This is a genomic window from Streptomyces sp. NPDC111516 (genome assembly GCF_055635345.1).
The window spans coordinates 112,401-315,117 of the sequence record NZ_JBVKBV010000009.1 but is presented as its reverse complement, the minus strand read 5'-3'; the positions used below and the strand labels follow the sequence as shown (position 1 = coordinate 315,117).

The 202,717-nt window shown below is 69.4% G+C and carries 156 protein-coding genes, 1 tRNA gene and 9 pseudogenes (1 of these 166 running past the window's edge); 63 read left to right on the top strand and 103 right to left on the bottom strand.

Going from position 1 to position 202,717, the window contains the following annotated elements; genetic code table 11:
- Positions 1–98: 98 nt before the first annotated feature.
- Positions 99–575: a macro domain-containing protein gene (locus ACZ7L9_RS20110; RefSeq protein ID WP_471416523.1), complete on the bottom strand. Its 477-nt coding sequence runs from the start codon at positions 573–575 to the stop codon at positions 99–101.
- A gap of 148 nt (positions 576–723) precedes the next feature.
- Between ACZ7L9_RS20110 and ACZ7L9_RS20105 the strand changes: the two genes are divergently transcribed.
- Positions 724–1,455 carry a MerR family transcriptional regulator gene (locus ACZ7L9_RS20105; RefSeq protein ID WP_471416521.1) on the top strand — a complete coding sequence of 244 codons (732 nt, stop codon included), beginning with the start codon at positions 724–726 and terminating at the stop codon, positions 1,453–1,455.
- Positions 1,456–1,476: 21 nt separating this feature from the next.
- Here the strand turns inward: ACZ7L9_RS20105 and ACZ7L9_RS20100 are convergent, their stop codons facing one another.
- From ACZ7L9_RS20100 to ACZ7L9_RS20085, 4 genes and pseudogenes are all read right to left on the bottom strand, one after another.
- The gene (locus ACZ7L9_RS20100; RefSeq protein ID WP_471416519.1) at positions 1,477–3,672 is read right to left on the bottom strand and encodes a 3-hydroxyacyl-CoA dehydrogenase NAD-binding domain-containing protein; all 2,196 of its coding nucleotides are present in this window, start codon (positions 3,670–3,672) and stop codon (positions 1,477–1,479) included.
- 29 nt (positions 3,673–3,701) lie between these two features.
- On the bottom strand, positions 3,702–4,916 hold the full coding sequence (locus ACZ7L9_RS20095; protein WP_471416516.1) for an acetyl-CoA C-acetyltransferase: 1,215 nt from the start codon (positions 4,914–4,916) through the stop codon (positions 3,702–3,704).
- A gap of 36 nt (positions 4,917–4,952) precedes the next feature.
- Positions 4,953–5,213: pseudogene (locus ACZ7L9_RS20090) on the bottom strand (acyl-CoA dehydrogenase family protein); the annotation flags it as partial.
- A gap of 5 nt (positions 5,214–5,218) precedes the next feature.
- Entirely contained in the window at positions 5,219–6,361 is a 1,143-nt protein-coding gene (locus ACZ7L9_RS20085; RefSeq protein ID WP_471416514.1) for a CaiB/BaiF CoA transferase family protein, read from the bottom strand.
- 202 nt (positions 6,362–6,563) lie between these two features.
- Between ACZ7L9_RS20085 and ACZ7L9_RS20080 the strand changes: the two genes are divergently transcribed.
- Positions 6,564–7,754 carry a saccharopine dehydrogenase family protein gene (locus tag ACZ7L9_RS20080; protein ID WP_471416512.1) on the top strand — a complete coding sequence of 397 codons (1,191 nt, stop codon included), beginning with the start codon at positions 6,564–6,566 and terminating at the stop codon, positions 7,752–7,754.
- Positions 7,755–7,931: 177 nt separating this feature from the next.
- On the opposite strand, the gene mmpA is transcribed toward ACZ7L9_RS20080, so the two are convergent.
- Positions 7,932–8,075 carry a morphogenic membrane protein MmpA gene (gene mmpA, locus ACZ7L9_RS20075; RefSeq protein ID WP_389988997.1) on the bottom strand — a complete coding sequence of 48 codons (144 nt, stop codon included), beginning with the start codon at positions 8,073–8,075 and terminating at the stop codon, positions 7,932–7,934.
- Between the two features lie 61 nt (positions 8,076–8,136).
- Entirely contained in the window at positions 8,137–8,814 is a 678-nt protein-coding gene (locus ACZ7L9_RS20070; protein WP_471416510.1) for an endonuclease V, read from the bottom strand.
- A gap of 144 nt (positions 8,815–8,958) precedes the next feature.
- Here ACZ7L9_RS20070 and ACZ7L9_RS20065 point away from each other — a divergent pair, with 144 nt between their 5' ends.
- Complete coding sequence (locus tag ACZ7L9_RS20065; RefSeq protein WP_471416507.1) at positions 8,959–9,264, top strand: YciI family protein; 306 nt, start codon at positions 8,959–8,961, stop codon at positions 9,262–9,264.
- A gap of 89 nt (positions 9,265–9,353) precedes the next feature.
- Here the strand turns inward: ACZ7L9_RS20065 and ACZ7L9_RS20060 are convergent, their stop codons facing one another.
- Entirely contained in the window at positions 9,354–9,794 is a 441-nt protein-coding gene (locus ACZ7L9_RS20060) for a hypothetical protein (RefSeq protein WP_471416505.1), read from the bottom strand.
- Between the two features lie 242 nt (positions 9,795–10,036).
- Between ACZ7L9_RS20060 and ACZ7L9_RS20055 the strand changes: the two genes are divergently transcribed.
- Positions 10,037–10,444, top strand: a complete 408-nt coding sequence (locus ACZ7L9_RS20055; RefSeq protein WP_471416504.1) for a DUF2795 domain-containing protein — start codon at positions 10,037–10,039, stop codon at positions 10,442–10,444.
- Between the two features lie 525 nt (positions 10,445–10,969).
- Positions 10,970–11,386: a spore wall synthesis regulator SsgD gene (gene ssgD, locus ACZ7L9_RS20050; RefSeq protein WP_471416502.1), complete on the top strand. Its 417-nt coding sequence runs from the start codon at positions 10,970–10,972 to the stop codon at positions 11,384–11,386.
- A 109-nt stretch (positions 11,387–11,495) separates the two neighbouring features.
- On the opposite strand, the gene ACZ7L9_RS20045 is transcribed toward ssgD, so the two are convergent.
- On the bottom strand, positions 11,496–11,900 hold the full coding sequence (locus ACZ7L9_RS20045) for an ATP-binding protein (RefSeq protein WP_471416500.1): 405 nt from the start codon (positions 11,898–11,900) through the stop codon (positions 11,496–11,498).
- Positions 11,901–12,119: 219 nt separating this feature from the next.
- On the opposite strand from ACZ7L9_RS20045, the gene ACZ7L9_RS20040 reads away from it, so the two are divergent.
- The 4 genes from ACZ7L9_RS20040 to ACZ7L9_RS20025 all read left to right on the top strand — a co-directional run bounded on the left by ACZ7L9_RS20040 (position 12,120) and on the right by ACZ7L9_RS20025 (position 16,841).
- Positions 12,120–12,971, top strand: coding sequence for a helix-turn-helix domain-containing protein (locus tag ACZ7L9_RS20040; RefSeq protein WP_471416498.1), 852 nt, complete (start codon positions 12,120–12,122; stop codon positions 12,969–12,971).
- A gap of 12 nt (positions 12,972–12,983) precedes the next feature.
- The gene (locus ACZ7L9_RS20035) at positions 12,984–13,175 is read left to right on the top strand and encodes a hypothetical protein (RefSeq protein WP_471416496.1); all 192 of its coding nucleotides are present in this window, start codon (positions 12,984–12,986) and stop codon (positions 13,173–13,175) included.
- 163 nt (positions 13,176–13,338) lie between these two features.
- Positions 13,339–15,630: an ATP-binding cassette domain-containing protein gene (locus ACZ7L9_RS20030; RefSeq protein ID WP_471416494.1), complete on the top strand. Its 2,292-nt coding sequence runs from the start codon at positions 13,339–13,341 to the stop codon at positions 15,628–15,630.
- Between the two features lie 236 nt (positions 15,631–15,866).
- Positions 15,867–16,841: an acyl-ACP desaturase gene (locus ACZ7L9_RS20025; protein WP_471416492.1), complete on the top strand. Its 975-nt coding sequence runs from the start codon at positions 15,867–15,869 to the stop codon at positions 16,839–16,841.
- A gap of 87 nt (positions 16,842–16,928) precedes the next feature.
- Here the strand turns inward: ACZ7L9_RS20025 and ACZ7L9_RS20020 are convergent, their stop codons facing one another.
- The 3 genes from ACZ7L9_RS20020 to ACZ7L9_RS20010 all read right to left on the bottom strand — a co-directional run bounded on the left by ACZ7L9_RS20020 (position 16,929) and on the right by ACZ7L9_RS20010 (position 18,637).
- Positions 16,929–17,429: a tetratricopeptide repeat protein gene (locus ACZ7L9_RS20020; RefSeq protein ID WP_471416490.1), complete on the bottom strand. Its 501-nt coding sequence runs from the start codon at positions 17,427–17,429 to the stop codon at positions 16,929–16,931.
- A 79-nt stretch (positions 17,430–17,508) separates the two neighbouring features.
- Entirely contained in the window at positions 17,509–17,763 is a 255-nt protein-coding gene (locus tag ACZ7L9_RS20015) for a WhiB family transcriptional regulator (protein ID WP_471416488.1), read from the bottom strand.
- 73 nt (positions 17,764–17,836) lie between these two features.
- Complete coding sequence (locus ACZ7L9_RS20010; protein WP_471416486.1) at positions 17,837–18,637, bottom strand: VOC family protein; 801 nt, start codon at positions 18,635–18,637, stop codon at positions 17,837–17,839.
- A gap of 464 nt (positions 18,638–19,101) precedes the next feature.
- Between ACZ7L9_RS20010 and ACZ7L9_RS20005 the strand changes: the two genes are divergently transcribed.
- Entirely contained in the window at positions 19,102–21,315 is a 2,214-nt protein-coding gene (locus ACZ7L9_RS20005) for a DEAD/DEAH box helicase (protein WP_471416484.1), read from the top strand.
- A gap of 5 nt (positions 21,316–21,320) precedes the next feature.
- Here ACZ7L9_RS20005 and ACZ7L9_RS20000 read toward each other — a convergent pair whose 3' ends face one another.
- Positions 21,321–22,445, bottom strand: coding sequence for a multicopper oxidase domain-containing protein (locus ACZ7L9_RS20000; protein WP_471416481.1), 1,125 nt, complete (start codon positions 22,443–22,445; stop codon positions 21,321–21,323).
- A gap of 333 nt (positions 22,446–22,778) precedes the next feature.
- Between ACZ7L9_RS20000 and ACZ7L9_RS19995 the strand changes: the two genes are divergently transcribed.
- Both ACZ7L9_RS19995 and ACZ7L9_RS19990 read left to right on the top strand, forming a co-directional pair.
- The gene (locus ACZ7L9_RS19995) at positions 22,779–25,274 is read left to right on the top strand and encodes a ThuA domain-containing protein (RefSeq protein ID WP_471416479.1); all 2,496 of its coding nucleotides are present in this window, start codon (positions 22,779–22,781) and stop codon (positions 25,272–25,274) included.
- A gap of 74 nt (positions 25,275–25,348) precedes the next feature.
- Positions 25,349–27,502 (top strand): OmpL47-type beta-barrel domain-containing protein, encoded by a 2,154-nt coding sequence (locus ACZ7L9_RS19990; protein ID WP_471416557.1) that lies wholly within the window; start codon positions 25,349–25,351, stop codon positions 27,500–27,502.
- Positions 27,503–27,514: 12 nt separating this feature from the next.
- Here ACZ7L9_RS19990 and ACZ7L9_RS19985 read toward each other — a convergent pair whose 3' ends face one another.
- Positions 27,515–28,591, bottom strand: coding sequence for an ABC-2 transporter permease (locus tag ACZ7L9_RS19985; RefSeq protein WP_471416477.1), 1,077 nt, complete (start codon positions 28,589–28,591; stop codon positions 27,515–27,517).
- Positions 28,588–29,598 carry a non-homologous end-joining DNA ligase gene (gene ligD / locus ACZ7L9_RS19980; RefSeq protein ID WP_471416555.1) on the bottom strand — a complete coding sequence of 337 codons (1,011 nt, stop codon included), beginning with the start codon at positions 29,596–29,598 and terminating at the stop codon, positions 28,588–28,590. The genes ACZ7L9_RS19985 and ligD overlap by 4 nt, the downstream gene beginning before the upstream one ends.
- 98 nt (positions 29,599–29,696) lie before the next feature.
- On the opposite strand from ligD, the gene ACZ7L9_RS19975 reads away from it, so the two are divergent.
- Positions 29,697–30,764: an ATP-dependent DNA ligase gene (locus ACZ7L9_RS19975; protein ID WP_471416475.1), complete on the top strand. Its 1,068-nt coding sequence runs from the start codon at positions 29,697–29,699 to the stop codon at positions 30,762–30,764.
- Positions 30,765–30,912: 148 nt separating this feature from the next.
- On the opposite strand, the gene ACZ7L9_RS19970 is transcribed toward ACZ7L9_RS19975, so the two are convergent.
- The 17 genes from ACZ7L9_RS19970 to ACZ7L9_RS19890 form a co-directional block, all read right to left on the bottom strand.
- Complete coding sequence (locus ACZ7L9_RS19970) at positions 30,913–32,139, bottom strand: lytic transglycosylase domain-containing protein (RefSeq protein WP_471416473.1); 1,227 nt, start codon at positions 32,137–32,139, stop codon at positions 30,913–30,915.
- A gap of 22 nt (positions 32,140–32,161) precedes the next feature.
- Complete coding sequence (locus tag ACZ7L9_RS19965) at positions 32,162–32,905, bottom strand: hypothetical protein (protein ID WP_471416471.1); 744 nt, start codon at positions 32,903–32,905, stop codon at positions 32,162–32,164.
- Positions 32,906–32,946: 41 nt separating this feature from the next.
- Complete coding sequence (locus ACZ7L9_RS19960; protein WP_471416553.1) at positions 32,947–33,444, bottom strand: nuclear transport factor 2 family protein; 498 nt, start codon at positions 33,442–33,444, stop codon at positions 32,947–32,949.
- A 93-nt stretch (positions 33,445–33,537) separates the two neighbouring features.
- Positions 33,538–34,155, bottom strand: a complete 618-nt coding sequence (locus ACZ7L9_RS19955) for a hypothetical protein (RefSeq protein ID WP_471416469.1) — start codon at positions 34,153–34,155, stop codon at positions 33,538–33,540.
- Positions 34,152–34,673 (bottom strand): hypothetical protein, encoded by a 522-nt coding sequence (locus ACZ7L9_RS19950; protein ID WP_471416467.1) that lies wholly within the window; start codon positions 34,671–34,673, stop codon positions 34,152–34,154. The genes ACZ7L9_RS19955 and ACZ7L9_RS19950 overlap by 4 nt, the downstream gene beginning before the upstream one ends.
- Positions 34,670–35,932 carry an MCE family protein gene (locus tag ACZ7L9_RS19945; protein WP_471416465.1) on the bottom strand — a complete coding sequence of 421 codons (1,263 nt, stop codon included), beginning with the start codon at positions 35,930–35,932 and terminating at the stop codon, positions 34,670–34,672. Before ACZ7L9_RS19945 ends, ACZ7L9_RS19950 begins: the two co-directional genes overlap by 4 nt.
- Positions 35,929–37,083: an MCE family protein gene (locus ACZ7L9_RS19940; protein WP_471416463.1), complete on the bottom strand. Its 1,155-nt coding sequence runs from the start codon at positions 37,081–37,083 to the stop codon at positions 35,929–35,931. The genes ACZ7L9_RS19945 and ACZ7L9_RS19940 overlap by 4 nt, the downstream gene beginning before the upstream one ends.
- Positions 37,080–38,192: an MCE family protein gene (locus ACZ7L9_RS19935; RefSeq protein WP_471416461.1), complete on the bottom strand. Its 1,113-nt coding sequence runs from the start codon at positions 38,190–38,192 to the stop codon at positions 37,080–37,082. Before ACZ7L9_RS19935 ends, ACZ7L9_RS19940 begins: the two co-directional genes overlap by 4 nt.
- 1 nt (position 38,193) lies before the next feature.
- Positions 38,194–39,213: an MCE family protein gene (locus ACZ7L9_RS19930; protein WP_471416459.1), complete on the bottom strand. Its 1,020-nt coding sequence runs from the start codon at positions 39,211–39,213 to the stop codon at positions 38,194–38,196.
- The gene (locus ACZ7L9_RS19925; RefSeq protein ID WP_471416458.1) at positions 39,210–40,241 is read right to left on the bottom strand and encodes an MCE family protein; all 1,032 of its coding nucleotides are present in this window, start codon (positions 40,239–40,241) and stop codon (positions 39,210–39,212) included. Before ACZ7L9_RS19925 ends, ACZ7L9_RS19930 begins: the two co-directional genes overlap by 4 nt.
- A complete protein-coding gene (locus ACZ7L9_RS19920; RefSeq protein WP_471416457.1) occupies positions 40,238–41,551 on the bottom strand; it encodes an MCE family protein in 1,314 nt (437 codons plus the stop codon). Before ACZ7L9_RS19920 ends, ACZ7L9_RS19925 begins: the two co-directional genes overlap by 4 nt.
- Positions 41,551–42,354, bottom strand: a complete 804-nt coding sequence (locus ACZ7L9_RS19915; RefSeq protein WP_471416456.1) for an MlaE family ABC transporter permease — start codon at positions 42,352–42,354, stop codon at positions 41,551–41,553. The genes ACZ7L9_RS19920 and ACZ7L9_RS19915 overlap by 1 nt, the downstream gene beginning before the upstream one ends.
- Before the next feature lie 3 nt (positions 42,355–42,357).
- Positions 42,358–43,218: an MlaE family ABC transporter permease gene (locus ACZ7L9_RS19910; RefSeq protein WP_471416455.1), complete on the bottom strand. Its 861-nt coding sequence runs from the start codon at positions 43,216–43,218 to the stop codon at positions 42,358–42,360.
- Complete coding sequence (locus tag ACZ7L9_RS19905) at positions 43,215–44,210, bottom strand: ABC transporter ATP-binding protein (RefSeq protein WP_471416454.1); 996 nt, start codon at positions 44,208–44,210, stop codon at positions 43,215–43,217. The genes ACZ7L9_RS19910 and ACZ7L9_RS19905 overlap by 4 nt, the downstream gene beginning before the upstream one ends.
- Positions 44,211–44,809: 599 nt before the next feature.
- The gene (locus ACZ7L9_RS19900; protein ID WP_471416453.1) at positions 44,810–46,252 is read right to left on the bottom strand and encodes a DUF6801 domain-containing protein; all 1,443 of its coding nucleotides are present in this window, start codon (positions 46,250–46,252) and stop codon (positions 44,810–44,812) included.
- 260 nt (positions 46,253–46,512) lie between these two features.
- The gene (locus ACZ7L9_RS19895) at positions 46,513–47,196 is read right to left on the bottom strand and encodes a hypothetical protein (RefSeq protein WP_471416452.1); all 684 of its coding nucleotides are present in this window, start codon (positions 47,194–47,196) and stop codon (positions 46,513–46,515) included.
- A 197-nt stretch (positions 47,197–47,393) separates the two neighbouring features.
- Positions 47,394–48,326, bottom strand: coding sequence for a hypothetical protein (locus ACZ7L9_RS19890; protein ID WP_471416451.1), 933 nt, complete (start codon positions 48,324–48,326; stop codon positions 47,394–47,396).
- Positions 48,327–49,195: 869 nt separating this feature from the next.
- Here ACZ7L9_RS19890 and ACZ7L9_RS19885 point away from each other — a divergent pair.
- The 5 genes and pseudogenes from ACZ7L9_RS19885 (at position 49,196) to ACZ7L9_RS19865 (ending at position 54,181) form a co-directional block, all read left to right on the top strand.
- A complete protein-coding gene (locus tag ACZ7L9_RS19885; protein ID WP_471416450.1) occupies positions 49,196–50,404 on the top strand; it encodes a PucR-like N-terminal domain-containing protein in 1,209 nt (402 codons plus the stop codon).
- Between the two features lie 202 nt (positions 50,405–50,606).
- The gene (locus tag ACZ7L9_RS19880) at positions 50,607–50,870 is read left to right on the top strand and encodes a hypothetical protein (RefSeq protein ID WP_471416449.1); all 264 of its coding nucleotides are present in this window, start codon (positions 50,607–50,609) and stop codon (positions 50,868–50,870) included.
- Positions 50,871–50,887: 17 nt separating this feature from the next.
- Positions 50,888–51,004: pseudogene (locus tag ACZ7L9_RS19875) on the top strand (SCP2 sterol-binding domain-containing protein); the annotation flags it as partial.
- Positions 51,005–51,221: 217 nt separating this feature from the next.
- On the top strand, positions 51,222–52,049 hold the full coding sequence (locus tag ACZ7L9_RS19870) for an ATP-grasp domain-containing protein (protein WP_471416448.1): 828 nt from the start codon (positions 51,222–51,224) through the stop codon (positions 52,047–52,049).
- A 59-nt stretch (positions 52,050–52,108) separates the two neighbouring features.
- Positions 52,109–54,181 (top strand): MDR family MFS transporter, encoded by a 2,073-nt coding sequence (locus tag ACZ7L9_RS19865; protein WP_471416447.1) that lies wholly within the window; start codon positions 52,109–52,111, stop codon positions 54,179–54,181.
- Positions 54,182–54,205: 24 nt separating this feature from the next.
- Here the strand turns inward: ACZ7L9_RS19865 and ACZ7L9_RS19860 are convergent, their stop codons facing one another.
- Together ACZ7L9_RS19860 and ACZ7L9_RS19855 are read right to left on the bottom strand one after the other, a co-directional pair.
- The gene (locus tag ACZ7L9_RS19860; RefSeq protein WP_471416446.1) at positions 54,206–54,655 is read right to left on the bottom strand and encodes a YchJ family protein; all 450 of its coding nucleotides are present in this window, start codon (positions 54,653–54,655) and stop codon (positions 54,206–54,208) included.
- Between the two features lie 30 nt (positions 54,656–54,685).
- Complete coding sequence (locus tag ACZ7L9_RS19855) at positions 54,686–55,651, bottom strand: GlxA family transcriptional regulator (protein WP_471416445.1); 966 nt, start codon at positions 55,649–55,651, stop codon at positions 54,686–54,688.
- Between the two features lie 53 nt (positions 55,652–55,704).
- On the opposite strand from ACZ7L9_RS19855, the gene ACZ7L9_RS19850 reads away from it, so the two are divergent.
- Positions 55,705–56,121, top strand: a complete 417-nt coding sequence (locus tag ACZ7L9_RS19850; protein ID WP_471416444.1) for a cupin domain-containing protein — start codon at positions 55,705–55,707, stop codon at positions 56,119–56,121.
- Positions 56,122–56,173: 52 nt separating this feature from the next.
- Here the strand turns inward: ACZ7L9_RS19850 and ACZ7L9_RS19845 are convergent, their stop codons facing one another.
- The 3 genes from ACZ7L9_RS19845 to ACZ7L9_RS19835 form a co-directional block, all read right to left on the bottom strand.
- Positions 56,174–56,983: an SAM-dependent methyltransferase gene (locus tag ACZ7L9_RS19845; RefSeq protein ID WP_471416443.1), complete on the bottom strand. Its 810-nt coding sequence runs from the start codon at positions 56,981–56,983 to the stop codon at positions 56,174–56,176.
- 134 nt (positions 56,984–57,117) lie between these two features.
- Positions 57,118–57,354 (bottom strand): DUF397 domain-containing protein, encoded by a 237-nt coding sequence (locus ACZ7L9_RS19840; RefSeq protein WP_471416442.1) that lies wholly within the window; start codon positions 57,352–57,354, stop codon positions 57,118–57,120.
- Positions 57,354–58,214, bottom strand: coding sequence for a helix-turn-helix domain-containing protein (locus ACZ7L9_RS19835; RefSeq protein ID WP_471416441.1), 861 nt, complete (start codon positions 58,212–58,214; stop codon positions 57,354–57,356). The genes ACZ7L9_RS19840 and ACZ7L9_RS19835 overlap by 1 nt, the downstream gene beginning before the upstream one ends.
- A 207-nt stretch (positions 58,215–58,421) precedes the next feature.
- Between ACZ7L9_RS19835 and ACZ7L9_RS19830 the strand changes: the two genes are divergently transcribed.
- Together ACZ7L9_RS19830 and ACZ7L9_RS19825 are read left to right on the top strand one after the other, a co-directional pair.
- Positions 58,422–58,880, top strand: coding sequence for an ATP-binding protein (locus ACZ7L9_RS19830; protein WP_471416440.1), 459 nt, complete (start codon positions 58,422–58,424; stop codon positions 58,878–58,880).
- On the top strand, positions 58,874–59,314 hold the full coding sequence (locus tag ACZ7L9_RS19825; RefSeq protein ID WP_471416439.1) for a hypothetical protein: 441 nt from the start codon (positions 58,874–58,876) through the stop codon (positions 59,312–59,314). The genes ACZ7L9_RS19830 and ACZ7L9_RS19825 overlap by 7 nt, the downstream gene beginning before the upstream one ends.
- A 203-nt stretch (positions 59,315–59,517) precedes the next feature.
- Here the strand turns inward: ACZ7L9_RS19825 and ACZ7L9_RS19820 are convergent, their stop codons facing one another.
- The 6 genes from ACZ7L9_RS19820 to ACZ7L9_RS19795 form a co-directional block, all read right to left on the bottom strand.
- The gene (locus ACZ7L9_RS19820) at positions 59,518–60,864 is read right to left on the bottom strand and encodes a 6-phospho-beta-glucosidase (RefSeq protein ID WP_471416438.1); all 1,347 of its coding nucleotides are present in this window, start codon (positions 60,862–60,864) and stop codon (positions 59,518–59,520) included.
- A gap of 164 nt (positions 60,865–61,028) precedes the next feature.
- Positions 61,029–62,624 (bottom strand): cytochrome P450, encoded by a 1,596-nt coding sequence (locus ACZ7L9_RS19815; RefSeq protein ID WP_471416437.1) that lies wholly within the window; start codon positions 62,622–62,624, stop codon positions 61,029–61,031.
- Positions 62,625–62,688: 64 nt separating this feature from the next.
- Entirely contained in the window at positions 62,689–63,303 is a 615-nt protein-coding gene (locus tag ACZ7L9_RS19810) for a GTP-binding protein (RefSeq protein WP_471416436.1), read from the bottom strand.
- Positions 63,284–63,655, bottom strand: coding sequence for a DUF742 domain-containing protein (locus tag ACZ7L9_RS19805; protein ID WP_471416435.1), 372 nt, complete (start codon positions 63,653–63,655; stop codon positions 63,284–63,286). The genes ACZ7L9_RS19810 and ACZ7L9_RS19805 overlap by 20 nt, the downstream gene beginning before the upstream one ends.
- A complete protein-coding gene (locus ACZ7L9_RS19800; protein WP_351085931.1) occupies positions 63,652–64,059 on the bottom strand; it encodes a roadblock/LC7 domain-containing protein in 408 nt (135 codons plus the stop codon). The genes ACZ7L9_RS19805 and ACZ7L9_RS19800 overlap by 4 nt, the downstream gene beginning before the upstream one ends.
- A complete protein-coding gene (locus tag ACZ7L9_RS19795) occupies positions 64,056–65,672 on the bottom strand; it encodes a sensor histidine kinase (RefSeq protein WP_471416434.1) in 1,617 nt (538 codons plus the stop codon). The genes ACZ7L9_RS19800 and ACZ7L9_RS19795 overlap by 4 nt, the downstream gene beginning before the upstream one ends.
- Before the next feature lie 372 nt (positions 65,673–66,044).
- Here ACZ7L9_RS19795 and ACZ7L9_RS19790 point away from each other — a divergent pair, with 372 nt between their 5' ends.
- On the top strand, positions 66,045–66,917 hold the full coding sequence (locus ACZ7L9_RS19790; protein ID WP_471416433.1) for an IclR family transcriptional regulator: 873 nt from the start codon (positions 66,045–66,047) through the stop codon (positions 66,915–66,917).
- A gap of 58 nt (positions 66,918–66,975) precedes the next feature.
- Here the strand turns inward: ACZ7L9_RS19790 and ACZ7L9_RS19785 are convergent, their stop codons facing one another.
- The 4 genes from ACZ7L9_RS19785 to ACZ7L9_RS19770 form a co-directional block, all read right to left on the bottom strand.
- Positions 66,976–68,460, bottom strand: coding sequence for an alpha/beta hydrolase (locus tag ACZ7L9_RS19785; protein ID WP_471416432.1), 1,485 nt, complete (start codon positions 68,458–68,460; stop codon positions 66,976–66,978).
- Positions 68,461–68,662: 202 nt separating this feature from the next.
- Complete coding sequence (thrS, locus tag ACZ7L9_RS19780) at positions 68,663–69,958, bottom strand: threonine--tRNA ligase (protein WP_471416551.1); 1,296 nt, start codon at positions 69,956–69,958, stop codon at positions 68,663–68,665.
- A gap of 143 nt (positions 69,959–70,101) precedes the next feature.
- Positions 70,102–70,608, bottom strand: a complete 507-nt coding sequence (locus ACZ7L9_RS19775) for a MarR family winged helix-turn-helix transcriptional regulator (protein ID WP_471416431.1) — start codon at positions 70,606–70,608, stop codon at positions 70,102–70,104.
- Entirely contained in the window at positions 70,605–72,335 is a 1,731-nt protein-coding gene (locus tag ACZ7L9_RS19770) for an FUSC family protein (RefSeq protein ID WP_471416430.1), read from the bottom strand. Before ACZ7L9_RS19770 ends, ACZ7L9_RS19775 begins: the two co-directional genes overlap by 4 nt.
- 195 nt (positions 72,336–72,530) lie before the next feature.
- On the opposite strand from ACZ7L9_RS19770, the gene ACZ7L9_RS19765 reads away from it, so the two are divergent.
- The gene (locus tag ACZ7L9_RS19765) at positions 72,531–73,298 is read left to right on the top strand and encodes a VOC family protein (RefSeq protein ID WP_471416429.1); all 768 of its coding nucleotides are present in this window, start codon (positions 72,531–72,533) and stop codon (positions 73,296–73,298) included.
- A 172-nt stretch (positions 73,299–73,470) separates the two neighbouring features.
- The gene (pcaB, locus tag ACZ7L9_RS19760; protein WP_471416428.1) at positions 73,471–74,874 is read left to right on the top strand and encodes a 3-carboxy-cis,cis-muconate cycloisomerase; all 1,404 of its coding nucleotides are present in this window, start codon (positions 73,471–73,473) and stop codon (positions 74,872–74,874) included.
- A gap of 71 nt (positions 74,875–74,945) precedes the next feature.
- Here pcaB and ACZ7L9_RS19755 read toward each other — a convergent pair whose 3' ends face one another.
- Positions 74,946–75,809, bottom strand: a complete 864-nt coding sequence (locus ACZ7L9_RS19755; RefSeq protein ID WP_471416427.1) for an LURP-one-related family protein — start codon at positions 75,807–75,809, stop codon at positions 74,946–74,948.
- A gap of 102 nt (positions 75,810–75,911) precedes the next feature.
- Between ACZ7L9_RS19755 and ACZ7L9_RS19750 the strand changes: the two genes are divergently transcribed.
- The 4 genes from ACZ7L9_RS19750 to ACZ7L9_RS19735 all read left to right on the top strand — a co-directional run bounded on the left by ACZ7L9_RS19750 (position 75,912) and on the right by ACZ7L9_RS19735 (position 79,185).
- Positions 75,912–76,340 (top strand): hypothetical protein, encoded by a 429-nt coding sequence (locus ACZ7L9_RS19750; RefSeq protein WP_471416426.1) that lies wholly within the window; start codon positions 75,912–75,914, stop codon positions 76,338–76,340.
- An 84-nt stretch (positions 76,341–76,424) separates the two neighbouring features.
- Entirely contained in the window at positions 76,425–77,075 is a 651-nt protein-coding gene (locus tag ACZ7L9_RS19745; RefSeq protein ID WP_471416425.1) for a DUF3105 domain-containing protein, read from the top strand.
- Entirely contained in the window at positions 77,072–77,725 is a 654-nt protein-coding gene (locus tag ACZ7L9_RS19740; protein WP_471416424.1) for a DUF305 domain-containing protein, read from the top strand. Before ACZ7L9_RS19745 ends, ACZ7L9_RS19740 begins: the two co-directional genes overlap by 4 nt.
- Before the next feature lie 212 nt (positions 77,726–77,937).
- A complete protein-coding gene (locus ACZ7L9_RS19735) occupies positions 77,938–79,185 on the top strand; it encodes an ROK family protein (protein ID WP_471416423.1) in 1,248 nt (415 codons plus the stop codon).
- A gap of 97 nt (positions 79,186–79,282) precedes the next feature.
- Here ACZ7L9_RS19735 and xylA read toward each other — a convergent pair whose 3' ends face one another.
- Positions 79,283–80,452 carry a xylose isomerase gene (gene xylA, locus ACZ7L9_RS19730; RefSeq protein ID WP_471416422.1) on the bottom strand — a complete coding sequence of 390 codons (1,170 nt, stop codon included), beginning with the start codon at positions 80,450–80,452 and terminating at the stop codon, positions 79,283–79,285.
- A gap of 301 nt (positions 80,453–80,753) precedes the next feature.
- Between xylA and xylB the strand changes: the two genes are divergently transcribed.
- From xylB to ACZ7L9_RS19710, 4 genes are all read left to right on the top strand, one after another.
- Complete coding sequence (gene xylB, locus ACZ7L9_RS19725; RefSeq protein ID WP_471416421.1) at positions 80,754–82,235, top strand: xylulokinase; 1,482 nt, start codon at positions 80,754–80,756, stop codon at positions 82,233–82,235.
- 157 nt (positions 82,236–82,392) lie between these two features.
- On the top strand, positions 82,393–83,670 hold the full coding sequence (locus ACZ7L9_RS19720) for a VWA domain-containing protein (protein WP_471416420.1): 1,278 nt from the start codon (positions 82,393–82,395) through the stop codon (positions 83,668–83,670).
- Positions 83,670–84,518 carry a hypothetical protein gene (locus ACZ7L9_RS19715; protein WP_471416419.1) on the top strand — a complete coding sequence of 283 codons (849 nt, stop codon included), beginning with the start codon at positions 83,670–83,672 and terminating at the stop codon, positions 84,516–84,518. The genes ACZ7L9_RS19720 and ACZ7L9_RS19715 overlap by 1 nt, the downstream gene beginning before the upstream one ends.
- Before the next feature lie 220 nt (positions 84,519–84,738).
- Entirely contained in the window at positions 84,739–86,106 is a 1,368-nt protein-coding gene (locus ACZ7L9_RS19710; protein ID WP_471416418.1) for a cytochrome P450, read from the top strand.
- 153 nt (positions 86,107–86,259) lie between these two features.
- Here the strand turns inward: ACZ7L9_RS19710 and ACZ7L9_RS19705 are convergent, their stop codons facing one another.
- Together ACZ7L9_RS19705 and ACZ7L9_RS19700 are read right to left on the bottom strand one after the other, a co-directional pair.
- Positions 86,260–87,522, bottom strand: coding sequence for a cytochrome P450 family protein (locus ACZ7L9_RS19705; protein WP_471416417.1), 1,263 nt, complete (start codon positions 87,520–87,522; stop codon positions 86,260–86,262).
- Positions 87,519–88,820: a cytochrome P450 gene (locus ACZ7L9_RS19700; protein WP_471416416.1), complete on the bottom strand. Its 1,302-nt coding sequence runs from the start codon at positions 88,818–88,820 to the stop codon at positions 87,519–87,521. The genes ACZ7L9_RS19705 and ACZ7L9_RS19700 overlap by 4 nt, the downstream gene beginning before the upstream one ends.
- A 255-nt stretch (positions 88,821–89,075) precedes the next feature.
- Between ACZ7L9_RS19700 and ACZ7L9_RS19695 the strand changes: the two genes are divergently transcribed.
- Both ACZ7L9_RS19695 and ACZ7L9_RS19690 read left to right on the top strand, forming a co-directional pair.
- A complete protein-coding gene (locus ACZ7L9_RS19695; RefSeq protein ID WP_471416549.1) occupies positions 89,076–89,744 on the top strand; it encodes a HEAT repeat domain-containing protein in 669 nt (222 codons plus the stop codon).
- 6 nt (positions 89,745–89,750) lie between these two features.
- Complete coding sequence (locus ACZ7L9_RS19690; RefSeq protein ID WP_471416415.1) at positions 89,751–90,788, top strand: HEAT repeat domain-containing protein; 1,038 nt, start codon at positions 89,751–89,753, stop codon at positions 90,786–90,788.
- Between the two features lie 139 nt (positions 90,789–90,927).
- On the opposite strand, the gene ACZ7L9_RS19685 is transcribed toward ACZ7L9_RS19690, so the two are convergent.
- From ACZ7L9_RS19685 to ACZ7L9_RS19675, 3 genes are all read right to left on the bottom strand, one after another.
- A complete protein-coding gene (locus ACZ7L9_RS19685) occupies positions 90,928–91,752 on the bottom strand; it encodes an SAM-dependent methyltransferase (RefSeq protein WP_471416414.1) in 825 nt (274 codons plus the stop codon).
- Positions 91,753–91,848: 96 nt separating this feature from the next.
- The gene (locus ACZ7L9_RS19680) at positions 91,849–92,910 is read right to left on the bottom strand and encodes an alpha/beta hydrolase (RefSeq protein WP_471416413.1); all 1,062 of its coding nucleotides are present in this window, start codon (positions 92,908–92,910) and stop codon (positions 91,849–91,851) included.
- Positions 92,911–92,934: 24 nt separating this feature from the next.
- Entirely contained in the window at positions 92,935–94,194 is a 1,260-nt protein-coding gene (locus tag ACZ7L9_RS19675; RefSeq protein ID WP_471416412.1) for an esterase/lipase family protein, read from the bottom strand.
- 227 nt (positions 94,195–94,421) lie between these two features.
- Between ACZ7L9_RS19675 and ACZ7L9_RS19670 the strand changes: the two are divergent.
- Positions 94,422–94,795 (top strand): annotated as a pseudogene (locus ACZ7L9_RS19670) (alpha/beta hydrolase); the annotation flags it as partial.
- A 657-nt stretch (positions 94,796–95,452) separates the two neighbouring features.
- Positions 95,453–96,790, top strand: a complete 1,338-nt coding sequence (locus ACZ7L9_RS19665) for a hypothetical protein (RefSeq protein ID WP_471416411.1) — start codon at positions 95,453–95,455, stop codon at positions 96,788–96,790.
- Positions 96,791–96,817: 27 nt separating this feature from the next.
- Here the strand turns inward: ACZ7L9_RS19665 and ACZ7L9_RS19660 are convergent, their stop codons facing one another.
- Together ACZ7L9_RS19660 and ACZ7L9_RS19655 are read right to left on the bottom strand one after the other, a co-directional pair.
- Positions 96,818–98,950, bottom strand: a complete 2,133-nt coding sequence (locus tag ACZ7L9_RS19660) for a tetratricopeptide repeat protein (RefSeq protein WP_471416410.1) — start codon at positions 98,948–98,950, stop codon at positions 96,818–96,820.
- Positions 98,951–99,115: 165 nt separating this feature from the next.
- The gene (locus ACZ7L9_RS19655; protein ID WP_471416409.1) at positions 99,116–100,003 is read right to left on the bottom strand and encodes a maleylpyruvate isomerase family mycothiol-dependent enzyme; all 888 of its coding nucleotides are present in this window, start codon (positions 100,001–100,003) and stop codon (positions 99,116–99,118) included.
- A gap of 83 nt (positions 100,004–100,086) precedes the next feature.
- Here ACZ7L9_RS19655 and ACZ7L9_RS19650 point away from each other — a divergent pair, with 83 nt between their 5' ends.
- The 6 genes and pseudogenes from ACZ7L9_RS19650 (at position 100,087) to ACZ7L9_RS19625 (ending at position 106,294) form a co-directional block, all read left to right on the top strand.
- Positions 100,087–100,815 (top strand): response regulator transcription factor, encoded by a 729-nt coding sequence (locus ACZ7L9_RS19650; protein ID WP_471416408.1) that lies wholly within the window; start codon positions 100,087–100,089, stop codon positions 100,813–100,815.
- A gap of 34 nt (positions 100,816–100,849) precedes the next feature.
- Positions 100,850–102,823 carry a sensor histidine kinase gene (locus ACZ7L9_RS19645; protein WP_471416407.1) on the top strand — a complete coding sequence of 658 codons (1,974 nt, stop codon included), beginning with the start codon at positions 100,850–100,852 and terminating at the stop codon, positions 102,821–102,823.
- 124 nt (positions 102,824–102,947) lie between these two features.
- Positions 102,948–103,376: a hypothetical protein gene (locus tag ACZ7L9_RS19640; protein ID WP_471416406.1), complete on the top strand. Its 429-nt coding sequence runs from the start codon at positions 102,948–102,950 to the stop codon at positions 103,374–103,376.
- 145 nt (positions 103,377–103,521) lie between these two features.
- Positions 103,522–104,175, top strand: coding sequence for a class F sortase (locus tag ACZ7L9_RS19635; protein WP_471416405.1), 654 nt, complete (start codon positions 103,522–103,524; stop codon positions 104,173–104,175).
- A gap of 168 nt (positions 104,176–104,343) precedes the next feature.
- A pseudogene (locus tag ACZ7L9_RS19630) lies at positions 104,344–104,598 on the top strand (DUF262 domain-containing protein); the annotation flags it as partial.
- 217 nt (positions 104,599–104,815) lie between these two features.
- Positions 104,816–106,294 carry a hypothetical protein gene (locus ACZ7L9_RS19625; RefSeq protein ID WP_471416404.1) on the top strand — a complete coding sequence of 493 codons (1,479 nt, stop codon included), beginning with the start codon at positions 104,816–104,818 and terminating at the stop codon, positions 106,292–106,294.
- Positions 106,295–106,354: 60 nt separating this feature from the next.
- Here the strand turns inward: ACZ7L9_RS19625 and ACZ7L9_RS19620 are convergent, their stop codons facing one another.
- Together ACZ7L9_RS19620 and ACZ7L9_RS19615 are read right to left on the bottom strand one after the other, a co-directional pair.
- Positions 106,355–106,921, bottom strand: coding sequence for a hypothetical protein (locus ACZ7L9_RS19620; RefSeq protein WP_471416403.1), 567 nt, complete (start codon positions 106,919–106,921; stop codon positions 106,355–106,357).
- 133 nt (positions 106,922–107,054) lie between these two features.
- Entirely contained in the window at positions 107,055–108,362 is a 1,308-nt protein-coding gene (locus ACZ7L9_RS19615; RefSeq protein WP_471416402.1) for a DNA sulfur modification protein DndB, read from the bottom strand.
- Positions 108,363–108,447: 85 nt separating this feature from the next.
- Between ACZ7L9_RS19615 and ACZ7L9_RS19610 the strand changes: the two genes are divergently transcribed.
- From ACZ7L9_RS19610 to ACZ7L9_RS19595, 4 genes are all read left to right on the top strand, one after another.
- Positions 108,448–110,631, top strand: a complete 2,184-nt coding sequence (locus ACZ7L9_RS19610; RefSeq protein WP_471416401.1) for an N-6 DNA methylase — start codon at positions 108,448–108,450, stop codon at positions 110,629–110,631.
- Between the two features lie 89 nt (positions 110,632–110,720).
- Entirely contained in the window at positions 110,721–112,838 is a 2,118-nt protein-coding gene (locus tag ACZ7L9_RS19605) for a type I restriction-modification system subunit M (protein WP_471416400.1), read from the top strand.
- A gap of 374 nt (positions 112,839–113,212) precedes the next feature.
- Positions 113,213–114,061: a restriction endonuclease subunit S gene (locus ACZ7L9_RS19600; RefSeq protein ID WP_471416399.1), complete on the top strand. Its 849-nt coding sequence runs from the start codon at positions 113,213–113,215 to the stop codon at positions 114,059–114,061.
- Positions 114,058–117,237, top strand: a complete 3,180-nt coding sequence (locus ACZ7L9_RS19595; protein WP_471416398.1) for a type I restriction endonuclease subunit R — start codon at positions 114,058–114,060, stop codon at positions 117,235–117,237. The genes ACZ7L9_RS19600 and ACZ7L9_RS19595 overlap by 4 nt, the downstream gene beginning before the upstream one ends.
- 75 nt (positions 117,238–117,312) lie before the next feature.
- Here ACZ7L9_RS19595 and ACZ7L9_RS19590 read toward each other — a convergent pair whose 3' ends face one another.
- A complete protein-coding gene (locus ACZ7L9_RS19590) occupies positions 117,313–117,570 on the bottom strand; it encodes a DUF397 domain-containing protein (RefSeq protein WP_471416397.1) in 258 nt (85 codons plus the stop codon).
- Positions 117,567–118,433, bottom strand: a complete 867-nt coding sequence (locus ACZ7L9_RS19585) for a helix-turn-helix domain-containing protein (RefSeq protein WP_471416547.1) — start codon at positions 118,431–118,433, stop codon at positions 117,567–117,569. Before ACZ7L9_RS19585 ends, ACZ7L9_RS19590 begins: the two co-directional genes overlap by 4 nt.
- 117 nt (positions 118,434–118,550) lie before the next feature.
- Between ACZ7L9_RS19585 and ACZ7L9_RS19580 the strand changes: the two genes are divergently transcribed.
- Together ACZ7L9_RS19580 and ACZ7L9_RS19575 are read left to right on the top strand one after the other, a co-directional pair.
- Positions 118,551–119,027, top strand: a complete 477-nt coding sequence (locus tag ACZ7L9_RS19580) for an ATP-binding protein (RefSeq protein ID WP_471416396.1) — start codon at positions 118,551–118,553, stop codon at positions 119,025–119,027.
- A gap of 11 nt (positions 119,028–119,038) precedes the next feature.
- A pseudogene (locus ACZ7L9_RS19575) lies at positions 119,039–119,557 on the top strand (transposase); the annotation flags it as partial.
- A gap of 75 nt (positions 119,558–119,632) precedes the next feature.
- Here ACZ7L9_RS19575 and ACZ7L9_RS19570 read toward each other — a convergent pair.
- From ACZ7L9_RS19570 to ACZ7L9_RS19560, 3 genes are read right to left on the bottom strand one after another with little or no spacing between them, the layout of a single operon-like run.
- Positions 119,633–122,812: an alkaline phosphatase family protein gene (locus ACZ7L9_RS19570; RefSeq protein WP_471416395.1), complete on the bottom strand. Its 3,180-nt coding sequence runs from the start codon at positions 122,810–122,812 to the stop codon at positions 119,633–119,635.
- Between the two features lie 3 nt (positions 122,813–122,815).
- Positions 122,816–124,174, bottom strand: coding sequence for an ABC transporter permease (locus tag ACZ7L9_RS19565; RefSeq protein WP_471416394.1), 1,359 nt, complete (start codon positions 124,172–124,174; stop codon positions 122,816–122,818).
- Entirely contained in the window at positions 124,171–125,112 is a 942-nt protein-coding gene (locus ACZ7L9_RS19560; RefSeq protein ID WP_471416393.1) for an ABC transporter ATP-binding protein, read from the bottom strand. The genes ACZ7L9_RS19565 and ACZ7L9_RS19560 overlap by 4 nt, the downstream gene beginning before the upstream one ends.
- 475 nt (positions 125,113–125,587) lie before the next feature.
- Between ACZ7L9_RS19560 and ACZ7L9_RS19555 the strand changes: the two genes are divergently transcribed.
- Both ACZ7L9_RS19555 and ACZ7L9_RS19550 read left to right on the top strand, forming a co-directional pair.
- Complete coding sequence (locus ACZ7L9_RS19555) at positions 125,588–127,186, top strand: serine/threonine-protein kinase (protein WP_471416392.1); 1,599 nt, start codon at positions 125,588–125,590, stop codon at positions 127,184–127,186.
- Between the two features lie 49 nt (positions 127,187–127,235).
- A complete protein-coding gene (locus ACZ7L9_RS19550; RefSeq protein WP_471416391.1) occupies positions 127,236–129,383 on the top strand; it encodes a UvrD-helicase domain-containing protein in 2,148 nt (715 codons plus the stop codon).
- On the opposite strand, the pseudogene ACZ7L9_RS19545 reads toward ACZ7L9_RS19550, so the two are convergent.
- The 3 genes and pseudogenes from ACZ7L9_RS19545 to ACZ7L9_RS19535 all read right to left on the bottom strand — a co-directional run.
- Positions 129,371–129,559, bottom strand: a pseudogene (locus ACZ7L9_RS19545) (ATP-grasp domain-containing protein); the annotation flags it as partial. The gene ACZ7L9_RS19550 and the pseudogene ACZ7L9_RS19545 sit on opposite strands and share 13 nt — an antisense overlap.
- Positions 129,560–129,699: 140 nt before the next feature.
- Positions 129,700–130,974, bottom strand: a complete 1,275-nt coding sequence (locus ACZ7L9_RS19540) for a sulfite oxidase (RefSeq protein ID WP_471416390.1) — start codon at positions 130,972–130,974, stop codon at positions 129,700–129,702.
- A 221-nt stretch (positions 130,975–131,195) separates the two neighbouring features.
- Positions 131,196–131,819: a helix-turn-helix domain-containing protein gene (locus tag ACZ7L9_RS19535; RefSeq protein WP_471416545.1), complete on the bottom strand. Its 624-nt coding sequence runs from the start codon at positions 131,817–131,819 to the stop codon at positions 131,196–131,198.
- A gap of 148 nt (positions 131,820–131,967) precedes the next feature.
- Between ACZ7L9_RS19535 and ACZ7L9_RS19530 the strand changes: the two genes are divergently transcribed.
- Together ACZ7L9_RS19530 and ACZ7L9_RS19525 are read left to right on the top strand one after the other, a co-directional pair.
- Entirely contained in the window at positions 131,968–132,957 is a 990-nt protein-coding gene (locus tag ACZ7L9_RS19530; protein WP_471416389.1) for an alpha/beta fold hydrolase, read from the top strand.
- A gap of 399 nt (positions 132,958–133,356) precedes the next feature.
- Complete coding sequence (locus tag ACZ7L9_RS19525; RefSeq protein WP_471416388.1) at positions 133,357–136,365, top strand: 3-keto-alpha-glucoside-1,2-lyase-like domain-containing protein; 3,009 nt, start codon at positions 133,357–133,359, stop codon at positions 136,363–136,365.
- A 188-nt stretch (positions 136,366–136,553) separates the two neighbouring features.
- On the opposite strand, the gene ACZ7L9_RS19520 is transcribed toward ACZ7L9_RS19525, so the two are convergent.
- From ACZ7L9_RS19520 to mdlC, 11 genes are all read right to left on the bottom strand, one after another.
- Complete coding sequence (locus ACZ7L9_RS19520; protein WP_471416387.1) at positions 136,554–137,393, bottom strand: ATP-grasp domain-containing protein; 840 nt, start codon at positions 137,391–137,393, stop codon at positions 136,554–136,556.
- Positions 137,390–138,355, bottom strand: a complete 966-nt coding sequence (locus ACZ7L9_RS19515) for an ATP-grasp domain-containing protein (protein ID WP_471416386.1) — start codon at positions 138,353–138,355, stop codon at positions 137,390–137,392. Before ACZ7L9_RS19515 ends, ACZ7L9_RS19520 begins: the two co-directional genes overlap by 4 nt.
- Before the next feature lie 331 nt (positions 138,356–138,686).
- Positions 138,687–139,076, bottom strand: coding sequence for a D-ribose pyranase (gene rbsD / locus ACZ7L9_RS19510; protein ID WP_471416385.1), 390 nt, complete (start codon positions 139,074–139,076; stop codon positions 138,687–138,689).
- Positions 139,073–139,993, bottom strand: a complete 921-nt coding sequence (locus ACZ7L9_RS19505; RefSeq protein ID WP_471416384.1) for a ribokinase — start codon at positions 139,991–139,993, stop codon at positions 139,073–139,075. Before ACZ7L9_RS19505 ends, rbsD begins: the two co-directional genes overlap by 4 nt.
- Before the next feature lie 206 nt (positions 139,994–140,199).
- Positions 140,200–142,173 (bottom strand): ABC transporter permease/substrate-binding protein, encoded by a 1,974-nt coding sequence (locus ACZ7L9_RS19500; RefSeq protein ID WP_471416383.1) that lies wholly within the window; start codon positions 142,171–142,173, stop codon positions 140,200–140,202.
- Entirely contained in the window at positions 142,163–143,749 is a 1,587-nt protein-coding gene (locus ACZ7L9_RS19495) for a sugar ABC transporter ATP-binding protein (protein WP_471416382.1), read from the bottom strand. The genes ACZ7L9_RS19500 and ACZ7L9_RS19495 overlap by 11 nt, the downstream gene beginning before the upstream one ends.
- Entirely contained in the window at positions 143,746–144,762 is a 1,017-nt protein-coding gene (locus ACZ7L9_RS19490; protein WP_471416381.1) for a LacI family DNA-binding transcriptional regulator, read from the bottom strand. Before ACZ7L9_RS19490 ends, ACZ7L9_RS19495 begins: the two co-directional genes overlap by 4 nt.
- 388 nt (positions 144,763–145,150) lie before the next feature.
- Positions 145,151–148,888: a S8 family serine peptidase gene (locus tag ACZ7L9_RS19485; protein ID WP_471416380.1), complete on the bottom strand. Its 3,738-nt coding sequence runs from the start codon at positions 148,886–148,888 to the stop codon at positions 145,151–145,153.
- A 515-nt stretch (positions 148,889–149,403) separates the two neighbouring features.
- Positions 149,404–150,660, bottom strand: a complete 1,257-nt coding sequence (locus ACZ7L9_RS19480) for an MFS transporter (protein ID WP_471416379.1) — start codon at positions 150,658–150,660, stop codon at positions 149,404–149,406.
- Between the two features lie 45 nt (positions 150,661–150,705).
- Positions 150,706–152,160 carry a benzaldehyde dehydrogenase gene (locus tag ACZ7L9_RS19475; protein ID WP_471416378.1) on the bottom strand — a complete coding sequence of 485 codons (1,455 nt, stop codon included), beginning with the start codon at positions 152,158–152,160 and terminating at the stop codon, positions 150,706–150,708.
- 199 nt (positions 152,161–152,359) lie between these two features.
- Positions 152,360–153,940, bottom strand: coding sequence for a benzoylformate decarboxylase (gene mdlC / locus ACZ7L9_RS19470; protein ID WP_471416377.1), 1,581 nt, complete (start codon positions 153,938–153,940; stop codon positions 152,360–152,362).
- 96 nt (positions 153,941–154,036) lie between these two features.
- Here mdlC and ACZ7L9_RS19465 point away from each other — a divergent pair, with 96 nt between their 5' ends.
- On the top strand, positions 154,037–154,972 hold the full coding sequence (locus ACZ7L9_RS19465; protein WP_471416376.1) for a LysR family transcriptional regulator: 936 nt from the start codon (positions 154,037–154,039) through the stop codon (positions 154,970–154,972).
- Positions 154,973–155,428: 456 nt separating this feature from the next.
- Here the strand turns inward: ACZ7L9_RS19465 and ACZ7L9_RS19460 are convergent, their stop codons facing one another.
- From ACZ7L9_RS19460 to ACZ7L9_RS19450, 3 genes are all read right to left on the bottom strand, one after another.
- Positions 155,429–156,607, bottom strand: a complete 1,179-nt coding sequence (locus ACZ7L9_RS19460; protein ID WP_471416375.1) for an acyl-CoA dehydrogenase family protein — start codon at positions 156,605–156,607, stop codon at positions 155,429–155,431.
- Positions 156,608–156,676: 69 nt separating this feature from the next.
- On the bottom strand, positions 156,677–157,852 hold the full coding sequence (locus ACZ7L9_RS19455) for a CaiB/BaiF CoA transferase family protein (protein ID WP_471416374.1): 1,176 nt from the start codon (positions 157,850–157,852) through the stop codon (positions 156,677–156,679).
- A 285-nt stretch (positions 157,853–158,137) separates the two neighbouring features.
- A complete protein-coding gene (locus tag ACZ7L9_RS19450) occupies positions 158,138–159,754 on the bottom strand; it encodes a PucR family transcriptional regulator (RefSeq protein WP_471416373.1) in 1,617 nt (538 codons plus the stop codon).
- Between the two features lie 128 nt (positions 159,755–159,882).
- On the opposite strand from ACZ7L9_RS19450, the pseudogene ACZ7L9_RS19445 reads away from it, so the two are divergent.
- Both ACZ7L9_RS19445 and ACZ7L9_RS19440 read left to right on the top strand, forming a co-directional pair.
- A pseudogene (locus ACZ7L9_RS19445) lies at positions 159,883–160,022 on the top strand (sphingomyelin phosphodiesterase); the annotation flags it as partial.
- A 430-nt stretch (positions 160,023–160,452) separates the two neighbouring features.
- Positions 160,453–161,913: an amino acid permease gene (locus tag ACZ7L9_RS19440; protein WP_471416372.1), complete on the top strand. Its 1,461-nt coding sequence runs from the start codon at positions 160,453–160,455 to the stop codon at positions 161,911–161,913.
- Between the two features lie 173 nt (positions 161,914–162,086).
- Here ACZ7L9_RS19440 and ACZ7L9_RS19435 read toward each other — a convergent pair whose 3' ends face one another.
- Entirely contained in the window at positions 162,087–163,760 is a 1,674-nt protein-coding gene (locus ACZ7L9_RS19435) for an SWIM zinc finger family protein (protein ID WP_471416371.1), read from the bottom strand.
- A gap of 374 nt (positions 163,761–164,134) precedes the next feature.
- On the opposite strand from ACZ7L9_RS19435, the gene ACZ7L9_RS19430 reads away from it, so the two are divergent.
- Together ACZ7L9_RS19430 and ACZ7L9_RS19425 are read left to right on the top strand one after the other, a co-directional pair.
- On the top strand, positions 164,135–165,100 hold the full coding sequence (locus tag ACZ7L9_RS19430) for a nitronate monooxygenase (RefSeq protein WP_471416370.1): 966 nt from the start codon (positions 164,135–164,137) through the stop codon (positions 165,098–165,100).
- Between the two features lie 282 nt (positions 165,101–165,382).
- The gene (locus tag ACZ7L9_RS19425) at positions 165,383–166,354 is read left to right on the top strand and encodes a LuxR C-terminal-related transcriptional regulator (RefSeq protein ID WP_471416369.1); all 972 of its coding nucleotides are present in this window, start codon (positions 165,383–165,385) and stop codon (positions 166,352–166,354) included.
- A 185-nt stretch (positions 166,355–166,539) separates the two neighbouring features.
- On the opposite strand, the gene ACZ7L9_RS19420 is transcribed toward ACZ7L9_RS19425, so the two are convergent.
- The 8 genes and pseudogenes from ACZ7L9_RS19420 to ACZ7L9_RS19385 all read right to left on the bottom strand — a co-directional run bounded on the left by ACZ7L9_RS19420 (position 166,540) and on the right by ACZ7L9_RS19385 (position 178,115).
- Positions 166,540–167,763: a hypothetical protein gene (locus tag ACZ7L9_RS19420; RefSeq protein WP_471416368.1), complete on the bottom strand. Its 1,224-nt coding sequence runs from the start codon at positions 167,761–167,763 to the stop codon at positions 166,540–166,542.
- A 471-nt stretch (positions 167,764–168,234) separates the two neighbouring features.
- A complete protein-coding gene (locus tag ACZ7L9_RS19415; protein WP_471416367.1) occupies positions 168,235–170,604 on the bottom strand; it encodes a hypothetical protein in 2,370 nt (789 codons plus the stop codon).
- A 132-nt stretch (positions 170,605–170,736) separates the two neighbouring features.
- A complete protein-coding gene (locus ACZ7L9_RS19410; RefSeq protein WP_471416366.1) occupies positions 170,737–172,191 on the bottom strand; it encodes an alpha-L-fucosidase in 1,455 nt (484 codons plus the stop codon).
- A gap of 191 nt (positions 172,192–172,382) precedes the next feature.
- Positions 172,383–172,517, bottom strand: a pseudogene (locus ACZ7L9_RS19405) (carbohydrate ABC transporter permease); the annotation flags it as partial.
- 95 nt (positions 172,518–172,612) lie between these two features.
- Positions 172,613–175,066, bottom strand: a complete 2,454-nt coding sequence (locus tag ACZ7L9_RS19400) for an Ig domain-containing protein (RefSeq protein ID WP_471416365.1) — start codon at positions 175,064–175,066, stop codon at positions 172,613–172,615.
- A 57-nt stretch (positions 175,067–175,123) separates the two neighbouring features.
- Positions 175,124–175,951, bottom strand: coding sequence for a carbohydrate ABC transporter permease (locus ACZ7L9_RS19395; RefSeq protein ID WP_471416364.1), 828 nt, complete (start codon positions 175,949–175,951; stop codon positions 175,124–175,126).
- Positions 175,948–176,757, bottom strand: coding sequence for a carbohydrate ABC transporter permease (locus ACZ7L9_RS19390; RefSeq protein ID WP_471416543.1), 810 nt, complete (start codon positions 176,755–176,757; stop codon positions 175,948–175,950). The genes ACZ7L9_RS19395 and ACZ7L9_RS19390 overlap by 4 nt, the downstream gene beginning before the upstream one ends.
- Before the next feature lie 185 nt (positions 176,758–176,942).
- Positions 176,943–178,115: an ABC transporter substrate-binding protein gene (locus ACZ7L9_RS19385; protein WP_471416363.1), complete on the bottom strand. Its 1,173-nt coding sequence runs from the start codon at positions 178,113–178,115 to the stop codon at positions 176,943–176,945.
- Between the two features lie 224 nt (positions 178,116–178,339).
- On the opposite strand from ACZ7L9_RS19385, the gene ACZ7L9_RS19380 reads away from it, so the two are divergent.
- From ACZ7L9_RS19380 to ACZ7L9_RS19370, 3 genes are all read left to right on the top strand, one after another.
- The gene (locus ACZ7L9_RS19380) at positions 178,340–179,563 is read left to right on the top strand and encodes an ROK family transcriptional regulator (RefSeq protein ID WP_471416362.1); all 1,224 of its coding nucleotides are present in this window, start codon (positions 178,340–178,342) and stop codon (positions 179,561–179,563) included.
- 33 nt (positions 179,564–179,596) lie between these two features.
- A complete protein-coding gene (locus ACZ7L9_RS19375; RefSeq protein ID WP_471416361.1) occupies positions 179,597–181,750 on the top strand; it encodes an alpha-galactosidase in 2,154 nt (717 codons plus the stop codon).
- A 175-nt stretch (positions 181,751–181,925) separates the two neighbouring features.
- Positions 181,926–184,817, top strand: a complete 2,892-nt coding sequence (locus ACZ7L9_RS19370) for a heparinase II/III family protein (protein ID WP_471416360.1) — start codon at positions 181,926–181,928, stop codon at positions 184,815–184,817.
- Positions 184,818–185,177: 360 nt separating this feature from the next.
- Here ACZ7L9_RS19370 and ACZ7L9_RS19365 read toward each other — a convergent pair.
- Positions 185,178–185,265 (bottom strand) — tRNA-Leu (locus tag ACZ7L9_RS19365).
- A gap of 209 nt (positions 185,266–185,474) precedes the next feature.
- Positions 185,475–186,089, bottom strand: a complete 615-nt coding sequence (locus ACZ7L9_RS19360) for an ArsR/SmtB family transcription factor (RefSeq protein ID WP_471416359.1) — start codon at positions 186,087–186,089, stop codon at positions 185,475–185,477.
- A 165-nt stretch (positions 186,090–186,254) separates the two neighbouring features.
- Between ACZ7L9_RS19360 and ACZ7L9_RS19355 the strand changes: the two genes are divergently transcribed.
- From ACZ7L9_RS19355 to ACZ7L9_RS19345, 3 genes and pseudogenes are all read left to right on the top strand, one after another.
- The gene (locus tag ACZ7L9_RS19355) at positions 186,255–186,620 is read left to right on the top strand and encodes a hypothetical protein (RefSeq protein ID WP_471416358.1); all 366 of its coding nucleotides are present in this window, start codon (positions 186,255–186,257) and stop codon (positions 186,618–186,620) included.
- Complete coding sequence (locus ACZ7L9_RS19350; RefSeq protein WP_471416357.1) at positions 186,613–186,885, top strand: hypothetical protein; 273 nt, start codon at positions 186,613–186,615, stop codon at positions 186,883–186,885. Before ACZ7L9_RS19355 ends, ACZ7L9_RS19350 begins: the two co-directional genes overlap by 8 nt.
- Before the next feature lie 17 nt (positions 186,886–186,902).
- Positions 186,903–187,535: pseudogene (locus tag ACZ7L9_RS19345) on the top strand (MFS transporter); the annotation flags it as partial.
- 171 nt (positions 187,536–187,706) lie between these two features.
- Here the strand turns inward: ACZ7L9_RS19345 and ACZ7L9_RS19340 are convergent.
- The 12 genes from ACZ7L9_RS19340 to ACZ7L9_RS19285 all read right to left on the bottom strand — a co-directional run.
- A complete protein-coding gene (locus tag ACZ7L9_RS19340) occupies positions 187,707–188,858 on the bottom strand; it encodes a sugar phosphate isomerase/epimerase family protein (protein WP_471416356.1) in 1,152 nt (383 codons plus the stop codon).
- 49 nt (positions 188,859–188,907) lie between these two features.
- Complete coding sequence (locus ACZ7L9_RS19335; protein ID WP_471416355.1) at positions 188,908–190,326, bottom strand: nucleotide pyrophosphatase/phosphodiesterase family protein; 1,419 nt, start codon at positions 190,324–190,326, stop codon at positions 188,908–188,910.
- Positions 190,323–191,498, bottom strand: a complete 1,176-nt coding sequence (gene eboE / locus ACZ7L9_RS19330; protein ID WP_471416354.1) for a metabolite traffic protein EboE — start codon at positions 191,496–191,498, stop codon at positions 190,323–190,325. Before eboE ends, ACZ7L9_RS19335 begins: the two co-directional genes overlap by 4 nt.
- Before the next feature lie 4 nt (positions 191,499–191,502).
- Complete coding sequence (locus tag ACZ7L9_RS19325) at positions 191,503–192,351, bottom strand: TatD family hydrolase (RefSeq protein WP_471416353.1); 849 nt, start codon at positions 192,349–192,351, stop codon at positions 191,503–191,505.
- Complete coding sequence (locus ACZ7L9_RS19320) at positions 192,351–193,019, bottom strand: EboA domain-containing protein (RefSeq protein ID WP_471416352.1); 669 nt, start codon at positions 193,017–193,019, stop codon at positions 192,351–192,353. The genes ACZ7L9_RS19325 and ACZ7L9_RS19320 overlap by 1 nt, the downstream gene beginning before the upstream one ends.
- Positions 193,020–193,043: 24 nt before the next feature.
- On the bottom strand, positions 193,044–193,901 hold the full coding sequence (locus ACZ7L9_RS19315) for a sugar phosphate isomerase/epimerase family protein (RefSeq protein WP_471416351.1): 858 nt from the start codon (positions 193,899–193,901) through the stop codon (positions 193,044–193,046).
- A complete protein-coding gene (locus tag ACZ7L9_RS19310; RefSeq protein ID WP_471416350.1) occupies positions 193,898–194,926 on the bottom strand; it encodes an SCO3242 family prenyltransferase in 1,029 nt (342 codons plus the stop codon). The genes ACZ7L9_RS19315 and ACZ7L9_RS19310 overlap by 4 nt, the downstream gene beginning before the upstream one ends.
- Positions 194,923–196,041 (bottom strand): inositol-3-phosphate synthase, encoded by a 1,119-nt coding sequence (locus ACZ7L9_RS19305; RefSeq protein ID WP_471416349.1) that lies wholly within the window; start codon positions 196,039–196,041, stop codon positions 194,923–194,925. Before ACZ7L9_RS19305 ends, ACZ7L9_RS19310 begins: the two co-directional genes overlap by 4 nt.
- A gap of 183 nt (positions 196,042–196,224) precedes the next feature.
- Complete coding sequence (locus ACZ7L9_RS19300; RefSeq protein WP_471416348.1) at positions 196,225–199,947, bottom strand: ThuA domain-containing protein; 3,723 nt, start codon at positions 199,945–199,947, stop codon at positions 196,225–196,227.
- A 319-nt stretch (positions 199,948–200,266) separates the two neighbouring features.
- On the bottom strand, positions 200,267–201,271 hold the full coding sequence (locus ACZ7L9_RS19295) for a sugar phosphate isomerase/epimerase family protein (RefSeq protein ID WP_471416347.1): 1,005 nt from the start codon (positions 201,269–201,271) through the stop codon (positions 200,267–200,269).
- 10 nt (positions 201,272–201,281) lie between these two features.
- On the bottom strand, positions 201,282–202,520 hold the full coding sequence (locus ACZ7L9_RS19290) for a Gfo/Idh/MocA family protein (protein ID WP_471416346.1): 1,239 nt from the start codon (positions 202,518–202,520) through the stop codon (positions 201,282–201,284).
- Between the two features lie 68 nt (positions 202,521–202,588).
- Positions 202,589–202,717, bottom strand: the 3' end of a protein-coding gene (locus tag ACZ7L9_RS19285) for a substrate-binding domain-containing protein (RefSeq protein ID WP_471416345.1). Its footprint extends 909 nt past the window's final position; the window shows 129 of its 1,038 coding nt (coding positions 910–1,038); the start codon falls outside the window, past its right edge; it ends in the stop codon at positions 202,589–202,591.

The window sequence follows — 202,717 nt, the reverse complement described above, 5'->3', positions numbered from 1 at the left end:
GCGGACCCGAGAACCACTACAAGGGCTGCACCCGTATCACCAGCCGAAACGCCGAGAGTTGCGCCGCCAGTCGAACCCCTAACCGAACGGCATTGGTCCTAGTCGTAGTCGTACACCGTCACCGCTATGCCCCGGCTCAGCAGCCGCTTTGCTATCAGTGGCTCGATTCCGGACCAGGTGCCGCCCGCCAGTCCGCAGCCGATCCGCGGCATATGGACCGAAGACCCCAGCTCGACGGCCCGGTCGGCCACGGCACCCAGGGCCGTGTCGATCGCCTCGTAGCGCACCGGAACCCCCTTGCTGCCCGTACGAATCCCTCGCTGGCCCACCATGTTCGCCACCCAGAGGTGCGGACTCACCTGGACGAACTGAGCCGCGCCGAGGCCGAAGTCGTTGCCCGCTCTTTCCCGGTGCCATCGGCGGTAGGCCTTCTCCGGTTCGGGCCAGCGACGCGAGACGGCCAGGACGAAGCCCTTGCCCCAGCCGCCCAGGTCGTTGCAGACATGCGCGATGAGCCTGACGCCCTTGCCCTGCGGGGTGGTCGCGTCGCCCCGTACGTACGTGATCTCCGACATGACACCAGCGTAGGAGCCACCACTGACATCGGGACCGCGCCAGGATGCTCCCGGGAGCTTTCACAGCATTGGTGAGACAGCAATACTGGTGCACCTGAATGATGCAGATGCGGCGGTTCACCGCTGGGTCGGAACGCGAGGAGCAGACATGTCGACCGGGACCGAGGACCCGACGCTCACCGTCGACGAGCTGGCGGCGCGCGCCGGTGTCACCGTACGCACCGTGCGTTTCTACAGCACCCGGGGTCTGCTGCCGCCGCCGGTGATCGGCCCGCGTCGTGTCGGGCACTACGGGCATGAGCATCTGTCCCGGCTCGCGCTCATCGAGGAGCTTCAGCACCAGGGCATGACGCTGGCCGCGATCGAACGCTATCTGGAGCAGCTGCCGCCGGACCTGAGCGCCCACGACCTGGCGATCCACCGGGCGCTGGTGGCGTCCTGGGCGCCCGATGCGGCGGAGGACGCGACGCGGGCGGAACTGGAGCGGCGTGCGGGCCGGGCGCTGACCGAGCAGGACATGGCGCGGCTGGCCGCGATGGGCGTGCTGGAGCGCGCGGAGCCGGTCGACGGCAGTTACCGGGTGGACCCGGGGCTGTTGCGGCTCGGGGTCGAACTGCTCGGCGTACCGATCGCGCACGAGACGATTCTGGCAGCGCGCACGGTTCTGCTGGAGCACTCCCGGTCGGCCGCGCAGGAGCTGACCCGGCTGTTCCGGGACGAGGTGTGGAGTCCGTACCGGGAACGGGAGTCGGACCCGGAGCGTGTGGCGGCGATGAAGTCGCTGTCGGCCCATATGCAGCCGATGGTGCTCCAGGCGCTGGTGACCGCGTTCCAGCGGTCGTTGAAGGAGGAGCTGCGGGCCGCGTTCACGGCGGAGTGAACGCGGCCCGCGGGGCTGCTGTCAGTCGTGGAAGGTCTCGCCCTTCTCGGCCTTCTCCACGAGCAGCGCGGGCGGCAGGAACCGGTCGCCGTAGCGCTCGGCGAGCTCCCGGGCGCGGGCGACGAAGCCGGGCAGGCCGCCCTCGTACCCGTTGATGTACTGGAGCACGCCGCCGGTCCACGGCGGGAAGCCGATGCCCATGATGGAGCCGATGTTGGCGTCGGCCACGGAGACCAGGACGTTCTCCTCCAGGCAGCGGACGCTGTCCAGCGCCTCGGAGAACAGCATCCGCTCCTTCATGTCGGTGAAGGGGATGCCGGTGTCCGGCTCACCCGGGGGGCGGCCCCCGGAACCCCCGAAATGCTCGCGCAGTCCCGGCCAGAGTCGGGTGCGCCTGCCGGCCTCGTCGTACTCGTAGAAGCCCGCGCCGCCGCTGCGTCCCGGGCGGCCGAACTCGTCGACCATCCGGTCGATGACCGCGTCAGCCGGGTGTTCGGCCCAGGTGCCGCCGGCCGCCTCCACGGCGCGCCTGGTCTCGTTGCGGATCTTGCGGGGCAGGGTGAGGGTCAGCTCGTCCATCAGGGAGAGCACCTTGGCCGGGTAGCCGGACTGTGCCGCGGCCTGCTCGATCGATGCGGGCTCGATGCCCTCGCCGACCATGGCGACGCCCTCGTTGATGAACTGGCCGATGACACGCGAGGTGAAGAAGCCGCGGGAGTCGTTGACGACGATCGGGGTCTTCTTGATCCGGCGAACCAGGTCGAAGGCGCGGGCCAGGGCCTCGTCACCGGTCTTCTCGCCCTTGATGATCTCGACGAGCGGCATCTTGTCCACGGGCGAGAAGAAGTGCAGCCCGATGAAGTCGACGGGACGCGAGACGCCCTCGGCAAGGACCGTGATGGGCAGGGTCGAGGTGTTCGAGCAGAGCAGCGCGTCCGGCTCGATGATGTCCTGGATCTCCTGGAACACCTTGTGCTTGAGCGCGGTGTCCTCGAAGACGGCCTCGATGACGGCGTCGCAGCCCGCCAGGTCGGCCGGGTCGCCGGTCGGGATGATGCGGGCCAGCAGTTCGTCGCGCTCGGCCTCGGTGGTACGTCCCCGGGAGAGCGCCTTGTCGAGAAGCCTCTCGCTGTACGCCTTGCCCTTGGCCGCGGCCTCGGCGGAGATGTCCTTGAGGACGACCTCGATGCCGGCGCGGGCGCAGGAGTACGCGATGCCCGCGCCCATCATCCCGGCTCCGAGCACGGCGACCTTGCGGACCTGGCGCTCCTCGATGCCCTTGGGGCGGCCGGCGCCGGAGTTGACGGCCTGGAGGTCGAAGAAGAACGCCTGGATCATGTTCTTCGCGACCTGGCCGGTGACCAGTTCGGTGAAGTAGCGGGCCTCGATGGTCAGCGCGGTCTCGAAGTCGACCTGCGAGCCCTCGACGGCGGCGGCCAGGATGTTGCGGGGCGCGGGCATCGGGGCGCCCGCGATCTGCTTCTTCAGATTGGCCGGGAAGGCGGGCAGATTCGCGGCGAACTTCGGGTTGGACGGGGTACCGCCAGGGATCCTGTACCCCTTGACGTCCCAGGGTTGCTGGGACTCCGGGTTGGCGTCGATGAAGGCGCGGGCCTTGTCGAGCATCTCCTGCCTGGTGGCGGCGACCTCGTGGACCAGGCCGTTCTCCAGGGCCCGCCGCGGGGTGTACTGGGTGCCCTGGAGGAGAACCTTCAGCAGCGCGTCGGCGATGCCCATGAGGCGTACGGTGCGGGTGACGCCGCCGCCCGCGGGCAGCAGACCGAGGGTGACCTCGGGCAGGCCGATCCGGGAGCCCGGTGCGTCGAGGGCGACGCGGTGGTGCGAGGCGAGGGCGATCTCGTAACCGCCGCCGAGCGCCGCTCCGTTGATGGCGGCGACGACGGGCTTGCCGAGGGTCTCGATGCGGCGCAGCGAGTTCTTGATGGCGGTGCCGGTGTCGAAGGCCTGCTGGGCGTTCTCGGGACCGACCCTGATCATGTCCTTGAGGTCGCCGCCCGCGAAGAAGGTCTTCTTGGCGGAGGTGTAGATGATGCCGCGGATGGAGTCCTTCTCGGCCTCGGCGCGGTCGGCGATGGCCGCGATGGACTCCTTGAAGGCCTGGTTCATCGTGTTGGCGGACTGGTCGGGGTCGTCGAGTACGAGGGTGACGACGCCGGTCTCGTCCTGTTCCCAGCGGATGGTCGTGCTCTCGGTCATTGCTCTTCTTCTCCGTAGGCGAGGGGCGGTCAGAGACGCTCGATGACGGTGGCGATGCCCATGCCGCCGCCGACGCAGAGGGTGGCGAGGCCGTACCGCTTGTCGCGCCGTTCCAGTTCGTCGATGAGGGTGCCGAGGATCATCGCACCGGTGGCGCCGAGCGGGTGACCGAGCGCGATCGCGCCGCCGTTGACGTTGATCTTGTCGAGGGAGAGCCCCATGTCCCTCGCGAAGCGCAGCACGACACCGGCGAATGCCTCGTTGATCTCGACGAGGTCGATGTCGTCGATGGTCAGCCCGGCCTTGGCGAGGGCCTTGCGGGTGGCGGGCGCGGGGCCGGTCAGCATGATGGTGGGCTCGGAGCCGGAGACGGCGGCGGAGACGATGCGGGCGCGCGGCGTGAGTCCGTACCGCTCGCCGGTCTGCTTGTTGCCGATCGCGACGAGCGCGGCGCCGTCGACGATGCCGGAGGAGTTGCCCGCGTGGTGGACATGGTCGATCTTCTCGACCCAGTGGTACTTCTGCAGCGCGACGGCGTCGAAGCCGCCCATTTCGCCGATCGTGGCGAAGGACGGCTTGAGCGCGGCGAGCGAGTCGGCGGTGGTGCCGGGCCGCATGTGCTCGTCGTGGTCGAGGACGACGAGGCCGTTACGGTCCTTGACGGGGACGACGGAGCGCGCGAAACGGCCGTCCTTCCACGCTTCGGCGGCGCGTTCCTGGGAGAGCGCGGCGAATTCGTCGACGTCGCGGCGGGAGAAGCCCTCGATGGTGGCGATGAGGTCGGCGCCGACGCCCTGCGGGGCGAAGCCGGTGTCGAAGTTGGTCATCGGGTCCATCGCCCAGGCACCACCGTCGGAGCCCATCGGGACGCGGGACATCGACTCGACGCCGCCCGCGAGGATCAGGTCCTCCCAGCCCGAACGGACCTTGGCGGCGGCCAGGTTGACGGCCTCCAGGCCCGAGGCGCAGAAGCGGTTCTCCTGGACGCCCGCGACGGAGTCGGGGAGGCCGGCGGCGATGGCGGCGATCCGGGCGATGTCGGATCCCTGGTCGCCGAGCGGGCTGACCACGCCGAGGACGATGTCGTCGATGGCTGCCGGGTCCAGGCCGGGGAAGCGGCTGCGGATTTCGTGGATGAGGCCGACGACGAGGTCGATCGGCTTGGTGCCGTGCAGGGCGCCATTGGCCTTGCCGCGGCCGCGCGGGGTGCGGATCGCGTCGTAGACGAACGCTTCGGTACTCAAGTCAGCAGCCTTTCGGGGTGGTTGTGCGTCAGAGGGTCAGGCGAGCAGCGAGCGGCCGGTGATCTCCTTCATGATCTCGGTCGTGCCGCCGTAGATGGTCTGGATACGGCCGTCGGTGAACGCCTTGGCGACCGGACATTTCGCCATGTATCCGTATCCGCCGCGGACTTGGAGGCACCGGTCGGCGACGTGCTTCTGCGGTTCGGTCGCCCACCACTTGGCCATCGAGGCGTACACGGCGTCGAGCGTTCCGTCGGAGTGGTCGACGACGCAGCGGTCGATGAAGGTGCGGGTGAGTCCCATCAGCCCGTGGCGTCCTTCCGGGTCCTCGTGATGCCGGGTACGTCCCAGTCGGCGGCGACGGCCTCGGTGTCCGCGCCGGGCCGCGCGGGCCCGCTGCGCATGGAGACGGGGGTGGCGGAGAAGCGGGGTGCGGGGGCGGGCTGGGTGAGTCCGCCGTGCTCGACGAAGGTGGAGCGGGATGCGATGTGCGGATGGCGAGGCGCCTCACGGAGCGAGAGGACGGGGGCCACGCAGGCGTCCGTGCCCTCGAACACCTCGGTCCATTCCGCGCGCGTACGGGTCCTGAAGCGGTCGGCGACGAGCGTGCGCAACTCCTCCCAGCGGGTGATGTCCCGCCGGTCCGGGGCTTCTTCCCCGATACCGAGGAGCGCGCTGAACTCGTCGTAGAACCGCTGCTCCAGCGGGCCGACCGCCATGTACTGGCCGTCGGCGGTCTCGTACGAACCGTAGAACGGGCAGCCGCCGTCCAGGAGGTTGGAGCCGCGCCGGTCCTGCCAGCCGCCCGCCGCCAGCATTCCGTGGATCATCGTGGCGAGGTGGGCGGCGCCGTCGACGATCGCCGCGTCCACGACCTGACCCCGGCCGCCGGGGGTGCGGGCGTACTGGAGGGCGGCGAGGACGCCGACGACGAGATAGAGCGAGCCGCCCGCGTAGTCGCCGACCAGATTGGCCGGGACGGTGGGCGGCTCCCCGGGCTTGCCGATCATGGAAAGGGTGCCGGTGAGGGCGATGTAGGCGATGTCGTGACCGGCTCGTTCGGCGAGCGGTCCGTCCTGCCCCCAGCCGGTCATCCGCCCGTAGACGAGCCGCGGGTTACGGGCCAGCGCGGCCTCGGGGCCTACACCGAGGCGTTCCGCGACGCCCGGCCGGTAGCCCTCGATGAGGATGTCGGCGCGCTCGGCCAGATCGAGCACCTGGGCGACCCCGTCCTCGGCCTTGAGGTCGATGAGCACAGAACGTTTGTTGCGGTTGGTGAGGTCGTACGCGGGGTCGATGCCTAGCCCCGAGCCGCCGGGCCGGTCGACCCTGACGACATCGGCGCCGAGGTCCGCGAGGAGCATCGCGGCGAACGGGCCGGGTCCGATGCCTGCCAGTTCGACCACGCGCACGCCTGCCAGCGGACCGTGCTCTGTCGTTGCCATCAAGCCCCCAGCGGTATGACACAACTGATGTAACAGTGATGATGCTAAGAACGTACCGCGCTCCGCAACCTCTTCGGCCGAGCAAGCGCTTAGGACTTCCTCCGGGATCCTCCCCCACGATCGCCGCCCGGCCGCACACCGCCACGAACCCCTCCGCTAACCTCTGCCTGCTGTATCGGCGCCGGCCCCTGCGGAGGCACTCGTGAACAGGCAGAACGGGGCACAACGCCCCTATGACGTGGTGCTCTTCGGCGCCACCGGCTTCGTGGGCGCACTCACCGCCGAATATCTCGCCGCCCACGCGCCCGCCGGCTGCCACTGGGCCGTGGCCGGACGCAACCGGGCCAAACTGGAACAGCTGCGCGAACGCCTCACCGCGATCGACCCACGCTGCGCGGATCTCCCGCTGCTGCGCGCCGACGCCGACGACGCGCACGCGCTGCGCGAACTCGCCGAATCGGCCCATGTGGTGGCGACGACGGTGGGCCCCTACGTCTGGCACGGCGAGCAGCTGGTCGCGGCCTGCGCCGAGACCGGGACGGACTACGCGGACCTCACCGGCGAGGCGGAGTTCGTGGACTGGATGTATCTGGAGCACGACGCGCGGGCCCGCGAGACCGGGGCGCGGCTCGTGCACGCCTGCGGATTCGACTCCGTACCGCACGACCTCGGGGTGTACTTCACCGTCCGGCAGCTGCCGCCGGACGTGCCGCTGCGCATCGACGGCTTCGTCCGCAGCAACGCCGTCTTCTCCGGCGGTACGTTCGCCTCCGCGCTCACCGCGATGGGCCGCGGCCCTCAGATGCTGCGCGCCGCGCGGGAACGCGGCCTGCATGAGCCCCGTCTGGTTGCCCGCCGCGCCCGCGTGCCGCTCGGCGCCCCGCATTTCAGCACGGAGACGGGGGCCTGGGCGCTGCCGCTGCCCACGCTGGACCCGCGGATCGTCGAGCGTTCGGCGCGGGCGCTCGCCCGGTACGGCCCCGACTTCCGCTACCGCCACTTCGCCTCGGTCCGGCATCTGCCCGTGGCACTGGGCGGTACGGCCGCCATGGGCGCTCTTCTGGGTGTGGCGCAGGTTCCGGCCGCGCGGTCCTGGCTGATGGACCGGTACGAGCCGGGCGAGGGCCCGGACGCGGAGCGCCGGGGGCGCAGCTGGTTCACCGTGCGATTCGTCGGCGAGGGCGGCGGGAGACGGGTCTTCACCGAGGTGTCGGGCGGCGACCCCGGTTACGACGAAACGGCGAAGATGCTGGCCGAGTCCGCGCTCTGCCTCGCCCTGGACGAGCTGCCGGCGGCATCGGGGCAGGTCACCACGGCCGTCGCGATGGGTGACGCGCTCCTGGAGCGGCTGCGCGCGGCGGGACTGCGCTTCCGGGTCGCGGCGACGCGCTGAGCGGACGGGGCCGCCGGGCGTTCGGACGCCCGGGTGGATGGTGGCCGGGGTGATCTGCTTCCGCGCCAGGATCTGCTTGGCAAGGGTTGCCGCCGGACGGGGCCAGGGCCGTGACCGGCACAAGTAGCGTCGGCAGCGGGGCGGCGCACGCTCTCGGGTCGGAGTGGCCCCGGCGGGTCAGAGCGCCCAGGCCACCAGCGTGCAGATCATCGAGACGACCCAGGCCGCTCCGGCGAGAATGCCGAGCGTCATTCCCACCGCGACCCGGCGCTGGGCGAGATAGACGGTTCCAGGTCGAGTGGATGTTCGGTGTTCGTTCATGCGTGCCAGTCTGCCCGTCATGATCGGCAGGCGTCATCCGTATGCATACTCAGGTGATCGCTCAGGCGGTCGCTTCCCGCAGCGCCCGGCGGCAGAGTGCGTCGGCCCTTCGGGTGGTCTCCGGCTGACGAAAATCGCGGGCCAGCAGCAGGGTGTGGGCGCAGGCGTTGTCCAGGCCGGTCCGGTGTCCGACGGAGACGAAGACCGGCTTGACGCCATCCTGGGTACGCAGTGACCGGCCCACCTCCTCCTCGCCGTCCAGCAGGGGCGACCAGTCGCCCCGGCGGGGGCCCGGTTGCTCGTACGAGAAGGTGAACGGGTTCTTGGCGACGCCGATCACCGGGAGTCCGGTGAGCACTCCGAGGTGGCTGGCGAGACCGAAGCGGCGCGGGTGCGCCAAGCCGTATCCGTCACAGATCACCAGTCCCGGGTCGACCGGCAGCGACTCCAGCGCGGCCAGCACGGTCGGGATCTCCCGGAAGGCGAGGAGGCCGGGGACGTACGGGAAGCTGATCCGGCCGACGGCGGTGGTCTCGGCGACCACGTCGAACGTCGCCTCGTCCAGGACGACGGCTGCCGCCACGACGACATCGCGCTCTTCGTCGTAGGCGACATCGACCCCGGTGACCCGGCCGGCGCCGGGCGGCGGGCCGGGTTCGTCGAGCACCACTCGCGAGCGCAAGGCATCCTGAACGGCTCTGGCTTCGGCCTCGTCGGCAGGCATCTGGAGCGTTGTCATAGTGCCGTCAAGTCTAGGCAACGGGGACGACGGCCGACTGTGCGGCGGTGACGCTTGCGGTAGCGGTTGCGGTCGGCGGCACGGCGGCGGGCCTGCCGGATACTGTCCGGGGCCGGCCGGCTCTCATCCCGTAGCCTGGCGATCATGTTCGTACTCGAATTGACCTACACCGCCCCCGTCGAGCGCGTCGACGCGCTGCTGCAGGACCATGTCGCCTGGCTGGACGCGCAGTACGCGGCCGGGATGTTCATCGCGTCGGGCCGCAAGAATCCGCGCGACGGCGGTGTGATCCTTGCCGTCGCGGACGACCGCGCGCGGATCGAGCGGATCGTCGCGCAGGATCCGTTCACGGAGCAGGGCGTGTGCGCGTACCGGATCACGGAGTTCATCGCGACGAAGACCTCGGACGAACTCGCCCCGTACCGCCAGCAGTTGCCCGGGCAGCGATAGCGATTAGCCGGGCCGCCCGCCCCTCGATCGGCTACCGGGATCCGGGCGCCGCCACCCAGCGGTCCGGTCAGCAACGTCCGCTCACCCGCTCATGTTCGTCCCAGACGATCGCGAGGGACCAGCGGCAGCAGCGCTCGCATCGCCTCCTCGGGGTCGGGGACGGATATCGCCAGTCGGCTGAACGGTGCACTCCTGCGCAGTTCCACGCACAGGACCGGCCTGCCGGCCCGTACCCACGCGAAGTCCTGTCCCTCCTGAAGGGGGCGGATACCCGCGCACAGCCGTGCGGGAATCCAGGTGCCCCGACCGCACCCACCGCGAAGCGCCCGCCACCAGTCGGGCTCGACATACAGTCGGCGCAGCGCCGACACCGGAACCCGCACATTGCGGTGGCGTGCCGCCACCTTCTCGCGCCAGGTCAGGCGCACGACGATATCGGTGCCCTGCACTACCACCCGCGCCATGCCCTCTCCCTCGATGTCGCGGTGCTCCTGAGGCAGCCACCCGGTGCGGATTCCTCCTACGTTCACCGTTGGATCCCTGCTGCAACTGTCCCGGGTCTCGGCGGAGTCCGCCTCCGGGAATACCTGCGCAGTCCGGGTCTTCGCCGCTGGACAGACGTATCAGTTCGGGTTTCGATGGATATCTGCCGTATTCGTTGAGCGGCCCTACGAAGAGATGCGGCAGGGTTCCCGGTCGCGCGTCGGCGCATGGGGCTCCCGCGGCAGCTCCGGGCGGGTGCGCACCCGCCCGACAAGGAGGTGTTCCCACCATGGAGCGAGGAAGCAGCCGTGTCAGCCCCCATGAGGACGACCAGCGAAAGCACGAACTGCTGGGCTTCCTGCGGTCCGGCCACACCACCCGCACGAGCGAGGCCTACGACCCCGAGCCCCCCGCCGACGACGACGTGCGCGTGGACCCGGGCGGCCCCGTCCCGCCCCCCGGTGAAGAACGGGAACGGGCGCGCGCCGAGGCCGCGGCCGAGGAACTCAGAGCCGAGCTCGCGCGTCGCCTGAGCCGCACGGCCTTCCCTGCGGACCGCACGTCCCTCGTGCGGGCCCTCTCCGGGGCGTACGCTCCGGACACGCTGGTGGACGCGGTACGAGAACTTCCCGCGGACGACCGGTATGCGAACGCCGGAGAGATCGCCAGAGCGCTGGGGTACCGGCCACGCGTCTAAGAGGAGCTCACAAAATGGGCGTCCGGCTCGCGACGCCTGGCACGCACGCTCGCTGCGTTGCCGAAACGCCCTAGTAGCTCCGCTACAAGGACCTTCCAGCGCCTTGCGATCGCACGCACCAGACGCCGCGAGCTGATCGGACTCCCATTTTGTGAGCTCCTCTAAGTCCTGTCCTGTCGATCTTCGTGGATCAGCCCGGGGCGTCCGGTGCGGTGCATCGCAAGGCGGAGGATCGTCCTCGTACTGGACGTACTCGGGCGACTCCGGCAACGCGGCAAGGTGCCGTGCCAGGCGTACCGGGCCCGCGAAGATCGACAGGAAAGGGCCTAGCCCTCCCGGCAGGCTCTGCCCCGTCGCGCCGCCTACACGGCGCTGGAAGCCAGGCGTTGTGCTCCGACCAGGGTGCACCGGTTCGGTGGCGTGCGGTGATACAACTCACGCCACCAACCGGTGCACGGATGAGGGAATTCCGTCGTCTCCATCAGTGCCGGGGACCGTTCATCTGGTCGTGAAAGGGAGCAGGTCTTGTCCACCGTTATCGAGCAGTCCGTGCAAGCCCGCATGGTCGCATCCGCTCCGCGGATGGAGACCCTTCCTGCCACCCTGATGTACGACCGGAAGGATCCGTTCGCCGTGCGCATGGCGTTCCCGGCGACGGCGACCCTGGAGGGCACCGATGTGTCCTGGGAGTTCGCCCGCGAGCTGCTCGCGGCGGGAGTGGACGGAGCCGCCGGTGTCGGCGACGTACGCATCAGGCCGTTCGGATACGACCGTACGGTCCTGGAGTTCCACGCCACCGAGGGAATCGCGATGGTGCATGTCCGCACCGCCGAGCTGCGCCGTTTCCTGGAGCGGACGCAGGAGCTTGTACCGGCCGGCGACGAGCACCGGTTCCTGGATCTCGACCGGAGCCTGACCGATCTGCTCGGCGGGACCTGCTGACCCGGCGTCCGGCAGGGGGCGTTCTTCGTGGCGGCATCACGGCCGCGTGGCATCACCGCCGGGGAGGGATGTCCGGACGTGTGAGCGTCGGGGAGGATCGGTGCACGGGTCATCGGTGGAGTAATGCCCAGGTCTTGCAGCCGCCGGAGGAAGTCAGCGCGGGGACCAGCCCCCAGTCCCCGCCGTGCGAATCGACCGCGGCTGCCAGCAACCACATGCTCTCGCTGCGGCGTTCACGGCATACCTCGGACTTCTCGGCCGAGCCGTGGGACGGGTGCTGGTCGTAGAGAATGATGCGCAGCGCGTCGAACTGCCAGTGGATTCGCAGCAGCATTTCCCGGTCCGGAGTGAACCGGCAGGCGGCCGCGACCAGTTCGGAGGCCGCGAGGACGGCGGGTTCACGGAGTTCAGCGAGGTCGTGCCGGGCGAGGAGTTCCCCCACGACCCTGCGCGCGAGGCCGGCACAGAAGGCGCCGCCCGGCAGCGCGAACGAATAGCTGAGGTTGCCCGCCACCGGAGGGTGGAGCCCGGCTGTTGCGAGAGCCGGGAGACAACGCGGTGCGCCCTTCATCAAGTTGCTCACACTTCCGGTAATTGCGGTAACGATCACACCGGGCATGGTCGCCCCGTGTGAAACTTGCGCTACCGACCGTAGCGCACACTGGAGCACAGTGCTACTACTGGTGTGGTTCCGGTCATTTCGTTCACCTCTCGCCCTCGGAAGGAATTTGCCGTGCCACCCAGGAGCACCCCGACCGCCCGGCAGCAGCGTCTCGGGCACGAACTGCGCAAGTTGCGCGAGCAGTCCGGGATGTCGGCGCAGCAGGCAGCCGCACTACTGGGCGTCGACCGCACCCGCATCCCGAACATCGAGTCGGGCCGGTTCGGCATCAGCGCCGAGCGGGTCCGCACCCTGGCGTTCAACTACGGCTGCCCGGACACCGGCCTGGTCGATCTGCTCGCCGAGATGGCACAGGAGCGGGCCAGGGGGTGGTGGGAGGAGCATCGCGGACTCCTGTTTCCGGGACTCCTCGACATCGCCGAACTGGAGCACCATGCAGTGGAGTTGATAACCGCGACCACGACGCACATCCCTGGCCTGCTGCAGACCGAGGAGCACGCGCGGGCGGTTTTCGACACAGTCGATCCGCAGCTGCCCGGACCCGATCTGACCGCCCGGCTCTCCCTGCGACTGCGCCGCCAGGAGGTGTTGAAACGGGACCGGCCGCCGCTGTACGAATCGGTGATCCACGAGGCCGCTCTGCGCATGCAGTTCGGCGGCCCCAAGGTGACGAGGGCCCAACTGGACCACATCGTCGACCAGTCGGAGCGGGACCGGATCACGGTTCGGGTGATCCCGTTCGCCGCCGGCGGCTTCCCGGGCGCCGGACAGTCGTTCACCTATGTGGGCGCCACGGTGCCCCAGCTCGACACCGTGCAGCTCGATTCCTCGCACGGTTCGATGTTGCTGGACTCCGATATGCAACTGCGCCGATACCGTGGCCTGTTGGAGCGGCTGCGCACGCTCGCTCTGCCGGTCGAGGAATCGCGCCACTTCATCCGATCCATAGCTCAGGAGCTCTGAAGGGGAGACACCATGACCGATATCTGCTGGGACGAAGCATTCTGCAGCGAGGGCGCCAACTGCTTCCGCTTCGGAGTCGACGACCAGGGCAAGGCGTACATCGGCTCCACCACGGACACCGGCGCCTACGTCAGTGACTCCATGGAGGCACTGCGGGCGCTGATCTCCGCGGTGAAGTCCGGCGCGGCCGACCACCTGCTCTGACCGCCCCGCCGCGCCCCGCGTCCCCGCACGCGTTCGCTCCGAGTAGGCCGACGACTCCGAGCGCGCCGCCGGCGGGGACCGGCGCGTCCGGTCCTGGAGAAGATCCCGCCCGCCAGGAAAATCCAGACAGAAGCTGTCCGGTATCGCCGTTAGCTTCGGGCGCATGGATCGGAAACAGGACCGGAGCATCGTCATCACCGGAGCACGCGCGAACAATCTGCGCGATGTCTCCCTCACCGTCCCCAAGGAGCGGATCACCGTCTTCACCGGAGTCTCCGGGTCGGGCAAGTCGTCGATCGTCTTCGACACCATCGCCGTGGAGTCGCGGCGACAGCTGAACGAGACATTCACCTGGTTCATCCGGAACAGGCTGCCGAAGTACGAGCGACCCCATGCCGATTCCATCGACGACCTCTCCGTGGCAGTCGTCGTCGACCAGAAGCCGATCGGCGGCAACGTCCGCTCCACCGTCGGCACGATGACCGACATCTGGTCGGTGATCCGGGTGCTGTTCTCGCGATACGGGACACCGAGTGCGGGCCCGGCGACCGCGTACTCCTTCAACGACCCCGCGGGAATGTGCCCGGAGTGCGACGGTGTGGGGCGCACGGTCCGTCTCGACGTCGACCGGGCGATCGACCTCACGAAGTCGCTCAACGGGGGCGCGCTGCTGCTGCCGGGGCTCTCGGTGGGCAGCTGGGAATGGCAGCTGTACGCGGGCTCGGGGCGCTTCGACAACGACAAGCCGCTCGCGGACTTCACCGCGGAAGAGCTCCGGCTCCTGCTGTACGGAGGAGGATTCACCGTACGGCTGCAGCTGAAATCGTCATCGGCCGACATGCGGTTCGAGGGGGTCGCCGAGCGGTTCACCCGGCTCTATCTGAAGCGGGACACCGAGGCGCTCTCCGAGCGGCGGCGCGAGGCCGCCCGGCGTTTCACCACGGAGTCGGTGTGTGCGTCCTGCGGTGGCACGCGGCTGAACGCGGCGGCACTCGCCACCCGTATCGACGGGCTCACCGTGGCCGACTACGGACGGATGGAGGTGGCCGATCTGGTGGCGGTCCTGGCCGGGATCGACGATCCGGCGGCCGGTCCGATCGCCTCGGCCGCACGCGAACGACTGGAGCGTCTGGTGGGCATCGGCCTCGGCTATCTCAGCCTGGACCGGGAGACCACCACCCTGTCGGGCGGGGAGGGACAGCGGCTCAAGATGGTCCGGCACCTGGGCAGCTCGCTGACCGGGCTGACGTTCATCCTCGACGAGCCGAGCGTGGGCCTGCATCCGCGCGATGTCGGCAGGCTGAACGATCTCCTGGTACGGCTGCGCGACCGGGGCAACACCGTCGTCGTCGTCGAGCACGACCCTGACGTGATGGCCGTCGCGGACCACATCGTCGACATGGGGCCGGGAGCGGGCAGCGACGGCGGACACGTCGTGTTCGAAGGCCCGGTGGACCGGTTGCGCGAGGCGGACACCCTCACCGGCCGGTGCCTGCGCCGTCGGATGCCGATGAAGGAGACCGTTCGCACGCCCACCGGGCGGCTGCCGGTGACGGGCGCCGCCCTGCACAACCTCAAAGGGGTGGACGTGGCGTTCCCCGAGGGTGTGCTGACAGTCGTGACGGGGGTCGCGGGATCCGGCAAGTCGACGCTGGTCTCCCATGTCTTCACGGCGGCGTACCCGGACGCGGTGGTCATCGACCAGGGCGCGATCACCGCGTCGTCCCGCTCCACCCCGGCCTCGTACCTCGGCGCGCTGGACTCCATCCGCAAGATCTTCGCCAGGGAGAACGGCGTCGATCCGGGTCTGTTCAGCTTCAACTCCTCCGGGGCGTGCCAGCATTGCTCGGGGCGCGGCATCATCTGCACGGATCTCGCCTTCATGGACCCGGTGACCACCACCTGCCAGGTGTGCGAGGGGCGGCGCTTCCACGACGACGTGCTGAAGCACCGGGTCGGTGGCGCGTCCATCGTCGATGTACTGGAGATGACGGCCGCGCGGGCGGCCGAGCTCTTCGACGACCGGGCGTTGTCGCGGAAGCTGCGCACGCTCGACGACGTCGGCCTGACCTATCTGACGCTGGGGCAACCGCTCAGCACGCTCTCCGGCGGTGAGCGCCAGCGCATCAAGCTCGCCACCCGGCTCCACCGCACGGGCAGTGTCTACGTCCTGGACGAGCCGACGACCGGACTGCACATGGCGGACACCGGCACGCTCGTCGAGCTGCTGGACCGGCTGGTCGACGCCGGCAACAGCGTGATCTGCGTGGAGCACAACCTCGATGTGCTCAAGCGCGCGGACTGGGTGATCGACCTCGGCCCGGAGGGCGGCAGGAACGGCGGCGAGCTGGTCTTCGAGGGAACCCCGACGGCACTGCTCGCTCATCGCACCTCGTTCACGGCCGAATACCTGCGTCGGGACCTGGGGCTGGAGCACCCGGGCGACGGCAGGTGAGAGCGCCCTCCCGGGTCCACCGGCCCGGCACGACCCACTATCGGTGCATCCGGGGGAGGTTCGGCGCGCCCCAGAGCCGGGCGGAGTGAGGGCCTGTGCCCCTCACGGCCTGCGTACATAACGTTACGTAATCGGGCATCGCGGGGACCGGCTTGGCGGTGGCCTTACCGCCGCTTTAACCTACGGTCTCGTAACCTACGTTCCCGTAGGTACTTCTCCCGTCCCCAGGAGTCCCCGTGACGATCACCGCTCCCCACCTCGGCAGCCCCCAGGCGTGGACCGACGCCCAGCTGCTCTATGCCCTGGAAGAGGTGGTGGAGAAGGAGCTCAACCGCCATCTCAAGGTCGCCAAGGACTGGATGCCCCACGAGTACGTGCCGTTCTCCGACGGGCGGAACTTCCCGGGCGTCTTCGAGGACGGTGAAGCCTGGCGGGCCGACCAGTCCAAGGTCACCGACATCGGCAAGGTCGCGCTGGTCGTGAATCTGCTGACCGAGGACAATCTCCCCAGTTACCACCACGAGATCGCCTCCCTCTTCGGCCGTGACGGTGCCTGGGGCACCTGGGTGCACCGCTGGACCGCTGAAGAAGGCCGGCACGGCATCGTGATGCGCGACTATCTGCTCACCTCGCGTGCCGTCGACCCGGACAAGCTGGAGCAGTTCCGGATGGCGCACATGGCGGAGGGCTTCGAGTCCGACAACCGTCACTCGATGCTGCACTCCGTGGCGTACGTCGCCTTCCAGGAGCTGGCCACCCGTGTCTCGCACCGCAACACCGGCCATCAGTCGGGCGACCCGGTCTGCGACCGCATGCTGGCGCGGATCGCGACCGACGAGAACCTGCACATGGTCTTCTACCGCAACCTCCTCGGCGCAGCCTTCGAACTCGCGCCGGATCCGACCATGCAGGCCGTGCGTGACGTCGTCGTCAACTTCCGGATGCCCGGTCACGGCATGCCGGGCTTCGAGCGGGCCGCCGCGCAGATGGCGATCGGCGAGGTCTACAACATGCGCATCCATCACGACGACGTGATCCAGCCGGTGCTTCGCTACCTGAAGGTCCTCAGCATCGACGGCCTGGGCCCCGAGGGGCTGCGGGCGCAGGAGGAGCTGGGCCTGTACATGGGTGGCCTGAACAGCGAAGCGACGAAGTTCGACGAGAAGCTCGCTGCCCGCAAGGCACGGATGGCCGCGCGCGCCGGGGCCTGACGCCCCGTCCGGCGCTCCTCGGCCGCTGGACGGGCCACGGATCGGCCCACCCTGTCCAGCGGCCGGGGCCGGGCGCCCGCGCCCGGCTCACATCGTCGCGTGCAGGTCCTGCGCGTAATGCTCGATAGCGCGTCGGTACTGGCGCACGCGTGGGTCCTCGCTGGTGGCGGCGAGCAGTTCCAGCAGCAGCCGGCTGGATTCGTGATGCTCGCCGATGTTGAAGAGGGCCATGGCGAGGAACGTCCGCAACGCCCCGTCGTCGGGGAATTCCTCGGCCCCGCCGCGCAGTACCTCGACGGCTCTCTCATGGTGTCCGAGCACCCGATGCGTACTCCCGAGACCGAGCAGCGCGCCCCGGCGGTCCTCCTCCGACAGCCCGGTGCCGTCCAGACAGCGTTCGTAGAACGGCACGGCCTCCGCTTCCAGACCGAGCACATCACGGACCCAGGCGGTCTGGTAGGCCACTTCGGCGTCCGTGGGGAAGGCTGCGCAAAGGGTGAGCAGTCGCTGTCGGGCTTCTTCGGCACGTCCTTCGGTGCGCAGGCGCACGGCCGTCGCGAGCAGAGCGGCCCTGTCGTGATCGTTCATGCGGCAATCTTCCCAGTCCGGCTCCGGGGACCGGCGGCCCGCACGAGTGGATGCGGCCGGTGCCCCGGTCGGGGCGGGTTCAGGCCCGGTCGCGACCCGTTCTGCGCAGCCGCTCCCGCTCCTTCTCGGAGAGGCCGCCCCATACGCCGAAGCGCTCGTCGTTGGCGAGGGCGTACTCCAGGCACGCCTCGCGCCCCTCACAGGCGTTGCAGAGCAGCTTGGCCTCGCGTGTGGAACTGCCGGGAGCAGGAAAGAAGAACTCGGGCCCCGCCTGCGCGCACAGCGCCGTCTCCTGCCAGGCGAGCGCGGGGTCGGCCGCGGTGTTGATCAGCATGGAACTCACCATGCCCCGTCGCGATAAACGACTGATCAACGCTTCATCAATGCGGCGCGCCGGTGGCTTCCGGTCAGCCTGCCGGCGTCGGCGCACTCTTGATCACGGCGAATTCCGCGCCGTCCTGATCGGCGACGTCGGCGAACGTGCCCACGCCTTCCATCTCCAGCGGCTCCAGCGTCAGTTTGCCGCCCAGTCGCTCCACGTCCGCGACGGCGGCGTCGCAGTCATCGACCTCGAAGTACGGCAGCCAGTGCGGTCCGGCCACCGCTCGTGTCGCAACGGCGTTGAGCGGCACCAGGCCGCCGAAACTCGTCTCCTGCCCGCCGCCCTCGGTCCGGATCACCGTATAGGACCCGCCGCCTCCAGGGAACGGTGCCAGCGCGGTCTCCCATCCGAACACGGCGCCGTAGAACGCGGCAGCCGCCGGGACGTCAGGGGTGTACAGCTCGGCCCAGCACAGGGAGCCCGCGACGCCCACGACACCGAGGCCCGGATTCTCCTTCGGCTGCCAGACACCGAAGAACGCCCCGGCCCGGTCCTTGAAACCGGCCGTCCTGCCGAAGTCCAGAACATCTCTCGGGGCGAACCGAACGCTGCCGCCGGCCTGCTCGACCGCCTGCGCCGTGGCATCGGCATCCGGTGACCGGAAGTACACCGACCAGGACGGCTTCGCCTGCTCCTCGGTGACCTTCATCGCGCCGCCGGCCGTCCTCCCACCCAGCGTGAACATGCCATATCCGCCGGTCTCCGGGCCCCCGGCCAGGAACTCCCAGCCGAAGAGGCCGGTGTAGAAGGCGATGGCCCCGTCGAGGTCGGGAGTGCCCAGATCGATCCAGTTGGGCGCTCCGGTGACAAAACGGGTGGTGAGCATGGCGAGCTCCTTCGACGAGGCCCGTTCTCGCGGTGCCGACACGTCATTCCTGACGTTCCGAGTCTCACACCGGCCACTGGCAACCGCAGCCCACGGCCGGCACGCGGACGGCGAATCGTACGGAGCTTCGGCCACCGCCCGTCAGCCGTTCACCCACGACGGCGAACCGGCGTACGGGGTGCGGACCCTGGCGGTCCCGGTCCTGGACGGCGCCGGGTACGCGTGCTTCGCCCTCGCGGTCCGGGCCACGCCGTCCGTGATCACGCACGCGCGCACCGAGCGGCTCCTGTGTCGCAGGCCCGCTCCTGCGCGCGGGCCCTGGAGGTGCTGCTGCTCTCCCCGGCGGAAGGCCGACCACCACGCCTGAGCCGAAGGCTCTGTCGGCGCCGCGTGGCACGATATGAATCGCCCGGGGCAGGTGCCCGGCAGGACGGCAGCCGGGCTGCGCGGACAGAGGGACGTACATGACAGAGGCCGGACCGACGGAGGCCGGGGCGCCCACGGGGAGAGCCGCCCGAGAGTTGCTGGCGCAGGCCGAGCGGCTGCTGGACATGGCGCGCGCGGTGTTGACCGATCACGCCCGCGCCGTAGATGCCGTGCACACCGCGCTGACGCCGCTGCTCGACTCACTCATCCGTCGCGAACTGTCGGCCATCCCGGTCTCCAGGCTCAAGGACGTCACCGAGGGCCGACTGCGGCTGGGCGCGGTCGAGCAGGCCGGCTTCACGACCGTCGGCCAGGTTCATGCGGCGAACCGTTACGAGCTCCGCCAGATCCCCGGTGTCGGCGCGCAGACGGCCGATCAGGCGCTGGCCGCGGCCGGTCAGATCGCCCACGCGGTACGGGACACGGTCGCGGTCCGGATAGACGTGGACACCCCGGACGACTCCACGACCGCGCTGGTCACCGCCCTGCACCGGCTGGTCGAGGCCGGTCCCGACGTCCGGCGGGCGGTGGATGCGGCGGGCCGGCTCGTCGGGCGTCTCGATCCGTTGCTGGCCGCGGCGGGACCGGCGCGGAGGCGGCTGCGCATGTGGTTCACCGGGCGCCGGGCCCGTGCCCAGGCGCTGGAGGCCGTCGTCTCGGTACGGGCCGCGGTCGCCGAGGCGGCCGCGCGCGAGCTTCCGCTGCTGTTCGGTCAGGTGTCCGTCGATCTGCTGCGGGCCCCGGATTCGGACGTCGCGGCGTGGGTCGACTTCGAGCTGCGGTCCGCCGAGTACTACAGCCTGCTCGCCGAGATGTCGGGCACCGGCCCCGACCGGGACGCCGCCGAGGGGTTCCTTCCGTCCGGGATCGCGGACCGGGTGCGCGGCCTGCGGCTGGACGACGCCCATCTGCGCGTCTCCCTGCGCGGTTACCAGTCGTTCGGCGCCCGGTTCGCGCTCGCCCAGAAGCGGGTGATCCTCGGTGACGAGATGGGGCTCGGCAAGACCGTCCAGGCCATCGCCGCGCTCGCGCACCTCGCGGCGCGGGGGGAGACGCACTTCCTGGTGGTCTGCCCGGCGAGCGTGCTGATCAACTGGGCGCGCGAGGTCCGCGCCCGCTCCACCCTGCGCGCGCTGCCGGTGCACGGCCCCGAGCGGCAGGGCGCCTTCGCAGAGTGGCGCGAGAGCGGCGGGGTCGCGCTCACCACGTTCGATGCCCTGCACACCCTGCCGGCCGCCCGGGACTGCAGCATGAGGCCCGGCATGCTGGTCGTCGACGAGGCCCACTACGTCAAGAACCCCGAGACCCGCCGCTCCCGGGCGGTGTCCGGCTGGACGCAACGCACCGAGCGGGTGCTGTTCCTGACCGGCACGCCGATGGAGAACCGGGTCGAGGAGTTCCGCAGCCTCGTCCGCCACCTTCAGCCCGAACTGGCCCCGTCGATCCACACCACTCACGGCGCCGCCGGATCGCACGCGTTCCGCAGGGCCGTCGCCCCGGCCTATCTGCGGCGCAATCAGGAGGACGTGCTGACCGAACTCCCGGCGCTGGTGCAGGTCGACGAGTGGGAGGAGTTCAGCGCGGCCGATCTCGACGCCTACCGCGAGGCGGTGGGCGCCGGGGAGTTCATGCGGATGCGCCGGGCCGCATACGCCCGGCCCGCCACGTCCGCGAAGCTCAACCGGCTGCGCGAGCTGGTCGCCGAGGCTGCGGAGAACGGCGTCAAGGTCGTCGTGTTCTCGTACTTCCGCGAGGTGCTCCGCACGGTCGAACAGGCCCTGGGGCCGGGGGTGTTCGGTCCGCTCTCGGGGGGTCTTCCGGCCGCCCGGCGCCAGCAGTTGATCGACGGGTTCGGTGCCGTCGACGGCCATGCGGTCCTGTTGAGCCAGATCCAGGCCGGCGGTGTCGGACTGAACATGCAGGCCGCCTCCGTCGTCATCATCTGCGAACCGCAGATCAAGCCGACGATGGAGCATCAGGCGGTGGCCCGCGCCCATCGGATGGGTCAGATACGGACCGTCCAGGTGCACCGGCTTCTCGCGGCCGACAGCGTCGACGAGCGGATGCTCGGCATCCTGGCCCGCAAGGAGCGGCTGTTCGACCTGTACGCACGGCGCAGCGCCGTCGCCGAGACGACGCCGGACGCCGTGGATGTGTCGGACGGCGCTCTCGCCCGACGCATCGTCGAGGAGGAACAACTGCGCCTCGCCACGGGAGCGGCCGGAGCGGCCGCGACGGTTTCGGAGAACTGACCTGGTCAGGACCCGTGCGCCGCCGGGTCGTGGGCGGCCGTGCTCTTCGCCGCATGGCCGGAAGCGGTCCCGCCCGGAGCTGTCTTGTCCGGAGCCGGCTTGTCCGGAGCCGTCTTACCGGGCGCGGTGTCGCCCGAAGTCGTCTTGCCCGGGGCGGGCGTGTCGTGGTTCGTCTTGGCGTGCGGGTCGTAGCCCGGCACGGTGCCGTCGGCCTTGGCGACCAGGAGCAGCCCGGCCATGCCCATGTCGGAGTGACTCTGCACATGGCAGTGGTACATCCAGGCACCCGCTCCCACGTGTTCGCCCGCGATGACCTGGAAGCCGAAGGAGTCCGCCGGGCCGACGATCTTGGTGTCGATGACGCGGCTGGGGTCCTCCGGGCCGGTGAGCAGCCCGGTCCGGTTGTCCGCCCAGCGATGACCGTGGATGTGGAACGTGTGGTAGTACTCGCCGTGCGTGATCATGACCACTTCGAGCCGGTCCCCCACCGTGGCCTGGAAGTCGGGGGCCTCATGGGCCGCCTTGTTGTTGATCGTCACGTCGTTGAAGACGATCGTGATCGTCTTGTCCGGCAGGAGGTCGCCCTTGCGACGGACGATCAACGGACCGTAAAGGCCCTTCCGGATGCCGCTGGTGCCGTGATCCGTACCCACGACATGGTCGTGGTAGTGCCAGTAACCCGCGCTGCCCGGCTGCCAGGTGCCGTCCCTGCGGCGGCCCGCCGCATGGGTGCGCCAGGTGTAGGTGCGGGTGTCACCCGGCTCGACGATGCTCTTGTTCATCCGGGTGCCGTCGCTCGCGATGTCGTAGTCGACGCCGTGCGGGTGCAGGCTGACCGGCACATCCATCGTGTTCTCGAACTCGATGTGGAGGGTGTCGCCCTCATTGATCTCGATGAGGGGACCCGGGATCGATGCCTTGCCCTTCTCCAGGCCGTATCCCATCTGACCGTCCGCCAGCTTCTCCGCATACAGCTTGAGATGGCGGACGACGCCCCCCGCCGGGGCGGTCTTCGGTGGAGGCTCCGCCGAGCTGGCCTCGATCGCACCGAGGGACAACGATGTCACCCCGGTCGCGGCCGCCACCCCGCCGCCCACCAGGAACCGCCGGTTGAAGCTCCTTCTGTCCATGACGAACTCCCCACTGCACTAAGGAATTTACGGAGTTTTACGCAACGCACCCGGATCGCGGGGGACTGCCCGGATCACGGAGACTGCCAGGTCGCGGAGACTGCGGGACTTACGGAGGTTACGGAGGTTACGGCGATCGCGGCGGCTTCGGACGTTACCGAGGTTGGCGGGGCGCAGGTGCCCCCCGGACGGCCCACACCGTAGCCGGGGGATCTCCGTTTATCCACACCCAGGACAAAGTTCGTGCTTTTACTGCCATAGCTATTGGCGAGTCGCGAAAAGAGGTCTAGCTTCGTCGGCTGTTGCAGTGACCAAAGAGGGGCGGGTGACCACATGCAGCGCACACCACATCACAGGTCCAGATCGCGACGCGGACTTGCGGCGGCCCTGGCGGCCGGCGCACTGGCCGCTTCCCTGCTCGGCGGTAACGCCGCCAGCGCCAGACCCTATCCGGAACCGGGCCCGCAGAACCTGGCGACAACGTTGTCCTTACCGTCACCGCCGGGCGGCGCCGACGTCAAGGTTCTGGTGTTCCACGCCTCCGCCACCGAGGAGTCCCCGACCGTCGATGCCGGAATCGCGGCGATCGAGAAGATCGGGCTCACCGGGCCGGAGGCCGGTCGGTTCAGGACCGTCGCCACCGACGACCCCGCCGTCTTCACCAACGGCAAGCAGCTGGGCAAGTACAACGCCGTCGTCTTCCTGACCGGTGGCGGCGATGTGCTCGATCCGGAGCAGGAGGCCGGTCTCGAGGCGTACATGGAGGCGGGCGGCGGCTTCCTCGGCATCCATGACGCGGCGCGCACCGAGCCGTACTCGGACTGGTTCACCGGTCTGGTCGGCGCCCGTCCGGCGGCCAACAGTCCAACGAACGTACAGCGTGCGACGGTTGAGATAGGCGACCGGCAGCATCCGGCGACGAAGAACCTGCCGCTGGAGTGGAAGCGCCCGGACAAGTGGCTGAACTGGACGAAGAATCCGTCCGGCGACGTGCACACCGTGGCGCGCGTCCGGGAGATCACGTACCAGCCGGGCGCCAGTGCCAACGGCTGGGACCACCCGGTCTCCTGGTGCCGTGACTACGACGGTGGCCGCTCCTTCTACACGGCGATGGGCGGTACGGTCGACAGCTTCGCGGAGACCGACTTCCGCGACCACCTGCGCGGCGCGCTGAACTGGACGACACGGATCTCGCAGGCCGACTGCAAGGCGGCGATCACCTCCAACTACAAGGCGGAGCGCGTCACCCAGCCCAATCAGCCGGGGCAGAACGACCAGATCGGCGAGCCGCACGGCCTGGTCGTCGCCCCGGACGGGCGGGCCCTGTACATCGGGCGCGGCGGCGCCGACAGCAGCAAGCCGGTCGTCACCGACTGGAACAACCCCGACATCGGCAAGGGTCTCGGACAGATCCATGTCTACGACCCGAAGACCAAGAACGTCACCCTCGCCGGTGAGCTGACGATCTTCGGCAACAAGGGCGGCGGCGACGAGCTGATCAAGGTCGAGGAGGGGCTGCTCGGGATAGAGCTGGACCCGGACTTCGAGAAGAATGGCTGGGTGTATCTGCACTACACACCGCACTCGAAGATCGACCGCGACAGACAGATGGCGGTCCGTCAGGTCTCCCGCTTCACTCTCGACCTGGCCACCAACAAGCTTGATCTGTCCTCCGAGAAGGTGCTGTTGCACTGGCCGGTCCAGGTCCACAGCTGCTGCCACGCGGGCGGCGGGATGGCCTGGGACTCCAGGGGCAACCTGTACATCGCGACCGGTGACAACAACTCCTCCGGTTTCAGCGACGGTTACTCCGGCAACAACCCGCAGCCGAACTACAAGGGCGTCTCCTTCGCCGATGCCCGGCGCACCGCGGGCAACACGAACAATCTCAACGGGAAGATCCTGCGGATCCACCCCGAGGACGACGGCACATACACCCTGCCCGAGGGCAATCTCTTCACCGGCAAGGAGCCGGACGAGGGCGGCGGCAGGACCCGCGGCGAGATCTATGTGATGGGGGTTCGCAACCCGGCCCGTATCTCCATCGACCAATCGACCGACACGCTCTACGCGGGCTGGGTCGGCCCCGACGCGGGCGCACCGTCCACCACCTGGGGTCCGGCCAAGTACGACACGTTCGCCGCGATCACCAAGGCGGGCAACCACGGCTGGCCGTACTGCATGGGCAACAAGCAGCCCTACCGGGACCGCAATCTGCCCGACCCGAGCAAGCCGCTCGGCTGGTACGACTGCGATCACCCCAAGAACGAGTCGCCGAACAACGACGGTCTGGTGAACCTGCCGCCGATCACCTCCAACACCATCTGGTACTCGCCGCAGGGCGGTGGTGTGGACTACCCGCGCGACGCCAACGGCATCCCGAGCTACAGGACGGAGGAGCAGAAGCAGCTGCTGCCGTGGCTCAAGGGAGGCGGTCAGGCCACGATGAACGGCCCGGTCTACCGCTATGACGCGACGAGCACCAGCGCCGACAAGTGGCCCTCCTACTGGGACGGCAAGTGGTTCGTCGGCGACTTCTACGACGACACCCAGCCGCGGCACGCCGTGCTCACCGACCCGAAGACGGCCGGCAGGGGCGGTCTGCCCACGCACGCCGAATCCCTGAAGAAAATCATTCCGGTCGGGGCGGACGGCATCCGCAACCTGATGGACTGGAAGTTCGCCCCGGACGGTTCGCTGTACGTCCTGGACTACGGGCGCGGCTTCTTCACCTCCGACTCCAAGTCCGCGCTGTGGCGTGTGACGTACAAGGGCGGCGGTCCGACCCCGGCCGCCGAGGATCTCGCCAGGAAGGCGGCCGTGCGGTGAGACATCGTTCGATCTTCTCGCGACAGCGGTACCGGCCCGTCCGGTTGTGGCTCGCGCTGCTGGGTTCGTTCCTGATGGTGCTGGGGCTGACCTCGACGGCGGCGTACGGCCGTACGGCGGCTCCGGCAACCGCGGCGGCCGACCAGGTCCTCACCTGGACGGCGGGCGACCCCATCGACCACTATCTGTCCGCCCCGAAGACGGCCGTGGCCGGCAAGGCGACCATCGTCTTCGAGAACAGCGCGGCGACCGGAAACACCACGGGGATGCCGCACACCCTGACGTTCAGCGTCTCGGACCCGGAGTTCAACAACGACGTCACGCTGAACATCCTGGCCAATCCGGCCGACGACCAGGGCGGCAAGCACACCGCCGAGGTCACGCTCTCCCCCGGCCGGTACTTCTACCACTGCACCATGCCGGGACACGAGGCGATGCAGGGCATCCTCACCGTCACGGACGGCGGCGGTACGGACACCACCGCGCCCGAGACCTCGGCGAAGGTCGACGGTGACAAGAACGCCGACGGCGCGTACGTCGGCCAGGCGACGGTCACCCTCTCGGCGACCGACGACAGCTCGGGTGTCGACACCGTCGAGTACGCGGTCGGGGCGGACGGCGCCTGGCAGCCGTACACCGCACCGATCGTGGTGAACGAGGTCGGAACGCACACCATCCGGTATCGCGCCACCGACAAGGCGGGCAACGTCGCAGCCGAGAAGTCCGTCGACTTCGCGGTCGCCGCACCGCCGACGGACGACAAGACCCCGCCGGAAACCTCGGCGACCGTCTCCGGAGAGAAGGACGACCAGGGGCGGTACCTGGGGATGGCGACGGTCACCGTGACCGCCTCCGACACCGGCTCCGGCGTCAACACCATCGAGTACGCGATCGGCGCGGACGGCGCCTGGCAGCCGTACACCGCACCCGTGATGGTGCACGAGACCGGCACGCACCAGGTCCGCTACCGAGCCACCGACAAGGCCGGCAACGCCGCGGCCGAGAAGTCGGTCGACTTCACCGTCGTGGCGCCGCCGACGCAGGACAAGACTCCGCCGGAGACCTCGGCCAAGGTGGAGGGCGACAAGAACTCGGACAACGCCTACATCACCAGTGCCAAGGTGACCGTCACCGCGACGGACGCCGAGTCGGGCGTGGACAGGATCGAGTACTCGCTCGACGGCGGCCCGTACCTCGCGTACACCACCACCGTCATCGTCGACCGCGTCGGCTACCACACGGTCGCTCACCGGGCGACGGACAAGGCCGGCAACACCTCCGTCGCGAAGCAGGTGTCGTTCACCGTCGCGGAGAGCGGAGGCGTACCGGCGCCCAACTGCCCGGAGTTCGACGAGCGGCTCACCGTCATCGTCGGCACCGTCGACACCGGGGTTCCCAACCGCATCACCGGCAACCGCTGCACCATCAATGAGCTGATCGAGGACGAGAAGGACTGGTCCTCGCACGCGCTGTTCCTCAAGCACGTCGACACCGTCCTCGACAAGCTGCTCGCCGCCGGGGTGATCGACGCCCGCGAGCACAAGAAGATCTACCGGGCGGCCAAGCAGTCGGGGATCGGCATGCCGGGCCAGGACGAGGGCTACAAGAAGCTCTTCGACGGCACGGCGGCGTCCTTCGCCAAGTGGCAGCAGGTGGGCGGCGGCAGGTTCGGGCTCAATCCGGACGGCACGATCACCAGCTCCACCACGGTGGACGGCATGGGCATGCTGTGGTTCCCGGGCCGGCAGTACGGCGACTTCTCGCTGAAGCTCCAGTGGCGCGACGACGCCCCCGGCGCGGGCAACGCCAACAGCGGTGTGTTCGTCCGTTTCCCGAACGTCCACGACAACCCCGAGGAGTCGCGTCCGGAGTGGGTCGCCATCAAGTACGGCCATGAGGTGCAGATCCTCGACCGGCCGGACGGCGACATGTACAAGACCGGCTCGATCTACGGCTTCGACCGGATCGGTCTGGCCGGGGCCGGGGTCACCCCCAAGGGCACCTGGAACGACTACGAGATCCGGGTGGTGGACCAGCACTACTCGGTCTACCGCAACGGTGTCCTGCTGAACGAGTTCGACAACAACGGCGGTCAGGTCTTCGAGCCGCCGCGGGGCGACGACCCGGGCACCGACGGCCGGCGGTACGCCTCCGGCTACATCGGGCTCCAGGTCCACAGCGCCACGGACGTGGTCTCGTACCGCGACATCCGCATCAAGGAGCTGTAGCCCCCACCGGCGTCAGGTGGCCGTGGCCGCGTGCTGAGGCATGCGGTCACGGCCTCCCGGATGCCGGTGGCGCCACACCCAGAACACCGTGCAGGAGACCAGCGCCCAGGCCCCGAGGACCAGGTACGGGAAGAGGAACTGGTGCCCCTGGTAATAGACGGCGGTGTGCTGGGCGTTGACCGAGGCCCCCGGGGGCAGCCAGCGGCCGATGTGCCCGAGGACCGACGGCAGCAGCGGCCAGGACACCGCACCGCCGGAGGACGGATTGCCCAGCAGCACCATCACCCCCCAGGTGGGCAGCATCGCCCAGCGGCCCATGAAGGTGTTGAACATGGTGAAGACCATCCCCGACGTGAACATGGCGAAGGCGAGGATCAGCCAGGAGTGGAGGAACGGCAGGTCCAGGGCGCCCAGCAGCCAGTCCACGACGGCGGCGATGGCGAAGGCCCCCAGCAGCGAGTACGCGATGGTGAAGAGGATCCGCTCCAGCGGCAGCAGCGCCCGGGCGTGCACACTCAGCTGGATCGCGCCGACGAAGCCGACGATCACCGCCGCGAGCGAGATGTAGAAGAGCGCCAGCCCGCGCGGGTCGCCCTTCTGGAGCGGTTTGACGTCCCTGACCGTGACCGGCACGCCGATTCCGGTTCCCACTTTCACGGCGGACTCCGTGAGCAGTTGTGCCACGGACGCGCCCGAGGCGCCGGCGACGTCCAGGGTCACCCCGTGGCTGTCCGACCGCACGATCGTGAAGGCCTCCTGTTCCTCCAGCGCCTCGCGTGCCTGTGCCGCGGTCGGATACGGGTGGATGACGAGTGACGCGCCGAGCGCCTTGTCCATGGCGGCCACGAACTCCTTGCCCCGTGCCGTCGGCGGGCTGACCACGGCGGTCGGGATCCGGTGCGGGGTCGGATTGGCCATCGCGTAGGTGTAGGAACCGGCGAAGAGTCCCGCGGCGGCAGCGAGGATGAACAACAGAACCGTCGCGGGAAGGTACGGCGAGTCCTTGTACACGGCCCATTTCTGGCCACGGCTCAGCGGCCGGCCATGCGCTCCGTGCGGTGCGGAGGGCTCCAGGTCGGGTGCGCTCATCCAGAGCCGTCCTCGTCGTGCCGGGCCCGGCTCGGCTGGACCCGTTTCGGTTCGCCGGGCATCTTCGGGTACTCCGGTGGGTACGGCAGTTCGCCGAGCCCGTGCTCCCGCTCGTCCCGGTCGGCCAGCTCCAGCAGCCCGTCGAGCCGGAACGCGTGCTCGTCCATGTCCGCGTGCACGTCACCGGCCTCGGCGTAGCGCCCGGGCATGGTCCTGATGTCGAAGTCGCGCGGTTCGGCGTCGTCGATCTCCTCCCAGCGCAGCGGGGCGGAGACCGGGGCGTGCGGGAAGGGGCGAACGGAGTAGGCGGAGGCGATCGTGCGGTCGCGGGCGGTCTGGTTGTAGTCGACGAAGATCCGCTCGCCGCGCTCCTCCTTCCACCATGCGGTGGTCACCCGGTCAGGCATCCTGCGTTCCAGTTCCCGTCCGGTGGCGATGGCGGCGCGCCGGACCGCGGTGAAGGTCCACTTCGGCTCGATGGGGACGAAGACATGGATGCCCCGGCCGCCGGAGGTCTTGGGCCAGCCGCGCAGACCGTGCTCGTCGAGGACGGACCGCAGCTCGTGGGCGGCCCGCACCGCGTCCGCGTAGTCCGTTCCGGGCTGTGGGTCGAGGTCGATGCGCAGCTCGTCCGGGTGGTCGGTGTCGGCCCTGCGGACGGGCCAGGGGTGGAAGGTGAGCGTGCCGAGGTTGGCCGCCCAGATGACTGCGGCGAGTTCGGTGGGGCAGACTTCGTCGGCGGAACGACCGCTGGGGAAGTCGATCCTGGCGGTGGGGATCCAGTCGGGAAGGTTCTTCGGGGCCCGCTTCTGGTAGAAGAACTCGCCCTCGACACCGTCGACGAAGCGCTGGAGGGTGGTCGGCCGGTCGCGCAGGGCGCGTGTGATGCCGGGGCCCACGGCCAGGAAGTACTCGGCCACGTCCCTCTTCGTATAGCCCTTCGCCGGGAAGTAGACCTTGTCCGGACTGGACAGCCGTACGGCCCGTCCGTCGGCTTCGAACTCCACCGCTTTTCCCGCTGCACCCATGACGGTCACGGTAGGCCGGGTCCACATATGCCGCATATCGGGAGACGTGGGCGCGTCCGTCGGCAAGAATCGGGGCCATGGATCTGCCGGTGATGCCGCCTGTGAAGCCGATGCTCGCCAAGTCCGTCTCGAAGATCCCGCCCGGTATGCAGTACGAGGCCAAGTGGGACGGATTCCGCGCGATCGTGCATCGCGACGGCGAGGAGGTGGTGATCGGCAGCCGCACCGGAAAGCCGCTCACCCGCTACTTCCCCGAACTGGTCACCGCCGTCCGCGACAATCTGCCGCCGCGCTGTGTGATCGACGGCGAGATCGTCATCGCGTACGGCGGCCGGCTGGACTTCGACCGGCTCAGCGAGCGCATCCACCCCGCCGATTCCCGGGTGCGGCTGCTCGCCGAGCGGACCCCGGCCAGTCTGGTCGCCTTCGACATCCTGGCGGTGGGCGACGATTCGCTCCTCTCCGTCCGGCAGTCCGACCGGCGTGCCGTGCTGGAGGCCGCCCTGTCCGCCGCGTCGCCGCCCGTCCACCTGGCGCCGGCGACCACGGACCCGGCTGTCGCCCGGGAGTGGTTCGACCGGTACGAGGGCGCGGGGCTCGACGGCGTGGTCGCCAAACCGCTCGATCTGCCGTACCGCCCCGACACCCGGGTGATGTACAAGATCAAGCACGAGCGGACCGCCGACTGCGTGGTGGCGGGCTACCGCCTCCACAAGAGCGGCCCGGTCGTCGGCTCGCTGCTGCTCGGCCTGTACGACGCCGAGGGCGTCCTGCAGCACGTCGGGGTCTGTGCGGCCTTCTCGATGAAGCGGCGCGCCGAGCTCCTGGAGGAGCTGGAACCACTGCGCATCGAGTCGGCCGACCACCCGTGGGCGGCCTGGACGGACGCGGCGGCGCACGAGGGGTCACGACTGCCCGGGGCACCGAGTCGCTGGTCGGGCAAGAAGGACCTGTCCTGGGTTGCGCTCAGCCCGGAACGGGTCTGTGAGGTGGCGTACGACCACATGGAGGGCGACCGTTTCCGGCACACCGCGCAGTTCCGCCGGTGGCGGCCGGACCGCGCCCCGGACGGCTGCACGTACGCGCAGCTGGAAGAGGTGGTGCGGTACGACCTGACCGAGGTGCTGTCAGCCGGCGGGCGCTGAGAGCCTGTCGGGTGACCTCTGATCGGGCGGCCACGACGTGGCACGCACGCTTCCGGCGTTGCCGAAATGCCCTAGTAGCTCTGCTACGAGGCCATCCCGGCGCCTTGGAATCGCACGCACCACGCCGCGTCCGCTCCCCGATCGAAGGTCACCCGACAGGCTCTGAGCCCGAGGGCGTGGCGCACGGCTCCTCGGTCGTGCCCGGGTCGGGAGTCGGCGACTCGGTGGTTCCGGTCGAGCCGGTCGGGTCCGGTGACGGCGAGTCGCTCGGGCAGCCGGGGTCCGTGCCCGGGCCGGGGGCCGAGGTGCCGGGGTCGGGGCTGGTGCCGGGGTCCGGGGAGGCCGGTCCGCTGTCGGTCGGGTCGGGTGAGGCGGTGCCCGGATCGGTGGGGTCCGGGGAGCCGGTGGGGTGCGTGGAGCTCGTCGGTGGGCCGGAGGGCTTCGAGGACGATGAGGGCGAGGGGCCGTGCGAACCGCCGGGCGGCGGGCCGATGACGATGCCGCCACCCGGGGCTCCGGGACCGCCCACCGGGTGCGTCGGCTTGTTCGGTCCGCCCGCGCCGGGGCTCTTCGGGACGGTGCCCTTGCCGTCGGCCACCGGGTGAATGCCCTTGCGGTAGAACTCGAGCCAGGACAGCACGGTGCGCAGGTAGGTGTCCGAGTGGTTGTAGCTGAGGATCGCCCGGTCCAGGTCGGCCTTCACCGACAGATCGCGCGGTCCGGCACAGAGGAAGTACCCGGCGGCGAGTGCGGCGTCGTAGACGTTGTTCGGATCGCGGCGGCCGTCGCCGTTGCCGTCCTTGCCCCAGTGGGCCCAGGTGGACGGGATGAACTGCATCGGGCCGACCGCCCGGTCGTAGGTGCTGTCGCCGTCGTACTCGCCGCCGTCGGTGTCCGGAATGTTGGCGAATCCGGCGCCATCGAGGACCGGCCCGAGGATCGGGCCGAGCGTCGTGCCGTGGGCGTCGACCCGTCCCCCGCCCGCCTGGCCCGACTCGACCTTGCCGATCGCCGCGAGTAACTGCCACGGCAGATGGCATCCGGGGTCGGTGCGTCCGAGCGCGCTCTCCGCCTCGCGGTAGGCGGCGAGCACCGTGGCCGGGATGCCCGCCTCGGCCCACGCCCGCGCGACGGCCGGGCTCTGCTCCACACCGGCCTTCGGCGGCGTCGGCGACTGGAGCGGCGGCAGTTCGGTGTGGTAGGAGTCGTCGTTGGCCACGTGCGACCACGTGACCTCGTCGGACTCCTGGCGCTCCTTCGCGGTCTGTTGATGGCGGACGAGTCCCGGTGCCTGGGACCCGGTGAGCGCGGCCATCGCGGCGACCGCGGCCGCCGTGCCGCCGATTCCCCGGCGCATGATGCCGTTGAACCTCATGCGTGCTCCCCTCTCCCCCGGGTCACCGGGCGAACGTGTCGATGCCGGAGATCCGCCAGGTGTCGCCGCGGCGAACAGCGTCCACGGCGAACATGGCCGCCGCGTAGGTCGTCTCGTCCGACGTGCCGGTACGGGTGTTGCTCTGGTCGGCGAAGATCAGCAGCCGGGCCCGGTCGCCGTCGAGGAGTTCCACACCGCTGTCCGTGACGGTCGTGGTCAGCACCAACTTCTGCTGCTGACCCTGCGCCCGTACCTGCGCGAGCATGTCCGCGTGCTGCTGGACCGCCCGGCCGACCAGGTAACTCTTCGCCGCACGCTCGGACTTGACGGGCGAGGCGTAGTTGTACGAGAACACCGCGCCCACCGCCTCGGAGATCTGCCCCTTCACCTCGCTGGTGCGGCCGATGTCGGTGAGGGCCGTGTTCCGGCGGGCCGGTTCGTCGCGCAGGCTCGCGGCCGAGCCGAACGCCCAGGCGGCGAAGGCGCCGAGGAGCACCGTGAGGGCACAGAGGACGGCGGGCAGCCGGAGGCGGAGGCGGGGCGGCCGCTTGCGTCGCGGTGCCGCCTCCTCCCCCGTATCGGCGTCGTCGTCGACCGTGTCCTCGACCGTGGTGTCCTCCCCGGCCGTGGTCCCTGCGGGCTCGTCGCGCGAGCGGCCGGGGGGCGTGGGCTTGCTCGGCGGGACGGCAGCGGTGGCGGTGGCGCGTTCCGCGGCGACGGTGGCCAGACGGCGTTGACGGTTGACGAGGTGACGGGTCGTCGACATGTCCGGGGTCCTCTCGGGTGGCGGGGTGGGAGTCGGCGGCGTCAGCCGGCCGTGTTGCCGACGGGCGCCTGGCCGAGGGCGCTGAGCTTCCACCCCTCGGAGGTACGGGTGAGCTGCCCGAGCATCCGGCTCTCCTTCACCGCGGGCTTGCCCTTGGGAGCGGTGACAGTGACCCGCAGAGCCACCATCACCCCGGCCTTGCCGGCCCGGTCGTCGAGTTCGGTCACCGCCCCGGACAGGATCTGGGCCGTGCTGACGGTCTTCGCCTGCTGGATCTGCTTCACGAACGCGTCGCGTCCGTCGACGAGTTGCTGGTGAAGATCGCCGGTGGTGGAGTCCTCCCAGCTGTCGAGGCCCTTCGCCAGCTTCCGGTGGTCCAGGGTGTTCATGTTCTGCACGGCCTGTTCGCCCGCGGCCAGCGCTTCGTCGCGGGCCTGTGCGTACGCCGCCGATTCGTCGTGCGCGGCGTCGTAACGGGACACCCCGCCCCAGCCTGCCGCGCCGGCCGCCGCGACCGTCAACGCGACCGCCACCGCCACCGCCACCAGCAGGTTCTTCGTCATCCGTACCCATGCCATTGCTGTCTCTCCCCTGCGGCCGATCCGTGCTGAGTCGGACGAGTGTGGGCTCTGCTATCTGGAGGTGATCTCGACGACGGTCCAGTGGCCGTCCCGCAGTTCGGCCGTGACGGAGAGCTGTGCCGCCGCCGTGGTGGCCGGCTTGCCTTCGCGTTCATAGACCTGGTCGAGGAAGACGAGCAGGTGGGCGCTGCTGTCCGTCAGCCGGGTCACCCCGGCGCGTACGACGTGGGTGGTGAGCGTCAGCTTCTGGTCTACGGCCTGCTTCTCGACCTGGCCGAACAGGGCCGCGTACTGCTTGAGCGCCGTCCCTGCCAGGAGTTCTTTCGCCGATTCCTTGGTGACGTCGGTGGCCTGCGGGCTGTACGAGAAGACCTTGCCGAGCGCGTTGCTGACATCACCTGCGACCCGGGTGGTCGCCGCGCTGTCGGTCAGCGCCCGGTTCGAGGTGGCGGGGGTGTCGCGCAACTGCCTGCCTTTGGCGAAGAGTCCGCCACCGGCCGCGAGGAGCGCCACGACCAGAACTGCTGCCACGGCGCGCGGCCACCGGCGGCCCGCCCCGGGCGGGACCGTGCCGTCCTCACCGGCGACCGCGTCCAGTTCCTCCGTGTTTTCGACGGCCTCCGCGTCCACGTCCGTGCTCACGACCGCCGCCCCTCCCCGCTCCTTCATGCGCCGCCCCTGACCGGAATCGCCGTGAGGGCCTTGACCTTCCAGCCGTCCGCGGTACGGGCGAGCGTGGCCTCGAAGCGTTTGCGTTCGGTGCCGCCCTTGCCGGTGCGCGGGGTGACGTCGACATCGACCGTCGCGATCAGTTCCGCCGTACCGGTGCGCTCGTCGAGTGCGGTGAGCGCCGCGTCGGTGACCTTGCCGCGGGCGGTGGAGCCGGACTTCGTCAGTTCGCTCGCGTCCTTGCTCCGAGTGCGCCCCAGCTGGTCGTGCAGCGGCCCGGTGGAGGATTCGAGCCAGGCGTCGAGGCCCGCGTCGACGCTCTTGGCATCCTTCCCGTCGAGGCTGTTCAGCCGGGCGAGGTGACGCTTTCCGTCGGCCAGCGCGACATCGCGGTTCTTCGCGTACGACAGGTCTTCGTCGCCGCGCGCGTCGGCGTACGACCAGCCGCCGAGTGCGCAGATCACCGCGGCGGCGAGCAGTGCCGCCCAGCCGGTCAGGGTCTTCGTACGGGGCGTCATGCGCCGCCTCCCTGTCCGAGTCCCAGCAGGCCGGCCATGCCGTCGGCGGCCGGCGGGGTGGCCCCGCTGACGCCGAGGGTGCCGGGGAGCCGGTGCGCCGAGCCGTGTCCGAGGAGCATCGATCCGGGTTTGGCGGGCTCGGGCACGGCGCCGCCCTTCGGTGCGTTGGCGCTGCCCCGGACGTTGATGCCGGTGCCGGGCGACGAGGTGCAGCGGGCCTTGGTGTTGACGGGTGGTCCGGCCGAGGTGTCGAGACCGCCGCGGTAGACCGTGGAGCCGTATCCGGCGGTGCAGGGCAGGGGTTCGAAGAAGGTGACCGACATGCCGAACCGGGCGCCGTTCCTGTCCACCGCGCTCGATCCCGCGGCTGCCACCGCGGGCAGTTTCACCAGGAGTTCCTCCAGTCCGCGCTGCCGGGTGACGGCGACCTCGGAGGTGGTGAGAAGGTTGGCGACGACCACGCCGAAGCTCGGGTCGAGGTCCCGCAGCAGTCCGCTGATCTGGCCGGTCGCGTCGGGTGCGACCGCGATCAGCCTGCGCAGGTCGGTGTCGGATCCCTTGAGCTCGGCGGCCAGTTGCTCGGCACCGGAGGCGAAGCCCTTGAGTGCTTCGCCCTGTTCGGCCTGGGTGCGCAGCACGGTCTCGCCGTCGGCCATGAGCCGGGTGTTGACGGGGAGGGCGTCGTCGGCCGCCCGGACGAAGTCGCTTCCGGTGTCCAGGAGGACCTGGAGGTCGTCGCCGCGCCCCTCGAACGCGGTGCCGAACTCGTCGACGACGGTGCGCAGGGATTCCGGGTCGACGGAGCCCGCCAGGTCGTTGACGCTGGTGAGGACGTTGGTGACGGGGGCCGGGACGGTGGTGTCGGCCTGGTCGATGACCGAGCCGTTCGCCAGGTACGGGCCGTCGGTACGGGTGGGCCGCAGGTCGATGTACTGCTCGCCGACCGCGGAGAGATTGGCGACGACCGCCGTGAGGCTGTCCGGGATCTTCGGGGCGTCCTTCTCGATGCGCAGTTCGGCCTCGACTCCGTCGTCGGTGAGTTCGATCGGCCCGACCCGGCCCACGGACACGCCCCGGTAGGTGACGTCGGAGTGGGTGTACAGACCGCCGGTGCGCGGGAGTTGGACGGTGACGGTGTAGTAGCCGCGCAGGCCGATGTAGTGGCCGAGGTCGGCGTACCGCACCCCGAGGTAGCCGAGGACGAGCACCGCGATGACCAGGAAGGCGATGTTCTTCAGCCGGACGGCGAGGGTGATCACCGGCCGCTCCCGTCCGCGACCGCCGTGGAGACCGGGGGCAGTGGCAGGGGCAGCGCCGAGCCGGAGTTCGCGCTCGTACCGACCGCGGTGGGCTGGGCGGTGTCCGGGACCAGCGGCGGGATGATCTGCGTGCCGGGCATGGCCGTCACATCCAGATAGACGTTGAGGTAGTCCCCTTTGACCCCGCGGAGCACCTCGTCCGTGAACGGGTAGGTGAGCAGCACCTGGAGGGAGTCCGGCAGATCGCTCCCCGAGTCGGCGAGCGCGTTGAGGGTGGGGGCGAGGGCCTTGAGGTCGGCGATCATGTCGGCCTTGCTCTTGTTGACCGTGTCGACGGCGACGGTGGAGAGGGTGTCGAGCGAGCGGAGCATGGTGAGGAGCGAACCTCGCTGCTTCTCCAGGACCTTCAGGCCGGGGCTGAGCCCGGTCAGGACCGTGCCGACGTCCTGTTTGCGGGTGGCGAGGGTGGCGGAGAGCCGGTTGACGCCGTCGAGTGCGTCGGTGATGTCTCCCTTGTGGCCGTCCAGGTTCGTGACGAGGGTGTCGACCCGGTTGAGCATGGAACGGACCTGGGGTTCCTGTCCGGCGAGTGCCTTGTCGAGTTCCGTGGTGATGGTCTTGAGCTGGTTGACGCCACCGCCGTTGAGGAGCATCGACAAGGCGCCGAAGACCTCTTCGACCTCGGGGTTGCGGTTGGTCCGGGTCAGTGGGATCCGGTCTCCGTCGGCGAGCCTGCCCCGGGCGGTGCCGCTCGCGGGCGGTGAGAGCTGGATGTACTTCTCGCCGAGGAGGCTGGACTGTTCGAGGTGGGCGTAGGCGTTCTCGGGCAGTTCGACCTTGCCGTTGACCCGCATCGTGACCTTGGCGTTCCAGCTGCCCGAGTTCAAAGAGATCCTGGTGACGCGGCCGACGGCGACGTCGTTGACCTTCACCGAGGACTGCGGGGCGAGGCTGAGGACGTCCGCGAACTCCGCGGTGATCTCGTACGGGTGGTCGCCGAGGTCTGCGCCGCCGGGCAGCGGCAGCTGGTCGATGCCGGTGAACGACGGCAGGCCGGTGCCGGTGACGACCAGGGCCAGGCCGACGCCCACGGCCAGCGCCGCGACGACGCCGGTGGTGCGGGCTCCGGGTCTGCGCAGTGCGCGGCTCATCGGTTCGGCCCCTTCTTCTCCGTGGCGGTCTTCGCCGGGGTGCCGTAGACGGTGCCGACGGTCGGGAGCGGCAGGGCGGGCAGCGCCTTCTGACGCGCGGCGTCCACCGGTGCGAGGCCCGCGAGTGCCGGGGCCTCGGTGAGCGGCCCTCCCATGGAGAGCTCGTTGAGGTTGGTACGGCCGTTGAGGGTGCGGTTCACCGGGTCGTAGGCGTTGACCACGTTGTCCGCCGCGAGCGGCAGCGTGTCCATCGACTCGGCGAGCGAGGCACGCTGGTCGACCAGGGTCTGGGTGAGCGGCACCAGGGCGTCCACATTCGACTTCAGGGCGCCGCGGTTCTTCTGGATGAAGCTCTTGACCTGGCCCAGGGCGGTGCCCAGCTCCTTCAGTGCCGCGCCGAGGTTCTCCTTGTCGTCGGCGAGGAATCCGGTGACGGAGTTCAGTTGCTGTTCGGCGGCGCGCACATTGCCGTCGTTGTCCTTCAGCATGGTGGTGAAGGACTGCAGGTAGGACAGTGTGTCGAAGAGGTTCCCGCTGCTCTTGTCGAGAGTCTTGGTCGCCTTGCCGAACTGTTCGATGGAGTTCCCGATGGCCTTTCCGTTGCCGTCGAGGTTCTTGGCGCCGGTGTCGAGGAGACCGGAGAGCGCGCCGTCCGCGTTGGCTCCGTCGGGGCCGAGGGCCGTGGAGAGCTCGGTGATGGACTCGTACAGCTGGTCGACCTCGACGGGCGTGGCGTTGTTCGCGGCGGGCAGTACGGCGTTGTCCGCGATCTGCGGTCCGCCGTTGTACGCGGGGGCGAGCTGGACGTAGCGGTCGGCGACGAGGCTGGGGGCGACGACCACGGCGTGCGCCCCCTTGGGGACCTTGATGCCCTTGTCGACCCGCAGGGTGACCTCGACCTCGCGGCCGTGCGGCGTGACCGATTCGACCTTGCCGACCCTGACGCCGAGGATCCGCAGGTCCGATCCTGCGTACACACCCGTGGCCTGGTCGAAGTAGGCGGTGATGGTCGTCGTTCCTTCGTCGTCCATCGCCATCACACCCGTGGTGGCCGCGACGGCCACGACGGCGAGTCCGGCGCCGATGCCGACGATGCGCGTCATTCTCATCTCATCGGCCGCCTTGCTGCTTGGGTGGCTTGCATTCGGGTCCCGCCGGTGTGCCGGCGGGCAGGTAGTTCTTCGGGACGACCCCGCAGACGTAGTTGTCGAACCACCGGCCGCTGCCGAGAGTGTTGCCGACGAGCCGGTTGTAGGAACCGGCGAGCGACAGCACCTTGTCGAGGCTCTTGCGGTTCTTCACCAACACCGCGGTGACCCGGCCGAGCGAGTCCAGGGTGGGCCCCAGCTGTTTGTTGTTGTCCTCGACGAGGCCGGTGAGCTGGGTGCCCAGGTTCCGGGTGCCGGTGAGCAGCAGATGGATGGAGTCGCGGCGCGCCTGGATCTCGCCGAGGAGCAGATTGCCGTCCTCCAGCAGGGTTTCGAAGCTGCTCTTCTTGCCGGCGAGGGTCTTGGTGAGCTGCTTGCTGCCCTTGAGGAGAGTGGCGAGCTGGGCGTCGCGTTCGGAGACCGTCCTGGAGAGGGCGGAGAGCCCGTCTGCGGCGCTCTTCACGTCCGGCGGGGAGTCCTTGAAGGTGGCGGAGATCGTCTCGAAGCTCTTGGCGAGCTGCTGGGTGTCGATCTCCCCGATGGTCTCGCCGAGTCCGTTGAACGCCTGGGTGACGTCGTACGGCGACGTGGTGCGGCTGACCGTGATGCGCTCGTGCGGATCCTGCGGGGCGTCGCCGAGCGGGTCGACGGCGAGGTACTTCTCGCCCAGCAGTGTCTTGATGGCGATGCCGACGGTGGAGGAGTTGCCGATCCAGACGTCCTTGACCTTGAAACGGACCTTCACCTTGGAACCGTCGAGCGACACGCCGGTGACCTCGCCGACCTTCACTCCGGCGACCCGCACCTCGTCGCCCTCGCCGAGTCCGGCGGATTCGGTGAAGTCGGCGCTGTAGGTGGTGCCGCCGCCGATGAAGGGCAGCGAGTCGGCGCGGTAGGCGGCCAGGCCGACGAGGGCGAGGACGAGCAGTCCCACGAGGGCCACGGCGACGGGGTTGCGTTCCCGTACGGGTTTGATTCTCATGCCTGGCACCTCGGCTTCGCGACCACGATGCCGGTGGGCGGGGCGCTGCCGTCGTCGGTGCTCACACCGCTGACCTTGGCTTCGCAGAGGTAGAGGTTGAGCCACGAGCCGTACGAGGCGAGGCGGCTGATCGCTTCCATCTTGGCCGGGGTCTTCCGCAGGAAGTTCTCGATCTGCGGGGTGCCCTTGCCCAACTGGTCGGAGAGACGGCCGAGTTGTTTGATGTCGTCCTTGAGGGGTTTGCGGCCGTCGCCGAGAAGGTCCGCAGTGACGGTGGTGAGCGCACCCATCGCGGTGACCGCCTGGCCGAGCGGTCTGCGGTCGCCGGAGAAGCCGGTGACGAGTTTCTGAAGGGTGACGACGAGGTCGCTGAAGCCGGCCTCGCGGTCGTTGACGGTCTTCAGGACCGTATTGAGGTTCTTGATCACCTCGCCGATCACCTTGTCCTTCGCGGCGACCGTGCCGGTCAGCGAGCCGACGTGCTGGAGGATGCTGTCGACGGTGCCGCCCTCGCCCTGGAGCACCTGGACGATGGAGCCCGCGAGCTGGTTGACGTCCGGCGGGGAGAGCCCTTCGAAGAGCGGCTGGAAGCCGTTGAAGAGCTGGGTGAGATCGAGCGCCGGGGTGGTGCGGGAGAGCGGAATGGTCGCCCCGGCGGTGAAGCTGCGGCCGACCGGTCCGGCGCCCTGGTCGAGGTCGATGTACCGCTGGCCGACCATGTTGAGGTATTTGATCGAGGCGGTCACCGAGGCAGGCAGCCTGCGCCCCTTGCGGACGGCGAAGCCGACCTCGGCGAGCCGTTTGTCGGCCACCTCGATGGACTCGACCTGCCCGACCTTCACCCCGGCGATCCGGACGCTGTCACCGACGATCAGTCCGGTGACGTCGGTGAACCTGGCCTTGTACGTGGTGGTGTCGCCGACGCCCGTATTGGCGATGGACAGGGCCAGGACGGTGGTGGCCAGAACGGTCACCAGAACGAAGACGATCGATTTCGCGAGCGGCCCGGCGAGAGAGCGGCGCTTCACTTGAGCTTCACCTCCGCACCGCGGAAGGCCGGACCGATGAGCACGCTGCTCCAGTCGGGCAGGGTCTGCGGCTGGACCTTCAGTGAGGGAGCGACCAGTTCGTTGACGAGCCGGCTCTCCTGCGGGGAATTGGGCATGCCGAGGGCGGAGTCCGTGTCCGGGGGCGCGGCGCCGGTCGGCTCATCGGCGCGTGGCCGGCCGGCCGGCGCTATCGCCCCGGCCGTACGGGCGTCCGCGGTCGGTACGGTCCGGCCGAGGTACGGCACGGAGTAGCAGTGCGGTCCGCCGGTCGCGTCGTACACCGGGGTGTCCTTGCCGGGCACGTACTTGCCCTTGGACTTCACGGCCTTGACGGTGACGTGGAGTCCGGGCCGGTTCGTGCCCTTGCCGAGCGCCTTGTCCATGGCCGGGACGAAGCCCGCCATGGTCCGCAAGGTGCAGGGGAATTCGTCCGAGTACCGTGCCAGCAGTTCCAGCGTCGGCCGGCCCGTGGCGGAGAGCCGGATCAGGTTGTCCTTGTTCTCCCGGAGGAAGGATGTGATGTCCTGCGCGGAGGCGGTCGTGGACCCGTACAGGTCGGCGAGTTCCGCCTGCTGTTCGGCGATGGTGCCGCTGGTGGTGGTGAAGTCGGTGAGCGCGTCCAGGACATCGGGCGCGGCATCCCCGTACACCTTGCTCACCCTGACGAGTTCCTTGATGTCGGCGTTGAGCGTGGGGAGTTGGGGGTTGAACTTCTTCAGGTGGGCGTCGAGCGTGAGGAGGGTGTCGCCGAGCTTCTCGCCGCGTCCTTCGAGTGCCTGGGAGACCGCGCCGAGGGTGGCGGCGAGCTTCTCCGGCTTGACTGCGGTCAGCAGCGGCAGGACGTTGTCGAGCACCTCCTCCAGCTCGATGGCGTTGCTGGAGTGGTCCTGCGGGATGACGGCCCCGGCCCGCAGTGTCTGCGCGGACGGCGTCCCGGGCGGTACGAGCGCCACGAACCGTTCCCCGAAGAGCGTGGTGGGCAGCATCTGGGCACTCACGTCGGCGGGGATGCGGTGGAGCTTGTCGGGCTGGATCGCGAGGGTGAGCCGGGCCCCGTCCCCGTCGGCCGAGATAGTGCGGACCTGCCCGACGACGACGCCGCGCAGCTTCACATCCGCGTTTTCGTGCATCTCGTTGCCGACGCTACCGGTGCGTACGGTCACGGTGGCGTCGTCGGTGAAGTCCTTGTTGTACACCGAGACCGACACCCATACGAGCACGGCGGGCACGAGGAGGAAGGTGATTCCGGCGAGTCTGCGGCGCACGGTCTGCGCCCGGTTGGCATTCATCAGCCGGCCACCTTCACCGTCGTCGTGGCGCCCCAGATGGCGAGCGAGAGGAAGAAGTCGGTGACGCTGATGAGCACGATGGCGTTGCGCACCGACCGGCCGACGGCCACCCCCACTCCGGCGGGCCCGCCCGTGGCGTGGAAGCCGTAGTAGCAGTGGGCGAGGATCACCATCACGCTGAAGATCAGCACCTTGAGCACCGACAGCAGCACGTCGTCCGGGGAGAGGAAGAGATTGAAGTAGTGGTCGTAGGTGCCCGCGGACTGTCCGTTGAACAGGATCGTGATGTAGCGGGACGCCAGGTACGAGGAGAGCAGCCCGATCGCGTACAGCGGGATGATCGCCACGACTCCGGCGATGATCCGGGTGGTGACGAGGTACGGCATGGACCGCACGCCCATCGCCTCCAGGGCGTCGACCTCCTCGTTGATCCGCATCGCGCCGAGCTGGGCGGTGAAGCCGGCGCCGACGGTCGCGGAGAGCGCGAGTCCGGCGACGAGCGGGGCGATCTCGCGGGTGTTGAAGTAGGCGGAGATGAAGCCGGTGAAGGCGGAGGTGCCGATCTGGTCGAGGGCGGCGTAGCCCTGGAGGCCGACGACCGTGCCGGTGAAGAGGGTCATCGCGATCATCACGCCGATGGTGCCGCCGATGACGCCGAGACCTCCGCTGCCGAACGCCACTTCGGCCAGCAACCGCTGGACCTCGCGCACGTAGCGCCGCAGAGTCCGCGGGATCCAGAGCAACACCCGTACATAAAAGGCGAGTTGGTCGCCCGATCGATCCAGCCGGCTGAGCATCGACATCGGTCAGCTCCCCTTCGCGGGGACGATCTGGAGATAGATCGCCGTGAGGATCATGTTCACGAAGAACAGCAGCATGAAGGTGATGACGACCGACTGGTTGACCGCGTCACCGACGCCCTTGGGGCCGCCGCGCGGGTTGAGTCCGCGGTAGGCGGCGACGACGCCCGCGATGAAGCCGAAGATCAGCGCCTTTACCTCGCTGATGTACAGGTCGGGGAGCTGGGCGAGGGCGGAGAAGCTGGCGAGATAGGCCCCGGGGGTGCCGTGTTGCAGGATCACGTTGAAGAAGTAGCCGCCGAGCGTGCCGACGACGGAGACCAGTCCGTTGAGCAGGACGGCCACGAGCATGGTGGCGAGGACGCGCGGGACGACGAGGCGCTGGATGGGCGAGACGCCCATGACCTCCATCGCGTCGAGTTCCTCGCGGATCTTCCGCGAGCCGAGGTCCGCGCAGATCGCCGAGCCCGCCGCACCGGAGATCAGCAACGCCACGATGATGGGGCTGGCCTGCTGGATGACGGCGAGGACACTGGCGCCGCCGGTGAACGACTGGGCACCGAGCTGCTGGGTCAGCGAGCCGACCTGGAGGGCGATGACCGCGCCGAACGGGATGGATACGAGGGCGGCGGGCAGGATGGTGACGCCGGCGACGAACCAGAACTGTTCGATGAACTCCCGTACCTGGAAGGGCCTGCGGAAGATGTCTCGGCTCACGGTCCCGGCAAGGGAGAACAGCTTCCCCGTCTCGCGCAGCGGGGCGAGCAGCCGCGTGGGAGGCCGCTGCTCCGGCGTCTTCGGCCCGGTCGCGTCGGCCGCGCCGGCCGTGGGCGGCTCGGGAGGCCGTACCGGCATGGGGGCCGTCACGGGCGTCCACCGCCCGCGTCCGCGGTGTAGCTCTTCATGATGGCGGTACGGGCGGCCTCCGGCAGCCGGCCCATCATCGAGAGGACCCGTTCCCGGCGGCGCAGCGCTGCCTGCCGTACGGGCATGCCGGGGGACGGCTCCAGCTGCGGTACAACGGTGCGCGGGCCGCTGGCGGAACCGATGCCGACGCCGTAGCCGTTCGTCTCCTCGGCGGCGAGGGTGGCGGCGTCCTTCTCCTCGGCCATCCCGATGGGGCCCTCGCGGCGCCCCGCGAGGAATTGGGCGACGACCGGAACATCGCTGGTGAGCAGCACCTCACGCGGCCCGAAGGTGACGAGTTTGCGGCGGAACAGCATGCCCATGTTGTCCGGGACGGCGGCCGCGATGTCGAGGTTGTGGGTGACGATGAGCATCGTGGCGTCGATCTGCGCGTTGAGATCGATGAGCAGCTGGGAGATGTAGGCGGTGCGGACCGGGTCGAGTCCGGAGTCCGGTTCGTCGCACAGAATGATCTGGGGGTCCAGGACGAGGGCTCGGGCCAGTCCGGCGCGTTTGCGCATACCGCCGGATATCTCGCCGGGGAGTTTGTCCTCGGCGCCGAGCAGACCGACGATGTCGATCCGCTCCATGACGATCCGGCGGATTTCTGATTCCTTCTTGCGGGTGTGCTCGCGCAGCGGGAAGGCGATGTTGTCGAAGAGCGACATCGAGCCGAAGAGGGCGCCGTCCTGGAACATGAGCCCGAAGAGCTTCCGGGTCTCCATGATGTCGCGCTCGGGACTGTTCACCATGTCGACGCCGTTGATGAGAACGCGCCCCTGCTCGGGCTTCAGCAGACCGATGACGGATTTCAGGAACACGGTCTTTCCGGTGCCGGAAGGACCGAGCATGACACTTACCTCGCCGGCGGGCAGTGTGAGGGTGACGTCCTGCCAGATGTTCTGCTTGCCGAAGGACTTCGTGAGGCCCTCGACGACTACTTCGATCCCCATTGGCCCTCCTTCGAAGTTGTTGTGAACGAAGTCATCTGTCAGCGCTCCGGCTCTGAGAAATCCAATGGCGGCTCGTCACCCATGCACCAGGAGGCGCACGGTATGTCCGTCGAAACCGCCAGGACAAGCCGTTGAACAGCGGAAATCAACGAACGATGTACTGGACGTGGATCACTTGTCACTCGTTGACAAATCAGTCGCCCGGATTTGTCGAAACTTGCGCAAGCACCCGGGTGGAGAGGTTGGGGCCCACGGCCCGACGCACCGGAGCCGCGGGTCCCCGACAAGCGGATACTGACGCATTTCCGTGCTGGCCATACGGGACGCTACGACTGAGTAACCTGACTTCGCAATACTGGACGCCGAACTTTCTGATCGCTGCCCGAGGGGCAGCGATCACTTGTAATCGACTGAGTGGTCGACAGGAAAAATTTGTCCGGGGGTGATGAATTCCGAAGGGCGTGGGAAGGTCGTCCACTCGGGGATTGGCACCTGCCGCACGTGCGTGGCCACGCAGAAGCGCACGCCCGGGCCGCACAGCAGCACGGCTGCCGGCCCCGGCCCTTTGCAGGGTCGGGGCCGGCGGCCGTCGGAGGGGTTCAGCGTTCCGGAATGGGCTTCTTCGCGGGACAGTCCGGGCTGTCGGGGTTGCTGACCACGCACAGCGGGGCCTGCGTCATCTTGATGTAGTTTCCGCCGCCGGATATGGATGCCGTCATCAGTGGTGACAGGTCCTCGTCGACACCGCAGCCCGTGAATGCCGGGATATAGGTTTCACCACTCATGGTGCCGCCGCGGTTGACCGTGTATCCCGAGGGCGGATTCCCCGTACCGAACGCGTAAAGTGTCTGTTTGATCGGTTTGACCGTCCGGCAGTTGCGGCCCACGTCGAGGGGTTCGCCATTGACACGGACATCACTGATGGTGAGTTCGAAGTCGGCGGTGACGGTCGTGTCCTCCGGGATCCTGGGGTCGGAGTTGTGGCTGACGGACTTGATGAGGGCGGGCGGGCCCACCTGGGACAACACCATGGTCGCGGTGGTCGGCATGAATCCGTAGGTGAGGAATGTCCCCTGCGACGGAGGCAGTTGCCGAAGCCCGTTGTAGTCGAAGTCCGCCTCGCTGAGCACCGTGAAGGTGTCCGTGCACGGATCGGCGATGTACGTCTTCATCAGAACGACGTTCAGGTGTGCGGGCCCGAGCCGCGCCGCCGAGTCGAGTTTCTTGACGTTCGTGAACCCTGCCACATATGTCTCGGCCGGCGTGGGAATGGAAAACGGCGGGAAGGGGCACGGTTCAGGATCGGTGTCGCCCTCCGCCCTGGCCGCGCGACGGGCGTCATTCAGCTTCTCCCGCTGGCTGGGCGGGAGTTTCCCGGCGAGGTCGGGAAGGTCGGGGGGCGGCTCGACGGGTTTCTCCGCCGCTGGGCCGTCGATGGTGAAGGAGGCGAGCGTGCCGTCCGCTCCGTCCACGAGCCGGCAGGCGACGTCGATGCCGTCCGGTACGGCGGCCGAGCCGTCCTCTTTCAACGGGCTCAGGGCCAGCGTCAGGTCCGAGGCGGACAGGGTGGCGGTGCCGGGCGAACCGAACGCGGCCGTCGGGACCGCTCCCGCAGCCTTGAACTCGAGACCGTCCTGTCCGGCGATGTCCTGCGCAGGAGCCTCGAGTCCGGACCAGTCGGCGGTGGCGGACTCCTTCGACATGGCGTGCAAGACCTTCAGTTGCACGACGGCCGACACCGCTGTGGCGTCGAGCCCCGCCAACTCGTCCAGCGCGGCCTTCGGCAGGTCGACCTCCACCGTCACATCGCGGGGCTCCACCGGTCGGCCCACTCTGCCGCCTGCCGGAAATCGCCCCGAGACGACGGCCGTCATCGCATACGAACCTTCCGGGAATTGGCAGTTGTAGCCGAGGAATGTCTCCGCCCGTTGCGAATCGGCCGCCGAATCCGCGCCCGGAAGAAAGGTGGCCGCGACGACCAGGAGGCCACCTGCGGCAAATCGCGCGGGCTGGCGAGTTGTCCAGCGCACGTTGCCTGCCATGTCTCGATACCTCCGGGGCTCACATTCAGGACGGTACGGTACGCGCCGTCGTAACCGAGGGGAAGCAGTGAATCTTTAACGATTCACGAGGCACGACGACCGCTGCTCTTCTTGGCAATCCGTGACAATCGATGAGCGGGAAGCTGTCATTTCTTGAGTGTCGCGCGCGTCCCGGGGCACCGGCGCCACACCGGATGGCCCGGCCGTCACTGCTGTGGCCGGGCCATCCGCTCCAAGCGAGAGATCGAGCGGGTGGCCGGTCAGCTGTAGGTGATGACGGGCGAGACGCCGGAGGTGCTCTTGACGGTGTAGGTGCCCTTGAAGGTCGCCGTCGCACCGACGATTCCGCAGCCGGCGCCCACCTTGTTGCTGATGGTCAGTGTGCGCGGGCTGGTCGCGGCGGGCGCGACGGCGAGGGTGCCGTTGGCGCCCCCGGTGGTCGGGTTGTTGTACTCACTGTCCACCGAGCCCGTCACCACGAAGGTGCAGGGGCCGAGAACACTGGAACCCGTGACCGTGGCCTTGATGTTGTCGATGTAGCCCTTGGTCAGACCGGTCGCGTTGGCACCGGCACCCGCCGTGTAGCCACCCGGCGTATTGCCGTTGATCCGCCACGGGCCGTTGGCTACGGAGGTCTCGCTGGTGACGGTCCAGGTACTGCTGAACGGACCGGTGCACGGCGCGTTGAACGTGGCGGTGGTGATCTGGGCGAGCACCGGCCCGGCGACGGGCGAGGCGGGGGCGTTGCCATTGGCCGTGGCGGTGTTGCACTTGATCTGGTTTCCGACGTTGTCGGTGAGGATGGTCTGGCCGGCGGCGCCGGTGAAGTTGCCCGTCGGCGTGATGGTCCAGGCCGCGGTCGGACCGGCCATCGCCGAAGGAGCGGTCAGGGCGACCGCGGCGGCAGCGGCGGCCGCGGTCAGGATGCTCGTCTTCCTACGCATAGAACTTCTCCCTTTTCGTGTCCCGTTGCGGAATCAGTGGGATGCGACGCAGACGGAAAGGACTGTCACGACCCACCGTGGATTTTTCTTGGGGAGGTGCTCCCGCCGATGTGGCGAGCGGGTCACTGCTTTGCCGGAAATCTTTCGGACGCATCAAGTACGAGCGCGGCGCCTGCCGAGGCTGAGGAATCCTGGCTCTACCGTGCGGCGGAGTGCCAGTACCGCGAGAGCGCCTTGCCCTCGTCCGGTGCCAGGGACGCCGGGTCGTACGGGCTCGCGAAGTACGTCGCGGTGTTGTTCAGCACGACGTTGTTCCTGCCCGCCGCCGAAGGCAGGCTGGTCTTCAGGTTGACCGCCCAGTCCAGCAGGCCGGCGCCACAACCGCCGGCCCCCGGAACGGCGTAGCTGGAATCACCCTGGTCGGCGCCGTCGAAGGTGTAGCGCCCCATCTCACCCGCATCACTGGGCGTCCCGTCGCCGGCGAACTGCTGGAGCGAGAGGGAGGGGGCCGTCGTGTTCTGCGGCTTCAGCACGATCGGGTTCGACGTGGTCCCGATGTAGCACTTGTCTCCGAGGAACGGGTTCCGCAGGTGGATGCGGACCGGAATCGACAGGATCGGCTGGCCGGTGCCGAAGCTCGCGGCCATATTGAAGTCTCTCGGGGCACCGGCCGGCTCGATCGTGGCGGTCACCTTGTTGAGAGTGCTGTTGGTGATCTGGTTACAGATTCCCGAGACGACGGGGATACCGCTCGGGCACATGAGACCGAGCAGACCACCCGGCAGGTCCGCGGAGTCGGCGACGAGCGCACCCTCCGAGGGAGCGACCAGCGACGTGGTGCCGTCGCTGTGCTGGATCACTCCGAGCTGGAGGTCGGTGTTGCCGGTCGGCACCTGCGTATTGCCGAGCTTGATCGACCCGCCGGCCGAATGCGAGGAGATGCAGGTCGCGATGTTCGTCGCGCCATCGGCCGCCAGCATGGCGGGCACATCCACCGGGCACCGGTTGAACGGAGCCCAGTGCCCGTTCAGTTGAGTGGCCGCGGTGGCTGTTCCGGTGGAGAGCACGGCGACGAACGCGGTACAGGCTGACAGCAGCCCCACGCGCGCTCCGGTCGAAGCGATTCTCATGTCGTCCCCTCTTGACTTCCGCCCCGTTGGGCTGCGTCATGCATGGAGTTGGCCGGTTTCAACGCAGGCGGCATCGGGCGCCAAGAGTGACTGCATGCGTTGTGTGCGGAATTTCCTGCGGCACAGCTGCGTCGGTTGAACGCTGATGATCCGGTTTCGGTAGTACGTCGCCGGTGGATCCGGAGCCGGAAGACCGACAGTGATTTACCGGCGAATTGCATGCCTTAATTAGCCGAGCCGTGATGTTACTTGCGAGAAACACCGAGACACAATCCTGCTGGTTAAGATCTTTTGCGATACCCGGTTTTTGATCCAGAAATGAGCAGACGGATACCGAGGGCTTGTCAACGGATGCGCATTCAGAGGCACGGAGGGCATGCTCGCGGGGTGCGGGACACCCTCCCGCAGAGGGAAGCCCGACCGGCGGCGGCGCCCAGTCGTGGGGAACGCTCCACTCGGCGCCGCGACGACCCGGCCACGCACGCAGGTCGGCCGCATACGGTCCTCGCGCGGGCGCGACCGCACAACCGGGGAGTTCGCCCCAGGACGGCGTGAACACGGCGGACGCCATCGACCACCTCTCTGGCCGCCCGCCGACGCGCGTTCGCCGGCGCCGACCTTTTGTCGTCGAGAAACAAGCGGCCGAAATACATTGTCCGAAAGTGAGCACTGCCGCCCACCTGCACCGAAGTCCACACTGCGGCCGAGATGTGTGCCCCCTGCACTTCGATCTTGTACAAGTGGTGGGCAGAGCAGCTGACTTGGTCTATCTTCATCGCGAACTTGGTACGCACCTGCCGGTTGATGGGAGCGCTTTCCACCCCCCACCGCCTCACCCCCACCGGGCGCCGGAGAGCAAGGGGACAGTCATGCCAGGACTTATACAGCCGTCGGACACCGGAGACCCGCTGGGCCCGCTCCCGCAGGAATTCGCCGCAATCATGCGGCCCGAACTGCCGAGCCTCATCAAGGAAATCGGCGTCGAGGTCACCCGGGCCTATCCGGAATACGCGCGTCTGCTCAACGGGCCGAATGGTCAGGCCATTCGCGTCGGCGTGGAACAAAGCCTCGCGTCGTTCGTCGATCTGGTTGCTGAGCCCTCCACCTCCACCACGCTTCGCGACGACATGTGCCGTCGTTTCGGACGGTTCGAGGCCTATGAGGGCCGCACCATGGAAACGCTGCAGGGCGCCTACCGGCTCGGCGCCCGGGTGGCGCTGCGCCGGGCCAAGAAGGTCGGCCGGAGCTACAGCTTCTCGCCCACCCTGATGCTCAGCTTCGCCGACGCGCTGTTCGCCTACATCGACGAGCTGGAATCACTGTCCCGTGAGGGTTTCCTCGAGGTGCAGTCGCAGTCCGGCGAGCAGAGCGAGGCCTTGCGCCGGCGTCTGCTGCATCTGGTTCTCGCCGGGCGGCCGGTGCCCCGTACCGCCATCGCCGAGCTCTGCGAGCAGACCGGCTGGGCGCTGCCGGAGCAGGTGACCCTGGTCGCCGCCCGAGCGCCGGCCGGCCTGGACCGGGCCGGTCTGGACCGCGATGTCCTGGTCGATCTCAGTGATCCCCAGCCCCACTTACTCATTCCGGGGCCGCTCGACGACGCGCGAAGACAGATGCTCGAGCGCGCTCTTCTCGGCACCCGGGCCGCCATCGGACTGACCGTCCCCACAGCGCTCGCCTCGGATTCGATCCGCTGGGCCCGCCAGGTCCTCGAACTCATCGACGCCGGGATCATCACGGACGCGTCGCTCGTTCTGTGCGAGGACCACCTCATCACCCTGTGGCTCCTCTCCGACCCGGCCCTCCTCGATCAACTCGCGCGGCGCGAACTGGCCCCGATCGCGGGGATCAGCGCCAATCGGCGCGAGCGGCTGATCGAAACGCTCCGCGTCTGGCTCGAAACCAGAGGGACCGCAGCCCATATGGGAGAGCTGCTCGATGTGCATCCTCAGACCGTCCGCTACCGGATGCGCAATCTGGAGACCATCTTCGGTGAGCAACTCGTCGATCCCGAAAGCCGGTTCTCGACCGAGGCCGTACTACGGGCACTCCAGCTGCGTGGGCGCGGCACCGACGCGTAGCCGCAGCACGTGCGTCACGACGGGTCAACTTACCTACGGGTAAGGGAAAATACCCGGTCACTCCCAAACGGTTGCCACACGGAGACGTTCTCGACGAGAAACCCGGAACTGCGTCCCGTACACATGGAGGAGTCGGCCGCCCACCCGGCGGCCGTACCGACGTCCCACCTCCTGGCCAACCATCCGAGAGGGAACCCTCCCCATGACCGCGTCCCACCTCCTCGTCCCCGTGCCGATCCCCGACCGGGTCGCCGCACTGATCGGGTCCTGCATCCCGCCGCACATCCTGCAGGCGGAGTTCGACGCCGAGTGCGCCGCGCGCGAGGTCCGCAGCTTCCGCGGCCCGCGGCTCGGCATCGAGGACCAGGCCGACCGCGAGCAGGCGCTCTCCGAGCTGGCGCGCGCCAACAAGGTCCTCTCCGCCCACCACTCCCGGCTGGCGGTGCGCCCCGGCAGTTCCTGGTGACTCCCCACACCGACCTTGAACTGCGCTCCCGCGTCCTCCGCGAGGTCTTCGGCCGGATGAAGCAGCAGTTCCGCCCGGTGGCGGCGGGGCAGCTGAGGGCCCTGATCCGCTGGAAGATCACCCGCGACAGCGAGGTGGGTCAGCCGGCGACCGGGGCGCTCTCGCGCGTGATCCGGTACGCCCCGTAGGGATCGGCCGCGAAGGCGGGCGAGAGAATGTCGGGCAGTGGCGACGCTTGCGACGCGGCCGACTCGTGCGGGGCAGACGTCATGACGCTCCAGGGTCGTGAACGGGCAACGCCGCCAAGGTTATTGACCGGACGTCCACCTACGCACCCCCTGGGAGAACACCATGCCCGCCGGCCCGCGCCCGTCCGTCCTCTACGTCACCGACCTCGCCTACCAGGCTCGCGGGCGTCGCTACTGCGACGAGGACATCCATCTGACGTCGCGGCTGCGCGAGGAGTTCGATGTCGCGCTCTGTCACCCCCGGGACGCCGCCGCACTGCTCGACGGTTTCGACGCGGTCGTCGTACGCAACAGCGGTCCGGTGCTGCACTACCAGGAGGCGTACGACGCCTTCCGCGCGCGGGCGCGACAGCTCGGCGCACGGGTCTACAACCCGCTGCACGGCCGCGGCGACATGGCGGGCAAGCAGTATCTGGTCGATCTGAGCCGGGCCGGATTTCCGGTGATCCCCACGGTGGACCGGGCCGCGGACCTGGGGCTGCTGCCCGGGGCCCCGGAGTATGTGGTCAAGCCGAAGCTGGGGGCGGACTCGGTCGGACTGCGATTCGTACGGGAGGCCGCACTGCCGGAGGGTGCCGACGGCACGCTGCTCGTCCAGCCCCGGATCGACTTCCGCCACGAGGTGTCCTTCTACTTCGTCGACCGCGATTTCCAGTACGCGCTGTACGCACCGCACCCGGACGCGCGGTGGGCGCTGGAGCCGTACGCGCCGAGCGCGGCGGATCTGGAGTTCGCCCGGAAGTTCGTGGAATGGAACAGCCTCGACCACGGCATCCAACGGGTCGACGCCTGCCGGACGGCTCAGGGCGAACTACTGCTCGTGGAGCTGGAGGACCTCAATCCGTATCTCTCGCTGGACCGGGTGGCGGAGCCGGTACGGGAGGCGTTCGTGACCCGTATGAAGGCGTCCGTGCGGGATCTGCTGGCCTGACGCCCCGTCCGGCGGTCCCCCCGCATGCGGCAGCGGGGGGCCGGTGTGAGGGTGCAAGCGTGACTACTGCCAGCGAGACCGCCCCCGCCGCGCAGAGTGCCGCCGCGCCGCCCGTGCTCGATCCGCGCCGCCGGAACATCGTCTTCGCGACGATCGTGCTGGGGATTCTGCTGGCCGCCCTGGACCAGACGATCGTCGGCACCGCACTGCCGACGATCGTCTCGGACCTCGGCGGTGCGGCCCATATGTCGTGGGTGGTCACCGCGTATCTGCTGGCCGAGACGGTGGCGACGGTCCTGGTCGGCAAGTTCGGCGACCTGTTCGGCCGGAAGGTCATCTTCCAGCTGTCGGCGATCATCTTCATCACCGGCTCGTTCCTGTGCGGCTTCGCGACCAACATGACGCTGCTGATCGTCTGGCGCGGACTGCAGGGCATCGGCGCGGGCGGGCTGATGGTCACCTCGATGGCGTTGATCGCCGATGTGATCCCGTTGCGCGAGCGCGGCAAGTACCAGGGTGCGATCGGCGCGGTCTTCGGGGTGTCGACGGTGATCGGGCCGTTGCTCGGCGGGCTCTTCACCGACCATCTGAGCTGGCGCTGGGCGTTCTACGTCAATGTGCCGATCGCGATCGTGGTGGTCATCGCCGCCGCCCGGACGATCCCGTCGGTGAAGGCCGCCGGACGGCCGGTGATCGACTACCTGGGCATCGCGATGGTCACGGTCGGCGCGAGCGCCCTGATCCTGGCGACCAGCTGGGGCGGCAACGAGTACGCATGGGGGTTGCCCGTCATCCTCGGTCTCTTCGCGGGCGGCGCCGTGGCACTGGCCCTCTTCTGCCTGGTGGAGTTCCGGGCGGAGGAGCCCATGCTGCCGATGCGGCTGTTCCGGAACCCGGTGTTCACCGTCTGCTCGATCCTGAGCTTCATCGTGGGCTTCGCGATGCTCGGCGCGATGATCTTCCTGCCGACGTATCTGCAGTTCGTGGACGGGGATTCGGCGACCCTGTCGGGGGTGCGGACGCTGCCGATGGTCGTCGGGCTGCTGGTCGCCTCGGTCTTCAGCGGCAATGTGGTCTCCAAGACGGGCCAGTACCGGATGTTCCCCATCGTGGGCTCGCTGATCATGGCGGTGGGGCTGTTCCTGCTCTCCCGGATGGGTCCGGACAGCGGGGTGTGGCTGGAATCCCTCTACATGCTGGTGCTCGGTGTCGGCATCGGTCTGGCCATGCAGGTGCTGACGATCGCCGTGCAGAACACGGTCGACTACGCGGATCTCGGTACGGCGACCTCGGGTGTGACGTTCTTCCGTACGCTCGGAAGTTCCTTCGGCACCGCGGTCTTCGGCACGATCTACGCCAGCGCGCTGAAGCCGAACCTGTCCGACGGCATCGCCGCGGCGACGCGGGCGGGTGGCGACCCCGCGGTGCTGGCGAGGGCCGCGCAGAGCCCGGCGGGCCTGCACGGTCTGCCCGCCGCGCAGTCGGCGCCGCTGGCCCGGGCGTACGCCGACACGCTGCACACCGTGTTCCTGTGGACGGTGCCGGTCGCGATCCTGGGGTTCGTCGTGGCCCTCTTCCTGAAGCAGGTGAAGCTGCGGGACACGGCACGGGTCGGATCGACGGACATGGGCGAGGGCTTCGCCCAGCCCGGTGCCGGTGACTCGGCCAAGGTCCTGGAATTCGCCGTGGCCAAGATCCTGCACGGAGCGGGTCCCGATACGGCCCGGCGGATCGTCGCGGACTCGGACACCCGGCTGGACATGGCGGGGGCCTGGGCGGTGATGCAGGTGGAGCTGTTCACCCGCATGGTGGGCCATGCGGGTCTCGGCCTCATCGCGGCGCGGCACCGGATCCCGCCGGAGGTGCTGGTACCGGTCTTCGACCGGATGATCGAGGAGGGATATCTCACCGGCGACGGTCATCTGTTCACGCATACGGCCGCCGGGAGCCGGGAGGCCGCGGCGATCAACGACGCGTGGGCACGGTGGCTCAATGAACGGCTGGACGAGCACGGGGCCCGCCCCGACGACCGGCAGCTGCGGGCGGCGGTGGACCGGATCGCCAAGCAGCTCCTGGCGGAGGACCTGGCGCAGGAGCTCGCGCCGGAGAAGTCGCGGGTGGCAGGCGTGTGAATCGGGTGCCACCGCGCGGCGCGGTCAGTCGGCGAAGACCGCGGTCGCGTACACCCACGCGCCCTCGTACCGGACGAAGCGGCTCTTCTCGTGGAGCGATTCGGGCCGCCCGTTCTCCGTGCAGTGCGCGCGGAAGGTGACCGTGCCCGTGGTGTGGAACGCGCTGCCGTCGGTCTTCTCCAGGATCTCCAGGCGCACCCACCGCGTCCCGGGATCGAAGTCGACGGCGGGCGGCCGGGTGTCGGGGTGCCAGGTGCGGAGCAGATACGCCTCGTTCCGGACGGCGAACGCGGCGTACCGGGAGCGCATCAGCGCCTCGCAGGTCGGCGCGGCGAGGGTCCCGGCGTGCAGGCGGCCGCAGCAGTCCGCGTAGGCGGCGGGCAGGCCGCACGGGCACGGCGATTCCGCGGTGATCGTGGAAGGCCGCGCTCCGGCGCCGGCTGAGCGCCTCGGTCGTGTGGTGCGTCGTGACATGCGTTCATTGTCACCCGCGGTCCGGTCGGCTCAGCCGGGCGGGGTGAAGCGGCGCCGGTACTGGCTGGGGGTCAGTCCGGTGCGGCGGCGGAGCTGGGTCCGCAGATTCGTCGCCGTACCCAGTCCGCTGGCGCGGGCGACCACGTCGAGGCGGCTCTCGCCGCGTTCCATCAGCCGGCAGGCGAGGGTGATCCGGCGTTCGGTCAGCCAGCCGAGCGGGGTCGTGCCGAGCTGGGCGCGGAAGCGGCGGTGCAGGGTGGCCGGGCTGACGGCGGCGCGGCCGGCGAGACCGGTCACGGTGAGATCCGTGCCGAGTCGTTCCTCGGCCCACGTGAGGAGCGGGCCGAGCGAGGTGTCGGCGACGTCAGGCAGGGGGTGCTCGACGAACTGGCGCTGGCCGCCGTCGCGGTGCGCCGCGAAGACGAGGCGGCGGCTCACGGCGGCCGCGATCTCCGCGCCGTGGTCGGAGCGGATGATGTGGAGCCCGGCATCCAGGGCTGCGGCGCTGCCGGCGGCGGTGACCACCCGGCCGTCTGCGACGAACAGCACATCGGGGTCGAGGTGCACCCGCGGATGGCGGGCGGTGAAGGCGTCGGCCCAGCGCCAGTGGGTGGTGACCCGCCGCCCGTCCAGCACACCGGCGGCGGCCAGCGTGAACGTACCCGTACAGAAGCTGACCAGCCTCGCTCCCCGGGCGTCCGCGCGCCTGATCGCGTCGAGGACGGCCGGATCGGGTTCGGTCTCCGAGTCTGGGCGGTTCGGCACGATGACGGTGTCGGCCCGGTCGACGGCGTCCAGGCCGGCGACACCGGAGAGCTCGAAGAACCCTTGGTGCATGCGCACGGTCGAGGCCCCGGCGCAGAGCCCGAACGCGTACCAGGGCATGGGCAGCTCGGGCCGGCGCAGCCCGAAGAGTTCGGTGGCCACGCCCATTTCGAAGGGGTTGGAGCCGGCGGAGACGATCATTGCGACCCGGTGCGAGGATTCTTGCGCCATATGCGATTCCTAGCACTCACGGAGGGTGGGAGCCAAGGCCGAGGATGGGGATCATGAGCGATGACACGACGAAGACCGCGCCCGACCCGATCCTGCTCAGCGATGCGCTGAAGACGTTCGAGGCACTGTGGAGCCCACGGATCGTGACCCGCGTCAACGACTACGACGTGCGGATCTCGAAAGTCCGCGGCGAGCATGTGTGGCACGTCCACGAGGACACCGACGAGTTCTTTCTGGTGCTCGACGGTACGCTGGACATCCGGCTGCGCGAGACGGACGGGGAACGTACCGTCACCCTCCATACCGGCGCCGTGTTCGTCGTGCCGCGCGGGACGTGGCACAAGCCGTCGGCCGTCGGCGGTGCCTCGGTGCTGTTCTTCGAGCCGTCCGGTACGCCGTCGGTGGGCGACCGGCACGACGAGGTCCCCGAGCACGTGGATGTGACGACCGGCCACGCCCTGGTGAGCTGAACGCACCGTTGAACCAACGGGGTTGACCCTGTGACGGGGCGTGGCCGGGCGGTCAGGCCTTGCGGGCCACGCCCGCGTAGCCCGGGATCGGCTCGTCGCCGGCGACGTCCACGGGCTCGCCGAGTTCCGGGTGCCAGTCCGCGGAGAGCGAGACACCCGGCTCGACGAGTTCGAGTCCGTCGAAGAACGTGGTGAATTCGGCATGGGAACGGAGGCGCAGCGTCATCCCGCGGGCCTTGTACAGGGCGGACGCCTTCGCCGCACTCTCCAGGTCGAAGTCCCCCGTGGTGTGCGAGAGCACCAGATAGCTGCCGGAGGAGAGCCGCTCCACCAGGCGGTCGACGAGTTCGGCCGCGCCGTCCTCGTCGTCCACGAAGTGCAGCAGGGCCAGCAGCGACAGCGCGATCGGCTTGTCGAAGTCGAGGACTTCGCCGGCCTGCTCCAGGATGATCTCCGGCTTGCGGGCATCGGCCTGGATGTACTCGGTGGCGCCCTGCGGGGTGGAGCGCAGCAGGGCCGCGGCGTGGGCGAGGACGATCGGGTCGTTGTCGCAGTACACGATGCGGGAGTCCGGGGCGGTCCGCTGGGCGATCTGGTGAAGGTTCGGTTCGGTGGGTATGCCGGTGCCGATGTCGAGGAACTGGCGGATGCCCTTCTCCGCCAGCCACCGGGTGGCCCGGTGCATGAAGGCCCGGTTGACCCGGGCCATGTCGCGTCCCCTGGCGTCGAGAGCCAGCAGTTGCCGGGCCATCTGTTCGTCGACCGGGTAGTTGTCCTTGCCGCCGAGGAACCAGTCGTACATCCGGGCGGGATGCGGCTTGCTGGTGTCGATCTCGATGGCTTGAGGGTCTTGCCCGGTCATAGCGCGCTCCATGGGTTCATAGGCCGGCGAACAACAAAAGTGTGGGGCGGGACGGGCTCCGGCGGTGCGGATTTGGGCGAGAAGACCGTCGATTCGGGTCGGAGGGCTGCTGATTCGGCCGATGGGCAGCTGGATCAGGTCAGAAGGAAGTCCGCCTGGCCGGACTTGGCGCCCTGGATGAACGCGGCGATCTCACGCGGGGAGTAGATCAGGGCGGGGCCGTCGGGATCGGCGGACTGGCGTACGGCGACCCTGCCGTCGGACAGCTTCATGGCTTCGACGCAATTGCCTCCGTTCCCACCGCTCCACGGCTTGGACCAGCCCTCGGAGCCGAGTTCGGCGGCAGGCATGCCGTTGTATATGGGATCCATCACAGCTCCTTGCGGAAGTCCCGGAGGATTTCCTTCGTGCGTTGTGCAGTTGCGGCCTGAGCCGCCATGCGGTCCATGACTTCGAGGTAGGAGGCCACCTCGGGGCGCGCGTCGAAGTAGACGGCTCCGGTCAGGTACTCGCTGTAGACCATGTCGGGGAGTTCGGGGATGCCGAAGCGGAAGAGCACGAAGGGGCCGTAGGTGCCGGGGTGGTGGCCGGTGGAGAATTCGGCGATCTGCAGCGTCACATGGGGCATTTCGGTCGCTTCGAGAAGCCGGTCGATCTGTCCGCGCATGGTGTCGGCGCTGCCGACGGGACGGCGCAGCACCGTCTCGTCCATCACCACCCACAGTCTCGGGGCGTCCGGGCCGGCCAGCAGGGACTGACGCTGCATCCGCAGCGCCACGTGGCGTTCGATGTCCTCGGGCCTGGTCTGGCCGACGGCTCCGGTGCGCATCACCGAGCGTGCGTAGTCCTCGGTCTGCAGCAGTCCGGGGACGAAGTGCGGCTCATACATGCGCAGGAGGCTCGCGGCGCCCTCCAGGCTGACGTACATGCTGAACCAGTCGGGCAGCACATCGTGGTAGCGCTGCCACCAGCCGGGTCTATTGGCCTCCTCGGCGAGCTCCACGAAGGCGTCGGCCTCGTCGTCGGCGATCCCGTACGCCTTCAGCAGCAGCTGGACATAGGGGATCTTGAGAGCGACCTCGGCGGTCTCCATCCTGCGTATCGTCGCAGGTGCGACACGCAGCACCTTGGCAGCCTGGTCACGGCTCAGGCCGACGCGCTCCCGCAGATCCTGCAGGCGCTTGCCGAGAACGACCTGACCCACGGTCGGGGCGGACCGCGGTTCGCTCACTTCAGACCTCCCGATGCGCTGTTTGGCAGCAGTGTGCCATGCGAGGGCCATCCACGACACAACCACTCTGAAATTTTCAGAGTGCCCCTTGCCAAGTGTTCTCGACAGGGGGAGAGTTGGTGAGTGAACCAGTTCACGTAGTCACGTCCGCCCCTATTCGCATGGGATGGCGGAGCGTGACGCAGCCCCCACTGTGAGGAAACGGTTGTGGCACCTGGCAGTGCGCTCATCCCCCGGCTCATGGACCTCAGGCCCGGCGCGGAGGCGCTCCGGTACTGCTTCGCGCTGCCTGCGCACCCGGAGTCGGTGGCCGGTGCACGGCGCCTGACGCGGGCCAGACTCGACGAGTGGCGGCTGGACGAGGACGCGCACGAGGCGGCGGTCCTGATCGTCTCGGAGCTGTTCACCAACGCGGTGGTGCACACGATGAGCGCGCGCGTCGTGTGCGAACTGCGCTGCCTGGACGGACGGCTGCGGATAGCCGTACAGGACCAAGGACACCAGCCCGACGGGCCACAGCTGTGCCGCACCGCCGATGACGAGCACGGACGCGGCCTGCTGCTCGTCGACGCGATGAGCAGTTCCTGGGGGTCCCGTGGCGCGGGCAACGGCTCGGGACGCATCGTCTGGGCAGAACTACCGCACGGCACGGAGCAGTCATGCTGAAGAACGCGATGTCTCATCTCCTCGGGGCGCGGCGCTCCCACGAGACCCGGCGCGCCCTCGACCCGGGCACGGTGCAGTTGCCGCTGCCGCCCGCGCTGTCGGCGAGCCTGGGCTGCGACGCCGTGGGGGTTCCTGCGCGGTACGGCTTCCGGCTGATGTCTCATCTGCCGCGCACCGGCTGCGTGTTCGCGGACGCCGAACGCTGGTGGTGGATCGTGCCCGCGGGTTCCGACCTCGATCTGGACTGGCCCCGGCAGGCCGCCTACGCGAAGGGGGCATTCGTTCCGGCGGTGCGGCCCCGGCTGATCCACCAGCCCGACAACCGCACGCCGTACACCCCGCCGATCCCGCTCTTCCTGATGGTCTGCCAGGTCACCGGTGTGACGCCGTCGTGGGCACCGTCCGGCGACGCCCGCGCCATCTCCGCCCCCTGACACGGCCGGTCCGCTCCCGGCGCGGCGGTGTTCATCAACACGGCACGCGGGGCGCTGGTCAACGGCGGCCGACGGAGCGATCCCAGGCCGGAGACCCTCGCGGGGCCGCGCCACGCGTACTGGGCGAGGGATCGACGATCGGCGATGGACCGGGTCCGTGCGCTGCTCGCACCCGTGCCGCGACGTTGCTGGGCCCAGGGCCGCTACGGGCGATTCAGATAGGCGAGTTGGGGATGGACCTTGGTGTACCCGTCGACAAGGCGTCCGGCCACGGTCACCGAGTCGACCAGCGGGTGCAGTGCGAAGGCCTTCACGGCGGCGGAGCGCGATCCGCTCTCCGCCGCGTCCAGCACCGCGCGTTCGACCGCCTTGACCGCGGTGACCAGACCGACGGCATGGTACGGAAGCGGGTCGACGGCGAGGGGATGGGCGCCGTTCGCGTCGACCAGGCACGGCACCTCGATGACGGCGTCCGCGTCGAGCACGGAAAGCGTCGTGCGGTTGCGGACGTTGAGGATGAGCGAGGTCCGTTCGTTGCGGGCGACGGCCCGCATGAGGGCGAGCGCCACCTGCTCGTAGCCGCCGGACTCCAGATCGCTCTCGTCCCGCTCGCCGACCCCGGCGACCTCCCGGTTCTCCGACATGTAGGTGGCTTCACGTTCGGCTCGGGTGCGGTCCCAGGCCTGCAGCGCGGGAACGGCCGGGTCCTTCATCCGGGCGTAGAAGCCCTCCTGCTGCTCGCGGAGGAAGGCGCCGCGGGTCTGCTCCGCCTCCTGGTAGGCGCGTACGGCCTCCCGGTTGAAGTAGTAGTAGTGGAGGTACTCGTTGGGGATGGCGCCGAGCGACCGCAGCCAGTCGACTCCGAAGAGCCGGCCTTCCTCGAAGGAGCCGAGCAGTTCCGGGTCCGCCAGCAGGCGCGGGAGTTCGTCGCGGCCGTCGACACGCAGTGCGCGGACCCAGCCCAGATGGTTGAGGCCGATGTAGTCGATCCGGGCCCGGTCGGGGTCGGCGCCCAGCACCCGGGCGATCCGGCGGCCGAGGCCCACCGGGGAGTCGCAGATGCCGATGACCCGGTCGCCCAGGTAGCGGGACATGGCCTCGGTGACCAGGCCCGCCGGGTTGGTGAAGTTGATGACCCAGGCGTTCGGGGCGAGCCGCGCGACGCGCTGCGCGAGGTCGACGGCGACGGGCACGGTGCGCAGCCCGTACGCGATACCGCCGGCGCCGACCGTCTCCTGGCCGAGTACGCCTTCGTCGAGGGCGACCCGCTCGTCGGCTGCACGGCCTTCGAGACCGCCGACGCGGATCGCCGAGAAGACGAAGTCGGCGCCGCGCAGTGCCTCGTCCAGCTCGGTGGTGGCGTTGACGGCGGGGGCGTCCGGGACGGTCGCGGCCTGGTCGGCGAGCACCCGGGCCACGGCGGTGAGCCGGTCGGCGTCGGTGTCGTAGAGGGTGACCGCGGTGACGCGGCCCTCGGCGTGATCGGCGAGCAGTGCCCCGTACACGAGTGGAACCCGGAATCCGCCGCCGCCCAGAATTGTCAGCTTCACGCTTCCGCATCGTACGGGGCCGGGCACTGACGGGGCCCGAGCGACTCCGGACGGCGGCTCTCACCCGGCGCGTACGGTTCCCGGCCCGGTGGCCGGGAACCCGCGGGTCCGCGGCCACCGGGCCGGTGATCGGTCTCGTCTCCGTCATGGCGGACGGATGGGGGTCAGTCGCCACTCCACCAGCGCGAAACGGCGCGCCACAGCCGCGCCGGTGCGCTCTCGCCCCGCTGCTTCGGAATCCGCCCGGCGACGGACTGTCCGGCGGACTCCCCGGCAGGAGCGCCTCCGGGCTCGTCGGCAGCCGTCGCCGCAGGTGTCGCGCCCACTCCTGTGCCCGAGGCGGCAGGGGCAGTGGCCGGGGCCGGAGCGGGGGTGCGGCCGGGCGTGGGGGCGGTGTGCCGGACCGTCGGCCGGACCTCCCAGTCCTGGCGCTGCGGGTTCGGCCTCCCCATGGACGGTGGTTCCTTGTCGTCCTGCGGCGCACGCGCGGCGAAGTCCGCCGGAAGCTCCACCAGATGCCGGCCCATGAAGTTCCCGATCCAGCTCAGCTCGCTCTCGTCGACGGCGAGTTCGAGATCGGGCAGGCGCATCAGCAGGGCGTCGACGCCGACGTCGGCGATGGCGCGTCCGATGTCCTGCCCGGGACATTCGTGGGGGCCGCCGCTGAACGCGAGGTGGGCGCGGTTGCCCTCCATGTCGGCGTTGAGATCGGGCCGTACGACGGGATCGGTGTTGGCCGGTGCGATGCCGACGATCAGGGCGTCGCCCGCCTTGATCTGCTGACCGCCCAGTTCGGTGTCGCCGACCGCCCAGCGGCCGAAGACCGCGGTGAACGGCGGTTCGTCCCACAGCGTCTGCTCGACCGCTTCGGGCACCGTCATATGACCGCCGCTGAGCCGGGCCCGGAAGCGGGGGTCGGTGAGCACCATCCGCAGGACGCTGGCGATCAGATTGGCGGTCGCCTCGTACGAGGCGATGAAAACCAGTCGCAGATGCTCGCTGACCTCCTGGTCGGTCATCCCCACCGGATGCTCGACGAGCCAGGTGGCGAAGTCGTCCGCGGGTTCGCGCCGGCGGCGTCGGACGAGCCGGGTCAGCGCGTCGAGGACGTAGGCGTTGCTCGCGACGGAGGTCGCCGTGCCCCGGGTCATGTCGCGGGCGGCCTGGACCATCCGGTCGTTGTACTCCTCGGGCATCCCGAGGATCGCGCACATCACCAGCATCGGCAGCCGCTCGGCGAACTGGCTGACCAGGTCGACGCGGCCTTCCTGGCAGAAGTCGTTGACGAGCCGGTTGGTGTAACGGTTGACGTGGCGGCGCACCCCACGGGTGTCGATGCGGCCCATGCTGTCGGTGACCGCGCCGCGTTGGCGCTCGTGGGTTGCACCGTCGGCGAAGACACAGACCGGCTGCCAGGTGAAGATCGGGGCGAGCGGGTGGTCGGGGGCGACGGTGCCGTCCTGCAGAGCCCGCCACCGCCGCGAGTCGCGGGAGAACTGCGACGGGGTCCGCGTCATGTGCAGGTTCTCGCTGTGGCCGAGGACCAGCCAGGCGGGCACGTCCCCGTGCAGCAGGACGGGGGCCACGCTGCCGTGTTCGGCGCGCAGCTTGTCGTACAGCCCGTGGGGGTCGCGCTCGGCCTCCGGGCCGTAGATCCGGCGTAGCCCGCCGGGGCCGATACCGAGGCCGTGGGCCGGGCACTCCGGGGGCGGAACCGGCCCCCGGGCCGCTCCGGGCTCGTAGTGGAATGGGGTTGTCACGATCGCTCCAGGGATCAGGATTCCAAGTACCGGACGGTGGGACGCGCGGGGGTGTGTACTGCGGTCAGGCGAGCGGGAGGGCCAGACTGTGCAGATAGCGCATCAGCGTCATCAGTACGTCGCGGCTGGAGGCGCGCAGCCGGGCGTCGCAGTCGATCACCGGAACGTCTTCGGGAAGATCGAGGGCGCTGCGCAGCGCCTCGATCGGGTGTTTCGGGGCGTCGGGGAAGGTGTTGACGGCGACGACGAACGGGACGCCGCGCTCCTCCAGTCGCCCGATGACGTCGAAGCTGGCTTCGAGGCGGCGGGTGTCGATGAGGACCACCGCGCCGAGGGCGCCTTCGAACAGGCCGTTCCACAGGAACCAGAACCGTTCCTGGCCCGGGGTGCCGAACAGATAGAGGATCAGTTCCTCACTGATGGAGATCCGGCCGAAGTCCATGGCGACGGTGGTGGCGGTCTTGCTCTCCACCCCGAAGTTGTCGTCCACGCCGACGCCGGCCTGGGTCATGGTCTCTTCGGTGGTCAGCGGCCGGATCTCGCTGACCGATCCGACCATGGTCGTCTTGCCGACCCCGAACCCGCCGACGATCACGACCTTCACCGCGGCGGTCGCCGTGGTGGGAAGGACGTCCTCGCGCCGGGGGCCGGTGATCGTGTCAGAGCTTCTGAAGTCCATGCATCACCGCTTCGAGAAGGGACCTGTCCGGGAGAGTGGCGCGGACGATGGGCGCGCGCGATTCGATGAGGTCGGCCGCGAGGAGTTCCGTGAGGAGCGATGTCACCACGCTGAAGGGCAGACCGAGGTACGCCGAGGTCTCGGCCACGGATAGTGGCGCCTGACAGAGCCGCAGGATCACGGCCTGCTCAGGCTGGACCGTCGGCGTCGGCCGGCCCTTCGCGACGACCATCGTGACCAGGTCGAGCGGCGCCCGCTCGCTGCCGTCGGGATCGCCCGTGATCACGTACAGCCGTTCCGGGTCGCTCAGTGCCGGAACGGCCTCTCGGCATTCTCGTCGAGGAGCATTCATCCGGTCTGCCCGTCATGGCGCGGAGGGCTCGTCAGGTGGGCGCCGATCCTGACGACCATGTCGCGCATCCGTGATCCGACGAGCCCCGCGTCGACCGTCTCACCGGCCAGGACGGCGAGGTACGCGCCCGTTCCGGCTGCCATCAAGTAGAAGAAGCCGCCGGTGACTTCGATGACGACCAGGCGCATCAGACCGTCGCTGTAAGGGATTTCGGAGGCGACGGCGGCGGCCAGGCTCTGCAGTCCCGCGCAGGCCGCCGCGAGGCGGTCGGCGACATCGGGATCGCCGCCGTGCCGGGCGATGCGCAGGCCGTCGGCGGAGAGCACCACGATCTGGTGGATGTCCGGCACGTCGTCGGCCAGCTCCTTGAGCATCCAGTCCATATTTCCCCGCTGCTGGATCACTTCAGGTCTCCCTTGTCCCAGGCATCGTCAGAGTCTTCGTCGGTCTTCGGTTCCTGCGGCACGCCGTTGACGGCGTTGGTGAAGGCCTCCAGCCAGAGTCCGGGGGGCTGTTCCTTCCCGCTGTCGTTCCCCTGGCCGCGGCTGTTGGCGTGGCCCCTGCGCTGTCCTGCGGTGGGGTCGACCGCCTGTGCGGGGAGGTTGTGCGAGCCGAGGGGGGCGCGGCCGCGGCTGCGGCGTTGCGGGAGCCCCCCGGCGGTCCACTCGGTCACCACGGGGACGTCGTCCTCCATGGCAGCCGCGGGGAGCACCGGTCGGGCGACGGGTGCGGCGGGTGCGACGGGTCCGGTGGCTGGGCGCTGGGCCACGGGGCGCGGCTTGCGGCGGGGCGGCACGACGTGCTTCATCGCCTCCTGGTCGATGTCGCTGGTGGGCCTCGACGTGGCGCCGATGCCGTGGGCGATACCGGGGGCGGGGCCGGTGGTGATCATCGCGCGGGGCACGATGAGCACGGCGCGGACACCGCCGTACGCGGACTGCCGCAGCGAGACCTGGAGGTCGTACATCCGCGCGAGCCGTCCGACGACGGCCATGCCGAGCCGCGGGGACTCGCCGAGGTCGTTCATGTTGGAGCCGGCCTGGGCCCGGGCGAGCATGTTCTCGGCCCGTGACCGTGCCTCCTCGCTGAGCGAGACGCCGCCGTCCTCGATCTCGATGGCGATGCCGGTCTGCACCTCGACGGCGGTGACGTGCACCCGGGTCTGCGGCGGCGAGTAGCGCGTGGCGTTGTCGAGGAGTTCGGCACAGGCGTGGATGAGCGGCTCGACGGCCGTGCCGATGATGGCGACCTTGGCGATCGAGTGCAGATCGATCCGCGGGTACTCCAGAATCCGCGACATGGCGCCGCGCAGCACGCTGAACAGCGGTACGGGCTTGGGCCACTGGCGGCTGGGGCGGGCGCCGCCGAGTACCGCGATGGAGTCGGCGAGACGGCCGATCAGCGCGGTGCCGTGGTCGATGCGGAGCAGGTCGTCGAAGACGTCCGGGTTGCGCCCGTGGTGCTCCTCCATCTCCCGCAGTTCACTCGCCTGGCGGTGGACGATGGCCTGGACGCGCCGTGCGACGTTGACGAAGGCGCGCTGCGCGGAGTCGCGCAGCGCCTCTTCGTTGTCGATGATCTTCAGCACCGTGTAGACGAGGGTGCGTTGGGCGTCGGGCAGGTCGCGGTACGCGTCGTCCGCGTCGACGACGTCCCGGAGCACCTCTTCGGGTGAATTACCCACCCGCAGCCGGTGGATTGCGGCCGGCAGGAGTTCCTTGCTGATCCGCACGGTCTCGTCGTCGTGGGTGGCGATGCGCCGTTCCAGGTCGGCGAAGCGCCGTTCGTACGCCGCGCGCTGGGCGCGCATATCGCGTGCCCGGCGGGCGAGTTGAACGGTGAGTGCCGTGACCACGACGGTGGCGAGCGCGCCGCACCAGACGACTGGTATCCGCACGGCCCCGGAAACCAGCACCACGGCGGCGGCGGTTGCGCCGCCCATCAGAAGCACGGGCAGCAACATGGCGCGGACGACCGGGGTTTCTCGTTCGACCGGCGGTGATTCAACACGAACCATCTAGAACCTCTGGCGGTTGATTCGGGAGGTAAACGCGCTTGCCGGACACTCGGGAGCAAGCGCTCGAATTCGCCTCAACTCGACTTCGCTGCGCGTGAGCTTAGTCAGATCGAATCAGGGCTTCGGCACATTCACCCAACCGTCTGCGCGAGCCCTCCCGCGGTAATACACTCACGAGTTTTCACACATACCGTCTCCAAGCGTGCGCAGGGAGTGACGATCAAGGGTGATCCGTGATCCGGAGCGCCTGTCGTCCCCCGGTGCGGGACGCTTTCGCGGCCGCTCGGGGAATTGCTCCGGACGTCATGACAGCCGTCCCACGGTGAGGGACGCGCGCACATGCGATCGAAGCGGATCGAAAGGAGCACATTGATGTCCGAGGGACGGATGTACGGCAAGGTCGCCACAGTGACGGCCGGCGCAGGCGGTACGGAGGATGCGAGCAGCACGGGGCCGGCGCGCGGCTACACCATCGAGTCACTGGACACCGGACTCCGGCTGATGCAGCTGTTCCTGACCCATGACACGCTGACCGTCTCCGAGGCGGCCGGGCTGCTCTCCATCAGCCGGTCCACCGCCCACCGGGTCCTCAGCACCCTGGAAGGACGCGGCTTCGCGGTCCGGGAATCCTCCGGGCGGGGCTACTCGGCAGGTCCGGAGCTGGCACGGCTCGGCCGTCCGGCGGGCTTCGGCGTGGCCGTCCGCGAACAGCTCGAGGTCGTACTGGACGACGCGGTACGGCGCACCGGCGAGACCGTGCAGAGCGCGGCGCTCATCGGCGACCGGATCATTGTCACCGACGGCCGCGAGTCGCCGCACCCGGTCCGGGTGATGCCGGAGAGGGGCCGTACGCACCCCGCCCACGCCACCGCCGGCGGCAAAATGCTGCTCTCCCGGATGGCGGCGGAAGAGCTCCACGCCCTCTATCCGCAGGAGGAACTGCCCGAGGTCACGCCGAACACCCTCACCTCACGGTCCGCGCTGTTCGCGGAGCTCGACGCGATCCGCTCCTGCGGATACGCCCTCAGCCGCGGGGAGTCGGTCCCGGGCCTGAACGCCGTGGCCGTTCCCCTGGCCGCAAGGAGCCGCCGGGACCGGCTCGCCCTGATGGCCTCGGCACCCGCCGACCGCGGCGACGACGCGGCACTCGCCCGCCTGGTCGACGAACTGCGCCGGTCCGCCGCACTGTTCGGCGCGGCCCGATGCCGGCCTGGTCATGTCCGCGGCGACCGTCCCCGGCCGTGAGCGGGGTCGACCGACCGGCAGACGAACGCGGATCCGGCGGATCCGGATCGGCAAGCTGTCAGGACGGCACGGCGGGGCAGCTGGTGCCCCGTGGTGGGACTGCCAGGTCGGTGAGGTAGTTGTCCACGGCGTCCTCCATACACGGGCCGTTGGTGACGCTGCCGTGCCCCTGGCCCTCGTAGGTGAGGAGCACGCCGCTACGGCCGAGCTGCCGGGCCACCGAGACCGCCCACGGGTAGCCGGTGGCGGGGTCGTGCAGCGCGTTGGACACCACGATCGGCGGGGCGCCGTGTGCGTCCAGGCGGTGCTGCGGGTTGGCGGTCGGCGCGCCCAGACAGGCCGCTGCCATTTGGATCGGCAGCAGGTAAGGCAGGTCAGGCGCGGTCATGTTCATCATGGCGACGAGCGAGGCGTACTCCTGGTAGCCGCGCACTGGCAGGTGCCAGTCCGAGCAGAAGACCGGGGTGGCCGGATGCAGCGGCGCTATCGAGGTGGGCGACGCGGGCAGCGGCTTGCTCGCGTCCATCTCCGCGATCACCGTGGCCAGGCCCGCGTAGTCGGCCTCGTAGAATTTCCGGAACGCGATCTTGTTGACCAGATCCGAAGACGACAGCGAGGTGCCCGGCTTCGTCGGGTCTTCCAGCTCGCCGCGCCCGGCCTGGGCCAACAAGCCCTGCCAGACGGCGCGGACGTCGCGGCCGTGCAACGCGCAGGCCGCGGTACCGTCGCACCACTTCACGAACTCCTGGAATGAATCCTCTGCCGTGGCCGCCTCGGACTGCAGGAAGTCACGGGTGGTCGGGACGCTGTGGTCCATGACACTCTCCAGGACAATCGCGCGCACGCGGCGCGGGTAGGTCTCGGCGTACTGCGCACCGAGCAGCGTGCCGTACGAGCTGCCGTGGAAGGTCAGTTTCCGCTCGCCGAGGGCGGCCCGGAGGGCGTCCAGGTCCCGGACCGTCTGGGCGGTGTCCAGGTGGTCGAACACTGGGCCGGTACGGGCCCGGCAGTCGGCACGGAGCCGCCTGTTGTACGCCATGGTGGCGTCGAAGTCCGCCTGGCTCTTCAGCTCCGGTGACGGCCGCTCGGCAAACAGGTCGCCGGAGCAGGTCACCGGGTTGCTGCCGCCCACGCCGCGCGGGTCGAAGCTGACGATGTCGAACCTGCGGCGGACCTCGGGGCTGAACCGGCTGATACGGCGCACCACCATCTCCACACCCGAGTCGCCCGGCCCGCCGGGGCCGAACACCATCGAGCCGACGCGTGCGCCGGGGTCGGTGGCCGTGCGGCGGGCCACGGCCAGATCGAGTCTCGGCCCGTCCGGGTGGGCCCAGTCGACCGGCACCGAAAGAGTGGCGCACTCGGCTCCCGGCTTTGCCGGGTCGTCACACGGTGCCCACCGAAGAGCCGCGGTGGCAGACGGCGACGCGTGGACCGCGGGAGCGGCGGCGAGGCCGGTGATGACGGCCATGGCTGCTCCCACGGCCATGGCCGTGCCCCGCGCGGCGATGAGCCGCAGTGCGGATCTGCCCCTGAACGGCATGGATCCTCCTTGTGAAGAGAACGGTTGCGTCAGACGTGCGGACCCGGCCGGGGCACCGTCGTCACGTTAGGCGCACTGTCGCCCATGTGGTGCCCCTGTCAGGGGCTCTTCCGGGTCGGGTCAGGGACCGCTCAGGGGCGATCGGGGCGCAGGGCAAAGAACGGTCAGGGTCGGGTCGGGGCAAACCTTGCCGGTCGCGCCACTAGTTCCAGAGGTCGGTGCTGTGGGTGTCGATGAGGGCGGCGATGCGGGCGAGGACCTCGTCGGCGGGCCGCGGATCGTGCCGGCGTCCGTCGCGCAGACGCAGGGCGACATGGTCGTCGGCGGCTTCCCTGGCACCGATGACGGCTTGGTAGGGCACCAGCCGGGCTTCCCGGATGCGGGCGCCCAGGGTGCCGCGTTCCGGTCCGGCGATCTCGGCCCGCAGTCCGAGGCCGGTGCAGCGCCGGGCGAACGCCTCGGCGTCCGGCAGTTCGGTTTCGGAGACCGGGAGGATCGCCAGCTGGGTGGGGGCGAGCCAGGCGGGGAAGGCACCGCCGTGTTCCTCGATGAGGTGGGCGACTGCGCGCTCCACGCTACCGATGACGCTGCGGTGAATCATGACCGGCCGGTGTTTCGCGCCGTCCGCACCGATGTAGTGCAGGTCGAACCGGGCCGGCTGGTGGAAGTCGACCTGGATGGTGGAGAGGGTGAACTCCCGGCCGGCGCCGTCGACGACCTGGACATCGATCTTGGGGCCGTAGAACGCGGCTTCTCCCTCGGCCGCCTCGTAGGGCAGTCCGGAGCGGTCGAGGACATCGGTCAGCAGAGCGGTGGACCGCTGCCACAGCTCGGGGGCGGCGACATACTTCCCGCCGGGTCCCGGGAGGGAGAGCCGGTAGCGGGCCGGGCTGATGCCCAGCGCTCCGTACGCCCCGCGGATCAGTTCCAGCGCGGCCCGTGCCTCCTCGGCGGCCTGGTCCAGGGTGCAGAAGATATGTGCGTCGTTCAGCTGGATGGCCCTCACGCGGGTCAGTCCGCCGAGCACCCCGGAGAGTTCGGAGCGGTACATGCCGCCCAACTCGGCCATTCGCAAAGGAAGTTCGCGGTAGCTGTGGGATCGGGAGCGGTAGATGAGCGCGTGGTGCGGACACAGACTGGGCCGGAGCACGACCTGTTCCCCGCCCACGTCCATCGGCGGGAACATGTCGTCGCTGTAGTGCGACCAGTGCCCGGAGATCTCGTACAGCTCCCGCTTGCCGAGCACCGGTGAGTACACGTGCCGGTAGCCCGCCCGCCGTTCGGCGGTGCGGATGTACTCCTCCAGGGTGTGGCGTACGACTGCGCCGTCGGGCAGCCAGTACGGCAGCCCCGCTCCGATCAGCGGGTCGGTGTCGAACAGGTCCAGCTCGCGGCCGAGCTTGCGGTGGTCGTGCATGGCGGTCTCCTCGCGGTCGTCGGGCGGGTGGCCGCAAGGCGAAGCCCCGGGGCACTCGCCCCGGGGCTTCGGACTGAACAGCTGTCAGCGCGCCGGGACACTCTCCGGCGTCGTCGTCATGGCAGCGCGCTTCATGCGAGGGGACATTAGCAGCGACGTACTGATGTCCGCGCGGGATTTTTCGCCGCGGCCGCCCGGCCCCCGGTTCGGCACCGGCCTCCGGTTCAGCGCCCGGCGCCGCCGATGCGCCCCTCCAGCTGCACCAGCAACTCGCTGAGCTGGGCACTGAGTCGGCTACGGGTCTGCTCGTCGAGACCGGACAGCACCGTGCGTTCGTACGCCAGCTGGCGCGGCAGCAGCCGATCGACCAGCTCACGTCCTTCCTCGGTGAGGCGGACATGGGCGACGCGCCGGTCGCGGGCGTCGACGCGGCGCTCGACGAGGCCCCGTTCCTGAAGGACCCGCAGGCGCTTGGTGACGGCGGCGCCGGAGGAGAACGTCTCCCTGGCCAGCTCGCCGGGCGTGAGTTCGCGGTCGGTACGGCGTACCGCACCGAGCAGGTCGAACTCGGCGCGGGTCAGGCCGGCTGCGCGCAGCGGGGCGTCCTCCGCCTGCTGGAGCAGCGCCGCGCAGCGGTTGATGCGGCCGATGAGTTCCATCGGTCCGGTGTCCAGCTCCGGGTTGACGGCCTGCCACTGCCGCACCACCGAGGCGACGATGTCGTCGGTCACACCGCTCCGTTCTCCTGGGCGGGGGCGATCAGCCCCTGCCGCGTTGCTGTCGCCGCGAGCGTACGGTGTCCGGCCTGCTCGGCCGCGAGGACCTGCTCCTGGGGCAGGGCGCGCTGCCACCATTCGCCCGCCGCGGTGTCATCGGCTTCGCGCAGCTCGACGAGCGAACCGGTCAGCCTGCGACGGGCGGCGTCGAGGGCGGCGGGCGTGGGCTGCGGCGCGGCGAGCGCGTGCACGGCGTGGGCGCGCGCCTGATCGGTGGCGGCGAGAGCCTTCTCCAGGCGCCCGGTGGCGCGGCGGTTGGTCACCAGCATGGCGGCGAGCAGGCCCACCGCGGCGCCGATCACGGTGTCCAGGACCCGGTCACCGATGAGTTCACCGGCCGGGTGGGTGCCGCCGAATTCCAGGACCAGCAGGGCCATCGGGGTGACGGCGATGGAGCCGAGCCAGTAGTTGCGGGTGATCAGGGCCTCGGCCGCGAAGCCGAAGAACAGACAGAAGCCGATGAGGGCCAGGGGGCCGGTGCGGCTGATCGGGAGGATGGCGGCGAAGACGAGGACGCCGAGCAGATTGCCGAGGGTCCGTTGGAGGGCCCGGTTCCAGGTCAGTGTCACATTGGCCTGGTAGAGCGAGGCCGCGGTGACGATCGCCCAGTAGGGGCGGCCGACGCCGGCCGCCTGGGAGACGTATCCGGCGAGGGCGCAGCCGATGAGCGCGCGGGCGCCGATGGGAAGCAGCGGGGAGCCCGGGGCGAAGCTGCGCAGCAGTGCGCGCCGGGAGTCGCGGCGGCTTCCGGTGCGCCGGGCGGCCCGTTCGGCGTCGATGCCGAACAGTTCCTCCGCCGTACCCGGCGCGGGCGGCGGGGTGGGGACGGGTCCGCGGGCGCGGGTCTGCCTGGCCCAGGCGCGGAGCCGGCCCGGATCGGCGGCCGAGGCGGGGGCGGCGGCGGAGAAAGGGTCGGCCGGTGAGTCGCCGAGGGCGCCTCCGGCGAGGACGGCTTCGGCGTGGATGACGAGGCGTTCGAGCGCCCGGCGTACGGGGGTGGGGCGTCCGGCGGCGAGCAGGGTCTGCCAGGCCGCGTGCACGGCGGCGACCGCGGCGTGCCGGGTGCGGTGGCCGGGTGCCGTGACGTATGCCGCGGCCGCGTCGAGTGCGCGGGCGGTCGCCCGGCGCTCCGGACCCTCCCTGCGGATCACCGCGGGGCCGACCGCGACCAGCCAGGAGACCGCGCCCGCGGCCAGGGTCAGCGCGAGGTGGCCCGGGACCTGCCCGAGGTCCTGCGGGGCGAAGAGTGCGGCCGAGGTGATGAAGGTGAAGATCAACGGTCCGGGCGGGCCGATGCGAGTGGCGTCGCAGAGCATCTTCTGTCCGGCCGCGAGAAGCGCGCCCACCGCGATCAGTACGGCGGTCGATCCGGTGAGTGACGCGGCGAGCAGGGATATCGCCAGGCCGATGACCATGGAGACGACGACTCCGGCGACGGCGCGGGCCCGGCGGGCATACGGCAGGTTGTGGCCGTACAGCGCACAGAGTGAACCGGCCATCGTGTACATCACGAGGTCGAGCCGGTCGATGGCGAACAGCACCAGATCCGGTACAGCGGTGGCGACGACCACGCTCAGCGCCGGTTTGAACCACATGTCCGAGGGCCGGGCGAGGCGCAGGGGGGCCACCAGCGGGAGTCTGCGGACGGAGGGCTGACGGGACCGGATGGTTGTATCACTCACCCAAAGACTTTAGCAGGTATTACACCTGTAAAACACCTGCTCGCCCGGCGCCCTGCCGCACGACACCGATGGCTGACCTCTCCGCGAAGCAATAGCGTTCGGACACAAGGACAAACAGTCACGCATCGGTACGCCCAGGTACCACGTCCACGTATCCGCCCGCCCGCGAATCCGCCCGTCCATGGAGGAAACCGAATGAAGCTCACCGCACCGGTGCCCGGCGGTCCCTGCTGGGTCGAGCTGAGTACGCCCGACATCCCTGCCGCCAAGTCGTTCTACGCGGCACTCTTCGGGTGGCGCCTCGAGACCGACCCGCGCGAGGAGGCGGGCGGCTACACCATGGCGCACCTCAAAGACGCGCGTGTGGCCGCGCTCAGTCCGATCTACCAGCCGGGACAGCAACCCGCCTGGACGGTTTCGTTCGCGACCGAGGACACCGACGCCACGGTCGAGAAGGTGAGGTCGGCGGGCGGCGAGCTGCTGATCGGCCCGATGGACGTGTTCGACCAGGGCAGGTTCGCGGTGGTCGCGGATCCGTCGGGCGCGGTGTTCTCGCTGTGGCAGGGGCGTGCTTTTGCCGGTGCCGAACTGCTGAACGCCCCGGGTGCACTCGGTTGGGTCGAACTCGTCACCCGTCAGGCCGACCCGGCGCTCGCTTTCTATCCCGCGGTCCTCGGGTGGACGGTGAACGCCGCTTCCGGGAACTATCCGCAGTGGGGCGTGGCCGGCGAGGACTTCGGTGGCCTGCTGGTCATGGACGACAGGTTCCCGCCGGAGGCGCCGCCGAACTGGCTGCCGTACTTCGCCGTGCCGGACGTCGACGCGGCGGCGGCCACCGCGCAGGGGGCGGGCGGCGAGCTGCTGATGCCGCCGGCGGACGTTCCGGACGGTCCTCGGATCGCGGTGGTACGGGACCCGCAGGGCGCGGCGTTCGGCATCCACCGGACGGGCGACGAAGGCTGACGGCCTGACCCACGATTGGCCGTAAGGCCTCTCGTTTGGATCACACCGGGCTCGATCCGAACGCATGACCCTGGTGACCCACTGGCCGCGACACGCACGGATCCGCGTATCCATCGGTTCGACATCCGCCTGCTGGGCGGGAACGACGAACGGTCTTCCTGGAGTTCAGCTGATGTACGAGAGCGATGCCGGACTGCTCGCCCCCGGGCGGGCCGGCTCCCCCGCCGAGGCGGCCACCGGCGACGACGCCTTTCTGCAGGCGATGCTCGACGCCGAGGCCGCGCTCACCCGCGCCCAGTCCGGCTGCGGGCTCGCGCCCGCCGAGGCCGGGCGTGCGGTGACCGCGGCGGCCGACGCGAGCCGATTCGAGGTACGGAGTCTGGCGCTGCGCGCCCGTACGGACGGCAATCCGGTGATCCCGCTGGTCGTCGACCTGGCCGCCGCGGTGGAGCCCGGCGTCCGACGGTACGTGCACCGGGGCGCCACCAGCCAGGACATCCTCGACACGGCCGCCATGCTGGTCGCCGCGCGGACCCTGGCGCCCGTGCTCGACGATCTGGTGCGGTCCGGGGACGCGGTGGCACGGCTGGCCGTCGCCCACCGAAACACCCCGATGGCCGGCCGTACGCTCACCCAGCACGCCGTGCCGATCACCTTCGGGCTGAAGGCGGCGGGGTGGCGTGCACTGATCCTCGACGCACGGGACCGCCTCTGCGCCGTACGGGAGTCGCTTCCCGCGCAACTCGGCGGCGCGGCAGGCACGTTGGCCGTCTTCGACGCCTTCACACCCGTCGACGCAGCCGAGGCCGGCGTTTCCGGCACCGATGCGTCCGGCACCGCCGCCACCGAGGACGGCGGCCCGGGCCTGCCCCTGCTCCAGGCATTCGCGAACGAACTCGGTCTGGCCGAACCGCTGCTGCCGTGGCACAGCCTGCGGACCCCGATCGCTGACCTGGCGGGCGCGCTCGCCTTCACGGCAGGTGCGCTCGGCAAGTTGGCGGCCGACGTACTCACCCTGTCCCGTACGGAGATCGGCGAGGTGACCGAGGGGCAGGGCGGTGGTTCGTCCACCATGCCGCAGAAGGCCAATCCGGTGCGCGCCACACTGATCGTGGCGGCCGCCCGTCGCGCTCCGGGCCTGGCGGCGACGCTGTACGGCTCGCTCGTCGCCGAGGACGAGCGGCCGGCCGGGGCGTGGCACGCGGAATGGGAGCCGCTGCGCGAGTTGCTGCGGCTCGTCGGCGGGGCCGCGTACGAGGCAGCCGAACTCACCGACGGGCTGCGGGTCGTCCCGTACGCCATGCGGGAGAATCTCCAGCTCACCGACGGGCTGATCGTCGCGGAGCGACTGGCCGCCGTGTTCGCCGAGCGGATCGGCCGCAAGCGTGCCAAGGAGGTCCTGGTGAACGCCGCCGCCCGGGCCCGCGCGGAGACCACGGATCTGGCCGACGTCCTCGCCGACGTGCTGGACGAGGAGCCCGAACTCGCCGGTCTCGATCTGTCCGAACTGGCCGATCCCGCCCGCTACACCGGCTGCGCGGGCCCGCTCACCGACCGCGCTCTGGACCGCGGGTGACCGACAGGAGTACGCGTACGGGTAGGGCAGCACGCATCCGGTTCAGCCCGGGAGGTCGTCGCGCCCGCCCGTCAGCCGAGGCCGCGGGCGTCCTGCTTGAGGGCGGTGTCCACGGTCAGGGCCGTTGCCACGACGAGGCTCAGCAGCGGCTCGGGCAGCTGGTAGTGGATCTGCAGCACATAGTTGTCCGCCGTGGTGAACATCGTCTTCGCGAGGCCTTCCCAGGTCTTGGTGATCCGGGCTATCTCCGCGTCGTTGTGGTCGACGATCGCGAAGTTCCAGGCACGCCAGTTCTCTGCCTTGATCGCGCCGATCTGCCGGCCGTCGGCCATGATCGCGAAGTTGATCTTGCCGATGGCGTTCTGCTGGACGATCTCGCCGACCGGCTGCCCGTCGGGGCGCTGCACGATGACCTTGGACTTGATGAACTTCGCCGGGCGAGTCAGCAGGAGCTGCGGCTGACCGTAGGCATCCCGGATCTCCAGGCGGTGGGTCAGGTACTGATCGATGCTGGTCAGGAAGCGCAGCACCTTGCGCAGGGCACTCTGGCCGACCTGGACGACCGAGCCGATGGTGTTGCCGTGCTGGTCGAAGACGCTGTACTCGTTCGTCAACTCGATCAGCTTGGCCTTCTGGTTCACGACCAGGACCTGCTGGTTGAAGAGCGAGCCCGCGCCGGGAGCACCGCCCTGCTGAGGCTGGACCGCCGCCTGCTGGTAAGCGGCCTGCTGATGCTGCGGGACGGCCTGCTGCGGCGGCACCTGTGCGGGCGCCTGGGCCTGCGCGGGGCTCGGCTGGGCCGCGGCCTGGGGCTGCTGTCCGGTGGCCGGGTTGGTGTGCTCGGTCCACTGGGAACCGTCCCAGTAGCGCAGCAACTGGGGCGCGCCGTGCGGATCCGGATACCAGCCCGCAGATACGTTCGAGTGCGTTGTCACCGGGGCACACTACCCTGCGGCTCCGCCAACGGAGGCCCCGTTCCGCGCATCCGTGACTCCCAACCCTCATTGAAACTTCACACACCACGTACGATGGCGGCGATGAACACGCTGAGCGAACGGACGCACCGACGACGGCAGGGCGCCCACGCCTCGGCCATTCTCGGCCTGCTGTTCGTCCTGCTCGCCATGGTCTCGTGCTGCTCGATCGCGCTCCCGGGTTCGGCCGCGCACCACCGGAGCACCCACCCCGTGGCCGTCGACCGGGCCCTGACACCCGCGCACTCCGTGGCCGTACGGATCGTGGTGGCCGACGCCCCGGAGGGCCGGGGCACGGGCAGTTCCTGCCATGTGACGTCCGAGCACGCGACACCAGTCGTGCTGCCCGGCCAGAGCGCGCCCTCGGCCCTTCCCGGCGTGACCACCACGGCCCCGGTCGCCCCACTCACCGGCGCCGCCGCGATCCGCGGCCCGTCCAACGACGCCGTGCGGGAAGTCGACCATCTCCGTCTGCAGGTTCAACGGATCTAGAGGCAGGGCCCGTTCCTCGGGACACCGAGGACGTTCTCCGCATGCCCTCAGCTCCATCAGTCGTGTTGAACCGAAGGACATTCCGTGACTTCCGACAAGAAGCAGAACTCTGCTGCCGCCGCACGCCGCGCCAAGCTGGAGGAGGCCCGCCGCAATGAACGGGCCCGCGAGCGGCGCAGCCGGATCATCACCCTCACCGCCTCCGTCGCCGTGGTCGCCGCGCTCGTCGCGGGCGGCGGCTATCTGATGTCCGCCGCCGATGACAAGAAGCAGGCAGAGGTCGAAGCCAAATCCTCCCCCGTACGGGGCGAGCGGACCTGGGACGAGCTCACGCAGAACCATGTCGAGAAGCCGGTCGACTACCCGATGAACCCGCCGGTAGGCGGCGATCACAACCCGGTGTGGATGAACTGCGACGCCGACGTCTACACCAAGGCGATACCGAAGGAGAACGCCGTCCACTCCCTTGAGCACGGCGCGGTCTGGGTCACGTACACGAGCAAGGCGAAGCCGGCCGACATCGAGAAGCTCGGCAAGCGGGTCGGGACGACGCCCTACTCGCTGATGAGCCCGGTCGAGGACCAGGCCGCCCCGCTGATGCTCAGCGCGTGGGGCAAGCAGCTGACGGTGACGAGTGCCACCGACGCACGCGTGGCGCAGTTCTTCACCAAGTACGTTCAGGGGCCGCAGACGCCGGAGCCGGGCGCGGCCTGCACGGGCGGGGTCGCCCAGTGACGTCCGCGGTCCGTTCCTCGCGCCCGATGGCGGTGGCGGGCGGGGTGGTACTGCTGCTGGCGCTGGGCCTGGTCGCGCTGATGGTCGTACGGCCGTCGTCCTCGGCGGGCTCCGCGGCTGCCGCCGTGTCGGCGGGCGCGCCCTCGGACACATCGGTCGATGCCGGGTTCGCCCGCGACATGTCGATCCACCATCAGCAGGCGGTCGAGATGTCGTTCATCGTGCGGGACCGTACATCCGACGTGGCGGTGCGCCGGCTCGCGTACGACATCATCAACACCCAGGCCAATCAGCGCGGCATGATGCTCGGCTGGCTGGAGATGTGGGGTTTGGCGAAGTCGTCCGGGGCTCCGCCCATGGCGTGGATGGGGCATGCCTTCACCCCCCGGGGCGACGGTTCACTGATGCCGGGCATGGCGACCCACACCGAGTTGGACGCGCTGCGGGCGGCGAAGGGCAGGGACGCCGAGGTGAGGTACCTGAAGCTGATGACGACGCACCACCGCGCGGGTGCGGAGATGGCGCAGGCGGCGGCCGACGCGGCCGGCACCGAGGAGATCAGGAACCTGGCTGCGGGCATGGTCCGGGGCCAGCAGTCGGAGATCGCGCTCATGGCGGACATGCTCAAGGAGCGCGGTTCGACGGCCTGAGAGCCGGACTTTCCGGCGGCCCGTGCAGACCTGTGCGGATGCGCCGACGGCCCGTTCGCGGCGTATTCCTCTTCCGCGAACGGGCCGGCCCCGGTCATGACACGACGACCTCCGTATGCGCGCGTACACAGCCCGGGCCATGGCGGATTCCGCTGCGCGCTCCGAGCGGGCCGGGGGCATCGCACAGGGGATCGCATAGGCTCGGATCCAATATGAAGAGCAACCTCACGCCGCTGGGGCCCAAGGCCGACAAGGACACCGTGCGCCGGAGCAACCTCAGCCTCGTGCTGCGGGCCGTACGTGACGAGGTCGAGGGCGAAGCGACCAGGGCCGGGGTTGCCGCGCGGGTGGGACTGACCCGGGCCGCGGTGTCCTCGCTCGTCGAGCAGCTCCTCGACACCGGGTTCCTCACCGAGTCCGGCAAGACCTTCAGCGGGCAGGCGGGCCGTCCCGGGACCGCGCTCAAGGTGGCGCGCACGGGGCCCGCCGGGCTCGGCGTGGAGGTCAACATCGACTATGTGTCGGTGTGTGTCGTCGATCTGGCGGGCACCGGCCGGGTACGGCTCACCGAGCACCTGGACAACCGCGGCGCACCGCCCGCGGAGGTGCTGGCGCGGGCTGCCCGGATCGCGGCGCGCACCCTGGAGTCGGCCCGCGAGCAGGAACTGTTCCCGGTCGGGGTGACGCTCGCGCTTCCCGGTCTGGTCTCCGGTGGCGCGGTGCGCCAGGCACCCAACCTGGGCTGGAACCAGGTGCCCGCCGGGGAGCTCTTCGCCGCTTCGCTCGTCGCCGAACGCCCCGGTCGCGAGGCGCTGCCAGTGAGTTCGGAGAACGAGGCCAATCTGGCGGCGCTGGCCGAGCTCTGGTTCGGCGGCCTCGGCCCGATCCGCAGTTTCCTCTATCTGACGGGTGAGATCGGCGTCGGCGGCGCCCTGGTCATCGACGGTGAACTGCTGCGCGGGGCGCACGGGTTCGCCGGGGAGATCGGGCATGTGGTGGTCGACACGGAGGGACCGGAGTGCCGATGCGGCTCGCGTGGCTGCCTGGAGCAGTACGCGGGACAGGGGGCGCTCCTGCGGGCCGCCGGGATCGAGGAGCCCGGCAGCGGTGCCGGGGTGGCCGAGCTGGAACGGCGCGTCCGGGCCGGGGACGAGCGGGCGGTGGCCGCTGTCGCGGAGGCCGGCCGGGTGCTGGGGCGGGTGCTGTCCGGGACGGTGAATCTGCTCGACCCGGACGCGGTGGTGCTCGGCGGGATCTACCGGAACCTGATGCCGTGGCTGTCACCGTCCGCCGACGAGGAGCTGACCGGCCGCGTGGTGTCCGGGCTCTGGTCCCCGAGGAGCGGCCGGCTGCGCGCCTCGTCCGTCGCGGGTGACGCTGCGCGGGGCGCTGCGGCGCTGGTGATGACGGCGGTACTGGCCGACCCGGTGGCGCACGCGGGCGGCCGGGCGGCCTGCTGATCCACCCGGCCGAGTGCGGGCCGGACACCCGGTCCGATCCGGTGTCCGGCCCGCACACCCGCTCCCGCTCCCGCTCCCGCGCCACCGCGTCCCGAGGTCAGCGGACCCCGAGCAGGTGGTCCATCGCCAGCTGGTCCAGGACCTCGAACGCCATCCCCCGTTCCGCCGCCGCGTTCACGTCGAACTCCTCGAACGCCGAGCGGTCGGCCAGCAGTCCGGCCACGCCGTCCTCGGCGGTCGGGCGGGCCAGCTCGTCGAGCCGGGACGTGCGCAGTGCCTCCTGTACGGCGGGGTCGGCGCGGAAGGCGGCGGCGCGCTCCTTGAGGATCAGGTAGTTGCGCATGCAGCCCGCGGCGGAGGCCCAGACACCGTCGTAGTCCTCGGTCCGCGGCGGCTTGAAGTCGAAGTGCCGCGGCCCCGCGTAACCGGCCGTCTCCAGCAGGTCGACGAGCCAGAACGCCTGGCGAAGGTCACCCGCGCCGAAGCGCAGGTCCTGGTCGTACTTGATGCCGGACTGGCCGTTCAGGTCGATGTGGAAGAGCTTGCCCGCCCAGAGTGCCTGCGCGATGCCGTGCGGGAAGTTGAGCCCGGCCATCTGCTCGTGCCCGGTCTCGGGGTTGACGCCGACCAGTTCCGGGCGCTCGAGGCGCTCGATGAAGGCGAGGGCGTGCCCGATGGTGGGCAGCAGGATGTCGCCGCGCGGCTCGTTCGGCTTGGGCTCGATGGCGAACTTCAGGTCGTACCCCTGCTCCGTGACGTAGTCGCCGAGCAGGTCGAAGGCTTCCTTCATACGGTCGAGGGCGACCCGGATGTCCTTGGCGGCGCCGGACTCGGAGCCCTCGCGACCACCCCAGGCCACATAGGTGGTGGCGCCGAGCTCGACGGCGAGGTCGATGTTGCGCAGGGTCTTGCGCAGGGCGTAGCGGCGTACGTCCCGGTCGTTGGCAGTGAACGCGCCGTCCTTGAACACGGGGTGGGTGAAGAGGTTCGTCGTCGCCATGGGGACCACGAGTCCGGCCGCGTCCAGCGCCTGCCGGAACCGCTTCACGATCCCTTCGCGCTCGGAGTCCGTCGAGCCGAACGGGATCAGGTCGTCGTCGTGGAATGTCACACCGTACGCACCGAGCTCCGCGAGCCGCCGCACGGAGTCGACGGGGTCGATCGCGGTCCGGGTCGCATCGCCGAAGGGGTCGCGCCCCTGCCAGCCCACCGTCCACAGCCCGAAGGTGAACTTGTCCTCGGGGGTGGGCGTGAAGCGTTCCGTCATCGTCTGGCCGCCTTCAGTGCTGTCGGGTTCCATGACCGGTCGAAGTGGCCGAACCCTATTTGTTTACTGTCATGACTAATCATGCATGCGGGCTCCCCGGCACGTAACCCCACCGTCGGCGGAAATCGGAAGCGATCACTGTTCCCGAAGGTTGCGATCGCGTAATTTGTTTACCGTACGATCAAATCGATGCGGCCGCGTCCGGTCCCGGAAGCCGCACCCCGATGGGATGTACGCACCGCAGCCGACCCCGCAGCCTTTCCCCCGCACCCCGCCCCGCAGCACAGGAATGAGGTCACCCATGCCGCCGCGTACCGTCGTCATCGGGGTGGACAGCTCCACCCAGTCCACCAAAGCCGCCTTCGTCGATACCGGAACCGGCCGGCTGCTGGCGGTCGGCCGTGCACCGCATGTCGTCACCGGCGAGGCGGGCGCCCGCGAGAGCGACCCGGAGGTGTGGTGGCAGGCGTTGCGCGACGCCGTCGCCGCCGGGATGAAGGAGTCCGGCGTCGCCGCCTCCGCGGTGGCCGGTATCGCGGTCGCCGGCCAGCAGCACGGGCTGGTCGTCCTCGACCGGGCGGGGCGTCCGCTGCGCCCGGCGATGCTGTGGAACGACACCCGCTCCGCACCGCAGGCCGCCGCCCTCACCGCGGCACTGGGCGGGGCGGCGGCCTGGACCGCGCGGACCGGATCGGTGCCGGTGGCCTCCATCACCGCGTCGAAGTGGCAGTGGCTGCGGGAGCACGAACCGGAGAACGCCGCCGCGGCCGCGGCCGTCCGCCTGCCCCACGACTTCCTGACCGAACGCCTCGCCGGCACCGCCGCCACCGACCCCGGTGACGCCTCGGGCACCGGCTGGTACTCCACGGCGACCGGTGCGTACGATCCCGAGCTGCTCGAACTCCTCGGCCTGGACACCACGTTGCTGCCCGAGGTGGCCGGGACCGGGGCGACGCGCATCGGCTCGCTCACCGATGAAGCGGCCGGTACGCTCGGCCTGCCCGCCAAAATCGCCGTGGCCGCGGGAACCGGGGACAACATGAGCGCCGCCGTCGGCCTCGGACTGGGCGGCACCGGACTGTTGGACCACCCCGTACTCAGCCTCGGCACCTCGGGAACGGTCTTCGCCGCGTCCCGGACCCGGCCGTCGTCGACGGCACTCTCCGGCTTCGCCGCGGCAGACGGCACGTACCTCCCGCTGGCGTGCACCCTCAACTGCACGCTCGCCGTGGACAAGGTCGCCGCACTGCTCGGCCTGGAGCGCGACGACGCGGCCCCCGGTGGCGAAGCGGTGCTCCTCCCCTACCTCGACGGCGAACGCACCCCCGATCTCCCGCACGCCTCCGGCTTCCTCACCGGGCTCCGGCACGACACCACCCCGCAGCAACTCCTCGGCGCCGCCTACGAGGGCGCGGTCGTCACCGTACTGCGCGCCCTCGACGAACTCCTGTCGGCCTGCGGCCTCGACCCGGCCGACCCCGAGGTGGCCGCCCGGCCGCTGCGCCTGGTCGGCGGCGGCGCCCGGGGACGCACCTGGGTGGAGACGGTACGACGGCTCTCCGGCCGGCCGGTGATCGTGCCCGGCGGCGGCGAACTGGTGGCCCTGGGCGCGGCAGCACTGGCCGCCGCGGCGGCAACAGGTGCAGACCCGGTCACGATCGCCACCGGCTGGACGACCGAGGATGATGCCCGACTGCCCGCCGTCGAGCGTGACTCGGCCACCTGGGAGAGGGTCGGCTCGGTGCTGGAGCGGGCCGCGGGCCCCTTGCTGGGCGGTGCCTGACACCTGTGCGCCCGTACACCCGCACGCCCCACGCACTGCACACACCATGCACACCGTGCAAGCGTCACTGACCGGCTGTCACCTCCCCCTGAGCGCCCACCCGGCGACGGCCCGCACCGGTTTGGGGAAGCGAAGCGATCTTCACTAGTATCCGCCGATGATCATAAGAAGAAGGCTGACGGTCGGGGTGGGCATTCTGCTCGCCACCCTGACCGCCGGGCTCGGTTCGGCACTCCCCGCCGCAGCCGATGAACCCTCCACCAAAACCTCCGCCAAGGTCGAGCTCGTGCTCGACGTCAGTGGTTCCATGCGGACCCGTGACATCGACGGCCAGTCCCGGATGACCGCGGCGAAGCACGCGTTCAACGAGGTCCTGGACGCGGTGCCCGAGCAGGTGGAGCTCGGCATCCGGACGCTCGGCGCCGACTACCCGGGCAATGACCGGAAGGTCGGCTGCAAGGACACCAAGCAGCTCTACCCGGTCGGCCCGCTGGACCGCACCGAGGCGAAGACCGCCGTCGCCACCCTGGCCCCCACCGGCTGGACCCCGATCGGCCCGGCACTGCTGGGCGCCGCGGACGACCTCGAAGGCGGCGACTCCACCCGCCGGATCGTGCTGATCAGCGACGGCGAGGACACCTGCGGCCCGCTGGATCCGTGCGAGGTGGCACGTGACATCGCAGCCCGCGGTATCCATCTCGTCATCGACACGCTGGGTCTGGTGCCGAATGCGAAGATCCGCGAGCAGCTGACCTGCATCGCCGAGGCCACCGGCGGCACCTACACCGCCGTCCAGCACGCCGATGAACTCTCCGGCCGCGTCAAGCAGTTGGTCGACCGGGCCGCCGAGCCCGTCGTCACACCCGTGGCGACCGAGGGCGCGGACCGCTGCTCCACGGCACCCCAGCTCAAGGCGGGCCTGTACACCGACCGCGAGAAGATCGGCGAGCACCGCTGGTACCGGGTGGACGTGCTGCCCGGCCAGGAGCTGCGCGCCTCCGTCAGTGTCTCCGCCGACCGTGCCGTGAACAATGACTACGGGGTGCTGCTGCGAGCGGTGACCGTACATGGCCGGGAAATCGTCCGGGGCTCGGAGTCGGGCACCGGCCGCACCGATGCGATCTCCTCCGGCCTGCGCTACCCGAAGCCCGAGCAGGACGACACGGGCGACGGCGACAAGCCGGCCGCCGAGACCGTATGCCTCCAGGTCAGCAACTCCTTCTCGGCCCCCGCCTCGGTGAAGACCACGCCGGGCATGCCCGTCGAGCTGACCGTGGACCTGGTGAACGCCCCGGACGACGCGGCCGATGTCGCCGCGTTCGGTCTCGGCCGCGGCTGGTGGCTGCTCGGCGTACTGGTTCTCACCGGACTGGTCGCGGGACTGCTGACCGGCTGGATCTCGCGCTGGCGCATCGCCGTCTGGAGGACCAACTGATGAAGCGTACGAGACGTGTACTCGCGGGTGCACTGCTGACCGGCCTCGCCCTGCTGACCTCGGCGGGCGCCGCCTCGGCCGACGACCCGTCGGCGAGCCCGAGCCCGAGCGCCTCCGACGGCGCGTCCGGCCCCACCGAGGCCGGCACCACCTTCCGTACGGCGACGGCGATCCAGCAGAACCAGCGCGCCACCGCCGGCGCGTCCACGGGTGACTTCCTGTACTGGGTGTTCCCCGCCGACGCGGGCCAACGCGCCACCGTCAAGGCGGAGATCACGCTACCGGAGAGCGCCACCCGGCACGGCGCGTCGACCTGGCAGGTCGATGTGTACGACGGGCTGCGGCGCCGGCAGGCCTGCATGTACGGCCGCCAGACCGGGAAGGCCGCCGCCGACGCGTCGACGGTCGAGCTGACCTGCGTACTGCGGACCGTCCGCGCCTGGTCCGAGCCGTGGGCCAACGACCCGCTGCCGGGGAGCTATTACGTACGTCTCACGGTCGTCGACCTGCCCTCGGCGGACCTCGGCCTGCCGGTACGGACCGAGGTCGAGGTCACGTCGGTCGACAAGGGCGGCTCCGCGGATGTCGACGGCATGCTCGCCCAGCCGCTGGTCCCCGGCGCGTCCTCGGTCCAGCAGGCCTCGGACGCCTCGGCCACGAGTGACGACACTGCGCCGGCCAAGGTGGCACTGGGCGGCGAGCCGGAGGACGGCTGGGCATCGGGCTGGTGGACCGACCGCTGGCTGTGGACGGTCGGCGGCGGAGTCCTGGGGGCACTCGCGGCCGTCTTCGGCTACTCCCTCACGCGCGGCACCGGCCGTCCGTCCCGGGTCCCGCCCGGCATCTGACCCGCACATCGCATGACGGGCTCCGGACCACGAGCCCACCGCACCGCCGGGCGGGTTCCGGACCCGTCCGGCGGTGCCGGACGCCTCCCTGCGCGGCAGCCGCTACCCTCGACAACTCAGGTACCGCACAAGGGTGATGACGCGTTCCACGCCGTGCGGTACAGCTGACGTCGGGTCGCTGCGCACCGATTCGGTGCGCCACAAGGGAGCGGAGACTTTCATGTCCACGGAGACCGGCGCGGCCGTAGCTGCCGAGCCGCGCGGCCACAGGATCGTGCCCGGCCCGAAGGGGCTGCCATTTCTCGGGAACATGCCCCAGTTCGCGAAGAACCCCCTGGCCTTCTTCGAGCGACTGCGCGCACACGGTGACATGGTCGGCTGGCGATTCGGTTCCCACTCATGTGTCTACCTAGCTGATCCGGAGTGCATAGGCGAGCTGCTCACCGAGACGGAACGCACCTTCGACCAGCCGGCCCTCGGCATCGCGTTCCGTACGGTGATGGGCAACGGCGTGGTGGTCGCCCGGGGCGCGGACTGGCGTCGGAAGCGGTCGCTGGTGCAGCCTTCCGTACGCCCCAAGCAGGTGCGGTCGTACGCGGCGACGATGGCGGGCAGTGCGGTGGAACTGGCGGACACCTGGTCCGGCGGCGAACGCATCGACATCAAGCGGGAGATGGCGGCGCTGACACAGAAGATCGCGGTCCGTACGATCTTCGGCGTCGACACCCCCGCCGACGCGGATGCGATGGGCCGGGCCATGGATGTGGCGCAGCAGGAGATCGGCAAGGAGTTCGCCGGGATCGGCACGCTGCTGCCGGACCGGGTGCCGACACCGGGCCGGGCCAGGATCAGGAAGGCCGCCGCGGTCATCGACGCCGAAGTGGGCCGGGTCGTCGCCCGTCACCGCGACGGCGGGGACGATCGTCCCGACCTGCTGAGCCGGCTGCTGACCGCGGTCGACGCGACGGGCACGCACCTCACGGACCAGGAGATACGCGACGAGACGGTCACGTTGTACATCGGCGGGCACGAGACGACGAGCTCCACGCTGGTGTGGGCCTGGTATCTCCTGTCCCGCAACCCCCGGGTGCGCGCCGCGCTGACCGAGGAGCTGGACCGGGTACTCGGGGACCGGGAGCCGGAGTTCGAGGACTATGCCCGGCTGACGTACACCCAGTCGGTGGTCAAGGAGACCCTGCGCCTCTACCCGACGATCTGGCTGGTCACCGGCGTCGCCAAGGAGGGTGCGCGGATCGGTGGTGTCCCGATACCGGAGGGCACGAGGGTGTGGACCAGTCAGTGGGCGACGCACCGTGACGAACGGTGGTTTCCCGAGCCCGAGGAGTTCCGCCCCGAGCGCTGGGATCCGGAGGAGGGCGACGACATCGAGGAGTACGCCTGGTTCCCGTTCGGCGGCGGCCCCCGGGTCTGCCTCGGCACCCGGTTCGCGATGGTCGAGGCGGTGCTGATCCTGGCCGTGCTGGCACGCCGGTTCGAACTGGACGTGGACCCGGGCACCGTCAACCCCGTACCGACACTGACGCTGCAGCCGGACCGCGAGGTGATGGCGACGGTCCGAGCGCGGTAGGGACATCGGCAGCGGCGCTCCGGAAGGGGTGGCCCCGGTCGCGCGGAGCCACTGCCCCGTCCTTCGCACCCCCGGTCGTTCGGCTCGTGACGCTCGGTTCTTCGGTTCGATACGCGTCGGTGGCACGTGGTCGCGTCGCGGAAGGGGCGAGCGTCAGCCGTGCAGCAGGACCGGGAACGACTCCATGTCGTTCTGTGTCATGACCGGCAGCTTACGGATCTCCTCGTCAGCAATGGCCGGCCGCAGCCCGGGGAAGCGCCCGAACAGTGCGGGCAGCGCGATACCGGCCTCCACCCGGGAGAGCGCCGCTCCGGGGCATATGTGGGGACCGTGACCGAAGGTCATGTGACGGATCGGGTCCGGCCGGGTGATGTCGAAAGCGTCGGCGTCCGGCCCGTGCTGCTCGACGTCACGGCCGATGGCGCGGTAGGAGATCACCACGCCCTCGCCCTTCGCGATCACGTCGTCGCCCACCTGGATGTCCTCAGTGGCGAACCGCATCAGCAGATGCGTGGTGGGAGTGTCCCAGCGCAGCGTCTCCTCGATGACCGTCTCCCACGGGATCTGTCCGTCGAGAACCTTGCGCAGCTGCTCCGGGTGGCCGAGCAGGGCCCGTACGGCATTCAGGATCAGTCCGATGGTGGTCTCGTGCCCAGCGGCCACCATCGCCTTGAGATTGCCCACCACCTCTTCCTCGGTGAGCGGCTCCCCGCCTTCTTCCGCAAGGATGAGCGCGCTGGTGAGGTCGTCGGCCGGCCGAGCGGTCTTCTCGCGGACGAGGGCGGCGTAGAAGACGTCCAACTCGGCCAGCAGTGCCAGGCGTTCCTCCTGCGGTGTGAGCATCGAGAAGAATGCCTTGTACCGTTTCATGAGCATGGGGTGCTCGGACTCGTCCACCCCCATCAGCATGCCGACGACCCGCATCGGCAACGGCTGAGCGAACACGGTTTTGAGGTCGACCACACCGTCCTCGTTCTTCTCGCTCTGTTCCGCAAGGGCGTCGAGCAGTTCCTCGGTGAACTTCTCGATCTCCGGACGTATCTCCTCCAGTCGGCGCGGTGTGAGCGCCTGGGAGGTCTTGGAGCGCAGCCGCCGGTGCTCCGCCCCGTCCACGGTGAACATGGAGCGCCCGGCATCGATCATGCCGATCAGCGGCCAGGCGTGTGTGACATCCCCGCGCTGCCAGAGTCCCCAGGCGTCGAGATTCTTCACCAGGCGTTGGTCGACGAGCAGTTGGCGAGCCACCGCATGCCGGGTGACGGTCCAGGCCGGAACGCCGAGCAGTTCGATCCTGGCGAGCGGGCCGGCGTCACGCAGCCGCGCCGTCTCACCGTCGAGATCCTGGACCAGCGGGTCGATGACGACGACTCCGTCACCCGAAGCGGCGGCGTGGGCGGCAGCGTGCGGACAGTTCAAGAGAAGTCTCCTGTCGTACGTACGGGGGTGAACCGGACGGGCAGCGCTGTCATCCCTCGCAGGAAGGCGGACTGGCGCCGCACGAGGGTCTGTGCGGGAACGGACAGCTCCAGGTCGGGCAGCCGGTCGAGCAGTACTTCGATACCGGTACGGGCGATGATCTCCGCGATCTCCTGGGCGGGGAAGGGGCAGCGGTACTCACCGTGGCTGAAGGCGAGATGTGCGTTGTTGCCGCTCTGGCCCGACATCCCGGGCGTGGTCGAGAGATGCTGCCGGATGTGCGGATCGGTGTTGGCTGCACCCAGCCCGAGCAGCACCATGTCTCCGGCGCGGATGTTCCGGCCGCCCAGCCGGGTGTCACGGGCCGCCCAGCGACCGGCGAGGATCTGCGTCGGACCGTCCTCCCAGAGCACTTCGTTCATGGTCTCGGCGACACTGTGCCGCCCGCCGGAGAGCGCGTCGGCGAACTGATCGTCGGTGAGCATCAGCCGCAGCGAGTTGCCGATCCAGTCGGCTGTGGTGAGGTGCCCGGCGGCTGTGATGGCCATCAGATCGAGCACATACTCCTCATCGGTGAACTTCCCGGGACAGGCCAGCATTCGGGAGGTCACGTCGTTTGCCGGTGCGGCGCGCCGGGCCGCCACGAGCCGCTGCATGTGCTCCCCGAAGCGCAGATGAGCCTCCTGTGCGCCCGGTCCCCCGTCGGCCAGATCCCGTAGTACCTCGGCGATCCGCGCCCCGTCCGCGTCGGGGAAGCCGATCAGGCGGGCCAGGACGAGCACCGGCAGCGGTACGGCGAAGTCGGCGATCAGATCGGCCGTGCCACGTTCGCAAAACCCGTCGATGAGCCGGTCGGCCAACTGCTCGCAGTGATGGCGGAGTTCGAACGGCTCGACCTCTTCCAGGGCAGGCCCCACCATTGCGGCGTGCCGTCGATGCTCGGCCCCCGCGGTGAAGTAGATGGACGGCATCGGCCGGCCGACCATCGGTAACAGCGGCCAGTCCTGCGGAATGTGCTCCCACTGGTTCCACAGCCCGACGTCCCTGGGGAACAACTCGCCGTCGCTGGTGACCTGATGGAGTTCGCGGTATCCGATGACCAGCCAGGCCGGAACCCCACCGGGCAACTCCACGGGAACGACGGGCCCGTGTTCGCTTCGCATGGCGCGGTAGACGACGTGGGGTTCGGTGTGGAACTCGGGACCGCTGAGCGGGACGGCGGCCGCACCGGCGCGCACCGGACAGTCTTCGCCGGGCGCGAACGAACGCTCGGGCACGGCGGATGCGGGCGTCGTCATCGTACGGACCTCTCGTGGACCCAAGCCTTCGCGCGTCGCAGTCGTACGATCAACGCGGTTTCACTATAGGGAAATTCAGTGAGTTTTTCGGCATCAATCACGACCAAGATCGCCACTCTTGCGATCACCCGAGCCCGGTTTCGGATCACGGTTGACCATAAGGGCGGAGATGTCCCGCGCCGTTCACTACGGCGTGACCCCGCTTGACCTTGACACAGTGACAAGGTCTTCACTGTGGCCGAGGAGGTGGTCCCGGTGCCCATACCGAAACAGGACACGGATACGATTCGAGCTCTCCAGGGGCTGGAGAACAGCAGCTCGTCGGTGCGGCTGCAGGCAGCGCTGGCGGTCGGCACGACTCCTGACCCGCGGTTCATCGACAAGCTCATCGAACGATGCGCGATCGAGCCCGAATTCTACGTGCGTGAAATGCTTACGTGGGCACTCACCCGCCACTCGGCGTCGATGACGGTCCCAGAGCTTCTCGATGAAGTCCGCTCGGAGCGTGCGCAGGCACGGAGCCAGGCGTTGCACACGCTGTCCAAGATCGGGGATCGGCAAGCGTGGCCGGCTATCACACGGGCGCTTCTGACCGACGCCGACGACGAGGTGGCGCGGAGCGCCTGGAGAGCAGCGGTCGTACTCGTGCCCGAAGGTGAAGAACCCGAGCTGGCCGGAGTGTTGTCGACACAGCTCGGGCGCGGCGAGCGTGAGACACAGTTGAGCCTCAGCCGGGCGCTGATCGCGCTCGGTGAGGTGATCACGCCGACCCTGCGCGCCGCGACGACGGATCTCGACTCGCGCGTGCGCGCGCACGCGATCGCCACGGAACGGCTGTTGCGCAACCCGGATGCCGGATTCGAGTTCGCGATCGAGGAGGCGAAGCGCATCATGGCCCTCGGAACAACCAGCCAGGAGGGGTGATAGGCAGTGCTGATCGGTGATGTGGCACGACGGTCCGGGGTCAGCGCCCGCATGCTCAGGCACTACGACTCGCTCGGCCTGGTGCGGCCGACGGGTCGTACCGAGGCCGGCTATCGGGAGTACTCCAGCGAGGACATCCGGCGAGTCCTCCATATCGAGAGCCTGCGGTCATTGGGGCTGTCGCTGCGTGAAGCCGGGTGCGCGCTGGATGATCCCGGCTTCAAGCCCTCGGAGCTCGTCGACGACCTCATCCGCCAGACGCGAGAACGCATTGCGGGTGAGACTGCGCTGCTCACGCGACTCCGTCGGATCGGTGCTGCGGAACCCGCCGGCTGGGAGGACGTCCTCCAGATCGTCGCACTCCTCCAGGCCTTGGGGTCAAAGAGCGCTGGGAAGCGCCAGCGCGCGGCCTTGTCCTCGGTTGAAGAGGTTCCGGTGCCAGTGGAAGCTCTGGTCGAGGCGGCGTTGAACGAGACGGACCCGAACGTCGCCGGAGCCCTTCGATGGGCTCTGGCGCAATCGGGCGTCGGCGGATTGGCACTGCTGGCGGAGGGCCTTGGCTCACCAGTGGCCGAGGTACGCAAACGTGCCGTCCAGTCCATCGCCGAGATTCCGGACGGTGAGGCGACCGCACTGCTGCAGGACGCCCTCTCGAACTCCGACATCGTGGTCCGCAGATGTGCTGCGCTGGCGCTCGGAGCACGTGGAGTGGCCGACGCCGTCCCGACGCTCATCGACATGATCGTCGAGGAGACGAACGACGCCGATGCAGCCGATGCACTGAGCGCGCTGGCGAGTCGTCCCGCGTTGGCGGATCGGATCGCAACCAGGCTCATCGACTGCCTCGCCCACGGCACCCTTGAATCGTCTGCACGTCGACTGCTGACACAGGCGCTCGCGGATATCCCGGGAATCACAGCGTCACGTGCCCTCGCAGATCTGTCACATGACGAAGACCGAGCCGTTGCGCTTACTGCGGCCTACATTCTCGGGATACGCAACTCCACCGATCGCGGTTTCGCCCTCGACCCGCGGCGTCAATAGCACCGGGCACAAGATGACGAGTGCGGGGGTGGGGACCGTTCGCGAACGGTCCCCACGTCCGTCGGTCACGCCTCATGGGTGCTCTTCCACCGGGTATCGATGCCGCGGGCCGGACTCGGGCCGCGGCATCACCCCTCCGTCACTCCTTGACGCCGATCCCACCGAAGGCGTCGACGTCCGCAGACACGGTCGCACTGTCGGCGTCGGGCCGCCACTCACTGAGCCGGACGAAGCCGGGGTCGAGGATCCGCAACCCGTCGAAGAGCGTGACGATCTCGCCGGGCTCGCGGACGTAGTACGGCACCGCGCCGCTCTCGATGTACGCCTTCTCCGCGGCGATCATCCCCTCGCTGGTACGCGTTCCGTCGTACATCACGAGGTGGCTGCCCGCCGGCAGGCCCGCCATCAGCTTGCCCACCACCTCACGGGCCCGCGCGAAGTCGTCCGCGTGGCCGAGTATGCCGAGCAGCATCAGGGCCACCGGCCGGTCGAAGTCGAGCGTCTTCGCGGCCTCGGCGAGGATGACGTCCGGCTGGTAGAAGTCGGCATCGATGTAGTCGGTGGCCCCTTCGGGTGTGCTGGTGAGCAGGGCACGGGCGTGCGCCAGCACGAGCGGGTCGTTGTCCACATACACGATGCGCGCCTCGGGGGCGATGCTCTGGGCCACCTGATGGGTGTTGTCCGCGGTGGGCAGGCCGGTCCCGATGTCGAGGAACTGCCGGATTCCCCGTTGCTCCACCAGATGACTCACCGAACGCCCAAGAAACTGCCGCCCCGCCACCGCCACGTCGACGAGGCCCGGGAAGAACTCCTTGATCTGGTCGCCGATCTCACGGTCGACCTCGTAGTTGTCCTTGCCGCCCACGAAGTAGTTCCAGAAACGGGCGGAATGAGGCCTGGTGGTGTCGATCCGGTCCGACACCGGCCGGGAGGGAGGGGTGACCGATGACTGCTGCTCACTCATGAAGACCTCCGAAGGCGAAAGCGATCAAACCATGGCCTCAACATACCTGGACGTCAGAGTAGTTACGCTCCGTATACGTCAACGTAGCCTGCCGCTTCACCGGCCCGTGGTGAGAGTGTCGAGGAGGGCGGCGGTGAACTCCTTGGGTTTGTCGATGTGGACGGCGTGGCCGGCGTCCGGTATGGCGGCTTCGCGGACGAGGCCGCCCGCGGCGGCGTAGTGATCGAGTGCGTGGCGGGTCTGCGCGACCATGGGTTGGGCGGGGCAGTGCGCGGCGCCGGGCCAGCCGGGGACGGCGCCGAGCGCACCGAGGTGGGCGAGGTCGAAGAGCGAGGTGTCGGAGACGATGAGGTCGTCGGTGCCGCGGATCCAGCCGATCGGCGGTTTGGGGTCGATCCGGTGCAGGTCGTCGATACGGAAGTGGGTGGGGGCCATGGCGTTGAGGACACCTCGGGGGCCGGGGGCGGTGCCGGGCCAGTGGTCGCTGGGACGGGTGTCGCCGGGGTAGTGATCGTCTCCCGTGCGGGTGGAGAGCATGGCGTCGACGAAGGCGTCCTCAAGTGCGGGGCGGAGCGGCGGTCTGACGTAACTGGAGGCGAGGACGGCCCGGGGGGACAGTGGTGAGTCCTCGGTGCGGTCGCCTTCTTGGAGGCGCTGGACGAATTCGGGGTTGACGGTGCCTGCGCCGGAACCGGCGCCATCGGGGTGGTTGATTCGGCCGTCCGGTCCGTGGGTGCCGCCGAAGCCGTACGGGGAGACCGGGTTGACGAGGGTGACGCTGCGGATGGCAGCGGGTTGATCGCGGAGGTGCTGGAGGGCGATGCCGCCGCCCATGCTCCAGCCGACGAGGTGGACGCGGTCGAGGGCGAGGGCGTCGCGGAGGGCGGTCAGGTCGTCGCTGTAGTCCCGGACGCCGCGGGTGGCGTCGACGGGGAGCGGGTCGGTGTCACCGAAGCCGCGGAGGTCGACGGCGAGGGGGCGGTAGGGGTGGGGCAGATCGAGCATGGTCTGCTGCCAGAAGGTGGCGGCGGAGACGTTGCCGTGGACGAAGAGGACGGGTTCGCCGGTCCGGTCGGGCAGTTCGAGGATGTTGAGGGTGAGCCGGGGGGTGGTGATGCGGCGAGCTTGGATGCCGGGCAGGAGTACGCGCGGTGTCATGGTCCGTCCTTGGGAGTGGCGGGGTCAGCCGAGCCAGGTGGCGATCTGGGCGCAGGCGGAGGAGTGCCAGCCGAGTTGGAGGTGGTTGGCGGTGGAGATGAGGGCGGTTCCGGCAACGTTGGCGATGCCGGTGCGGTCGAGGGCGCTGTTCACGAAGACCACGCCGTCGCTGGGGCCGCGGTTCTCGTTGTAGATGCCGAGGACGCTGGGGGACCCGCCGGCGAGTAGGTAGGTGGCGACGGTTCCGGGGATGCCTGCCTTGTGGAGGGGGGTGATCAGGGAGCCGGCGTCGATGGCGGTCTGGATGCCGCTGCCGGAGGTGTAGAAGCCCTGGCCACCGTGGTAAGTGGTGTACCAGTCCTGTTGGGTCATGTCGATGCCGTACGTGGCGTCCCAGCGGGCGAGCATCTGGCGCTGTCCAGGAAAGACGTCGTGGCCGTCGGTGGGGGCGAAGGCGAATTCGGGGTGGGCGGTGTAGGTGCCGTAGCAGGTCATGTAGAGGTGCGGCGAGGGGGCGTTGACGCTGCCGCCGCACTGGGGCCAGATACTGACGTCGTGCGCCCAGCCGTGGGCGTAGGGGTAGTCGTAGCCGCCGTTGGGGCCCCCGAGGGTGATGAGACGGCGTACGTCTCCGGCGTAGGGGCGTCCCCAGGCGGGACGCACCGAGGAGACGTAGGCTCGGGTGGACATCTCCCCCTTGCTCCAGCCGACCAGGTCCACCTGGCTGACGCCGAGCCGGTCCTTGATGACGGCGATGGCGTCGCCGACCTGCTGGGCCTGCATCAGATTGTCGCCCTGCTTGTGGGCGAAGTTGACGGCGAAGACGCGGTAGCCACGGGCGGCGAGGTACTGCATGAGTCCGGTGCCGGGGCAGGAGACGGCGCCGCAGCCGTAACCACCGGCCTCGCCGGGGTTGGCCCAGGCGCGATCGGCGTTGTCGTTGGCGCCGTGGACGAGGAGGACGGGGGTCTGGCGACTGCCACTGTTCCAGCCGGGGGCGGAGTAGAGGAGGAAGCGGCCGGAGTGGGGCTGCTTGACACCACCGAAGAAGGTGCGCCGCTGGCCGTCCTGATCACCACGGCCGTCCGGGGGGTACTGCTCGGCATGAAAACCGCTGGTGGTGTCGAGGTAACGGTCGACTCGGTCCCAGCCGTTGGCGACGGTGGTGTAGGTGGCTTCGAGGGTGAGATAGCCGGGTGGGGCGGCGTGGGCCGGTGTGGTGGCTGCTCCGAGGCTCAGCAGTGTGAGGAGCAGGCCGAGCAAGGTGCTCGTCGCTCTGCGCATCGCGGCTCTCCCGTCCGGGGGGTGGGCTTGGTGGTACGAGTCCGCCACGGTAGGGCGGTGCGGGGGACCTTCCCATGGGGTGAGCAGCCATAGGTGCGGGGCGGAGGGGTGTGCCGTGTCGCCATGTGCCGGGTCTCGGGACCCGGGTTTCGAGAACCGAGTTACCGCACTGCCCTCCTCACTCGTCGCCGAGCTCCGCAGCATGCTCAAGTCCCCCTGAACCGGCCAGAGGTGGGCAAGCGGACGCTCTCGCGGCGTTCAAGGCGGCCTCCTCGCCGACGGAACCGAGGAGGAGTTTCTGACCTTCCTGAACACCTTCCAGCCCGACGAGAACCTGGACGTCGGCACCTCCGCCGACCGGGCGCAGGCCGCAACCTGGGGCCGCATCCCGAAGACCTTCGTGCGTCTGGCCGACGACGCGAGTCTGCCGCTCGCCATACAGGACCGGCTGATCCGCGAGGGCAACGCGCTGACGCCAGACAATCCGTACGACGTGCGCACCCTTGAGGGCAGCCACCTGAAGTGGCTGATCGACCCGGCACCGGCGGCCCGAGTCCTGGGTGAACTCGCCGCGCTCTTGCGGACGACGCCGGCTCCGTAGGTTCTGCGGTGGAATCGGCACGCCGCTCCACGCCACAGCTGAGCCGGGGCCGCATACAGGAGCCCGTCCTGGTCCGCCCCACGGTCGGCCCGTGACCTGCCCGGTGGTCGCGCTGGTTGACTATCGTGGCTGAGCTGGACTGGATGAAGGGGCGGGCGGACGGATGGCGTACGGGCGGGCCGGTTGGGTGCGGGTGCCGGTGGGGGATGACGCGGCGCGGTGGGCTACCCGGGCCAAGTGCCTGCGCGTGCTCGCCGTCGTACACAACGTGACCGCTGCGACCCGGCTGCTGGATGTGCTCCCCCTGTTCGATGACGACTGGCGTGTCCAGTTGCTGGTGACCTGCCCGGGCTCCTCGCCGTTCGCGGCCGGCACGGCAGAGTTGCTTGCCGACACCGGGGTGCCGGTCGTGCCGTATGAGCAGGCGGCCGAGACGGAGGTGGACCTGATCGTCTCCGCCAGCTTTGGCGGCCAACTGGACTTCTGTTCCGGGAAGTTGGCCATTCTCTCGCATGGTGTTGGCTACACTAAGAGGCTGGCAACACCGGACACCGGACACCGGACACCGGACACCGGACACCGGACACCGGGTCGGGGTCGGGGACGGCGCCTGCGCCCGTCTTCGGGCTCGCGCCGGAGTGGCTTCTGTCGCAGGGTGTGCCTGTCGCGGACGCACTCGTCCTCTCCCACCCCGAGCAGTACGAACGATTGCGCGTCGCTTGTCCCGAGGCGGCACCGACCGCCGTTCTCGCGGGGGACCCCTGCTTCGACCGGATGCTCGCCGCCCGGCCCCGTCGCGAGCGCTTCCGCCGCGCGTTGGGAGTGCGGCCGGGGCAGCGGCTGGTACTGCTCAATTCGACCTGGAGCTCCGATTCGCTGGTCGGTGACGGCGCAGACGGCCGGGGCGGGGGTGACGTCATCGCCGGGCTGCTGGATCGGGTCGCCACGGAGTTCCCGGTGGACGAGTACCGGTTCGCGGCCGTACTGCACCCCAACGTCTGGCACGGCCACGGACCCGGTCAGATCCGTGCCTGGCTCGATCGCGCGCGACGCGGCGGGCTGGCGCTGATCGATCCGCTGAAGGGATGGCGGCAGGCTCTGCTGGCCGCCGATGCGGTGATCGGGGACCACGGTTCCGTCACGTATTACGCGGCCGCCCTCGGCACTCCTGTGCTGCTGGGCGCCGCGCCGCTCGACGCCCTCGATCCCGATGCGCCGATCTCCGCGTTCATGCGGGAGGCGCCGCAACTCGATCCCGAAGCATCGCTGGCGGCGCAGATCGAGAGACTCATCGCCCGTCACCGGCCGTTGCCGGGGCCCGCCGAGTTCACCACCTCCGTGCCAAACGAATCCGCGCAGCGCCTGCGCAGACTCTTCTACTCGATGATGGGTGCGCCGGAGCCCGGTCGGCCGGCCTCCTTGAAACCGCTCCCGCTGCCCGATTACGAGGCCGGAACGGTAACCGTCCCCCTGCACGTTCTGTCACAGGTACGCGGGCCGGGCGAGATCGCCGTCCGTCGCTGGGCGGGGCCGCTGCCGGAGATGAGTGCGGATGGCGACGGCGAAACGCACGTCGCCGTGCACGAAGACACCCGTGATGTGGACCAGTTGGATCTCGCCGATGTCATCTTCCGGGACGGGGCACCGGACGATCCGCGCTTCGGGTCCCCTTCCGTCTGGACCGCCGAGGTGCTCCGCCGCCATCAGTGCTGTTCCCTCGCGGCCTATGTGACCGGGCCGTCCGCGTGTGTGGTCCGGATGCGCGGCGAAGAGCCGCTGCGGGTGGTGGCGGCGCCCACGACCGCCCCGGAGGCCGATTCCGGTGTGGATCCCGCCGCGTACGCCTCCGCCCTGTACGCCTGGCTGGCCACGGGCAGCCACGACGCGGCCGCCCCCGGCAAGCGGCTCGCGCGAGCGGTGGCCGACGGGCTCTTCGTGCGAACAGGCGCTCGGCTGCACCACGTACGCATCGAGCCTCTGGCACCTGCCGGGTGACCGAGGTGCCAGAGCCGGGAAGAGCGCCTACGGGGCGACGCAGCGTTCTCGCATGCGTCGCAGATGCGTCAGGTGGTACTCCGCGCGCTGGCCGTCGAGTGTGGTGATCGCCTCGTCGATCAGGGGCAGCGCCGCTTCGGTGTCCTCTCCGTCCAACCAGGTCTCGGCCAGATCGGTGAGCGTCCGGGCCGTGTTGTACGTATCGCCACTCGCCCGGAAGCGGCGCAGCGCGGTGTCCAGCCTCTCCCGGGCCTCCGCTCTCCGCCCGAGCCCGCGCAGGGCTCGTCCGCGGTGGCGCTCCAACAGGGCTTGGGCACGAGGCAGATCAGCTGCTCCCTCGTCGTGTGCGCCCAGCGTGCTCAGGATGTCGCCCGCTTCCTCGAAGCACTCGTACGCCTCCTGGTAGCGCCACTGACGCAGTCTCAGCAATCCCAGGAATTCCACGGCCGAGGCATGGCCTCGCTTGTGGCCCGCCGATTCCTCGGCCCGCGCCGCAGCCATCGTCTCCGCCTCGGCTTCCTCCCAACGACCCAATTCGGCGAGGCTGTGCGCCAGTTGAGCGTGGAGCGCTCCGGCGTCGAGGCTTCCCGGGAGATGGGAGTCGACGAGACGTGCTCCGATGCGCAGCGCGGGCAGCAGCATCTCGTGATGCCCCGCCTTGAGCTGCAGCGGCCACAGGGAACGGCACAGGTGTACGGCGGTGTCCGGGTCGCCGGACTCCTCGGCACAGCGAACGGCCTCGACCAGATTGCCCGACTCCGCGAGCAGCGCGTCGAGGGCGGCGCCCCGGTCCTCGTACCCCTGTCCGGTCCGATCGTCCGAGGGCGCCGGGACGCGCCAGCTCTCCGGGAGTGCCTGGTGGGCCGCCGACGCCGCCACGTCCGCGTAGGCGAGGAGCGTGCGGGCCAGGGCTGCGGAGCAGGCCGCGATTCCGTCCACGCGGATCGCGGTCGCCTCGGCGTGTGCTCGGACTCCGGGGCGGTAGTGGTAGCGCTCGTTGTCGCTTGCGCTCCGGCTGCGCTCCAGGAGCATCCTGTCGGCGAGATCCTCCAGGAGCCGGGCGGTGACCGCCGGGTCCAGACCGGTGGTCCGTCCCGCCGCCGCGGCGTCGAAGGCGGGCCAACCGCGCAGCGCCATCAGCCGGTACAGCGTGCCGGCTTCCGGCGTCAGGAGCTGGTAGTTGTCCTCTGCCGCCCCTTGTACCGGGTCGCTGTTCACCGCGGCCGGACGCGGCGGAAGGGTGGGGGCGGAGAGCCGGTCCGCCGCGGCGCGCAGGGCGTACGGCGATCCGCCGCACCGATCGAGCAGCGACGGCAGCGTGGCGCGGGCCGCGGCGACGGCGGATTTGCCGGTGATGTCGGTGAGCAGACGCACGGCGTCCCGGTCGGTGAGCGGACCGACCGGAACCCGTACGGCGTCGAGGCCGGGGAACGGGGTCCGGGCGACCACGATCGTGAACACCCCGGGTGCCGACGTGAGGAACGGCCGGACCTGGGCTGCCGAGTGCGCGTGGTCGAGCACGACCAGGAGCCTGCGGTCCGCCACACGATGCCGGAAGAACTCACCGAGCCGGTCGGTCGCGGGCGGCATCTCTTCGTTCCGAACGCCCAACTGGCGGAGCAGTGTACGCAGTACGGTTCCGACATCGCGTGCACTCCCGGCGCCCCCGCCACCGAGGTCGGCGTAGATCTGGCCGTCCGGGAAGAGCCGGGTCGGCCGGGATCCGAAGTGCACGGCGAGCGTGCTGGAGCCCATGCCGTGCGGGCCGTGCACCAGGGCGAGCCGGGGCCGTCCGTCCGCGCGCCGGGAGGCCTCGCGCTGGAGTTGCTTCATCGCTTCCTTGCGGTCCGTGAAGAACCTGATGGAGGCGGGGAGGTGTGACTGCGCGGCTCGGGCCGGAGTGGGGCCGCCGTGCACTCTTGACGCGAACGCGTTCCAGGACGCCGCGAGTTGTGGATTCGCGCGGAGCTGTTCGTGGACCATGCGGGCCACGTCGTCCCGTTCGCCCGGGGCGACGGGCGCGGGAACCTCCCGCCCGACGATTCTCCGTACGAAGCCGCCGGTCGATTCCCAGGCCCATTTGCCGGCCTCGTTGGCCATGCCCGAACCAACCGCGCCGAGTACCGCCGAAATGGCCGCCACCGAAGTGGGATCCAGCATGTCGCGCACTCCTTGTTCCCGGTGTTCCGGTGTTCCGCGCGATGCGCCCTCCCCGGCACCGCCGCTGCCACCGTGCGGATCAACGTTAGCGTCAGACGGGCCGACGTCCCCTGGACATGGCGATGGTGATCGTCCTGGCTGGACGCGGGAAGATCCGCCCACCCCTCAGGGCGCCGTGAACAGCCCCGGGAATCGGGGAGCGAGCCAGGGTTTGCGGCCCCAGGTGAGGACGCGCCCGCGGGCCATGGCGCCCCACGGGTTGCAGCGGCCGAGTGCCATGAGGAAGAAGGTGACCGGGTCGATGTGGATGACACAGTCGGGGCGCGTGGGCGGCTGCGGGGTGACGGATACGGCGCCGTCGGAGAACGTGACGCCGAAGCGGGCGCCGCCCCACAGGCGGATCGTGTAACAGGCCGTCAGCCCGGCGGTGGCGGCGGCATCGGTCACCCGGGGCATCGCCGTGATCAGGAAGGGCAGCGACAGCTCGACGCGGGTGCGGTCGATCATGTGCGGGCGGCCCAGCGCACGGGCCAGGTCGTAGCCGTGGCCGAGCATGTGTGTCAGCAGGTACGAGCCCAGCACCGCCCGGCTCATCGGGCCCAACGGCGTGACCACGGTCGCGTTCTCGTCCGTCGTGGACCGGTCCACCTCCGTGAGGTACGCGTCCGCGTGCGCCATTATCATCCCAGCCAGCGGATCGGCGCCCCGCTCCTCGAAGGCGGCGAGCGCGCGCTCGTTGGCCGCGGCCAGGCTCTGCGGCGTTCCGTCCCCGTAGGAGCGTTCCTGGCCGGCGGCGATGCCGGCCATCAGCTCGTTGGCCTGCGCCAGGTGCGCTGCCGCCTGCCCTACGTTCCACTCCGAGCCGGGCACCGGGACGCTCGTGTCCGCAACTCCGCGCAGCACCTCGGCGATGTCCTCGGCGGTGGCGCGTATCGCCTCTCCGAGCCCTTCGGGCAGCACGCCCGGTACGTCGTGTGCGTCGCATCCGGTTCCTGGTTCCACACTTCTCCCCGCCTCGACCGCTTCTGAGCACTCGTCCGTGGACCTCGTCATGGATCGCCCATGGTAGGAGGCCGGCCCGCTCGGCGTCCGCGGTGCCACGAGGGACCCGCGCGAGCTCATCTACGATCGTCCGCGTGTGCGCAAACGTCATAGTCGCTGAAGACGACGAGAAGCAGGCCGAACTCGTACGCCGCTACCTCGAACACGAGGGGCACGTGGTCAGAGTCGTCGGGGACGGCCTCGCGGCCCTCGCCGAGGTCCGGCACCGGGAGCCCGATCTGCTGGTGCTCGACGTGATGATGCCGCGGGCGGACGGTCTGGACGTCGTTCGTGTGCTGCGCGCCGAGCACCGGGAGGTGCCGGTGCTGATGCTCACGGCCCGCAGCACCGAGGACGATCTGCTGCTGGGTCTGGATCTCGGCGCGGACGACTACGTGACGAAGCCGTACAGCCCACGTGAGTTGATGGCGCGTGTACGGACGCTGCTGCGTCGCGCCCGGCGGGTAGCAACGGATACCGACCCCGCCGCGGATCAGGTGCTGACGGTGGGTGCGCTGATGGTCGACCCGGTCCGCCACGAGGTGTCGGTCGAGGGCCGGTTCGTGGAGTGCACGCCCGGTGAGTTCCGGATTCTCGCCGCCATGGCGGCCGAACCGGAGCGCGTCTTCACCCGGCAGCGACTCCTGGAGGAGCTGCACGGATTCGACCGGTACATCAGCTTCCGCACGGTCGACGTGCACATCATGAATCTGCGGAAGAAGATCGAGCCCGCACCGCGTCGGCCGGCGCGGCTGCTCACCGTTTTCGGTGTGGGGTACAAGCTGACGGATCCGGTCAGGAACGCGTCGCGTGCGTCGTCTTAGCAGTCGTAGCAGGGGTCGTAACGGGGTGGGTGACGTGCCTGTTCGTCGTGAGCGGCGGGCGCGACTGCCGCTCCGCAAAAGCCTGTTCGGCCGCCTGCTCGCGGTATCGGCGCTGGTGGCGGCATGTTCGGTGGCGGCCACCGCCTGGCTCGCCGTCCAGACCACTTCCGGCGCCATAAAGCAGGAGCAGGGGCAGAATCTCACCGCCGACGCCCGGATCTACAACGCCCTGCTCGGATATGCGGCGACCCATCCCACCTGGGACGGCGTCGGGAGCACCGTGCGCGACCTGGCGCAGCAGTCCGGCCGGCGGATCACCCTCACCACCGAACAGCGCCGGCCGCTCGCCGATTCCGTCACCCTGCCGTCGCCTCCCGCGCTGCCACCCCAGGCGTCGGCGATCGTCGATCCGCTGTCCGTGGACACGGCGCTGTCCCGGACGGTGGGCCTCGCGGCGGGTGCCACGTCCGACCGCGTCGACCCGCGCGCGGTCGGTCCGTTCCGGCTCCCGAAGGCCGAACGTGCCGCCCTGCAACGTGCCGCCGAGCGCAGTGTGGCCTGCCTGAACCGGATCGGGGTCGCGGCGGACGTGGTCCAGGAGCCGAGTGGCCGCCCGCGCATAGAGGTCATCGGCAACGATCCGGGCCGGTTGGAGGACACCCGGTGCGCGTCCGAAGACCTGACCTACCCGACGGCGACCGAGCGCAAGGCGCTGGGGGAGCTCAACCAGTTGGCCAATGCGTGCCTGAAGCGTCAGGGCCGCGCGGGCGTAGTGCTCAATCTTGACCTGTCCTGGGACGGCCGTCCCGAACCGGTGCCGAGCGCGGCTACCGAGGCCCGGACGGCCGCCCCCGTACCGAGCGTCCACACCGGCGACGACGACCGGGCCACCGCCTCCTGCGTGGGCACGGCCCGCCGCGAGCAGCTCAGTTCCTATGTCGCTTCGCCCGCGCTGCTGTTCATCGGCGACGAGGGCAGCACGACCGTGCCCGGCTTCGATCTCTCCCCGGCGAACACCGCGAAGATCGCGGGCGCCGCGGCGCTCGTCCTGGCACTCACCGTCGGGGCCACGGTGCTGGCCGGGGCACGGCTCGTACGTCCCCTGCACGCCCTCACCGGTGCGGCGCAGCGGATGCGCGACGGGGAGGACTCGGCGCCCGTGCTGGTCACCGACGACAACGAGATCGGGCGGCTCGCCGCAGCCTTCAACGACATGGCCGCCCACCGCGCCCGCCTCGAAGGGCAGCGCAAGGACATGGTCAGCGATGTCGCCCATGAACTGCGCACCCCGCTCAGCAATATCCGCGGCTGGCTGGAAGCGGCGCAGGACGGTCTCGCGGAGCCCGATCCGGCGTTCATCGCCTCGCTCCACACGGAGGCAGTGCAGCTGCAACACATCATCGATGACCTTCAGGATCTGGCCGCGGCCGACGCGGGCGCATTGCGACTGCACCCGGAGCCGGTACGTATCGAGGAGGTGCTGGACCAGGTCGCCGCGGCCCACCAGGGGCGGGCCGAAACTGCGGGAGTCACGCTGACGGTTCTCACGGCGACGGTCGGGCCCCCTTTCCCCGAGCTGACGGCCGACCCGGTCCGGCTGCGTCAGGCCATCGGCAACCTGGTCTCCAACGCGGTGCGTCACACCCCGGCGGGTGGAAGCGTCACATTGCGCGCGTACGGCTCCGAGTCCGCGGACGAGGTGGTGGTGGACGTCGCCGATACCGGCAGCGGCATCTCGGCCGATGATCTGCCGCATGTCTTCGACCGCTTCTGGCGCGCCGAGAAGTCCCGCAGTCGCCGCACCGGCGGCAGCGGTCTGGGCCTGGCGATCGTACGGAAACTCGTCGAGGCGCACGGCGGATCGGTGAGCGTGGTGAGCGTCGAGGGGCAGGGCTCGGTATTCACCCTCCGACTGCCGGCGGACGCGGCGGGGACGGGACCAGGAGACAGGGCCGGAGCTGGGGCCGGGAACGGGGACAGCGAAGAATGCGACGCGGGGCGGGTCTGATGCGATGACCACAGCGATCTGACAGCTTCTTCATAACTTCACGCCAGCCTGTCGGCATGCCTCGCGCCCGGTGCGAACCGGCATCCGGGCACCACCGAGGCCGACCTGGAATGGAGCCATGCCCATGCCCCACCGTCTGTCCCTCCGTACCGCCGTCCTTGCCGCTGTCGCGGCCGGCGCGGTACTCGTCCCGTCCGCCGCGGCCTTCGCCGACAGCACGCCCGCGCCCGCACCTTCGGCGCCGTCCGTCGAGCGGTCCGCCGCGGCCGCGCGGGGGGCACAGCCGTCGGTGGCGCCCCGTGGCGGGGTCGCCGCCGGCGACAATCCCACTCCGGTAAGTCCCGAGCGAGCTGCCGCGGTCGAGCGAGCGGCTGCCGCCAAGGGTTCGGCTGTCCCCGTGCCGCGTGGCGGAGTCGCCGCGGGTGAGCGACCGGCCGCCACCTCGGGCGACCACACCACCACCCTTGCCGGGTCGGCCGCGGCCGCTCTTCTGATCGCGGGAGCGGGAACGGTCGTGCTGCGCCGTCGCTCCGTCGCACAGCAGGGCAGCTGACCTGACGGTATGTCACATCACCTCACAGCGTGTGACATTGCCTGGAAAGTAGCCGTGCGCGGCATGTGACGTTGCACGACCTTCCGCGTGGCGCCGCCCCTCCCGGGCGGCGCCACTCCCCGTCCCGCATCTTCCTGGAGCCCCCATGTCCCGTAAGCCTCCGCCGCTTTGGCGCGCCGTCCTCCCGGCGCTCGCCTGCCTCGCCCTCGCCGGCTGCTCCGACTCCGACGCCGTGGACACTTCGTCCGCCGCTCAACACAGCAGTGGCGGCAGCGTCCCGGACGCTCTCAAATCCCCGAAGGAATCGGGTTCCAGGGATTCCAGTGCGGCGAACGAGCCCGGGTCACCGGAATCTGCCGCGAGTCCCACCCATGTCAGCATCCCGTCGGTCGGGGTGAACAGCTCACTGATGCGGCTCGGGCTGAACAAGGACGGCACGGTCGAGGTCCCGCCCGCCGAGAAGGGCATGACGGTCGGCTGGTACACCGGGGGCGCGGTCCCCGGCGAACGTGGCGCCGCGGTCCTCATCGGGCACAACGACACCCGCCTCGGCAAGGCCGTCTTCCACGATCTCAAGAAGATCGGCAAGGGGGCGGACATCGCGATCCGCAACGACCGGGGAGCCGAGATCCACTTCAGGGTCACCGGCACCGAGACCGTCAGCAAGAAGGCCTTCCCGACCAAGAAGGTCTACGGCTCCACCGACCGACGCGTCCTGCGCCTCATCACCTGCGACGGCGCCTTCGACGCACAGGGCCACCCGGTGGACAACCTCATCGTGTACGCCGAGCGGAGCTGACGGCGGCATCGAGGAACCGTACTGGCGATGACTTCACATCGGCACAGGGCGTCCCCCAGGACACCCGGAGCAGGCCCGCGCAAGCCCACCGACTGCTAGTTTTACCAAAGATCAGGTGCAGTTCTCGGTGGGGGGGAATCCGCCGGGTTCGGAAGACGGGCTACGGATATGCAGATCTCCCAGATCCTGGACAAGGTCGACGCGGGCGACATCGCTCTGCCGGAGTTCCAGCGCGGCTATGTGTGGACCCGCGACCAAGTACGCGGCTTCTTCCAGTCGTTGTACCGCGGGTACCCGATCGGCGGCTTCCTCACCTGGAGCACCAAGGCCGAGACGGCCGACACACGCGGCGGAACGACCGGCAAGGACGGCACCATTCAGCTCCTTCTGGACGGCCAGCAGCGGGTGACGACCCTGTACGGCGTGACCCGCGGCCGGCCGCCTCGCTTCTTCGAAGGCAACTCCTCGACACTGACCGGGCTGCACTTCAATCTTCAGACGGAGTCCTTCGAGTTCTACGCGCCAGGGAAGATGAAGGGCAACCCCCGTCTGGGTCGATGTCTCGGCACTGTTCCAGGGCGGCCTGGGCAGCCAGTTGCTCGCTGTTACTCAGCTCGCGGACCAGGACGCGGCGTTGCAAGTGACATTCATCGAGCGGCTCAACCGGATCACGCAGATCAAGGACCGCACCGTCCATGTGGACGAGGTCACCGGTGCGGACAAGACCATCGACGTCGTAGTGGACATCTTCAACCGCGTGAACTCGGGTGGGACCAAGCTCTCCAAGGGCGATTTGGCACTGGCCGCCATCTGCGCTACCTGGCCGGCCGCGCGGCCCACCATGAACGAGGCGTTGGACAACTGGTCGGTCGCCGGTTTCGATTTCAAGCTCGACTGGCTGCTGCGCAACGTCAACGCCGTACTCACGGGCGAGGCACAGTTCTCGAAGCTCGCGGATGTCGATGTGGCGCTGTTCCGCACCGGTCTGAAGGAAACCGTCGACTCCGTCTCGTACCTTCTGAACGCGCTCGGCGGACGTCTCGGGCTCGATCACGGACGGGTCCTGAACGGCGGGGCCGCGTTTCCCGTCATGAGCCGTCTGCTTTACCATCACGACGGCCGGTTCCCGGATGCCATGACCCGCGACCGCCTCTTCCACTGGTACGTCCACAGCTTCCTGTGGGGCCGTCACACCGGAGCCACCGAGACTGCTCTCAACCAGGACCTGCAGGCACTCGACGACGGTGGCGTCGATCGGCTCATCGATGTACTGCGCCGCAGCCGGGGCGGTCTGCTCACGGTCCGTCCCGACGACTTCGTCGGCTCCAGCATGGGTTCCCGCTTCTATCCCCTTCTCTACCTGCTGACGCGGGTGCACGGGGCCCAGGACTTCGTCAGCGGTGTGCCCCTGCGGGACGGCATGCTGGGCCGCCTCAGCTCTCTCCAGGTGCACCACATCTTCCCCAAGGCCCGCTTGTACGAGCACGGATACAGCCGCGCCGAAGTGAACGCCGTGGCCAACTTCTGCTTCCTGACCCAGGACACGAATCTGCGGATCGGGGCGAAGAATCCGGCGGAATACCTGGAAGAGATCGAGACCCGCATGCCGGGCGCCCTGGCGACGCAATGGATCCCCATGGATCGGGCACTCTGGCGGATCGAGAACTATCCGGACTTCCAGGCCGCCCGCCGCGCGCTGCTGGCCGATGCCGCCAACGATTTTCTCCAGGCTCTCCACGACGGTCCCTCGCCGGTGGAGCTCCAGGTGCCGACCGCTCTCACCACCACGCGAACGGCCGTGTCGGTGGCCGGCTCGGACGATGACGAGGACATCCCGGGCCTGGCCGCTCTGCTGTCGGAACTCGCGGAGGCGGACCTGGCGGTACCGGAGCTGGACAGCGAGGTGAGCGACCCCCGCACGGGAGCCGCCATCACCGTCGCCGCCGCCTACTGGCCCCAGGGCCTCCATGGAGAGGTCGGCGTCCCCGTGGTCCTCACCCCTGACACCACGCCCCAGGAGCAGGCTGCGCTGGAATCCGGCGACTACCGCGTGTTCCACAGCACGGACGCCCTGCGTCGCTTCATCGACAACGCGCGCGCGGAACAGGCGGCGGTCTGAACGGACAACGGGTGTGCACGAACACCCGATTCCGCTCCACCCGCCGACGCGGCACCCCGCTCAGCCGACCCGCTTCCATTCCGCGCAGCGGTTCGTCTTGAAGTATTCGCCCTTGTTGAGCGTCACGCGACCAGGGCCGTTCAGATTGTTGTTGGCGATGATGGAGCCGAACTCCCCGCTCGCGTCCTTGGCGCGCTCCCAGTAGCAGCCGAACGAACCGTCCGGCCCTGCGGACTTGTACGTCCCAGCTGCGATGTCCTCGCCGACCAGGTACTCCCCGTCCCCGCTGAAGCTCGTGGCCGGACCTGCCGGCTCCCTCTTCTTCGGCTCCTTGGGCTTCGCGGTCACCGTCTTGGTCACGGTCGGCGCGGGCCGGGCCTTGGCGGTCTCGGTCGCCGTCACGGTCGGTCCCGGCTTCGCCGATCCGCTCGCCTTGGCGTCCGCGTCGGCTTCCCCGCTCGATCCGATCCCTGTTCCGATGAGCAGGGCGACGAGAGCGACCGCGCCGTGCGTGAGCCATGCCTTGCCGCGCGAGGGCTTGCGCGGCGGGAGGGCGGCGGGAGGGGCCGTGACGAAGTGCTGGGGTGCCTGGTATGGGCCGGAGCCCTGGTGGTGGGGAGTGGTCATGATGTGCTCCAAGTCGGTTCTGTACGGGATTGGTTCGGGTTCGGGCGGGTTCGGGACCGGGTGTGTTCCGGGATGTGGGTACCGCTGCTGCGAGACGGTGGCCCCGAGGGTGCGGGCGTGCGCCACCCCGTGCCTACTGGCCGCGAATCCGGCGTCCCGCCTCGGTGCTGGGGTAGAGGATCGCGTCGGCGACTCGGCCGCCGGAGTCCTTGACGCCGCCGCTGAAGTTGAGGCGCCCGGTCGCACCCGACTTCGCTGCCACGCCGTCCCAGTAGCGGGCCTCGCGCTCCCACCGGATGCCGGAGAGGAGCCGGTGCAGTTCGTCGGCGCCCAACGCGTTCACCGGGTCGGCCCACGCCGTGGTGTGGTGTACGGCGATGCCCAGGCCTGCCAGCACGGCCGGTGCGGTGAGGGCGCTGCGTGAGACGAAGTGCTCGCTGCGGTCGGCGATGAGGCGGGCCAGCAGCGGCACGATGCTCTGCTCGACCTGCTCGGCGCTCGTCCCTGCGGGAAGCTCGTCCTCGTGGACGGTCTCCGCCGACCGGGACAGTCCGCCGCGCCCGTAGACCGCCGTGATCACGAGTGCCCGGAGCGCAGAGAGAGTGATGACCTCGGCGTCGGTTTTCCCGACCTGTCGCTTGCTGGCGTTGACGAGCTTGGTGAACGGTACGAGCTTGCCGTCGACGTCGACCTTGACGGCGTCGGCGACGCGGTGCGCCAGGCGTGTGGCGAAGTCCCGCTGGTCCATGGACATGGCCAGGTTCTTCGCTACGGCGACGCCCTGCACGTTGCGGTCGTAGAAGATCTGCCGCGCATCGGCCACGGTCAGGTCGACGTACAGCTCGAACGGCACGCGCACCTGGGCGAGTTCGGCGTACGTGAGCCCGTACCGCTCGGGGTCGTCGTACAGCTCGTGCCATGCGGTCGTCTGCGTCTCGCCGTCGATGGCGACCACCGACGTGCCGGGCGTGATGGTCAGGGTCCGCAGCCCAGTGCCGGGCAGCAGCTCGTCGCTGAGCGCGGCGAGCGGCCCGGCATGCCAGAAGGTGATCGGCGGGGTGGACCAGCCGGCACCCAGCTCACCCTTCACGCCATCGGCGATGTACTCGGCGTACGAGCCGACGTTCTTCCCCTTCTGCGTGGACTTCAGCGCCCGCTGCACCAGCGAGCGCAGTTCGGCGTGGCGGCGTACGGCTCCGGACGCGGCCTTGAGCGTCTTCGTGTCCTCCTCGCGGCGGGGCGAAGGCACGAGCTGGACGAGGGTCGGCACGGACATGGTGCCGATCACGGCGTCCGCACGGAACGGCATGACGGTGAGCTGGGTTCCCTCGACCACTGCGGTCGGCATGGTGATGCGCACGGCTGTTCCCCCCTTGGGATCGATGAGTTGCCCGCCGAGCACGTTCGCCCGGAAGCAACGACGCCAGATAAGCATCACCATGAAAGCACTGTCAAACACCTTGACGGATTTGACGTCCGGTGTAGCTTGTTAACAGCTCACTATCGAGAGGCCCAGGACTCCCGCCATGCCCCAGCCATCCGCCCAGGTGACCGCCGCCGAGATCTCACGCATCGCGGGAGTCACACGCGCCACCGTCAGCAACTGGCGCCGTCGGCACGACGACTTCCCGACCCCGTCCGGAGGCAACGAGAGCAGCCCTCTGTACGACCTGCTGGATGTACGGGCCTGGCTGGACGCACGAGGCCACGCGGCGGCGGTCAGCTCGCTGGAGGAGCTGCGCACCGCGTTGCGCCTGCGCCCGCAGGGCAGCCGCATGGCCGGCCGGCTCCTCCCTCTCGTCCTCGCCGCCGCCCGTCGCACGCCGGACGAGCTGACCGCACTGGCCGAGCTGCCGGACACCGATCTCGTCGCCCACGCGGACGACGCGGCTGCTCATCTCGCGGACACGGCCCCGGCGACGGAGTCCATCCACGCCTCGGGCGGTGACGCTGCGACGCTGCGGGCGCTGGTCCTGTGCGTACGCGACGAGGGCGGCGAGGCCACGCTGAGCGTGCTGGCGGAACGGGAGCTGGAGGAGAGCGCGGCCAGTGGCACCTACCAGACCCCCACCCCGCTCACCGATCTCGTGGCCCGGCTCGTCCCTGGCCCGATCACCCGCGTCCTCGACCCGGCCTGCGGCAGCGGCGCACTGCTCGCGGCGGCCGCCCGGCACGGCGCGACGGAGCTGTACGGCCAGGACAGCGTTCCGGTGCAGGCCCAGCGGAGCGCGGTGAGCCTGATGCTCGCCGCACCGGATGCGGCGGTCGCGGTACGCACGGGCGACAGCCTGCGCTCCGACGCGTTCCCGCAGCTCGCCGCCGACGCCGTACTGTGCAACCCGCCCTACGGCGACCGCGACTGGGGCCACGACGAACTGGCCTACGACCCGCGCTGGGCCTACGGTGTGCCGCCGCGCGCCGAGTCCGAGCTGGCCTGGGTCCAGCACGCGCTCGCACACCTGACGCCGGGCGGCTACGCCGTCCTGATACTTCCGCCGGCCACCGCATCGCGTGCCTCCGGGCGCCGCGTACGGATGGAGCTTGTACGCAGTGGTGCCCTGCGAGCAGTGGTTGCACTGCCGGCCGGAGCAGCGGCTCCGCTGCACGTGGGGCTCCAGATCTGGGTCCTGCAACGGCCCGAGCCGAGCGGCCCGGAACGGAAGTCCGTGCTGTTCGTCGACACGTCCGAGGCAGCAGGCCCGGGGAGGACCGGGGACACCGCCGGGGCCGGTTCACGCGGGGGCGGGCCCCGCTCGGGCACACGGGGCGGCAGCCGCGCTTCCTTGGACTGGCTGGCGCTTACGGACCGGGTACTCACGGCGTGGGCAGCCTTCGCGGACGCCCCGGACGAGTTCACCGCCGAGCCCGGCATCGCACGCGCGGTCCTGGTGGTCGACCTCATCGGCGACCTCGTCGACCTCTCCCCCGCCCGGTACGTGCGCGTCTCCCGCACCGACATCGAACCCGCGGAGCTCGCCCGGGAGGCGGACGACAGCCGGCGGCGTCTCATCGCATCCGCCAAGTCCCTGGGCCGGGCGGCGGGCCACACCGACTGGCAGGCGGCCGGGCCGGCGGTACGCGAGTGGCGCACCGCGACAGCGTCCGACCTGGCACGGGGCGGCGCGCTCACCCTGCTGCGTACGGCACCCGAGGCGAAGGAGCCGAAGGCCCCGCAAGGCGCGACCGCTGAGCCGACGGCCGCCGCCGTCCTGACGGGCGAGGACATCGCCCGCGGCACGGGCCCGACCGGTGACCCATCCAAACTGCACACAGACTCCACCCCGTTGATCGCTGCGGGCGATGTACTCGTACGGTCGGTCGCGGTCGGCAGCGGGCCGATGGTCCGGGTGGCGGGCGAGCCGGACGAGGGGGCACTGCTCGGCCGGCAGGTCCACCTCTTCCGCCCTGATCCCGCGCGGCTCGACCCGTGGTTCCTCGCGGGCTTCCTGGGCGCGGAGGAGAACATCGCAGGAGCGTCGACGGGCAGCACGATCCTGCACGTCAGTCCGGGGCGGCTGCGTGTACCGCTCCTGCCGTTGGAGGAGCAGCGCCGGTACGGGGAGGCGTTCCGCCGCGTCCACGAGCTGAGGGCGGAGGCGCGGCGCGCGACGGAGCTGGCCGAGCAGACGGCGCGACTGTTGGCGGGCGGGCTGACGGGGGGCGGGCTGGTCCCGTCGTCGGCCGGTCACGGCCCCGTCGATTCGGCCTGATCGACACCACCACCTTCACGCATCCATCACACTTGTCCGAATCCGCTCCGGTTGGGGTGGGCGGGTCCGAAAGGAAACCGGGGAATCCCTTGAACATCAGCAAGCACACGGAGCTGGCGAACCACGCCTGGTCCGTCGCCGACCTTCTGCGCGGCGATTACAGGCAGTCGGATTACGGCAAGGTCATCCTGCCGTTCACGGTGCTGCGCCGCCTGGAGTGCGTCCTGGAGCCGACGCGTGAGAAGGTCGCCGAGACGGCCGCCCGCTTCGAGGGCCAGGACATCGACACGGACCACTTCCTGCGGCGGGCTTCGGGCCACTCGTTCTACAACAAGAGCGACCTGACCCTGAAGAAGATCGTCGGCGACCCCCAGGGCGCGGCGGCGAACCTGCAGCGGTACGTCGGTTCCTTCTCGGACAACGCCCGCGAGGTCCTGGAGAAGTACGAGTTCAATCAGCAGGTCAGGAAGCTCGACAGTGCGAACCTGCTCTACCAGGTCATGGGCAAGTTCACCGACCTGAACCTGCGTCCCGAGGTCGTGCCCAACCACAACATGGGCTACATCTTCGAGGAGCTTATCCGTCGCTTCTCCGAGCAGTCGAACGAGACCGCGGGTGAACATTTCACCCCGCGCGAAGTCATCAAGCTGATGGTGAACCTGCTGATCGCCCCGGACGGTGACGCACTGAGCGTGCCTGGCGTCGTGCGTACGGTCATGGACCCGGCCTGCGGCACCGGCGGCATGCTCAGCGCGGCCGAGGAACACATCAAGGCCCTGAACCCGGACGCCACGGTGGAGGTGTACGGGCAGGAACTCAACCCGGAATCCTGGGCGATCTGCCGGTCCGACCTGATGATCAAGGAGCAGGACCCGGAGAACATCGCCTTCGGCAACTCCTTCTCGGACGACGGTCACGCGCGGGAGAAGTTCGACTACCTGCTGGCGAACCCGCCGTTCGGTGTGGAGTGGAAGAAGGTCAAGGAGGACGTCGAGTACGAGTACAAGAACCTCGGCGATTCCGGCCGCTTCGGCGCGGGCCTGCCTCGCATCAACGACGGCTCGCTTCTCTTCCTCCAGCACATGATCTCGAAGATGAAGCCGGTGGACGCGAACGGCGGGGGCGGCTCACGCATCGCCATCGTCTTCAACGGGTCGCCGCTCTTCACGGGCGCGGCCGGCTCGGGCGAGTCGGAGATCCGCCGCTGGATCCTGGAGAACGACTGGCTGGAGGCGATCGTCGCGCTGCCGGATCAGCTCTTCTACAACACGGGTATCTCTACTTACTTCTGGGTCCTGACCAACCGGAAGGACGCTCAGCACAAGGGCAAGGTCGTGTTGCTGGATGCGCGCGACCAGTGGGTGAAGATGCGGAAGTCGCTGGGCGACAAGCGCAAGGAACTGGGCGACGGGACGGGTGGCAAGCCCAACCACATCGCAGACATCACCCGCCTGTACGGGGACGCGGTGGCAGCGGCGGCGGACACGGAACACCCGCTGCACGGCAAGGTGAAGGTCTTCGACAACTCGGCGTTCGGCTACCAGCGCATCACGGTGGAGCGGCCGTTGAAGCTGCGGTTCGAGCTGACGGAGGAGACGCTGGGGGCCCTGCTCGCTTCAAAGCCTGTGCAGAAGTGGGCCGAGGAACGATTCCTGCCGCGGGAGCCGGAGCTGGCGGCAAAGGCCAAGGCCCGGCGCAAACTGACGGACGAGGAGGAAACGCAGTTCCGGGAGCTGGCGGCGATTGAGACGAAGCTGCTCACGGACGCGCTGAGCCCGCTGATGGGGACGACCTGGGCAACCAAGTCCGAGGCGCAGGTGGCGGTGCGGAACGCAATGGCGGAAGCCGGCGTGCAGGGCCCGACCGGTGCGCCGTTCACGAAGGCGCTGCGCGATGTGGTGGGCGTACGGGCCCCGGCGGGCGAGGTCCAAACCGTCAAGGGCGGTCAGCCGGAGCCGGACAGCGAACTGCGGGACTACGAGAACGTGCCGTTGGGCGAGGACGTAGAGGAGTACCTGAAGCGGGAGGTGCACCCGCACGTGCCCGATGCGTGGATCGACCATACGAAGACGAAGATCGGGTACGAGATCCCGTTCACGCGGCACTTTTACGTGTACGAGCCACCGCGGCCGTTGGCGGAGATCGACGCGGAACTGAAGGCTCTGGAAGCGGAGATTCAGGCGCTGCTGGGTGAGGTGACGGAATGAGGCGCAAAACCACAGTCCGTGCCGCTGCCGAGGTCTCCTTGGGACGCCAACGAGCGCCGCAGCATGAAACTGGGCCTCACATGGTTCGGTATCTGCGCGCTGCAAATGTCAAGGACGGCAGGTTGGACCTCTCAGACGTGAAGGAGATGAACTTCACTCCGGGCGAACAGCGGGTCTTCTCACTCCGTCAGGGAGATGTTCTCGTCACAGAAGGCAGCGGAAGCCTGGGGAGTGTCGGGGCCTCAGCAGTGTGGCGGGGCGAAGTACAGGGAACCGTTTGCTTTCAAAACACACTGCTACGAATGCGACCGCGCACGGGACTCGTTGACGGCCGGTTCTTGGAATGGTGGGCCCGGTCTGCTTTCGGTAGTGGCTTGTTCGCTTCCATCGCTACCGGCGCCAACATCTATCACATCAGTGCGGAGCGCGTTCGATCATTGCCGATCGATCTCCCCACCCCGGAGGAGCAGCGCCGCATCGCCGACTTCCTCGACGCCGAGACCGCCCGCATTGATTACCTACTCAGGATGGTTGAACGGCAACGGCAACTCGTCAACGAGCGAGAAGAGGTCGCCCTCCCCCTCACCATCTCGGGTTCCCTGCTGGGCGACGGAGCAGTAGCTACTGGCGTGCCGTGGCTGCCCGCCATGCACCCTCAAGCACAGCTAGTGCCACTGATTCGCGTCCTCCAGCTTCAGCGAGGTGTTGACCTCCCCGAAATGCAACGTGTCAACGGGCCAGTCCCCGTCATTACCACAGCAGGCGCAAGCGGTTGGCACGATCAAGCCATCGCGTCCGGCCCTGGGGTAGTGATTCGACGATACGGATCCCGCGGCAATGTGCACTGGGTGGAAGGCGGATATTGGCCACACAACACGACACTCTACGTAAAGAACTTCAACAGCAACGACCCACGTTATTGCTATCACGTCCTCCGCGCTCTGCCCTATGAAATGGAGCAAGCTCGGTCCGCTATCCCAGGAGTCAATAGAAACGACTTGCATCGACAACGTGTCGCGCTCCTGCCCAGCGACCTCCAACTTCGCGTAGCGAACGCCCTGGATCTCAGCATGGAGAAATTCACACAAACGCGTGAGCGGATCGAGCGCTCCAAGCGTCTCCTCAACGAACGCCGCCAGGCCCTCATCACCGCCGCCGTAACCGGCCAGTTCGACGTCTCCACTGCCAGCGGACGCAACGTGACGGACGGAGTGCACCCGTGAGCCCCATCCACGACGAGTCCGCCTTCGGCGACGCCATCGTCGCCGCGATGACCGAGCGCGGCTGGCGCGAGGCGCGGCCTGAGGACTACCAGGCCGATCTTGGCCTGGACACCAACGAGCTGTTCACCTTCCTCGGCAAGACGCAGATCAACGAGTGGAACGAACTCCTAGCCGTCTACGGCAACAACGTCAACGACGCCCAGCACGGCTTCGCCCGGCGCCTGGACAAGGCAATCAGCGAGGACGGCCTCCTCAACGTCCTCCGCAACGGCGTCAAGGACCGGGGCGTTCGCCTCCGCGTGGCCTACTTCAAGCCGAATCTCGTCGCCGACGAATCCGTCCTGGATGGCTACCGCGCCAACCGCCTCACCGTCGTACGCGAACTCGCCTACGCCACCAAGCAGGCCGACTGGAACCACCGGCTCGACCTGACCCTGTTCCTCAACGGAATCCCGGTCGCCACGGCCGAGTTGAAGAACCCGCTCACCCGACAGGGCGTCGAGCAGGCCAAGGAGCAGTACCGCACCGAACGCGACCCCACCGAGCTGATCTTCACCCGCCGCGTCATCGCGAACTTCGCCGTAGACCCGGACCTCGTCTTCGTGACGACCCAGCTCCGGGGCAAGAACACCCGGTTCCTACCCTTCAACACCGGCTCCAACGGCGCCGGCCTGCCCGGCGGCGCGGGCAACCCCGCCCCAATCGCGTACGGCACGTACGCCACCTCCTACCTGTGGGAACAGGTCTGGGCGCGCGACAACTGGCTCGACCTGCTCCAGCGCTACGTGCACCAGCAGAAGTCCAAGACGCCCGGCGGTGGCACCACCAAGTCGACGATCTTCCCGCGCTTCCACCAGTGGGACGTCGTGAAGAAGCTGACCGCGCACGCTGCAACCTACGGCGTCGGCCAGAACTACCTCGTCATGGCATCGGCCGGTTCCGGGAAGTCGAACACGATCGGCTGGCTTGTCCACCGCCTCAGTGACCTCCACGCCGACACCGATCCGCGCGTACTCGACCCGGAAGCCGTGAAGAAGGGCCGCGTCAAGCCGGGCGCGCCTGTCTTCGACAAGGTCATCGTCATCACCGACCGCCGCAACCTGGACGCCCAACTCCGGGAAACTGTCGGCAGCTTCTCTCAGACCGAGGGCCTGGTCGTGAAGGTCGACGAGAAGCACGGGGCGAAGAGCGAGCAACTCGCCCGCGCGCTGTCCCGTGACACCGGCAAGATCGTCACGGTCACCCTGCACTCGTTCCCGGCGCTCATCGATTACATCGAGCGGAACCCGACGGAGATAAAGGGCACCAGCTTCGCGATCGTCATCGACGAGGCCCACTCCTCGCAGTCCGGCGACGCCTCCACCGCCGTAAAGGCCGCCCTGCGTGACCTCGGCCTGGACTCAGACGCCGAGGACCAGGGCGCGAGCGCCGTCACCGTCTACGAGAAGCTGAAGAAGAAGGCCGCGGAACGCTCGCAAGCCGCGAACCTCTCCTACTTCGCCTTCACCGCCACTCCGAAGGCCAAGACGCTCGAACTCTTCGGCACGGAACACACCGTCGGCGGCAAGACCGTCTACCGCCCCTTCCACACGTACTCCATGCGCCAGGCCATCGAGGAAGGCTTCATCCTCGATCCGTTGCGCAACTACGTCACATACAACACGTACTGGAAGCTGGTGAACCAGAATCCGGACGAGCGCGAGGTGGACCCGTCCAAGGCCAACAGCCTGCTCGCCCGGTACGCGCTGACCCACGAGCACACCGTCTCCCAGCACGCAACGGTGATCGTCGAGCACTTCCTCGCGCACTCCCGCGGCCGGCTCGGCGGGCGCGCCAAGTCCATGGTGGTGACGGCCTCGCGTCACTCCGCCGTACAGATGGCACGGGCGATCAAGAGTTACATCAAGGACCGGGACTACGACACCAAGTACCCGGACCTGGGCGTTCTGGTCGCCTTCTCCGGATCGCTCACCATCGACGACGAGGAGACCACGGAGCCCAAGGAGAACGGCGGGATCGCCGAGAGCGCACTGCCGAAGGCGTTCGCGTACACCCGCGCCGACGACAAGACCGTGGCGGCTGGTGGGCGCGGACAGCAGGAGTACAAGATCCTGGTTGTCGCGGAGAAGTACCAGACCGGCTTCGACCAGCCGCTCCTGACGACCATGTACGTCAACAAGACGCTGACCGGCATCGCCGCCGTGCAGACACTCTCCCGGCTCAACCGCACCGCGGATCGCAAGTCCCAGGCCGACCTCGCGGTCCTGGACTTCACCAACGACGCCCAGGACATACAGGACGCCTTCCGCCCCTACTTCGAGGAGGCGATGACTCTCCCCTCCGACCCGAACCTGCTCTACACCGCGCAGAGCCGCGTCATGTCGGCGCCGATCATCTCCGAGTCAGAGATGGACGAGTTCGCCGCCGCATACTTTGCCGCGAAGGAGAAGGCGGCCGGTTCGCAGGCCAAATGGGAGAAGCTGCACGCTGAGCTGTACCGGTTGCTGTCCCCCGCCATCGCCCGGTTCACGCCGCTTCTCGAGAGCGACGAGGACGACGACGTGGAGACCGCCGAGGACTTCCGCGCCGACCTCAACGACTACGTTCGAAAGTACGGGTTCCTCGCCCAGATCGTGCCCTACCGGGACGCCGAGCTGGAACGGCTGCACCTCTACGGCCGCTACCTCCTCAACCGGCTTCCGCGCCGCGCCGACGGTGGCGTCGACATAGGCGAGATCGACCTCAGCCATCTGCGGGTGGAGAAGTCAGGCGAGCACGACAAGTCCCTCACGGCCGAAGGCCCTGCAGAACTCAAGGGGTTCGGCGAGGGTGCGGGCGGCGCTGCGGAGGCCGAGAAGTCGCTGCTGTCGGAGCTGATCGAGAAGTTCAACGCCAAGTTCGGCACCGACTTCACCGAGGACGACGTCAGGCGGCCGTTCGATGAGGCGAAGGCCGACGGGAAGGTGCGAGCGGCGGCCGTCGTCAACGACGAGGACAACTTCGGCAAGGTCTTCGACAAGGTCTTCGCCGACAAGATGGCCGACCACATCGATACGATCGCCGGCATGGGACGGCAGTACTTCGGACCCGACAAGGGGTTCAAGTCCAGCCTTGACCGCAGCGCGCGCCGAGCGGCCTGGCGAATGATCCGCCGCGAGGAGGGCGTGGACGAGTAGTCCCGCAACACGCACGGGAGGGTCCCGCCGTTACGCCTGTACGGCGCGGCGGTACCCTCCTGGCGGTTCGGGGCCTCAGCTGGCGACGAAACCGAGGAAGCTGGCCCACACACCTGGCTCAACGGTCAGTACGGGGCCGCTGAGCTGCTTCGAGTCTCGAATGTGCACGTGCAGGGCCGTGGCGGCGAACTCCACGCACTGGCCGCCTTCGGCACCGCTGTGGCTGCTCTTGCGCCAGGCGACCTCGACGCACTCGCCGCCATCGCCGGTGCTGTAACTGCTCTTGAACCACTCCAACTCTGGCGCAGTCGGTTCAGGGCGTCGAACGGTCATTTCTCTCCCAGTAGTTTCTGAACAAACTCCGAAGACTCACGCGGAGTGAGCGCCTGCGATCGGATGATGCCATAGCGGGCTTCGAGCTGGCGGACCTTTGCTTGGCCCGTGTACAGACGGCTGTCGCCTTGCGCTTCGGCGTAGGCGATGCGCTGCCCCTGCGCCGTGTCAATGAGGGTGAACGGCCCGCCCAGCGCCCCGTGGTCCTCCCTGTCGGTCGGCATCACCTGAACCTCAACGTTACGCTTCTGGCCGATGAGCAGTAGCTGTTCCAGCTGACCAAACAGGACCGCCCGACCACCGACGGGGCGCCGGAGCACCTCCTCATCGATGATGAAGCTCAGCAACGGTGCCGGGTGCCGGTCGTAGATCTCTTGCCGCGCCAACCGACCCGACAGCCCACGCTCGATCGCATCATCGTCGAGCAGTGGACGCCGCATCTGGAAGACAGCACGCGCGTACTCGGCGGTCTGTAACAGACCGGGGATCGCATAAACGCCATACACCGACAGCGCCACGGCTTTCGCCTCCAGCCGCGCCATGTCCCGGAAGAACGGCGGATACTGCGCCCGCGCAACCTCCTCCTTCAGCGCCAGCAACAAGCCCCCGGCCTCCAGCACCACGTCCGCCTTGTCGATGAACGCCGGCTGCGGAATCCGTCGCCCCTGCTCGAACGACGCAACGGACTGCGCCGCGTACCCCACCCGCTTCCCGAACTCCGCCCGGTCCAGCCCCGCCCGCATCCGTAGCAGCTTCAACTGTCGCCCGAACGCGGTCATCACTCCCGAACCCGGCTCGTCCTCCGGCCTCTGCCCGGCCTCCGAACCCGAACCCGAGCCCTCGTCCGTCTCGCCCTGCGTCATCGTCATCACCACCGCCTGTCCCACGTACGTACAAGCCGGACGCACGCCACGTACAGCCAGCCCGCGACGGCGCGTCACCTCTGGTCACGCTACGCCACCGAGCGGCAACGTGGAGCCATGACCAGCAATCCGCCACTCCCCGTGCGCCCCACCCGCACCGCCCAACCCGGTTTCCCCTGGCACCACTTCTCGATGCGCTTCAGCTCCACGCCGCGCGGCGCCCGTCTCGCCCGCCGCCTGGCCGGCGAGCGGCTCGACGCCTGGGGCATCCCGTACGGCAGCGCCACGCACGACACACTGACGCTGATCGTCGCCGAGCTGAGCGCGAACGCCGTGAGCCACGGCCACGTGCCCGGCCGCGACTTCCGCCTGCGTCTCTCCGCCGAGGGCACCGCTCTGCGGGTCGAGGTCACCGACACCCGGGGCGAGAAGGTCCCCGCCCTCGCCGAACCGTCGGACGACCTGGACGGAGACGGAGACGGAGGCCGCGGCCTGCTCCTGGTCGCCGCGCTCACGGACCGCTGGGGCTGGTACCCCTGCGCGGACGGCCCCGGCAAGACGGTCTGGGCCGTGCTGGAAATGGGAATGCCGTAGGCCCGCGCACCGTAGACGGCTCCATCACCAAGGCTCCCGGAGGCGGCGAGGTGGCCGGGCCTTCCCCGGTCGACCGCGGCAAACAGGGCCTGAAACGCTCGGGCATGACGGACGGATACGGCATCCCGCTGGGTCGTGTCCTGGCCGGCGCCAACCGCCATGACTGCCCGCTGCTCGCCCCGACCCTGGACCGCCTGAACGACCTGGGCCCGTTGCCCGACGACGTCACCGTACACCTGAACGCCGGCTACGACTCGGACAAGACCCGCACGCTGCTCAACGAACGCGGCCTCCACGGCCGCATCGCGCACAAAGGCGAGAAGGCGCCCATCCAGGCCAGCCAGCGCTGGCACGTCGAACGCACCCACACCTGGCAGAACGCCTTCCACCGGCTCGCCCGCTGCTACGAGCGGCGCGCCACCGTCGTCGACGCATTCTTCGACCTCACCGACACGATCATCACCATGCGCAGCCTGACGCTCGGCTGGGAAACCCCAGCCGAGCGCCTGCCTGAACTGCTCGCGGCCTGATCAACACGACCACGTGTTGCACGCCCCCTGGAAGGCGCCATGCCTGTCAGGGGCTCTTGACGCGATCCGCCTGCGTCAGCCGTCGGAGTCCGGCGCCGGGATGTAGGCGCCCGGCACGTCCTGCGGCGCGAAGATCTTCTTCTCGCCGGGGTACGGCTTGGTCCAGTTGTGCGTCTGGTACCACGTGAAGCGGTTCATCTGCGCGGGGTTGGCGAAGTCGTTGAGGGCGTTGGGCCCGGTCAGCCGCTGCTTCGACTTCCAGTTCTCCCACTTCGCCGCGACCGCCTGCATGTCCGCCGGCACCGTCGCCGGCGCCACGGCCGCCGCCTTGGGGTTCTGCGGCGCCGGGGTGTCCACGCCGCAGGAGGGCGGGGTCTTCAGACCATCGGTCAGCGGGACCCGGTTGGGCAGCACGGTGAACGGCGTGAAGTCCGCGTTCCGGGTGAACGCCCCACGCATCGGGCTGGCCGCGCTGTCCTTCTGGTTCATCGGGTGGATCCCGAGGATCTGCTCGATGGTCCGGATCATCGTGATCTGCGAGTAGTAGCGGCTGTCGACCTTGCCGTGCTGGGCCCAGGGGCTGATGACCTGGATCGGGCCACGGTTGCCGTCGACGTGGTCGAGACCGGCCTGGGAGTCGTCCTCGACGACGAAGATCGCCGAGTCCTTCCAGTACTTGCTGTGCGAGATCGTGTCGACCATCCTGCCGACCGCGAGGTCGTTGTCCGCGACCTGGGCGGCCGGGCTCGTCGGGCCTCCGGCGTGGTCGTTGGGGAGCGTGAGCAGGTTCAGGTTCGCCGGACCGTTCTTCTCGAAGTCCTGCTTCCAGATCTCGTACCGGTAGACGTCCGGGACGCTGCGGTCGATCGCCGGGAAGCCGGGCACTGACACCTTGTTGAGCGACGGGATCGGCGAGCCCGTTTCTATGGGGTAGGCGGTCTTCTGCCCGGTCGCGTCCATGTTCTTGGCGTCGCAGTACAGGTTCTGCCAGCTCGCGTCGGCCGGCTTGCTCCAGGACGACTGGAACTGGCCGAAGTCCTTGACGGACTTCCCAGCCGCCTGCGCACCGGTCCAGATGAAGCCGGACTTCTGGTGGCCGAGAGCGTCGTTCTCGGTGGCGTAGCTGCGTACGTACTCACCGGCCATGGACTCGGTGTACTCCGGGTTGTCTGCCTGCATCAGCCAGTTGTGACCCTCGCCGGAGTTCGTGCCGATGTTGTACGTGTTGTCGTACAGTCCGAACTGCTTGGCCAGCGCGTGCTGGTTCGGCGTCACGTTCTCGCCGAACTGCGTAAGCGACGGGTCGCCGTTGCCCTGGGGCATGTCACCGAAGACCTGGTCGTAGGTCCGGTTCTCCTTGACGATCAGGAAGACGTGCTTGATCGTCGAGGGGTCGCCGATGCGCGCCGGGACCGGCACCGGCTTCGCGTCGCCCTCGCCCTTGGCCAGCTCGACTGAGTTGCCGTTCCAGCCGTTCTGCTTGAAGACCTTGGCCGTCTCGGACTTGATGACGCTGTCGTCCGGCAGCGTGAACTGCGTCAGGCTCGACGTCGTGTCGTAGGTACTGTGCCCGGCCTGGTTGTTGGGGCGGCGGGCGTCGATACCACGGGTGTTGGAAACGACCACGTTCTTGCCGACGGTGGTGATCTCCGACGGGAAGTAGTCCGTCGGGAGCAGTCCGACGTAGCTGGCCGGCTCCTGCGGGGAGGTGTACCGGTAGACGGCGACCGCGTTGGCGCGGCCGAGCGTCACCAGCAGGTGACCGTCGTCGGTGAGCGTCACCGCGTTGGGCTCGTAGCCCACCGACGCCTCCGGCCACGGCTGGGTGGCGATGGTCTGCACGACCTTGTCGTTGGCGGTGTCGATGACCGACACGTCGTCGTCGGCGGTGTTGGTGACGAACACCGCCCCCTTCTTGGCGTACATGGCGGTCGGGTGCAGACCGACGTCGATGCTCGAGACGGCGGCATCCGGGTTCGCCAGGTCGATGACGCTGACCGTGCCGGTGGTGGCGGCACCGGTGGAGTGATCGGCCGGCACCTGGGTGCCGTAGGAGTTGAGCGTGGGCTCGGCCGGGGCGGTCGAGTCGCTGATGTCCCAGTCGCTGAGCTGCAGGAGGGGCTCGCCAGAGTTCGCGGTGACGTTCAGCCGGTAGTAGCTGTACGCGGTGGTATTGGTGAAGGTGTAGCTCTTGGTGAGGTGCCGCGCGTTGAAGTACTGCCCCGTGTGCTTGTCCAGATCGGTCCAGGTGCTGCCGTCGTTCGACCCCTGCAGGGTGAAGTCCTTGGGGTCGCGTCCCGGGTAGTCCTCTGCCGAGGTGAGCGAGTACTGCACCACCGCCTTGGGCTTGGCCAGCTGATAGGTCACCCAGCCGGTCGGGTTGACCGTCAGCCACTTGGTCGCCGGATCGCGGTCCTTGAGCTTCACAGCGACTTGGTTCGGCGGGTACTCACCGCTCGCGGTGACCGTGCTGACCTGGTCGAGCAGGCTGCCGGGCATGGGCTTGGCCGGGCGGCCGCCCTCGTTGCTGACGTAGAGCTTGTTGCCGACCATGGCGATACCACGGGGGGCGTTGCCCACGGCCCAGCTCTGCTCGATGGCCCCCGTCGCCGCGTTCATGGCGACCACCCGGTTCTGGCCGTTGACCGCGGAGTACACGGTGGAACCGTCGGCCGAGAACACCGCCGCGCCCACCAGCGCGCGCTTGGACCCGTTCGCCGGGATCTTGACGGACGTCGGGTTGGCGAGGGTGCCGTCCGGGTTCACGGTGAACTTGGTGTAGCCGTCGGCCTGGCCCAGCCACAGCTGCGAGCCGTCGGGCGAGTACGTGGGGCCTTCCTGGCCCACGGCGTTGCTCGTGATGCGCAGGTCCGCCGACGCGTTGTTGCCGACGCGCTGCTTCACCTGCCCGGTCTTGAGGTCCATGACGACCAGCGCCATCCCACGGCTGGTGACCGAGGCCGCGACGTGGGTGCCGTCCGGGCTGACCGAGGACGACATGATCTTGCCATTGTTGACGACGAGGCGCTCACCGTACGGGGCGATGTACTGGTCGGCGGAGATGACTTGGCCCTTAGCGGTGACCTGGCCGACCTGGTCGGTGCCGAACTGGTTCGTCTGAGCAACAGCGGTGCCCGTGACGGCGAGAGCGACAGCGATGCCCGCCGCTACCAGAGAGGTCCGGCGGCCAACACTCCTACCGAAAAGGCTGATCTGCTCCTTCTCGATACTCCGACGCTGCCGTGTGACCTGCATGGGTTATCCCTTCGGGGTGGTGGAAAGCAGTTCGACATTGCCGTCGAACTGCCAAAGCGGGTTCGGTGCGTCCCCGGTCGGGGTCCGCACCAGGAAGTAGCCGTTCACTTCCTTCGGTCCGTCACCATCGGCCACGAACCGCCCATCTGCGGTGACATCGAGCTGGTAGATGGCCGTCCCCGCGGCCTCGACGCTCGGCAGATGCCAGGAGACGACGCAACGCCAGTCATTGCCCGGCCCCTGTGCGGCGACCTGGCCGCCCCCCTTGTTGCACGCCGCCGTGACCTTCAACTGCGCCTCGGTGACGTCCGGGCGGTGGAGCTGCTTGGTCTGCATGCGGTAGAGGTGCGCGAATGCCGTGGCGACCGACCGCTGCACCTTGTCCTGCTCGATCCCGGAGCCCATCGACGGGGTCGCCACGGCGACGACCCCGACCGTGAGGGCAGTCAGCCCGGCCAGCGGCAGGAGTCCCGTCGTGATCGCGCGGCGCCCCGAGCCGTCGTAGCTCAAGTTGGTGAAGTCGCGCCGCAGGAAGAGCCGGTACGCCAGGGCCGTCGCGACCACCGCCCACACCAGGCTGACCACGATGCCGATCAGGAGCGGGCCGAGCTGCGCCGGGCTGGTGAACAGGCCGTTCCAGGCGATGAAGGCGTAGCCGGGCAGGGCCAGACGCACGGCCACGGGCAGCGGCAGCATCTGGGCGAGCTGCATCGCGAGCGCGACGAGCGCGGGCAGCAGCAGCCCCATCGGGGACCGCCCCAACGCGACCGACCCGAGCAGTCCGATCGCGGCGAGGGCCAGGGTCGGGGCGAGTACGCAGACCCAGGCAAGCAGGACCTTGACGGCGGCGTCCGACGGCGTCAGCAGGTGGCCGTCGAGTCCGACCAGCGGCTGGTTGCCGACCGCCACGACGCCGCCGACCGCGCTGGAACAGGCCAGCCCGGCCACGAGCAGCAGGATGACGGTGAGGCTGGCCAGTGCCTTCGCTGCGAAGATCCGGCGGGGCGACCGGACCGCCACGAGCAGGTGGCGCCAGGTGCCGAGCCGGTCCTCGGAGGCGAACACATCGCCGGCGACCACCGAGACCAGCAGCGGGAGCGCCCAGGTGCCCGAGAACCCGAGCACCACCAGCGATCCGGCCCACCCTGTGGCGTGCATCCAGCGACCGAAGAGGGTGTCGGAGGGGAGCGAACTCTGCAGGCTCACCGCGGCAACGAAGAGCCCTGGCGCGATCCAGCAGGCGAGAACCAGCAAGCGGATACGCCATTGCGAGACCAGCTTGACCAGCTCGAAGCGGTAGACGCGCGGAACCGGGACGTGGTGGGCGCTGGCAACGGTGTCGTCGGCGATGGTCGCGGTCATCGGCCGGCCTCCTGCTGTTCGGTGAGGGCGAGGAACGCGGCTTCGAGCGGCGACACCACGGGGGCGAGCTCACGCAACGCGATGTCCGCGTCCACGAGCCCCACCACCAGTTCGTCGAGGGCGGGCACCAGCGCGCGCACGACGAGCACCTCGGCGTCGTGCCGTGGCCCGGCGTCGTCGACCACCTGGACCCCGGCCGCGTCGGCAGCCAACAGGCGGGCGGCCTCGGGATCGGAGGTGCGCAGCCGGTAGTCGAGTTCACGGTCCTCGGCGGCCAGCTTGCTCAGCGGGCCGGAGAAGACGACCCGTCCGGTGGCGAGGATGGTGACCTCGGAGCACAGTGCCTCGAGGTCGTCCATGCGGTGGCTCGAGAGCACGACGCTGGTTCCGTCCGCCGCGAGCCGGGTGAGGACACCGTGTACGTGTCTTTTGCCGACCGGGTCGAGGCCGTTGGAAGGTTCGTCGAGCACGAGCAGCCGAGGTTTGGTGAGCAGCGCGGCGGCGAGCCCGAGCCGCTGACGCATCCCGAGGGAGAAGCCGCGGGCCCGGTCGTCGGCGACATCGGTGAGCCCAACCTGCTCGAGCACGTCATCGATCCCCGTGGTCCGCGCGTCGAGGCCGCGCAGAGCCGCCAGCGCGGCGAGGTTCTGCCTGGCGGTGAGCGAGGGGTAGAGACCGGGCCCGTCCACGAAACCGGCGACCCCGCCGGGAGCGGCGAGCCCCCGCCCGACCGGCGTACCCAGGATCTCGAGGGAGCCGCCGTCGGCGACGGCCAGGCCCAACAGGAGACCGAGCAATGTCGTCTTGCCGGCGCCGTTCGGTCCGACCAAGCCGTGGATCTGACCCTGCGCCACACCCAGATCGATACCGTCGAGTGCGACGACATCGCCGAAACATTTGGTGATCCCGCGAGCCCGGATCGCGAGCAATGTGTCCATGAGTCCCTTCTTTCACAGCCCTCGAGGGACCGTAGGGATGGCATATGACACAGGCATGAACAACGACTTGAACATTCATGGAACGGAATTTAGCGATCGTGTTCACGACAATACAGGCAAGTCAGTGCATACGGTACCCTCTTGCGGTCCGTCGCACGGGACGACCGAGCGGCTCATGGGCGGCGCGGGCCGGGTCGCCGTAGTGCCTGAGCACGTACGGGGCCGCGCTGACCTGTCCCGCCGTCGCCCGGTCGCCGTACCGTCGTTATGAGAGGCTCCTCATTAAAGGCGGATAGAGGTTTGTGTTGATCGCGGGCGCAGAGCAACCGGCCATGACCGGAAAGAGGCCCCCCGGACACTTCCGAGCCCCCGCCGCTGGACTGAAGATCGCCCCACCAGGGACACTTGCCCTTTACCCTGCCGAAAGCCGGTGCGGAAGCGCGCACCGGCCGGCGCACGCACACACGGGGGCAATGTGCCGCAGCAGCAGCCGATCGCCGGTCGGTACGAGCTTCTGGAGCCGCTCGACAACGGCGGCATGGGGGACGTGTGGCGCGGCTACGACGCCGTGCTCGACCGGCCCGTCGCCGTGAAGCTGATCCGGCAGCAGGCCGTCGTCGGCTCGCCGCAACTGGCGGAGGAGTTCGCCAAGCGTTTCCGCCGTGAGGCCCGGATCACCGCACGGATCCAGCACCCGGGCGTGCCGCAGGTGTACGACGCGGTGCTCGACGACACGTACGAGCGGCTGTTCCTGGTCATGGAGCTTGTGGACGGGGTGTCGCTGTCCGCGTACATCCACTCGGAGCGGCTGCTTCCTGTCAGTTGGGCGGTGGCCGTGGCGGCGCAGGTCGCCACCGTGCTGTCGTACGCGCACGAGGTGCCGGTGATCCACCGCGACCTCAAGCCCAGTAACGTCCTGGTCGCCCGCGACGGGACGGTGAAGGTCCTCGACTTCGGGATCGCGGCCATCCTTCGGACCGATGTCACCAAGCTGACCGCGACCGGTAGCCCCATCGGCACCTACCAGTACATGGCGCCCGAGCAGGTGCGCGGCGGGCGGACCACCCCGCAGACCGACCTGTACGCGCTGGGCTGTGTGTTGCACGAACTGCTCAGCGGACGGCTGCTGTTCACGGCGGACAGCGAGTACATGGTGATGCACCAACACGTCAACGCCGCCCCCACCCCGCTGCGGGCGCTGCGCCCCGACGTGCCGCAGGAGCTGGAGGACCTCGTCCTGCATCTGCTGCTGAAGGCGCCGGAGGCGCGGCCCGCCGATGTCCAGGAGGTGTACGAGCGGCTGCGGCCGTTCCTGCCGCCGCCCGGTGTGAAGCCCGCGCCCGGGGAGGCGGGACCGGCGGGGGCTCCGGACCCGACAGGGATCTTCCGCCACCCGTACGCGCCGCGCGCCCGTGCGGGGGTGGCCCGGTCCGCGCCCGTGGCAGTCGATCCGAACGGCGGGCAGGCCGCGCCCGGTCCCGTTCCCGTACCCGCGCAGTTGCGTGCGGAGATCGACGAGGCGTACGCGCACTCCGACGCGCTCCTGGACGAGGAGCGGTTCGCGCAGGCCGCCGAGGTACTCGCGGAAATCATCGAACCGGCCGCACGCGCGCTCGGCGCGGAGAGCCGGAAGGTCCTGGAGCTACGGACGCGCCGCGCCGCGATCCAACTCCTCGGCGGGGACTACCGGGCGGCTCTGCCCGAGTTCGACGCCCTGGCTGACGCGTACGCGCGCACCGGCGGCCCCACCGGCGAGTCGGCGCGCGCCTGTCGCGCCCAGGCCGCGCGCTGCCGCGCCGAGCTCGGCCAGGTCACCGACGCACTCGCCGCGCTGCGCGGTCTCCTCGACGTCGTACGGACCGTCGACAGCGACCTCACCGAGGAAGCCGTCGAGCTGCGCCGCGACATCGGGATGCTGTTGCTCGCCCAGGGCCAGGCGGTCGAGGCTCATCGGATTCTTCGGCCGCTGTACGACGACCTGTGTCTCGTCTTCGGGCCCGGCGACGAGATGACCACAGAGGTCGGCGAGGCGCTGGCTCTGATCGGCCTCGACCTCGACGGGCCGACCACCTGACGCCTGTCGCCACGCCACCCTTCAGTTCGCTTCCTCGGAGAGTCCACCCATGCCCCAACTCGCGTTCGACATCGGTTTCTGCGCCCAGCTCGGCAAGCTCCAGGGCAGCGTGAAGCAGGGGGTGTTCGACGCCTGGGAGAAGTTCGAACGCCTCACCCTGGACCAGCTGTTCAAGGATCCCGGGCTGAAGCTGGAGAGCCTGAAGCGGGCCCGTGATCCCCATATCCGGACCATCCGGATCGACCAGGGGACGCGCGGTGTCGTCCTCGCACCCGACAGCGGTGACACGTACGTCCTGCTGCGCGTAATGCCGCACGACAAGGCGATCGACTGGGCCATCAAGCAGAAGGCCAGCATCAATACGGTCACCCGGGCCGTCGAGATCCGTGACATCGCGATGCTCGACGAGCTCACCCCCGCGTACGAGCGCATCGCTCCCGCTCCGGACCGGCGGTTGTTCGCGAAGGTGTCCGACGGGGACCTGACGGCGCTCGGCATCGACGAAACCACCCTGCGCCAGGCGCGCGCCCTCACCGACCTCGAACAACTGGAGGTCTTCGCACCGTACTTCCCGCAGGACCAGCGCGAAGTCCTCGAATACCTCGCCGCGGGCTTCACCGTGGAGGAGGTGTGGCGGGACGTGGTGTCCGTCAGCCTCTCCGCCAGGCCCGCCGACGACTCTCCCGTGGACACCGGCGACTTCGCGACCGCCATCCACCGCACCCGTACCCGGATCGCGCTCGTCACCGGCACCGAAGAGCTGCGCGACATCCTCGACAAGCCGTTCGCGGCCTGGCGGGTCTTTCTGCACCCCTCCCAGCACAAGGTCGCCTACCGGGCCTCGTACTCCGGGCCCGCGCAGGTCACCGGCGGACCCGGAACCGGAAAGACCGTCGTCGCACTGCACCGGGTGCGCCATCTGCTGGGGTATCTGCGTGACGGCGACCGCATCCTGCTGACCACGTACACCAATGCGCTGGTGGGGGCTCTGCGGGCCGGGCTCACGACTCTGGTGGAGGACGAGACGCTGCGTGACCGGGTGGACATCATGACCGTCGACGCGTTCGCGGGCCGCATCGTGTCCACCGCGCGGCGGCCGCTCCGGGGCGGCGAGGAGGAGACGCGGTGGGAGCAGGCCGCGACGGCCACCGGGTTCACCGGCACCGCGCAGTTCCTCGCGCAGGAGTACAAGCACGTCGTCCTCGCGCAGAATCTGCGGACCCTGAAGGAGTACGAGGACTGCGAGCGGCGCGGACGCGGCAGCGCGCTGCCCACTTCGGCCCGCGCGCTGGTGTGGCGCACGATCGAGGAGTTCACCGGGCGGCTCACCGCCGACGGGCTCCGCACCTACCTCGGTACCTGCGCGGAGGCCGCGGATCTGCTGGAGGCAGGTGGCCCGCGATACCGGCATGTGGTCGTCGACGAGGCGCAGGATCTGCACCCCGCGCAGTGGCGGCTGTTGCGTGCGGCGGCCCCGGCGCGCCCCGACGACCTGTTCATCGCGGGCGACCCGCATCAGCGCATCTACGACTCGAAGGTGTCGCTGAAGTCCGTCGGGATCAAGGTGGCCGGCCGGTCGGCGAAGATGCGCAAGAACTACCGTTCCACGCACGAGATCCTCTCCTGGTCCACCGCGCTGCTCGTCGGCCGGCCCTTCGAGCAACTGGCGGACGACGCGGCCAACGAGACCCTGCTGGGCTACCGCTCGGCCCTGCACGGCAACGGGCCCGAGGCGCGCGGGGCGGACTCCGAGGAAGCCGAGCTCGACGCGCTCGTCGTGCGCGTCCGTGGTTGGCTCGACGGTGGGATCGCTCCGGGTGAGATCGGGGTCAGCGCCCGGTTCAACAAGAACTGCGACAAGGCGGCGCAGCGGCTCAAGGACGCGGGCATCCCGGTCACACGCCTGCGGGGCGATGCGCCTTCCGACGCGGACGCCGTACAGGTCGGCACGATGCACTCCTTCAAGGGGCTGGAGTTCCGGTGCGTCGCGGTCATCGGTGTGAGCGACGGGGCGCTGCCGTACCCGCGTGCCGTGACCCCGGCCGACATCGACCGGCTCCAGCACGAGTCGGACCTGCTGGCGGAACGCTGCCTCCTGTTCGTCGCGTGCACTCGGGCCCGGGACGGGCTGCACGTGTCATGGTCGGGCACGCCGAGCGAGTTCCTGGTGGAGGCCGGGGTAGGTCAGGCCTCGTAGGCGGGACGAGCGGAGCCGGGGCGTTTCAGCGCCAGGGCCGCCGGCGCCGCCGGGGCGCCCTTCGGTCCGCGGATGCCCGGGAAGGCGTTGATGTCGACGACGACGGGCGCCCCCTCACGGTCCAGCAGGTCGACACCATAGACGTCCAGGCCGAAGACCTCACCAGTGTGGAGGGCGAGTCATCGACCCGGACTTCTCCGGCACCGAGGAGTAGACCTCGCTGCTGCTGGTCATCGCCCGGGACCACTACCAGCCGGCCGCGTACCGGCCACAGGCCTACGCCCGGCCGGGAGTGGACTTCCCGCGGTGGTGGTGGTCAGATCACGGTCACCGGGTGACGCACCACTGCGTCGAACAGAAAGCCCTGCGTGTTGGGCACGGCGGTGTCCGGCTGGGTGCGGCCGGCCGTGTCGGTGGCGCGGGCCAGGAGGTGAGTGTCGCCGGCCTTGTCGGGCCTCCAGGTCAGGGACCAGCGGGTCCAGGTGCCGGCACCGGGCCGGTCGTGGAGGCGGGCGGGCCGCCAGCTCGCCCCGCCGTCGGTGCTGACATCGACCCGCGCGATGGCCCCCGCGCCCGACCAGGAGCGGCCGTGCAGCACCTGCCCCTTCCCCGCCCTGAACCTCGCCCCGCTCGCAAGCTCGAAGGCGCTCCTGACCACCTGCCGGGTCAGCGGCGCGCTGCCCTCCTCCGGGTACGCGGGGCCGAACAGACGGTAGAAGATGGTGTTCCAGGGCGAGTAGAGCGGCTGCGTGGACACCTCGATGTCGCCGACCCACTTGATCGACGCGATCCCCACCCACGACGGCGCCAGCACCCGCACCGGATACCCGTGGTCGTACGGAAGCGGCTCGCCGTTCATCTCGTACGCCAGCAGCACGTCGTCCAGCGCCTTGGCCAGCGGCATCGGACGGCGTACCCGCCCGAGGTTCTCGCCGCCGCTGAAGAACTCGGTGTCCAGACCGCGCGGCTGCACATCCTCGGCGTACGAGGACAGCCCGGCCTTGCGCAGGACGTCGGCCAGGCGCACCCCGCGCCAGCGCGCGACGCCGATCGACCCCATCGTCCACGGAGTGCCGGTGACCGTATCGCCCTGCTGCGTGGTGAAGTAGCTGCGGCCGGTTCCGGCGCACTCCACGAACGCTGTACGGGTCACGGCGGGCATGGCGCGCAGATCGTCGTATCCGAACTCCACCGGCCTGTCCTCACCGGGCGCTCCGCGCAGCCCGCTGCCCCACAGCCTCAGCCGCCAGTCGGCGGCGTCCAGGACAGGGGTGGCGGTGTGGTTGCGCACGAAGAACAGTTCGTTGGGTGTGTGGTGGCCGGTGCCGCGCAGCGCCTCCCAGCGGGTCTCGGCGTTGGTGTCGCGCCGGATGAACCACTCGGGCGGCAGCGGCTTGACAATCGTGGGATCGGCGGCGTGGGCGAGGTTGGGCACGGGGAGCGCGGCCCCGGCGGTGGTCGCGGCGAGCAGGGTCAGGAGCCGACGGCGGGTGACCCCGTCCGCCCTGGCGTCCCCGGAGAGCCACTGGCTCAGCCTGTGGCGGTCGTACGCGGATTCGTCGTGGCGGCCGGCGGAGATGGGTGAAGGCATGACAGTTCCTCATCGTTGAGACGGCAGACTGACATGGGAAAGGACAGCGCGAGCGGGCGCACAGGCCGACGCGCCGAGAAGGCAGCCGAGGTCCACAGCGCGGCAGCGCGTCAGAGACTCCAGCGGCAGCATGTCGGGATGCAAACACGCGGCGGCAGAAGGCGTCAACGGGGCGATCTCGCCGCTCGGTTGGGCATATCTGCGCCAGACGCACGTGTTGATCACCGACTGTCTGGAGGTCCGGGGTGCCGGTCGAGATTCTGACGGCGCGGTCGTAGGCGCTCTCCCTGCGGCCCGAACATGATCAGGTATTCGACCGGTCCACCGGGTCCGGCGTTCGCGACTCCGTGAGCGGTGCGGGTGTCGAACTCGGCCACGTCCCCGGCGCTCAGGACGAGGTCCTGCTCGCCGAGCGCCAGCCACAGCCGCCCGTACAGGACGCACAGCCATTCGTACCCGTCGTGGGAGACCTGCCGCGGCCGCGCCGGCGGCGCGTCGACGGCGGGCAGGACGTGCTTGTGGGCGTGCAGACCCCCCACGTACCGGGTCAGCGGCAGCACCGCCTTGTCGTCGCCGGGACGCTGCGGCATCGGGGTGCGCGGTCCGGCCGCGGCGACGGCTGCGGTGCCGGCCAGCTCGTCCAGGGAGACGTCGTACGCCTTTGCGAGCTGCAGCAGTACCTCCAGAGTCGGCTTGCGCCGGCCGGTCTCGATCCGCGACAGCGTGCTCAGCGAGATGCCGGTCGCGCGGCTGACGCCGGTGAGTGTGGCGCCGCGCTGCTCGCGCGCGGTCCGCAGCCGGGGGCCCATGGCCGCCAGCGTGTCGGCTATGCCGCCGTCCGTCATCGTCACCGTCGCCCCGCTCTCTCCGGCCATGCCGCCTCCACAGCCCTGTCCTACCAGTTTGCCAGGATGGCAAGAGTGCTCGCGTCGGCGGCCGCCGCGCCGCATGATCGGTGGGTAACCACGGCCGCCCGTGAACCGAGGAGAAGCGATGCACCAGCCCGCGCCGTCCGCCGACCTGCGCCACCGCACCATCGAGGCACCCGCCGGGCGCCTGCACCTGGTCGAGCAGGGCACCGGACCGCTTGTCCTGCTCGTCCACGGCTTCCCCGAGTCCTGGTACTCCTGGCGCCGCCAACTCCCAGCCCTCGCGGCGGCGGGGTACCGCGCCGTGGCGCTCGACGTGCGCGGCTACGGCCGCTCCTCCAAGCCGGCCGCGACGGACGCCTACCGGATGCTCGACCTGGTGGAGGACAACGTCGCTCTGGTGCGCGCCCTGGGCGAGGAGAGGGCGGTGGTCGTCGGGCACGACTGGGGCTCCAGCATTGCGGCGGCCTCCGCCCTGCTCCACCCAGAGGTCTTCCGCGCCGTCGGACTGCTGAGCGTCCCCTACGCGCCGCCCGGTGGCCCCCGCCCCACCGACGTCTTCGCGCAGATGGGGGGCGACCAGGAGTTCTACGTCTCGTACTTCCAGGAGCCCGGCCGGGCCGAAGCGGAGATGGAACCTGACCTCCGGGGCTGGCTCGCGGGCTTCTACGCGGCCATGTCCGCCGACACCATGCCCGCCCAGGGCGAGCCCGACCCGCACTTCGTGGCCCGCGCCGGCGGCCGGCTGCGCGACCGCTTCCCCGTCGGCAAGCTGCCCGCCTGGCTGACCGAGGACGACCTCGACGTGTACGCCGGGGAGTTCGAGCGCACCGGCATGACCGGGGCCCTCAACCGCTACCGCAACATGGACCGCGACTGGGAGGACCTCGCCCAGTACGGCGGCGCCCCGATCAAGCAGCCTTCCCTGTTCATCGGTGGCGCCCTGGACGCCTCCACGACCTGGATGGCCGACGCGATCGACGCCTACCCAGCCACCCTCCCCGACCTGGCCTCCGCCCACATCCTGGACGGCTGCGGGCACTGGATCCAGCAGGAGCGTCCCGAGGAGGTCAACCGCCTGCTGACCGCCTGGCTCGCCTCCCTCCAGGGCTGAATCGTCGGGTGTGCCGGCCGGGCTCCGTCGCAGGAGAACCCCGGCCGGCACACCCGAGGGCAGCGCCCGAACCTCACGCCCGCTCAGCGCCGCGCGTCCCCCGGCGCGAGCAGGCTGGTCACCTCGGCCATGGCCTCCGCCGAGTGCGGCGAGGACGTCCTCGGTCCGGATCGAGGACCCGGCCGAAGCGGTGCGGTAGTAGCGGACCTTCGCGGTGTCGCCGATGCCGTGGCCAGACTTTGAACTCACTGATGACAAAGTATGGACTTACTCGGCAGAAGTCCCCTAACGTGACGGCGCAATCGTAGGAGTGCCGACTCTTCGGCATCAGCATCCGCGTTTCCGTATAGCTCGACCGGAGTGCGATCCGGCGGCCTCCGGTCCCGTCCTGGAGGACCGATGCATCCACATCCGTTCCGCCGCGCCCGAAGACAGCTCACCGCTCTGCTCGTCGGCGGCTTCCTCGCGGGCGGGATAGCGGCCGCGCCCCCGTCTCCCGCCGCACCCGCCGACATCCCGCCTCAGGAACCCGGTGTCACCCTGCGCGTCTTCGACACCCAGCTCCCGCTCGGAAAGCTGTGCACGCTCAAGCCGGGCCAGACGCCCAACCACGACAAGCTGATGCCGACCGTGGACTGGTCCTCGACCGACGACTTCGGCGGATTCGCCGACAACTTCTCGGCCCAGGCCTCCGGTTACCTCGTCATCCCCGCCAACGGGACGTACACCTTCCGTCTCACCAGCGACGACGGGTCACGGCTCACCATCGACGACCGTGAGGTCATCGACCACGACGGGCTGCACGCCGCCGAGCCCAAGGACGGGGCCGCCGAACTCACCGCAGGCTCCCACCCGTTCCGCATCGACTACTTCGAGCGCGAGGGCGGGCAGCAGCTCACGCTCGCCTGGAAGCCGCCGGGCGCCACCGGCTTCACCGTCGTGCCGCGCGAGTCGCTGACCACCGACGCCGGGGTCGTACGGGTCACGTCGCCGGGCCGCAAGGAGTGCGAGGCCGGCGCGGACAGCCCCGGTGACGGACTGCCGCTCACCGACGTGCGCCCCGACCTCACCCTCACCGACCTGCGCCCGGACGGGTTCGAGCCGCAGGTCACCGGCATGGACTGGCTGCCCGACGGGCGGCTCGCCCTCAGCACGTGGGGTGGGTCCCAGAACAAGGCCGGAGAGGTGTATCTCCTCGACCATGTCACCGGGAACACCAGCCGCGACAAGGTGACCGTCAAGAAGGTCGCGAGTGGGCTGCGCGAGCCGATGGGCATCAAGTACGTCGACGGCTCCCTCTACGTGTCGCAGAAGCACGAGCTGACCCAGCTCGTCGACACCGACAAGGACTCCGTCACCGACGAGTACCGCACCGTGGCCACCTGGCCCTACAGCGGGAACTTCCACGAGTTCGCCTTCGGGCTGCTCTACCGCGACGGGTACTTCTACGTGAACCTGTCCGTCGCCATCAACTACGGCGGGGCGACCACCACCCCGCAGCCGGCCCCGGGCCGCGGCGCCACGTACCGGGTCAGCAAGAAGACGGGGAAGATCCATCCGGTCGCGGGCGGTCTGCGCACGCCCAACGGGATCGGCTGGGGTCCGGGCGGTGACATCTTCACCACCGACAACCAGGGCGGCTGGCTGCCGGCCAACAAGCTCGTCCAGATCAAGCAGGACCGCTTCTTCAACCACTACACCGAGCCGTCGGGCCCGTTCGACGACCATTCCGTCACCCAGCCGGTGCTGTGGATGCCGCAGAACGAGATCGCCAACTCCCCCAGCACTCCCCTGTACTTGACCAAGGGGCAGTTCGCCGGACAGATGCTCATCGGTGACGTCACCTACGGCGGGCTCCAGCGCGGCTATCTCGAGAAGGTGAAGGGTCAGTACCAGGGAGCCGTGTTCCGCTACACGCAGGGGCTCGAAGCCGGCGTCAACCGGATCACCTTGGGCCCTGACGGGGCGATCTACGCGGGCGGCCTGGGCGCCGACGGCAACTGGGGTCAGGAAGGCAAGCTCAGGTTCGGCCTGCAGAAGCTGACGCCGAATGGCGGCAACACCTTCGACATCAAGGAGATGCGGGCCGTGCCCGGCGGCTTCGACCTGGAGTACACCCAGCCGGTGTCCCAGGCCACCGCCGAGAAGCTGGCCTCCCGCTACCAGGCCGAGCAGTGGCGCTACACCCCGACGTCGAGCTACGGCGGGCCGAAGATCGCCGAGGAGCGGCTCGCCGTCCGCTCGGCGACGCTCGCCGACGACGGACGCACGGTCCGGCTGCGCCTCGACGGGCTCAAGCCCGGCCGCGTCGTGCACGTGCGCTCGCCGCGCCCCTTCGCGTCCGCGTCCGGCGACACGCTGTGGAGCACGGAGGCCTGGTACACGCTCAACGCGCTGCCGGGAAAGCAGCCGCCTCCCGCCACGCTGTACGAGGCCGAGGAGGCGCGCCTGACCGGCACGGCCGGCGTCAACACCGACCACACCGGGTACTCGGGCAGCGGCTTCGTCGACCGCTACGACACCGCGGGCAAGGTGGCCACGACGTTCGACGTGACGGTCCCCGAGGCCGGCGAGTACGACGTGAACCTGCGCTACTCGAACGGCCCCAACCCCTTCCAGGGCACCAAGTCCCTCTCCCTGTACGCCAATGGGGAGAAGCTACGCCAGACGAAGCTCCCCTCCACGGGCACGTGGGACGCCTGGTCGACCCGGACCGAAAGCGTCAGCCTGCGCGCGGGCCACAACACCCTCGCGTACCGCTTCGACGCCGGAGACACCGGTCATGTCAACCTCGACCTGATCACCGTGCGTCCGCACGACGCCCCGGTCGCCCTCTTCGACGGCACCACCGCCTCCCAGGCGCAGTGGCAGCATGGGGACGGGCGGCGCGTGGAGTGGCCGCTCGCCGCCGAGCAGTCGATGGAGGTGTGTTGCGGCGACATCCGCACCAAGGAGGCCTACCAGGACTTCAAGCTGCACGTGGAGTTCCGGGTTCCGCTGCTGCCGGACGACGTGACCGGCCAGAACCGCGGCAACAGCGGCGTCTATCTTCAGGAACGCTACGAAGTGCAGATCCTCGACTCGTACGGTGACACCACGCTCGACACCAACGAGGCCGGGGCGATCTACCTGAAGAAGGCCCCCGACGTGAACGCGGCGACGGCGCCGGAGACCTGGCAGACGTACGACATCACGTTCCGCGCGGCACGGTTTGACGACAACGGCCGCAAGACCGCCGACGCGCGGGTGACGGTCGTGTGGAACGGTATGAAGGTCCACGACGATGTCGCGATCGACGGGCCGACCGGCGCCGGTGCGCCGGAGGGGCCGTCGGCCGGGGCGATCCGTCTGCAGGACCACGGGAACAAAGTGCGGTTCCGCAACATCCAGGTGCAACTGCTGAGTTGACGCACACGTAGCGAAGTCGCGCAGCGGTGGGGCGCGCCCACGCGGTTGTGGGCGCGCCCCTGTCCCGTTCTCGGAGGGTGTCAGAGAGCTTTGAGGATGTCTTCGACACGCCACTTGGCGTCGCCGGACGGGCTGTATGTGTCGTGGTCGGGCACGCCGGGCGAGTTCCTGGTGGAGGCCGGGGTCTGTCAGGCCTCGTAGGCGGGCCGAGCGGAGCCGGGGCGTTTCAGCGCCAGGGCCGCCAGGGCCGCCGGGGCGCCCTTCGGGCCGCGGATGCCGGGGAAGGCGTTGACGTCGACGACGACCGGCGCGCCCTCGCGGTCCAGCAGGTCGACACCGTAGACGTCCAGGCCGAAGACCTCGCCGGTGTGGAGGGCGAGTCGGGTCCAGGCCTGCGGCAGTTCACGGACCAGTGGCGCCGGCCGCGCGCCGTCCGGGCCTGCGCCCACCGGAGCGGGGCGCACCCCGGTGAACACCTCTCCCGCGATCACCCACAGCTTGTGGTCCCAGCCGCTGTTCGTGACGAACTCCTGGAGGACAACGGGCTCGTCGGGCCACTTCGCGGCAAGGTCCCGGAGCTCGGCCGGGCCGTCCACCCGGGCGACCAGGTCGGCACGCCGGTTGTGTCGGCTCTTTACCATGAGCGGATAGCCGCTCTCCGGCCGCTCCGCTCCGGGCAGGGCTTCGGACAGTGCGTCCAGGGTCCTGGTCCGGGGCATCGGCAGACCGGCGTTTTCGGCCACGGCGGCGATCCGGCTCCGGTCCTGGCACAGCTCCGTCGCAGCGGCGGAGTTCACCACCCGCGCGCCGTGTGCTTCGAGGCGACGGGCAAGTGCCAGTGCCCGGGAGGTATGGGCCTTGAGCAGGTAGACGTCCGCGAGATCGTCCGGGTTCAACAGTGCCGAGGGGGACCCGGTTCCGGTGTCCGGGTCCAGGAACGTCACCTGGTGCTCCGCCCCGATCAGTACGGAGGCGGCAGCGGCAAGCAGCGGGTGATTCGGCTTGTCGGTCAGCAGACACACCCTCATATCCGGGCAGCTCCCGCTACGGCCGCCAGCATGCCCGCGTCGGGGTTCGGGTGCGGGTTCAGGTCCGCGTTCGGATTCGGGTGAGGCTGTCCGTGGGGCAGCTGCGGCTGCGCGGGAATGCATGCGCCCGGAGTGAGTACGCCCGTCCTGGCTGCGCCGCCAGTCCTGGCCAGGTCGAGGACGGCTCCGGCCAACCGGGATACGGCATCCGGGACCTGACGGAAACTCGGGAAGTCGTTGATGTCGACGATCACGGGGCCGTCGGGGCCGAGCACCACGTCGATGCCGTACAGATCCAAGCCGAAGACCGCCCCCACCTTCGCCGCCGCTGCGGCCACCTCGGCGGGCAGCGGGACGGCTCCCTCTTCGGCCGGCCCGTCCGGGTGGAGCGGGGAGCTACGCAAGGTCGCGTGGAACTCACCCGCGAGACAGTAGACCTTCAGGTCGGAGCCGGGGTTGGGCACGTAGGGCTGTGCGATCAGCTGTCCCTCCCCCGCCTGCTGCACCTCCGCCAGGTGCCCGGGGTCCGGCACGAGCCGCACCCCCCGCCCCGAGCTGCCGTCCGCGGGCTTGACCACCAGGGGGAAGTGCTCGTCGGTCACGTCCGCGAAAAGCTCGGCCCGAGGCGCCGAGTAGGTCACCGGAACGGGTAGCCCGTGGTGTCGCGCGATGACAGATGTGAGGGCCTTGTCGCGCACCGCGCGGATCGACCGGGCATCGTTCACCGTGGTCAGACCCACGGCCGCCGCGGCCTCCAGCAGGGTGAGTCCGGGGCCGCCGGACACGGTCTTGAGCACCCAGGCGTCATGGGTCCCCGCCCGCACCTCCTCCGAGATCCGCAGCAGCGAGGCCCCGGGGCGCACCACGTCCACCTGGTGTCCCCACGCCGTCAGTCGGCGGGCCACGTCAAGCGGCAGGCCGTCATGCCGGTACAGCTCTTCGACGAGGAAGCAGAGCTTCATCCGAATACCCCTCGGTGCCCTCATGGCTGATGAGGGCAGAACGATGCCTTGCGGTGCTCCTTCGAGCACCACCAAAAAGGCAACGCTACGTCACGCTTACCCCAAGGCAACGCCGGACGGGCGTTACTGACGGCACGTTTCCTCATTCGAACAGATCTTCGTCGGGCGGGCACCTCGCAGGGAAGTGCCTTGCAGCGGCCGAGTCTGCCACCGGGTCACGGGGTTACGGGTACCGGAGCACGGGTCTGTACCGAGGAACCGGCAGACGCCGGGCGCGCACGGTCCGGACCGTGCGCGCCCGGCGTCTGCCGACCTGTCGGAAGAAGCCTTGTCAGAAGAAGACCCCGCACCGCAGCAGCACGTTCGCGTACGGTCGTGCCTCGCCCGTCCGCACCACCAGCCGGGCGTCCGCGGACAGTGCCTTGAGTTCGTCGTGCGGTACGTGGGCGAGTCCGGGGAGGCGCTCGTCCAGGAGCTGTGCGGCCTCCGGGTTGGCCTCCCGTACTTCGTGTGCCGCTGTTGCGCCCTCCACCACCAGTTCGTCCAGCAGTCCGTCGAGCACCTCGGCGAACGAGGGGACACCGGCCCGGAAGGCCAGGTCGACGAGGCGGGGGCCGGCCGGGATGGGCATGCCCACGTCGCAGATCAGCACGCCGTCGCCATGACCCAGCTCGGCCAGTGCTCCGGCGAGATGGCGGTTGAGGATTCCGGCCTTCTTCACAGCGCGGAGACTTCCTCTGCGCTCGGGAAGGACGCCTGCGCGCCCTGCCGGGTGACGGCCGCCGCACCGACCCTGACGGCGAACGCGGCGGCCTCGGTGAGTTGCTCCCCCAGGCCGAGCCGCCAGGCCAGGGCTGCGGTGAACGCGTCGCCCGCCCCCGTCGTGTCCACAGCCTCGACCTTGGGGCTCGGTACGGGGACGACCTCACCCGTACGGCTGTCGGCGACGAGCGCGCCCGCCGCACCCAGCGTGACCACGACCGACCGCGGACCGAGCTTCAGCAGTGCTCGCGCCCACTCCTGAGGCGTGGCGCCGGCGGCTTCGCCCAGCATGTAGCGCGCCTCGTGCTCGTTGACGACCAAGGGGTCGCAGGCGGCCAGCACATGGTCGGGCAGGGGCGCGGGCGGGGACGGGTTCAGGACCAGCCGGGTGCCGGGTGCCAGGGCACCGGCCACCTCGGCAACCGTCTCCAGCGGAATCTCCAGCTGTACGGAGACGACCCGCGCCGCCTCGAAGAGGGGGCCCGCCGCCCGGATGTCCTGCGGGGTCAGCCGGCCGTTGGCCCCCGGCGACACCACGATACTGTTGTCGCCGGAGGGGTCCACCGTGATCAGCGCGACTCCGGTCGGTGCCCCGCCCACGAGGACACCCTCGGTGTCCACCCCCGCCGCCCGCTGCGATTCGAGCAGCAGGCGGCCGTGGGCGTCGTCGCCGACCCTGGCCAGCAGGGCGGTGACGGCCCCGAGGCGGGCGGCGGCCACCGCCTGGTTTCCTCCCTTGCCGCCCGGGTGGACGGCAAGATCGGAACCGAGCACGGTCTCACCGGGGGCCGGACGGCGTTCGACACCGATGACCAGGTCGGCGTTGGCCGAGCCCACGACCAGCAGGTCGTACCGGTGGTGGTCGTTGACGTGCATTGTTCCTGCTTTCCGAGGTCGGACGCTGCTCAGAGCCTGTCGGGTGGCCTTCGATCGGATAGCGGACGCGGTCTGGTGCGTGCGATTCCAAGGCGCCGGGATGTCCTCGTAGCGGAGCTACTAGGGCATTTCGGCAACGCGGGAAGCGTGCGTGCCAGGGCGTGGCCGCCCGATCAGAGGCCACCCGACAGGCTCTCAGGCGCTGTTCAGGAGAAGTCGGCGACGTTCTTCTCGGTGACCACCTTGACCGGTACCTTCACCATGCTGTCGACCTTCTTGCCCTCTGCGGCCTTCACCGCGTTCTGCACGGCGATCTTGCCCAGTTCCTTCGGCTGCTGGGCCACGGACGCGTACAGCGTGCCTGCCCCGACCGCCGTCAGGCCGTCCGGAGTTCCGTCGAACCCGACGACGGACACCGACTTCCCCGCCTTGCTGCCGAGTGCCTTGACCGCGCCGAGCGCCATCTCGTCGTTCTCGGCGAAGACTCCGTTGATACCGGGGTGGGACTGGAGCAGGTTGGTCATGACGTCCAGGCCCTTGGTGCGGTCGAAGTCCGCGGGCTGCTTGGCCACGACCTTGATGCCGGGGTACGCCTTGATCCCTTCGGCGAAGCCCGCTCCGCGCTCGCGGCTGGCCGAGGTACCCGCGGTGCCCTGCAGGATGACGATGCTTCCCTTGCCGCCGAGCTTGTCGGCCAGCGTCTTCGCGGCGAGTTCGCCGCCCGCGACGTTGTCGGAGGCGACGAGCGCCGCGGTCTGCGCCTTGTTGACGCCTCGGTCGGCGGCGATCACCGGGATGTCCGCCTTGTTGGCGCCCCGGACGGCGGGGCCCACCGCATCCGAGTCCACCGGGTTGACGATGATGGACTTCACTCCTGAGCTCGTGAAGTTCTGAAGCTGGTTGGCCTGTTGCGAGGCGTCGTTCTGTGCGTCCGTGACGGTCAGGTCGACTCCGGCCGCCTTCGCCTCCGCCTGGGCGCCCGCCTTCATCTGTACGAAGAAGGGGTTGTTGAGCGTGGACAGCGACATGCCCACCTTCGTGTTGCCGCCGGACGAACCGGAGTTGAAGTAGGAGACCCCGCCCACGACGAGGGCCACGCACACGGCGGCGATCCCGAACTTGACCGCTCCCACTCCCTTGCCGCCGGATCCCGGCGACCCCGGTGCACCGGCGGAACCGGTCGGGGAAGCGGCCTTGGACCCGGCCTTGCGGCGCAGGGTGTCCAGCAGCACCGCGAGTGCGATGACGACACCGATGACGACCTGCTGCCAGAAGGCGGATACGGAGAGGAGGTTGAGTCCGTTGCGCAGCACGGCGAGGATGAGCGCGCCGATCAGGGTGCCGGACGCCTTGCCGACACCGCCGGCCAGGCTGGCGCCGCCGATGACGACCGCGGCGATCGCGTCGAGTTCGTACCCCTGCGCGGCCTGCGGCTGGGCGGAGGTCAGACGGGACGCGAGGACGATGCCCGCGACCGCGGCGAAGAGGCCGGACAGCGCGTAGATGGCCAACTTCTGCCGCTTGACGCGCAGTCCGGAGAGCCGGGCCGCCTCCTCGTTGCCGCCGATCGCGTACATCGAACGGCCGATGTAGGTGCGGGCCAGGATCAGTGCCGTGATCAGGCCCATCGCGATCATCACGAGGACCGGGACGGGCAGCCATCCGCCGAGCGTGTTGCCGAGCACGGAGACCGAGTCGGGGAAGGCGATCGGGCTGCCCTGGGAGATGACCAGGGACAGGCCGCGCGCTATGGAGAGCATGGCCAGTGTCGCGATGAACGGCGGGAGTTTGCCGTACGAGACGAGGGCGCCGTTGACGAATCCGCAGGCGATGCCCGTCGCGACGGCGAGGATGACCGCCAGCCAGACCGGTACGCCTTCCGAGGTCGCCGACCAGGCGAGGACGGTCGCGGAGAGCGCGGCCACCGAACCCACGGACAGATCGATGCCGGCCGAGACGATCACGAAGGTGACGCCGAACGCGAGGATCGCGGTGACGGCGGCCTGCACACCGACGTTCAGCAGGTTCTGCGTGGTCAGGAAGTCGCCGGAGAGCAGCGACATCGCCACCAGCAGAACGACCAGGGCACTCAGGGCGCCATTGTCGAGCAGGAGGCGGCGGACCGTACGACCTGCGGCGCCACTCGCGCCCGTATTGCTCTTGAGCGTGTCAGTGGCCACGGGGGCTCTCCTCTTCGTTCACAGCCGGAGTTGTTGCAGGAGTTGTTGCGGAAGGTTTGGTGGGTGGTGTTGCGGGAGACGGTGTGGCGGGGGCACTGACGGCGAGTGCCATCACCGCGTCCTGGGTCGCTTCGTGCGCGGGGAGTTCTCCCGCGATGCGGCCCTGGGCCATGACCAGCACCCGGTCGCTCATGCCGAGGACTTCGGGCAGGTCGCTGGAGATCATCAGCACGGCATGGCCGGACGCCGTCAGCTCGTTGATGAGCTGGTAGATCTCGACCTTGGCGCCGACGTCGATGCCACGCGTCGGTTCGTCGAGGATCAGCACCCTGGTGTCGGCGAGCAGCCACTTGCCGATGACGACCTTCTGCTGGTTGCCACCGGAGAGCGTGCGGACGTGCTGGCCGAGGCCCGCCATCCGTACGCCGAGCTGTTCGGCGATCCGGGCGGCGGCCGTGCGCTGTCCCTTGAGGTCCACGAGCCCGGAGCGGCTCGCCGAGCGCAGGGTGACCAGGCCGAGGTTCTCCTGCACGGAGGCATCGAGCACCAGGCCCTGGGCCTTGCGGTCCTCGGGTACGAGGCCGATCCCGGCCCCCATGGCCGCGGGCACGTCGTGCTTGGCCAGCCGCTCGCCCCGTACGTCGACGGTGCCCGCATCGTAGGGGTCCGCGCCGAAGACGGCACGGGCGACCTCGGTACGTCCGGCGCCGACAAGGCCGGCGAGGCCGACGACCTCACCCGCCCGCACGTCGAAGCTGACGTCGTGGAAGACGCCGTTGCGGGTCAGCCCGCGGACGGCGAGCAGCGGGTCACCGGCCTTCGGGCGCTCCCGCGGGTACTGCTGCTCGATGCTGCGTCCCACCATCAGCCGTACGAGCTCGTCCTCGGGCGTCGAGGCAGGCACCTGGTCGATGCTGCGCCCGTCGCGCAGCACCGTGACCCGGTCGCCGAGGGCCGCGATCTCTTCGAGGTGATGGGTGATGAAGATGACCCCCACACCCTCTTCGCGCAACTGCCGCACGATACGGAAGAGCTTCTCGACCTCCTCGGACGTGAGTACCGCCGTCGGCTCGTCCATGATCAGGACGCGCGCGTCGAGGCTGAGTGCCTTGGCGATCTCCACCATCTGAAGCCGGGCGATGCCCAGTTCGCGCACCTTGGTCTTCGGTGAGACGTGCAGACCGACCCGGCGCAGCAGCACCTCGGCGTCCGCCTCCATGCGACGCCGGTCGATCATCCCGAAGCGGCGCGGCTGCCGGCCGAGGAAGATGTTCTCGGCGACCGTGAGATCGGGTACCAGGTTGAACTCCTGGTAGATCGTGGCGATTCCGAGCCGTTCCGCGTCCTGCGCGCTGTGGATGCGGACCTCGCTGCCCCGGGCGAAGATCCGGCCGCTGTCGGGACGGTAGGCACCGGAGAGCATTTTGATGAGGGTGCTCTTGCCCGCTCCGTTCTCCCCGAGCAGTACATGCACTTCGCCGCCGCGCAGGTCGAAGTCGACGCTGTCGAGCGCGACCACGCCGGGAAAGGTTTTGCGTACGCCTTCGATGCGCAGCAACTCGCCCTGGGTGCTCACAGGTTGCTCCTCCGGTTCGAATCGTGTTCGCCGCAGGAACTGCGTACGACAAGGCGGGCGGGAAGGGTCACGGACTGCGGGGACCGCCCCTCGACGATGTCGACCAGCGCGCGTACGGCGGCGCGGCCGAGTTCTCCCGTCGGCTGGGCGATCGCCGTGATCGGCGGATCGGTGTGCAGGAACCACGGGATGTCGTCGAAGGCCGCGAGCCCGATGTCCCGCGGTACGCGAAGCCCGCGTGCGCGGATCGCGTCCAACGCGCCGAGCGCCATCAGATTGTCGGCGGCGAATACGATCTCGGGCGGTTCGGGAAGGGCGAGAAAGCGCTCGGTGACGCGGCGCCCGCTGTCCGCCTGGAAGTCGCCCTGGCCGATGTAGGCGTCGGGCAGGGCGAGTCCGTGCTCGCGCAGCGCCTCGCGGAAGGCTTCGACACGCTCGTTGCCCGTGGTGGTGGCCGCCGGGCCTGCGATGATCGCGAGCCTGCGGTGGCCGAGACGGTGCAGGTGGGCCACCAGGTCCCGGATCGCGTCGCGGCCGTCGGCACGCACCACGGGGACGTCCACCCCCTGGATCCAACGGTCCACGAAGACCATCGGCGTGCCGCTGCCCGCGGCACCCGGCATGAGCGGGGAGCTTCCGTCGGCCGGGGAGACGAGGAGTCCGTCGATCCGGCGGTCGAGGAGCGTACGGACGTGGTGTTCCTGCAGGTCCGGCCGCTCGTCGGCGTTTCCGATGATGACGCTGTAGCCGAGGGCGCGAGCCTCCTCCTCGACGAAGCGGGCCAGTTCGGTGAAGTACGGGTTGAGCACGTCACTGATGACCAGGCCGAGGGTGCGCGTCTGATCGGTACGGAGCGAACGGGCGACGGCGTTGGGCCGGTAGCCGAGGACGTCGACAGCGGCGAGGACGCGAGCGCGCGCGTCGGGGCTGACGGAGGGATGGCTGTTGAGAACGCGGGAGACCGTGGCGACGGACACTCCCGCCTCGGCCGCGACATCCTTGATGCTCGCCATTTCCGGACCACCTCCTTGTGGTTTCCGTGAGCCTCGAAACCAGCGGCCCGCAGCCGTGGAATCGATTACAGCGATGATTGGAATCGATTACATGGCCGAAAACAAGACCCCTTCGAGGGTCCGAGACCGAATCGTGACGAAAGGGAGAGTCGGGGCGAGGCACGGGTCGGCGGCAGCCGCGATCGCGTGGCGCGTGCAGACGGCCGTCTCTTTTGCCGCGCGGTACGTGGTCAGCGCCTGCGACCGGGCCGGCCGAGTGCCGCTCGGCGAACCACGCAGCACCTCCCCGAAGTTCACGTCGGCATCGGGTGCTTGCATCGGGGGCGTGAAAAGGGTCGGGCTCCCCGGCTGCGACACCGCAGCTGGGGAGCCCGTCCTTGTCAGGGTGTTACTTGACCGCGAAGGCGCGGATGACGGTCTGTGTCACGGTGTTGCCGTTGCTGTCCGTCGCGGTGGCGCGGATGGAGACGTACGACGCCGAGTTCGGCGCCTGAACCTTGGTCTGCCAGGTGGCTCCGGACTGCTCCAGGTCGGCCTGCTGCCAGGTGGCTCCGTCGTCGTAGGAGACCTCCAGTCCGGCCGAGGTCACCTTGCCCGCGTCCGGGGCGCCGGGGAGGGCCGACGGGGTGACGGTCAGGTCGGTGTTGCGGTGGGCGTAGCCGCTCGGGTCGGTCTTCACCCCGTAGTCGAGCTGGATCAGCGGCAGCAGCTGCATGCTGTCGGTGTAGCCCGACATGAAGGTCCACTCAGTGTGGGTGCTGGTGGACAGGGGGTTCACCGAGGCGTCCCGGGAGGCGTCGACCACGAGGCGGTACGGCACCCTCGCAGAGGGCAGGGGGCTGACGGAGAGCACCGGGCTGTTACTGCTCCCCAGCAGCTTGTCGCCCTGGTAGAGGGACACCGACTCCTTGTGCACCGTACCGTCGTCGAACCGGAAGCCGGCGTGGTTGGGGCCGGCATCGCCCCAGGCGGGGACGTTGATGGTCACAAAGTTTTCGCCGCGCTTCGGCAACCAGGTGCTGTTGTTGAGCCGGGGGTGCTGGATCGGCGAGAACCAGTTCACGTCCGTGGTGGTGCCGGCCTTGTAGGTGATCCCCACCTCCGACCGCTCCTCCAGCTGCTCGTCGAAGTTGTCTGCCATCTCGAACCACCGGTTCTTGCCGTCGGTGGACACCCAGTCGGTGCGCGCGCCGGGGATGGCGGCCTTGAAGAGGAATCCGATCCCGGAGCTGGCGTAGTCGGGGATGTCATAGCGGAACTCGCCGCCGTTCGCCCCCTTACCGCCGTTGAAGGCGACGTTCACCCGGGCGAGGTTGTCCTTGGTGGCCCGGTAGGTGAGGTCCTGCGGGACCATGCCGTCGTGGCGCTCGACCAGGTCGTAGGCGTAGTCGCTGACCGGCTTCGAGCCCACCGTGAGCGTGGCGGTGCCCTGCTGTGCCTGGGCGATGAGCTCCTCGCCCTCGGTCGTGGTGAGCGAGGCCACCTCGATGGGCGAGTTCGTTCGGTTGTCCCCGCCGTACCAGGTGCTCAGTCGGCCGGGCTGGTCGTTGACGACGAGCAGCAGCTTCACCCCGGCGGCCGCGGCGGCCGCGGCCTGCTGGGAGCCGGTGACGCTGTCGCTGCGGCGGACCACCGCGACCTTGCCCGCGACGTCCAGACCGGCGTAGTCGGAGGCGGCACCCTGGCCGGCGTAGACAGCCGGGAGCTTCCAGTGGCCGTCGGGCAGCAGGGTGGAGCCGGCCTGCGGCAGCACATCGTCGAAGCTGCGGGTCTTGGAGGCGACGGTCAGCATCGGCTGCATGGAGCGCCAGCGGGCGGTGAAGGCGAAGTCGCCGTCCTTGACCTTGTCGGTGCTTTCGGCCCAGATGCTGTCGTAGAGCAACGGCAGCATGTAGCCGGACTGCCACGTGCTGCCCTGGGCGGAGCGGTAGTACTCCATCCGGGTCGAGAGCGGGCTGCTCTCCTTGGGCGTCACGGCGCGCACCTCGTGCGTCCGGGTGCCGTCGAGCACCACGGTGGTGTCCTTGTCGACCTTCAGCTCGGGGTTGCCGAGCAGCGCGAGACCGCGCGAGTCGGGGCCGCCCGCGCCCTGCACCGCGGCCCACATCGCCACCGAGTAGGCGCCCGGTTCGACGCGTGCGTCGGCCTCACCGGAGTCGTCGAGGGTGACGTACTGCCGGTTCTGCGACCCGAGCTTGACCAGCTCGGCGGTGCCGGTGAGCGGCTTGCCGACGCGGTCGCGGGCCTTGAGGTGGAGCGTGTAGCGCTCCTTCTCCTTGCTGATGCCGATGGTGGTGTGGGCGCTCAGCGCGCCGGTCGCGTCGTACGCCTTGACCTGGCCGGTCACCTTCGTGCCGGACGCCAGAGCGGCGGGGTCGGCGGTGAGCGTCACCTGCTGCGTGCCGTGCGCCGGGACGGTCACCTTCTCCGTGGAGAGCGAGAAGAGTCCGGCGGGGGCGCCGGCCGCGTCGGTCTTCAGGTCGAGGGTGGCGGCGGTGTCGCCGGTGTTGGTGTAGGTGATGGTCTTCTCGGACTTCTTGTCCGCGTCGTGCGGCCAGGCGTAGAAGCCGGAGTAGGCCGAGCCGGTCGCGAAGACGGTGTCGGAGGCGGCGGCCTTGACGTCCACCCGGCCGCTGCCGCCCTCGTAAACGGTGTAGTTCGAGGTCTCCTTGGCCGTGCTGACCAGGGCGTCCTTGATCTGCTGCCCGGTCCAGTCCGGGTGCTCCTGGGCCAGCAGCACCGCGGCGCCGGCCACATGCGGCGTGGCCATCGAGGTGCCGCTCATGCTGGTGTAGTAGCCCGAGCCCGAGGAGACGTAGTGCGAGCGTGCGGCGAGCACATTGACGCCGGGGCCGGTGAGGTCGGGCTTGAGGGCGTCGTCACCGAGGCGCGGGCCCTGGCTGGAGAAGTAGGCCAGCTTGTCGGCGGTGTCGACCGCGCCGACGGTGAGGGCGGCGTCCGCGGCGCCGGGGGAGCCGACGGTGTACGGGGCGCCGGAGTTGCCCGCGGCGATGACGAACAGCGTGCCGGTCTCGGCGCTGAGCCGGTTCACCGCCTGGCTCATGACATCGGTGCCGTCGTAGGGCTCGGAGGAGCCCAGGCTCATGCTGACGACCTTGGCGCCCACGGACTCGGCGGCCCACTCCATGCCCGCGATGATCTGCGAGTCGGAGCCGGATCCCGCGTCGCTGAGCACCTTGCCGATGTAGAGGTCGGCGCCGGGGGCGACGCCGCGCTCCTTGCCGCCCGAGGCGGCGCCGGTGCCGGCCACGGTGGACGCCGTGTGCGTCCCATGCCCGTGCCGGTCGGCGGTGGTCTCACCGTCGATGAAGCTGGCGGTGCCCTTGACCCGGTCCGCCAGGTCCGGGTGGTCGCCGTCCGCGCCGGTGTCGAGCACGGCGACCTTGACGCCCTTGCCGTCGTAGCCGGACTTCCACACCTCGGGCGCGCCGATCTGGGCGGTGGTGTCGGACAGGGTCGCCCGCACCTTGCCGTCCAGCCAGATGTGCGAGATGCCCTTGCCGAAGGAAACCCCGCCGCCGGCCGCACCGCGGGTGCGGGCGGTGCTGGTGACGGAGGACCAGAAGTCGGCCGCCTGTGCGCGCTTGGCGGTCAGAGCGGCACCCTGCACGCTGGGCAGGGCGCGGACCCGGGTGGCGCCCGCGGGTGTGGCGGTGCTGCGGCTGCGGACCGCCGTGTCGGTGTAGGTGACGATCAGCGGCAGGTTCTTGGTGTGCGCGTCGTCGTAGCGGTCGGCGATCAGCTGGGTGACGTTGAACAGCTGCTTGTCGAGGACGCCGGCCGCGACGTACGGCATTGCCTCGTCGGGGTAGACGTACAGGTCCTTGCCGACGGTCGTGGTGCGGACGCCGCCGGTGGCTCCGGCCGGGCGCTCGACGGTTGCCGTGCTGGTCCCGTCGGCGAAGGTCCGCACCTCGACGACATCGCCGGTGAGAAGGGTGACGGTGCGCACAGGAGCGGCGTCAGGTGCCGCATCCACAGGGGCGGCCACCGGGGAGGGATCGGCTGCGGGGCCGGTGGCCAGGGCCGAGGGGGCGCCCGCCAGCACGGCCAACGCGGCGCACAGGGCTATGAAGCCCGGTTTGCGCGAGAGAGCGGATGACACAGATTCTCCGTGAATTCGTTGGATGAATGACGGAGGCAATGATTGGTACGTACAGGTCAAATAGAAAGGGTGGAGCGTGACGGATTCCCGTCCTGACGGGAATCCGTCACATCGGTCGTGTCGATTGCAATGTCCGGCAGCATGCCGTACCCGTCGGTCGGCGCACGCGCAGGAACGTGCCCAGCGCGGACGGGGCACGGATACCCGCGAACACGACCCGCATCGCCCAGTGCCGCAGGACGCCCAGGTGTCGATGCTGTCCCCCGACGACCCCCGCGAGTTGGGCACGGACTACACGCCCACGAACCTCTCCGGCCACTACCCGCTGATCGCCTCCGCAGCGCTCTGACGGACCCGGCGCGGGAGCGCGACAACGGCTGAGCCGGACAGAGCGAGGGCATGGGCCCGCCCGGGAAGACGGTCCCATGCCCTCGGCACGGTGCGGCAGTTGACGCAGTTACGACACTCGCCACACTTACCGCAGCTGCCGCACCAATGCGTACCGCCTGGTGTGCTCAGGCTGCGGAAACGGAGACCTCCGGCTGCGCGTCGGCCGTTCCGCGCGGCAGCGTCAACACGGCCAGGAAGCCGAACACCGCGACGGCGGCGAAGAAGTAGAAGCCCCAGGGGTGGCCGATGCCGGCGGTGACCAGGGCTCCGGTGATCGACGGGCCGACGATCGAGCCGATGCGGCCGATGCCGGAGGCCGAGCCGAGTGCGGTGCCGCGGATCGACGCCGGGTAGTAGTTCGTCACGTAGGCGTAGACCAGCACCTGCGCCGAGAAGACGAACACACCGGTGAAGAAGACGACGGTGTTGAGCAGGAGATCGCTGCCGATCTTGATACTCAGGCAGGCCAGCATGAGCACGGAGACGGCGAACCAGCAGAGCGTGGTGCCCTTGATGCCACGCCGGTCGGCGACGTATCCACCGACCACCAGGCCGACGACTCCGCCGACGTTGAGCACGAGGAGCTGGGTGACGGCCGTGGGCACCGGGTAGCCGGCGTCGTTCATGAGCTTGGGCAGCCATGTGTTGAGGCCGTAGACCAGGAGCAGCCCCATGAACGAGGCGAGCCAGACCCCGATAGTCGCGCGCAGGTAGTTGGGCTTGAGCAGTTCGGTGAACGCCATGCGCTGGGCCTTGGGCGCCTCCTTCGCCTGCACGAAGGCGTCCGACTCCGGCAGGCGGAACCACTGGATCGCGGCGATGACGAGGCCGGCGACGCCCAGGACGTAGAAGAGGACCTGCCAGTTGTCGGTGACCTGCAGGGCCAGCAGCGAAGTGATCACGGCACCGGTGTGATAGCCGGTCATCGTCAGGGTGGAGGCCCGCGCCCGCCGGTGCGCGGGCATGTGCTCGGACATCATCGTGAGCGAGACCGGCATGCAGGCGCCGAGGCCGAGGCCGGCGATGAGCCGCAGCGCGGCGAACATGGCGACGGAGTCGGCCAGCGGGACGAGGATGGTGAAGACGGAGAACAGCACCACCGACCCGATCAGCAGGAGGCGCCGGCCAAGACGGTCGGCCAGCGGCCCGACGCAGACCGCGCCGATGGCCACGCCCACGAGCGAGAGCGTCGCGATGGTGGTCGCGTCGCCCGCCGTCATGCCGAGATGGTGGGTCTTGAGGAGCGTGGGGATGATGGCGCCGAGGACCACGAGGTCGTAGCCCTCCAGCAGGACGGTGATCCAGCAGAGGATCACCGTCCAGGAGCTGCGAGAGGCGGTGCCGGATCTGGTCGGAGACTGCGTCGATATGTTGTTTGCCATGGTGGATCCCCTGGGGCGGCTACGGGAGACGGAGTGCGGAGCAGGTCAGAACGGGTAATCGGCGATGTCGGGACGGACGGTGACCCACTGGGTCTCGGTGAACGCCTCGATGTTGGCCGCGGCGCCGCCGAAGCGGGAGCCGGTGCCGGATGCCTTCACGCCGCCGAAGGGCGCGTTGGGTTCGTCGGCCACGGTCTGCTCGTTGATGTGGACCTTGCCCGACTCGATCCGGTCGGCGAGCTTCATCGCGGTGCCGACGTCGCCGAGGATGCCGACGGACAGGCCGTACTCGCAGTCGTCGACGATGTGTGCGGCCTCCTCCAGTGTCGAGAAGCCGATGACCGGTGCGACGGGCCCGAAGACCTCCTCGCGCCAGGCAGGCATGTCGGTGGTCACGTCGCTCAGCACGGTGGCCCGGTAGCAGGCGCCGGAGATCTCGCCGCCCGCGGCGAGGGTGGCACCCGCCGCGACGCTCTCGGTGACGATGCCGTGTACGCGCTCCAGCTGCCGGCGGTCGATGATCGGGCCGAGGGCCACGTCCTCGCGGGCGGGGTCGCCGACCGGCAGCGCCCTGGCCTTCGCCGCGAGCACGGCGGTGTACTCCTCGACCAGCGACTCGTGCACGATGTGGCGGCCGGTCGTCATGCAGATCTGCCCCTGGTGCAGATACGAACCGAACGCGCCGGCGGATGCGGCCTTCTGCACATCGGCGCCGGGCAGCACGACCAGAGCGTTGTTTCCGCCCAGCTCCAGGTGGGCCCGCTTCAGGAGACGGCCGGCCCGCTCGCCGATGGCCCGCCCGACCGGCGTCGAACCGGTGAAAGAGACCACCCGGACCTCCGGGGCCTCGACGACCGCCTGTCCGACCGCGCCGTCACCCGGCAGCAGATGCAGCACGCCGGTCGGCAGCCCGGCCTCCTCGAAGATGCGCGCGATGACGACGCCGCCGGACACCGCGGTGCGCGGATCCGGCTTGAGCAGCACCGCATTGCCCAGGGCGAGCGCGGGTGCCACCGAACGCAGGCCGAGGATGAGGGGAAAGTTGAAGGGAGCGATGACGCTCACGACACCGGCCGGGCGGCGGCGGGCGAGCGACCAGCGCGCCTCCTCGGTGGTGAGCACCTCGCCCTGCGGGTGCGTGGGCAGCGACGCGCACTCGAAGCACTCCCCCACGGCGAGCTGGGCCTCGAAACCCGCCTTGGCGCGTACCGAACCGGCCTCGCGCACGAGCCAGTCCTCGATCTCCGCCGCATGTTCGGTGAACAGCTCGCCCGCACGGCGCAGCACGGCGGCCCGCGCCTGCGGCGAGGTCGCGGCCCACGCCCGTTGGGCCTCGGCGGCACGGGCGGCGGCACGGTGCGCGTCCTTCTCAGTGGCCAGGCCCACGGTGCCGAGCTGCGCACCGGTCGCTGGTTCGACCACCGGGTGCGCGGAGGCGGAGTCCTGCCAGCCGTCGCTGTAGAGCTTCCCGCCCCAGACGGCGCTGTCCAGGAGTGTCATCGATCTGCCCTTCTTCGGGTTCTTCGGGTTCTTCGGGTTCTGCGTTTTCTTCGGACTCTTCGAACTCTTCGGGTACTTGCGGTGCTTGCGGTGCTTGCGGTGCTTGCGGTGCTTACGGTGCTTACGGTGCTTACGGTGCGTCGAGGTTCGGGCCGCGGGGGCGCCCGTGAGAAGTCCCGCGCAGTCCGTTCGGGAAGGGTTACGAGGGCGTGGTGAGTGCCGTGTCCACCTGCACGAGGCGCGGGTGGACGGGGTGCTCGGCGAGCATGGCCCGCAGTTCCTCCGCACTGCGGACGTGCTGCGACGCGACGCCGTAGCCCTCGGCGATGCGGGTGAAGTCCAGACCGGGGATGTCCAGGCCGGGCGCGTCCGGGACGCCCAGGAGTCCGCCGAACCAACGCAGGGCGCCATACGTGCCGTTGCGCAGCAGCACCACGGTCAGCGGCACTCGGTGCTGGGCCGCGGTCCACAGGGCGGTGATGCCGTAGTTGGCGGAGCCGTCGCCGACGACCCCGACGACGGGCCGGTCCGGGCTGCCCATCGCGACGCCGACCGCGCCGGGCAGCCCGAAGCCGAGCCCGCCGGCGGCCGGGAAGTAGTAGGAGCCGGACCGGCGCAGGTCCATCTGCCGCCACCACGAGGAGTTCGTGGACGTGGACTCGACCACGTACGCGGTGTCGCGGGGCATCCGGTCGCGCAGCGCCGCGAACACCTCCTCCGGGTGCAGCCGATCGCCCTCGGCCGTCAGCGGCTCAGGGTCGGCCCGGTACTCGCCCACGGCCTCGGCGGGTGCGTCCAGCGCCTTCAGCAGCAGGTCGATGACGGCGCCGGGTGCGGCGAGCAGCGCCTCGCCCATAGGCGCCCGCGCGGCGGCGGAGGCGTCGTCGGTCACCTGGATCAGGCGGGTGCCCTCCGGCAGGTAACGGCCCGGGAGGTACTCGTGGTAGCGGAACACCGGGGCTCCGAGCACGAGCACGAGGTCATGGCCCTCGAACGCCTGCGAGACGGGCGCGATGCCCGCGGGCAGCACGCCGCGGAACAGCGGGTGCCGGTTGGGGAAGGGCAGCCGGAACAGCGACGGCGCGGCCCACACCGGGCTGCCCATGCGCTCGGCGAGCCGGACCGCGTCGTCGAAGAGAACGGCCGAGTCGATGTCGCCGCCCAGCACGAGCAACGGCCGCCGCGCCGCGGCGACTTGCTCGACGAGTCGACGGCCCTGCTCACCGCTGGGCGCCGAGCCCCGCTCGACCTGCCGGTCGAGGATGGGCAGGCAATTATCACCGGCCTCGGCGGCCCAGTCGTCGTAAGGAACGGAGAGGTACGTCGGCCGCCGCTGCAGCTCCGCCTCGAACACGGCCTGCGCGAGCGCACGCGGCACGTCCTCGGCGCACGCGGGCTCCGCGGCCCAGCCGACGAGGGGCTTCATGAGCGCGGGTGCGTCGACACTGGCCAGGTTGGCCTCGGGGCCGATGGCGGGCCGTACCTGCTGTCCGGCGACGACCACCATGGGCGTACGGGAGGCGACCGCGTTGGTCAGCGCGCCCATGGCGTTGCCGGAGCCGGAGGCGGCGTGCAGGTTGACCAGGACGGGGCGGCCGGTCGCCTGAGCGTAGCCGTCGGCCATGCCGACCACCGCGCCCTCGTGAAGACCGAGGACATAGCGGAAGCTGTCGGGCAGCTCGGCAAGGAAGGGCAGCTCGTTGGAGCCGGGGTTGCCGAAGATGGTGGTGAGTCCTCGGCGCTCCAGGAACTCATGGGAGACACGGCGTACGGACGGCACGGACGTTCCTTACGTTGTTGGTGGCGGACACGCTAAGCAACGCTCCGACTTAGGCACCAATAAATGTTGCGGATCTGCGATATAGAGTTGATCGATATGAGGAGTTTCGATCTCAACCTCGCCCGGGTCTTCGTGCTGCTGTACGAGACCGGCAGCGTCACGGCCACCGCCGAGACGCTGCACGTGACACAGCCGACCGTCAGCTACAGCCTGGGGAAACTGCGGCGGCACTTCGGCGACGAGCTGTTCCGGCGCACCGGGCGCGGGCTGACCCCGACCGCGGGCGCGCGCCGGCTGTACGAACCGTTGCAGCATGCCCTCGCGGAGATCGACGAAACCGTGCGCCAGGCCGACGACTTCGACCCCGAGACGATGTCGGGCCGCTTCACCATCGCCCTCTCGGACCTGGGCGAGACGTCGTTGCTGCCCCGGCTCCTGGCGAAGGCGCGCGAACGGGCGCCCCGCGTCTCGTTCACCATCCAGCCGCTCGACGTGGCCGACGCGGAGGGCCGGCTGCGCCGGGGCGAACTGGACGCGTTCGTGGCCACCCCGGTCCTCAGCTCACACCGGACCGTGCGGATTCCCCTCTTCCGGGAGCGCTACGTCGGGATGGTCTCGGCCGACCACCCCCGGGTGACGGGCGACTCGATCAGCCTCGAGGCGCTGGCGGCAGAGCACCACGCGACCGTGCACGGCCCCAGCGGTCACGCCGCGCCGCGCACCGCGCTGGCCGCGAACGGCCTCCTGGACCGGGTCACCGTGGACGCCACGCGCTTCTCGATGCTCCCGTACCTGCTGGAGCAGACCGACCTGATCGCCGTGATCCCCGAGTACGTCGGGGAGGTCTTCACCGCCTCCCACCGCCTGCGCCTGGTACGCCTCCCGTTCGAGGCGGAGCCGGTGGAAGTCGCTCTCTACGCCCGCCACGAGGCCTCGCGCACCCCCTCTCAGCGGTGGCTCGTCCAGTTCATGACCGAGGTACTGGGCGAGCGGGTGAGCCCGGCGCAACTGCCTCCCTCCGCCGACCGGTAGCCGGGCTGCACGCGCCGACCGACCGGCTCGTCGAGTTCGATCCGGATACCTGGGAACCGGCCTCCGCCGACGCACACATACCGTGGTCTTCGCAGAGCGCCGGACAGCGAACGACGTCCCCTCGTCAGGGCGTCGGTGGCCATGACCGCCTGAGCCCACGCAAGGGGAGCCGCGGCTGTCCTGACGGTCGTTCCAGGTGATCACGGCGAGCCGGCTTCTACTGCCGGCCCGGGATGCGTGCCCGCCGAGGGGAGAGACAATGCACGGAACAGGCGCACGCCGGGGCTCGGCCCGAAAGGCCGAGCTGACGGGCGGCCGGTCACAGCGGCTGCGGCCCCTGCGGGACGAGGAACGGGCGGCGGGGGGCCTCCGGCGGTGTGCGACGCAGGCACACCGGCCGCACGGCGGAGCCGCCGGCCGGTGTGCCAAGGGTGCGCGTCCCTGTCCTGAGCCGCCTCAGCGATAGGCGGCCTGACCGGTGAGGGCCTGCCCGACAACCAGCGTGTGCACCTCGCTGGTGCCCTCGTACGTGAGCACCGACTCGAGGTTGTTGGCGTGCCGCAGCGGCGAGTACTCCAAGGAGATGCCGTTGGCCCCGAGCACGGTCCGGCACTCGCGGGCAATGGCCAGTGCCTCCCGTACGTTGTTCAGCTTGCCCGCACTCACCTGCTCGGGGCGGAGGGTGCCGAGTTCCTTGAGCCGGCCGAGGTGGAGGGCGAGCAGCGCCGCATTGCCGAGGGAGAGTGCCATGTCGGCGAACTTGCGCTGGGTGAGCTGGAAGGCACTGATCGGCCTGCCGAACTGGACGCGCGCGTCCGCATAGTCGATGGCCGTCTGCAGGCAGTCACGGGCCGCGCCGACTGCGCCGAAGAGGATGCCGAACCGGGCCTCGTTCAGGCACGAGAGCGGGCCTCTCAGCCCCTGGGCCCCAGGAAGCCGGACGGAATCCGGCAGCCGCACGTTGTCGAAGTGGAGCTCGGAGGTGATCGATGCCCGGAGCGACATCTTCTGCTTGATGTCGCTGGTGGTGAAGCCGGGCGTGCCGCGAGGCACGAGGAACCCCCGGACACCGTCCTCGGTCTGCGCCCAGACCGTGGCCACGTCGGCGATCCCGCCATTGGTGATCCACATCTTGGAGCCGTTGAGGATCCAGTCGCCGCCGTCGCGCACTGCACGCGTACGCATCCCCGCCGGGTCACTGCCGAAATCGGGTTCGGTGAGGCCGAAGCAGCCGATGGCTTCCCCCGCGGCGAGCCGAGGCAGCCACTCCTGCTTCTGCTCCTCGGACCCCCACTTCCGGATCGAGTACATCGAGAGCGAACCCTGGACCGACACGAAGCTGCGGAAGCCTGAGTCGGCGGCCTCGAGTTCCAGGCAGGCAAGCCCGTAGCCGACTGCGCCGACGCCCGCGCAGCCGTACCCCTCCAGGTGCATGCCGAGAACGCCCAGCTTGCCGAGTTCGGGGGCGAGTTCGCGGGCGAAGTGCGCGTTCTCGAACCACTCGCCGATGTGCGGGCGCACCCGGTCGGCGAGGAACTTGGCGACCGTGGCCTGGATTTCGCGTTCCTCGTCGCTCAGCACCGAGGCGATGTCCAGCAGGGCGAGGGGGTCCTTCATCGGCTTGTTGCCGCTCATCATGTGCTCCTGGGAGGGATGTACGGAGGTGTGCGTAGTAGTGGGGGCCGGGTTGCAGCGATGGCCGGGTCAGCTGTCGAGCCAGTCGGCGATGGAGTCGGTGTGCTCGCCCAGCCGGGGCGGGCGCCGTGCGTAGTGGACCGGGGTACCGGACAGCCCGATGGGGTTGGCCACGAGGTTCATCGGACCGTCGTGCCCGCCCTCGGCCTCGGCGCCCGCGTCGTCCGGTGTGACGCGCGGCGCAAGTCCCAGCTGTTCGGCCAGGTCGAAGGCCCCGGCGAGGTCGTTCACCGGACCGCACGGCACGCCGAGCGGAGTGAGGAGCTCGAACCATTCGTCCGCCGCGCGCCGCCGGAGCCGTACGGACAGCTCTTCGGCGAGCACGTCGACGTGGGCGACCCGGTCGGTGTTGGTGGCGAACCGCGGATCCACGGCCAGACCGGCCGCGTCCAGACCCCGGCACAGCGCGGCGAACTGGCGGTCGTTGCCGACGGCGACGACGAGTGGCCGGTCCGCCGTCTCGTAGACCTCGTACGGAGCGATCGACGGATGGCGGTTGCCGAGGATGCCCGGCACCTGTCCGGCCAGGGTGTAGCCGGCGGACTGGTTGACCATGCCGGACAGCAGCGACGACAGCAGGTTGACCTCGACATGCTGACCCTCGCCGGTCGCGTCCCGATGACGCAGGGCGGCCATGACCCCCATCGCGGCATGCAGCCCGGTGAGTACGTCGACCAGCGCGACACCCGTCTTGACCGGTTGCCCGGGGGCCGGTCCGGTGACACTCATCAGTCCGCCGACGGCCTGGATCAGCAGGTCGTAGCCGGGCAGCGCCGCGCCCTTGCCCGCTCCGAAGCCGGTCACCGAGCAGTACACGAGGCCGGGGTTGAGTTCGCGAACCCGCTCGTAGGCGAGCCCGTACTTGTCCATCGTGCCGGGGCGGAAGTTCTCGAACACCACGTCCGCTCGGCGGATCAGTTCCGTCGCCCTGCGGCGGCCCGTCGGGTCGCGCAGATCCACGGCGAAGGATCGCTTGTTGCGGTTGACGGAGAGAAAATAGGTGGCCTCACCCTGTGTCTTCGGCGGGCCCCACGCCCGGGTGTCGTCACCGGTCTCCGGCTGCTCCACCTTGATCACATCCGCGCCGAGGTCGGCGAGGAGCATGGTCGCGTACGGTGCCGCGAGAACCCGGCCGAAGTCGGCCACCAGCACACCGGACAGCGGCAGTCGAGAAGCGTCGGTCATCGGGGTCCTGCCGGCGTGCTGCTGCATCAGTGTTCCCTTCCGTATGCGTCCGTTCGCACCGTCCTGGAGCGCATGGGGTGACGAGGCCGCCATTCTCCGCATACCGCAGCGCCTCACGCAGTGGACAGAATGTCCCGCGAATCGCTCAGCCGGCGCTCCAATACGTCCATGGCCGCCGGCCCCGGGACGCAGTCGGCTCGGCGGTCCATCCCCCGCATGCATCGCGCCCGGCGCGTCCGGCCATGTGCTCGCCGCCCTGCGGACCAGCGACCGCCGGCCGCCCGGTCACTGGTCCGCCGTCCCCTCCCCGGCAGCCAGCGCAAGCAGCAACTCGGCGCGTACGTGCGCGGAGTCGAGATCCACGCCCAGCAGTGTCCGGATCCGCTCCATCCGGCTGCGCAGCGTGTGCCGGTGAACCTCCAGGGCTGCGGATGCGGCACCCCACTGCCCGTGATGTTCCAGGAACGCGCGGAGGGAAGCGAGCAGTTCCGTGCCGTTGTCCCGGTCGTGCGCGGCCAGCGGCGCGAGCCGTTCGGCGGCTACCCGGCGCAGGACCTCTCGGGTCTCGGGGGCGCTGACGAGCACGTGTCCGGCCAGCGACTCGAAGGCGACGAGTCCCGGCCGGCCACGTGCCTCGGCGACCGCGGCCGCGTTGCTCGCCTCCTGGAGCGCCTGCGGCCCGGCGTCGGGCTCGTGCACAAGGCTGAGCCCTGCCCAGAGGCGCGGCCCGAACCGTGCGACCGCATCGTCGACAAGACCCCGGGCGATACCGATACCAGTAGTGGTGCCGCGTCCGTCGCTCTCTGCGGGACCGTCGTCCTCACCCGCGCGCATCCACACTCGGGAGCCGGACCCGGGCAGCAGGAGCACGGCACGCCCCTCACGTACGGCACCGAAGAGCGGCAGGCCGATCTCGGCGAGGCGGGGGCTCATCGTGTCGAGGGCCTGCCGAGGGCTCGGCCCGCTCAGTACGAGGACGCGGATGCCGTTGCGGGCCGGGAAACCGGCCTCCGCCAGGTGGCCGCGGGCGGTACGCGAGGGGATTGTCCCGTCCAGGACCATGCGCAGGAAGAGGCTGTTGACCCGGTGCTGTTCGTCCTGCAGGCGCAGAGGCTTCTCGGCCTGGAGCGCGATCAGCGACGCCGCGTGTCCGAGCAACAGGTGGTCGACGGCGGTCAGTTCCCGGTCGGCGGCCAGCACGAGTCTGCCGTGGGTACGCGGGCCCACGCGGACCTGCTGGGCGACGACCACCCCGTGCGGTCCGGCACTCAGCGCCTCCGTCGCCCGGTCGCTCCCGCCGGCGCTCCTCAGCTCGGCGAGCACACCGGGGTCGACGCCCGCCGAACCGGACGGATGGGCGGCACGCACCACACCGGCGTCGTCCAGGTACAGCACCGTGGTGTGCGTCGAGACGGCCAGTTCCCGTACAACGGCCCGGGCGCCGTCGCGCAGCGCGGCCCGGGTCATCCGGGGCTGGACGCGGGAGGCCCGTACGACTCCCTCGTACTGCAGCTCGGCCAGGCGTTCCATCACGGCCTTGGTGATCGCGACGAATGGCGTGGGCAGCGGCACTTCGAGCAGGGGCAGTCCCACCTTGTCGGCCGCGTCCACGACGGCCGCGGGAACATGCCGGTGCGAAAGTCCCGTCCCGAAGCCGACAGCGGCCACACCGACATCCGCCAACCGCTGGATGTACGCCCGCTGCCCGGCCTCCGCTTCCGGCAGTCGCAGTCCAGTGGTGAGCAGCAGTTCGCCGCCGCTCAGCCAGGGAACGGGGTCGGCCAGATCGATGCTGTGGGCCCAGACGGCCTCCCGATCGAGCCCGTCCCGCCCGGCCAGCACCGTCAGCCGCAGCTCGGGGCGGCCGACCAGCCAGTGGACGGGTACGCCCAAGGTTTCCACCGCCGCCCTGCCCGTGCCGCAGGATCGCACCCGGGCCTCTCGTTCGATCGGGCAAAGCTAGCAGGCCGGCCGGAAGCCGCCTCGACCCGTGCGGGAGCGTTCCCGGATCCCTTCACGGCCCACAGGGCCGCGCCACCTCGATCGCCGCCGACCGCTACCCCGACGAACCCCGCGAGGACCTCGACCACGTCCTGCACCGCACCGGGCACGCGAAGCAGCGGGCTGGACGAACGAGGTGGTCAAGGGGCAGAGCGCGCCCACCGTGGTTCGGCAGCCGCCGAACACCCCGCGGCTCATGCGGTCCACGAGTGCGGTTTCGGCCGGGTCGTCGATCTCGATGGGATCGCCGAGCCACCCCTCCTCGGTCACCTGGCGCAGCCGCGGCCAGTAGCTGCTTGCGCCACGGTTCCGGCGCTGCCGATATCGCAGTGTCCGGACCAGATGTGCGAACACCATTGCCTCCGCGAAGGTCTTCCCCATCGCCCGCGGCACATCGGGACGTGCGGAGGCGCACGCACCTCCCTTGCTTACTTCCCCGTAACCTCCGATATACCTCAGATTTATTCCTGAGTGATGTAGAGCACTGCCAAAATCAAGGGATTCCCCGATGATGAGCATTGAGCCGTGCCACGGTGACGACCCTCTGGCCCCCACCGCCGGGACCGCCCACCTTCCCCTCACAAAGGCGAATCTCCTCCATGAGTGACCGCTCCACTGCGGCCGAACCGCTCGCCGCCGCCCCACCGGCGACGAACTCCCCCCACCGGGACGCCGGCGATGCCGGTTACAGCAAGGGCCTCAAGTCCCGTCACATCAACATGATCGCCATCGGCGGCGCGATCGGCACCGGCCTGTTCCTGGGCGCGGGCGGGCGAATGGCCGCTGCGGGTCCCTCGCTCGCCGTCGCCTACGCGGTCTGTGGTCTCTTCGCCTTCTTCGTCGTCCGCGCGCTCGGCGAACTGGTCCTCTACCGGCCCTCCTCCGGTGCCTTCGTCTCGTACGCCCGTGAGTTCATGGGCGAGAAGGGCGCCTTCGCGGCCGGCTGGCTGTACTTCCTGAACTGGTCGACCACCGCCGTCGCCGATATCACCGCGGCCGCCACCTACGCCCACTTCTGGGCGATGTTCAGCGACATCCCGCAGTGGATCCTCGCGCTGATCGCCCTCGCCGTCGTGCTCACCGCCAACCTGATCTCGGTGAAGTACTTCGGTGAGATGGAGTTCTGGTTCGCGATCATCAAGGTCTCCGCCCTGGTCGCGTTCATGCTCATCGGGATCTTCCTCGTGGTCACCCAGCATCCGGTGGACGGCCACACGCCCGGCTTCTCCACCATCTCCGACAGCGGCGGCATCTTCCCCACCGGCATGCTCCCGATGTTGATGGTGATCCAGGGAGTCGTGTTCGCGTACGCCTCCGTCGAGCTGTGCGGCGTGGCCGCCGGCGAGACGGAGAACCCCGAGAAGATCATGCCCAAGGCGATCAACTCGATCATGTGGCGCGTCGGCCTCTTCTACGTGGGCTCGGTCGTGCTGCTCGCCCTCCTGCTGCCGTACACCTCGTACTCGGGGGACGAGAGCCCGTTCGTCACGGTCATGGAGAAGCTCGGCATCCCGGGCGCGGCCGGCGTGATGAACCTGGTCGTGCTGACCGCGGCGCTCTCCAGCCTGAACTCCGGGCTGTACTCCACCGGCCGCATCCTGCGTTCCATGGCGCTGGCGGGCTCCGCGCCCAGGTTCACCGGCCGGATGAACAAGGGGCAGGTGCCCTACGGCGGCATCCTGCTGACCGCCGGTTTCGGTGTTCTGGGCGTCGTGCTCAATTACGTCATGCCGGGCCAGGCGTTCGAGATCGTTCTCAACTTCGCGTCGATCGGCATCCTCGGTACCTGGGCCATGATCATGCTCTGTTCGCTGCTGTTCTGGCGCCGCTCGCGGGACGGCAGGGTCACCCGCCCCTCATACCGGCTGCCTTGGGCCCCGTACACGCAGATCGTCACGCTGGCATTCCTCTCCGCGGTCGTGTTCCTGATGTGGTGGGGAGGCGGAGTGGGCCGTACGACCGTGATGTGCCTGCCGCTGATCGCGGCGGCGCTGGTCGGCGGATGGTTCGTCGTCCGTGGACGGGTGAACGACCTTGCGCGGGCGCGCGAGAACGCCTGACCCTTCTCGGTACCGACGACGGCCCTCGCGGAAGGCTCCCTTCCGCGAGGGCCGTTCCCGTGCCACCCGTCCACCGAGCCGGGCGGGGCCGTCACCCGCACCGCGCCGTCTGGACCGACTGCGACGTCGCGTGATCTCTGTCCGCAGGCAGCTCTACGTCTTCCCCGTCGGCTTCACAGGCCGTGCTGGTCAAGGAGCCGCATCAGATTCCGCTTACGCTTCTGACCGGCGCGCAGGGCGGCGAGGTACGCGGTGAAATCGTCCGGGGTGCCCAGGCGGCGGTGGCAGTCTCGCATGCGGAGGAGCAGGCTGGTCAGCTGCTCGTAGACCGCGTTGCCGGTCTGCTTCTCGAGGGGTTCGGCCAGGCGCTGGTAGACACGCAGCGCGTCGGTGGGGCGGATGGCTTGGGCCTGGTCGGCGAGGACAAGCCATTGCCGGTCGTCGGCGCCGGTCGTGGTGGCGGCTTGCCAGGCAGCATCGATGTCCTTGTCGTCGAGCAGAGCGTCGATCAGGACCGGGCCGCCGTACCAGCCCCGCTCGCGCTGTGCCGCGTCAGCGCGCAACAGCGCCAGGGCCTCCCCTCTCTCGGCCTGCCAGCAGTCGGCTGCCTGTGCTGCCGCGCGTAGCAGCTGGTACGCAGCGAGGGTGCGGTGGGCGGCAAAGCGGGCGCGGCGCAGGGCGACCGCGTCGGGGAGCCGGTCCGAGCGCGTGTAACGGTCGCATAGGTAGTCGACCAGGTCGATGGCGGGGGTGGTGGTGTCGGAGACTTCGCCGATGCCGCGCTCCGCCCAGCGCAGAGCTTCGGCGGGACGGCCGGCAGTGTCCAGTTCGCGGGCGATGACCAGGTGGGTGCTGCCGTCCGGTGCGAGGTCGGCCGCGTGCACGGCGATCACCGCGTCCACATCGCCGGCCGCCTTGGCCAACCGCTCCATCAGGTACTTCTCCGCCCAGCCTGTGCGGTGGTCGCGCCAGGCTTCGAGCGCAAGTCCTCTTACGGTGGCCAGTCCCTGTTCACCGAGGACGTCCTCGTAATCAAGAGGGTCGATGCCGGTGAGGTCGTCCAGGTTGCTGAGCACATGGCCAACCAGCCACCGCGCGATCTCCTCCGGATCGGGGCAGGCGGCGCGGCACGCGTCGAGATGGACTGCGGCAAGAGCGGCCCCGACGTCACCGAGGCATCCGTCGGAGTCGTCGATCGCGTCCTGCACCTCGCTCAGCATCTGCATCGCCTCCCGTGAAAGGGAGATCGCGTCCACGGGCTGCCCGGTGGCGGTCAGAGCGGCGATGGCGGAAACCGCCTGCGAGGCCTGTTCGCCGTAGGCGCGGGCATCGGCGTACTCGACGTATCCGTACCGGGCGAATCGGCCGATGTCGAGGAGTTCGCGAATCCGGGTGCGGACTTCGGCAAGGTCTCCGCGGGCACTCGCCGCACGCAACTCCAAGCGGCGGCGCACCTGCCGGTCCTCGGCAATCTGCTCCCGTACGAGTGTGAGCAACTCGTCCCTGGAGAGCGCGGCCAGCCACGCGTCCAGGTCCTGAACGCGGCTGCGGGCACGGGCGCGATCCCCCGGCAGGCTCTCCGACCGGGCGAGCGCAGTCAGGCCGAGCGCGACCAGGTGCTTGCAGAAGTTGCCCTCCATTCCGTACGGGCAGTCGCACTCTCCGGTGAGCCCTTCAGGCTCGTCGAGGGACAACTCCACCTCGTAGGCTTCCGTGCCATGGACCCTGGCGGTGATCCAGCCGTCGCCGACCTCCAGAGCGGTCACGGCGTCAAGATAGTCCTGGCCCCGCTCGAAGGAGCGCGGCCCGGCCAGTACCCGCAGATCCGCCTCGGTGAAGCCACCCATGTTTTCCCCGCCTCGGTCGTGTCATCTCGGTCCCGGAACCTTCGCCCCCTCATCCTGCCTGCTGGGGGTATGCCTCCGGGACTCGTCCCTGCCAACGGGTGGCGACCCGAAATATGGGCAGCCGACGCCCAGCAGGCCGGGTGGCCGGGACGCGAGGGCGCCCGCAGGGCATGGACAGGTCGTCGTTCTCGCTCGACCGGGTCTTCTTCCGACGGAAGTTCCGTGGCCGCCATGCAGCCTGCTCGAGGGCGAGGGCGCTTCGGTTCAGCGTGTACCTCAGAGATGGTCCGCGTGGCAGGCACCAAGCTGTTGCCACCGCGACAGTTTGTTGGTTGCGCTGCGACCGGCATGACAGCCGGGTGAAGATTGCGGTCATGGGACTGTCGACGGCGTTCACGGAACTGTTCGGTGTGGAGCATCCGATTGCCCTGGCCCCCATGGGCGGGTCAGCCGGTGGTGCCCTGGCGGGGGCGGTCTCGCGTGGCGGCGGGCTCGGACTGCTGGGCAGCGGGAACGGGAACCAGGACTGGCTGGCCCGCGAACTGCCTGTCCTGGCGGACGAGGGCGCCGGGAAGCCTTGGGGCATCGGCTTTCAGACGTGGGCGATCGACGTCGGTGCGGTCGCGCGGGCGCTGGAGCACAGGCCGACTGCGGTGATGTTGTCCTTCGGCGACCCCAGTCCGTTCGTGGAACGCATCCGCAGCGCGGGCGCGGCGCTGATCATTCAGGTCACAGACCTGGAGGAGGCCTGGAGGGCGGTGGATCTGGGCGCAGATGTGATCGTGGCGCAGGGCACCGAAGCCGGCGGGCATGGAGCCCGGCACGGGCGGTCCACGCTGCCGTTCGTGCCCGTCGTGGTGGACCTGGCGGCGTCGGTGCCCGTGCTGGCGGCCGGCGGGATCGCCGACGGCCGCGGCGTGGCGGCCGCCTTGGCGCTGGGGGCCGCGGGAGCACTACTCGGCACCCGCTTCCAAGCCACGACCGAGGCCCTGGTCGCCCCCGCGACCGCCAAGGCGATCATTGAAGGACGCGGGGAGGAAACCGAGCGCAACAGGGTACTGGACATCGCCCGCAGCTCGCGGTGGCCGGCGAAGTACACCGCGCGCACCCTTGGCCACCCTTTCCTTGACGGATGGCGAGGCCGGGAGGACGAACTCGCAGCTGCCCCTCATGCCCAGCAGGCGTACCAAGACGCCGTGGAACGAGGCGAGATCCCCGCACTGCCGCAGTGGGCCAGCGAGGCCATCGACCTCATCAACGACCTGCCGTCCGCGGCCGATCTGGTCGGCACCCTGGCCTCCCAGACTGAGGAAGCGCTGGCCCGAGCCGGCAGGCGCTGACCGCGATCACCGGGAAGCAGCGATCGCGGCCGGGTCGCAGATCCTTCGCGCCCGACGCCCCAGGCCGCATGCCGGTACTGAGCGTCACCTTCGTAACTGGCCGTCCATGGGGGATTCCTGCTGGCCGCTGTCAGGCGCGGCCGCGGCCGCATCCCAGCGTTCGGCCCGGCCGCCACATGATCACGTGGTGCTAGGCTGGCAAACTTCGGCAGATGGACAGTCCCCCGCAGGGATGGAGTCAGCGACGAGTGCCGCGCGGCGCCGCTGGGTTGGGAGTGCAAGATGCGCCCGCTGCAGGCTCTCGGCCTCTCCAAAACGGCCGAGGCTGCCTACCTTGCGCTCGTGGAGCACGGACCGCTGCCTCCGGTCGAACTCGCCGGTCGGTTGGCACGGGCCGGGTCGCCTGCGGAAGAAGTGCAACATGCGGTCGACGAACTCACCAATATCGGCTTGGTGTCCCGCACGGATGACAGGCTGACGGCCCACCCCCCTCGCTCCGTGCTGGAAGCCATAGCCGAGCGGCGCGCACGAGAGGCCCGGATCGCCTACGAGAGTGCGACGTTCCTTTCACGCTTCTGGCTCGATCACACCTCGGGATCGGGCTACATCGAGGTCGTCGACACCTCCCACAACCCTGACGCGATCCAGCGACGGGTCCACAACGAGGCATCGGCGCAGGTACGGGCGCTGTCGATCGGGCCGGTGGGCGGGGGCGAGCGTGCGCCGGAGGTGGACACCGATGCGTTGGACGCCCTGGCCCGCGGGATCGACTACCGGGTGGTGTACGGCGCCGGCATCCTGCAGGAGCCCAAGGCCTTGGAGGCGGCGCACGCTTGCGTCGACCGCGGTGAGCAGGCCCGGGTCTTTCCCGACATCGCCATGAATCTCCTGCTCTGTGACGATCGGTTGGCCGTGTTGTCCGTCGTCGCGCCGGACCGCGCGGGACACCACAGCGTCGTTGTCCAGCCGTCGGGCCTCCTCGATGGGCTGATCGGAGTCTTCGAGTCGTACTGGCGGGTGGCCGTCCCGCTTCCTCGGACCGGAGAGCCCACCGAGGGCTGGATCAGTCCGACGGACGACGCGCGACAGCTCCTGGGCTACCTCAGCGCCGGGCTCACCGACGAGTCGATCGCCCGTGAACTCGGGGTGAGTGGACGGACCGTTACCCGACGTATCACCCGCCTGCAGGAAGCACTCGGCGCCCAGACCCGATTTCAGCTCGGTGTCCAGGCCAGCCGCCAGGGCTGGCTCTGAACTCTCGCCCCGATCAGAGACCGCAGCCTCGGCCGACCACTCCTTCCTGCGCCTTGTGCCGACGACATCGCCCACGCGTGACGTGCGTGGGGGGCAGGCCGGTGCGGGACCACGCCCGCCCGACCCGCCCCATGCGAATCCTCGGCCGCTCGGAGGAGCGCCGTCCTGCGATCGGACCGCAGCTGTCAGCCGGCGTCCGGCTTGACCAGGTCGGAAAGCTTGGCGTCGAACTTCTCCGCGAACTTGAGCGACGGCAGAATGTGGCCCTGGTTCGCGGCGTCGTTGGCCACACCGGCGGCCCAACTGGAAGCGGCGAGACGCTGGTTCGGCGTGCCGTGGTGGCCCGGGTTGTCGAAGCCGCAGTCGCCGACCTCGTAGAACGACTGCTCAGAGCCCAGAAGCCGCTTGGCGTTCAACGCCTCGCCACGGGCGTGGGTCAGGTAGTACGTCCCGAACGCGTCAGCCATGAGCTCGGTGCGGCGGGTGGCCTCAGCCCAGGTCAGGTCGCTCACGAACAGATCCTTCTCGTACTGCACGTGGTGACCGAACTCGTGGGCCTGGATCGCCTGCGGCGCGACGTCGCCCAGACCCACAGCCGTCATGCCCTGCAGGATGCCGTCACCCATGATGATCTTGTCGGGGATGCCTGTCGGTGCCGGCTCGTTCTTCTCGGTGTAGGCAAAGGCGTTGAAGGAGAAGATCGGGTTGGCACCACCCTTCAGGAGGGCCGGTTCCATGTCGATGAGCTCGATGAACATTTCGGCCAGGTCGAGCTGGGACTCCGGCGTCCCGCCATACAGCGCGGCGAGCGTGCGGGCAACTCGCTGGGGGCTGGAGAAGACATCGGCCCCGTGCAGGGGTACCAGCTGGATGTCCGCCGAGTCGATGTCCCAGAAGCGCTTGAGGTTCTTCATCTCGGCAGTGAGCGTCTGGGTGTACTGACCGTCGATGCCGAACTTGTTGGACGACGACTCCGTGCCGAAGATCAGTGCGTCGTAGGTCGGCAGGTTGAAGCCGTCGAAGATGGAGAGCATGAAGATGGTGAAGGGGTCCTCAGCTCCTATGAGGAGAGAGCGGGCCCAGGTCTTGAGCTCGGTCGACGGGCACTGGTAGTCGTCGGGATTGATCAAGCTGTCGCGCATCTCGCTCCACGGCGAGTCGTCGATGCCGTACTTCGCGGCAGCTGCTTCGACACGGGACTGCCAGTCAGCGGGCAGCTTTGCCAGGATCTTCTCTGCGAGGGCCTTGGTCCGCGGGGACATCGTGGAGGTGTCGATGAGCGACTGGAGCGACTGGCCGGAGACGGTTGTGGCTTCAGTCGCGTCAGCAGCGTGCGCGGGGAGCGTCACCCCGACGGCACAGGTCGCGGCGATCGCCAGGCTGACCGCCATGGAGAGGGTCTTCTTCACAGGGACTCCTTTTCGAAGGTGCCCGCAGGGAGGACCGCGGGCGTCGCCCAGTATGTAAGTCCTGTGATCAACTGGTGAATGCCCTCTGACTGACCGAACTCGGCATGGCTAGAACTAGACAGCCTGCACTGAGCCCTTTGCATGCTGAAGCGGATTGATTGGAGTAATTACCCATACCCGTGGGTTGGTTGAGGTTGTTCACGCTGCGGCGGGCTCGGGTCGTTCGACGAGGTGACCGCGTTGGAAGCGGGCTCCGGCGCGGACCAGGGCGACGAGGTGGAGTGCGGTTCACGGCCCACCAGCGGGCCTGGGCGGACTCGACGTCTTGGCTCGCTCCGCGGTGAGTTTCCCCGATCCGGGCAGCCCGTTCGGCCGCGGCCTGCTCGGCCGGACATCCGAACGGCGTGCACGCATCTGCCCGCGGGCCTGCCGTCACGTCCAGGAGGGCAGGCCCGCGGCATGCTGTGCCGGCTACCTGGACCCGGAAGTCGGCAGTGCGGCGGGCTTGGTCGGAGGGGTCACCGGCTTGGAGCCGTTCGGGGTCACGATGTACCACGTGAAGCTCATCGGCGGCAGGGTCACGTCGAGCTGGACGTTGCCGTTGGAGTCGATCGTGAGGTTGCGGGGCTTCCCCTCGCCCTCGCGGTAGACGTCGACGGTGGTACCGGTGAGCGTCGCGCTGGGATAGCTGCCCGACCAGCTCGGCTTCGGGAACAGCTCGGTGACCGGGTAGGAGCCGAACACCGGGATGTCCTTGGTGTCGAGGTAGGACCCCGGGACCGGCTGTGGCGCCTCGGTCAGATCGGTCATGCCCGTGTAGTACAACGGCAGGGTCAGGCTCTGGGTGCGTTCCTCGTCGGTTTGGTTGAACACCGCCACGAGAGCGCGTTCGTCGCCGTCAGAACGTGCGTGCATGAACGCGTCGAAGCCCGTGCCGCGCGCCAGGTTGCCCGGCTGCTGCCGGGGCGGGATCAGGTGCACGATGTCTGTGGTGACCAGGCCACGGTAGGTCTTGTAGACGTCTGTCCAGTACTTCACCACCGACCGGACGTCGGGGTCGCCGTCGTCCAGCGTCGTGCCCCGGAAGGTCGGGTTGACGCCGGCCAGGAAGCTCTGGCCGATTCCCCAGCTGTAGTCGAACAGGTTCTGCTTGAGCGGCTTGAAGGCGGCGGCGGTTCCGCCGCCGTGGTAGACGTCGATCGGCATGAACGTCCAGGTCGCCGACGGGACCCTTTCATACGTGCCGTTGTAGATGTACTGCCGGCCGTGCAACAGCTGCTGCTGACGCGGCTGGCTCCAGCCGCTCTCCTGGTAGCCGATGACGTTCTTGTTGCCACCGTTGAAGTAGTGCAGGTCGGGCGCGTTGATGAAGGCGCCACGCTCTCGCATCATCTTGTAGAGGTCATTGCTGAAGGTCCACTGCTTGTAGACCGTGTCCGCACCGCCGTCGGCGTAGGCATGGTTGGTCTCCCCGCAACGGAACATGGGCCAGGGCCCGTCGAGCTCGACGACGTCGATCCCGGCGGCATCGATACTGTTCTGCACCCGACGCTGGAACTCCGCGAAACCTGTGGTGCCCAGGCCCATCACGGTTCCCCACTCAGTGCCCGCACAACTGCTCTCGGCCCGGTCGAAGATCTGCCCGGTGGTGAGCAGCGTGTACCCGCCCGGGTCGAGACCGATCGCGCGCACGGCGTCGAAGTCGGCCTTCTTCCGGGAGAGGTAGGCCGGGTCGGTGCTGAGCATGTTGAAGCCGCTCCCGAAGGACTGGATCACCATCTCGAAGCCCATGGCGGCGCTGGCGGTCGCCGAGTTCCGCAGTTCGGTCGGGTCGTCCGATATCAGGTGGTAGAACAAAGGGTTCTCGGTGATCTGAGGCGCGAGCGTGCGGTACATCGCCTTGATCTCCATCTGCTGCGCCTCGTAGTGATCGGTGCTGTGCAGCAGGAGGAAGCTGCGGAAACCGTCGAAGTGCCCGCCCCAGTGCGGCACCTCGGTCCCGATGCGGTACGCCGGACCGTCCTTGTAGAGGACGGTGTAGGTCCTGTAGTCGCCCTCGTCGGTGGTGGTGTAGGTACGGTCCTTGTCGTTGTTGCGGTATGCGTTGTCGGTGCCTCCGTGATAGTCGGTGTCCAGACAGAGTCGGCCGGCCAGCTGCGAGCGCACGTGCAGCTGGTCGACCGTGAGGTGGTCGATCATGACCGGTGTCGCGCTGGTGTTGTCCACCGAGACCTTCTTCATGACGGTGGCGATGCCGTCGTAGATCTCATAGCGCGCGGTCACAGTGACGCCGTGCAGCTTCGCCGCGAGGCTCGGGTGGGGGCGGAACGTGACCACGAGGGCCTTGCCCTTGGCCGGCCACGGCCGCTTCTCGGCGTACGGCTTGAGGGCCACCCCGTCGTCTCGGTATGGGGTCCACTCGTAGGGCTTCTGCGTGCTGTCCTCGATCCGGTGCGACGCGAAGACGAAACCGCTGGACGCGGTCGTGCCTCCGACATCATAAGCAGTGCCGTCCAGGACGATCGTGGCCTCCGGCTCACCACTGTGGTCCAACATCTCCTGGCCCGTGCACAAGTTCTTCAACGAGGTGGTCGAGAAGGCCGGTGAGGTGTTGAAAGAACGCTGCACAATCCCGTTGGCCATCGTGATGGAGCGACCGTGGACGGAGATGGTCGACGGCGTGGTCACCGGGTGGACGACCCAGTCCTGGGCCGGCGCCTGGCCCGAGGTCGCGGCGCTCGCACCGGCCCGGGTGAAAATAGGGGTGACCGCGGTGGCGATACCGGCCGCGGCCATGGTGCGCAGCATCCCGCGACGCGTCAGTCGCTGGTAACCGTGCATGGGGAGTCCCTTCGATGAGAACGACGCTCAGAACAGCCCGACCCTGGTGAGCCGACGAGCGGATGGATAATGACTGGCCGAATAAGTCATGGACATGCCATTCGAGACCTCGGCTCCAGGCCGACGTCGGCATCATCCGACGACTTCGCGCACCCGCCTCAGTTGGGCGAGCTGCTCGGCGTCGAGGCGGCCGAAGCGGTCCACGCGCGTGTCCATGCCGATGACCCCGCCGAGGGCGGTGGCGGAGGCCACCCAGCGGGCCAGCTCCTCCGTGTCCTTGGAGGTACCCCGATTGCCCCAGCCGGCCCAGTACGGGTCGAAAGCGCCCAGGTAGGTGAAGTCGAACCACTGCACGGAGCGGGCCTCGTCGGCCCAGCGCTCCCCGCGCTCCGGCACGGCGCCGAGGTTTCGATCCTCGCCGGGGGTGTAGTCGTCGTATACCGAGGTGGGCTTGTGAAGGTTGGATCCAAGGCCGCTGTTCAGGGTGATGATGCGATCCGGGTTTCCGGCCTTGAGAGCTGCGGCGAAGCTGCTCCAGTTGTTGGTCTTCGTCATGTCGGCGTACGCGGGCTGGAGGTCGGGGAAGACACCGTCGACCCACCAGCCCGCGGCCTTGTCGCCATAGTGCTCGGAGTACTCGCGCAGCACGGCGTGCCACTGCGTCATGGTGGCCTGGGAGGGGACGCCGTCACGGCCGGGGGTATAGCCGAACGCCTTGGTGATGGCGTAGTCCCCGTCCGTCTTGTGCGCGGTGTGCGGCGGGTTGGCGGGGATGTAGAGGATCAGCTTGATGCCGTGCTCCGCGAGGGCGTCGGCGATGTCCATCGGGAGGTCGCGACGGGCGGGGGTGCGCTCGCCCGGCGCGACCCCGGCAACCTTCTCGAACGCCCGGTTCGGGCCGAGCATGTAGCCGCTGTTCTGGCCGAGCGTGAGGATGACGAATCCGGCGCCGGCCTCGGCGACGGAAGCGGCGTACGCACGGACATCAAAGGTGGCGAGGAAGTCGTCCCAGGACTCCCCGGCGTGCCACTTCTCGGACTCGTCGGCGGCGACGCGGTTGATGTAGTTGGACAGGAAGTGGTGGGAGACGCCGTACTGAGCGGAATGGAACCAGTCGGTGGCCGGGTTTCCCTCCGCCTTCTCGATGAGGATCGGAGGCGTGAGGCGGGGGTTGGCTCCGGGAACGGCGACTTCGGCCCGCAGGTATGTGCCGCCGTAGGAGAGGGGGATGCCGATGTTGCGGGTGGCAACGCCCGTGAGCGGGGCCCAAGGGCCCTGCGGCTTGGGGGCGTTCAGCCAGCGATAGGTCGCCGATGGGTCGGTGAAGGGCTGGGAGGCGTCATCACGGTAGCGGATCTCCAAAGCGCCCTTGGTTCGGGCGGGCCCGGACAGGAACAGCGGGGGCAGCCGGAGGGAGCTCGCGTCGGCGGGCGTCTGGCCAAGGCCGAGGCCGACACCGGCAGCGGTCCCCGCGGCGGTGGCGAACCGTAGGAGCGTGCGGCGGCTCACGCCGGAGGCCGACGTGGTCTCGGAGACCGGGGCGTTCGTCGGGGTGGTCGGGCCGGTGACGGTCCTGTCTTCATGCATGGCTGGAACCTCCATTCGTAGCGGGTTTCTGACGTACCTTGGGCTGAGCGGTCTCGGTACCACCCGGGCCGGTGCGAGCGCCGCGACCTCGGGCCCGGCGAAGCGACGCTCAGAACAGCCCGATCCTGGTGAGACGATGAGCGGATGGATGATGACCTGCTGGGCGAGTCATGGACATGCCATTCGGGAATTCAGCCCTTCGTGGCACCACCGGTCAGTCCGCGCATGAACTGCTTCTGAAGCGCAAGGTAAAAGGCCAAGACGAGCAGTGTGGCCAGCAGCATGAAGGCGAACACTGCCCCGAAGTCCTGCTGGTAGGGGCCAATGGTGTGCAACACGTGGCGTACGCCCCTCGACGTACGCCACGTGCAGTTGCTTTCAGCGTGACGGTGATCCACCGCGCACGTCCGGCTCGACCGGGCTAATTGGCGACGTCGATCTCGTAGTCGCGCTGCGCCCGCGGCTGGCCGGAGCTCTGGTATGCCGTGATCGTGAACCGCGCTGTTCCCGCCTTGGTGGGCGTACCCACGATCCCTCCGGTGTCGGCGTTGAGCACGAGACCCGCGGGTAGGACCCCCGAGGTCACCGCGTATCGCGTGGTCGCCGGCGTGTTGGTCCTCACGGTCGCCTCGTACAGGTGTCCCTTGGCCGCCGCGGGTAGTGGTCCGGCGTCGAGTTTTTGGGTCGGAGCGACGACGGCCTGGGGGGCGCCGACCGGCTTGCCGTCAGCGTCCAACTCCTGCAAAGACCATCGCTTGCCCGGCTCGACCACGGTCAGGTGCCAGTTCGTCGTCAGGTCGCGGAACCGCGCCTGCTGCTCCGAGGTGAACGCACCCAGGTTGCGTGCCGTCTCCCATTGCCGGATGGCCTCGAGCAGCCGCGTCGTGTTCTCCCCGCCCGACACGAGGCTGGAAACCGAGCTCTGGAAGCCTGCCCCGGCGTTCAGGCCGGCGCCTCGAGCCAGCTTCCACTCCATGGTGAGCAGACTGTCCGAGCCCTTGAGGCTGATCCAGCCGAGCATTCCGGGGAGGAAGTTCGCCTGGAGGTACTTGTTGTTCTTGAACACCTGCTCCATCGAGGTGCTGCCTACTTCACCCCAGCTGGCCCGGGTCAGCGCGTCCCAGGTGTTCGAGGTCATCCGGCTGGTCTCGGAGATGAATTGGTCCTTGGCATCGATTCGCCGGAATGTCCTGTTCACGAGGTGAGCCATGCCGTAAGCGCCCCAGCCGGAATCCGAAGCCGACTCCAGGCCGTCCCACGACATACCAGTAATGCCGGTGTTGTTCCACGCGGTGGTCAGCCTGTCGCTGATCTCGTCGATAATGGCATGGCCACCGATCGCGCCGCCGTAGCTGTTGCCCTGGACTCGGGTGGCGGGGTCGCCTGCAACGTGTGAGACCGCGAACGATCCCCATCGCGCGCGCTGCACGCCGGTCAGCTTCCACTCGTTCCCGACCTGCTCGGCCGCTGTGTAGCTGACGAATTCGTCCCCGATACGCAGGTAGTTGTAGTGCAGCCCCGCAGTGAGCAGCGCGCCGTCGTCGAGGTACACGGTGGTGTCGCCGGCCGTCAACGGACGGGTGAGCGAGGCGCTGCCCCCCGTTGCGAGCCGGTCATCGGCGGGCGGCGTGAGGTAGTCGTCTCGCGGGAACCAGGCCCAGTCGTAGGGCTCGTCGCCGGTGCTGATGAAGTCCGACAGGGTGTGTACGCCGAGCTGTACACCGTTGGCCTTGGCGATGTCTACGGCTGCCGCGGCCCCAACGTCGCTCCCGCCCAAGCTCGAGTCGAACTTGTAGTGGCCGCTCGACTCCCATGGGCCGTAGCTGCTGGTGAGTGAGTAGATGCGGTTCATGCCGGCCGCCTTGGCGAATCGGGCCGCCGCCGGAATGTTGTCGGTCTGCAGGTCGCCGAGCACCAGCCACGACTGGCTGCTCGCCTGAGAAGCCTTCTGCCACTGACCGTTCAGCCTCGGGTAGGGCAGCTTCTCGCCCGCCGCGATGTTGGACAGGATCGTCGGCGTCGCCTCGGGCGAGGCTCCGAAGAGTGCAATCTTGGAACCGGCGATCTTGCCGTCGCTGCCGGGCAGCGGCCCGACCGGCATCGGGTAACCGTTTACCTTGCGGTGTCGTTGCTTGGTGTAGTCGAAGGTGAAGGCGCGCAGTACGGAACCCCAGGGAGTCACGCCAGCCGCGCTCCACTGCTCCAGAGAACCCACGCTCACATGGTCCGGATCGTGGTCGACCTCGCTCTCCCAGCCCATGTCCTGGTCCTCTTGTGGCCAGGCTCCTTCGGTACGGTCGGTCAGCGGACGGAGCCCGATGGCGAAATCGTCGTTGCGGACCACACCCACCGATGTGCCGACCGTCGTGGAGACCGACGTGGCCAGTGGGCCCCAGAGCAGGGTCTGCACATCGACGTCCTTCGGCGCGTCGACGTCGACCGCCTCGAACGTGGCGTAGCCGCGCTTGCTGACCAGCTTCACCTGGATCTTCCAGTGCGCCGCCCTGTTCCGGAACGTGAGCATCTGGCCGCCGGGTCCGGAACGGTCAACCGAGGTCGGCCGTTGCTGCTTGCCGTCGACGACCAGGCTGACCAGGGACGCTGCATGACCGGGCGCGATATAGCCGACCCCGGTCCTGACGTCGTCCAGACCTACGACCGTACCTGCCCTGTCGAGCTCGAGGTCCAGATAACCGGCCTGGATCTCGATCGACGGAGTCGTTCCGCCAGGCCGTGCTTTCGCCGGCTGTGCGGCGACCACCGGCACGATGCCGGCGGTCAGCATCGCGACCGCGACCGCACCGGCCGTCCGCCGATGCCGTTCAGGTCTCGTCCGGGTGGGCTGGGATCTGACTATGAGTTTCGAGAACTGCATGATGGTGCTCCTGTCATCTCTTGACCGAAACTGCGCTGCACCGGCTGCTCGTGCCGGTCAGCCCTTCGTGGCACCTCCGGTCAGGCCGCGCACGAACTGCTTCTGAAACGCAAGGTAAAAGGCCAGGACGGGCAGTGTGGCCAGCAGCATGAAGGCGAAAACCGACCCGAAGTCCTGCTGGTAGGGGCCGATGGAGCGGAATATCCCGACCGTCACGGTGTTCCCGGCTCCCGGGCCCAGGACGAGCAGCGGCGTGAGGAAGTCGTTCCAGACCCAGACCCCGAGGAAGATCAGCACGCTGGCCGAGGCCGGTCGCAGGAGTGGGAAGACCACCTGCCAGAAGGTCCGAAACCGGCCGGCACCGTCGACCGCCGCGGCCTCTTCGAGCTCGCGCGGGATCGAGCGGATGAAACCCATGAAGACGAACACGGCGAATGGCAGGTAATACCCGACGCTGACCAGCACGGCGCCCGGCATCGTGTGCATCAACCCGATGGCGTCCAGGATCCTCGTGATCGGCAGGATGATCACTGCGGGTGGGATCATCAGGCCGGACAGCATGACGCCGAGGACGGCCCGGCTCCACCAGCGGCCCGACCGCACGAGGTGGTACGCCGACATCGCGGCCAGCACGGTGGTGATGAGGATCGACGCTGTGGTCAGCATGATGGAGTTGACGAGGCCGTACCAGAACAGCCCGTCCGGCCGGGTCAGCACGTGCTCGAGGTTGTCGAAAGTCGGCGGAACCGGGAGCGCCAGCGGCGACGCGACGACCTCGGAGCTGGGTTTGAAGACGTTTACCAGCGCCACATAGAGCGGCAGACAGAAGACCGCCGCCACGCCGGTGGCCAGCAGCGGGCGCGCCCACGGCGTTCGGGAGTTCACAGGTTCACCTCTCGTCGTTGCAGCAGCTTCAGCGTGGTCACGCTCGCGACCGAGACGAGGACGAGCATGATCCCGGCCATCGCGGACGCCATTCCCGGGCGTTGCTCGGAGAAGGCGGTGCGGACCACGTCGAAGGCGACGGTGGCCGTGCCACCGGTGCCGGGGCCCCCGTTGGTGAGCACGGCGATCTGGTCGTAGACCTTGAACGAGCTGATCATCAGCATCACGGTGTTGATCGTCAGCGCGGGCGCGAGCATCGGCCAGGTGATTGCGATGAACTGCTGCCAGGGGCCGGCGCCGTCGAGGCTCGCCGCCTCCTCGAGCTCGACTGGGATCCCCGCGAGCCCAGCGAGGTAGACCACGACGGCGAAGCCGAGCATCTGCCAGACCATGATCCCGGAGACGGAGTAGATCGCGTACGAGGGATCCGTGAGCCAGCCCGGCGGGTTCTCGACCCCCATCGAGACAAGCGTGCTGTTCAGCAGGCCCTCGTCCGCCAGGATCGAGCGCCCGATCACCGACACCACCACGGCGGAAAGGATCACCGGTGTGAAGTAGACGCTGCGGAGCAAGCTGTAGAGCCGGCCCTGCCGGCGCAGCAACAGGGCAATCGCGAGACCGAGCAGGTTCGTCAGCAGCACCACGATCACCGTGATCACAACGGTGTTCCACAAGGAGTGCCGGAACCCCTCGTCCCCGAGGAGGTAACCGTAGTTGTCCAGGCCGACGAACGAGGTCTTCGGGCGGGTGGCGCGCTCATCGGTCATCCCGACGTAGAGGGTCCACAGGATGGGCGCCAGGACCATCGCGGTGAAGACGGTGAGGGTCGGCAGGACGAAGACGACGAAGGCTCCCGCCGACGGCCACGTCCAGGTGCGGCGCCTGCGCGGCCCCTCCGTGCGCCCCGACGAGGCCGCAGTGCGCTGCGGCCGACCAGCCGTCGAGATTCCTCCAGCTGCGACGGTCCCCGTCCGGGAGCGCGTGGGGTGCGTCACTTCGTGAGCTCCTTGAACTTCGTATTCAGCGTCGCGACGAACTTGCCCACGTCCGAGCGGCCGTTGAGGAGATCGTTCAGTGCCGCGTCGACCGCGGGCATGAAGCCCGACGGCAGGGCCGGGACGCCGCTCTCGTTACCGAAGTTCGGCGTCACCGTTCCGCTGGACTGGGCCTTCTTGTATAGGTCGAGGGTCGTGTTGTACAGCGGCGGCAGGCCGGACGGCGGCTGGTATCCCTGGAGGGCGACGAACAAGCCGTCGTAACGCGCGCCGCCGTCGGCGTTCAACTTGGAGAACTCGATGGCCCATCGCTTGGCCTTCGCGATGTCGTGGGCCTTGGCGCTCACCGACAGCCCGCCGCCGGTGTACGCGGGCACGACGAGCGAGCCGTCCTGCGTGGGCATGGGGAAGACGCCGATCTGCTTCTGCTGCGTTTTGTTCGGGGCTGCCGGGAACCACGAGCCCATCGGGTACATCGCGCCCTTGCCCGCGAGGAAGGCATCCTGCGCCTGTGCGTAGGTGGCCGACAGGTTGTCGACCTTCCCCTTGCCCGCCAGTGCCTTCATCTTGGTCGCCGCTTCGACGAACAGAGGGTCGCTGAAGTCGGTCTTCCCGGCGACCAGCTTGTCGAGCCACTTCGGGTCCTTGGCGTAGACCTCGGTGGCCACCAGTTGGGAGAAGGTCCACCGCGGGCCGAGGCCGTCCGGTGCACCGCCGCCTATGACGAACGGCGTGATCCCGGACGCCTTGAGCTTACCGATCGCCGCGAGCAGGTCGTCCCATGTTTTCGGAGGAGTGGTGATGCCCGCCTTACCGAAGGCCGCCTTCCGGTAGTAGATCTGCCAGCTCTGCGAGTTGGTGGGCAGCTGGTAGATCTTGCCGTTGAAGCTGTTCGCGGTCGGGTCGACCCAGTCCGCAAGTTCCTTCCGGCTGAACTCCGCGAGCTTGCCCCCCTCCGCCAGTCCGGCAGGGTCGATCGCGGCCATGATGTCCGGCAATGCGCCCGTCGAGTCGAGTTGGCGCGCGTACTCGTTGCGCTGCTCAGCACTCGGTGCGACGAGCTTCTTGATCTTCACCCCCGGCACCTTGGCATCGGTCTTGGCGATGATGTCGTCCCAGTACGCGGCGGTGAGGTTGGGGGTCTCGAAGGTAAGGAGACTCAGCGTCACGTCGCCGCTCACTGTGTTCCCGTCTGTGTTCCCGCCCCCGACGGCACAGCCTGTCAGTGCGATGAGGCTTAGTACCGCGGCCGTCGCGACGCAGTTGGTCCGCTTGCCCATCGGAGCCCTCCTTGCTGGTCGAACCCACCAGGGATGTCGCTCGGCCAGAATTTAGATAAGTAAGTTACTTGGCAATATTGCTGTTGGGGCGTCAATCTAGATAGCGTGATGCTGTGAGTCAAGACACATGTGAAACCCAGTACGCCCCGGCTGCCGCCGGCCGTGCAGGCGATGCCGGCCTGCTGCGCAAGCTCAACCTCACCGCTGCGGTACGGGCCTTCCTCGACACAGCGTCGCTGACAGTCCGCGACGTGTGTTCGATCGTCGGCGTCTCCCGCCCTACCGCCGAGGAACTGCTGGCGACGCTGCTGGACCAGGGCTTCATCCATGAGGCGCTCGAGCGTCCGAACGGCGAGCGGTCCGCGGGACGGCCGGCCCGGCGCTACGAGGTCGTGGCCGACAACTTCGCCGTCGTCGGAGTCGACATCGGCGCTCACAAGGTGGCCGTGGTCATCTGCGACCTGCGCGGGAACGTCGTGGCGGTGCGCAGGCGCAGCGTCGATTCCGGCCTCAAGCCGGCCGGGCGTATCGGGGCTGCGGCGCGTCTGGTGGAGGCGACCGTCCGGCAGACCGGGACAAGCTGGGAACACATCCGCTCGGTTGCCTGTGGCATCACCGGCGTGACGGCCAACGGCTCGGAGGTCAGGGACATCCGCACAGTTCCTGCGGGCCAGGATCTCGACGTCTACTCGCTCCCGGGCTTCGACGAGATCGACGTGGCCTCGGAGGTGTCGGGGCGCTTCAAGCGCGACGTGCTGGTCTCCAACGACATCCACCTGGCGGCGGTGGCCGAGCAGTGGCGGGGCGCCGCCACCGAGGCACGCGACCTCGTCTACATGCACGCCGGCCGCCGCCTCGGGGCCGCGATCGTCCTCGACGGGCAGATCCACAACGGACGGCACGGCCTGGCGGCGTCCGTCGGCGCCATGAAGATACTTGGGTGGGCCGACGCGATGGCGAAGCTCGACCAGGAGAGCCGCAAGCTCGCGGGCTCGGCCGCCGAGGAGTCCACCAGCGATGAAGTCCGGGCGCTCTTCGAAGCGGCCGCGAACGGCGACCGCGCTGCGGTGCGCACCGTCGACCATGTCGCCAAGGCCCTCGCCCTGGGCGCCTCCACCCTGGTCCACGCCGTCGACCCCGACCTCGTCGTGCTCGGCGGCGGTCTGTCCCGCGCGGGGGACGTGCTCGCCGGTCCGTTCCAGCGGCACTTGGCCGCGAGCTCCCTCAACTCGTCGGAGTTCCGGGTGTCCCTGCTCGGCGACGAGTCCGTCGCCCTCGGCGCCGCCCGGCTGGCCCTCGATGACCTCAAGGCGCGCCTGCTCGCTGTGCACGCCTGATCCACTCCTCTCACCTCATCAAGGAGTCACCCAATGATCGAGCCCGGACGCGTCGCCGTGCCCGCGCCCACCACCCCCGTGTCCCTCTCCGGCCTCGGCGGGACCGAGACCACGACGATGGTCCTGCTGCCGCGGGCGGACGGCTTGCCCGACTTCGGGTGGATCGGGGTTTCCTTGGCGCCGACGGACGTCCGATCCCTGACGATCCCGGCATCGGTCGAGACCACCGCCTGGAACTCCTGGCTGATCGGCTCATCGGTCAGCGTGTTCCCGGAGCACGCGCGAGGCTACCTCGGACGGCCTGCGCTGCTCGGCCACCGGGTCGGCCCCGAAGGCCCCGGGAGCGGCTGGTCCACCGCGTTCGGTCCCGGCTCGGTGCGGTGCGCCGAAGGCTCGCTCGTGGTTGAGGCCACCGACGAGGCAGCGGGACTCGGACTGCGCTTCGAGGCCGAAGCCGTCCCGGGGGGAGGGCTCCGCCTCCGGCACCTGCTGACCAACACCGGCACCGGTCCCTACGTGGTCGACGCGCTCGACGCAGTCACCCCCGTTCCGACCGGCGCGGGCGAGATCCTCGACTTCACCGGGCGATGGGCCCGCGAGCGGCAGCCCCAGCGCCGTGCTCTCGCGGACGGGCAGTGGGTCCGGGAGCACCGCCGCGGCATGCGCAGTCTCGATGGCACCGGTCTGATCGTGGTCGGTACCCCTGGCTTCGGCTACGGCTACGGTGAGGTGCTCGGCGTCCACCTCGCCTGGAGCGGCAACCACCGATATGCCGTCGAGCAGCTCAGCTCCGGCGTCGCCGTCGTCAGGGCCGGCGAGTTGCTGCACCCGGGCGAGTTGGTCCTTGCTGAGGGCGACACGTACGCGATGCCCTGGGTGCACGTGACCGCGTCCGCGCGCGGGCTCGACGGCCTGGCGGACGCGACACATCAGTACGTGCGGTCACTCGCGGCCCATCCGTCCCCGCCCGCACCCGTCATGTTCAACCCGTGGGAAGCGGTCTACCTCGACCAGGACCTCGACACGCTGACCACGCTGGTCGACATCTCGGCCAGGCTGGGCGCCGAGCGTTTCGTGCTCGACGACGGGTGGTTCGCCAACCGGACCTCCCTCGACGACGGCCTGGGCGACTGGACCCCAGACCCGGCGGTGTGGCCGGACGGGCTGGCACCGCTTGTGGATCGGGTGCACGAGAAAGGGATGGAGTTCGGACTCTGGTGGGAGCCGGAGGCCGTCAACCCGACCTCGGCGGTCTATCGGGACCACCCCGACTGGATCCTGCGCACGGGCGACCGGTCGCCCGTGCCGGAACGCAACTGCTACCTGCTCGATCTCAGCCGCGAGGACGTGCGGGCACACCTGCTCGACGCGTTCGACCGCTTGGCGGCGGCGCACCGGATCGACTTCGTCAAGTGGGACCACAACCGCGACCAGATCGACGGCGGTGACTCGCGTGGCTCCGGCCGGCCCGCGTCACGGAGGCAGACCCTCGCCTTCCGCGAGCTCCTCGACGAGCTGGCCCGCCGCCATCCCGGCATCTCGTGGGAGAGCTGTGCCTCGGGAGGCGGCAGAATCGACCTGGACGTGCTTGAGCGGGTCCAGAGCGCCTGGACGTCCGACGTCACCGATCCGCTGTCCCGCCAGCCGATCCAGCACTGGACCGCCCAGCTCGCCCCGTTGGAGTACTTGGGGGCTCACGTCACCGCGCCGATCTCCCACCAGACCGGCCGGACCAGCACCCTGGACCTGCGCGCGGCCACGGCCTTCTTCGGCCAGTTCGGCATCCAATGGGACCTCGTGAAGGTGCCGACCCACGAGCTGGACCGCCTCGCGTGCTGGATCGACCTCTACAAGCGGCACCGCGCGCTCCTGCACACGGGCCGGTTGACTCGCGTCGAGCTGCCCAACAGCCTGCTCGCGCATGGAGTGGTCGCTCAGGACCGGTCGGAGGCGCTCTTCTCCTACGCCCAGCTCGACGACATCGTGCCCGTGCCACCGCGGCTCCGCATCCCGGGACTCGACCCGGACCAGAGCTACCGCGCCTCGCTCGTCGCTCCGCCCGACCCTTCGGTGACCTGGAAGGTTACGGGCATTCAGGCGCACGGTGCGGCGCTGGGAGCACTCGGGCTACCGGGTCCTGCGCGGGCACCTCAGAGCGCGGCGCTGGTCCACCTGCGGGCGGTCTGATCCGGCGAAGCGCCTGGACTCTCTTCGGCGTCCGTGCGGATCGGCAGCTCGCCCGCGATCGCCGCGTGGGGTCTTGCGTACGTCACGGAGTACTTGACTCCGTGTCAGCGGGCCCGAACGATAGGCCATCAATCCGTACAGCAAACGGTTTCTATCCGATGGAGAGCTGCCCCCCATGAGCGAGCCCAGCCCCATTCGCACATTCTTCCCGCGCAGAGGCGTCCTGGGCGCCCTGGCTGGAGCAACTGCGATGCTGGCACTGCCTGTTGGTACCGCCCAGGCAGAAAGCGTTTCCCGAACTGCCGCTGCAGTCGCCGAGGACGACAACCCCGACCATGCCCTCTTCGGCGTCTGGGACGCGGCGTCGGGCATCTGGTCCGTGCCTGCCCGAATCGACTACGTGGCGGCACGCACGCTCGCGCCGGTGGAGCAGGCGGTAAAGGCGGGCGACTACGCGGGCGCGGCAAGGCAGTTGAGCGAGCACTTCCGCAAGCGGTCCGCGCGCACCACACTGCCGTATCTCTACAACGGGGTCTTCCGACCCGGACTGACCCCCCTGTTCCTCGACCACATATGGACGCTCGGCACGGGCGAAATCCTGCAGGACACTGTGACCGTCACCGGGCAGGAGGCCATGCTCGAGGCGGACGTCACCGACGCGCTGAGACGTTCGTACGCCGCCGGGTCCGCCTCCTTTTTCCTGATGGCTCGCCATAAAGAATCTTCCACCGCAGCGTTCGCCTCGCGCAGCGCCGGGTCCGGACAGCCCGCGCTCGTCGTGACCCACGCCGACGGTTCCACAGTGACCTTCGCCGCGTCCGCCGACACGTACATCAAGGCGGGCGACGACGCGAAGCGCGTCTTCGGTGCCGAACCCGTCCTGGAGGTGCGCGACGAAGGAACGGGGGCCTTCGGTCCAGAGACCCGAAAGTCCTATGTAGCGTTCGAGCTCAAGGGTCTGACCGCCGCGCCCAAGTCGGCCGTACTCCGCCTCACGGGCCGCAACTCCACCACCGCCGATGCCAAGCAAGTGCTCGTCTACCAGACCCTGGAGACCTTCGACGAGACCAAGCGCACCTGGGCCAACACGGTCCAGAACACCTTCTCCTGGCAGGGCGACCCGGGGGGCTTCGACTGGAAGGGGCCCGCGGGCTCCGATCCGGAGTACAGCTACCAGCTACCGCGTTGCTACTTCGCGGGCCCGATGGCGGACGCGTACCGGAAGGACGGCGACGAGAAGGTCGCGGCCGGACTCGTCGGACTCCTGCGCGACTTCATCCACGACGCCGACGGCTACGGCACCCCGCACGGAGCAGGCTCCTTCCCGCGCAGCCTCGATACCGCCAACCGCATTCTCAACTGGATCTACGCGTACGAGATCCTGCGCACCAGTCCGTCGCTGACGCCGGAAGCCAACGTCGAGCTCCTTCGCACCATCGACAAGTCGGGCCAATACCTGGCCTCTGCGGTGAACCCCACTCCGAACTGGATGCAGGCGCAGAAGCAGGCACTCGCCGAAATCGCCTTGTATTTCCCCGAGCTGACGGGCAGCCGGGACTGGCTCGGCAACGCGGGTGACTTCCTCGCCCATCAGCTGGGCCAGGCCCTGTATCCCGACGGTGGGTACACGGAATCGACGGACCAATACGCACACGGCGTGGCCGCGACCTTCGCCTCCCTGATGGCGTACTTCGCTCAGAACGGCCAGGAGTTGGCCGGCAAGGAGGACCTGCGCCGCCTGGCTCGCTTCCTCGCCGACCAGAACTTCCCCGGCGGCTGGGGCCCCTCCTACGGCGACAGCGGCACCGCTGACCGCCGCCCCGCCTTCGCGACGCTCGCCGATGTCCTCGACGACGACCACCTGCGCCACATCGCCACGGACGGCGAAAAGGGCGCCCCGCCGCCTTACACCTCCGCGCTCTACCCCGACACTCGCGTCGCAGTGCTGCGCGACGGCTGGCGCCCCGACGCCTCCTACCTGCGCATCAACGCCGACCGCGGAGCGCACGCCCACCCCGACGAGCTCGCCGTCACCGTGTACGCCCACGGGCGGGCGCTGCTGCCGAACATGGGCGCCTTCACCTACAGCGACGACCCGCGCAGCAACTGGCTACGCACCACCACCGAGTCCGCCACGACGGTCGAGATCGACGGCAGGGCCCAAGCCCCATCCTCTCCGGTGTCATGCGACATCTTCTCCACCAATGCGGTCTTCGACGTCATACGCATGTCGAGTGACGCAACGCCAGGAGTTCGGCACACACGAACAGTGCTCTTCCTGCGCAGCCGGGCCCTGTGGCTGATCACGGACCGTCTCGATCCCGCCGACTCCGTCCCGCACACCTACCGCCAGAACTGGCACCTCCTCCCCGACGCGCACCCGGCGATCGCCGCGGACAGCAAGGCGACCGTAACGGCCTTCCCCCACGGGGCGAACCTGCGGATCGTGCCGGCGGCGCCCCAGCGGCTGACGGCCCAGATCCGGGACGGCTGGTACTCCCCCGCCTTCTACAACGTCAGCCCGGCGGAGTACGTGACGTACAGCCAGCAGGTCACCGGTGCCGTCGGGTTCGACACACTGCTCATGTCGCTCCCCGAGGGCAGCACGGCGACAGCAACGGTGGAACGGCTACCGGTCGCCGGAGTGCCGGACGGCTCGGTGTCCGCGCTGAGCATCCGCTTCGGACCGCGCCACACGGCCACGTACTCCCTCGCGCACGGCACACCACGCACCCCAGCGCTGTTCGGCCCGTACGGGTTCGACGGAACCCTCGCCCATGTGGAACAGGACGGGGAACGGCAGACGTGGCTGCTCCAGGGTGGACGCCGACTGTCCTACAAGGACGACGCGTTGGTGGCATCACCGGGCCCCATGGGTGATGTCGCCGTCCACCTCGACCCCCGCGCCCGCACCGTCGCCCTCACCGGCTCACGCCTCACGTCCAGCACCGACCCGGCCGCCTCGCTCTCCGTCCGCGCCCCATGGGCGCGCGCAGTGACACTCAACGGCCGCGCCGTGCCCTTCACACGGCACGACGGCATGGTGCTCGCCGCCGCACCGCACTAGCCTCGATCCTCCGTGACGGTCCGTCGGTGTCCTCGGCGGGCCGTCTCGGTTGTTGGGGCTGTTGGCGGCAAGGCTGACGGCCCGGCTGTCGCGTCGGGTGGGCACCGGTGATCACGTCGGTCCAGGGCCAGTGGGACGCGAATCTCAGGTGCCGGCGCCTGCACCACTCACCGGCCTGCACCATGGCCCGGTACAGCCACTCACGTAGGGACGGAGCGCGCCGACTGGCCGCCTCCAGTGCGGGCCGACTCGGTCTGTCGTCCCTGGTCCGACCAGGAGTTTCGCTGGGCCGTTGGTCACGTGGTTGGTCATGCCACTGCCCAGAAATGCAGAAAACCCCTGATCAACAGGGGTCTCAGCTGGTGTCCGAGGGGGGACTTGAACCCCCACGCCCGATAAAGGGCACTAGCACCTCAAGCTAGCGCGTCTGCCATTCCGCCACCCGGACTAGGTGATCGCCCCCGGTCTCCCGCGGCGACAAAGAAAACAATACCAGGGGTTTGGGGTGCCATTCACCTGCATATCCGGTGGTCAGTGGGGTGTGGAGGGCATACGGAAGCGACTGACCTGGCGCGCGTACGCTCTGTCGTCGTTCGCGCACGTGCAGTACGTCAGGCGGATCGTCGGCATCATCCGGCTGCCGCGAAGACCGTCGGGCTAGCTGCGGCGCCGATCGTCGCCCGGTTCGGTCGGCAGGGTAGGCCGGGGGCCTTCGTCGGGCAGCACCACCAGACGTACTGCCATCTGCCGCGAGTTGGGTGGGTGGTCGCCGGGCTCGGTCACGTATTTGCGCAGCAGCGTCTCGTACTCCTCGACGAACGAGGCGACCTGTTCCTTCGTCATCCGCAGACCGGAGCGGTAGATCTGATTCCAGCCTGCCGAGTTGTCGTATCCGGCGTATGCGCTCACGACCAGGTTCAGGTCATGGGTCATCTTGAGCGCACCGATCTTTACCGCGGCCTCGCGTTCGTCTGCCGTCATCTCCAGGCCCGGCGGCGTGAAGATGTCCGTCATCAGCGACCTCCACCAGCGTTCCCGGCCGGTGGACCGCTCCTCGATCTCGGCGATCAGCTTGAGGTCGGCGAGCTTGCGCAAGTGGTAGCTGGTGGTGCCGGTGCTCTCACCGAGCGCTTTGGCGACGCTGGTGGAGTTCGCTTCGCCGTGCTCTCCGAGGTAGCTCAGGATGTCGCGGCGCACCGGGTTGGACAGTGCCTTGTAGAAGGCTTTGAGGTCCTGGCCGGTGAGCACTCTCGTCTTGGGGCGCTCAACCATGCCGACCAGCGTACTGCAGAGACTCTCTGCAGTAACCGCAGAGAGTGTTTGCAGAATATCTCTGCAATCACTACCTTGGTTCGGGACGGCGCCAGCGGGTGCCGGGACACACGGGGGGTTGAGATGCGGAGAGACCTGGCCGGGAGGCTGTTGCTAGGCGCAGGGATGGCGCTGGTGCCATGGCTCGCGATGCTCTGGATGACAGTGCCGGACTCCTATCCGGCACAACACTGGCGGGTCGCCTGGGTCGGGTTCGACATGCTGGAGATCGCCGGTCTGCTGACGTCGGCGGTACTGGTGCGGCGCAGTGACCACCGGGCCCCGCTGGCGTCGATCGCGACGGCTGTGTTGTTACTGGTCGACGCCTGGTTCGACGTCATGACGGCGGGGCGTGACGTGGTCTTCTCGCTGGTACTGGCCTGCATGCTGGAGCTGCCACTGGCGGCGCTGTGCGCTGTTGTCGCGCTGCGACCGCCGGTGGTGGCTTCCGCTCGGGCAGCCGCAGCACAGCGGGTGGCCGTCCATGTCTGACTCGTTGGACGCCCGGACGCAGGACGAGATCGATGACCAGGTCGCGGAGGCATTCGATGCCTATCTGGCCGACCGGCTGGCCGAACCGGGGCCACTGCGCACATCACTTACGTCGAGGCGCAGTGCCGGGGTTGTGGTGGCCACGATCGGGTTGGGTGCCCTCGCCACGGCGCTGGCGCCGACCGGAGGCACCGTCGTTTGCTGGATCTGGGGTGCGATCGCGTTGATCGATCTCGCGTGGTTGCTGACTGCTCGTTACCGTTGACGGTCCGTGGACCAGGCCACACACCGAAGGAGGCCATCAGGACGGGCATGCTCCCGCTGATGTGGATCACCATCGTGCTGACCGGTGGCGTATCCATCTTCGGTATTTCGTTCCAGGTGGCCTTCGCCAAGGACGTCGGTTTCGGCCCGCTGGTCGCGGCCTCCTCCATGGGCGTCATGTCCGTCATCAACGGTGTGGGCCGGGCTGTGGTCGGCTGGCTGTCGGACCTCTGGGGCCGCAAGCAGACCCTGGTCTTCGTCATCATCGTGCTGGGCCTTGCCCAGTTCGGTGTGATCTGGGCAGGCAACATGCACAACGAATGGCTGTTCCTGTTCTTCGCCTTCCTTTCCGGCTTCGGCGGCGGCGCCTTCTACCCGATGTTCGCCGCGCTGACTCCGGACTACTTCGGGGAGAACTACAACGCGACCAATTACGGCCTCGTGTACAGCGGAAAGTTGATCAGTGGCCTGTTCGGCGGCGGTCTCGGTTCCATGGTGGTCGGCTCCTGGGGGTACAACGGCGCGTACGCGCTCGCCGGCGGGATCTCCATGGTGGCGGCCTGCATCGCCCTGACGCTGAGGCAGCCGGGACGGCCGCGGATGCGGGACATCGCCCCGAATCCGCAGCCGGTCAGCCGGGAGGTCGTCTGACGACACCGGGGTCGGTCGCGCGGTTCGGGGTGCTGGTCAGGCACCGTACGCTCCTGGTGACTGCCGTGGAGCGTACGGTGCCTGACGTCACCGGGCGGGCGTCTGCGCTGTTCACCGGTCGTCAGAATTCGGGGTGCGGCGCGCACCGCCCCTCCGGTGCCGCCGATGGTCCTACTTGCGCAGCGCCGCCAAGTTGTCGTAACCGGTCCGCGCATGGTTCAGGGACTGCGCGGGGACGGTCGAGCTCGGTGCGTTGTCCTGCTCGACCATCGGGTTGTGGTAGTTCTTCGCCCCGACGCGTCGGAAGAACGTCCGGTAGTCGATGACCCCGGTACCGAAGGGGACCATGTCGTAGCCCTGGCCGTTGGTTGTGTTGACGATGCCGTCCTTGGCGTGGAACAGCGGGTAGCGCTTGGTGTTGCAGCGGACCAGTGCCGCCGGGTCGAAGATGTTCTCCTGCTGCGATCCGTCGTGCGCGGTGTAGGTGTGGAACTTGTACTGGGCGACGTGTGCCCAGAAGATGTCCATCTCCAGCCATACGGACTTCGGGTCGGTGACCTGAAGGAAGTACTCGAGCTTGCGGATGCCGGAGCTGCGGGTGGGGCGGCCCTGCGCGTCCAGCGGACCGCCGTCGAGCAGGAAGCCGTAGGCCGCGTCGTGGTTGTGGGTGTACAGCTTGATACCCGCACCCTGCGCGATCCGTCCCAGCGTGTTCCACTTGTCGGCGGCCACGTCCCAGTCGGCACGGTAGGCGCTGCCGGTGGGGTCGCCACCGGTGCCCATGTGTTCCATGCCGAGGATGTTCGCTATCTCGAGGTGGCGCTTGAACTGGTCCAGGTCGCTCTGGTTCAGCGGCCAGGACGACGGGATGAAACCGTGGTTGCCCTGGGCGCGCAGACCGTAGTCGTCCAGCCACGAGCGCAGCAGCTTCGCGCCTTCCACCGATTCGAGGTTGCTTCCGCCGGGTGCGTTGGCGTGCTGGCCGTACCCGGCGAACTCGACCTGCTGGTAGCCGTAGCGGGCCAGCTCCTTGAAGACCTCACGGAAGCCGGAGGGAAGGTCGGTAGTGAGCGGATCCCGGCCCGTGGCGTCGCGCACGGTGTACAGGATGATTCCTCGTCGCTCCGCCGGGACCAGAGCCTGGCCGACGCCCTGTCCATTGGTGGAGGCGGTCTGGGCGAAGGCCGGTGAAGCGCCGAAGGCGGGCGCGGCGATCGCCGCTGCCGCAGCGGCCGTGCAGGTGCTCAGGAAGCGGCGGCGGCTGACGCCGAGGCTGCGGCGCAGCGCGCCGTCCGTTCCGGATTCGTCGTTGTACGCGGTCACGGTCTCTCTCCTTCTGGAAGATGCTCGAAACGCCGTGTGCGGACCGATCTCATGCGAGGCCGGCAAGCGTGAGGAGCAAGGACTTCACCTCGGTGGCCCGGACGGGGCCGGTGAACGCATGGGGGGTGGAGCACAGGATGAGCGGACCTTCTTCGTCGCTCATGGGGAGGCGGCCGTGGCTGCCGCGAATGGGTGACGGGTCCAGCGGTACGACCGCCATGCGGTAGCGCATGCCGAGTTTCTTGCGGGCGACCGCCGCGGCCGCCTTGACGCGGACGTAAGGGTCCTGGGGGTCCAGGAAGAGTTCGACGGGGTCGTAGCCGGGTTTGCGGTGGATCTCGACGAGCTGTGCGAAGTCGGGCGCGTGGGCGTCGTCGAGCCAGTAGTAGTACGTGAACCAGGCATCGGGGTCGGCGACGGCGACGAGTTCGCCGGAGCGGGGGTGGTCCAGGCCGTTGGCCTTCTTGCCCTCGTCGTCGAGGAGCTGCTCGATGCCCGGAAGGTCCTGGAGGGCTTCGCGGGTCGCTTCGAGGTCCTCGGGGCGGCGTACGTAGACGTGGGCGAGCTGGTGGTCGGCGACGGCGAAGGCGCGGGAGGCCATCGGGTCGAGGTACTCCATGCCGTCCTGGGTGTGGACCTCCAGGAGGCCCGCGCGGCGCAGCGCCCGGTTGATGTCGACGGGCCGGTCCACGCGGGTGATCCCGTACTCGGAGAGGGCGACGACGGTGCGGCCCTCGCGTCGGGCGTCGTCCAGGAGGGGTGCCACGGCCCGGTCGAGATCGGCCGCGGCCCGGTAGGAGCGCGGGTCGTCGGGGCCGTAGCGCTGCAGGTCGTAGTCGAGATGCGGGAGGTAGCACAGGGCCAGGTCGGGGTGGCGGGTGTCGAGGATGTGCCGGGTCGCGTCGATGATCCACTGGGAGGAGACGAGGTCGGCGCCGGGGCCCCAGAAGTGGAAAAGGGGGAAGGTGCCGAGCTTCCCGGTGAGTTCGTCGTGCAGCGCGGGCGGCCGGGTGTAGCAGTCGGGCTCCTTGCGGCCGTCGGCGTAGTAGACGGGGCGTGGGGTGACGGTGATGTCGGTGTCGGCGCCCATCGCGTACCACCAGCAGATGTTGGCGACGGTGTAGCCGGGGTGCGCGCGGCGGGCGGCGTCCCAGAGTTTGTCCCCGGCGACCAGACCGTTGTGCTGGCGCCAGAGCAGGACGTCGCCGAGCTCGCGGAAGTACCAGCCGTTGGCGACGATGCCGTGCTCGGCGGGGGTGGTACCGGTGAGGAACGTGGACTGGGCGGCGCAGGTGACGGCAGGGAGGACGGTACCGAGGGGGGCGTGGGTGCCGGACTGCCCCAGGGCCTTGAGGTGCGGCATGTGGTCGAGGAGTTGTGGGGTGAGGCCGACGACGTCGAGAACGAGGAGGGGGGTGGGCGCGGTGGCCGTGGTGGTCTGCTCGGTCGGGTGCTCGGCTGTGGTCATGGGAGCTCCTTGAGGCCGAGGTCGACCAGGAGGTCGCGGGCGAGGGTGAGTTCGGCGGCGATGCCGTCGGCGAGCTGGGTGCGGGTGCGCGGGCGCAGTGCGGCCGGTAACGCCTGCCAGGTGTACGTCTCGACCTCCAGGTGCCGGGTCAGGGGCCGTGCGCCGCCGACGAGCCGGGTCAGCGTGGACCTCAGGACGGGAAGAGTGGAGGTGAGCGGTGGTGCCGGGGGTGCGTGCAGAGGGACGTGGAAGTGGGCGCGCCACGGGGCGCCGTCGGGCAGGACCCGGCCGGTGAGCGCCGCGGCGAGGTCGTCGGTGCCGCGCAGCCCGGCGGCGGTGCTGGTGCGGGTCTGGTGGAGGAAGCGGGGCTCGGCGAAGGCGGCGAGGGCGGCGCGTACCTCGGGGAGGTGGGGGTGTTCGGCGTGCAGTGCGGCGGAGAGCTGAGCCTTGGCGACCGGGATGCCCGCTGTGCGCAGCGTGTCGACGGCGGTGCCGGGGTCCTCGAAGGAGGTTGCCAGGTGGCAGGTGTCGATACAGATGCCGATGCGGGGGTGTCCGACGGCGGTGAGGGGCGCGATGGCGTCGGCGGTGGTCTCGACGGTGCAGCCCGGCTCGGGTTCGAGGCCGATGCGAATGGACTTGCCGGTGAGCTCGGCCAGCGCGTCGAGGCGTTCCGCGAGGGTGGTGAGCGCGGTGTGTGCGAGACCGGCGGCTTCGGCGTCCGTGTCGAAGGGGGTGCGCCAGGCTATGGGGAGGGTGGAGATGGTTCCTTCCGTGACGTCGTCGGGGAGCAGGCCGGCGAGGAGCCGGGCGAGGTCGGTGGTGTGGGCGAGCCGTTCGGGCTCGGTCCAGTCCGGTTTGTACACCCGGTACTTGACCTCGTCGGCGCCGAAGCCCTCGTACGGGAAGCCGTTGAGGGTGACGACCTCCAGACCGCGCCGGTCCAGTTCGGCGCGCAGGGAGCGCAGTTGGGAAGGATCGTTGATCAGGCTGCGGGCGGCGTCCCTGGCGAGCCAGAGGCCGATGCCGAGCCGGTCACGGCCCAGGCGCTTGCGGACCGGTTCGCAGTGGTCGCGCAGTTGGGTTCGGACCCCGTCGAGCGTCTCGGCGGGGTGCACGTTGGTGCAGTACGCGAGGTGGACGGTGGAGCCGTCGGGGTGGCGGAAGCGCATCGCCTCACTCCCCGCCGCGCAGGACGGAGTTGCCCTCGTGGAGTGGTTGCGGCGTGGCGATGTCGAGCTGGAGGCGGCCGCTCTGGCCGTAGAAGGCGACGGGGTTGCGCCAGAGCACCTGGTCGACGTCATCCTCGCCGAATCCGGCGGCGAGCATCGCGTCGCCGACCTTGCGGGTCTTGAGCGGGTCGCTCCTGCCCCAGTCGGCGGCCGAGTTGACCAGGACCTTCTCGGTGCCGTGGCTCTTGAGGATCGCGATCATACGGTCCTCGTCCATCTTGGTGTCGGGGTAGACGGAGAAGCCGGCCCAGCAGCCGCTGTCAGTGGCATCCTTTACGGTCGTCTCGTTGAGGTGATCGAGCAGGACCCGTTCCGGGGGGAGGTGGGATTCGCGGATGACGTCGAGGGTTCGGTGCAGTCCGGCGAGCTTGTCGCGGTGCGGGGTGTGTACGAGAGCGGGCAGGCCGTGGTCGGCGGCGAGCTGGAGCTGGGCGGCCAGGGCGGTGTCCTCGGCCGGGGTCATGGAGTCGTAGCCGATCTCGCCCACGGCGACGACGGAGTCCTTGGCGAGATAGCGGGGCAGGGCGTCCAGGACGGGGGTGCAGCGGGGGTCGTTCGCCTCTTTGGGGTTGAGGGCGATCGTGCAGTGGTGGGCAATGCCGTACTGGGCGGCACGGAAGGGTTCCCAGCCGAGCAGGGCGTCGAAGTAGTCGAAGAAGCTGGCGGGCGAGGTGCGGGGCTGGCCGAGCCAGAAGGAGGGTTCCACGAGGGCGCGGACGCCCGCGTCGTACATCGCCTGGTAGTCGTCCGTGGTGCGGGAGGTCATATGGATGTGGGGGTCGAAGATGCGCATCAGGACTCCTCCGTGGGGGCCGCGGGGCCGGGGGTGGTGAGGTCGAGGACGCGGGTGAGATCGGCGGGGACGCTGCGGCCCGCGGCGATACGTTCGGCCGCGAAGTCGCCGAGCATACGGGCGAGTTCCGCGTCGCCGCGCGAGCGCCGTGCCAGTTGGTCGACGGCCTCGACGGGGACACCGGTGAAGAGGCATTTGAGAATGGCGTGGCGCCAGTTGTGCGCATCGAGGTGGGCGGCCGCGTACGGTCCGACGGCCGCGGCGACCAGCCGGGTGTCATTGGTGCGCAGGGCGTCCTTGACGAGCGGAAGGGCGGTGGGGCCGAGGTCCAGCCGGTGCAGAGTGAGCATGACGGCGCGTCGTTCGGCGGCGGTGCCCTGCTCGTAGAGCCTGGTGAGGGCAGGCAGTGCGGCGCGGGCCTCGAGGAGCAGCAGGGCGCGTACGGAGTCGGCGTGTTCGAGTCCGCAGTGCCGGCCGGCGGCGGCGTACCGCAGCTCCCACGACGGTACGGCGTACGGGCTGCCGGGCCGCTGTTCGGTGTCTCCGTGGGAAGCGGCGTGCTCGGCCTCGGCGAGGGCCTCGTCGAGCCAGGCACGCGCGGCTCCGCCGAGCCGGGCGTCGAGTTCCTTGCGGGTCAGCAGCGGTGTCGTCGTCGGGTTCATCGGCATGGCGTCGTTGCTCCCTTCGCGGTTTCAGCGTCCTGACGGTCCGTGCTTGCGGAGGAACTCGATCGAGGTGCGGGCGAGTTCGGGTCCGGCATGGGAGTGACGGGGCAGCTCGACGACGGTCAGACCGCGGTAGCCGGTGTCCGAGAGGGCGTCGAGCGCTTCGAGTACGGGCGGGAAGTCGATTTCGCCGTCGCCGAACGGGAGGTGTTCGTGGACGCCCCTGCGCATGTCCTCGATCTGGACGTGCCGCAGCCAGGGGGCGGCGTCGCGGACGCAGTCGGCGGGCGGGGCGGGCTCCAGGCATTGGCAGTGGCCGATGTCGAGGGTGAGTCCGAGCGGTGGTGGGTCGCCGCTGAGGACGCGCAGGCGGTGGAAGTCGGCGAGATCGGCGAGGAGGTGTCCGGGCTCGGGTTCGATGGCCAGGGGGATGCCGGAGCGGTCGGCGGCGTCCAGGACGGGGGCGAGTGAGTCGGTGAGCCGCTGCCAGGCGGTGTCGGGGGCGATGTCCGGTGGGGTGATGCCGCTGAAGCAGTGCACGGCGTGGGCACCGAGGTCGGCGGCGATGCCGACGGCCCGGACGAGCAGCCGGGTGCGGGCGGCGCGGGCCTCGGGATCCGGGTCGAGGAGGGACGGGCCGTGCTTGCGGCGGGGGTCGAGGATGTACCGGGCCCCGGTCTCGACGGTGACGCCGAGGCCCAGCTCCTGGAGCCTGGACGCCACCCGGCGGGTGCGGGCGTGGAGGTCCGGGGCGAGAGGGTCGAGATGCATGTGGTCGAGAGTCAGGCCGACCCCGTCGTAGCCGAGGTCCGCGAGGAGGCCGAGGGCGTCGTCCAGGCGGAGGTCGGTGAGTCCGTTGGTGCCGTAGCCGAGGCGGATCGTCATGTGAGGCTCACCTTCCGGGCGAGGGTGCGGGCGAGCGGGACGAGCCCCATGACGGCAAGCCCGGTTCCGGCTGCTCCGGCGCGGGTGGCCAGGGCGGCCTGGAGCGGGATCATCGCCCGGATGCCGCCGCCGACGGCGCGCTGGGTGAGCGGCGGGGACGGGTTGAGGGCGGCGTGCAGGAGGGGCCCGGCGGCGGTACGGAAGTAGCTGCCGGTGAGCGCGGTCAGGAGGAGGCGGGGGGTGGTGGAGGCCGGGGTGGCCCGGGGCCGCTGCGAGAGGTGCGCTTCCCGCGTCCGGCCGTGACCCGCGTGCGGGGGCGTGTCCTCGGGCTTTCCCGGTTCCGGGAGCGCGCCGCCGGGCTTGCGCAGGGCCGCGGCGCCCAGTGCGGTGATGGCGGCGAGCGCGGCGAGGGGGGCGGTGGTGGATCCGCCCTGCGCCTCGCGCCGGGAGACGGCGGTGACGGCGTAGGTGTGCGCGCCGAGCAGTCCTGCGGCCGGAAGGGCGCTGCGCATGCCGCCGCGCGCAGCCGCGCCAGGAGCCGGACCCGAACCCGAACCCCAACGCGTCGGTCTCTTCGCGGCCCCCGTGGCTGTGGCCCCGAGCAGTAGATCCAGTCCTCGCGCCGCCGCCATCGCCGCCGGTCCCGCCGGGGTGTGTTTGAGACGGAGGTCGTACGCCCAGACCGTCGCCGCCAGCCCCGTGGCGACCGCGAGGGCCGGGCGGCCGGCCCGGGCGGCCAGGCCCAGGCCCGCGGCCGTCAGCGCGCCGGCCGCCGCGAGGGCCGCGCCGGGAGCGATCCGGCCCGAGGGGATCGGCCGGTGCGGGCGGTCGATGGCGTCCTCGCCGCGGTCGGCCCAGTCGTTGAGTGCCATCCCCGCCTCGTACAGACAGAGCGAGGCGCCGACGGCGAGCGCGGTGCCCCGGTCGGGGCGCCGGCCCCTCGCCGCCGCTCCGGCGAGTGCGTCGCCGGGGACGGTGAACAGCGCCGACACCCGCAGCAGTTCCGCCCAGGCCCGTACCGTCACTTCTCCCCCCGCAGCGTGTCGGCGAAGGCCAGCAGCTCCCCGTACTGCTCGAAGAGTGCGGCCGGGCCGCCGTCCGGGTCCTTGAAGTAGAAGCCGAGCTGGGGCAAGGGGCCGGTCAGCCCCTTCTCGTGGGCGCGGGCGACCAGTCTCGCCAGGTCCAGGACCAGGGGTGCGGCCAGTGCGGAGTCGCACCCCTGCCAGGTGGTCTGGAGCACCATGCGCGCCCCGAGGAATCCGTCGAACGCGATGTGGTCCCACGCCGTCTTCCAGTCGCCGAGGGCCGGTACGTCGTCGATGTGGACCTCGCCCTCGGGCGCCGTTCCCAGCGTGTCGGCGAGGACGCGTTCCTTGCCCGCGTTCTTGGCCGCGGCCGCGCCCGGGTCGGCCAGCGCCGCTCCGTCCCCGCCGCCCAGCAGGTTGGTGCCCGACCAGGCCCGTACGGGCAGCGCGCGTTGCACGAACATCGGGGCGAGTACGGAGCGGAGCAGCGTCTGGCCGGTCTTGCCGTCGCGGCCCGCGTGAGGAAGTCCGCAGCCCGCGACGGCGTCCTGGAGCGCGGGGGTGCGCAGCCCGGTGGAGGGGGTGAAGTTGATGTACGGGCAGCCGGCCCGGAGCGCCGCCGCGGCATAGAGCGAGCTGGTGGGCAGCCGCCGCTCGCCGGGGGCCGGGACCGGTTCCGTGGAGGCGACGTTGACCACGACCGTCCTGGTCAGGCCGTTGCGGTGCCCGAAGTCGACGAGGTCGGCGGCGAAGGCGGTGATGAGTTCCTCGTCGCTGCGGGTGTCGCCGGGCAGTGGCCCGCCGGGCCGTATCTCCGCGTCGGCGGCAGCGAGTTCGGAGCGCACGGCCCGGGGCAGTCCGTGCGGCAGCACTCCCCCGGCGGCCAGGGCCTCGGCGCGTTTGGGCAGGGGACAGCCGACGGTGTCGTGTCCGCCGAAGACCAGCGAGGTGAGGGTGGGCAGCCCGCTGTCGGCGAACGGCGTGGTCTCGGTGACCATGCCGGCCGCCGGGTGGAGCCCTGCCGCGACCGCCGCGCACCCCGCTGTGGCGGTGGTGGCGACGGAACCGCGTGCTCCGATGAACCAGACTCCGGTACGAACGGCGGATGCTGACACGGGCTGCCTCCCTGGCTGGGGGTGCTGGCTGGGCAGAGCAAGTGGCGCTGTGCGACAGGGGAACAGGATCGAGGGGGAATCCGGATCGAAGGCGGAGAAGGAACGACGAGGTGAGACGGCCGGGTGGTGACGGCGGGCGGGGAGGCTTTCCCTCCCCGCCCGCCGTCGGCCGGGGTGACCGCCCTACGCCGAGGGCAGTTCCTTCAGCTGGATGTTGCGGAAGGACACGTGGTCATCGGGACCGTGGTTCTGGATGCCGATGTAGCCGTCCTTCAGGCTCCGTACCGGATCGGTGTTGGTGAAATCGTTGATCTTCACTCCGTTGAGGAAGACCTGGAGACGTTCGCCCTGGACCTTGATCTCGTAACTGTTCCACTGGCCGGGCGGCAGCAGGGCCTGATCGCGGGCCTTGATGTCCGGTGCCTTGAAGGTGTAGATCGAGCCCGTGGTGCGGTCGGGCGCGTCGGTGGCGTCGATCTGCACCTCGTAGCCGTTGTTCACCGCGGACCAGGGGTCGTCGGACTCCGGGAAGCCGACGAAGACGCCGGAGTTGTCGTCGCCCTGCATCTTCCAGTCGAGCTTGAGCGAGTACGACCCGAGCTCCTTGGCCTGGTAGGTGAGCAGACCCATGCCGCCCTCGGAGCGCAGTTCGCCGTCGACGATGTCGAACTTTCCGGGGCCGGCCTGCTTCCACCCTTCGAGGGTCTTGCCGTTGAAGATCGACCGGTACCCGGTGTCGGGCTTGCAGTCGGCCTTCACCTGACCGGCCGCGTACCGCATGCCGCCGAGGAGGAGCCCCCGGAAAGCCGGTTCGGCGTACGACTCCTTGGTGTGGCCGAGGCCGGTGTAGAAGGAGCGGCCGCCCTGGTAGGCCTGGCACCAGGTGATCGGGTGGTCGCCCTTCATGGTGCCGCCGGTGTAGGTCGTCTCGTCGAGTGTGGCGAGGACCTTGGCCTGACCGCGCGGGTTGGTGCGGTAGTTGTACCACTCGTCGGTGCGGTTCCACTCGTCGTCGAGGTGGGCGGTGGCCGGGTGTTTGTGGTCCTCGACGCGGACGGTGGCGGGCTGGATGGCGGGGTGCGAGGAGAAGTACGCCCCGACGAGTCCGCCGTAGAACGGCCAGTCGTACTCCGTGTCCGCCGCCGCGTGGACGCCCATGTAGCCGCCGCCGGTGGCCACGTAGTTCTCGAATGCCTTCTGCTGGTCGGCATCGAGCACATCACCGGTCGTCGACAGGAAGACGACGGCGTCGTACCGCGCCAGGTTGCCCGTGGTGAACTGGCGGGCCTCCTCCGTCGCGTCGACGGTGATGTCGCTGCCCTTGCCGAGCTCCTTCAGCGCGGCGATGCCGTCGGGAATCGCGTCGTGGCGGAAGCCGGCCGTCTTCGAGAAGACCAGGACCCGCTTGGCCGTCTTGACCGCGGTGCCGTGGGTGAGCTCGAAGTCGTCGACGTCGTACAGCGCTCCGTCGCCTCCCTTGAAGACGAGGAAGAGCTCGGTGGCCTTCTTGGGGACGTCGCGCAAGGTTACGTCGACGTCCTGGAAGGTCTCCCAGCCGCCGGTCACCGGTACCGGGGTCGAGCCCAGGAGCGTACCGGTCGCCGAGCCTGCCCGTACCTCCAGGATTCCTCCGCTGCCACCGGACGAGATGCGGGCGGTGAGCTTGTTGGAGTCGCCGAGGATGTACGGCTTGAAGGAGATCCAGTCGCCGTTGTGGATGTCGCCGACGGTCTTGCCTCCGTTGGCGGTCGCCTTGTCGTAGACCTTGATCCCGGACGAGGCGCTGAAGTGCTCGGCCTGGCGGTGCCTCGGCTGGAGCTGCGCCTGGTCGTGACCGGACAGGGATGCCTGGCCGCCGCCTCCGCCGTCCGTGTAGGAGGCGTCGATGACCCCGAAGATGTTGGCGTTCGGGTCGTGTCCGCCGTCGACGGCGGTCTTGATCGTGCCGGAGCACCCGTTGACGGTGGTGATGGGGTGACCGTGGCTGTCGTGGCCGAGGACGAAGCGGACCTCGACCTTGGAGCAGTCGATCGTGCCGTCCTCGGGATCGGTGACGGTCACCTTGAAGGGAACCTCGTCACCGAAGCTGAACAGCTGTCCGTCACCGGGGAGTTTCAGTTCCACCTTCGGTGCCGTGTTGCCGACCGTGACATGGACGCTCGCGGACGCGCTTCGGCCGGTCGGGTCCTTGGCGGTGACGGTCGCCGTGTAGGTGCCGTTCTTCTTGTACGTGTACGTGGGGTTGGCCGCCGTCGAGGTGCCGCCGTCCCCGAAGTCCCAGGCGTACGTCAGCGGGTCGCCGTCCGGGTCCACGGTGCCCTCCGAGGAGAAGCTCACCTTGAGCGGCGTCGTGCCCGAGGTCTTGTCGGACGACGCGACGGCGTTGGGTGAGCGGCCGCCGGTGGCGTTCTCGATGCGGTAGAGGGCGGAGTTCGCGTCGCCGCCGAACCAGCTGGTGCCGTAGTCGAGGACGTACAGCGCCCCGTCGGGTCCGAAGGCCATGTCCATCACCTGGGTCCCGGTCCACGGAACCGGGTTGATGGACTGGACGGTGCCGTCGGCGTCGTGCTTGATGGCCTTGATCCAGCGCCGGCCGAACTCTCCGGCGAAGAACTGCCCGTCGTAGGCCTCGGGGAACTTCACGGGCGAGTCGAGGTTGGCGTCGTAGTGGTAGACGGGGCCGCCCATCGGCGACTCGGAGCCGGTGCCGAACTCGGGCACCGATCCGCCGTCGTAGGGAATCCAGGCGGGCTGGGCGGGCGGCAGGTCCACGAGACCGGTGTTGTGCGGCGAGGTGTTCTTCGGGGCGTCGCAGTCGAAGGACGCGCCGGACGTCTTCGTCGCGAAGTCGTAGTCGACGTACGCGTCGTTCTTACCGGTGCAGAACGGCCAGCCGTAGTTGCCCGGCTTGGTCACCCGGTCGAACTCGACCTGCCCGCCCGGTCCACGCTTGGGGTCGGCCGCACCCGCATCGGGCCCGTAGTCGCCGACATAGAGGATGCCCGTCGCCTTGTCGACGGAGAAGCGGAACGGGTTGCGGAGGCCCATCGCGTAGATCTCGGGGCGGGTCTTGTCCGTACCCGGTGCGAAGAGGTTCCCGTCGGGGATCGTGTACGAGCCGTCCTCAGCGACCTTGATCCGGAGAATCTTGCCGCGCAGGTCGTTGGTGTTGCCGGCGCTGCGCCTGGCGTCGAACGCCGGGTTGCGGTCGGGGCGCTGGTCGATCGGTGTGTAACCGTCGGAGGCGAACGGGTTGGAGTCGTCGCCGGTCGACAGATACAGGTTGCCCTGGGCGTCGAAGTCGATGTCGCCACCGACGTGGCAGCAGATGCCGCGCGAGGTCGGGATGTCGAGGATCTTCTTCTCGCTGGCGTTGTCGAGAGTGCCGTCGGCCTTCAGGACGAAGCGCGAGAGGCGGTTCACCCCGTCGAACTTGGCGAAGTCGGCGGCCGTGCCGTTCTCGGGGGCGTCTCCGGAGGGGGTGTCCAACGGGGGCGCGTAATAGAGGTAGATGGCCCGGTTCTTGCTGAAGTCGGGGTCGATGGCGACGCCCTGGAGTCCCTCTTCGTCGTGCGAGTACACAGGGAGAGCCCCCACGACCCGGGTGTTTCCGCCGCTGTCGGTGAGGCGCAGCTCGCCGGTGCGCGAGGTGTGCAGCACGCTGCGGTCGGGGAGGACGGCGAGGGTCATGGGCTCGCCGGTCTCGGCCGCACCCTTGGCGAGGGTGACCTGCTGGAATTCCTCGGCCGCGGCGTCGGAGGCGGCCGGCGACGACGGTCCTTCCACGGCCGCTCCGGGCGAGGCGCCGAGGGTGAGGGTGGCCGCGGTGAGCAGGCCGCCGGTGAGCAGTGCGAGGGATGTACGGACGCGGAGCCGGGTTCTGCTCCTGTATCTGGTTATGTGCACGAGTGTCCTCCGGAGAGTGCCGGTTGTACGGGCGGGTGCTGCCGTGCCGTGCTGCGCGGGGACTGCCGCGCAGGTCGTACGGGGCCTGTGGGGCGCCCGCGACCCGAGTTATGCCATGTACACGTTGTGGACGGTAGACCTGTTCGTCCTGGACGGAAAGCCCTTACGCAGCCGTCTTGTTGAACTTCTTCCCGGGTCAGGACAAAGCGGGGCGAGGGCAGGGGCGAGCACGGGATGGCGGCGGGCTCCGGCCCCCACCCCGCTCGGCCCGCCCCTTCCCGGACCGGGACCCGGGGGCAACGCCCCCGGGAAGAACCCGTCAGTCGCCACCCCCGAACGCCGCATCGAACGATGCCGACGGCGGTTCGAAGTCGTACCGCTTCAGCGTGGCAAGCGCTTCCGGCGCACCTGCCAGCCGGTCCATCCCCGCGTCCTCCCACTCGACGGAGACCGGCCCCTCGTACCCGATGGACCGGAGCATCCGGAAGACGTCCTCCCACGGCACGTCACCGTGCCCGGCGGAGACGAAGTCCCAGCCGCGCCGCGGGTCGCCCCACGGCAGATGTGAGCCGAGGCGGCCGTTGCGGCCGTCCAGCCGCTTGCGCGCCTCCTTGCAGTCCACGTGGTAGATGCGGTCCCGGAAGTCGTACAGGAAGTTGACCGGGTCGAGGTCCTGCCAGACGAAGTGGCTGGGGTCGAAGTTCAGCCCGAACGCGGCCCGGTGGCCGACGGCCTCCAGTGCACGGTGTGTGGTCCAGTAGTCGTACGCGATCTCGCTGGGGTGCACCTCATGGGCGAATCGCACGCCCTCCGCGTCGAAGACGTCCAGGATCGGGTTCCAGCGCTCGGCGAAGTCCTCGTACCCACGCTCGATCATGTGCGGCGGGACCGGCGGGAACATCGCGACGAGGTGCCAGATGGAGGAGCCGGTGAAGCCGATGACCGTACGCACTCCGAAGGCGGCGGCCGCGCGGGCGGTGTTCTTGATCTCCTCGGCGGCACGGCGGCGTACCCCTTCGGGTTCACCGTCGCCCCAGATCCGCGCCGGGAGAATTCCCTGGTGCCGTTCATCGATCGGGCTGTCGCAGACGGCCTGGCCGACGAGGTGGTTGGAGATCGCCCAGCACTTCAGCCCGTACTTGTCGAGCAGTTGCCGTCGGCCGTCCAGGTAGCCGGGGTCCGTCAGGGCCTTGTCGACCTCGAAGTGGTCGCCCCAGCAGGCGAGTTCGAGCCCGTCGTAGCCGAAGTCCCGGGCATGTCTGCAGACCTCCTCCAAGGGCAGGTCGGCCCACTGACCGGTGAAGAGTGTGAAGGGACGGGGCATGAAGGACCTCCTAGAGAGCCACGGGAGTGTGTACGGAGTTCTTCTCGGCGCTCTCCTCCACCGCCGCGAGCACCCGCTGCACCTGCAGCCCGTCGGCGAACGACGGTGCGGGGGCGGTACCTTCGGCGATCGTCCGCACCACGTCACGGGCCTGATGGGTGAAGGTGTGCTCGTAGCCGAGGGCATGGCCCGGTGGCCACCACGCCTCCAGGTAGGGATGCTCGGGCTCGGTGACGAGGATGCGCCGGAACCCTGCCCTGGTGGCGGGTTCGGTGTGGTCATGGAAGGACAGCTCGTTGAGCCGTTCCAGATCGAAGGCGAGCGAGCCGCGCTCCCCATTGATCTCCAGCCGCAGCGCGTTCTTCCGTCCGGCCGCCATCCGGGTCGCCTCGAACGAGGCCAGCGCCCCGGAGGCGAGCCGGCCGGTGAACAGGGCCGCGTCGTCGACGGTCACCGCGCCCCGCGCGCCCGGGTCCGGTGCGCCGGAGAGCCCGGCCGAAGGCCCGGCGAGCACCGGCCGTTCGCGCACGAACGTCTCGCTGACCGCGGACACCCCGACCAGCGGCTCCCCCGCCAGGAACTGCGCCAGGTCCACGATGTGCGCCCCCAGGTCGCCGAGCGCTCCCGAGCCCGCGTGTTCCCGCTTCAGCCGCCAGGTGAGCGGTGATTCGGGATCGACGAGCCAGTCCTGGAGATAGGTGGCGCGGACATGTCGCAGGGTGCCGATCCGGCCGTCGGCGATCAGCTGCCTGGCATAGGTGATCGCGGGCACCCTGCGGTAGTTGAACCCCACCATCGCGACCTGGCCGCGGACCGCCGCGCGCTCCGCGGCCTCGACCATCGCCTCGGCCTCCGCGACCGTGTTGGCGAGCGGCTTCTCGCACAGCACGTGCTTGCCCGCCTCCAGGGCGGCGATGGCGATCTCGGCGTGGCTGTCGCCTGGGGTGCAGATGTCGACGAGCTGCACGTCGTCCCGGGCGATGAGGGCCCGCCAGTCGGTCTCCGCCGCTGCCCAGCCGTGGCGGGCCGCCGCCGCGTCGACAGCCGCGCGGTCACGTCCGCAGATCGCGGCGAGAGCCGGTCGCAGCGGCAGCTCGAAGACGTGTCCCGCGGTGCGCCACCCCTGCGAGTGGGCGGCGCCCATGAACGCGTATCCGACCATGCCGACTCCTAGCGTCGGCGCGCTCGTCACCGGCCGATGCGTCGGCGGACCTGCGGCCTCCTGATCCGTCTCTTCCCTACGGGCCATCCGGGCTTCCTCCTCGTCGGTCATTCGATGGTTGCGGCAGGAGGGTCAGCACCCTCCCGCGGGGCGGATCAGCTGAAGCCCGTCGGCAGGTACTGGTCGATGTTCTCCTTGGTGACCACGGCCGAGTAGAGAGTGAGATTGGTCGGGATCTCCATTTCGGCCAGGCCGCCGACACCCTTGCCCTGGGCCAGGGCGCG

What these genes read in the sequence shown, in the direction of transcription:
- ACZ7L9_RS19990 (WP_471416557.1), top strand. Translation starts at nt 25,349, where the DNA reads ATGGTGCTGGGGCTGACCTCGACGGCGGCGTACGGCCGTACGGCGGCT.
- ACZ7L9_RS19290 (WP_471416346.1), bottom strand. Translation starts at nt 202,520, where the DNA reads ATGGCCCGTAGGGAAGAGACGGATCAGGAGGCCGCAGGTCCGCCGACG.
- ACZ7L9_RS19355 (WP_471416358.1), top strand. Translation starts at nt 186,255, where the DNA reads ATGGCGCTGGTGCCATGGCTCGCGATGCTCTGGATGACAGTGCCGGAC.
- ACZ7L9_RS19585 (WP_471416547.1), bottom strand. Translation starts at nt 118,433, where the DNA reads ATGACGCAGGGCGAGACGGACGAGGGCTCGGGTTCGGGTTCGGAGGCC.
- ACZ7L9_RS19880 (WP_471416449.1), top strand. Translation starts at nt 50,607, where the DNA reads ATGACCGCGTCCCACCTCCTCGTCCCCGTGCCGATCCCCGACCGGGTC.
- ACZ7L9_RS19965 (WP_471416471.1), bottom strand. Translation starts at nt 32,905, where the DNA reads ATGTCGACGACCCGTCACCTCGTCAACCGTCAACGCCGTCTGGCCACC.
- ACZ7L9_RS19390 (WP_471416543.1), bottom strand. Translation starts at nt 176,757, where the DNA reads ATGGTCCTGGCGCCCATCCTGTGGACCCTCTACGTCGGGATGACCGAT.
- ACZ7L9_RS19860 (WP_471416446.1), bottom strand. Translation starts at nt 54,655, where the DNA reads ATGTCACGACGCACCACACGACCGAGGCGCTCAGCCGGCGCCGGAGCG.
- ACZ7L9_RS19975 (WP_471416475.1), top strand. Translation starts at nt 29,697, where the DNA reads ATGGATCTGCCGGTGATGCCGCCTGTGAAGCCGATGCTCGCCAAGTCC.
- ACZ7L9_RS19685 (WP_471416414.1), bottom strand. Translation starts at nt 91,752, where the DNA reads ATGAGTGAGCAGCAGTCATCGGTCACCCCTCCCTCCCGGCCGGTGTCG.
- ACZ7L9_RS19350 (WP_471416357.1), top strand. Translation starts at nt 186,613, where the DNA reads ATGTCTGACTCGTTGGACGCCCGGACGCAGGACGAGATCGATGACCAG.
- ACZ7L9_RS20100 (WP_471416519.1), bottom strand. Translation starts at nt 3,672, where the DNA reads ATGACCGAGAGCACGACCATCCGCTGGGAACAGGACGAGACCGGCGTC.
- ACZ7L9_RS20035 (WP_471416496.1), top strand. Translation starts at nt 12,984, where the DNA reads ATGACCGATATCTGCTGGGACGAAGCATTCTGCAGCGAGGGCGCCAAC.
- ACZ7L9_RS19985 (WP_471416477.1), bottom strand. Translation starts at nt 28,591, where the DNA reads ATGAGCGCACCCGACCTGGAGCCCTCCGCACCGCACGGAGCGCATGGC.
- ACZ7L9_RS19475 (WP_471416378.1), bottom strand. Translation starts at nt 152,160, where the DNA reads ATGACACTCCTGGACAGCGCCGTCTGGGGCGGGAAGCTCTACAGCGAC.
- ACZ7L9_RS19930 (WP_471416459.1), bottom strand. Translation starts at nt 39,213, where the DNA reads ATGAGAATCAAACCCGTACGGGAACGCAACCCCGTCGCCGTGGCCCTC.
- ACZ7L9_RS19590 (WP_471416397.1), bottom strand. Translation starts at nt 117,570, where the DNA reads ATGACCGTTCGACGCCCTGAACCGACTGCGCCAGAGTTGGAGTGGTTC.
- ACZ7L9_RS19480 (WP_471416379.1), bottom strand. Translation starts at nt 150,660, where the DNA reads ATGGCAAACAACATATCGACGCAGTCTCCGACCAGATCCGGCACCGCC.
- ACZ7L9_RS19655 (WP_471416409.1), bottom strand. Translation starts at nt 100,003, where the DNA reads ATGACGAGGTCCACGGACGAGTGCTCAGAAGCGGTCGAGGCGGGGAGA.
- ACZ7L9_RS20070 (WP_471416510.1), bottom strand. Translation starts at nt 8,814, where the DNA reads ATGACAACGCTCCAGATGCCTGCCGACGAGGCCGAAGCCAGAGCCGTT.
- ACZ7L9_RS19735 (WP_471416423.1), top strand. Translation starts at nt 77,938, where the DNA reads ATGAAGAGCAACCTCACGCCGCTGGGGCCCAAGGCCGACAAGGACACC.
- ACZ7L9_RS19440 (WP_471416372.1), top strand. Translation starts at nt 160,453, where the DNA reads ATGAGTGACCGCTCCACTGCGGCCGAACCGCTCGCCGCCGCCCCACCG.
- ACZ7L9_RS19700 (WP_471416416.1), bottom strand. Translation starts at nt 88,820, where the DNA reads ATGACGACGCCCGCATCCGCCGTGCCCGAGCGTTCGTTCGCGCCCGGC.
- ACZ7L9_RS20000 (WP_471416481.1), bottom strand. Translation starts at nt 22,445, where the DNA reads ATGGACAGAAGGAGCTTCAACCGGCGGTTCCTGGTGGGCGGCGGGGTG.
- ACZ7L9_RS19435 (WP_471416371.1), bottom strand. Translation starts at nt 163,760, where the DNA reads ATGGGTGGCTTCACCGAGGCGGATCTGCGGGTACTGGCCGGGCCGCGC.
- ACZ7L9_RS19520 (WP_471416387.1), bottom strand. Translation starts at nt 137,393, where the DNA reads ATGAGGGTGTGTCTGCTGACCGACAAGCCGAATCACCCGCTGCTTGCC.
- ACZ7L9_RS20110 (WP_471416523.1), bottom strand. Translation starts at nt 575, where the DNA reads ATGTCGGAGATCACGTACGTACGGGGCGACGCGACCACCCCGCAGGGC.
- ACZ7L9_RS19460 (WP_471416375.1), bottom strand. Translation starts at nt 156,607, where the DNA reads ATGAGCGGCAACAAGCCGATGAAGGACCCCCTCGCCCTGCTGGACATC.
- ACZ7L9_RS19805 (WP_471416435.1), bottom strand. Translation starts at nt 63,655, where the DNA reads ATGAATGCTCCTCGACGAGAATGCCGAGAGGCCGTTCCGGCACTGAGC.
- ACZ7L9_RS19825 (WP_471416439.1), top strand. Translation starts at nt 58,874, where the DNA reads ATGCTGAAGAACGCGATGTCTCATCTCCTCGGGGCGCGGCGCTCCCAC.
- ACZ7L9_RS19410 (WP_471416366.1), bottom strand. Translation starts at nt 172,191, where the DNA reads ATGCATGAAGACAGGACCGTCACCGGCCCGACCACCCCGACGAACGCC.
- ACZ7L9_RS20010 (WP_471416486.1), bottom strand. Translation starts at nt 18,637, where the DNA reads ATGCTCACCACCCGTTTTGTCACCGGAGCGCCCAACTGGATCGATCTG.
- ACZ7L9_RS19615 (WP_471416402.1), bottom strand. Translation starts at nt 108,362, where the DNA reads ATGGTGATGCTTATCTGGCGTCGTTGCTTCCGGGCGAACGTGCTCGGC.
- ACZ7L9_RS19785 (WP_471416432.1), bottom strand. Translation starts at nt 68,460, where the DNA reads ATGCCGTTCAGGGGCAGATCCGCACTGCGGCTCATCGCCGCGCGGGGC.
- ACZ7L9_RS19535 (WP_471416545.1), bottom strand. Translation starts at nt 131,819, where the DNA reads ATGACGGACGGCGGCATAGCCGACACGCTGGCGGCCATGGGCCCCCGG.
- xylA (WP_471416422.1), bottom strand. Translation starts at nt 80,452, where the DNA reads ATGACGGAACGCTTCACGCCCACCCCCGAGGACAAGTTCACCTTCGGG.
- ACZ7L9_RS19720 (WP_471416420.1), top strand. Translation starts at nt 82,393, where the DNA reads ATGATCATAAGAAGAAGGCTGACGGTCGGGGTGGGCATTCTGCTCGCC.
- ACZ7L9_RS19855 (WP_471416445.1), bottom strand. Translation starts at nt 55,651, where the DNA reads ATGGCGCAAGAATCCTCGCACCGGGTCGCAATGATCGTCTCCGCCGGC.
- ACZ7L9_RS19675 (WP_471416412.1), bottom strand. Translation starts at nt 94,194, where the DNA reads ATGCGCAGAGCGACGAGCACCTTGCTCGGCCTGCTCCTCACACTGCTG.
- ACZ7L9_RS19995 (WP_471416479.1), top strand. Translation starts at nt 22,779, where the DNA reads ATGCAGCGCACACCACATCACAGGTCCAGATCGCGACGCGGACTTGCG.
- ACZ7L9_RS20030 (WP_471416494.1), top strand. Translation starts at nt 13,339, where the DNA reads ATGGATCGGAAACAGGACCGGAGCATCGTCATCACCGGAGCACGCGCG.
- ACZ7L9_RS19715 (WP_471416419.1), top strand. Translation starts at nt 83,670, where the DNA reads ATGAAGCGTACGAGACGTGTACTCGCGGGTGCACTGCTGACCGGCCTC.
- ACZ7L9_RS19320 (WP_471416352.1), bottom strand. Translation starts at nt 193,019, where the DNA reads ATGCCGATGAACCCGACGACGACACCGCTGCTGACCCGCAAGGAACTC.
- ACZ7L9_RS19660 (WP_471416410.1), bottom strand. Translation starts at nt 98,950, where the DNA reads ATGCTGGATCCCACTTCGGTGGCGGCCATTTCGGCGGTACTCGGCGCG.
- mmpA (WP_389988997.1), bottom strand. Translation starts at nt 8,075, where the DNA reads ATGAACGAACACCGAACATCCACTCGACCTGGAACCGTCTATCTCGCC.
- ACZ7L9_RS19680 (WP_471416413.1), bottom strand. Translation starts at nt 92,910, where the DNA reads ATGACACCGCGCGTACTCCTGCCCGGCATCCAAGCTCGCCGCATCACC.
- ACZ7L9_RS19515 (WP_471416386.1), bottom strand. Translation starts at nt 138,355, where the DNA reads ATGAAGCTCTGCTTCCTCGTCGAAGAGCTGTACCGGCATGACGGCCTG.
- ACZ7L9_RS20015 (WP_471416488.1), bottom strand. Translation starts at nt 17,763, where the DNA reads ATGCTGATCAACACCGCGGCCGACCCCGCGCTCGCCTGGCAGGAGACG.
- ACZ7L9_RS19425 (WP_471416369.1), top strand. Translation starts at nt 165,383, where the DNA reads ATGCGCCCGCTGCAGGCTCTCGGCCTCTCCAAAACGGCCGAGGCTGCC.
- ACZ7L9_RS19750 (WP_471416426.1), top strand. Translation starts at nt 75,912, where the DNA reads ATGAACACGCTGAGCGAACGGACGCACCGACGACGGCAGGGCGCCCAC.
- ACZ7L9_RS19620 (WP_471416403.1), bottom strand. Translation starts at nt 106,921, where the DNA reads ATGACCACTCCCCACCACCAGGGCTCCGGCCCATACCAGGCACCCCAG.
- ACZ7L9_RS19375 (WP_471416361.1), top strand. Translation starts at nt 179,597, where the DNA reads ATGATCGAGCCCGGACGCGTCGCCGTGCCCGCGCCCACCACCCCCGTG.
- ACZ7L9_RS19570 (WP_471416395.1), bottom strand. Translation starts at nt 122,812, where the DNA reads ATGCAGGTCACACGGCAGCGTCGGAGTATCGAGAAGGAGCAGATCAGC.
- ACZ7L9_RS19540 (WP_471416390.1), bottom strand. Translation starts at nt 130,974, where the DNA reads ATGCCTTCACCCATCTCCGCCGGCCGCCACGACGAATCCGCGTACGAC.
- ACZ7L9_RS19505 (WP_471416384.1), bottom strand. Translation starts at nt 139,993, where the DNA reads ATGCACGTCAACGACCACCACCGGTACGACCTGCTGGTCGTGGGCTCG.
- ACZ7L9_RS19560 (WP_471416393.1), bottom strand. Translation starts at nt 125,112, where the DNA reads ATGGACACATTGCTCGCGATCCGGGCTCGCGGGATCACCAAATGTTTC.
- ACZ7L9_RS19905 (WP_471416454.1), bottom strand. Translation starts at nt 44,210, where the DNA reads ATGGGGATCGAAGTAGTCGTCGAGGGCCTCACGAAGTCCTTCGGCAAG.
- ACZ7L9_RS19870 (WP_471416448.1), top strand. Translation starts at nt 51,222, where the DNA reads ATGCCCGCCGGCCCGCGCCCGTCCGTCCTCTACGTCACCGACCTCGCC.
- ACZ7L9_RS19430 (WP_471416370.1), top strand. Translation starts at nt 164,135, where the DNA reads ATGGGACTGTCGACGGCGTTCACGGAACTGTTCGGTGTGGAGCATCCG.
- ACZ7L9_RS19335 (WP_471416355.1), bottom strand. Translation starts at nt 190,326, where the DNA reads ATGACCACAGCCGAGCACCCGACCGAGCAGACCACCACGGCCACCGCG.
- ACZ7L9_RS19920 (WP_471416457.1), bottom strand. Translation starts at nt 41,551, where the DNA reads ATGAATGCCAACCGGGCGCAGACCGTGCGCCGCAGACTCGCCGGAATC.
- ACZ7L9_RS19810 (WP_471416436.1), bottom strand. Translation starts at nt 63,303, where the DNA reads ATGGACTTCAGAAGCTCTGACACGATCACCGGCCCCCGGCGCGAGGAC.
- ACZ7L9_RS19490 (WP_471416381.1), bottom strand. Translation starts at nt 144,762, where the DNA reads ATGGCGAGCATCAAGGATGTCGCGGCCGAGGCGGGAGTGTCCGTCGCC.
- ACZ7L9_RS19895 (WP_471416452.1), bottom strand. Translation starts at nt 47,196, where the DNA reads ATGCGTAGGAAGACGAGCATCCTGACCGCGGCCGCCGCTGCCGCCGCG.
- ACZ7L9_RS19765 (WP_471416429.1), top strand. Translation starts at nt 72,531, where the DNA reads ATGAAGCTCACCGCACCGGTGCCCGGCGGTCCCTGCTGGGTCGAGCTG.
- ACZ7L9_RS19465 (WP_471416376.1), top strand. Translation starts at nt 154,037, where the DNA reads ATGAGGAGTTTCGATCTCAACCTCGCCCGGGTCTTCGTGCTGCTGTAC.
- ACZ7L9_RS19415 (WP_471416367.1), bottom strand. Translation starts at nt 170,604, where the DNA reads ATGCACGGTTACCAGCGACTGACGCGTCGCGGGATGCTGCGCACCATG.
- ACZ7L9_RS20085 (WP_471416514.1), bottom strand. Translation starts at nt 6,361, where the DNA reads ATGGCAACGACAGAGCACGGTCCGCTGGCAGGCGTGCGCGTGGTCGAA.
- ACZ7L9_RS19845 (WP_471416443.1), bottom strand. Translation starts at nt 56,983, where the DNA reads ATGACCGGGCAAGACCCTCAAGCCATCGAGATCGACACCAGCAAGCCG.
- ACZ7L9_RS19935 (WP_471416461.1), bottom strand. Translation starts at nt 38,192, where the DNA reads ATGAGAATGACGCGCATCGTCGGCATCGGCGCCGGACTCGCCGTCGTG.
- ACZ7L9_RS19940 (WP_471416463.1), bottom strand. Translation starts at nt 37,083, where the DNA reads ATGAGCCGCGCACTGCGCAGACCCGGAGCCCGCACCACCGGCGTCGTC.
- ACZ7L9_RS19850 (WP_471416444.1), top strand. Translation starts at nt 55,705, where the DNA reads ATGAGCGATGACACGACGAAGACCGCGCCCGACCCGATCCTGCTCAGC.
- ACZ7L9_RS19550 (WP_471416391.1), top strand. Translation starts at nt 127,236, where the DNA reads ATGCCCCAACTCGCGTTCGACATCGGTTTCTGCGCCCAGCTCGGCAAG.
- ACZ7L9_RS20020 (WP_471416490.1), bottom strand. Translation starts at nt 17,429, where the DNA reads ATGAACGATCACGACAGGGCCGCTCTGCTCGCGACGGCCGTGCGCCTG.
- ACZ7L9_RS19840 (WP_471416442.1), bottom strand. Translation starts at nt 57,354, where the DNA reads ATGGATCCCATATACAACGGCATGCCTGCCGCCGAACTCGGCTCCGAG.
- ACZ7L9_RS19970 (WP_471416473.1), bottom strand. Translation starts at nt 32,139, where the DNA reads ATGAGGTTCAACGGCATCATGCGCCGGGGAATCGGCGGCACGGCGGCC.
- ACZ7L9_RS19710 (WP_471416418.1), top strand. Translation starts at nt 84,739, where the DNA reads ATGTCCACGGAGACCGGCGCGGCCGTAGCTGCCGAGCCGCGCGGCCAC.
- ACZ7L9_RS20055 (WP_471416504.1), top strand. Translation starts at nt 10,037, where the DNA reads ATGGAGCGAGGAAGCAGCCGTGTCAGCCCCCATGAGGACGACCAGCGA.
- ACZ7L9_RS19890 (WP_471416451.1), bottom strand. Translation starts at nt 48,326, where the DNA reads ATGAGAATCGCTTCGACCGGAGCGCGCGTGGGGCTGCTGTCAGCCTGT.
- ACZ7L9_RS20065 (WP_471416507.1), top strand. Translation starts at nt 8,959, where the DNA reads ATGTTCGTACTCGAATTGACCTACACCGCCCCCGTCGAGCGCGTCGAC.
- ACZ7L9_RS19455 (WP_471416374.1), bottom strand. Translation starts at nt 157,852, where the DNA reads ATGACCGACGCTTCTCGACTGCCGCTGTCCGGTGTGCTGGTGGCCGAC.
- ACZ7L9_RS19580 (WP_471416396.1), top strand. Translation starts at nt 118,551, where the DNA reads ATGACCAGCAATCCGCCACTCCCCGTGCGCCCCACCCGCACCGCCCAA.
- ACZ7L9_RS19915 (WP_471416456.1), bottom strand. Translation starts at nt 42,354, where the DNA reads ATGTCGATGCTCAGCCGGCTGGATCGATCGGGCGACCAACTCGCCTTT.
- ACZ7L9_RS19565 (WP_471416394.1), bottom strand. Translation starts at nt 124,174, where the DNA reads ATGACCGCGACCATCGCCGACGACACCGTTGCCAGCGCCCACCACGTC.
- ACZ7L9_RS19295 (WP_471416347.1), bottom strand. Translation starts at nt 201,271, where the DNA reads ATGCCCCGTCCCTTCACACTCTTCACCGGTCAGTGGGCCGACCTGCCC.
- ACZ7L9_RS19610 (WP_471416401.1), top strand. Translation starts at nt 108,448, where the DNA reads ATGCCCCAGCCATCCGCCCAGGTGACCGCCGCCGAGATCTCACGCATC.
- pcaB (WP_471416428.1), top strand. Translation starts at nt 73,471, where the DNA reads ATGTACGAGAGCGATGCCGGACTGCTCGCCCCCGGGCGGGCCGGCTCC.
- ACZ7L9_RS19400 (WP_471416365.1), bottom strand. Translation starts at nt 175,066, where the DNA reads ATGCAGTTCTCGAAACTCATAGTCAGATCCCAGCCCACCCGGACGAGA.
- ACZ7L9_RS19530 (WP_471416389.1), top strand. Translation starts at nt 131,968, where the DNA reads ATGCACCAGCCCGCGCCGTCCGCCGACCTGCGCCACCGCACCATCGAG.
- ACZ7L9_RS19635 (WP_471416405.1), top strand. Translation starts at nt 103,522, where the DNA reads ATGTCCCGTAAGCCTCCGCCGCTTTGGCGCGCCGTCCTCCCGGCGCTC.
- ACZ7L9_RS19900 (WP_471416453.1), bottom strand. Translation starts at nt 46,252, where the DNA reads ATGGCAGGCAACGTGCGCTGGACAACTCGCCAGCCCGCGCGATTTGCC.
- ACZ7L9_RS19640 (WP_471416406.1), top strand. Translation starts at nt 102,948, where the DNA reads ATGCCCCACCGTCTGTCCCTCCGTACCGCCGTCCTTGCCGCTGTCGCG.
- ACZ7L9_RS19790 (WP_471416433.1), top strand. Translation starts at nt 66,045, where the DNA reads ATGTCCGAGGGACGGATGTACGGCAAGGTCGCCACAGTGACGGCCGGC.
- ACZ7L9_RS19525 (WP_471416388.1), top strand. Translation starts at nt 133,357, where the DNA reads ATGCATCCACATCCGTTCCGCCGCGCCCGAAGACAGCTCACCGCTCTG.
- ACZ7L9_RS19360 (WP_471416359.1), bottom strand. Translation starts at nt 186,089, where the DNA reads ATGGTTGAGCGCCCCAAGACGAGAGTGCTCACCGGCCAGGACCTCAAA.
- ACZ7L9_RS20005 (WP_471416484.1), top strand. Translation starts at nt 19,102, where the DNA reads ATGACAGAGGCCGGACCGACGGAGGCCGGGGCGCCCACGGGGAGAGCC.
- ACZ7L9_RS19370 (WP_471416360.1), top strand. Translation starts at nt 181,926, where the DNA reads ATGAGCGAGCCCAGCCCCATTCGCACATTCTTCCCGCGCAGAGGCGTC.
- ACZ7L9_RS19950 (WP_471416467.1), bottom strand. Translation starts at nt 34,673, where the DNA reads ATGACGCCCCGTACGAAGACCCTGACCGGCTGGGCGGCACTGCTCGCC.
- ACZ7L9_RS19325 (WP_471416353.1), bottom strand. Translation starts at nt 192,351, where the DNA reads ATGCGCATCTTCGACCCCCACATCCATATGACCTCCCGCACCACGGAC.
- ACZ7L9_RS19315 (WP_471416351.1), bottom strand. Translation starts at nt 193,901, where the DNA reads ATGACGATCCGCCTCGGCTACGGCACCAACGGACTCACCGACCTCCGC.
- eboE (WP_471416354.1), bottom strand. Translation starts at nt 191,498, where the DNA reads ATGCGCTTCCGCCACCCCGACGGCTCCACCGTCCACCTCGCGTACTGC.
- ACZ7L9_RS19795 (WP_471416434.1), bottom strand. Translation starts at nt 65,672, where the DNA reads ATGGTTCGTGTTGAATCACCGCCGGTCGAACGAGAAACCCCGGTCGTC.
- ACZ7L9_RS19885 (WP_471416450.1), top strand. Translation starts at nt 49,196, where the DNA reads ATGCCAGGACTTATACAGCCGTCGGACACCGGAGACCCGCTGGGCCCG.
- xylB (WP_471416421.1), top strand. Translation starts at nt 80,754, where the DNA reads ATGCCGCCGCGTACCGTCGTCATCGGGGTGGACAGCTCCACCCAGTCC.
- ACZ7L9_RS20105 (WP_471416521.1), top strand. Translation starts at nt 724, where the DNA reads ATGTCGACCGGGACCGAGGACCCGACGCTCACCGTCGACGAGCTGGCG.
- ACZ7L9_RS19955 (WP_471416469.1), bottom strand. Translation starts at nt 34,155, where the DNA reads ATGAAGGAGCGGGGAGGGGCGGCGGTCGTGAGCACGGACGTGGACGCG.